The organism is Flagellimonas olearia, assembly GCF_004150225.1.
GTDB lineage: Bacteria > Bacteroidota > Bacteroidia > Flavobacteriales > Flavobacteriaceae > Flagellimonas > Flagellimonas olearia.
On sequence record NZ_ML142907.1, the window covers coordinates 230,686 to 461,371 of the forward strand.

The 230,686-nt window shown below is 44.7% G+C and carries 216 protein-coding genes, 1 other RNA gene and 1 riboswitch (1 of these 218 cut by a window edge); of the genes, 128 read left to right on the top strand and 89 right to left on the bottom strand.

Going from position 1 to position 230,686, the window contains the following annotated elements:
- Nucleotides 1-31: 31 nt before the first annotated feature.
- The gene (locus tag DN53_RS01055) at nucleotides 32-676 is read left to right on the top strand and encodes a response regulator (RefSeq protein ID WP_129652573.1); all 645 of its coding nucleotides are present in this window, start codon (nucleotides 32-34) and stop codon (nucleotides 674-676) included.
- A 70-nt stretch (nucleotides 677-746) separates the two neighbouring features.
- Here DN53_RS01055 and dnaK read toward each other — a convergent pair whose 3' ends face one another.
- Nucleotides 747-2,663 (bottom strand): molecular chaperone DnaK, encoded by a 1,917-nt coding sequence (dnaK, locus tag DN53_RS01060; protein WP_129652574.1) that lies wholly within the window; start codon nucleotides 2,661-2,663, stop codon nucleotides 747-749.
- A 227-nt stretch (nucleotides 2,664-2,890) separates the two neighbouring features.
- On the opposite strand from dnaK, the gene DN53_RS01065 reads away from it, so the two are divergent.
- Nucleotides 2,891-4,315 carry an L-serine ammonia-lyase gene (locus tag DN53_RS01065; protein WP_129652575.1) on the top strand — a complete coding sequence of 475 codons (1,425 nt, stop codon included), beginning with the start codon at nucleotides 2,891-2,893 and terminating at the stop codon, nucleotides 4,313-4,315.
- On the opposite strand, the gene DN53_RS01070 is transcribed toward DN53_RS01065, so the two are convergent.
- Nucleotides 4,312-4,791 carry a nuclear transport factor 2 family protein gene (locus DN53_RS01070; protein WP_129652576.1) on the bottom strand — a complete coding sequence of 160 codons (480 nt, stop codon included), beginning with the start codon at nucleotides 4,789-4,791 and terminating at the stop codon, nucleotides 4,312-4,314. The two genes, DN53_RS01065 and DN53_RS01070, sit on opposite strands and share 4 nt — an antisense overlap.
- Before the next feature lie 71 nt (nucleotides 4,792-4,862).
- Between DN53_RS01070 and panB the strand changes: the two genes are divergently transcribed.
- Both panB and DN53_RS01080 read left to right on the top strand, forming a co-directional pair.
- The gene (gene panB, locus DN53_RS01075; protein WP_129652577.1) at nucleotides 4,863-5,681 is read left to right on the top strand and encodes a 3-methyl-2-oxobutanoate hydroxymethyltransferase; all 819 of its coding nucleotides are present in this window, start codon (nucleotides 4,863-4,865) and stop codon (nucleotides 5,679-5,681) included.
- 29 nt (nucleotides 5,682-5,710) lie between these two features.
- Complete coding sequence (locus DN53_RS01080) at nucleotides 5,711-6,415, top strand: RluA family pseudouridine synthase (RefSeq protein ID WP_129652578.1); 705 nt, start codon at nucleotides 5,711-5,713, stop codon at nucleotides 6,413-6,415.
- On the opposite strand, the gene DN53_RS01085 is transcribed toward DN53_RS01080, so the two are convergent.
- Nucleotides 6,405-7,949 carry a hypothetical protein gene (locus DN53_RS01085; protein WP_129652579.1) on the bottom strand — a complete coding sequence of 515 codons (1,545 nt, stop codon included), beginning with the start codon at nucleotides 7,947-7,949 and terminating at the stop codon, nucleotides 6,405-6,407. The two genes, DN53_RS01080 and DN53_RS01085, sit on opposite strands and share 11 nt — an antisense overlap.
- 147 nt (nucleotides 7,950-8,096) lie before the next feature.
- On the opposite strand from DN53_RS01085, the gene DN53_RS01090 reads away from it, so the two are divergent.
- On the top strand, nucleotides 8,097-9,269 hold the full coding sequence (locus DN53_RS01090) for a 2-isopropylmalate synthase (RefSeq protein ID WP_116217851.1): 1,173 nt from the start codon (nucleotides 8,097-8,099) through the stop codon (nucleotides 9,267-9,269).
- A 44-nt stretch (nucleotides 9,270-9,313) separates the two neighbouring features.
- Nucleotides 9,314-10,432 carry a 3-isopropylmalate dehydrogenase gene (leuB, locus tag DN53_RS01095; protein WP_129652580.1) on the top strand — a complete coding sequence of 373 codons (1,119 nt, stop codon included), beginning with the start codon at nucleotides 9,314-9,316 and terminating at the stop codon, nucleotides 10,430-10,432.
- On the opposite strand, the gene DN53_RS01100 is transcribed toward leuB, so the two are convergent.
- On the bottom strand, nucleotides 10,429-11,667 hold the full coding sequence (locus DN53_RS01100) for a peroxiredoxin family protein (RefSeq protein ID WP_129652581.1): 1,239 nt from the start codon (nucleotides 11,665-11,667) through the stop codon (nucleotides 10,429-10,431). The genes leuB and DN53_RS01100 overlap by 4 nt on opposite strands.
- A gap of 129 nt (nucleotides 11,668-11,796) precedes the next feature.
- Here DN53_RS01100 and pheT point away from each other — a divergent pair, with 129 nt between their 5' ends.
- Nucleotides 11,797-14,214, top strand: coding sequence for a phenylalanine--tRNA ligase subunit beta (pheT, locus tag DN53_RS01105; RefSeq protein WP_129652582.1), 2,418 nt, complete (start codon nucleotides 11,797-11,799; stop codon nucleotides 14,212-14,214).
- Here pheT and DN53_RS01110 read toward each other — a convergent pair whose 3' ends face one another.
- Nucleotides 14,215-14,736: a fasciclin domain-containing protein gene (locus DN53_RS01110; RefSeq protein WP_129652583.1), complete on the bottom strand. Its 522-nt coding sequence runs from the start codon at nucleotides 14,734-14,736 to the stop codon at nucleotides 14,215-14,217. It abuts the gene before it with no gap.
- A gap of 217 nt (nucleotides 14,737-14,953) precedes the next feature.
- Between DN53_RS01110 and DN53_RS01115 the strand changes: the two genes are divergently transcribed.
- Nucleotides 14,954-15,673, top strand: coding sequence for a hypothetical protein (locus tag DN53_RS01115; RefSeq protein ID WP_129652584.1), 720 nt, complete (start codon nucleotides 14,954-14,956; stop codon nucleotides 15,671-15,673).
- Here DN53_RS01115 and DN53_RS01120 read toward each other — a convergent pair.
- Nucleotides 15,670-17,298, bottom strand: a complete 1,629-nt coding sequence (locus tag DN53_RS01120; RefSeq protein ID WP_129652585.1) for an ABC-F family ATP-binding cassette domain-containing protein — start codon at nucleotides 17,296-17,298, stop codon at nucleotides 15,670-15,672. The two genes, DN53_RS01115 and DN53_RS01120, sit on opposite strands and share 4 nt — an antisense overlap.
- A gap of 169 nt (nucleotides 17,299-17,467) precedes the next feature.
- Here DN53_RS01120 and DN53_RS01125 point away from each other — a divergent pair, with 169 nt between their 5' ends.
- Nucleotides 17,468-18,856, top strand: coding sequence for a TlpA family protein disulfide reductase (locus DN53_RS01125; RefSeq protein WP_242502039.1), 1,389 nt, complete (start codon nucleotides 17,468-17,470; stop codon nucleotides 18,854-18,856).
- 57 nt (nucleotides 18,857-18,913) lie between these two features.
- On the opposite strand, the gene fsa is transcribed toward DN53_RS01125, so the two are convergent.
- The 3 genes from fsa to ffs form a co-directional block, all read right to left on the bottom strand.
- The gene (gene fsa, locus DN53_RS01130) at nucleotides 18,914-19,570 is read right to left on the bottom strand and encodes a fructose-6-phosphate aldolase (RefSeq protein ID WP_129652587.1); all 657 of its coding nucleotides are present in this window, start codon (nucleotides 19,568-19,570) and stop codon (nucleotides 18,914-18,916) included.
- Nucleotides 19,571-19,607: 37 nt separating this feature from the next.
- On the bottom strand, nucleotides 19,608-20,417 hold the full coding sequence (locus tag DN53_RS01135) for an SDR family oxidoreductase (protein WP_129652588.1): 810 nt from the start codon (nucleotides 20,415-20,417) through the stop codon (nucleotides 19,608-19,610).
- A gap of 24 nt (nucleotides 20,418-20,441) precedes the next feature.
- An RNA gene (ffs, locus tag DN53_RS01140) (signal recognition particle sRNA small type) lies at nucleotides 20,442-20,540 on the bottom strand.
- A 75-nt stretch (nucleotides 20,541-20,615) separates the two neighbouring features.
- Between ffs and DN53_RS01145 the strand changes: the two genes are divergently transcribed.
- The 9 genes from DN53_RS01145 (at nucleotide 20,616) to DN53_RS01185 (ending at nucleotide 27,642) form a co-directional block, all read left to right on the top strand.
- Nucleotides 20,616-21,680, top strand: coding sequence for a glutaminyl-peptide cyclotransferase (locus DN53_RS01145; RefSeq protein WP_242502040.1), 1,065 nt, complete (start codon nucleotides 20,616-20,618; stop codon nucleotides 21,678-21,680).
- A complete protein-coding gene (locus DN53_RS01150; RefSeq protein ID WP_165357212.1) occupies nucleotides 21,680-22,069 on the top strand; it encodes an acyl-CoA thioesterase in 390 nt (129 codons plus the stop codon). The genes DN53_RS01145 and DN53_RS01150 overlap by 1 nt, the downstream gene beginning before the upstream one ends.
- 81 nt (nucleotides 22,070-22,150) lie before the next feature.
- Entirely contained in the window at nucleotides 22,151-22,462 is a 312-nt protein-coding gene (locus DN53_RS01155) for a choice-of-anchor Q domain-containing protein (protein WP_129652590.1), read from the top strand.
- A gap of 128 nt (nucleotides 22,463-22,590) precedes the next feature.
- Nucleotides 22,591-23,322, top strand: coding sequence for a LytR/AlgR family response regulator transcription factor (locus DN53_RS01160; RefSeq protein WP_129652591.1), 732 nt, complete (start codon nucleotides 22,591-22,593; stop codon nucleotides 23,320-23,322).
- Nucleotides 23,323-23,461: 139 nt separating this feature from the next.
- Nucleotides 23,462-23,641, top strand: coding sequence for a hypothetical protein (locus DN53_RS01165; protein WP_129652592.1), 180 nt, complete (start codon nucleotides 23,462-23,464; stop codon nucleotides 23,639-23,641).
- Nucleotides 23,642-23,677: 36 nt separating this feature from the next.
- On the top strand, nucleotides 23,678-23,890 hold the full coding sequence (locus DN53_RS01170; RefSeq protein ID WP_129652593.1) for a hypothetical protein: 213 nt from the start codon (nucleotides 23,678-23,680) through the stop codon (nucleotides 23,888-23,890).
- Between the two features lie 101 nt (nucleotides 23,891-23,991).
- Nucleotides 23,992-26,103 carry a tetratricopeptide repeat-containing sensor histidine kinase gene (locus DN53_RS01175; protein WP_129652594.1) on the top strand — a complete coding sequence of 704 codons (2,112 nt, stop codon included), beginning with the start codon at nucleotides 23,992-23,994 and terminating at the stop codon, nucleotides 26,101-26,103.
- Between the two features lie 27 nt (nucleotides 26,104-26,130).
- Nucleotides 26,131-26,808, top strand: coding sequence for a response regulator (locus tag DN53_RS01180; protein ID WP_129652595.1), 678 nt, complete (start codon nucleotides 26,131-26,133; stop codon nucleotides 26,806-26,808).
- Nucleotides 26,809-26,985: 177 nt separating this feature from the next.
- Nucleotides 26,986-27,642 (top strand): hypothetical protein, encoded by a 657-nt coding sequence (locus tag DN53_RS01185; RefSeq protein WP_129652596.1) that lies wholly within the window; start codon nucleotides 26,986-26,988, stop codon nucleotides 27,640-27,642.
- Nucleotides 27,643-27,724: 82 nt separating this feature from the next.
- Here DN53_RS01185 and glyA read toward each other — a convergent pair whose 3' ends face one another.
- A complete protein-coding gene (gene glyA, locus DN53_RS01190) occupies nucleotides 27,725-28,999 on the bottom strand; it encodes a serine hydroxymethyltransferase (RefSeq protein WP_129652597.1) in 1,275 nt (424 codons plus the stop codon).
- A gap of 250 nt (nucleotides 29,000-29,249) precedes the next feature.
- Between glyA and DN53_RS01195 the strand changes: the two genes are divergently transcribed.
- Complete coding sequence (locus DN53_RS01195) at nucleotides 29,250-30,434, top strand: hypothetical protein (protein WP_129652598.1); 1,185 nt, start codon at nucleotides 29,250-29,252, stop codon at nucleotides 30,432-30,434.
- Between the two features lie 26 nt (nucleotides 30,435-30,460).
- Here DN53_RS01195 and ytxJ read toward each other — a convergent pair whose 3' ends face one another.
- Nucleotides 30,461-30,775, bottom strand: a complete 315-nt coding sequence (gene ytxJ, locus DN53_RS01200) for a bacillithiol system redox-active protein YtxJ (protein WP_242502041.1) — start codon at nucleotides 30,773-30,775, stop codon at nucleotides 30,461-30,463.
- A 219-nt stretch (nucleotides 30,776-30,994) separates the two neighbouring features.
- On the opposite strand from ytxJ, the gene clpB reads away from it, so the two are divergent.
- Both clpB and DN53_RS01210 read left to right on the top strand, forming a co-directional pair.
- Complete coding sequence (gene clpB, locus DN53_RS01205) at nucleotides 30,995-33,595, top strand: ATP-dependent chaperone ClpB (RefSeq protein WP_129652600.1); 2,601 nt, start codon at nucleotides 30,995-30,997, stop codon at nucleotides 33,593-33,595.
- A 121-nt stretch (nucleotides 33,596-33,716) separates the two neighbouring features.
- Nucleotides 33,717-34,313: a TetR/AcrR family transcriptional regulator gene (locus DN53_RS01210; RefSeq protein ID WP_129652601.1), complete on the top strand. Its 597-nt coding sequence runs from the start codon at nucleotides 33,717-33,719 to the stop codon at nucleotides 34,311-34,313.
- A 6-nt stretch (nucleotides 34,314-34,319) separates the two neighbouring features.
- Here the strand turns inward: DN53_RS01210 and DN53_RS01215 are convergent, their stop codons facing one another.
- A complete protein-coding gene (locus DN53_RS01215; RefSeq protein ID WP_129652602.1) occupies nucleotides 34,320-35,795 on the bottom strand; it encodes a PorP/SprF family type IX secretion system membrane protein in 1,476 nt (491 codons plus the stop codon).
- A gap of 72 nt (nucleotides 35,796-35,867) precedes the next feature.
- Between DN53_RS01215 and DN53_RS01220 the strand changes: the two genes are divergently transcribed.
- Entirely contained in the window at nucleotides 35,868-36,392 is a 525-nt protein-coding gene (locus DN53_RS01220; RefSeq protein ID WP_129652603.1) for a SixA phosphatase family protein, read from the top strand.
- Here the strand turns inward: DN53_RS01220 and DN53_RS01225 are convergent.
- On the bottom strand, nucleotides 36,389-37,132 hold the full coding sequence (locus DN53_RS01225) for a DUF6503 family protein (RefSeq protein WP_129652604.1): 744 nt from the start codon (nucleotides 37,130-37,132) through the stop codon (nucleotides 36,389-36,391). The genes DN53_RS01220 and DN53_RS01225 overlap by 4 nt on opposite strands.
- 80 nt (nucleotides 37,133-37,212) lie before the next feature.
- Here DN53_RS01225 and smpB point away from each other — a divergent pair, with 80 nt between their 5' ends.
- Entirely contained in the window at nucleotides 37,213-37,674 is a 462-nt protein-coding gene (gene smpB / locus DN53_RS01230; RefSeq protein ID WP_129652605.1) for an SsrA-binding protein SmpB, read from the top strand.
- On the opposite strand, the gene DN53_RS01235 is transcribed toward smpB, so the two are convergent.
- Nucleotides 37,671-38,312 (bottom strand): protein-L-isoaspartate(D-aspartate) O-methyltransferase, encoded by a 642-nt coding sequence (locus DN53_RS01235; RefSeq protein ID WP_129652606.1) that lies wholly within the window; start codon nucleotides 38,310-38,312, stop codon nucleotides 37,671-37,673. The genes smpB and DN53_RS01235 overlap by 4 nt on opposite strands.
- Nucleotides 38,313-38,426: 114 nt before the next feature.
- Between DN53_RS01235 and DN53_RS01240 the strand changes: the two genes are divergently transcribed.
- Genes DN53_RS01240 through DN53_RS01280 form a run of 9 tightly spaced genes read left to right on the top strand, consistent with a single transcriptional unit; the run spans nucleotide 38,427 to nucleotide 47,165 of the window.
- Nucleotides 38,427-39,392: a Gfo/Idh/MocA family protein gene (locus tag DN53_RS01240; protein ID WP_129652607.1), complete on the top strand. Its 966-nt coding sequence runs from the start codon at nucleotides 38,427-38,429 to the stop codon at nucleotides 39,390-39,392.
- Nucleotides 39,393-39,444: 52 nt separating this feature from the next.
- Nucleotides 39,445-40,332, top strand: coding sequence for a 3-hydroxybutyryl-CoA dehydrogenase (locus DN53_RS01245; protein WP_129652608.1), 888 nt, complete (start codon nucleotides 39,445-39,447; stop codon nucleotides 40,330-40,332).
- Nucleotides 40,333-40,338: 6 nt separating this feature from the next.
- On the top strand, nucleotides 40,339-41,574 hold the full coding sequence (locus tag DN53_RS01250) for a DUF1015 domain-containing protein (RefSeq protein ID WP_129652609.1): 1,236 nt from the start codon (nucleotides 40,339-40,341) through the stop codon (nucleotides 41,572-41,574).
- 8 nt (nucleotides 41,575-41,582) lie between these two features.
- On the top strand, nucleotides 41,583-42,242 hold the full coding sequence (locus DN53_RS01255; RefSeq protein WP_129652610.1) for a YggS family pyridoxal phosphate-dependent enzyme: 660 nt from the start codon (nucleotides 41,583-41,585) through the stop codon (nucleotides 42,240-42,242).
- A gap of 17 nt (nucleotides 42,243-42,259) precedes the next feature.
- On the top strand, nucleotides 42,260-43,585 hold the full coding sequence (locus DN53_RS01260) for an exonuclease domain-containing protein (RefSeq protein WP_129652611.1): 1,326 nt from the start codon (nucleotides 42,260-42,262) through the stop codon (nucleotides 43,583-43,585).
- Nucleotides 43,586-43,620: 35 nt separating this feature from the next.
- Nucleotides 43,621-44,430 (top strand): ion transporter, encoded by an 810-nt coding sequence (locus DN53_RS01265; protein ID WP_129653329.1) that lies wholly within the window; start codon nucleotides 43,621-43,623, stop codon nucleotides 44,428-44,430.
- On the top strand, nucleotides 44,427-45,356 hold the full coding sequence (gene miaA, locus DN53_RS01270; protein ID WP_129652612.1) for a tRNA (adenosine(37)-N6)-dimethylallyltransferase MiaA: 930 nt from the start codon (nucleotides 44,427-44,429) through the stop codon (nucleotides 45,354-45,356). The genes DN53_RS01265 and miaA overlap by 4 nt, the downstream gene beginning before the upstream one ends.
- Nucleotides 45,343-45,834 carry a gluconokinase gene (locus DN53_RS01275; RefSeq protein ID WP_129652613.1) on the top strand — a complete coding sequence of 164 codons (492 nt, stop codon included), beginning with the start codon at nucleotides 45,343-45,345 and terminating at the stop codon, nucleotides 45,832-45,834. The genes miaA and DN53_RS01275 overlap by 14 nt, the downstream gene beginning before the upstream one ends.
- Complete coding sequence (locus DN53_RS01280) at nucleotides 45,831-47,165, top strand: GntP family permease (protein WP_129652614.1); 1,335 nt, start codon at nucleotides 45,831-45,833, stop codon at nucleotides 47,163-47,165. The genes DN53_RS01275 and DN53_RS01280 overlap by 4 nt, the downstream gene beginning before the upstream one ends.
- A 69-nt stretch (nucleotides 47,166-47,234) precedes the next feature.
- On the opposite strand, the gene DN53_RS01285 is transcribed toward DN53_RS01280, so the two are convergent.
- The 13 genes from DN53_RS01285 to DN53_RS01345 form a co-directional block, all read right to left on the bottom strand.
- A complete protein-coding gene (locus tag DN53_RS01285; RefSeq protein ID WP_129652615.1) occupies nucleotides 47,235-47,948 on the bottom strand; it encodes a response regulator transcription factor in 714 nt (237 codons plus the stop codon).
- Between the two features lie 9 nt (nucleotides 47,949-47,957).
- Nucleotides 47,958-49,541 (bottom strand): sensor histidine kinase, encoded by a 1,584-nt coding sequence (locus DN53_RS01290; protein WP_129652616.1) that lies wholly within the window; start codon nucleotides 49,539-49,541, stop codon nucleotides 47,958-47,960.
- A 70-nt stretch (nucleotides 49,542-49,611) separates the two neighbouring features.
- On the bottom strand, nucleotides 49,612-50,202 hold the full coding sequence (gene coaE / locus DN53_RS01295; RefSeq protein WP_129652617.1) for a dephospho-CoA kinase: 591 nt from the start codon (nucleotides 50,200-50,202) through the stop codon (nucleotides 49,612-49,614).
- Nucleotides 50,199-51,155 (bottom strand): CdaR family protein, encoded by a 957-nt coding sequence (locus DN53_RS01300; RefSeq protein ID WP_129652618.1) that lies wholly within the window; start codon nucleotides 51,153-51,155, stop codon nucleotides 50,199-50,201. The genes coaE and DN53_RS01300 overlap by 4 nt, the downstream gene beginning before the upstream one ends.
- Before the next feature lie 2 nt (nucleotides 51,156-51,157).
- A complete protein-coding gene (locus DN53_RS01305; RefSeq protein WP_129652619.1) occupies nucleotides 51,158-52,165 on the bottom strand; it encodes a glycosyltransferase family 2 protein in 1,008 nt (335 codons plus the stop codon).
- A gap of 116 nt (nucleotides 52,166-52,281) precedes the next feature.
- Nucleotides 52,282-53,094, bottom strand: a complete 813-nt coding sequence (locus DN53_RS01310) for an enoyl-ACP reductase FabI (protein WP_129652620.1) — start codon at nucleotides 53,092-53,094, stop codon at nucleotides 52,282-52,284.
- Between the two features lie 89 nt (nucleotides 53,095-53,183).
- Nucleotides 53,184-54,836 (bottom strand): DNA repair protein RecN, encoded by a 1,653-nt coding sequence (gene recN, locus DN53_RS01315; RefSeq protein ID WP_129652621.1) that lies wholly within the window; start codon nucleotides 54,834-54,836, stop codon nucleotides 53,184-53,186.
- Between the two features lie 46 nt (nucleotides 54,837-54,882).
- Entirely contained in the window at nucleotides 54,883-55,773 is an 891-nt protein-coding gene (porD, locus tag DN53_RS01320; RefSeq protein WP_129652622.1) for a type IX secretion system protein PorD, read from the bottom strand.
- Nucleotides 55,766-56,971 (bottom strand): bifunctional phosphopantothenoylcysteine decarboxylase/phosphopantothenate--cysteine ligase CoaBC, encoded by a 1,206-nt coding sequence (gene coaBC, locus DN53_RS01325; protein ID WP_129652623.1) that lies wholly within the window; start codon nucleotides 56,969-56,971, stop codon nucleotides 55,766-55,768. Before coaBC ends, porD begins: the two co-directional genes overlap by 8 nt.
- A gap of 3 nt (nucleotides 56,972-56,974) precedes the next feature.
- Nucleotides 56,975-57,301, bottom strand: coding sequence for a DNA-directed RNA polymerase subunit omega (locus tag DN53_RS01330; protein ID WP_116217893.1), 327 nt, complete (start codon nucleotides 57,299-57,301; stop codon nucleotides 56,975-56,977).
- Between the two features lie 23 nt (nucleotides 57,302-57,324).
- Entirely contained in the window at nucleotides 57,325-58,161 is an 837-nt protein-coding gene (locus DN53_RS01335) for an outer membrane protein assembly factor BamD (protein WP_129652624.1), read from the bottom strand.
- A gap of 106 nt (nucleotides 58,162-58,267) precedes the next feature.
- Complete coding sequence (gene dapA, locus DN53_RS01340) at nucleotides 58,268-59,158, bottom strand: 4-hydroxy-tetrahydrodipicolinate synthase (RefSeq protein ID WP_129652625.1); 891 nt, start codon at nucleotides 59,156-59,158, stop codon at nucleotides 58,268-58,270.
- Nucleotides 59,158-59,703: a DUF6913 domain-containing protein gene (locus DN53_RS01345; protein WP_417935910.1), complete on the bottom strand. Its 546-nt coding sequence runs from the start codon at nucleotides 59,701-59,703 to the stop codon at nucleotides 59,158-59,160. Before DN53_RS01345 ends, dapA begins: the two co-directional genes overlap by 1 nt.
- A gap of 100 nt (nucleotides 59,704-59,803) precedes the next feature.
- Here DN53_RS01345 and DN53_RS01350 point away from each other — a divergent pair, with 100 nt between their 5' ends.
- From DN53_RS01350 to DN53_RS01360, 3 genes are all read left to right on the top strand, one after another.
- On the top strand, nucleotides 59,804-60,520 hold the full coding sequence (locus tag DN53_RS01350) for a 5'-nucleotidase C-terminal domain-containing protein (RefSeq protein WP_242502042.1): 717 nt from the start codon (nucleotides 59,804-59,806) through the stop codon (nucleotides 60,518-60,520).
- Nucleotides 60,521-61,432 (top strand): bifunctional metallophosphatase/5'-nucleotidase, encoded by a 912-nt coding sequence (locus tag DN53_RS01355; protein ID WP_129652627.1) that lies wholly within the window; start codon nucleotides 60,521-60,523, stop codon nucleotides 61,430-61,432.
- Nucleotides 61,433-61,648: 216 nt separating this feature from the next.
- Nucleotides 61,649-63,118, top strand: coding sequence for a zinc-dependent metalloprotease (locus tag DN53_RS01360; protein ID WP_129652628.1), 1,470 nt, complete (start codon nucleotides 61,649-61,651; stop codon nucleotides 63,116-63,118).
- 55 nt (nucleotides 63,119-63,173) lie between these two features.
- On the opposite strand, the gene DN53_RS01365 is transcribed toward DN53_RS01360, so the two are convergent.
- The 5 genes from DN53_RS01365 to DN53_RS01380 are packed head-to-tail and all read right to left on the bottom strand — an operon-like array spanning nucleotide 63,174 to nucleotide 67,433.
- Entirely contained in the window at nucleotides 63,174-63,467 is a 294-nt protein-coding gene (locus DN53_RS01365) for a hypothetical protein (protein WP_129652629.1), read from the bottom strand.
- Nucleotides 63,464-65,467: an NAD-dependent DNA ligase LigA gene (gene ligA, locus DN53_RS01370; protein ID WP_129652630.1), complete on the bottom strand. Its 2,004-nt coding sequence runs from the start codon at nucleotides 65,465-65,467 to the stop codon at nucleotides 63,464-63,466. The genes DN53_RS01365 and ligA overlap by 4 nt, the downstream gene beginning before the upstream one ends.
- 3 nt (nucleotides 65,468-65,470) lie before the next feature.
- Nucleotides 65,471-66,052, bottom strand: coding sequence for an LOG family protein (locus DN53_RS17840; protein WP_165357214.1), 582 nt, complete (start codon nucleotides 66,050-66,052; stop codon nucleotides 65,471-65,473).
- Nucleotides 66,049-66,948: a peptide chain release factor N(5)-glutamine methyltransferase gene (prmC, locus tag DN53_RS17845; RefSeq protein WP_165357216.1), complete on the bottom strand. Its 900-nt coding sequence runs from the start codon at nucleotides 66,946-66,948 to the stop codon at nucleotides 66,049-66,051. The genes DN53_RS17840 and prmC overlap by 4 nt, the downstream gene beginning before the upstream one ends.
- Nucleotides 66,948-67,433, bottom strand: coding sequence for a GNAT family N-acetyltransferase (locus DN53_RS01380; RefSeq protein ID WP_129652631.1), 486 nt, complete (start codon nucleotides 67,431-67,433; stop codon nucleotides 66,948-66,950). Before DN53_RS01380 ends, prmC begins: the two co-directional genes overlap by 1 nt.
- Nucleotides 67,434-67,462: 29 nt before the next feature.
- Here DN53_RS01380 and ribD point away from each other — a divergent pair, with 29 nt between their 5' ends.
- The 4 genes from ribD to DN53_RS01400 are packed head-to-tail and all read left to right on the top strand — an operon-like array spanning nucleotide 67,463 to nucleotide 70,582.
- Nucleotides 67,463-68,515, top strand: a complete 1,053-nt coding sequence (gene ribD, locus DN53_RS01385) for a bifunctional diaminohydroxyphosphoribosylaminopyrimidine deaminase/5-amino-6-(5-phosphoribosylamino)uracil reductase RibD (protein ID WP_129652632.1) — start codon at nucleotides 67,463-67,465, stop codon at nucleotides 68,513-68,515.
- Complete coding sequence (locus tag DN53_RS01390) at nucleotides 68,508-69,110, top strand: HAD family hydrolase (RefSeq protein ID WP_129652633.1); 603 nt, start codon at nucleotides 68,508-68,510, stop codon at nucleotides 69,108-69,110. The genes ribD and DN53_RS01390 overlap by 8 nt, the downstream gene beginning before the upstream one ends.
- Nucleotides 69,111-69,974, top strand: a complete 864-nt coding sequence (locus DN53_RS01395; RefSeq protein ID WP_129652634.1) for an EamA family transporter — start codon at nucleotides 69,111-69,113, stop codon at nucleotides 69,972-69,974.
- Complete coding sequence (locus DN53_RS01400; protein ID WP_129652635.1) at nucleotides 69,974-70,582, top strand: IMPACT family protein; 609 nt, start codon at nucleotides 69,974-69,976, stop codon at nucleotides 70,580-70,582. The genes DN53_RS01395 and DN53_RS01400 overlap by 1 nt, the downstream gene beginning before the upstream one ends.
- Before the next feature lie 142 nt (nucleotides 70,583-70,724).
- On the opposite strand, the gene DN53_RS01405 is transcribed toward DN53_RS01400, so the two are convergent.
- A complete protein-coding gene (locus DN53_RS01405; protein WP_129652636.1) occupies nucleotides 70,725-71,123 on the bottom strand; it encodes an acyl-CoA thioesterase in 399 nt (132 codons plus the stop codon).
- A gap of 202 nt (nucleotides 71,124-71,325) precedes the next feature.
- Between DN53_RS01405 and dnaA the strand changes: the two genes are divergently transcribed.
- From dnaA to DN53_RS01420, 3 genes are read left to right on the top strand one after another with little or no spacing between them, the layout of a single operon-like run.
- Nucleotides 71,326-72,750 (top strand): chromosomal replication initiator protein DnaA, encoded by a 1,425-nt coding sequence (gene dnaA / locus DN53_RS01410; protein WP_116217912.1) that lies wholly within the window; start codon nucleotides 71,326-71,328, stop codon nucleotides 72,748-72,750.
- 13 nt (nucleotides 72,751-72,763) lie between these two features.
- Complete coding sequence (locus DN53_RS01415; protein ID WP_129652637.1) at nucleotides 72,764-73,216, top strand: low molecular weight protein-tyrosine-phosphatase; 453 nt, start codon at nucleotides 72,764-72,766, stop codon at nucleotides 73,214-73,216.
- Nucleotides 73,217-73,220: 4 nt separating this feature from the next.
- A complete protein-coding gene (locus tag DN53_RS01420) occupies nucleotides 73,221-73,952 on the top strand; it encodes an SAM-dependent methyltransferase (protein WP_129652638.1) in 732 nt (243 codons plus the stop codon).
- 50 nt (nucleotides 73,953-74,002) lie between these two features.
- Here DN53_RS01420 and DN53_RS01425 read toward each other — a convergent pair whose 3' ends face one another.
- The 4 genes from DN53_RS01425 to dapF all read right to left on the bottom strand — a co-directional run bounded on the left by DN53_RS01425 (nucleotide 74,003) and on the right by dapF (nucleotide 77,143).
- The gene (locus DN53_RS01425) at nucleotides 74,003-74,647 is read right to left on the bottom strand and encodes a hypothetical protein (RefSeq protein ID WP_129652639.1); all 645 of its coding nucleotides are present in this window, start codon (nucleotides 74,645-74,647) and stop codon (nucleotides 74,003-74,005) included.
- A 159-nt stretch (nucleotides 74,648-74,806) separates the two neighbouring features.
- Nucleotides 74,807-75,850 carry an endolytic transglycosylase MltG gene (gene mltG, locus DN53_RS01430; RefSeq protein ID WP_129652640.1) on the bottom strand — a complete coding sequence of 348 codons (1,044 nt, stop codon included), beginning with the start codon at nucleotides 75,848-75,850 and terminating at the stop codon, nucleotides 74,807-74,809.
- Complete coding sequence (locus DN53_RS01435; RefSeq protein WP_129652641.1) at nucleotides 75,840-76,373, bottom strand: GNAT family N-acetyltransferase; 534 nt, start codon at nucleotides 76,371-76,373, stop codon at nucleotides 75,840-75,842. The genes mltG and DN53_RS01435 overlap by 11 nt, the downstream gene beginning before the upstream one ends.
- Complete coding sequence (dapF, locus tag DN53_RS01440; protein WP_129652642.1) at nucleotides 76,367-77,143, bottom strand: diaminopimelate epimerase; 777 nt, start codon at nucleotides 77,141-77,143, stop codon at nucleotides 76,367-76,369. Before dapF ends, DN53_RS01435 begins: the two co-directional genes overlap by 7 nt.
- A gap of 133 nt (nucleotides 77,144-77,276) precedes the next feature.
- Between dapF and DN53_RS01445 the strand changes: the two genes are divergently transcribed.
- From DN53_RS01445 to DN53_RS01490, 10 genes are all read left to right on the top strand, one after another.
- Nucleotides 77,277-78,668, top strand: coding sequence for a trypsin-like peptidase domain-containing protein (locus DN53_RS01445; RefSeq protein WP_129652643.1), 1,392 nt, complete (start codon nucleotides 77,277-77,279; stop codon nucleotides 78,666-78,668).
- A 132-nt stretch (nucleotides 78,669-78,800) separates the two neighbouring features.
- A complete protein-coding gene (locus DN53_RS01450; protein ID WP_129652644.1) occupies nucleotides 78,801-80,249 on the top strand; it encodes a glyceraldehyde-3-phosphate dehydrogenase in 1,449 nt (482 codons plus the stop codon).
- 117 nt (nucleotides 80,250-80,366) lie between these two features.
- Nucleotides 80,367-80,975 (top strand): tRNA (guanine-N1)-methyltransferase, encoded by a 609-nt coding sequence (locus tag DN53_RS01455; protein WP_129652645.1) that lies wholly within the window; start codon nucleotides 80,367-80,369, stop codon nucleotides 80,973-80,975.
- A 15-nt stretch (nucleotides 80,976-80,990) separates the two neighbouring features.
- Nucleotides 80,991-81,479, top strand: coding sequence for a GNAT family N-acetyltransferase (locus tag DN53_RS01460; RefSeq protein ID WP_242502043.1), 489 nt, complete (start codon nucleotides 80,991-80,993; stop codon nucleotides 81,477-81,479).
- Nucleotides 81,480-81,515: 36 nt separating this feature from the next.
- Entirely contained in the window at nucleotides 81,516-82,190 is a 675-nt protein-coding gene (trmD, locus tag DN53_RS01465) for a tRNA (guanosine(37)-N1)-methyltransferase TrmD (RefSeq protein WP_129652646.1), read from the top strand.
- Between the two features lie 6 nt (nucleotides 82,191-82,196).
- Nucleotides 82,197-82,532 (top strand): hypothetical protein, encoded by a 336-nt coding sequence (locus DN53_RS01470; protein WP_129652647.1) that lies wholly within the window; start codon nucleotides 82,197-82,199, stop codon nucleotides 82,530-82,532.
- Between the two features lie 113 nt (nucleotides 82,533-82,645).
- The gene (rplS, locus tag DN53_RS01475) at nucleotides 82,646-82,996 is read left to right on the top strand and encodes a 50S ribosomal protein L19 (RefSeq protein WP_116217924.1); all 351 of its coding nucleotides are present in this window, start codon (nucleotides 82,646-82,648) and stop codon (nucleotides 82,994-82,996) included.
- A gap of 621 nt (nucleotides 82,997-83,617) precedes the next feature.
- Nucleotides 83,618-85,840, top strand: a complete 2,223-nt coding sequence (locus DN53_RS01480; protein ID WP_129652648.1) for an NADP-dependent isocitrate dehydrogenase — start codon at nucleotides 83,618-83,620, stop codon at nucleotides 85,838-85,840.
- A 152-nt stretch (nucleotides 85,841-85,992) separates the two neighbouring features.
- A complete protein-coding gene (locus tag DN53_RS01485) occupies nucleotides 85,993-88,401 on the top strand; it encodes a TonB-dependent receptor (RefSeq protein WP_129652649.1) in 2,409 nt (802 codons plus the stop codon).
- Between the two features lie 4 nt (nucleotides 88,402-88,405).
- Nucleotides 88,406-89,299, top strand: coding sequence for a DUF4249 family protein (locus DN53_RS01490; RefSeq protein ID WP_129652650.1), 894 nt, complete (start codon nucleotides 88,406-88,408; stop codon nucleotides 89,297-89,299).
- A gap of 9 nt (nucleotides 89,300-89,308) precedes the next feature.
- Here the strand turns inward: DN53_RS01490 and DN53_RS01495 are convergent, their stop codons facing one another.
- Entirely contained in the window at nucleotides 89,309-90,628 is a 1,320-nt protein-coding gene (locus DN53_RS01495; protein ID WP_129652651.1) for a GntP family permease, read from the bottom strand.
- A gap of 56 nt (nucleotides 90,629-90,684) precedes the next feature.
- Between DN53_RS01495 and DN53_RS01500 the strand changes: the two genes are divergently transcribed.
- Nucleotides 90,685-90,921 (top strand): DUF6095 family protein, encoded by a 237-nt coding sequence (locus DN53_RS01500; protein ID WP_129652652.1) that lies wholly within the window; start codon nucleotides 90,685-90,687, stop codon nucleotides 90,919-90,921.
- On the opposite strand, the gene DN53_RS01505 is transcribed toward DN53_RS01500, so the two are convergent.
- Nucleotides 90,918-91,622, bottom strand: a complete 705-nt coding sequence (locus tag DN53_RS01505; protein ID WP_417935911.1) for a DUF4294 domain-containing protein — start codon at nucleotides 91,620-91,622, stop codon at nucleotides 90,918-90,920. The genes DN53_RS01500 and DN53_RS01505 overlap by 4 nt on opposite strands.
- A 102-nt stretch (nucleotides 91,623-91,724) precedes the next feature.
- On the opposite strand from DN53_RS01505, the gene DN53_RS01510 reads away from it, so the two are divergent.
- Nucleotides 91,725-92,813, top strand: coding sequence for a M42 family metallopeptidase (locus tag DN53_RS01510; RefSeq protein WP_129652654.1), 1,089 nt, complete (start codon nucleotides 91,725-91,727; stop codon nucleotides 92,811-92,813).
- A 266-nt stretch (nucleotides 92,814-93,079) separates the two neighbouring features.
- Nucleotides 93,080-93,628 (top strand): NUDIX hydrolase, encoded by a 549-nt coding sequence (locus DN53_RS01515; RefSeq protein ID WP_129652655.1) that lies wholly within the window; start codon nucleotides 93,080-93,082, stop codon nucleotides 93,626-93,628.
- Here the strand turns inward: DN53_RS01515 and hisS are convergent.
- Nucleotides 93,612-95,000 (bottom strand): histidine--tRNA ligase, encoded by a 1,389-nt coding sequence (gene hisS / locus DN53_RS01520; RefSeq protein WP_129652656.1) that lies wholly within the window; start codon nucleotides 94,998-95,000, stop codon nucleotides 93,612-93,614. The two genes, DN53_RS01515 and hisS, sit on opposite strands and share 17 nt — an antisense overlap.
- Nucleotides 95,001-95,399: 399 nt before the next feature.
- Between hisS and DN53_RS01525 the strand changes: the two genes are divergently transcribed.
- Nucleotides 95,400-96,152 carry a hypothetical protein gene (locus DN53_RS01525; protein WP_129652657.1) on the top strand — a complete coding sequence of 251 codons (753 nt, stop codon included), beginning with the start codon at nucleotides 95,400-95,402 and terminating at the stop codon, nucleotides 96,150-96,152.
- A 346-nt stretch (nucleotides 96,153-96,498) separates the two neighbouring features.
- On the opposite strand, the gene DN53_RS01530 is transcribed toward DN53_RS01525, so the two are convergent.
- The 4 genes from DN53_RS01530 to rpsF all read right to left on the bottom strand — a co-directional run bounded on the left by DN53_RS01530 (nucleotide 96,499) and on the right by rpsF (nucleotide 98,174).
- A complete protein-coding gene (locus tag DN53_RS01530; RefSeq protein ID WP_129652658.1) occupies nucleotides 96,499-96,969 on the bottom strand; it encodes a DUF6495 family protein in 471 nt (156 codons plus the stop codon).
- Nucleotides 96,970-97,067: 98 nt separating this feature from the next.
- Nucleotides 97,068-97,520: a 50S ribosomal protein L9 gene (gene rplI / locus DN53_RS01535; protein WP_129652659.1), complete on the bottom strand. Its 453-nt coding sequence runs from the start codon at nucleotides 97,518-97,520 to the stop codon at nucleotides 97,068-97,070.
- 14 nt (nucleotides 97,521-97,534) lie between these two features.
- Nucleotides 97,535-97,831: a 30S ribosomal protein S18 gene (rpsR, locus tag DN53_RS01540; protein ID WP_116217935.1), complete on the bottom strand. Its 297-nt coding sequence runs from the start codon at nucleotides 97,829-97,831 to the stop codon at nucleotides 97,535-97,537.
- A 4-nt stretch (nucleotides 97,832-97,835) separates the two neighbouring features.
- Entirely contained in the window at nucleotides 97,836-98,174 is a 339-nt protein-coding gene (gene rpsF / locus DN53_RS01545; protein ID WP_116217936.1) for a 30S ribosomal protein S6, read from the bottom strand.
- Nucleotides 98,175-98,410: 236 nt separating this feature from the next.
- Here rpsF and DN53_RS01550 point away from each other — a divergent pair, with 236 nt between their 5' ends.
- Nucleotides 98,411-99,103: a LytR/AlgR family response regulator transcription factor gene (locus DN53_RS01550; protein ID WP_129652660.1), complete on the top strand. Its 693-nt coding sequence runs from the start codon at nucleotides 98,411-98,413 to the stop codon at nucleotides 99,101-99,103.
- Here DN53_RS01550 and priA read toward each other — a convergent pair whose 3' ends face one another.
- Genes priA through nadC form a run of 4 tightly spaced genes read right to left on the bottom strand, consistent with a single transcriptional unit; the run spans nucleotide 99,104 to nucleotide 103,827 of the window.
- Entirely contained in the window at nucleotides 99,104-101,560 is a 2,457-nt protein-coding gene (gene priA / locus DN53_RS01555; protein WP_129652661.1) for a replication restart helicase PriA, read from the bottom strand.
- 4 nt (nucleotides 101,561-101,564) lie between these two features.
- Nucleotides 101,565-102,014, bottom strand: a complete 450-nt coding sequence (locus DN53_RS01560) for a DUF2147 domain-containing protein (protein WP_129652662.1) — start codon at nucleotides 102,012-102,014, stop codon at nucleotides 101,565-101,567.
- The gene (locus tag DN53_RS01565) at nucleotides 101,989-102,969 is read right to left on the bottom strand and encodes a YihY/virulence factor BrkB family protein (protein ID WP_129652663.1); all 981 of its coding nucleotides are present in this window, start codon (nucleotides 102,967-102,969) and stop codon (nucleotides 101,989-101,991) included. The genes DN53_RS01560 and DN53_RS01565 overlap by 26 nt, the downstream gene beginning before the upstream one ends.
- Nucleotides 102,970-103,827 (bottom strand): carboxylating nicotinate-nucleotide diphosphorylase, encoded by an 858-nt coding sequence (nadC, locus tag DN53_RS01570; RefSeq protein WP_129652664.1) that lies wholly within the window; start codon nucleotides 103,825-103,827, stop codon nucleotides 102,970-102,972.
- A 232-nt stretch (nucleotides 103,828-104,059) separates the two neighbouring features.
- Between nadC and rlmH the strand changes: the two genes are divergently transcribed.
- Nucleotides 104,060-104,533 (top strand): 23S rRNA (pseudouridine(1915)-N(3))-methyltransferase RlmH, encoded by a 474-nt coding sequence (gene rlmH / locus DN53_RS01575; RefSeq protein WP_129652665.1) that lies wholly within the window; start codon nucleotides 104,060-104,062, stop codon nucleotides 104,531-104,533.
- A gap of 109 nt (nucleotides 104,534-104,642) precedes the next feature.
- Here the strand turns inward: rlmH and serA are convergent, their stop codons facing one another.
- Nucleotides 104,643-106,535, bottom strand: a complete 1,893-nt coding sequence (gene serA, locus DN53_RS01580) for a phosphoglycerate dehydrogenase (protein ID WP_129652666.1) — start codon at nucleotides 106,533-106,535, stop codon at nucleotides 104,643-104,645.
- Between the two features lie 155 nt (nucleotides 106,536-106,690).
- Complete coding sequence (locus DN53_RS01585; protein ID WP_129652667.1) at nucleotides 106,691-107,143, bottom strand: methyltransferase family protein; 453 nt, start codon at nucleotides 107,141-107,143, stop codon at nucleotides 106,691-106,693.
- A 57-nt stretch (nucleotides 107,144-107,200) separates the two neighbouring features.
- Between DN53_RS01585 and DN53_RS01590 the strand changes: the two genes are divergently transcribed.
- From DN53_RS01590 to DN53_RS01605, 4 genes are all read left to right on the top strand, one after another.
- Entirely contained in the window at nucleotides 107,201-107,782 is a 582-nt protein-coding gene (locus tag DN53_RS01590) for a non-canonical purine NTP diphosphatase (RefSeq protein WP_129652668.1), read from the top strand.
- Nucleotides 107,783-107,924: 142 nt separating this feature from the next.
- The gene (locus DN53_RS01595) at nucleotides 107,925-109,691 is read left to right on the top strand and encodes a DEAD/DEAH box helicase (RefSeq protein WP_129652669.1); all 1,767 of its coding nucleotides are present in this window, start codon (nucleotides 107,925-107,927) and stop codon (nucleotides 109,689-109,691) included.
- A gap of 75 nt (nucleotides 109,692-109,766) precedes the next feature.
- Nucleotides 109,767-110,543: a carboxypeptidase-like regulatory domain-containing protein gene (locus tag DN53_RS01600; RefSeq protein WP_116217946.1), complete on the top strand. Its 777-nt coding sequence runs from the start codon at nucleotides 109,767-109,769 to the stop codon at nucleotides 110,541-110,543.
- A gap of 97 nt (nucleotides 110,544-110,640) precedes the next feature.
- Nucleotides 110,641-112,326, top strand: a complete 1,686-nt coding sequence (locus DN53_RS01605) for an alpha-amylase family glycosyl hydrolase (protein ID WP_129652670.1) — start codon at nucleotides 110,641-110,643, stop codon at nucleotides 112,324-112,326.
- On the opposite strand, the gene DN53_RS01610 is transcribed toward DN53_RS01605, so the two are convergent.
- From DN53_RS01610 to DN53_RS01620, 3 genes are read right to left on the bottom strand one after another with little or no spacing between them, the layout of a single operon-like run.
- Nucleotides 112,327-112,707: a VOC family protein gene (locus tag DN53_RS01610; protein WP_165357218.1), complete on the bottom strand. Its 381-nt coding sequence runs from the start codon at nucleotides 112,705-112,707 to the stop codon at nucleotides 112,327-112,329.
- Nucleotide 112,708: 1 nt separating this feature from the next.
- Entirely contained in the window at nucleotides 112,709-113,236 is a 528-nt protein-coding gene (locus tag DN53_RS01615) for an SRPBCC family protein (protein ID WP_129652671.1), read from the bottom strand.
- Nucleotides 113,237-113,276: 40 nt separating this feature from the next.
- Entirely contained in the window at nucleotides 113,277-113,930 is a 654-nt protein-coding gene (locus tag DN53_RS01620; RefSeq protein WP_129652672.1) for a TrmH family RNA methyltransferase, read from the bottom strand.
- 88 nt (nucleotides 113,931-114,018) lie between these two features.
- Between DN53_RS01620 and DN53_RS01625 the strand changes: the two genes are divergently transcribed.
- Complete coding sequence (locus DN53_RS01625; RefSeq protein WP_129652673.1) at nucleotides 114,019-114,717, top strand: SIR2 family NAD-dependent protein deacylase; 699 nt, start codon at nucleotides 114,019-114,021, stop codon at nucleotides 114,715-114,717.
- Here the strand turns inward: DN53_RS01625 and DN53_RS01630 are convergent.
- On the bottom strand, nucleotides 114,680-115,153 hold the full coding sequence (locus DN53_RS01630; protein ID WP_129652674.1) for a heme-binding domain-containing protein: 474 nt from the start codon (nucleotides 115,151-115,153) through the stop codon (nucleotides 114,680-114,682). The two genes, DN53_RS01625 and DN53_RS01630, sit on opposite strands and share 38 nt — an antisense overlap.
- Nucleotides 115,154-115,185: 32 nt before the next feature.
- Between DN53_RS01630 and DN53_RS01635 the strand changes: the two genes are divergently transcribed.
- Complete coding sequence (locus tag DN53_RS01635; RefSeq protein ID WP_129652675.1) at nucleotides 115,186-115,758, top strand: hypothetical protein; 573 nt, start codon at nucleotides 115,186-115,188, stop codon at nucleotides 115,756-115,758.
- A gap of 48 nt (nucleotides 115,759-115,806) precedes the next feature.
- Nucleotides 115,807-117,150 carry an adenylosuccinate lyase gene (gene purB, locus DN53_RS01640; protein WP_129652676.1) on the top strand — a complete coding sequence of 448 codons (1,344 nt, stop codon included), beginning with the start codon at nucleotides 115,807-115,809 and terminating at the stop codon, nucleotides 117,148-117,150.
- Nucleotides 117,151-117,183: 33 nt separating this feature from the next.
- Here purB and DN53_RS01645 read toward each other — a convergent pair whose 3' ends face one another.
- From DN53_RS01645 to DN53_RS01665, 5 genes are all read right to left on the bottom strand, one after another.
- Nucleotides 117,184-117,999, bottom strand: coding sequence for a mechanosensitive ion channel family protein (locus DN53_RS01645; RefSeq protein WP_129652677.1), 816 nt, complete (start codon nucleotides 117,997-117,999; stop codon nucleotides 117,184-117,186).
- 137 nt (nucleotides 118,000-118,136) lie between these two features.
- Nucleotides 118,137-118,676 carry a DUF4252 domain-containing protein gene (locus DN53_RS01650; protein WP_129652678.1) on the bottom strand — a complete coding sequence of 180 codons (540 nt, stop codon included), beginning with the start codon at nucleotides 118,674-118,676 and terminating at the stop codon, nucleotides 118,137-118,139.
- Nucleotides 118,677-118,788: 112 nt separating this feature from the next.
- Entirely contained in the window at nucleotides 118,789-119,328 is a 540-nt protein-coding gene (locus tag DN53_RS01655) for a DUF4252 domain-containing protein (protein ID WP_129652679.1), read from the bottom strand.
- Between the two features lie 11 nt (nucleotides 119,329-119,339).
- Nucleotides 119,340-119,759, bottom strand: a complete 420-nt coding sequence (locus DN53_RS01660; protein ID WP_129652680.1) for a hypothetical protein — start codon at nucleotides 119,757-119,759, stop codon at nucleotides 119,340-119,342.
- Complete coding sequence (locus DN53_RS01665; protein WP_129652681.1) at nucleotides 119,746-120,255, bottom strand: RNA polymerase sigma factor; 510 nt, start codon at nucleotides 120,253-120,255, stop codon at nucleotides 119,746-119,748. Before DN53_RS01665 ends, DN53_RS01660 begins: the two co-directional genes overlap by 14 nt.
- Before the next feature lie 210 nt (nucleotides 120,256-120,465).
- Here DN53_RS01665 and DN53_RS01670 point away from each other — a divergent pair, with 210 nt between their 5' ends.
- The gene (locus DN53_RS01670; RefSeq protein ID WP_129652682.1) at nucleotides 120,466-121,959 is read left to right on the top strand and encodes a S41 family peptidase; all 1,494 of its coding nucleotides are present in this window, start codon (nucleotides 120,466-120,468) and stop codon (nucleotides 121,957-121,959) included.
- 28 nt (nucleotides 121,960-121,987) lie between these two features.
- On the opposite strand, the gene DN53_RS01675 is transcribed toward DN53_RS01670, so the two are convergent.
- Both DN53_RS01675 and DN53_RS01680 read right to left on the bottom strand, forming a co-directional pair.
- The gene (locus tag DN53_RS01675) at nucleotides 121,988-122,923 is read right to left on the bottom strand and encodes an ABC transporter substrate-binding protein (RefSeq protein WP_129652683.1); all 936 of its coding nucleotides are present in this window, start codon (nucleotides 122,921-122,923) and stop codon (nucleotides 121,988-121,990) included.
- Nucleotides 122,924-122,938: 15 nt separating this feature from the next.
- Complete coding sequence (locus DN53_RS01680; protein ID WP_129652684.1) at nucleotides 122,939-124,795, bottom strand: TonB-dependent receptor plug domain-containing protein; 1,857 nt, start codon at nucleotides 124,793-124,795, stop codon at nucleotides 122,939-122,941.
- Between the two features lie 69 nt (nucleotides 124,796-124,864).
- A riboswitch (cobalamin riboswitch) is annotated at nucleotides 124,865-125,085 on the bottom strand.
- A 54-nt stretch (nucleotides 125,086-125,139) separates the two neighbouring features.
- On the opposite strand from DN53_RS01680, the gene DN53_RS01685 reads away from it, so the two are divergent.
- From DN53_RS01685 to DN53_RS01710, 6 genes are read left to right on the top strand one after another with little or no spacing between them, the layout of a single operon-like run.
- Entirely contained in the window at nucleotides 125,140-126,300 is a 1,161-nt protein-coding gene (locus DN53_RS01685; protein ID WP_129652685.1) for an ABC transporter substrate-binding protein, read from the top strand.
- Nucleotides 126,301-127,332 (top strand): FecCD family ABC transporter permease, encoded by a 1,032-nt coding sequence (locus DN53_RS01690; RefSeq protein ID WP_129652686.1) that lies wholly within the window; start codon nucleotides 126,301-126,303, stop codon nucleotides 127,330-127,332. It abuts the gene before it with no gap.
- Nucleotides 127,332-128,111, top strand: a complete 780-nt coding sequence (locus DN53_RS01695) for an ABC transporter ATP-binding protein (RefSeq protein WP_129652687.1) — start codon at nucleotides 127,332-127,334, stop codon at nucleotides 128,109-128,111. The genes DN53_RS01690 and DN53_RS01695 overlap by 1 nt, the downstream gene beginning before the upstream one ends.
- 59 nt (nucleotides 128,112-128,170) lie before the next feature.
- Nucleotides 128,171-129,517 (top strand): DNA recombination protein RmuC, encoded by a 1,347-nt coding sequence (locus tag DN53_RS01700; protein WP_129652688.1) that lies wholly within the window; start codon nucleotides 128,171-128,173, stop codon nucleotides 129,515-129,517.
- Between the two features lie 3 nt (nucleotides 129,518-129,520).
- Nucleotides 129,521-129,889, top strand: coding sequence for a 6-phosphogluconate dehydrogenase (locus DN53_RS01705; protein WP_129652689.1), 369 nt, complete (start codon nucleotides 129,521-129,523; stop codon nucleotides 129,887-129,889).
- Nucleotides 129,886-130,431, top strand: coding sequence for an acyl-CoA thioesterase (locus DN53_RS01710; protein WP_129652690.1), 546 nt, complete (start codon nucleotides 129,886-129,888; stop codon nucleotides 130,429-130,431). Before DN53_RS01705 ends, DN53_RS01710 begins: the two co-directional genes overlap by 4 nt.
- Here DN53_RS01710 and pgl read toward each other — a convergent pair.
- The gene (gene pgl, locus DN53_RS01715; protein WP_129652691.1) at nucleotides 130,415-131,134 is read right to left on the bottom strand and encodes a 6-phosphogluconolactonase; all 720 of its coding nucleotides are present in this window, start codon (nucleotides 131,132-131,134) and stop codon (nucleotides 130,415-130,417) included. The genes DN53_RS01710 and pgl overlap by 17 nt on opposite strands.
- Before the next feature lie 87 nt (nucleotides 131,135-131,221).
- Nucleotides 131,222-132,754: a glucose-6-phosphate dehydrogenase gene (gene zwf, locus DN53_RS01720; RefSeq protein ID WP_129653332.1), complete on the bottom strand. Its 1,533-nt coding sequence runs from the start codon at nucleotides 132,752-132,754 to the stop codon at nucleotides 131,222-131,224.
- Between the two features lie 167 nt (nucleotides 132,755-132,921).
- Here zwf and gndA point away from each other — a divergent pair, with 167 nt between their 5' ends.
- The 4 genes from gndA to DN53_RS01740 all read left to right on the top strand — a co-directional run bounded on the left by gndA (nucleotide 132,922) and on the right by DN53_RS01740 (nucleotide 137,940).
- Nucleotides 132,922-134,331: an NADP-dependent phosphogluconate dehydrogenase gene (gene gndA / locus DN53_RS01725; protein WP_129652692.1), complete on the top strand. Its 1,410-nt coding sequence runs from the start codon at nucleotides 132,922-132,924 to the stop codon at nucleotides 134,329-134,331.
- Nucleotides 134,332-134,362: 31 nt separating this feature from the next.
- Nucleotides 134,363-135,283, top strand: coding sequence for a mechanosensitive ion channel family protein (locus tag DN53_RS01730; RefSeq protein ID WP_129652693.1), 921 nt, complete (start codon nucleotides 134,363-134,365; stop codon nucleotides 135,281-135,283).
- A 51-nt stretch (nucleotides 135,284-135,334) separates the two neighbouring features.
- Complete coding sequence (locus DN53_RS01735) at nucleotides 135,335-137,368, top strand: S9 family peptidase (RefSeq protein WP_129652694.1); 2,034 nt, start codon at nucleotides 135,335-135,337, stop codon at nucleotides 137,366-137,368.
- An 83-nt stretch (nucleotides 137,369-137,451) separates the two neighbouring features.
- Nucleotides 137,452-137,940: a YybH family protein gene (locus DN53_RS01740; protein ID WP_129652695.1), complete on the top strand. Its 489-nt coding sequence runs from the start codon at nucleotides 137,452-137,454 to the stop codon at nucleotides 137,938-137,940.
- Nucleotides 137,941-138,061: 121 nt separating this feature from the next.
- On the opposite strand, the gene DN53_RS01745 is transcribed toward DN53_RS01740, so the two are convergent.
- The 4 genes from DN53_RS01745 to DN53_RS01760 form a co-directional block, all read right to left on the bottom strand.
- On the bottom strand, nucleotides 138,062-139,492 hold the full coding sequence (locus DN53_RS01745; protein WP_165357220.1) for a TolC family protein: 1,431 nt from the start codon (nucleotides 139,490-139,492) through the stop codon (nucleotides 138,062-138,064).
- The gene (locus DN53_RS01750; protein WP_129652697.1) at nucleotides 139,479-142,748 is read right to left on the bottom strand and encodes an efflux RND transporter permease subunit; all 3,270 of its coding nucleotides are present in this window, start codon (nucleotides 142,746-142,748) and stop codon (nucleotides 139,479-139,481) included. Before DN53_RS01750 ends, DN53_RS01745 begins: the two co-directional genes overlap by 14 nt.
- A gap of 24 nt (nucleotides 142,749-142,772) precedes the next feature.
- Nucleotides 142,773-143,855 (bottom strand): efflux RND transporter periplasmic adaptor subunit, encoded by a 1,083-nt coding sequence (locus DN53_RS01755; protein WP_129652698.1) that lies wholly within the window; start codon nucleotides 143,853-143,855, stop codon nucleotides 142,773-142,775.
- A 147-nt stretch (nucleotides 143,856-144,002) separates the two neighbouring features.
- The gene (locus DN53_RS01760; RefSeq protein ID WP_129652699.1) at nucleotides 144,003-144,401 is read right to left on the bottom strand and encodes a hypothetical protein; all 399 of its coding nucleotides are present in this window, start codon (nucleotides 144,399-144,401) and stop codon (nucleotides 144,003-144,005) included.
- A 362-nt stretch (nucleotides 144,402-144,763) separates the two neighbouring features.
- Between DN53_RS01760 and DN53_RS01765 the strand changes: the two genes are divergently transcribed.
- Complete coding sequence (locus DN53_RS01765) at nucleotides 144,764-145,204, top strand: carboxymuconolactone decarboxylase family protein (RefSeq protein ID WP_129652700.1); 441 nt, start codon at nucleotides 144,764-144,766, stop codon at nucleotides 145,202-145,204.
- 66 nt (nucleotides 145,205-145,270) lie between these two features.
- Here DN53_RS01765 and carB read toward each other — a convergent pair whose 3' ends face one another.
- A complete protein-coding gene (gene carB, locus DN53_RS01770; protein WP_129652701.1) occupies nucleotides 145,271-148,123 on the bottom strand; it encodes a carbamoyl-phosphate synthase large subunit in 2,853 nt (950 codons plus the stop codon).
- Nucleotides 148,124-148,215: 92 nt separating this feature from the next.
- Nucleotides 148,216-148,374, bottom strand: coding sequence for a 50S ribosomal protein L34 (rpmH, locus tag DN53_RS01775; protein ID WP_082433296.1), 159 nt, complete (start codon nucleotides 148,372-148,374; stop codon nucleotides 148,216-148,218).
- 168 nt (nucleotides 148,375-148,542) lie between these two features.
- Between rpmH and DN53_RS01780 the strand changes: the two genes are divergently transcribed.
- The 4 genes from DN53_RS01780 (at nucleotide 148,543) to DN53_RS01795 (ending at nucleotide 151,093) form a co-directional block, all read left to right on the top strand.
- On the top strand, nucleotides 148,543-149,058 hold the full coding sequence (locus DN53_RS01780; protein ID WP_129652702.1) for a DUF2892 domain-containing protein: 516 nt from the start codon (nucleotides 148,543-148,545) through the stop codon (nucleotides 149,056-149,058).
- Between the two features lie 150 nt (nucleotides 149,059-149,208).
- Nucleotides 149,209-149,625, top strand: coding sequence for an RDD family protein (locus DN53_RS01785; RefSeq protein ID WP_129652703.1), 417 nt, complete (start codon nucleotides 149,209-149,211; stop codon nucleotides 149,623-149,625).
- A 313-nt stretch (nucleotides 149,626-149,938) separates the two neighbouring features.
- Entirely contained in the window at nucleotides 149,939-150,601 is a 663-nt protein-coding gene (locus tag DN53_RS01790; RefSeq protein ID WP_129652704.1) for a hypothetical protein, read from the top strand.
- A 216-nt stretch (nucleotides 150,602-150,817) separates the two neighbouring features.
- Nucleotides 150,818-151,093 carry a hypothetical protein gene (locus DN53_RS01795; RefSeq protein WP_129652705.1) on the top strand — a complete coding sequence of 92 codons (276 nt, stop codon included), beginning with the start codon at nucleotides 150,818-150,820 and terminating at the stop codon, nucleotides 151,091-151,093.
- Nucleotides 151,094-151,126: 33 nt separating this feature from the next.
- Here the strand turns inward: DN53_RS01795 and DN53_RS01800 are convergent, their stop codons facing one another.
- Nucleotides 151,127-152,101, bottom strand: a complete 975-nt coding sequence (locus tag DN53_RS01800; protein WP_129652706.1) for a lytic transglycosylase domain-containing protein — start codon at nucleotides 152,099-152,101, stop codon at nucleotides 151,127-151,129.
- A gap of 46 nt (nucleotides 152,102-152,147) precedes the next feature.
- On the bottom strand, nucleotides 152,148-152,810 hold the full coding sequence (locus DN53_RS01805; RefSeq protein WP_129652707.1) for an alpha/beta hydrolase: 663 nt from the start codon (nucleotides 152,808-152,810) through the stop codon (nucleotides 152,148-152,150).
- A 160-nt stretch (nucleotides 152,811-152,970) separates the two neighbouring features.
- Between DN53_RS01805 and DN53_RS01810 the strand changes: the two genes are divergently transcribed.
- Complete coding sequence (locus tag DN53_RS01810; RefSeq protein ID WP_129652708.1) at nucleotides 152,971-153,264, top strand: GNAT family N-acetyltransferase; 294 nt, start codon at nucleotides 152,971-152,973, stop codon at nucleotides 153,262-153,264.
- Nucleotides 153,265-153,313: 49 nt separating this feature from the next.
- Here DN53_RS01810 and mtaB read toward each other — a convergent pair whose 3' ends face one another.
- Nucleotides 153,314-154,642, bottom strand: a complete 1,329-nt coding sequence (gene mtaB / locus DN53_RS01815; protein ID WP_129652709.1) for a tRNA (N(6)-L-threonylcarbamoyladenosine(37)-C(2))-methylthiotransferase MtaB — start codon at nucleotides 154,640-154,642, stop codon at nucleotides 153,314-153,316.
- A 409-nt stretch (nucleotides 154,643-155,051) separates the two neighbouring features.
- Between mtaB and DN53_RS01820 the strand changes: the two genes are divergently transcribed.
- The 6 genes from DN53_RS01820 to DN53_RS01845 all read left to right on the top strand — a co-directional run bounded on the left by DN53_RS01820 (nucleotide 155,052) and on the right by DN53_RS01845 (nucleotide 162,982).
- Nucleotides 155,052-156,170 (top strand): hypothetical protein, encoded by a 1,119-nt coding sequence (locus DN53_RS01820; RefSeq protein ID WP_129652710.1) that lies wholly within the window; start codon nucleotides 155,052-155,054, stop codon nucleotides 156,168-156,170.
- Nucleotides 156,171-156,339: 169 nt separating this feature from the next.
- Nucleotides 156,340-156,732 (top strand): hypothetical protein, encoded by a 393-nt coding sequence (locus DN53_RS01825; protein ID WP_207211061.1) that lies wholly within the window; start codon nucleotides 156,340-156,342, stop codon nucleotides 156,730-156,732.
- Between the two features lie 89 nt (nucleotides 156,733-156,821).
- Nucleotides 156,822-158,870: an amidohydrolase family protein gene (locus tag DN53_RS01830; RefSeq protein WP_129652711.1), complete on the top strand. Its 2,049-nt coding sequence runs from the start codon at nucleotides 156,822-156,824 to the stop codon at nucleotides 158,868-158,870.
- 69 nt (nucleotides 158,871-158,939) lie between these two features.
- Complete coding sequence (locus DN53_RS01835) at nucleotides 158,940-160,412, top strand: hypothetical protein (protein WP_129652712.1); 1,473 nt, start codon at nucleotides 158,940-158,942, stop codon at nucleotides 160,410-160,412.
- A 96-nt stretch (nucleotides 160,413-160,508) separates the two neighbouring features.
- A complete protein-coding gene (locus tag DN53_RS01840; RefSeq protein WP_129652713.1) occupies nucleotides 160,509-161,534 on the top strand; it encodes a metallophosphoesterase family protein in 1,026 nt (341 codons plus the stop codon).
- Between the two features lie 134 nt (nucleotides 161,535-161,668).
- Nucleotides 161,669-162,982 (top strand): sulfatase family protein, encoded by a 1,314-nt coding sequence (locus DN53_RS01845; protein WP_207211062.1) that lies wholly within the window; start codon nucleotides 161,669-161,671, stop codon nucleotides 162,980-162,982.
- A gap of 43 nt (nucleotides 162,983-163,025) precedes the next feature.
- On the opposite strand, the gene DN53_RS01850 is transcribed toward DN53_RS01845, so the two are convergent.
- Both DN53_RS01850 and DN53_RS01855 read right to left on the bottom strand, forming a co-directional pair.
- Nucleotides 163,026-164,201 carry a GlmU family protein gene (locus tag DN53_RS01850; protein ID WP_129652714.1) on the bottom strand — a complete coding sequence of 392 codons (1,176 nt, stop codon included), beginning with the start codon at nucleotides 164,199-164,201 and terminating at the stop codon, nucleotides 163,026-163,028.
- Between the two features lie 85 nt (nucleotides 164,202-164,286).
- Nucleotides 164,287-164,556, bottom strand: a complete 270-nt coding sequence (locus DN53_RS01855) for a type B 50S ribosomal protein L31 (RefSeq protein ID WP_129652715.1) — start codon at nucleotides 164,554-164,556, stop codon at nucleotides 164,287-164,289.
- Between the two features lie 73 nt (nucleotides 164,557-164,629).
- On the opposite strand from DN53_RS01855, the gene DN53_RS01860 reads away from it, so the two are divergent.
- The 9 genes from DN53_RS01860 to DN53_RS01900 all read left to right on the top strand — a co-directional run bounded on the left by DN53_RS01860 (nucleotide 164,630) and on the right by DN53_RS01900 (nucleotide 174,625).
- Nucleotides 164,630-165,238: a DUF4199 domain-containing protein gene (locus tag DN53_RS01860; protein WP_242502044.1), complete on the top strand. Its 609-nt coding sequence runs from the start codon at nucleotides 164,630-164,632 to the stop codon at nucleotides 165,236-165,238.
- A 42-nt stretch (nucleotides 165,239-165,280) separates the two neighbouring features.
- Nucleotides 165,281-166,228: a glycosyltransferase family 2 protein gene (locus DN53_RS01865; protein WP_129652716.1), complete on the top strand. Its 948-nt coding sequence runs from the start codon at nucleotides 165,281-165,283 to the stop codon at nucleotides 166,226-166,228.
- A 56-nt stretch (nucleotides 166,229-166,284) separates the two neighbouring features.
- On the top strand, nucleotides 166,285-167,991 hold the full coding sequence (locus tag DN53_RS01870) for a phospho-sugar mutase (protein ID WP_129652717.1): 1,707 nt from the start codon (nucleotides 166,285-166,287) through the stop codon (nucleotides 167,989-167,991).
- A gap of 4 nt (nucleotides 167,992-167,995) precedes the next feature.
- Nucleotides 167,996-169,822 carry an ABC transporter ATP-binding protein gene (locus DN53_RS01875; protein WP_129652718.1) on the top strand — a complete coding sequence of 609 codons (1,827 nt, stop codon included), beginning with the start codon at nucleotides 167,996-167,998 and terminating at the stop codon, nucleotides 169,820-169,822.
- Nucleotides 169,823-170,139: 317 nt separating this feature from the next.
- A complete protein-coding gene (locus DN53_RS01880; RefSeq protein ID WP_129652719.1) occupies nucleotides 170,140-171,651 on the top strand; it encodes an IPT/TIG domain-containing protein in 1,512 nt (503 codons plus the stop codon).
- Nucleotides 171,652-172,630: 979 nt separating this feature from the next.
- A complete protein-coding gene (locus DN53_RS01885) occupies nucleotides 172,631-173,173 on the top strand; it encodes an RNA polymerase sigma factor (protein WP_129653336.1) in 543 nt (180 codons plus the stop codon).
- 33 nt (nucleotides 173,174-173,206) lie between these two features.
- Complete coding sequence (locus tag DN53_RS01890; RefSeq protein WP_129652720.1) at nucleotides 173,207-173,731, top strand: hypothetical protein; 525 nt, start codon at nucleotides 173,207-173,209, stop codon at nucleotides 173,729-173,731.
- A complete protein-coding gene (locus tag DN53_RS01895) occupies nucleotides 173,724-174,164 on the top strand; it encodes a hypothetical protein (protein WP_129652721.1) in 441 nt (146 codons plus the stop codon). The genes DN53_RS01890 and DN53_RS01895 overlap by 8 nt, the downstream gene beginning before the upstream one ends.
- A gap of 110 nt (nucleotides 174,165-174,274) precedes the next feature.
- On the top strand, nucleotides 174,275-174,625 hold the full coding sequence (locus tag DN53_RS01900) for a DUF6515 family protein (RefSeq protein ID WP_129652722.1): 351 nt from the start codon (nucleotides 174,275-174,277) through the stop codon (nucleotides 174,623-174,625).
- A 56-nt stretch (nucleotides 174,626-174,681) separates the two neighbouring features.
- Here the strand turns inward: DN53_RS01900 and DN53_RS01905 are convergent, their stop codons facing one another.
- Nucleotides 174,682-175,713 (bottom strand): WD40/YVTN/BNR-like repeat-containing protein, encoded by a 1,032-nt coding sequence (locus DN53_RS01905; protein WP_129652723.1) that lies wholly within the window; start codon nucleotides 175,711-175,713, stop codon nucleotides 174,682-174,684.
- 59 nt (nucleotides 175,714-175,772) lie between these two features.
- On the opposite strand from DN53_RS01905, the gene DN53_RS01910 reads away from it, so the two are divergent.
- On the top strand, nucleotides 175,773-176,987 hold the full coding sequence (locus DN53_RS01910) for an RsmB/NOP family class I SAM-dependent RNA methyltransferase (protein WP_129652724.1): 1,215 nt from the start codon (nucleotides 175,773-175,775) through the stop codon (nucleotides 176,985-176,987).
- A 262-nt stretch (nucleotides 176,988-177,249) separates the two neighbouring features.
- On the opposite strand, the gene DN53_RS01915 is transcribed toward DN53_RS01910, so the two are convergent.
- On the bottom strand, nucleotides 177,250-178,842 hold the full coding sequence (locus tag DN53_RS01915; protein WP_129652725.1) for a zinc-binding metallopeptidase family protein: 1,593 nt from the start codon (nucleotides 178,840-178,842) through the stop codon (nucleotides 177,250-177,252).
- A 377-nt stretch (nucleotides 178,843-179,219) separates the two neighbouring features.
- Between DN53_RS01915 and purL the strand changes: the two genes are divergently transcribed.
- The 8 genes from purL to DN53_RS01955 all read left to right on the top strand — a co-directional run bounded on the left by purL (nucleotide 179,220) and on the right by DN53_RS01955 (nucleotide 192,942).
- Nucleotides 179,220-182,978: a phosphoribosylformylglycinamidine synthase gene (purL, locus tag DN53_RS01920; RefSeq protein ID WP_262707902.1), complete on the top strand. Its 3,759-nt coding sequence runs from the start codon at nucleotides 179,220-179,222 to the stop codon at nucleotides 182,976-182,978.
- Between the two features lie 132 nt (nucleotides 182,979-183,110).
- Complete coding sequence (locus DN53_RS01925; protein ID WP_129652727.1) at nucleotides 183,111-184,880, top strand: AMP-dependent synthetase/ligase; 1,770 nt, start codon at nucleotides 183,111-183,113, stop codon at nucleotides 184,878-184,880.
- A 136-nt stretch (nucleotides 184,881-185,016) separates the two neighbouring features.
- Nucleotides 185,017-185,463, top strand: a complete 447-nt coding sequence (locus tag DN53_RS01930; protein WP_116218013.1) for a MarR family winged helix-turn-helix transcriptional regulator — start codon at nucleotides 185,017-185,019, stop codon at nucleotides 185,461-185,463.
- Between the two features lie 15 nt (nucleotides 185,464-185,478).
- Nucleotides 185,479-187,884, top strand: coding sequence for a 3-hydroxyacyl-CoA dehydrogenase/enoyl-CoA hydratase family protein (locus DN53_RS01935; protein ID WP_129652728.1), 2,406 nt, complete (start codon nucleotides 185,479-185,481; stop codon nucleotides 187,882-187,884).
- A 74-nt stretch (nucleotides 187,885-187,958) separates the two neighbouring features.
- A complete protein-coding gene (locus DN53_RS01940) occupies nucleotides 187,959-189,149 on the top strand; it encodes an acetyl-CoA C-acyltransferase (protein ID WP_129652729.1) in 1,191 nt (396 codons plus the stop codon).
- Between the two features lie 33 nt (nucleotides 189,150-189,182).
- Nucleotides 189,183-189,539 carry a four helix bundle protein gene (locus DN53_RS01945; RefSeq protein WP_129652730.1) on the top strand — a complete coding sequence of 119 codons (357 nt, stop codon included), beginning with the start codon at nucleotides 189,183-189,185 and terminating at the stop codon, nucleotides 189,537-189,539.
- Between the two features lie 39 nt (nucleotides 189,540-189,578).
- On the top strand, nucleotides 189,579-191,390 hold the full coding sequence (locus DN53_RS01950) for an acyl-CoA dehydrogenase family protein (RefSeq protein WP_129652731.1): 1,812 nt from the start codon (nucleotides 189,579-189,581) through the stop codon (nucleotides 191,388-191,390).
- A 103-nt stretch (nucleotides 191,391-191,493) separates the two neighbouring features.
- Nucleotides 191,494-192,942 carry a pyridoxal phosphate-dependent decarboxylase family protein gene (locus DN53_RS01955; protein ID WP_129652732.1) on the top strand — a complete coding sequence of 483 codons (1,449 nt, stop codon included), beginning with the start codon at nucleotides 191,494-191,496 and terminating at the stop codon, nucleotides 192,940-192,942.
- Here the strand turns inward: DN53_RS01955 and DN53_RS01960 are convergent.
- Nucleotides 192,932-194,734: a glycoside hydrolase family 15 protein gene (locus DN53_RS01960; RefSeq protein ID WP_129652733.1), complete on the bottom strand. Its 1,803-nt coding sequence runs from the start codon at nucleotides 194,732-194,734 to the stop codon at nucleotides 192,932-192,934. The genes DN53_RS01955 and DN53_RS01960 overlap by 11 nt on opposite strands.
- Before the next feature lie 103 nt (nucleotides 194,735-194,837).
- Between DN53_RS01960 and DN53_RS01965 the strand changes: the two genes are divergently transcribed.
- The 11 genes from DN53_RS01965 (at nucleotide 194,838) to DN53_RS02015 (ending at nucleotide 210,748) form a co-directional block, all read left to right on the top strand.
- Nucleotides 194,838-197,048, top strand: coding sequence for a bifunctional alpha,alpha-trehalose-phosphate synthase (UDP-forming)/trehalose-phosphatase (locus DN53_RS01965; protein WP_129652734.1), 2,211 nt, complete (start codon nucleotides 194,838-194,840; stop codon nucleotides 197,046-197,048).
- Nucleotides 197,045-198,574 (top strand): nuclear transport factor 2 family protein, encoded by a 1,530-nt coding sequence (locus tag DN53_RS01970; RefSeq protein WP_242502045.1) that lies wholly within the window; start codon nucleotides 197,045-197,047, stop codon nucleotides 198,572-198,574. The genes DN53_RS01965 and DN53_RS01970 overlap by 4 nt, the downstream gene beginning before the upstream one ends.
- Nucleotides 198,575-198,616: 42 nt before the next feature.
- Complete coding sequence (locus DN53_RS01975; RefSeq protein WP_129652735.1) at nucleotides 198,617-199,120, top strand: VOC family protein; 504 nt, start codon at nucleotides 198,617-198,619, stop codon at nucleotides 199,118-199,120.
- Nucleotides 199,121-199,131: 11 nt separating this feature from the next.
- Nucleotides 199,132-200,466, top strand: a complete 1,335-nt coding sequence (locus DN53_RS01980; RefSeq protein ID WP_129652736.1) for a M28 family peptidase — start codon at nucleotides 199,132-199,134, stop codon at nucleotides 200,464-200,466.
- A 42-nt stretch (nucleotides 200,467-200,508) separates the two neighbouring features.
- A complete protein-coding gene (locus DN53_RS01985; RefSeq protein WP_129652737.1) occupies nucleotides 200,509-202,122 on the top strand; it encodes a M1 family metallopeptidase in 1,614 nt (537 codons plus the stop codon).
- Between the two features lies 1 nt (nucleotide 202,123).
- The gene (locus DN53_RS01990) at nucleotides 202,124-202,702 is read left to right on the top strand and encodes a YdeI/OmpD-associated family protein (RefSeq protein WP_129652738.1); all 579 of its coding nucleotides are present in this window, start codon (nucleotides 202,124-202,126) and stop codon (nucleotides 202,700-202,702) included.
- Complete coding sequence (locus DN53_RS01995; RefSeq protein ID WP_129652739.1) at nucleotides 202,699-204,123, top strand: amidohydrolase family protein; 1,425 nt, start codon at nucleotides 202,699-202,701, stop codon at nucleotides 204,121-204,123. Before DN53_RS01990 ends, DN53_RS01995 begins: the two co-directional genes overlap by 4 nt.
- A gap of 29 nt (nucleotides 204,124-204,152) precedes the next feature.
- Nucleotides 204,153-205,436: a metal-dependent hydrolase family protein gene (locus DN53_RS02000; RefSeq protein ID WP_129652740.1), complete on the top strand. Its 1,284-nt coding sequence runs from the start codon at nucleotides 204,153-204,155 to the stop codon at nucleotides 205,434-205,436.
- 112 nt (nucleotides 205,437-205,548) lie between these two features.
- Complete coding sequence (locus tag DN53_RS02005) at nucleotides 205,549-208,752, top strand: WD40/YVTN/BNR-like repeat-containing protein (RefSeq protein ID WP_129652741.1); 3,204 nt, start codon at nucleotides 205,549-205,551, stop codon at nucleotides 208,750-208,752.
- Nucleotides 208,752-209,468, top strand: coding sequence for a DUF2490 domain-containing protein (locus tag DN53_RS02010; protein WP_129652742.1), 717 nt, complete (start codon nucleotides 208,752-208,754; stop codon nucleotides 209,466-209,468). Before DN53_RS02005 ends, DN53_RS02010 begins: the two co-directional genes overlap by 1 nt.
- A 68-nt stretch (nucleotides 209,469-209,536) precedes the next feature.
- Nucleotides 209,537-210,748 (top strand): bifunctional alpha/beta hydrolase/OsmC family protein, encoded by a 1,212-nt coding sequence (locus DN53_RS02015; protein WP_129652743.1) that lies wholly within the window; start codon nucleotides 209,537-209,539, stop codon nucleotides 210,746-210,748.
- Between the two features lie 12 nt (nucleotides 210,749-210,760).
- On the opposite strand, the gene DN53_RS02020 is transcribed toward DN53_RS02015, so the two are convergent.
- Nucleotides 210,761-210,967: a hypothetical protein gene (locus DN53_RS02020; RefSeq protein ID WP_129652744.1), complete on the bottom strand. Its 207-nt coding sequence runs from the start codon at nucleotides 210,965-210,967 to the stop codon at nucleotides 210,761-210,763.
- A gap of 160 nt (nucleotides 210,968-211,127) precedes the next feature.
- Here DN53_RS02020 and DN53_RS02025 point away from each other — a divergent pair, with 160 nt between their 5' ends.
- The 6 genes from DN53_RS02025 (at nucleotide 211,128) to DN53_RS02050 (ending at nucleotide 214,750) form a co-directional block, all read left to right on the top strand.
- Nucleotides 211,128-211,715 (top strand): superoxide dismutase family protein, encoded by a 588-nt coding sequence (locus tag DN53_RS02025; RefSeq protein ID WP_129652745.1) that lies wholly within the window; start codon nucleotides 211,128-211,130, stop codon nucleotides 211,713-211,715.
- Between the two features lie 48 nt (nucleotides 211,716-211,763).
- Nucleotides 211,764-211,985, top strand: coding sequence for a (4Fe-4S)-binding protein (locus DN53_RS02030; protein ID WP_129652746.1), 222 nt, complete (start codon nucleotides 211,764-211,766; stop codon nucleotides 211,983-211,985).
- Nucleotides 211,985-212,284, top strand: coding sequence for a GNAT family N-acetyltransferase (locus DN53_RS02035; RefSeq protein ID WP_129652747.1), 300 nt, complete (start codon nucleotides 211,985-211,987; stop codon nucleotides 212,282-212,284). The genes DN53_RS02030 and DN53_RS02035 overlap by 1 nt, the downstream gene beginning before the upstream one ends.
- A 72-nt stretch (nucleotides 212,285-212,356) precedes the next feature.
- Nucleotides 212,357-212,884 (top strand): RNA polymerase sigma factor, encoded by a 528-nt coding sequence (locus DN53_RS02040; protein WP_129652748.1) that lies wholly within the window; start codon nucleotides 212,357-212,359, stop codon nucleotides 212,882-212,884.
- 4 nt (nucleotides 212,885-212,888) lie between these two features.
- On the top strand, nucleotides 212,889-213,683 hold the full coding sequence (locus DN53_RS02045) for an anti-sigma factor (RefSeq protein WP_129652749.1): 795 nt from the start codon (nucleotides 212,889-212,891) through the stop codon (nucleotides 213,681-213,683).
- Nucleotides 213,684-213,754: 71 nt separating this feature from the next.
- Nucleotides 213,755-214,750: a bifunctional helix-turn-helix transcriptional regulator/GNAT family N-acetyltransferase gene (locus DN53_RS02050; protein ID WP_129652750.1), complete on the top strand. Its 996-nt coding sequence runs from the start codon at nucleotides 213,755-213,757 to the stop codon at nucleotides 214,748-214,750.
- A gap of 76 nt (nucleotides 214,751-214,826) precedes the next feature.
- Here DN53_RS02050 and DN53_RS02055 read toward each other — a convergent pair whose 3' ends face one another.
- Both DN53_RS02055 and DN53_RS02060 read right to left on the bottom strand, forming a co-directional pair.
- On the bottom strand, nucleotides 214,827-215,477 hold the full coding sequence (locus DN53_RS02055) for an OmpW/AlkL family protein (RefSeq protein ID WP_129652751.1): 651 nt from the start codon (nucleotides 215,475-215,477) through the stop codon (nucleotides 214,827-214,829).
- A 150-nt stretch (nucleotides 215,478-215,627) separates the two neighbouring features.
- Nucleotides 215,628-216,608 (bottom strand): CorA family divalent cation transporter, encoded by a 981-nt coding sequence (locus DN53_RS02060; RefSeq protein ID WP_129652752.1) that lies wholly within the window; start codon nucleotides 216,606-216,608, stop codon nucleotides 215,628-215,630.
- A gap of 281 nt (nucleotides 216,609-216,889) precedes the next feature.
- Here DN53_RS02060 and DN53_RS18035 point away from each other — a divergent pair, with 281 nt between their 5' ends.
- Nucleotides 216,890-217,222, top strand: a complete 333-nt coding sequence (locus DN53_RS18035) for a mechanosensitive ion channel domain-containing protein (RefSeq protein ID WP_242502046.1) — start codon at nucleotides 216,890-216,892, stop codon at nucleotides 217,220-217,222.
- Between the two features lie 88 nt (nucleotides 217,223-217,310).
- On the opposite strand, the gene DN53_RS02070 is transcribed toward DN53_RS18035, so the two are convergent.
- The 3 genes from DN53_RS02070 to DN53_RS02080 form a co-directional block, all read right to left on the bottom strand.
- Nucleotides 217,311-218,594 carry a tetratricopeptide repeat protein gene (locus DN53_RS02070; RefSeq protein ID WP_129652754.1) on the bottom strand — a complete coding sequence of 428 codons (1,284 nt, stop codon included), beginning with the start codon at nucleotides 218,592-218,594 and terminating at the stop codon, nucleotides 217,311-217,313.
- 66 nt (nucleotides 218,595-218,660) lie between these two features.
- Nucleotides 218,661-219,389, bottom strand: coding sequence for a DUF4331 family protein (locus DN53_RS02075; protein WP_129652755.1), 729 nt, complete (start codon nucleotides 219,387-219,389; stop codon nucleotides 218,661-218,663).
- A 21-nt stretch (nucleotides 219,390-219,410) separates the two neighbouring features.
- On the bottom strand, nucleotides 219,411-220,100 hold the full coding sequence (locus DN53_RS02080) for a DUF4331 family protein (protein ID WP_129652756.1): 690 nt from the start codon (nucleotides 220,098-220,100) through the stop codon (nucleotides 219,411-219,413).
- Between the two features lie 167 nt (nucleotides 220,101-220,267).
- Here DN53_RS02080 and DN53_RS02085 point away from each other — a divergent pair, with 167 nt between their 5' ends.
- A complete protein-coding gene (locus tag DN53_RS02085; protein ID WP_129652757.1) occupies nucleotides 220,268-221,458 on the top strand; it encodes an LETM1-related biofilm-associated protein in 1,191 nt (396 codons plus the stop codon).
- Between the two features lie 90 nt (nucleotides 221,459-221,548).
- Here DN53_RS02085 and DN53_RS02090 read toward each other — a convergent pair whose 3' ends face one another.
- The 6 genes from DN53_RS02090 to DN53_RS02115 all read right to left on the bottom strand — a co-directional run bounded on the left by DN53_RS02090 (nucleotide 221,549) and on the right by DN53_RS02115 (nucleotide 226,149).
- Nucleotides 221,549-222,304 (bottom strand): LytR/AlgR family response regulator transcription factor, encoded by a 756-nt coding sequence (locus DN53_RS02090; protein WP_129652758.1) that lies wholly within the window; start codon nucleotides 222,302-222,304, stop codon nucleotides 221,549-221,551.
- Between the two features lie 3 nt (nucleotides 222,305-222,307).
- A complete protein-coding gene (locus DN53_RS02095; RefSeq protein ID WP_116218700.1) occupies nucleotides 222,308-222,613 on the bottom strand; it encodes a 2TM domain-containing protein in 306 nt (101 codons plus the stop codon).
- Between the two features lie 2 nt (nucleotides 222,614-222,615).
- Nucleotides 222,616-222,921, bottom strand: coding sequence for a 2TM domain-containing protein (locus DN53_RS02100; protein WP_129652759.1), 306 nt, complete (start codon nucleotides 222,919-222,921; stop codon nucleotides 222,616-222,618).
- 38 nt (nucleotides 222,922-222,959) lie between these two features.
- Entirely contained in the window at nucleotides 222,960-223,235 is a 276-nt protein-coding gene (locus DN53_RS02105; protein WP_129652760.1) for a 2TM domain-containing protein, read from the bottom strand.
- 146 nt (nucleotides 223,236-223,381) lie between these two features.
- The gene (locus DN53_RS02110; RefSeq protein ID WP_242502047.1) at nucleotides 223,382-224,725 is read right to left on the bottom strand and encodes a 2TM domain-containing protein; all 1,344 of its coding nucleotides are present in this window, start codon (nucleotides 224,723-224,725) and stop codon (nucleotides 223,382-223,384) included.
- Nucleotides 224,726-225,012: 287 nt separating this feature from the next.
- Nucleotides 225,013-226,149 carry a glycoside hydrolase family protein gene (locus DN53_RS02115; RefSeq protein WP_129652761.1) on the bottom strand — a complete coding sequence of 379 codons (1,137 nt, stop codon included), beginning with the start codon at nucleotides 226,147-226,149 and terminating at the stop codon, nucleotides 225,013-225,015.
- Nucleotides 226,150-226,429: 280 nt separating this feature from the next.
- On the opposite strand from DN53_RS02115, the gene DN53_RS02120 reads away from it, so the two are divergent.
- From DN53_RS02120 to DN53_RS02130, 3 genes are all read left to right on the top strand, one after another.
- On the top strand, nucleotides 226,430-228,829 hold the full coding sequence (locus tag DN53_RS02120; RefSeq protein WP_129652762.1) for a TonB-dependent receptor: 2,400 nt from the start codon (nucleotides 226,430-226,432) through the stop codon (nucleotides 228,827-228,829).
- A 4-nt stretch (nucleotides 228,830-228,833) separates the two neighbouring features.
- A complete protein-coding gene (locus DN53_RS02125) occupies nucleotides 228,834-229,673 on the top strand; it encodes a DUF4249 domain-containing protein (protein WP_129652763.1) in 840 nt (279 codons plus the stop codon).
- A 538-nt stretch (nucleotides 229,674-230,211) separates the two neighbouring features.
- Nucleotides 230,212-230,686 carry the 5' portion of a nuclear transport factor 2 family protein gene (locus tag DN53_RS02130; RefSeq protein WP_129652764.1) on the top strand. 41 nt of this gene lie beyond the right edge of the window, so 475 of the gene's 516 nt are visible here — the first part of the coding sequence; it begins with the start codon at nucleotides 230,212-230,214; its stop codon lies off the right edge, out of view.

Sequence of the window (230,686 nt, forward strand, 5' to 3'; positions counted from 1 at the left end):
CAGAATCAGATGACCCCCAAATCTATGCGTCATGAGAACTTACCCCTTACAAATTGCGATCATCGATAATGATGAAAGCCTAAACCCTATGTATAAATTGTATTTTGAAGATACAGTGGAATACGGACTGCACGGTATTTATAGGACCGTTCATGAGCTTTTGTCCAATTTTGGAAGAAAGGCCCCTGATATCATTCTATCCGAAGTGACCTTGACCGGAATTTCCGGAATTGACGGCCTGGAATACTTCCTCAGGAAAGATGAGGACATGAAAGTCTTGATGATGAGCTGTAAAAATGATTTCAAGCTCATCAAGGAAGCCTTTAAAAAGGGAGCCAGTGGCTATCTTACTAAACCTTTGACCAAGGAAAGGCTCTTTGCTGCCGTTGCGGCACTAGACCAGCACGGTGTGGCCTTGGAACACGATGTGGCCAAAAAAATCATCCACTCTTTCCAGACCAAATCCTTTGACTCGTTTTCAAGAAAGGAAAACCAAATAGCCGAACTCCTTACCCAAGGATTCACCTATAAGATGATTGCGGACAAACTCTGCGTTACGCCGAGCGCGGTCAATTTCCATATTCAAAACATTTACGTAAAACTCAATGTCAACTCAAAATCAGAAGCCCTTGAAAAGCTTCGAGAAATGGAAATGCGCCAATTGAACGCAGCATAAAACCCAAATCAAGCAAACAAAAAACCCTGACCAAAGTCAGGGTTTTTTTATGGTTTATGCTATTCGAGTATTACTTCACTTCCTCGAAGTCAACATCCTCTACATTATCACCTTCCTTGGCGTTGCCTCCAGCAGCGCTATCAGCACCGGCAGATGGGTCAGCACCATTGGCTTGGGCCGCATCGGCCTGGGCCTTGTACATCTCCTCGGAAGCCACTTTCCAAGCCTCGTTGATTTTCTCCAAAGCAGGTTCTATCACAGCAACATCTTTGGTTTCGTAGGCTTTCTTCAACTCTTCCAAAGCATCCTCGATAGGCTTTTTCTTGTCATCGGACAATTTATCACCAAACTCCTTCAACTGCTTTTCGGTCTGGAAAATCATACCATCCGCCTCGTTCAGCTTATCGGCCTTGTCCTTGGCTTGTTTATCTGCCTCGGCATTGGCTTCGGCTTCGGCTTTCATCTTTTTGATTTCTTCCTCGGTCAAACCTGAAGATGCCTCGATACGGATATCTTGGGTCTTGTTGGTAGCTTTGTCCGTAGCAGAAACCTTGATGATACCGTTGGCATCAATATCAAAGGTCACTTCAATCTGAGGCGTACCTCTTGGCGCCGGTGGAATACCGTCCAAGTGGAACCTACCAATGGTTTTGTTGTCTGCAGCCATAGGACGCTCTCCTTGCAACACGTGGATTTCAACCGAAGGTTGGTTATCCGCAGCTGTGGAGAATACCTGTGACTTTTTGGTAGGAATGGTGGTGTTCGCCTCGATCAATTTGGTGAACACACTTCCCATGGTCTCGATACCCAATGAAAGTGGGGTAACGTCCAAAAGAAGTACATCCTTCACATCTCCGGTCAATACACCTCCTTGGATAGCGGCACCTACGGCCACAACCTCATCCGGGTTCACCCCTTTGGATGGTTTTTTGCCGAAGAACTTCTCAACAGCTTCCTGTACCGCAGGGATACGGGTAGAACCCCCTACCAAGATAATCTCATCTATATCACTTTTTGAAAGACCTGCAGATTTCAATGCGGTCTCACAAGGTGCAATCGTTCTTTTTACCAAGTCATCGATCAACTGCTCAAATTTGGCTCGGGTCAATGTACGCACCAAGTGTTTGGGGCCTGACGCAGTTGCCGTTACATAAGGTAAGTTGATTTCGGTCTGTGCAGAGGAAGACAATTCTATCTTGGCCTTCTCGGCAGCTTCACGCAAACGCTGAAGCGCCATGGCATCCTTACGAAGATCCATGTCCTCATCCTTCATAAACTCCTCGGCCAACCAATCAATGATTTTTTGGTCAACATCATCTCCCCCTAAGTGGGTATCCCCATCCGTGGCCAATACTTCAAAAACGCCGTCACCCAATTCCAAGATGGAAACGTCATGCGTACCTCCACCGAAATCGAACACTACGATTTTTTGATCGGTATCCTTTTTATCCAAACCGTAGGCCAAAGAGGCAGCCGTTGGTTCGTTGATGATTCGTTCCACGGTAAGACCGGCAATCTCACCAGCTTCTTTGGTGGCCTGTCTTTGTGAATCGTTAAAGTAGGCAGGAACCGTGATCACTGCACGGGTAACATCCTGACCCAAATAATCTTCGGCAGTCTTCTTCATTTTCTGAAGGATCATGGCCGATAGTTCCTGTGGGGTATACAAACGGCCGTCGATATCCACTCTTGGGGTATCGTTATCGCCCTTTACCACATTATAAGGAACTCTGTCCGCTTCCTTTTTGGATTCAGAAAATTTGTTCCCCATGAATCGTTTGATGGAATAAATTGTTTTGTTGGGATTGGTAACCGCCTGTCTTTTGGCAGGGTCTCCCACTTTGATCTCTCCACCTTCCACAAATGCAATCACGGAAGGGGTGGTACGTTTACCTTCGGCATTTGGAATTACCACCGGTTCGTTACCTTCCATTACAGAGACGCAGGAGTTGGTTGTACCCAAGTCTATACCTATAATTTTGCTCATTGTATCTAAAGTTATATCTGTTTGAAATTCATTTTTGTCTCGTTCATGAAATGTCAATGATCATGCCACGGCCCAGAATATGACAAGGTGTCAGACAATCCCCTTTAAATTCCATAAATACTCACAAATTGCCATGCTGAAGCAACGGTTTAGGCATAAAATCATTAAGACTTATTTCCTGTTTTATCCCAACCGACTTGTTATATTTGGAACAGTAAATTGGACCTATGGAATGTATCAGTGTGTTTGACATGCTCAAAATCGGCGTGGGACCCTCAAGCTCCCACACCCTTGGACCATGGAGGGCTGCGGAACGATGGATAGCCGAGCTCACAGAGCAAAATATCTTTGATGATGTCCAACAAGTCTCGGTCTCTCTTTTTGGCTCTCTTTCCCTTACAGGAAAAGGCCACGCCACTGATATTGCCGTTGTCATGGGACTGTTGGGGACTGATCCGGTAACCGTTCCCATTGACAGTATTGATGGGGCCATGGAACACGTAAAGAGCAGTTCTACACTAAACTTGGGCGGGATTCATCCCATCTCCTTTGATTTTAAGAACGATATTGTCTTTAAAAAAGAGTTTCTTCCCTTTCACTCCAATGGCATTCGCTTTGAGGCCCAGTTGACAAATGGGGAATCCGTTTCCGAAACCTATTATTCCATTGGCGGTGGCTTTGTGGTAAAGGAGGAGTTGATCCATTCCAAGGAGAACAAGGAAACGTTCAAAACCTTTCCTTATCCTGTAAAAACAGGCCTTGAGTTGCTGCAATACTGTCAGGAGCACCAAAAAACCATTTCGGAAATCGTTTGGGAGAATGAACTTTCGTTACGTCCAGCCAATGAAATTGACCAAGGATTGCAACGCATTTGGGATACTATGTTGGAATGCATGTATACCGGCTGCCACACCGAAGGAAAACTTCCGGGAGGCCTCAACGTAAAACGCCGTGCTTTTGAAATCCATCAAAAACTGAAAGGCAATGTCCCCTACTCCACTCCCCAAGAATGGTTGGAGAGCATACGGGACACCGAAGTGAGGTTCCGCCAAATCATTAAATGGGTCAGTTGCTTTGCCCTGTCCGTGAACGAGGTGAATGCCTCGTTGGGTCGGGTGGTCACCGCACCCACCAATGGCAGTGCAGGAGTAATTCCTGCGGTTTTGATGTACTATATGGTCATTGAAAACCACGATGCCGACTTTGACGATGTGCGACAGTTTCTATTGGTAGCCAGTGAAGTGGGGAGCATCTTTAAAAAAGGAGCCACTATCTCCGCCGCCATGGGAGGCTGCCAAGCTGAAATCGGGGTTTCCTCGGCCATGGCCGCCGCCGGACTTACAGAACTGATGGGCGGCACCCCCGAACAGGTATTGATCGCTGCAGAAATTGCCATGGAACATCATCTGGGACTCACCTGCGACCCCATAGGGGGGCTGGTACAGGTTCCCTGTATTGAACGCAATGCCATGGGGGCCATAAAGGCAATCAATGCCGCGGAACTGGCCCTTGACACCGACCCAAAAGAGGTAAAGGTTCCTTTGGACAAGGTCGTGAACACCATGTGGGAAACCGCCAAGGACATGAGTTCCAAATACAAGGAAACCTCAGAAGGTGGCCTGGCCGTAGGGGTCTTCTTGAGTGATTGCTAATCCAAACAACCTTCCTTTCCCCTAGTGTCAATAAGATAGATGATTTTCCACTCCCCATCAAAATCCACAAGTTGGAAAGAATTTATACCACAATGACTGAAGGCATCATTCAACCAAAATTCGTAGCCTACCCAAGCATTGGCCATGGTCCGATCTACCTGGATGGAAAATGAAGTGAGTTTTTCCTCAAATTTGATGCTGTCCGGAATACTGCAAATGGAAGTAAGAAATTTAGAAAATTCCTCGTTTCTGAAGCGGGTCTTGCCCTCTTGGTCCCTTCCTGTAGTCTGGAGCACCACATAATCGGCCGAAACGCTTTTTATAATGGTGGAATCCTGCTTGTGAAATCCATCAAAAAAGGTTTCTATGACCTGTTTTATCTGTTGTTCCGAATCAACCTTTGAAGGGTTTGGACCTTGGGCGGCAACCGTAAGGCACGCCATGCATAAAAATGCAAAACTTAACACTGTTCTCATGAGATGTAGTTTTTTGATTGAAGCCCAAATTAAACAAATCTGCTTACATTTAGCCCGTAAAAAAGAACCAAATGTCTGTCGCCAAGAAAGAATACAAGAGAATTACGGTAAAATCCTTGATCGAGATGAAACAAAATGGGGAGAAAATCTCCATGCTCACCTCCTACGATTATTCCATGGCCAAAATTGTCGATGCCGCCAATGTTGATGTCATCTTGGTGGGGGATTCCGCCAGTAATGTCATAGCCGGCCATGAGACCACCCTGCCCATTACCTTGGACCAAATGATCTACCATGCCAGTTCCGTGGTCCGTGCCGCAAAAAGAGCACTGGTGGTGGTCGACATCCCCTTTGGAAGCTACCAGAGTGATTCCAAGGAAGCCTTGCGTTCCGCCATCCGAATCATGAAGGAAAGTGGTGCACACGCCATCAAGGTGGAAGGTGGGGCAGAAATCAAAGATTCCGTAAGCCGGATTCTACAAGCAGGCATTCCCGTAATGGGACATTTGGGGCTTACCCCCCAATCCATCTATAAATTTGGCACCTATACCGTAAGAGCCAAAGAAGAGGAAGAGGCGGAAAAGTTGAAACAAGATGCCAAAATGCTGGAGGAATTGGGCTGTTTTGGTATTGTTCTGGAAAAAATACCGGCAAAATTGGCCAAAGAAGTAGCGGAAAGTGTATCCATCCCTATCATTGGGATTGGTGCCGGAAATGGGGTTGATGGACAGGTGCTGGTTGTACATGACCTTCTGGGAATGACCCATGAATTCCACCCTCGTTTCCTAAGAAGGTACATGAACCTTTATGACGAAATGAGCAATGCCATTTCACAATATGTAGATGATGTAAAGAGCAGTGATTTTCCCAATGAAGAGGAATCCTACTAGGTCCAAATAAATCAATCCCTTTCATTAAATTGTCAGATTCCCTCCATTCCAACCCCTCAAACCTCCAAGTTCTCTATGAGGACAACCACCTCATTGTCATCAATAAAAGACCAGGGGATATTGTACAAGGCGACAAGACCGGCGATACACCCCTGAGCGATGTGGTCAAGCAATACCTGAAGGAGAAGTACAACAAACCGGGAAATGTGTATCTTGGGGTAGTCCATCGGTTGGACAGGCCCACAACCGGAATTGTAGTTTTTGCCAAAACCTCGAAGGCCCTACCCCGTTTGAACAAGCTTTTTTCCGAAGGAAATACCCAAAAGACCTATTGGGCCGTAGTGAAAAACGCTCCGCAGAAAGAGAGCGATACATTGATTCATTGGTTGGTACGCAATCCGAAACAGAACAAGTCTTATGCCCAGAGCAAAGAAGTCCCCAATAGTAAAAAGGCCATTTTGGAATACCGGATTCTGAAAAAATTGGATAGCTACTATCTATTGGAAATCGATTTGAAAACAGGCAGACACCATCAAATCCGGGCCCAGCTGGCGGCCATAGGATGTCACATCAAAGGGGATTTAAAGTACGGAGCTGACCGAAGCAACAAGGATGGAAGCATCCATTTACACGCCCGCAGCCTGGAATTGGAACATCCCGTAAAAAAAGAGCCCCTCACTTTTTTGGCCCCACCTCCCAATGACCCTGTTTGGAACGCCTGTCTTAACGGGTAAGCGCTAAGGCCTTTTCACGAATGATCTGGGAAACAGGTTTGTTCTCTAAGTGACTTTCCAACCAAGAGAGAATGTCCAGATACAAAAATGCCCTTTTCTCATACGGATGGTTCTCATATTTCTTAAGCTCATTGTAAAGCTTTTGAAACTCATCCTTAAGCTCGTGTGGATAGATATCCCCAAGGTTTCTTAAAAACTTGATCATTTCCTTTTGAACGGCATGTAAGTCATTCATTTTCAATAAAAATTTGTAAGTGCTCTTCAGTTGGACTTCAAGGTGGTAATCCATTCCCGCCTCATAGTGCGCCACCAAACTCAGCACCCTTGCAAAGCACATTAAATCCTCCCTCATCTTAAGGTTTTTGTTGGAGATGATCTTTTTCAGATAGGCAATGCAGTTCTTATTGTCCCCGTTGCCAAAATACAGGCAGGCTATCTTATAATAAAGCAGCATAATATGATGCTCATCTATTCGCTCTCCATGCTTTTTTATACCGTATTCAATCACGTTGACCAAGTACAGCCCCTTATCAAAAGTACCCTCCAGAAAATGAAGGTTCAACTTATTGGAGTTGATGTATAAAAAGGCCAAAGAGGCAATATTATCATTCTGCGGAAAACTTGAGCTTTCCACCTGGACCTCCAAACGGTCCAAGGTTTCCCTAAATTGGGAAGAATACTTTACAAAGAAAAGCGACTCCAAAAGGTAGTGGTTCCCTTTCAGGTAAAAAACGGGGTTGAGCGCAATCATCTCCTGATGATCATAGAAAAGATCTACCCATTTGCTGGCATAACGGTATGCCGAAAGAAAATCCTGTATCAACAAACTGTACCACAAATAGGCCTTATAAAGCCATAACTTTTCCCTGAAACCTAGACTCTCCAGATTATAATCCGGTAAATGGCCCTCAAAATAGGATTTAACCTTCTGCAGGTCCTCATCGCTACGGACATACCCCACCTTGAGCATCATTCCGTATAGCTGAAGGGAAAGATTGGAAAGCTTGCTCGTCATTACATTTTGTGCAGAAAGCTCCTTGGCCTGTACCGCCAATTCATCGGCCCTATCCGGAATACTACGAGTGATATATTGCGTCTCTATGATCTTCTCGAACTCCACGATTTCGTAAGCCACATTCTTTTCCTCATTTTCAATGGCCACCGTCTTGGCCTTATCCAAAATCTTCAAGCTCTGCTTGTACAGTCCTTTTTGGTAAAGAATGGTGGCAAAATCCAATTGTTCCCTGATCTGGATCCGTATGTTCTGGTTAACAGGGTTCAAACGAAGGCTTACCAAAATCTGCTTGTAGAGATGCGCCTTAAGATTGGAAAGTTGTGCTTTTTTCACAATACCACTTTCCAAAATTTGTCGCTCATCATAACGCCGCATTTTGTCCAGCAAGTTAAAAAGAGCCAAAAATTTGGCATCTGTGTTGACCCCCAAGCGGCCCACATACAGTTTAAATTGACGCTTTTCCGATTTGGACAGCGATTTTACCAGTACAAACAAAGCATCCTTATGGGCATTTGTCATCGTAAAAAATATAATTTAAACAATTGAATATCAATTAATTAATTGACGCCAAATCCAATTTAACGTTGTATAAGGTTTTGACCCCCCTTTTACCTTCTGGCCCTCCTTCTCTATTTTCGTATGAATTCGAACAACAGACAAAAGATAATGGGTAAAGATAAGGTACAAATTTTTGACACTACGCTAAGAGATGGAGAACAAGTTCCGGGTTGTAAGTTGGACACGGAACAGAAATTGGTCATCGCTCAGCGCCTGGACGAATTGGGCGTTGATGTCATAGAGGCCGGATTCCCCATTTCAAGCCCCGGTGATTTCAAATCTGTGCATGAAATCTCCAAATTGGTCAAAAATGCAACGGTCTGCGGATTGACCCGAGCTGTAAAAAAAGACATTGAAGTGGCCGCCGAGGCCCTGAAAGCAGCAAAAAAACCAAGAATACATACAGGAATCGGAACTTCTGATTCCCACATCAAATACAAATTCAACTCTACAAGGGAACAAATCATAGAACGCGCCGTTGAGGCCGTTGCCTATGCAAAGACCTTTGTAGAAGATGTTGAATTTTATGCGGAAGACGCCGGACGAACGGACAATGAATTTTTGGCACAAGTCTGCGAAGCGGTCGTAAAGGCCGGAGCCACAGTTCTTAACATTCCTGACACTACCGGGTATTGTCTTCCGGAAGAGTATGGTGCCAAAATGAAGTATCTAAAAGAAAACGTAAAAGGTATTGACAAGGCCATTCTTTCTTGCCACTGCCATAACGATTTAGGGTTGGCCACGGCCAACTCCATAGCAGGTGTGATCAACGGAGCACGGCAAATTGAATGTACCATCAACGGTATCGGGGAACGTGCCGGAAACACCTCTCTGGAAGAAGTGGTGATGATCCTTAGACAACACCCTTACTTAAACCTTGATACAGGTATCAACAGCAAGCTATTGTGGGATACCAGCCAAATGGTCTCACAGAAAATGGGAATGCCCGTACAGCCCAATAAGGCCATTGTGGGCTCCAATGCCTTTGCCCACAGTTCCGGAATCCACCAAGATGGAGTGATCAAGCAACGTGAAACCTATGAAATCATCGACCCGAAAGATGTAGGGGTCAACGAATCATCCATTGTGCTTACCGCAAGAAGTGGAAGGGCCGCATTGGCGTACCGGGCCAAAAAAGTAGGTTACGAGCTTACCAAGGTCCAATTGGATGCCGTCTATGAGAACTTTTTGAAGTTTGCGGATACCAAAAAGGAAATCTTGGATGAGGATATCCACGAAATTGTGGAAACCAGTAACATTAGCTTACAAAGCCTCGCTTAATAATAAATACCAAGCGACTTTTTTGATTCCAATCCTGTCATCGTATGAACTTGAACATTGCTTTGCTTCCCGGAGATGGCGTAGGACCTGAAGTTTTGGCCCAAGCGGTAAAATGCCTACAGGCAGTTGAAGAAACCTTTAATCACAATTTTGTTTACAAAGAGGCCCTTATTGGCGCTATTGCCATCGATAAAAAAGGGGCGCCTTTGCCCAACAATACCCTAAAGCTCTGCAAGGAAGCCGATGCCGTGGTGTTGGGAGCCATTGGTCACCCCAAATATGACTTCAATCCCGATTCTCCCATCCGCCCTGAACAAGGCTTGCTGAAACTACGGAAAGAGCTCGGGCTTTTCACCAACATACGACCTGTAATTGCACACTCGTCATTGGTTGACAAGTCCCCATTAAAAAAAGAGATTGTCTCGGGTACGGACTTTGTCATTTACCGTGAATTGACGGGGGGCATTTACTTTGGTGAGAAAAAATTAAATGCGGAAGGCACGGTAGCTTCGGACCTTTGCGTGTATTCCGAAAAAGAAATCAGCCGCATAGCCCATTTGGCCTTTAAGGCCGCCAAGAACCGAAAAGGAAAGCTCACTTTAGTGGACAAGGCCAATGTGTTGGAATCCTCTAGACTTTGGCGGAAGGTAGTGACTAGAATCGGTGAAAGTTACCCAGAAGTAACCTTGGAATACCTGTTTGTGGACAATGCCGCCATGCAGATTATTCTAAACCCTACCCAGTTTGATGTCATCCTTACCGAAAACATGTTCGGCGATATCATTTCCGATGAAGGAAGTGTCATCGGTGGCTCCATAGGATTGTTGGCCTCAGCTTCCATCGGTGAGGAAAGTGCTCTTTTTGAACCCATCCATGGGTCTTATCCCCAAGCCAAGGGATTGGACATTGCAAATCCCATTGCCTCTATACTTTCCGTGGCCATGTTGTTGGAACATTTTGGGCTCATTGATGAGTCCTTGGCCGTCCGCAATGCCGTTGACAAAGCTTTGAGGAAGGAAATTGTCACTCCCGACTTAAAACCCAACAGTCATTTCGGCACCAACCAAGTCGGTGATTATATTGCCAACAATATTGTTGATATTGATGATGATTTCAATATCAATGATGAGAACATCCACTTGGGAAAATCCACCATTATTTAGGAATCCGTTTCGATTGTTTCTGCGGCCAACCCACGTACCGTTTCAGCAAATTGCTTTTTGAACTGCTCATATTTCTCTCCCGTTGCAGGGCCGTTGAAGCCGGTATGGATTTTTCTCACCGCTCCATTTTTATCAATATAAATGGTGGTGGGATACGACAGAATATGGTTTAACATGGGGAGTTTCTCATTGGCTTTTTGCTTGTTTGAGGTTCCATATTGGGCCAACAATATGGGATAATCCACCTGAGCCCTTTCTTTGAGGCGCGAAATACCCGCCAGAGCTTTTTCCTCGGTCTTGGCGTACTCAAAGGCCAGGGCCACCAACTCAATATCCAAATCAGGATTGTTCTTTAAAAATTCAACATAAAACCGGGTTTCATCCAAACAATTAGGGCACCATGAACCCATAATCTGTACCAAGACCGGCTTTCCCTCGAATCTTGAATCGGACAGGCTCACCATTTTTCCCGAAGAATCCGGGAATGAAAAGTCAAAACGATCATACCCTTCCCTGAGAAAGGTCAATGAATCCGCATCAGGGAGTTCAAAAGCTTCGTTCCTGGCCGCCATAAACTCTTCAACGGCATGATTTCCATTATAAAACTGTCCTTCAAGGGTACTGTCCGTTACCTTTGCCATGAACAGGTACACATGTGCCCCATCAAAAGCGGAAAGTTTTAAGCTATCCGCTGTGACCACTCCATCCAAGTATCTGTAATCCCCCGTCTTGGTCCTAAAAGTACCTTTGACCCGATTACCATTCTGCATGAATATTCCCTTGGCCGGATATTCATTATCCGTATTGAGGTCAAAATAGGTTTCCCAAATGCCCGAAATATTGACTTGGGCATCTTGACCCACTTCAAAACGGTCTTGTTTTCCGTGGACCGCGGTGAAAGGAACGATCCGATCCAAGCTTTCCTTTATGAAATTGCCTTGGATTTGATTTTTGGAAAAAGTTCCTGACACATATCCTTCAAAAATGGGCATTTGAATCCGTATGGAATCTCCTTCAATTTCAATTTGATCAATGGCAATAACCTCATCGGCATTGTACATTTCCATACGGTAATCCCCATCACCATTCTTGAACAACGTAAAGGTAAAGGGAAGTTCTTTGGAAGAAGAAACCTTCATCTTTCCCAACCATTCACCCAACAACAATTCCTTACTTTCCTTTTTGCATGAAAATACCGTTAAAAAGAGTAAACATAACAGCGCTATCCTGTTCATATATTGAAAGATTTTTCCTAAAAGTAGAAAATACTATACAAATCTTACAAATTCCAAATAGAACACAGGGTTATTTACATTGAATCTGTTGCCCTATTGTTTTATATTTGTCCACTCTAAAATTGGGGTATGAAGATTTCTTACAACTGGCTACGCCAGTTTTTGCAGATTGATTGGGATTCACAAAAGACCGGTGAGCTTTTAACGGATTTAGGCCTTGAGGTTGAAGGCATATCCCATTTTGAGTCTGTCAAAGGCGGCCTGAAGGGTATTGTAGTAGGCCATGTGCTTACCTGCGAGCAACACCCAAATGCCGATAGATTGAAATTGACCACTGTGGATATTGGACAGGGAGAACCTTTACAGATTGTATGTGGCGCCCCCAATGTGGCCGCAGGACAAAAGGTTCCGGTCGCTACCATTGGAACCACCTTGTACGCCAAGGATGGAGAAGCTTGGGAAATAAAAAAAGGAAAGATCAGGGGCGAGGAAAGCCACGGGATGATCTGCGCCGAGGATGAATTGGGACTGGGAAGTAGCCACGATGGCATTATGATTCTGTCCGAAAGCTTGGAACCAGGAACCCCTTGCTCCACAGTATTTGATATTGAAATCGATGAGGTCTTTGAAATAGGCCTTACCCCCAACCGTTCGGATGCCATGAGCCATTTTGGCGTGGCCCGTGACCTAAAGGCCGGTTTGGAGCAAAAAGAAATACAAAAGGAGTTGGTTACCCCTTCTACCAGTAACTTCTCCATTGACAATAGATCACTGAAAATTGATGTGGAAGTCAAGGACAGTCAATTGGCCCCAAGGTATTGCGGTGTTACCATCAGCAATCTTGTGGTGCAAGAGTCTCCCCATTGGTTAAAAAATAGATTGAAGGCCATTGGCCTATCCCCCATCAACAATGTGGTGGATGTGACCAACTATGTGCTCCACGAACTGGGACAGCCCCTACATGCCTTTGATGCTTCCAAAATCAAGGGTAACAAGATTGAGGTGAAGACCCTTCCGGCGGGAACCAAGTTCAAGACCTTGGACGATGTGGAACGCGAGTTGCATGAGGATGACCTTATGATCTGCGACACTGAAAAGCCTATGTGTATTGCCGGGGTATTCGGAGGAATCAACTCGGGGGTTACCGAGCACACCTCATCCATATTTTTGGAGAGTGCTTATTTTGATCCCGTATCCATCAGGAAATCGGCGAAAAGACATGGCTTGAACACGGATGCCTCTTTCCGATTTGAGCGTGGTATCGACATCAACCTTACCGAGTATGCGTTGAAGAGAGCGGCTCTGTTGATTCGTGAGATTGCGGGTGGATACATCACTTCAGAAGTGGTAGACCTATACCCTAAGAAGCCCCAGGACCGACAAGTGTTCCTTACTTTTGATAAAATCAATTCATTGATTGGGCAGGAAATCCCGCGGGATACCATAAAATCCATCCTGTCTTCCCTTGAGATCCGTATCAACAATGTTACCGAATCCGGACTGGGACTTACCATTCCCACCTACCGCGTGGATGTGACCCGGGAAGTGGATGTGATCGAGGAAATTTTAAGGGTTTACGGCTACAATAACATCGACCACAAGGAAAAACTTACGGCCTCCATTGCCAAAACCTCGCGTTTTGAAAACCATAGGATTCAAGATGTTGTTGGAAACTTGTTGGCCGCAAAGGGTTTTTATGAAATCATGACCAATAGTTTGGTCTCTCCTGATGCCCATGCACCCAACAAGGAGGAAGAGAAAATCAGCATGTTGAACCCTTTGAGTTCTGACTTATCAGTTCTCAGGACCTCCATGTTGTTTTCCGGACTTCAGGCCATAAGCTACAATCACAATCGGCAGAAAACAAACCTTAAACTCTTTGAGCTTGGAAAAACCTACCATAAGATAAACGGTGAAAATCAGGAACGTCAACATTTGGCCATTTTCACTTCCGGCAATCGCACCGCAGATAGCTGGAACACCCCTGGCCAAAAAACAGATTTCTTTTACCTCAAGGGCATCGTGGAATCATTATTTGAGCGATTGGGTCTGCGGGACATCCAGACCACGCCTTGCAAGGATGATCTTTATGCGGAAGGCCTGTCTTACCATAAAGACGGGAAAGTTTTGGCTGACTTCGGATTGGTCGGGAAATCCGCGCTTAAGATGTTCGATATTAAACAAGACGTTTTCTATGCTGATTTTGATTGGGATGCCGTCTTGGAACTGGTGGGCACACAGAACATCATCTTCACGGAGATTCCCAAGTTTCCTGAGGTGACCCGTGATTTTGCTCTGCTATTGGATGATTCGGCCACGTTCCAACAGGTGTTTGACATTGCTTGGAAAACGGAGAAGAAGCTTCTGAAAAAGGTGAATCTTTTTGATGTATACACGGGCAAAAATCTACCCAAGGGCAAAAAATCCTACGCGGTGAGTTTTACGCTTATGGATGACAAAAAGACCCTTACAGACAAACAAATCGACAAGATAATGGCCAAATTACTGGCCCAATTCCAGAAAGAGCTTAGCGCGGAATTACGTTGATTACATTTGGGTAGGTAGAATCACGCTATCAATCTCATGAACCACCCCGTTCTTTAAATTGAGGTCGGCCGATGTGATACGTGCAGTGTTACCAATGGGGTCGGTTAGGACAATATCATACCCATCCATGTGGGCCAACAGTTTTTTGCCCTGAATGGTGGTAAAACTCGCTTTACCATTCCCTCTGCACATGGCACGTAAAATACGGGAAGCCGTCAAATGTCCGGCAACAATGTGATAGGTAAGCAAAGACTTAAGGGCACTTTTATCCTGAGAGTTGAGAAGCTCCTTTATTTTTTCGATGGAAAACCGTTCAAAAGCCGCATCTGAAGGCGCGAAAATGGTAAACGGCCCCGATTTCTCCAAAATCTCCTCCATCTCCGTAACCTTTACGGCTTCCAAAAGTATTTTATGATGCTCGGAATCAATGGTTTTTGTTCTTGGCACATTGCTCTGTGCAAAAGAGAACATTGAAAAGGCCATGCAAAGACCCAAAAATAGTTTGGTAAGGGGGGATTTCATCAGAGTCGGCTCAATTTTGGGACTTTAGTGGTTTTCGTATGGTTTGTCGATTAAATGCTAAAAAACTTCGATAAGTTACATTTTTTAAAGGAAAGGAGCGGTGTTTTTCCAGTCATCACATTTGATTTAACACAATGTTAACAAAACATGGTTTTTCCTAACAAACAATCCCTCATACAATTCCTTAACTTTGAATGGATTGCTAAGAAAAAAGGATATGAATTTCGCCCATACGGACATTGAAAAGCAACTCTCCAGAGTCAGGGAAAAAGAGAAAAAGGAAACCCAAATTTTGCAGGAAGTGCATGAAATTTTGGAGAAAGACGTCTTGAAGGAAGAAAAAATCGCCAAGGAACTCCATTCCAAAAACGCTCCCGCTGGGAATTCTTTTGTTTTTGATCTTTTAGAGACCGACAAAATCTATCATTTGGACCATATCAAGAAAATCTGTATTGATTATCGGCTTCGCTTTTTGGACAGTTCTTTTTTTAAAGGGGATTTCCCTCAAAGTGCCCTTTCAAAAATCAAAGCATTGGAAGCCGCACATGATATCGATATCAAAGGTTACAAGATTATGGCGCCCTCCAAGCTTTTTAAATTGGAGGATAAGGACGATCCCCTACTCTTTGCTCCCATTGGAAATGGATATTATTATTTGGTGCACAAATGGGGCAATGACCTCCACCCTTTCCGAAGAGTACTGGTCTGGCCTTTTAAAAATATAGTGAACCTCACCCTTTTTGTGGTGCTGATAAGCTACTTGGTGACCCTTATGGTTCCCGACGGGCTATTTTCCAAGAAAAATACAACGGCGGAGTTTTGGATCATCTTCTTTTTTATGTTCAAGTGCATTGCCTCCGTGGTCATCTTTTACGGATTTGCCTTGGGCAAGAATTTCAACCCCGCCATCTGGAATAGTAAGTACTTTAATGCCTAAGCCGTAACGGCGTACATTTTTTCCCGTTGTTCCTTGATTGCCTTGTCCGACATATAATCGTCAAAGGTCAAGTAACGGTCTATGGAGCCTTTGGGCGTAAGCTCAATGATCCGGTTGGCCACGGTATGTACAAACTCATGGTCATGGGTAGTGAGCAATACAGTCCCCTTAAAGTTCTTCAAGGAGTTGTTGAACGCCGTGATACTTTCCAAGTCCAAGTGGTTGGTGGGTTCATCCAAAAGCAAAACGTTGGCGCGTAGCATCATCATACGACTCAACATGCAACGCACCTTTTCACCTCCAGAGAGTACCGTGCATTTTTTAAGGGCTTCTTCCCCACTGAACAACATTTTACCCAAAAATCCCCGGATATAGACCTCTTCGCGCTCCTCTTCGGTCTTGGCCCATTCGCGTAGCCAATCCACCAAGTTGACATCATCCTTAAAATAATCGGAGTTGTCCGCAGGCAAATAGGACTGGGTCGTGGTGACTCCCCATTGGTATGACCCTCGATTGGCTTTGGTCTTTCCGGTAATAATATCATAAAAAGCCGTAGTGGCCCTTGAATCTTTGGATAGGATGGCTACCTTATCGCCTTTGGCTAAGTTGATGTTCACATCCTGGAAGAGCAAATCTCCATCTTCAGAAACTGCGGATAGCTTCTCCACGTTCAAAATTTGATCTCCGGCCTCACGCTCCCGATCAAAGATAATAGCGGGGTATCTTCTGCTGGATGGCTTGATGTCCTCCACCTTAAGTTTATCCAACATCTTTTTACGGGAAGTAGCCTGTTTGCTCTTGGCCACGTTGGCGCTAAAACGCTGGATGAACTCCTGCAGTTCCTTTGCCTTTTCCTCGGCCTTTTTGTTCTGTTGTGCGCGTTGACGGGCAGCCAATTGGCTACTCTCGTACCAGAAGGTGTAATTTCCGGAAAAGAGATTGATCTTTCCAAAATCTATATCCGCAATGCTGGTACAGACCGCATCCAAAAAGTGCCTGTCGTGAGAAACCACAATAACGGTGTTCTCGTAATTGGCCAAGAAATTCTCCAACCAGTTAATGGTCTCGTAATCCAAATCGTTGGTAGGCTCATCCATGATCAACACATCGGGGTTTCCGAACAAGGCCTGGGCCAAAAGCACCCGTACCTTTAATTTGGAATCCATATCTGCCATGGTAGTATAGTGCATGTCTTCCGAAATCCCCAAATTGGACAAAAGAGCCGCGGCATCGCTATCGGCATTCCACCCGTTCATCTCCTCGAACTGTACCTGCAACTCCCCTATCTTTTCGGCGTTTTCATCCGTATAGTCAGCATACAGTGCATCAATCTCCTTTTTGATGTTGAACAAGGGCTTGTTCCCCATCACCACGGATTCCAACACCGTGAATTCATCGTATGCATTGTGGTTCTGCTCCAGAATGGACATCCGTTTGCCCGGCTCTAGGTGCACGTGCCCTGAGGTGGCGTCCATCTGACCTGATATAATCTTCAAAAAGGTTGATTTCCCAGCGCCGTTGGCGCCAATGATACCATAGCAATTTCCATGGGTAAAGGTCACATTGACCTCATCGAACAATACTCGCTTTCCAAACTGTACCGATAAATTGGATACTGATAACATGTACTATTTATTTTTTTGCAAAAGTAGCTAAAACCACTCCTTATTTCGAAATTTAAACGCACTTTATTAAACCGCACAGAAACAGCGTTTTACAACATTTAACTCGCCATTAACAGGATGGGGCTAAGGGGATGCTTAATTTTGTTTGTAAATGTATGGTTCCCATTATATGGTAAGATTATTACTCGGCCTCACCTTACTGTCCTTTCTAGCATGCGGGAAAAAATCCTCGGATTGTGCCGCTGTTTTCTTTGGTGGTGAGATAGTGAACCCTACCAGCGACTATGTGGTCCTGTATCGAAATGACGTCTACGTGGATTCGGTGAAACTGGACAACAACAATCGTTTCTCATTTGATCTTGAGGGAATTGAAGAGGGATTGTACCATTTTGACCATACCCCTGAACTTCAATATGTATATCTGCAAGGAGGAGACAGCCTACTGGTCCGATTGAACACCTTGGAATTTGACGAGTCGCTTGTATTCTCCGGAAAGGGAAGTGAAATCAATAATTTCCTGATTGAAATGTTCCTCACCTATGAAAACGAGGAGCCCCTGATTTACGACCTCTACGAACTGGATCCTGATTCCTTCGACCAAAAGATTGATTCGTTAAAAACCCTAAAGATTGCCCACTTAAAGGAACTGGAAACCGACAATGGTCAATTTACGGGGAAAGAGCTGGCCATGGCCAAAGCGGCCATTGACTACAATAGTTATCTGTACAAGGAGAAATATCCTTTTTACCATAAAAAACGAACCGGCGAGGAAACCGTACATGAACTTGGCAGTTCGTTTTATGAATACCGAAAGAACCTCAACCTCAACAATAAGGACCTTACGTATTTTAGGCCTTATTTTGATTTTATGAAATGGCATTTTGGCAACCTATCCTACATGACCTGCATGGAGGATTGCCATACCGGAAAAGCTCCCATCAGCGACCGCCTCCACTTTAACAATCACAAGCTTCATCTTGTGGACAGTTTGGTGCAAGAGCAGGAACTCAGGGACATTCTTTTCAGGAATATTGCCGTGGATTACTTGCTGAAAGAACACAACCCCAGTGAAGAATGCCGGGTGTTCATAGACAAATTCCGCTCCCTTTCTTCCAATGATGACCACAAAAAAGAGATTGACGCACTGTATTCCGGTATCAAGAGTCTTCAGCCCAACAATAGTCTTCCCGATATCGTGGTAAGAGATGTGGACGATAACGAGGTTTACTTAAAGGATGTGGTCAGCAAAAAGAAAAACACCGTCTTTTATTTTTGGACCGCCGACCAAAAAGGGCACTTTAAAAATATTACCCAACGTATCGCACTACTGGAAAAGAAACATCCGGAATACAATTTTGTCGGTATCAACCTAAAGACGAGCCACACCCAATGGGTTAATATGCTGGAAGAATTTCATTTGGACAAGACCAACCAATATCACGGAGAGGATTTCAAGGAAATCCAGATGGCCATGATCGTGGATGGGCTCAACAAATGTGTGATCACCAAAGACACCTTGATTGTCAATGCCTTTGGTAATCTTTATGCATCCTTTTAATTGACCCCATAAAAAAAGCCTCGGTCTCCCAAGGCTCTTTCTTAAATCTATTTTTTCTTACGAGTTCCCCTTTCGGTAATCGGCCAAGAACTTTTCAAGTCCGATATCGGTCAGTGGGTGATTCAACAACCCGGTGATGGAAGATAAAGGTCCGGTCATGACATCGGCACCGATCTTTGCACAATCGATCACGTGCATGGTGTGACGAATGGAAGCGGCCAGAATCTGGGTATCAAATCCGTAGTTGTCATAAATCAACCTGATTTCGGAAATAAGGTTCAACCCATCGGTTGAAATATCATCCAAACGACCCAGAAACGGGGAAACATAAGTCGCTCCCGCCTTTGCGGCCAACAAGGCCTGTCCTGCCGAAAAGACCAAGGTACAGTTGGTTCGTATCCCGCTATCCGAAAAATATTTCAGCGCCTTTACCCCATCTTTGATCATGGGTACTTTCACCACTATCTGCTCGTGCAGCTCGGCCAATTCCTCACCTTCCTTCACCATCGCTTCAAACTCGGTGGCCACAACTTCTGCGGATACATCCCCATCAACAATGTTACAGATGTCCACATAATGCTTTAAAATATTGTCTTTTCCAGTAATGCCCTCCTTGGCCATCAAGGACGGATTGGTAGTAACACCATCCAAAACACCCAATTGTTGGGCTTCCTTTATTTGGTCAAGATTAGCGGTATCAATAAAAAACTTCATTCCTTTAATATATAAGTGATTAGTATGAGGTATAAAACTACAATTTATAATGGTTGATCAGTAGTTTTTCGTAGAGTTTATCGGGTAAAATGTTCTTCAGCACCAAGGAAAACTTTTGCATAAAGGCTCCCACGGGATTGTGCACCTTGGGCCGTTTTTGGTTGATGATCTTATACACCGCCTCGGCCACTTGAATGGGGTCCCCGGCGCTGTTCACATCGTCATTGATGGATTCAATGGTATGGGCATACTTGTCCTCGTAGGGCGAACCGTTCAGCACTGGGGCATGGTATCTGCCCGCGGCTATGTTGGTGGCAAAATCCCCAGGGGCCACATTGGTAATGGTAATCCCAAAATCCTTGACCTCCATGCGCAACGCTTCGGTAATCAATCCCAAAGCACCTTTGGTGGCCGAGTAAAACCCACGGAACGGCAGCCCCATATACCCCGCAATGGAGGTGATATTGATGATCGCTCCCCCACCCTGCTGGCGCATTTGTGGCAGTACGGCTTTCATCACATGGACAGGTCCGTGAAAATTGGTATCAAATACATCCAAGATTTCTTCATGGGGGGTTTCCTCAATGGGACCGGTAATGCCTTTTCCTGCATTGTTGATCAATACATCCAAACGACCTTCCTTGGAAACAACTTCGGAAATGGCTCGTTGGATGCTCTCCACATCCTTCACATCCAGTTGGATGAGTTCAAAAGCATCAAAATAGGGGTAATTGTCCGGGTTTCGGGTGGTTCCGTAAACCGTTAAGCCTTTGGAGGTTAAAAAGGTTCCAATGGCCTTGCCTATGCCAGAGGAGCCGCCGGTGATCAAAACAACTTTCTTATCCATGGCCATCTGAGTTTAGGGAACAAAAAAAGGCAAGCTACCTACATCGCACCGCTACGACCACATACCCTTGCTGCGTTCCCGCCCTGGGGGATTCTGCAGGAGCTGGTCGTGTAGGACTTGCCTGTGCAAATATACGACCTTTTAAAATTTGCCACAATCCTATTTCATCCTTAATTTCGAAGTGTAAGTATTTTTACCATGAAACATGCACTTGAGACCATGATCAAATTAGCTTCCATTTTTGGGTTTTTACTCTTCTTCCTAGGTTGCGGCGGAGAAACCGACCCAGCCAAACTCTTCTCCATCGATTTGGAAAACAACAATATACAGCAAAACCAAAAGGTAGGGGTTGCCATCAAGAACAAGAAGGACCTTGAAATTTCCAGCATCAAATACGTTCTGGAGGGTCGGGAACTTCCTTTGGAAGGCAACCAAATTACCATGGATTCAAAAACTTTGGGAAACAAAACCCTAGTGGCCCAAATTGAAATCGAGGGACAAACCGTGGAAATCAAGGAAGATTTTCGACTGCTGGCCGCCCAAGCCCCCGAAATATACACCTACGAAATCGTGAACACCTATCCCCACGACCCCACAGCCTATACCCAAGGCTTGGAGTTCCATGACGGGACATTATACGAAAGCACTGGAAAAAAGGGAGGCTCCACCGTTAGAAAAGTAAATTTTGAAACCGGGGAAGTCCTTCAAAAAATAGATTTGGACCAAACCGTTTTTGGGGAAGGCATTACCCTTCTCAATGACCGTTTGTACCAGCTTACCTGGCAAAGCGGCATGGGCTATGTGTACCATACTTCCAATCTGGAAAAAATCAAGGATTTCAGTTATGGTGAAAGCCGGGAAGGCTGGGGACTCTGTAACGATGGCAAAAAACTGTACAAAAGCGATGGAACCGAAAAAATCTGGTTCTTGGATCCCGAGTCCCTTGAAGAAATGGGCCATATTGAAACAGCGACCAACAAATCCATTTTTAACAAGGCCAACGAGCTGGAATATGTTGATGGGAAAATCTATGCCAACGTCTATCAAAAGGAAAGCATGATGATCATTGATGCCACCTCTGGGGCCATCGAGGGAGTCATCAACTTTGGTGGGCTCAAGAGCAAGGTCAATAAAGGACCTAACTGGGACGAAACCAATTCCGTACTCAACGGGGTGGCCTACCACAAGGAAAGGGGTACTTTTTTTGTCACCGGAAAAAATTGGGACAAGTTGTTCGAGGTACATATCCGCAAAAAAGATTGATGAAGACTTACGCTGAAGTATTAAACGTGTCCGAAGGAGATTTGGACGACCTGAATCACGTGAACAACATCCGTTACGTGGAATGGATTCAGGATATCTCCAAAAAACATTGGGAAAAGGTGGCCCCGCAAGCCATGCGGGAAGATATGGTCTGGGTAGTGCGCAACCACAACATCAACTACCTAAAATCTGCCGTTTTGGGCGATACCCTGCAAATCTCTACCTATATAAAGGACAATACCGGACCATTGTCCACCCGTGTGGTGGAAATCAAAAACCATAAAACGGGGCAACTGTTGATTAGCGCCCATACAGAATGGTGTCTATTGGATGCGAAGACCTTTCGCCCCAAACGCGTCCCGGAGACCGTTCATAACCTATTCCTATAGTGGTACGGCACATACAACTTTTCTCAATCGCAGTGGGCTTGTTATAATTGCACTGGGGGGCATCATGCCGCAAGGTTTTTGATGTGGTACCCAGTTCCGGTCAGTTGCGTTTTCCAAGGATACCATTTACTGCAGTTTAACGATAACAATGGTCAGTTTGGAGAAAATCCATCCTATAATTTTGGCGATACGGACCTTTACCGTAACATCGTGTTGAACCAAGAACCAAACTTTTTCAACCGATCTAAAAACCAACTGACCATTCATGACAACTCTGCAGCCATTGACAAGGCCGACCCCGACGCTTCACTTTCCGTTCCAATAGATATTTTAGGAATGGATAGGACCCAAAATTCAGACTTGGGCGCCTATGAATTCACGGACAACAATTGATTTTTAACCTTTTTTTGTGAAAAAAGTAGGAAAATAGCCCGGTTTAGGGGGAAACCCATAGTTTTTTTAAGGTAAAACTGCAATGAGTTTATTTTGCACGTTAGTAACTTGCAATCAGCATTTTGCATATGGATTACACCTACACTGTCATAGATTCCAGCGCAACCTCAAAGCTTCAATTGCAGCTCTATTTGCAGGAATATGAAGACTTGGTCTGTGCAGGGGAGGCCACCAGCGCTACAGAAGGGTTGAACGTTGTTCTAAAGTTCTCCCCAGACGTGGTGTTCGTGAATTTGGCCCAAGATGGTCTGGAGTATTTCCAGATGGTGACGGAACTCAACCAGTACATGCCCACACTTCCTATTATTATTGGGTATGCCACCACCAAAAAGTATGCGTACAATGCCATTAAAAGTGGCTTTTTCGACTATTGGATACTGCCTCATAATGAATTTGACGTACGTAAGACCATTATGAGGCTCCGCAAGGTGCATCCCAAGCACCACATGCCTTCCACCATTTGCCTTAAGTCCTATAATGATTATAGGTATCTGGACACCAAGGATATCCTTTACCTAAAATCGGACAACAACGCTACCGACTTTTTTATGCGGGACGGCAGCGTGGTAAGCGCCTTTAAGACCCTTAAATCTTTTGAGGACAAATTGCCCCAAGGCTTCATCCGCATACACCAGAGCTACATCCTCAACGGCAACTACGTTTCCCGTATCAACTACGGCAAATCCATCTGCACATTAAAGAACGGACAAGAGGAGCTTCCGTTCTCCAAAACCTATAAGGAACAAGTGGATGGTCTTAAGGATTTTCTCTCCAAAACGGCAGTTGGCGAGTTAAATTGATCAAATTCTAACAGATTCCCGCAGAATTCTAGCAGAATCCCTACAAATTCTAAAAACTTTTCAATGGAGTAAACTTCTCGGTATTAGGTGGATAATTTGGCTGCACAAACCTATTTCATTAAACCATAAACCTAATATTATGAAAAAATTACTATCTATTTTCGCGATTGCCCTTCTTACTACTGGACTATTTTCTTGTGAAGCAGAAACCGATGTACAAGACACGGAAGCTATGGTAAAGAGCCTAAGCGTGGACATTGATCAAAGTGCCACGGATGGAAAGCAATCCGATGACGAAGACCGAGGCGGGAGCAACTAATTTTTGCACTCCCTTGATTCCATAAAGTTTAAAGTCATGAAAAAAATGTTTCGCCTCCTTAGCGGTACTCTCATAATGTGTGCACTTGTCGCCAGCGATCAGGAAAGGTCCCCCATAGGTAACCTACAGATTCAATCGGCCCTGATAGACCTGGATGACAGGAGTTCACCACCGGACAAGGTAAGGCTGAACACCTTGAGACACCATCTGTACGGATTCATGTCCAATGCGGATGACCGGAAACTCTAAAGGATAGACCCAACATACGATATAGCCCCAACCTCACCCACGGTATGGGGCTTTTTTGTTACCTTGTAAGAGCTTATAATATGTACTAAACCTACTGCATCTTGAAAATTGGATATTTTACCATCGTCTTGATCCTTCTTGTGGGGTGCGCCAAAAACACCGCCGAAAATGGGGTGCCCTCCTCTCAAGAAACCGAGGCCATTACGCAATTGATCCGTTCTGCCCGGGACAGTACAAACCTACCCTTGGAGGAACGTAAGCAGTTTTTGCAAAAGGCGGAAGAGATCACCTTCTCCTTGCCCAATGACAGTTTACTGTTGACCAGTCTTTCGGACATTTCCCTAGCGTATAGGGACCTTCCCGATTCTACCGACTTCCGTAAGACCAACAAACAGGTCATGTTCATGTCCCAAGAAACAGGACTCTATACCACTTTGGGAAATTCCCATTGGGACTTGGCCACTTTTTTTAAAAATAATGGGGTTTTGGACAGTGCTTTTTTTCATTACCAAAAGGCATTGAACAGTTTCGAACTATTGCCTGTAGACCCCACCTCTCGTTCCCTCAAGGCAAAAATGCTTTATAGCATGGGAAAAATACAGGATTCCTACAAGGATTATCTGGGGGCCGAAATCAGTATTACGGAAGCCTTAAGGATTTTTACGGATCTGAAGGACACCAAAAGAATCTACAATTGCTATAATGTATTGGGCATCATTGCCAGCGGTATGGGCAATAGCGACAAATCCTTGGAGTACTTCCAAAAAGCGCGTTCCTATGTAGAGGACATGGAGGGTATGGACCGCATAAAATACACGGAGCAGACCCAAAACAATATTGCCCATGAGTTTCTAAAGAAAGAAGACTACGGCCGTGCCAAGGTGGCCTTTGGGGAGCTGCTCCAAAACAAGGACATTTATACCCGAAACCCAGAACTGTACTCCCTGTCCCTTTCCAGCCGGGCCTATTCCCTTTATAAAGATGAAAACGATCTGGAGAAGTCCAAAAAATTACTGGAACAGGCCATCAAAATCAATGACAGTATTGATTACTCTTTTGACCAGCCCAGGGCCAAACAATACTATGCCGAAATCTTGGCCGATGAGGGCGATACGGCCAAGGCCATTGCCTATGCCCAAGAATCCCATGACTTGGCCAAACAGACCTACAACAACGATCGACTTTTGGAAGTACTGCGCCTGCTCACCAAACTGGACGGCAACAATGCCATGGCCTACTCCAACGAGTACTTTGATCTAAACGAGACCATAAAAGCAGAGGAGCGCACCAAACGGGACAAGTTTGCGCGCATACGCATGGAAACCGATGAAATTAAACAAGAGAACGTGGTCCTTACCCGCCAAAGCCAAATTTGGGCAGGGGTATCTGTCTTGACCGTCATTTTGCTTTTGGGGGGTTACATCATCTCGGTACAGAAGATCAGCAACGACAGGTTAAAGTCCGAGGAAAAGCAGCAAAAGCTCAACCAAAAGGTCTATGACCTCATGCTCCAGCAGCAGGGCAAATTTCAGGAAGGCAAGCAATTGGAGCAAAAACGCATTTCCGAGGAACTGCACGACGGGGTTCTGGGCGAGATGCTGGGCATACGGCTCATTCTCAGCTCCCTCAACAACAAGGATGATGAAGGTTCAGTGCAAAAACGAAGCGACTTTCTGGAGCGTTTGCAGCATGTGGAGGAGGACATCAGGACCATTTCGCACGAACTGAACGATGCGGCCTATAAAAAATTTCATAATTTTATCTTATCCGTGGAGGCCTTGCTCAGCGAAACAGAGGATTCCTCCATGGCCAAATGCTCTTTAACGTACAACAACAAGGTAAATTGGGACAGGCTCTGGATGGAAATCAAGATCAACGTGATCCGGATCATTCAGGAAAGCTTGAAAAATTCCACCACCCATGGCCATTCCGAAAACATAAAGGTCGCTTTTGACCTACAGGGTGATAAATTGAAAGTCACCATCGCCGATGACGGAATCGGTTTTGATGTGAACAAAGGCAAGAAGGGCATTGGCCTCAAGAACATTGCCTCCAGAGTGGAAAAGATAAACGGAACCTTGGCCGTGGACAGCACCAAGGACAAAGGAACCACCATTGTAGTCACCATTCCTTGTAAGTATGAGGAAGCGGAAGCGGCAGCAGCCCCAAACACTGATGATGAAGATTTTGAACAAGAAGTTATTAATGCCTAAACCTAAATCCTACACAAAATAGAACACATGAACACATTGAGAATATTGGCCATAGACGACCATGAGATGACCACACTGGGATATAAATTTACCCTGGAGGGCATGACGTTAGATGACTATGATACCATTATTGTGGATACCACCAACACCTTTGAGGAAGCGAAAAAACTCATTGAGGATTCCGTGAATTCCTTTAAATATGACTTGTTATTGCTTGATGTGCAATTGCAGAATCCGGACGAAAGTAGTGAACAGCCCCAAACCGGAGAGGAATTGGGCATCTTGGCCCGAAAAATTGTACCGGAGACCAAGATTGCCTTTATGTCCTCCTTTAGCGATAATTTTAGGATCAATGGCATTCTGAAAACCGTGGACCCGGACGGATATCTGGTAAAGACGGACATAGACCCCAAAACCTTGAAAGAGGCCATTAAGACCGTAATCCAGAATCCGCCTTACTATTCTTCCAAAGCGTTGTCCGCCATACGGAAGAAAATGTCAAACGACTTGGATATAGACGAAAAGGACCGACAGATCTTGTACCACCTTTCCAAAGGGACCAAGACCAAGGACCTTGAAAAATTCATACGGCTTTCCCCCTCTTCCATAGAGAACAGGAAACGGCACATGAAAACGCTTTTTGGAACCGAGAACGAGAACGATCTTGCCTTGATTCTTGCAGCCAAAAACCGAGGGTTCATTTAGAGCGTTCTTTCCCTTTTTCTTTGGACTTAGGGAAATTGGTGACCGGTTTTTGCGGTTTATGCCCTAAAAAACCTACAAACTGTACAAAAACCCCAGAATTTTTAAGGATTTCCTTCAACCCTAAAAAAAAGATTCATTCTAACTTTAAGGGTAAAAAAAAATTAGAACACCATTCACATGTCATTCCCAAAGAAAACAAACCTAAATTTCCACCTTGGCGGCTCAAGAGTATATGAGGTCGCAAATGGGCTGGACGAGTTTCTGAAAGTTCTGGAAAGGGACTTTTTCGCAGAAGCCAAAGTACAGTGCAATTTTGATGCGGAGACCAAGAAGACCGATCTTGTGCTCGGCATCCATCTCAACTTCGGGATTACCGAAAGTCTACATTATCTCAATAAAGGATCATGGGGAGGAATGACGTTTACAGAACATAACACCGTGGCCTCCTCGTCTTTTAAGGATGCCCTGTTGCGCTTGAACCAACAAAACTCCTATTCCATTGATATTGCTGAAATATCATTTCACTTTAAGGACACTTCCGTTGTGGTATCCAGACTGTACGACCAGAGCATTCCGCAACAACTGGGCGACATCCTTCTGATGGTCAGCAAACATTTTGTATACCTTACCAAAGGACTTACCGAAATGCCCTATGAAATATTTGTTCCGGTATTTGAGGATAAAACACAAAAGGCCGGAGAGCCCTTGCAAAAACACAATGACTACTTTGACTTTTGGGGCCTATACTTTGAGGATGAAAAGCAGCACCAAGTCATGGTATATTCCCTTGAGGAAAAAAGACTCAACCAAGATGACCTTTTCCTATTGGAGTAGTACTGCAATACTATCACACACATAAAAAAAGCGCCGTAGGATTTACGGCGCTTTTTTAGTATTCTATAGGATATGTATATGCTTATCCTTTGAACAGAGGTCTTGATTTCATAAGCTCGTTGACCTTTTTGCGTACTTGGGCAATATTGCCTTCATCTTCCGGATTGGTGAGTACTTGATCTATGAGCTCCACGATAGTCTCCATATCCTCTTCTTTTAGCCCTCTTGTAGTGATGGCAGCGGTACCAAAACGAATACCTGAAGTGATGAACGGTGATTGGTCATCAAAGGGAACCATGTTCTTGTTCGCCGTAATGGCGGCAAGTTCCAAAGCTTTTTCGGCATCTTTTCCTGTGATATCCTTGTTCCTTAGGTCGATGAGCATCATATGGTTGTCCGTACCTCCAGAGATTACTTTGTAATCCCGCTTTACAAAAGCCTTGGCCATGGCTTCGGCATTCTTTTTTACTTGGAGCATATAATGAAGGAACTCATCGGTCAATGCTTCACCAAAAGCCACTGCTTTGGCTGCGATGATGTGCTCCAAAGGCCCTCCTTGGTTTCCTGGGAACACGGCCAAATCCAATAGGGCCGACATTTTCCTGAGGTTACCGTTCTTTAGTTTGATCCCGAATGGGTTGTCAAAGTTCTTTCCCATCAAAATAAGACCTCCCCTTGGACCTCTCAAGGTTTTGTGGGTGGTGGTGGTCACAATATGGCAATGTGGAACAGGGTCGTTCAAGATGCCTTTTGCTATCAATCCTGCTGGGTGCGATATGTCTGCCATTAAAATGGCACCTACACTATCGGCTATTTCGCGGAAACGGGCAAAATCCATGTCACGCGAATAGGCAGAGGCGCCTGCAATGATCAATTTTGGTTTTTCCCTTTCGGCAATTTCTTGGATCTTGTCGTAATTCAATGTTCCGGTTTCTTCATCCACCCCATAAAAAACGGGACGGTACAATCTACCTGAAAAATTCACGGGCGAGCCGTGGGTCAAATGTCCTCCGTGTGCCAAATCAAAGCCCAAAATGGTATCACCGGGCTTCAAGCACGCATGGTACACCGCAGAATTGGCCTGTGAGCCAGAGTGTGGTTGTACGTTGGCATATTCGGCGCCAAAAAGTTCCTTGGCGCGGTCTATGGCCAATTGCTCTACTTGATCCACCACTTCACAACCCCCATAATAGCGCTTTCCGGGGTAACCCTCCGCATATTTGTTGGTCAGTACCGATCCTGCAGCCTCCATTACCTGTGGGCTGGTAAAGTTTTCGGAAGCGATCAGTTCCAATCCTTCTATTTGTCTATCCCTTTCCTGTGCTATCAGGTCAAAAATCTTCTGGTCTCTTTGCATTTGGCAATTAAATTTAACAAGGGCTAAAATTACGAATTGCTTACTGAATAATTCCAAAAAAAAAGGACGAGTATGTGATTTTTTCAAACAGGAATCAACAATTTCCACTTTCACATAACCCATTGAAAACAAGCTATTTTCAGGTCATTTCATCGAACATATACTACCGTTCGTCCTTTTTCGTTTATAAGTTGTGGGTTTTTGGCACAGCTGTTGAAAACAATAACACAACCAAATAAATTCAACGACCATGAAAAAAATTCTACTTTTTAGCATCATCGCGCTTTTGGCAGCCTGTAGCGGTGTCAAGAAGACCTCAGAAGCGCTGAACACAGGAAACTATGTTTCGGCCATGAACAGGGCCATAAAAAACCTTGCGGAAAACAAGACCAAAAAAGGCAACCAGACCTATATCGTCCTATTGGAGGATGCTTTTGCCAAAAACACCCAAAGGGAACAAGCTGAGATTTCATTTCTTCAGAACGATGGGAATCCAGCCAATCTGGAAACCATCTACAACAAGTATCTGCAGTTAAAGGAAATCCAACAACGGATCAGGCCCCTATTGCCCCTCACCCTTTATGAGGAAGGACGCGATGCACGCTTCAGTTTTGTGAACTATGATGCCAAAATCCTGAACACCAAGGACGACCTTTCGGAGCACCTATACAACAATGCCCTGGGACTACTTTCAAGTGCCCGGACCAAAGCAGACTACAGGGCCGCCTATGATGATCTGAACTACCTGCAGGAAATCAACCCTGGATATAAGGCAACCGTTGCCAAAATGGATGAGGCCTATAACAAAGGACTGGAATTTGTTAGGGTCGATATCGCCAACCAGACCGAACAGATCATCCCAGAACGCTTGGAGAATGAACTTTTGGACTTCAATGCTTTCGGAATCGACAACTTTTGGCTGCAATATCACACCAACCCCTTGTCCAATGTAAAGTATGACTACGCCATGAACTTGGATTTTATGGAAATCAATGTTTCACCGGAACGTGTCAACGAGACCCAGATCATCAAGGAAAGACAGATCAAGGATGGTTGGGAATACCTATTGGACCGAAATGGAAATGTAGTAAAGGACAGCTTGGGCAACAAAATCAAAGTGGACAAAATGCGCACCGTAACCTGTAAATTCTTTCAATTTACACAAAGTAAAAGTGCCCAGATTGGCGCCAAGGTCCGATTCACGGACCTAAGGAACGGGCAGGAAATCAACGCCTACCCCCTATCCAGCCAATTTGTATTCGAACATATTTTCGCCAACTTTCAAGGCGATAAAAGAGCCTTGGAAGATGACCTCTTGGTATACTTGAATGCCAGGGAGGTACCTTTCCCGTCCAACGAGCAAATGGTCTACGATGCCGGAGAAGATCTCAAGACACGTTTAAAAGGCATTGTCTCAAAATATCAGTTCAATTAGAAAAAGGCCCCGATTCGGGGCTTTTTTTATAGGTAATCCCCAATATTGATATCCGTAATGGCCCCATGCGAGGTGTGAAAGGAAACTTCCCCTCCCTTAACGATCAATAGCTGTGGGGATTCATGCCGTACGTTATACATGGAGGCTATGGCATTGGATAGGTCCCTATGTGCATGGATATCCAAAAAATAGGGGTCGCAGTGTTCTTCCCAGTCATGGGAATCCTTGAACATACGCCAGGTCATCCCACTGATGCCACAAGTTGCGGAATGTTTAAAAATGAGTTGTGTTCGTTCCTTTGAACGCTCTTTTATCTCTTCCAATTGATTCTGGGTTGTCAAAGAAACCCAAGCCGATTTTGTATCTTTATTTGGAACTTTTTCGCGTTTTCCAAATACATTGTCAAATAATCCCATGCTGCAAATTTAGGAGATATGTCGAGCAGAACCAAAAACCTTACAACTGACGAAATGTCTTATAAATCCAAGGATTTACCGCCATTTTGACGGTGCTCCTTCTCTGGTAAGGTTGTTGACATCATCCATAAAAAACAGTACACTATGAACTTTAATAATTTTACCATAAAATCCCAGGAAGCCATCCAAAGGGCCCAACAACTGGCCCAGGAATATGGGCACCAACAAATAGAAAACGAACACCTTTTCAAGGCCATTGCCGAGGTGGATGAAAATGTATTGCCGTTCATCCTAAAAAAGCTGAATGTCAATACTTCCCTCGTCAATCAGATTGTGGATAAGGAACTTCAGAGTTTTCCCAAAGTAACGGGGAGCGAGATCATGATGTCCCGTGAGGGCGGCAAAACCTTGAACGAAGCCAGTATCATCGCCAAAAAGATGGGTGATGAATTTGTGTCAGTGGAGCACCTGTTGCTGGCGGTCTTCAAATCAAAAAGTAAGATTGCCCAAATCCTAAAGGATCAAGGGGTAACCGAAAAAGACCTTACCGCTGCCATTGAGGAATTGCGCAAAGGAGGGAAAGTGACCTCCCAAAGTGCCGAGGAGACCTATAATTCTTTGGACAAATACGCCAAAAACCTCAACCAATTGGCGGATAGCGGCAAGTTGGACCCTGTTATTGGCAGGGACGAAGAAATTAGGAGGGTACTGCAGATTCTGTCCAGACGTACCAAGAACAACCCCATGCTTGTGGGTGAGCCCGGTGTGGGTAAAACGGCCATTGCCGAAGGATTGGCCCATAGGATCGTACAGGGCGATGTTCCTGAAAACCTGAAGGACAAAGTCATCTACTCCTTGGATATGGGAGCCCTGATTGCAGGAGCCAAGTATAAAGGAGAATTTGAGGAGCGATTGAAGGCTGTCATCAAGGAAGTAACTTCTTCGGACGGCAATATTGTGCTCTTTATTGATGAAATCCACACCTTGGTGGGTGCTGGTGGCGGACAAGGGGCCATGGATGCCGCAAACATCCTGAAGCCTGCTCTGGCCAGAGGGGAACTCCGAGCCATAGGGGCAACCACTTTGGACGAGTACCAAAAATACTTTGAGAAGGACAAGGCCTTGGAGCGAAGGTTCCAAAAGGTCATGGTGGATGAACCGGATACCGAAAGTGCCATTTCCATCCTTCGGGGGATCAAGGAAAAATATGAGACCCATCACAAAGTACGTATCAAGGACGAGGCGGTAATTGGCGCCGTGGAACTTTCACAACGCTATATCACCAACCGATTTTTGCCCGATAAGGCCATTGACCTTATGGACGAGGCTGCATCCAAATTACGTATGGAAATCAACTCCAAACCCGAGGAACTGGATGTTTTGGACCGAAAAATCATGCAGTTGGAAATTGAGATAGAGGCCATTAAACGTGAAAATGACAAGGCAAAGTTGAAAACCTTGAACTTGGAGCTGGCGAATCTCAAAGAGGAACGCAACGAAATTTTTGCGCAATGGGAAAGCGAGAAAACCGTAGTGGACAACATCCAAAAGACCAAGCAGGACATTGAGGACTTTAAGTTGGAAGCGGAACGTGCCGAACGTAATGGTGACTACGGAAAAGTGGCTGAGCTACGCTACGGTAAGATCAAGGATGCACAGGAAAAGTTGGACAAACTCCAAGAGGAACTTGCCGAGCAACAAAGCGCCGGCACCTTGATCAAAGAAGAGGTAACCTATGAGGATATCGCCGAAGTCGTTGCCAAATGGACCGGGATTCCCGTTACCAAGATGATGCAAAGCGAGCGCGAGAAACTCTTGCAACTGGAAGATGTGCTCCACAAACGCGTCATCGGCCAGGATGAGGCCATTGTGGCCGTATCGGATGCCATACGCAGAAGCAGGGCCGGATTGCAGGACGACAAAAAACCCATTGGTTCCTTCCTGTTTCTAGGAACCACAGGGGTTGGTAAGACCGAGTTGGCCAAAACCTTGGCTGCATATTTGTTTGATGATGAGAACGCCATTACCCGAATTGATATGAGCGAATACCAAGAACGCCACTCCGTAAGCCGATTGGTTGGGGCACCTCCAGGATATGTGGGATACGATGAGGGAGGTCAGTTGACCGAAGCCGTCCGTAGAAAGCCCTATTCCGTAATCTTGTTGGATGAGATTGAGAAAGCACACCCTGACACCTTCAACATCCTGTTACAGGTATTGGATGAAGGAAGATTGACCGATAATAAAGGTCGTGTGGCGGATTTCAAGAACTCCATCATCATTATGACGAGCAATATGGGAAGCCATATCATTCAGGAGAAGTTTGAAAATGCCGTGGATATGGAAAGTGCCTCGGAAGCAGCCCGCGTAGAAGTCATGGGGTTGCTGCGCAAGACCATCCGTCCCGAGTTCTTGAACCGAATCGATGACATTATCATGTTCGCTCCGTTGAACAAGAAAGACATCAAGGATATTGTTGGGCTTCAATTGAACAATTTGAAGAAAATGTTGGCCAAACAGCACATTACTTTGGATGCCACTTCGGAAGCCATTGACTATTTGGCCGCAAAAGGATTCGACCCCCAGTATGGTGCACGACCTGTAAAACGATTGATCCAGAAAGAAGTGCTCAATAACTTATCCAAAGAGTTATTGGCCGGAAAGATAAAGTCCGATAGCATTGTACTTTTGGATTCATTCGATGACCAATTGGTCTTCAGAAACCAAAACGAATTGGTGGAATAAGACCCAATTTTTAAAATGAATAGCCCCCATTTTGTTAAAGTGGGGGCTTTTGCTTTTGTAAAATACCGTGCAGTATGTGTTTTTTTATATCTTAGTTACCCCTCAACCAACCTAGACCACCATGACAAAAAAAGCAGAGCGTACCACTGCCTATATTATTGAGACCGTAGCGCCTATATTCAATAGGTTTGGCTATGTAGGCACCAGCATGAGCGATCTTACCGATGCCACAGGCCTCACCAAGGGGGCCATTTACGGGAACTTTGAGAACAAGGAAGCCCTTGCCCTGTCCGCTTTTGAGTATAATCGGAACCATTTACTGGCCGTAGTTGATGAAAAACTTGATGTGGAGGGCAATGCCATGGAAAAGCTATTCTCCCTAATGGCCTTCTACAAGCAATACGATGTCTTTTCCCTACCCTTGGGCGGATGCCCCATTCTCAATGTAGGTGTGGATGCCCAAAACAACAATAAACTTTTGGCCGCTGCCGTAAAAGAGACCATAAAGGAAATTGAAGGAAAAATAGCGCTGGTACTTGAGAACGGTGCCAAAAATGGAGAAATCAAATTACCTGTTCCTCCTCTCCAGTTTGCCAAACAACTATTTACCATGATTCAAGGGGCCATTGCCATGAGCACCATGACCCGGGACCGGAAATACCTGATCAACACCATTACCTATTTGGAGCATTTGGTAGGTAGCGAGATACGGAAGTAGTCTTCCTTAATCTGCCTTCACCCTAAAAATCCAAGTCTTATCGGGGTATTTGCCTGAAAACTTACTATCCCTGGCCTTTCGGGCTTCTTCCATGGTATTGTACCGTTCCAAGTACACATAGTTATACTTGTTGGCACTTCGGTAAAAAGATTTTGGTTCCAACCCTTTTTGTTGGAGCGTCTTCATGAAATTTTCAAAATACTTTTTGGTCCCGAAGACATTGGCAATGAGGTAAAAACCGGGTACCAGACCATCGGCTTGGGCGACTTCCTCATATCTTTCATTGGGTTGAACGGCCACTTTTTCCTTTTGTAGGCGCGCTAAACTATCTTGACGCTGTTGCTCCAATTGCCGCTGCAATGCCAACGCCTGTGCTTCTTGTATGGAATCGTTTCTTCGCTGCTCCTCAACCAACAAACGCTGTCTGATCAGTTCTTGTTCCTTTTGCTCTTCCTCCAAACGTTTCTTTTCCTCCAAAGCTTCCCGTTCCTTCTGCAATTGCTCTTCCGTCATCTTTGTAATAGCAGTGTCCTCTTCTTCTTTTTGTTCTTCTTCAGATTCCCTTTTCTGTTTTTCTTGCTTTGCAAAGCGATACGCCACCAACAACTCCAAAGTCGGGTCCTCCCCACTTAGCGAAGTGTCGGTCCCAAATTCCATGAGCCCACCAACGGAAAAAGTCCCTCCGAGGGTCACTCCCAATCCTGCCGAGGCACCATAAAAACTGTTATACCCTCCCTGTAACCATACTTTTGGCGTGGAAAGCAATCCATTGACACCAATCTGGGTATCACCATCCGGAATGGATTTAACGTACACCATGGGGCGTATAAAACTGCTACCCCTTCCTGATAAAAGAGATATGGGAACATCATAATTCAGGCTGCCCACAATGGTCTTAAAGTTTGAGGCTTCCAAAATATCACTATCGTTAGCCCCTACCCCAATAGCATTCTCAAAGGCAAGTCCCACACCCAACTGATTGGCCTGAAGTCGGATTCCCGGGGAAAACTGTACCATAAAACCTTCGGCAGCTTCCAACTGGGTCAAATCAATCCCGGCATCGGAGATAAAACGATCATCCGCCAGGGTACGTTGCGATGCGAAAACGTTAACCCCCGTCAATACGGCAATGCCATCACCAAACGAAAACTTGTATACATAATTGAGGTTACCTCCAATATCCAAAAAAACACCTGTGTTGTGCTGCAAAAACCCCAAACTCCCAGTGGAGGCTTCACTGATTTGATGGGTGTAATTGGCAAAAATGGTAGTGGGGTCCCCGTCTATGGTCTGCCATTGCCAACGCGACCAAACCGCAAGGGAATTGGGATTGTTCCAATTCTGGGCATAGGTTGGATTAAGGAGGTTGGCATTGAACTGGGTAAGGGTATGTTGTCTAAAATCCGAGGGCAGTTCCACTTCCTGTGCCTCTCCGAAAACAAAAACCAGTAACAAAGAAAGGCTACACAAAATCTTTGGCATGCGAAAAAATAAAAATTAAACGTTACTTTTAAAATCAAAATGATTTAAACGCGGGAACTTTACATCAATACTATGCGGACCATTAAGCCTCTAATTGCCCTTGCAATTTTACTGATAGCATCCATCAGCTGCAAAGAAGATACGAAAATTGCGGAAGACCCCACCATCTCCACCTTTTATTTTATACGACATGCAGAAAAGGATCGAACAGATGCAGAAAACCCCGATCCAGAGCTGAACCAAGATGGGCTAGATCGCGCCATTCGTTGGGCCGAGGTCTTTGACCCCATTTCCATTGATGTCATTTATTCCACCAACTACGAACGCACATCCATGACCGCCGCCCCAACTTCGGTCAAAAAAAATGTGGATATTAAATACTACGACCCCAATAGCCTTGATATTGATGCATTTGAAGCCGAAAATGAAGGACGAAACGTTTTAGTGGTTGGACATAGCAATACCACACCGGCCTTTGTGAACAAGATGATAGGGTTTGATAAATACAGCCCGATGGATGACAATGACAATAGCAGTCTTTTCATTGTTCGCATCATTGACGGTGTTCCCACCGATTTCCGATTGAAAATGGATTAATCCTTTTCCACCGTAATATCCGTAAGTTCAATTTTTGAAAGTAGTTCCAGTTCACCGCTGCTGAACAGTTTGCCAATATCCAGGATATCCGAACCCTCTTTCTTGGGTTTGTAGTTTTCATAATCCACAAATCGGATACCGTTTACGTACCGCTCGTTGTATGCCTTCCTGAACCGTTGCCCCCCTCCATTTACATGAAAGCCATAGGCCAGGTATTCCGGTTTAAACGTCTCTTTATCAAACCAATACACATAGGTGTCGTCATAATCGTCACCACCACCGTTTTGGTCGAACGTCACCTTTACTTTGTAAAATGTTTCCCCAACAATGGATTCTTCCCCAAGAAGCTCCTTGTTTACGGCAGCATCATTCAAACCATACGGCAAGCGGGAAAAGTAGTGCACGGAATTGACCGAATTGGCATATTTGACCGCCATGGTATCAGGAACCGCAACAAGGGAATCGTTCAAAAACCGTTCAAAATCATTCCCGTTTTTTACATCGGTAATAGTCACGGAATCCAATTGAAATGTTCTTTTGAGTACTTTTTTACCTTCAACGAAATCAGAAAGGTATGTACGGTCCCTAAATACAAAAGAGGTGTTATGATCGGCATAAAGCCCACCTCCGCTTACCGCTATGGACTTATCCACTATATCCTGGGCAGTCAAATTGTTTTCTGGTTTTTCTTTACAGGCAAGGAATGTGACCAACAAAAGGGCCGCAACATATCTATTCATGGTTTGGGTTTTATAGATAATCGTAAAATAAGCCACAACATTACAATTTTCTTACCGAAGAGTTTATATTTTTGCCCTCCATGATGAAAAACATCAACATAAAGAACAAACGGGCCCGATTCGATTACGAGATTTTGGACACCTATACCGCTGGTATTGTATTGGGTGGTACCGAAATCAAATCCATTCGATTGGGAAAGGCCAACCTATCCCAAAGTTTTTGCGAGTTCAATAGCAAGGGAGAATTGTTTGTGATCAATATGCAGATAGATGAATACAGTCATGGCGGGCATTACAACCATATGCCCAAAGCGGAACGAAAACTACTTCTGAATCGAGGAGAACTCCGAAAACTCCGAAAAGAAGTCACTACCACCGGACTTACCATTGTCCCGCTCAATCTCTTTATCAATGACCGTGGTCTTGCCAAAATGAACGTTGGATTGGCCAAGGGTAAAAAACAGTACGATAAACGGGAAACCATCAAAGACCGGGACAACAAACGCAATCTTTCCCGAATCAAGAAAGATTTCAACAACTAGTTCTTGTCCTCCAACAAGGGCACAAACCGAAAAGCACCCAGTTCCTGTTTTTCAAATTCTTTTTCCGATTTTCGTATAAAAAGGGTCATGACTTGCTCATCTACCCCAACGGGAATCACCAACCTACCCCCAACTTTTAGTTGGGACATGAGTGCCTTGGGGACTTCCGGCGCACCGGCAGTCACAATGATGCCGTCAAACGGAGCCTCTTCCGGCAATCCCTTGTACCCATCGCCAAAAATCATCTTCTTGGGTCGATAGTGCATCTTATTGAAAAACAATCGGGTCTTCTTAAAAAGCTCCTGTTGGCGTTCAATTGTGTATACTTTGGCCTTTAAATGGAGTAATACGGCGGTCTGGTACCCACTCCCCGTTCCAATTTCCAAAATGGAATCATTGGGTTTCACTTGGAGCAATTCCGTTTGAAAAGCCACAGTGTAAGGTTGTGAAATGGTTTGTTCCGCACTTATGGGAAAGGCTTTGTCCTGATAGGCATGATCCTCAAAACTACTGTCCAAAAACAGATGCCTTGGTATGGTTTTGATGGCCTCGATCACCTTTTTGTCCGTTATTCCCTTGGCAGACAGCGATTCTGCCAACTTATTGCGCATGCCCCTGTGCTTAAGCGTATCCTTCATGGTATTGGTCTGGTCCACGAATTTAAAAAGTTCTCCAAAAACTTTCCCTTGGTTCCCGTCTTATTTTTATGGAAGAGTGCCGCCATATCCTTATTTTTGACAAAAACAGATACTATGCTAAAAGTTGGTGTCCTGGGTGCGGGACATTTGGGCAAAATCCATCTACGTCTCCTGAACCAATCGGAAAAGTATGAACTTGTTGGTTTTTACGACCCGGATGAGATCAATGCAAAAAAGGTCGCGGCCGAATTTGGCTATACCTATTTTGAAAACATCAACACCTTGATGGATGCTGTGGATGTGGTGGATATTGTTACCCCTACCCTTTCCCATTTCGATTGCGCCAAAAAGGCCATTGAAAAAGGAAGGCACATTTTCATTGAGAAACCCATCACCAACACCTATGAAGAGGCCCAAGAGTTGCTTGCCTTGTCTAAAAAGCATGCTGTAAAGGGCCAAGTGGGACATGTAGAGCGGTTTAATCCGGCTTTTTTGTCGGTAAAGCATAAAATCGGACAACCCATGTTCATTGAGACCCATCGTCTGGCGGAGTTCAACCCAAGGGGTACCGATGTTCCCGTAGTGCTCGACCTTATGATCCATGATATTGATGTGATTTTAAGTGTGGTGGACTCTGGTGTAAAGCAAATCAATGCCAGCGGGGTATCCGTAATCAGTAGCTCCCCGGACATCGCCAACGCCCGAATAGAGTTTGAAAATGGTTGCGTGGCCAATTTAACCGCCAGTCGTATTTCCTTGAAGAACATGCGAAAATCCCGTTTTTTCCAAAAAGACGCCTATATCTCCGTGGATTTTCTGGAAAAAAAGGTAGAGGTGGTAAAAATGAAGGATGCCCCTGAAAATCCTGGTGATTTTGACATGATTCTACAAAATGCCGAAGGAGAGAAAAAACAGATCTATTTTGAAAACCCGGAAATCGAGGTGAACAATGCCATATTGGATGAGCTGGAAACCTTTGCCGATGCCATTCAAAATGAAACCACACCTGTAGTAACCTTGGAGCAAGGCGCAAAAGCCCTTCAAGTGGCCCTACAGATTATAGAATCGTTTGAAAAATAAGATATGTCGTTCCCGACTATACTCGAACTGACATACGTTGAATCCAAATAGCATGAAAAACATAGCAGTGATCGGCGCAGGGACCATGGGCAACGGAATCGCCCATGTTTTTGCACAAAATGGATTTCAAGTCAATCTTGTTGATATTTCTCAAGCTTCCCTGGACAAAGGGATTGCCACCATCACCAAGAATTTAGATCGGATGTTGGCCAAGGAGGTCATTGACCAAGGCACAAAAGAAAGCACCTTAGGCAATATTACCACCTATACCGATTTGAAGGATGGAGTTTCCTCTGTAGACTTGGTGGTCGAGGCTGCTACCGAGAATTTAGACATCAAACTCAAGATTTTTAAGGATTTGGATGAAATCTGCAAAGCAGAAACCATTTTGGCCACCAATACCTCATCGATTTCCATCACCCAAATCGGTGCGGTTACCCAACGTCCGGATAAGGTCATTGGAATGCACTTTATGAATCCTGTCCCCATCATGAAACTGGTGGAGATCATCCGTGGATACAACACTTCGGATGCCGTGACAAAAACTATTATGGAGCTTTCCCAAAAGTTGGGAAAAACTCCAACTGAGGTGAACGATTATCCCGGGTTTGTGGCCAATCGCATTCTTATGCCCATGATCAACGAAGCCATTGAGACCCTCTACAACGGAGTGGCCGGTGTCCATGAAATAGACACGGTGATGAAACTGGGCATGGCACATCCCATGGGACCTCTGCAATTGGCGGATTTTATTGGACTCGATGTCTGCCTCTCTATTTTGAACGTGATGTACGATGGGTTCAAAAACCCAAAATATGCCCCTTGTCCCCTGTTGGTGAATATGGTCATGGCCGGAAAATGGGGTGTAAAATCAGGTGAAGGTTTTTACGATTATTCCGAGTCCAGAAAAGCGGAGCATGTTTCTACGCAGTTCAAATAGATTTGCATGGCCCTTGTAAAACCTTTTAAGGCCATAAGGCCCACCAAGGACAAAGTCTCCTTTGTGGCATCGCGTTCGTATGAGGAATATTCCAAAGATGAACTGAAATCGGTATTGAAGTACAATCCACTTTCCTTTCTACACATCATCAATCCCGGGTTTAAGTTTGATAAGAACATCAGCGGAAAAGAGCGGTTCCGATTGGTCCACAATCGCTATTTGGAGTTTTTGGAGGAACATATTTTCCAAAAAGACGAACAAGCCTGTTTTTACCTCTATCAAATTGAAAAAGATGATTTCACAAGTTTGGGGTTCTTTTGCGCCTGTAGTGTAATGGATTATCGGACGGATGTCATCAAAAAACATGAGGATACCATTCAACACCGGGAACGGATTTTTGCCGACTATTTGCATGCCGTTGGCTTCAATGCGGAACCCGTTTTGATGACCTACGAAGATGATGACCAAGTCCATAGGATTTTTCAAAATGAAATCCAGCATCCACCTGAATTCGACTTTTCCACCCCGGATAGGGTAAACCACAAGATGTGGAAGATTTCAGATCCAAAAACCATTGGACAAATTGAGTCACTTTTCGACCAAAAGGAAGCTCTTTATATTGCCGATGGACATCATCGCAGTGCTTCTTCCAATCTTTTGGCCAAAAAAATGGAGCAACAAAGCAAAGCCCACACCCACAATGACTCCTATAATTTTTTTATGGCGTACCTCATTCCAGAATCACACATTAAAATCCATGGGTTCAATCGTATGATCAAAGACCTAAATGGTCTTACCGCAAAGGAGTTCTTGATTAAGTTGGATGGATATTTTCGAATTGAAAAACAGGAAAATGGATTCCGAAGACCTCTCAAAAAACATCATTTCTGCATGTATTTGGACGGCGAATTTTATTCACTCCATCTTAGAAGGACCAACTATACCTTTACGGATGCCTTGAGCAGATTGGACACTCAAATTCTGTGCAAGACCATTTTGGAGCCTATTTTAGGGATAACGGACCTACGGAACGACCAACGCATCTCCTATGGTCATGGCAAGGGCAGCCCCATTGCGATGAAGGAATGTGTGGATGAGGGGGAATTTGCGGTAGGATTTAGCATGGCACCCATAACCATGGAAGAAATCAAGGCCATTGCCGATGCCGGTTTGGTGATGCCCCCCAAGAGTACGTATATTGAGCCTAAACTACGAAGTGGTTTGGCGATTTACGAATTTTAAAAACACTTATGTCAATACAGGATAATCTGAAAGCCATAAAAACGGAATTACCCGAAGGAGTGACCTTGGTAGCGGTTTCCAAGACCAAGCCCAATGAAGCCATCATGGAGGCCTATGAGGCCGGACAGCGGGTGTTTGGTGAAAACAAAGTACAGGAAATGACCCAAAAATGGGAAACACTCCCCAAGGATATCGAGTGGCATATGATTGGTCATTTGCAGCGTAACAAGGTAAAATACATGGCCGAATTTGTCTCGTTGGTCCACGGCGTGGACAGTCTACGGTTGTTGCAGGAAATCAACAAACAGGCCCAAAAACACAACCGAGTGATTCCTTGTTTGCTACAAATGCATATTGCCGAGGAGGACACCAAATTTGGGTTGGATGAATCTGAATTGCAAGAACTCGTCCAATCCGAAACCTTCAAAGCCATGGAAAATATAAAAGTTGTAGGATTGATGGGAATGGCCACCTATACCTCGGACAAAACCCAGGTCAGGAAGGAGTTTGCCCACCTCAAGGTTATTTTTGACTCGCTAAAACAAGAACTTTCCGATATTTCGGTACTCTCTATGGGCATGAGCGGAGATTATACCCTGGCCATTGAAGAAGGAAGTACCATGGTACGTATTGGAAGTAGTATCTTTGGAAGTAGAAACTATTCATAAAACAGCAAAGCAGTTTCATGTACGCCATACTCGACATTGAAAGTACCGGAGGAAAATACAATGAGGAAGGTATCATGGAAATTGCCATCCACCGGTTTGATGGGCACCAGGTAGTGGACAAGTTTATCTGTCTGATCGACCCGGAACGTGAAATCCAGCCCTTTGTCTCCAAGCTTACGGGAATCAACAATAAAATGCTTCGTTCCGCCCCAAAATTCCACGAGGTGGCCAAGCGAATCGTGGAAATTACGGAGGGGGCCATATTGGTGGCCCATAACGCCCAGTTTGATTACCGTATCCTCAGGACCGAATTCAGGCGTTTGGGATACGACTATCAACGAAAAACCTTGTGTACCGTAGATCTGTCCCAAAAATTGATTCCAGATGCAGAATCGCACAGTTTGGGAAAATTGGCGCGTTCCCTTGGGATTCCCATGAGCGACCGTCACCGGGCCAACGGGGATGCCATTGCTACTGTTAAACTTTTTAAGCTCTTGTTGAGCAAGGATTCCGACAAGGGCATCATTAAAGAGGTCATTCGCGAAGCGGCCCATGGTGAACTCTCCCCCAATCAACTGGATATGGTGGTTTCCCTCCCCTCGGAAACAGGGGTATATTATATGCATGACAAAGAGGGGGACATCATTTTCCTTGGAAAGACCACCAACATCAAAAAAAGGGTCAACCAACACTTTACCAATGTGGGAGGTCTGGCCCGAAAACTCCAAAAGGAGACCAAAAGGGTCTCGTACGAGCCTACTGGCAGCGAACTGATCGCCCTCTTGAAAGAATACCAGGAATTGCGTAAGACCAATCCCCGTCACAACGGCAACAAAAAAAGAAAACTCTTTTCCCATGTGGTAAGCTTCAACCAGAATGGTTCAGGGCACATTACTTTGGGTATCGAAAACGGTACTTCCCAAGCCACCCAAAAGATACGGTTCAACGGAGTTGCCTCCGCCAAGAATTTTTTGGATCGGATACAGTCCGAGTTTGACCTCTGCTACTCTTCTTTTGATAAAAAGGCAGCGGATAGTGATACCAAGGAAACTGCACATAACTGCAATGAAAAAGTCAACTCTGCCTTCAACAGGTATAGCATCCACAGCAAGGACGTGGTGCTTGTGGACCGAGGCAGGGAAACTGGGGAACGCAGTTTCATTCTTATCAAAAATGGTCAACTTCAAGGCTTTGGATATGTGGAACTCAATCATCAAATGAATAATATTCATATATTGGAATCCATAATGACGACCATGTCGAGTGATGAGAACACCGCATTTATCATTGAATCTTATTTGCGAAAGAACCATAGGATCAAAACCATAGCGTTAACCCCTTAACCTTGAAAGAACAGAACGCACAGCCCGGTTGGAAAATGAAACTTCATGAAATCATTTATGAAGCAGACACCCCCATGGGAAGGTTGTTTGACATTGCCCTGTTCTTTTTGATCATTCTTAGTGTAATCCTGGTCATGCTGGAAAGTGTGAAGGACATTGACCAAAACTACCACAAAACACTATTGACCTTGGAGTGGGGCGTTACCATCTTCTTTAGTTTGGAGTACATTGCCCGGGTCATCAGCATAAAAAAGCCGTGGAAATATATATTCAGTTTTTACGGCATCATCGACTTTATTTCCACCATCCCATTATACATCAGCTATATTCTGGCCGGGTCGCAGGTACTTTTGGCCGTGCGGGCGTTCCGCCTTTTGCGGATTTTCCGGATTTTGAAATTGGTAAAGTTTATCGGGGAGGCCTCACAATTACAGTCGGCCCTGAAGGCCAGCCGCACCAAAATTGCCGTTTTCATCTATGTGGTCCTGATCCTTTCCGTAATCTTGGGTACTTTAATGTACCTTATTGAAGGGGACGAGGCCGGTTTTACCAGTATTCCCCGAAGCATCTATTGGACCATTGTGACCCTGACCACCGTTGGGTATGGCGATATTGCCCCACAGACCAGTCTAGGGCAATTTATGGCGACAGTGATCATGATTTTGGGATACGGTATCATTGCCGTTCCCACAGGAATTGTCACTGCGGAGTTTTCCCGTAGCAAAAAGGGACGGGCAGATGACCAAAACATGGTTCATGTAAACACCCAGGCGTGCCCAAGCTGTTCCGCCGAAGGGCATCGCGACGATGCCACGCATTGCTATAACTGTGGCCATTCGTTATGAGTTCCAAAGTACTGATAGCAGTGGTGGGACCCACGGCCATAGGAAAGACCGCCTTGGGAATTCTCTTGGCCAAACATTTTAAAAGTGAAATTGTTTCCGCGGATTCCCGGCAATTTTTCAAAGAGATGGAAATCGGTACCGCTGTTCCCTCTTCCGAGGAATTGAAGGCCGTTCCTCACCATTTCATCCAACACAAAAGCATTTTTGAGCCTTATTCGGTAGGGGATTTTGAAAAGGAGACCATTGCGTTGTTGAACGCATTGTTCCAAAAAATGGATGTGGCCATCATGGTAGGTGGAAGTGGATTGTATGTGGACGCGGTAGTCTCAGGTTTGGATGAATTCCCGGACGTGGACCCCAAAACCCGGGAGTCCCTTAACGAGCGACTGGAAAAAGAGGGGTTAAAAAGTCTTCAGGACGAATTGAAAAAGAGAGACCCTGCTTATTATCACATAGTGGATCTGGAAAACCCACATCGCTTGATACGGGCACTAGAGGTTTGCATCACCGCCAACAAGCCCTATTCCTCCTTTTTGAACCAAAACAAGCCCCAAAGAGCGTTCAAAACCCTATATGTAGGCATTGAAGCACCACGGGAAACCATTTATGAACGTATCAACACCCGAGTTGACCTGATGATGGAGGCTGGATTATTGGAAGAAGCCAAAAAATTGCATCCCCACAAACATCTAAATGCACTACAAACAGTTGGTTACAAAGAACTTTTTGAATATCTTGATGGACACTGTTCCTTGGAAATTGCCGTGTCCGAAATCAAAAAGAACACCAGACGCTTTGCTAAGCGGCAATTGACTTGGTTGCGAAAAAACGAAAATATACTCTGGGTGAACCACGATACAAAACCAACAGATATTCTTACAGCGGTATCGGACCAACTAAAAATCCTTCACCATGACCAAGACTAAGGTGCTTGTGGTCATGGGGGTAAGCGGTACGGGTAAAACTACTGTGGGCAAGTTGCTTTCGGAACAATTGGGGTATCCTTTTTTTGATGGGGATGACTTTCATCCCGAAGAAAACATCAACAAGATGGCTTCTGGCAAGCCGTTGAATGATGATGACCGAAAAGGATGGCTCCTAAAATTGAACCAACTGGCCCTGCAACAGCACAATGTTGGGGCCGTAATAACCTGTTCTGCGCTAAAAAAGGCCTATCGGAGCCTTTTAAGGGCCGGTATGGGAAGTGATATGCAGTTTATCTACCTGAACGGCTCCTTTGATTTGGTCAAGTCCCGTTTGGAGAACAGAAAAGATCATTTTATGCCCATTGCCCTATTGAAGACGCAATTTGAGGCCCTGGAACCTCCTTCCAAGGCCATTGCCGTATCCATAGCGCAACAGCCCGATCAAATTGTGCAAGAAGTCCTAAAACAGCTCAAATGACCGATACCAATTTGTTTGTTGCCGTAATTGCAGGCATTGCCATTCTTCTTTTTTTGATTTTAAAGCTTCGTATACATGCTTTTATAGCTCTGTTGATCGGAAGTATTGCCGTGGGCTTGATTGCAGGATTGGACGCCAAGCAGATGATAGACACCATCCAAAAAGGGATGGGTGGTACCCTAGGGTTTGTAGCCACCGTAGTAGGACTGGGAGCCATTTTCGGAGGCATCTTGGAAGCATCGGGTGGCGCCAAGACGATTGCGGACTTCATGATTTCCAAATTTGGGTTGAAAAATGCCCCCTCCGCCATGGTCGTATCGGGTTTTTTGATTGCCATTCCGGTTTTCTTTGATGTGGCCTTTATTATTCTGGTGCCCATGATCTATGCCTTGCAACGAAAGACCGGGAAGTCACTATTGCTATATGCCATTCCCCTTTTGGCCGGATTGGCGATAACCCATGCCTTCATCCCGCCCACGCCAGGTCCCATTGCCGTAGCCGATATCATAGGAGTGGATTTGGGTTGGGTCATTTTAATGGGTTTTTTGGCTGGAATTCCCACTGCCTTGATTGCGGGACTGGTCTTTGGAAAGTACATCTCCAAAAAAATATTCGTTGAAGCACCAAAACAGATTGAGGACCAAAAGTCCAATAACCTTCCTCCAATCGGTCAGACGCTATGGATCATAGGCCTTCCCATCATATTGATTCTCACCAACACCTTATTTTCGGCAGGGACGTTCAAGGTGGATGCATCCGTTTTGAATTTTATTGCTTTGGTCGGCCACCCTTTTTCCGCCTTGATCATTGCCAATTTGCTGGCATGGTATGTGTTTGGTATCCGAAAAGGGTTTTCCAAGGACCAGCTTCTTAAGATATCGACCAAATCCCTGACCCCTGCTGGGACCATTATACTGTTGACGGGCGCAGGTGGCGTCTTCAAACAGGTCTTGACAGAAACAGGAGCCGGGGAACTTTTAGCCACCTCATTGGGCAATGCCGGAATACCAATTCTGATCTTCGCCTATATCAGTGCTGCCATCGTTCGGGTCATCCAAGGATCATCTACCGTGGCCATGATCACTGCCGCCGGATTGGTTTCACCTTTGGTGGTCAATTCGGGAATGAATTCTGTGGAATTGGCCTGTATGGTCATCGCCATTGCTTCAGGGGCCAGTATTTTTTCCCATGTGAACGATAGCGGCTTTTGGCTGGTGGGACAGTACTTGGGTATTTCAGAAAAACAGACCTTTAGGTCTTGGACCGTCATGACCACCATTTTATCTGTAGTGGGAATGTTTTCGGTATGTTTGGTATACTTGTTTGTGTAGATCCCCGGCAACTTTCAGCACAAAAAAAGCCGCCCAACGGACGGCTTCAAAGTATTTAAAAATCTTTTTCTATTGATTTTCAGCTTTGACAACTAATCTGAACCCTTCTCCGTGAATGTTGAGGATTTCTACCGTATCGTCACGTTTTAGATATTTTCTAAGCTTGGCGATATATACATCCATACTTCGGGAAGTAAAATAATTATCGTCTCTCCAGATTTTGGTCAGTGCCAATTCACGGGGCATCAAATCATTCTCGTGCAAGGCCAGCAAACGCAATAGTTCATTTTCCTTGGGAGATAGCTTAATAGGCTCTTCATCCTTGAATTTTAGAAACCGTAGTTTGGAATTCAAATGGAAGTTTCCAATTTGGAACTCAAATTGCTTACTGTCAGCCAAAGTGCTGGATGCCTTTCTTTGAAGTATGGCTTTAAGCTTCATCAGCAACACCTCGGAATCGAAAGGCTTGTTCAGGTAATCGTCCGCACCGGCCTTATATCCCTTGAGCACATCTTCTTTCATGGTCTTGGCGGTAAGGAATATGATGGGAACGTTCTCGTTTTTTTCACGGATTTCCTTGGCAAGGGTAAATCCATCTTTATAAGGCATCATCACATCCAAGATACAGACGTCATAATTGTCCTTTTTAAATTTTTCAAAACCTTCCATTCCGTTTTTGGCCAGAACCACATCAAAGTCGTTCATGGACAAATAATCCTTTAGGACAATCCCAAAATTTGGGTCGTCCTCCACCAATAATATCTTCTTTTTTTCTGTTTCCATAGTTTGCTTTTAAATTAGTGGGAGTTTTATGAAGAAGGTGCTTCCTTTTCCTTTTTCACTTTCTGCATAAACCTCACCTTGATGGTCGTCTGTTATTCTTTTTACATAGGCCAATCCCAATCCATGGCCCTTTACGTTATGGATATCACCGGTATGTTCCCGGTAAAACTTCTCAAAAACCTTTTTGAGTACGGCCTTGCTCATCCCAGCCCCTTGGTCCTGTACCTTGATAATGATATTGTTTTTCACCACCTCGGTGTACACATCTATTTTAGGGGACTCTGGAGAGTATTTTATAGCATTGTCCAAAATGTTCACGATGACGTTGGTCATGTGCATGTCATTGGCCAAAATCTCTGACCTTTCCGCATCCAGATGGGCGTTCACATAACCTCCCCTATCTTGGACTATCAATTCCACATGGGCAATGGCGTCACCAATAATGTCGTGCAAGTCTACCCTGTCCTTACTGATATCCAGCTGGTTTTTCTCCAATTTGGATATGCGCAAAACATTTTCCACTTGAGCGTGCATACGTTTGTTCTCGTCCCTGATCATCCCCAGATACCGCAACACTTTTTCCTTGTCCTCTATGATCTTTGGATTGCGAATGGCTTCCACTGCCAAGTTGATGGTAGCAATGGGAGTCTTGAACTCATGGGTCATATTGTTGATGAAATCCGATTTGATCTCAGATATCTGTTTTTGCTTTATCAACTGGTATATGGCACTGGAATATGCCACCAAAATCACCAAAGTGAATATCAAGGACAATAGCGCCATTCCCATAATGGAGCTGAACAGGAACTTATCCATCTTGGGGAACGTAAGCAACAAAGAAAAATTGGTAAACCCTTCGCTATCCTTAAAAATTGGGGCTTTGTACATCTTGGTCCCCGAAAACTTGAACTTTTTGGACCTGATCTTGGTAGGGTAGCCTTGACTATACACCCCATACTCATAATCAATGTCAATATTCCTGTTTTTCAGCTCTTGACTCAACAGAAGTTCCAATTCTTGGTTGGACACTCTTTTATGAATGGGCCGGGTCTTGGCATATTCCATAAAAACATCCTCCCAAGCCGCTTTGTCTATCTTGGAAAGTCCACCAATCTTTTCCGCCCTCTGAATAGGGGTCAAACTATAACTCTTCCCATCCAATCCATATTCTTCCTTGAATATGGCCTTGGTACGCTTGCTGGTATAGTTCCTGAACGTAGTGGTATCTTCCTCTCCGCCTATGTTATCAAAGAACGTAGATGTTATATTGTAATCTTCTTCAAGGATTCCGTGGGAATAAAAAAGAATCTCATCAGAGTTTAAATCCCGGTCCACGAACAAAAAATTCCTGAACTGGGTGCTTTTGGGCTGACCAATACTATCCACAAGTGAAGCCAAACGATCGGAATAGTCTTTCATCTCCTTCATTTCCACCCTACTGGCCACTTTGTCCAATATATCCGTGACTGTCCTTGAAAATTGTTCTTCCTTGTCGTTTATGGATGTCCGTATCCAATACACTTGAACGAATATGATCCCCACCAGGGACATACTCATAAGAATGACGAGAAGAACGAATAGCTTCTTGTTCATTGGGTCAAAATTAAATATTTAACATTTAGGCCTTTGGCCGTTTAACCTAACCTTAACAAAAATGTTAAAATTATGAAGAGCTCAAGGTTACAAGTCTGGCATGAAGTTCTCCAACCTTGTTCTTTGTAGTTTCCAAATCTGTGTTGACAATACAAAACTGGGCCAAGTCCACTTTTTGGGCATCATCCATTTGGTTTCCCATGCGGTCCAGTACTTGTTGTTCGGAGATTCCGTCCCGTTCCACGACCCGTTGTAATCTCGTATTCAGCGGAGCAGTCACCAAAACAACAAAATCATACTGGTCTTGGGAGCCATTCTCAAAAATAAGTGCAGTTTCCTGGATGACATATGGTGCTTTCTGCATATCCGCCCAAGCCAAAAAATGTTTCCGGACCGCAGGGTGAACTATTCCATTCAATTGCTCCAATAATTCGGGGTCATTAAAGACCTTTTGGGCAATGAACGATCTGTTGAGCGTATCTTCTTGGTATGCATCCTCACCAAGCAGATTTATAATCTCTTCCTTCAATTTTTTTGAAGAGTGCATCAATTTTTTGGCCTCAACATCCGAATCATAGACCGGAACACCTAAATCCATGAACATCTGCGCCACTGTGCTTTTTCCACTTCCGATGCCTCCTGTAAGTCCTACTATCTTCATTCTTGCTCCAATACAAAGTTCACCGAGGGTTCCTGCAATTTAACATCGTAAACATTTTCGGGGCTTTTGCTCAGCTTAAGAAAGAGTATATTCTTATCTGCCCCATTCAGTTGTCCATAATCCGCAGTAACCCCAAAATCATTGAGGGATAGCTCTTTTAATCGGTCTACAGTAGCCTTGCAAAGCACTGTTACCACATTGGGAAAGGTCTTTACCTGATATCCTTCGGGCAGATTGACTACCTGAACGGGTACCTCGAATACTTTCTCGGAAAACCGTACCACCTTTCCCGAGACCTTGACCCTTCCGTTGGAGAAAATGGTATTGTCCAATCCCTTGGGAAAAACCAAAGGGACTTCCCTTGAAAAATCAGCGGATAGGTTTGCCAGTTGAATAGGTCCCGTCACAATGGACTTCAAAGTATCCACTTCATTTCCCGGTCCCTTGACCACCACAAGGCTTGGGGTGATTTCCAATGCTCCATCCAAAATGTAGTTGGGTTGAAATTGAAGGATTAGATCGGCTTTCACGGGCACTTCCTTGGACACTACCTGATAGAGGTCAACATTCAATTGATTCTGTCCCAAATCCATCAGTGAAATGTTTTGGGACAACTGTTGTTCTATCTGCTTTTTCAAGACTGCCTCCGTCAATACATATTTCCCATTTTGATAGGTCACTTGGGACACATCCAAATCAATACGCTTCTTGAAAAAATTAAAGTACAAAAACTGAAACCCGCTGGTCCTCAACTTGGCCTCAAGGGTGTTTTCTGAATTCTTGCCCAACAAAAGTGTATCGGGAAGGTTCCTGTAATTGATGGTAAAATCGGCCCTGGATTCATAGGATTCGGATAGATTGCTTAAAAACCAAGCCAAAAAAGAGCACAGCAAGAATAGCGAAAACACTTTCACTTTTCTTTGATTGAGGCCGTGCAATAGTTTTTTGAACACTTCTACTTTTTCTTAAAAAACAGCTTTGGAAACAGTTCTTCAGGTTCCTTCTTACTAAATGTAAGCAAGATTGTGGACTTGAAAAAACCTATTCCATATCCCGCAAACTGTGTCAACGCCGCAAACAGGGCCAAAATGGCCACTTTTAGGTTCGCGTTCTTGAGCAAGGCATCAACAAACAGCAGTAAAAAATAGAAGCCGTACAACACCAATGGCAGTAAAATGCCCATCAAGGCCAATACAAGGGACACACAGAGTCCCAACATAAAAAAAGTAGGGAACCAATAGGTTGGACGAGCGGTGCCAGGGTGCCAAAGGTTTAAAATGGGGCGTACCATTCCAAACTTGTTCACTTGAATGTAGAATTTATTCCAGTCAATACGCCTTTTGTGGTACACATACGCATGGGGAAACAAACGGGTATCAAATCCCGCCTTCCAAATCCGAAAGGTCAAATCAGGGTCTTCCCCGGGATGGATACGTCCAAACCCTCCCGCTTTTTCAAAAGCTTCCTTGGAGATTCCCATATTGAAGCTACGCGGCTGAAACTTTCCCACGGACTTTTTCCCACCGCGGATACCCCCGGTTGTAAAAAAGGATGTCATTACATAGTTGATGGCCTTTTGAACCGTGGTAAACGATGCATCAGCAGCATCGGGACCACCAAAACAGTGTACAAATTCCCTCTCAAGCTCCTTATACACTTCAGCGAGGTACTGCTTGGGCAAAATACAGTCCGAATCCAAGATGATATAGTAATTCCCCTTGGCCTTTTGCATACCAAAGTTACGGGAATCCCCTGGCCCGGAATTCTCTTTGTAGTAGTAGGAAATGGCAAGGTTATCCTGAAAAGTCTTTACCTCCTCTTCAGAACTGTCCGAAGAACCATCTTCCACAATAACCACCTCAAAATCTTTCTGAAAGGTCTGTTTGGAAAGACTTTCCAACAACTCCCGAATTTCGTCGGGCCTGTTGTACACGGGAACCACTATGGATAAAAGAGTGTTCATAAAAGTATTGATGTCAGTTCGAGCGCAGTCGAGAACGCTTTAAAAATCCTGAATACGTAATATACATCTCGACTGCGCTCGATGTGACAACCGAAAACCTCTTTGGTCTAGGTTAGTTATTTGGTAAATTCATCGATTACCTCTTGGCTTACGCCTGTATTGGAAAACCCGCCATCATGGAAGAGATTCTGCATGGTCACTTTCTTGGTCAGATCAGAAAAAAGACTCACGGTATAATCGGCACAATCAGCAGCCGAGGCGTTGCCCAAAGGCGACATTTTTTCGGCATAATTGATAAAGCCATCAAATCCTTTTACCCCTTGGCCTGCAGTAGTGGGCGTAGGAGACTGTGAAATGGTGTTTACCCGTACTTTTTTCTCTTTTCCAAAGAAATAGCCAAAGCTTCTGGCCACCGATTCCAGATACGCCTTGTTGTCGGCCATATCATTATAATCAGGAAAAGTTCGTTGGGCTGCCATATAGGTAAGGGCCACGATACTGCCCCACTCGTTCATGGCATCGGCCTTATATAGGCTCTGCATTACTTTATGGAAGGAAAGTGCCGAAACATCCCAGCCCTTTGCGGTAAAATCATAGTTCTCATCAGTGTAGTGTTTTCCTTTTCGCACGTTTACGGACATTCCTATGGAATGAAGCACAAAGTCCAATTTTCCTCCTAAGATTTCCGTGGCCTTTTCCACAAGGTTGTTCAAATCTTCCTCATTGGTGGCATCGGCAGGGATGATCTCTGAATTGGTCTTCGCCGCCAATTCCTTGATTTGTCCCATCCGCATGGCAATCGGTGCATTGGTCAATACAAATGTACCGCCTTCCTCATGCACGCGTTCAGCCGTTTTCCAAGCGATGGAATTCTCATCCAAAGCTCCAAAAATAATTCCTCTTTTTCCTTTTAAAAGATTATACGCCATAGGTGTTTTGCTATTGTTGGTTCTGCGACAAAGATATTTATTCTATTTTGAAGTTTTGTGCTTTTTGGGCAAATGTATGGTCCATGCCCTTACTGCAAAAGCTGCCTTGCATGGGCCAAGGCCGATTCGGACAGGGACTTACCTCCCAACATCTCGGCCAATTCCTGGACACGTTCGTCAACACTGAGCTTTTTCATTTGGGTACTGGTACTCCCCTCCTGCTCTTCCTTGAACACCTTGAATTGATGCTGGCCCTTTGAGGCCACTTGCGGCAAGTGGGTGATGGAAAATACCTGCATGGTCTTGCTCATCTGTTGCATAATCTCTCCCATTTTGTTTGAAATTTCGCCGGAAACGCCCGTATCAATTTCATCGAACATCATGGTGGGTAATTGTTCGTATGTGGCCAGAATGGACTTTATAGTGAGCATAATTCGGGACAACTCCCCTCCCGAAGCTACCTTTTTCAATTCTCCGTAGTTAGAACCCTTATTGGCTGAAAACAAAAAGATCAAATCGTCTTTGCCGTTTGTTTTGAAGGTATTAGTTGGATTTACCTCAATCTTAAAACTTGCCGAAGGCATACCCAAAGCGGACAGGTTCTCTTGCAACATATCTTTAAGTTGCGGAATGACCGATTGCCGGGCTTTGCTTATTTTGCCGGCCCAATCATCTACCTGTTTGGTAATTTGAGTAACCTCTGCTCGTTTGGCGTCAATCTTTGCTTCAATATTGGCGACCGCTTCCACTTTTTGGGACAGTTCTTCCCGTATTGCAATAAGTTCATCCACGGTAGCCACATGATGCTTTTTCTGTAGATCGTACAACAGCTGCAATTGTCCATTCACCGTTTCCAGACGCTCTGGATTGGCCTCCACGGCATCCTTCATGCTTTCCAACTCCGAAGCAATATCATCCGTCTCAATTAGGACTGACTGAATCCTCTCGTTGAGGGAGGCGTAGACGGAACCAAAACCTGACAGGCTTTGAAAGGCCCGTTTTAAATCGGCCAAGCGTCCCAAAATCCCCATCTGTTCCTCATTCAGAAGCTGGTATCCGGCCGCCAGATGCTCCATGATCTGCTCCACATTGTTCAACTGCTCATATTCGTCTTCCAACTCTTCCTGCATTCCAAGTTTTAATTTGGCTGCTTCCAATTCTTGCAATAGAAAACTATTGTACTCGTGCTCCTTATCGGCATTGGATTGAAAATCCTCCAATTCCCGTAATTCTTTTGAAGCCTTTGTATGTTGGGCCAAATGGACCTTGTATTGTTGTAGATTTTCCGAGTTGGCAGCGAGTGCATCCACCACCTTTAATTGAAAGTCGTTTTCCGTTAAACGAAGGGTTTGGTGTTGGGAATGTACATCCACCAACCTATCGCCTAATGCTTTGAGCACATCCAAAGTAACCGGGGTATCATTGACAAAAGCCCTTGACTTACCACTGGGCAAAATCTCCCTTCGAACGATGGTCCGGTCCTCATAGTCCAGATCATTTTCCGTAAAAAAGGGTTTTAACCCATATTTGGAGATATCGAATTCTGCCTCGATCACGCATTTTTGCTCGATGTTCTTAAGCGATGATAAATCCGCCCGTTTGCCCAAAACCAAGGAAAGCCCACCCAACAAAATGGATTTCCCCGCCCCTGTCTCCCCTGTAATGGTAGTAAAACCATTGGAAAAGGTGACATTGACATCGTCAATCAAAGCATAGTTTTGGATGGAAAGATTTGCTAGCAAATTGGAAAATTTTCTCCGTAAAGATAATTGTCTTTGGAGAACTGCGCTAGTAATTTATTTCGTTCCAGGTATTGGAATAAAACGGGGCCACTTTGTTCAGGGTTTCCTTAAGCTTTACAATATCGATCTTAGGCCCATCGGAAAAGATGTTTTGGATTTCCTCTGATTTGGCATCGAAGAAGGTCTGGATCAAGAAGGCATTGGGGCGCCTTTTGATCAAGGTCTCGAACAAACGAAGACTCCCGGCGATCACCTGCTTTCCTGTGCTGTTGTTATCCCCAAGGATATCCAATCCCTTTCTGTGGTAATTGTACATGGCAATGCGGTATTCCCGGAACGAATTGCTCAAAAGATTGTCCACCAACTCGAAACGGGTACGTTCCCCGGTTTCTTGGCTCCATCCGCTGTAGTTGGAACCCTGCGCCTGGGTCACAATGTTCTGGGCCTTTCGGTAATGATCGCCACCACCTTCCAAGGAAAATGTATCGGCATCCAATCCCAAGACCACGTAGACGTAGTATGAAATAACCCCCACCAGATTGGAATCGAACACATTAGGGTTATACACCAACGGTTGAAATTCTTGATACTGGAAATTAAAGGCATCGTCCTTGTAGTTAAAAACCGGACTTTCATAAGAGGTGTTGAACACCGGACGGGAAGATTGTATCTGGACATTGGCCTCAAAACGATCGGATTCGTACTGGGTCACCGTAATAAACATCCGCGCATTGACCCTTTCGTTTTCCCGATAGACCCTATTGGTCCACTTGGTATTGTTCACAAAATCATTCAATGAACGCTCCAGTGTCTTGAAAATCTGCTGATTGGTCTGACCCACTTGGTCCGAATTGACCGTGATCACACAATTGAGCTCCTGTGCGGAAACCGCCAAAGAAACAAGTAGAAAAAAAGTGGACACTAGTATGTTACGCATGGATGGCTGCAATGATTTCTTCCCAAATATCCGAGGCCACTTCGGGCTTCGTCTTCAATCCAAACGTTTTTATCCCCAAATTCTTATCAATGAAGGTAATTTTATTGGTAGCTCCGCCAAAACCAGCCCCATCGTCTTTAAGGGAGTTCAGTACAATGGCATCCAGATTCTTGCGCTGTAGTTTGCCTTTGGCGTTATCAAGTTCATTTTCCGTCTCCAAGGCAAACCCGACCAAAAACTGATGGGTCTTGGCTTCCCCCAATGAAAGAAGAATATCAGGATTCCGCTCCAATTCAATATGCAAGTCCCCTTTCTTCTTTTTCATTTTCTCCTTGGCCACATGCTTGGGTCGATAGTCGGCCACGGCCGCCGCACAAATGGCAATATCGGTTTCAGCATAATGCTCATTGCAGGCATCGTACATCTCCTGGGCCGAAGTGACCCTTATCAATTTCACCGAAGGGTGCTCTATGGACAGGTTTACAGGTCCAGAGACCAAAATCACCTCTGCTCCCAAATCGGCCGCTTTTTTGGCCAGTTCAAAGCCCATGGTCCCAGAAGAGCGGTTACCCAAAAACCGGACAGGGTCCAAAGCTTCGTGTGTAGGTCCTGCCGTGATGAGTACTTTCTTTCCTTTCAAAGGCAATCCTTCCGTCAAATGGTCTTGAAGAAAGCTTACAATGTTTTTAGGTTCTGCCATGCGACCTTCACCATGCAATCCACTGGCCAATTCCCCAGACTCAGCGGGAATCAGGATGTTACCAAATGACTTCAATTTTTCAATGGAAGCTTTCGTGGAAGGGTGTTGATACATGTCCAAATCCATGGCCGGAGCAAAATACACCGGACATTTTGCGGACAAATAGGTAGCCAAAAGCAGATTATCGCATACCCCATTGGCCATTTTGGAGAGGGTATTGGCCGTTGCAGGTGCTATGAGCATGATATCGGCCCACAGACCGAGTTCCACATGATTGTTCCATGAGATACTGCCATCTTCTTCATTGACGAAATCGGTGAGCACCGGATTCTTGGACAAGGTGGACAGCGTAAGGGGGGAAACAAAAGAGCCGGCACTCTGGGTCATCACTATTTTGACCTGGGCACCAGCTTTTATCAATAATCTGACCAGAAATGTGGTCTTGTAGGCGGCAATTCCCCCGGTAATACCTAAAAGGATATTTTTACCGCCCAACATTTCTTAGGCGTCTTTCTCTGTATTTCTGTAGTAGATTTTGTCTTCCAACCACTCCAATACGGCCAAGGCATGTGGTTTTGGCAACTTTTCGTAGAACTTGGAAACCTCAATCTGCTCCTTGTTCTCAAAAACCTCTTCCAAGCTATCGCTGTACGTGGCGAACTCTTCCAACTTTTCCAACAATTCCTTTTTGATTTCGGAATTGATTTGGATGGCACGTTTGGAAGCTATGGAAATGGCTTCGTAAATGTTCCCGGTCTTATCATCGAACTCGTTCCTGTTCAAGGTCACTGTGGAAACCGGGGCTTTTGTATTTTTCAAATCTTGCATATGCAACTGTTTTAAAAAACTATTTATTTGGAATCGGAAATAACGGTAAACGCGCTCAACTCCTTTTGAATCTTATCGGAAAGGTTGTCGGCCTTCTTTTTGAATTTCGATTCAGGATAGTAGCGCAATAGATTTTTATACGAATCAAGAGCTTCTCTAAGACGCTCCTCCTTTTTATTGTTGACACTGTTCAAGGCCAATGTGGCCGTAGCTTCGATACGATAGTACAATGCCTCTTCCCTATAAATGGAACCTGGATTGTCCGAAACAAAGTTATCCAATGCGGTAATCGCCGAAACCAATATGGAATAATCCCAAGCACCCAATTTGTTGAACTGCTTGGCAATCTCCATCTGTTTCTTCTCTTTTTTGGAAGTCAACTCCTTGGCCATGGTATTGGCCTCTTCAAAGTGCTCCGATTCTGGATAGGTGTTGATAAAGGTCTGGAGCTTGGCCAAGGCTTTATCGGTATCCGTCTGATCCAAAGAATAGGCCGGGGAAAGCATATAATAGCTTTTGGCTCCCATAAAACTGGCCTCTTGAAGTTTTTCGCTCTTGGGATACGATTTCATGAAACGTTCAAACTGATACCCAGAAAGATAATAATCCTTGTTCTGGAAGTAACTGTCGGCGAAAAAGAACATCACCCTTTCACCTTGTGGTCTTCCCACATACTTTGGGGCAATCTGCTCAAACAATCGGACAGCTCTTTTATAGTCGCCTTCCTCATAGAGTTTTTCGGCCATGTCGTATTTAACCTTTACGTCCTCATTTTTAAGCGCTTTTTGATACTCGCTACAGGACGAAAGAAAAACTATCGCAAACAGAAAAGGGAGAATGGACCTCATTTTCAAAAACATTTTGCAAAATTAGTGATAATGAACGGATTTAAAAAAAGAATTTGGTACCCAAAAGTAAGGGGTACCATGGCCACTCACCAAGGTTTTGGGCAAGTTTTAACTTTATTTAGGCATGTGCGGTGTCCAATGCCCGCAAAAAAGTACCTATTCTGGTCTTGAGCGAAGCCGTGGCTTCCACCAAGGGCAAGCGCACCGTAGACCTACAAAGCCCAAGGCTTTCAAAGACACTTTTTATCCCGGCAGGGTTGCCTTCCTCAAAAATAAGCTGCATCAAAGGCAATAGGCTATGGTGTATTTGATAGGCCTCATCCACACTCTCTTCCAGCCCAAGGTTGATCATTTTGGAAAATTGACTGGGCAATCCCTGTCCCAAAACAGAGATTACACCTGCACCACCCGCCAAAACGGTAGGAAGTGCCGTAAAATCATCCCCTGAAATCACCATAAAGCCCTCAGGCTTTCCTTTGATGATCTTGTCAATCTGTACCATATCACCACAAGCTTCCTTGATGCCAATAATATTGGGGACGTCATGCGCCAACCGCAATGTGGTTTCCGGCAACATATTGCTTCCTGTTCTGGAAGGTACATTGTATAGTATGATTGGTTTTGGGGAAGCCTTCGCTATAGCCTTGAAATGCTGATATATTCCTTCTTGCGTAGGTTTGTTGTAATACGGGGAAACGGACAGTATGGCATCAAAATCGGACAGATCAAGGGTGCTCAATTCCTCTGCAACTGCAGAGGTGTTGTTCCCGCCAACTCCCAATACCAAGGGCAATCTCCCAGCATTGGTGCGTACCACAACATCCATGGCCAAAAGTTTATCGGCCTTGGACAAGGTAGCGGATTCCCCAGTGGTCCCCATGACCACAAGATAATCTACCCCACCCTGGATATTGTGCTCCACAATCTGCTCCAAGGCGTTCACATCAACCGAAAAATCTTCTGTAAAGGGGGTTACCAAAGCAACGCCCGTTCCTACCAACTGTTCCATTACAATTCTTTTAGAACCTTCAAGTATTTTTTTAACTCTCCCTTGAACAACTCAAAATCCTTCAAAGGTGTACTTAAGATCAAATCATTGACTTTGGGATCCTGTGTTCCCAAACCCACTTTCAATCGGGCTTGGGCCTTTACGGACAACAACTTCATCATGAGGTTGTCTTCCTCGTAATAGTTGATCAACATATCATATTCCCTACCCAAAAACTCCAGAACGTAACCGTTCTCTATTTGTCCTTTCCATCCCAAATCCCTATCGGAGTACATTTGTATGGCATAAGGGGAGCTTTTGTCGTATTCCCGTTTATAACCAATGATCTTTATGGCATTGGGTTTTAGGGAATATTCACCGATCAACTCATAAAAGGCCTCTGCATTCTGAAAATTATCGGCATCCACTATACAGCCTATGCTGGTAATTCCCTTTTCCCGGTTTACGGGAACAGGAGGTTTTTCCATTTCCTCCTTTAAATATTTAAGCCCTGATTTAACCTTAAATTTATCTTGGAGCCCCTTTATAAACATAATTTTATGCATTTTTACAAAGGTAAATATTCTACCAAGACTACATGACAAAGATACGCAGGTGAGTGTTTTAAAATTAAAACAGTTTGTTATATTTATAACATTATGTTCTGTGGTTTCCTGCAAAGAGGGACCTCAGCAGCTTTCAAAAATCGAGGGGAAACAGCTTCCCATCAATGCTTCGTTGGAGGAAGTGGATTCCATTGCATCCTTTATTGCGCCATTCAGGAACCGGATAAACGAAGTGCTGGACAGTACTCTGGCGTATGCCCCAAAACCCTTTTTGTTGGATGATGGCAAACGCAATACCTCCATGGGCAATCTCATGGCCGACATTGTTTTTGAGGAAACCGCGCCCATATTCAAATCCAGGACCGGAAATGATCTGGATTTTGTGGTCCTCAACTACGGCGGGGTCCGTTCCATAATTTCCGAAGGAAAGGTGAGTGCCCGGAATGCCTATGAGGTCATGCCTTTTGAAAACAGGATTGCCATCGTGGAAATGAGCGGTTCGGCAGTGCGGGAACTTATTTCCTTTTTAATCAATGCCACCCGAAGGCACCCTTTTTCGGGTATGCAGATCGTATTGGATAAAAAGGGCAGTTTGGAATCGGTGAACATCCAAGGAAAGCCCTTTGATGAAACCCGAAGCTATTTTGTGGGTACATCGGACTATCTGGTACAGGGTGGACCCAGTATTGGTTTTTTTAAGGACACTATTTCCACGACCGACGTAGATTACCTCCTCCGCAATGCCATAATTGACCACTTTAGAAAAGCGGACACCTTGAATGCCATAGTTGATGATAGATTTATACAATTGGATTAAATGAAACGAAGGGACTTTATTACCAACACGGCGGCAGCATCCACTTTGGTGGGTATGGGCGGACTGGGTCTTAGCTCCTGCTCCAACCTAAACGGAAAAAAAATCACCATTCTCCACACCAATGATGTACACAGTCATATTGACCCTTTCCCAAACTCGCACTCCCAATATCCCAACTTGGGCGGGGTGGCGCGAAGGGCAACTTTAGTGGAGCAGATACGTAATGAGAATCCCAATACCTTGCTTTTTGATGCCGGGGATATTTTTCAGGGTACTCCCTATTTCAATTTTTATGGGGGCGAACTGGAGTTTAAACTGATGAGCAAGCTCAAGTACGACGCCGCTACCATTGGCAACCACGATTTTGACAATGGTGTGGACGGACTATTGGCCCAAATGCCCTACGCCTCGTTTGATATGCTATCGGCCAACTACGATTTTTCCAACACGGTCATGGATGGCTATGTAAGGCCTTACAAAACCTATATGGTGGATGGCATCAAAATTGGCGTATACGGCCTCGGCATTGCCTTGGACGGGCTGGTGACCAAAAGTCTCTACAAAGAAACCCGGTATTTGGACCCGTTTGAAATGGCCTCGGACATGGAACGCCAGCTCAAGGAAGAAGAACAGTGCGACCTTATCATCTGTTTGTCCCACTTGGGGTATGATTATGAGAATCCTCAACGTCCTTCCGATACGCAATTGGCGCAACGCACCCACCACACCCAATTGATTATTGGAGGACACACCCATACTTTTTTGGAAAAGCCCGATGTCCGCATCAACCAAAATGGGGATTCCGTATTGGTGAACCAAGTAGGCTGTTATGGCCTGAATGTGGGCCGAATCGATTTTTATTTTGATGCCACGAAAAAGGCCACGGCTCAAGGAGTGAGTATTTCCGTTTAGGAGCACAATTGAAAATGGGCAATGAACAATACTGTCCTCATTCAGCTTGACAATTGGGCTTCAACTTACCAACCATACCTCGGATAAAACCCTCAATTTATCCGATGAAATGCAGCTTTCCCCTCGCTTCATATTGTTAACCTAAAAAAGTGGAACAAACCCTTTGTTTTTCGTTAAATTTTTAACATTTTAGAGGAATCACACAAACCATTATATATGAAAGAAAAGACTTTTACCCTACACCCCAAACATCTTTCCCTATCCCTACTCTTTAGCTTTCTTTTGATCTCATCCATTTCATTGGCACAAAGCCAACAGTCCCTTCCAGGACCAATTAGTCAATTGACGGTAAACAGCAATGGCGACATTGCCTGTGAAATCCATGCTACCGATGCCGCAGCGGCAACCCATCACAGTATTGGGAGCGCACGCTCCGGACTGCGGATGAACGGAAGCGTTAAATCCGCTTCAAACACCAAAAAATCCGCGACAGGTGCCAATATTATTGTGGACTATTACAATTTTGACCCTGCGCTGCCCGTGGAAGATTTTATCATTGCCGCCACAGCGTTCCAATCTGCAGTGAATGCATGGGCGAGCCTATTGTCCTCGGACACCCCTATTTTCGTGGCAGCCGTTTTTCAACCTTTGGATGAAGGCGTTTTGGGCTCTGCAGGTCCCACCAGTGTTTTTGCCAACGCCCCGGGGCTGGAGCGAAACACATGGTATGGCAACGCCTTGGCCGATAAGCTCTCTGGTGAAGACCTTTCTCCCGAAAGCTATGATATCATCGCCAACTTCAGTACGGTTTTTCCAAACTGGTACTATGGCACCGATGGCAATACCCCTGCTGGCATGTACGACTTTAAGTCTGTGGTGCTGCATGAACTGGGTCATGGACTGGGCTTCTTCGGTTCTTTGTATGTGGACAACGAAACCGGTGTTGGAGATTACGGATTTGGCATTCCCAATCCCATTTTCCCGGCCATTTATGACCGATTGGCCCATTCAGCTGACGGAAAATCCATCTTGAAGGAAAACAAATACGGGAATTTTACCACGGAACTGGGCGATATGCTCCTTTCCGGCCCTTTGACCGCCAAGGGACCCCGAATCAAGGGAACCACCCAAGGTAAAGGCGCCCAAGTGTTCACCATTTTGGATTCCGATATTTTAGGAGGTGAAATCCCGGGGCTTACCGATATTTGGTTGCCCGGCTCAAGTTATTCGCACTTGGATTATTTCACCTACGCGGGCGGACCCAACGGACTTATGGTTCCGTTTTTGTCCACAGGAGCCTCTTTTGATGGTCCCGGCCCCATTGTCCTTTCCATTTTTGATGACATAGGATGGAACGGGAAGGTGAACCGTGGAATCATGGAAAGTCCCAACGCACAGGATGATGGAGGGGATGACCCTTCGGCCGGAGCTGATAATGTAGTGGCCGTGTATCCCAATCCTTTTTCAAGCAACATCAATATTACCTTATTGGAGGGACGGTCTATTAAAAAGGCCATCCTTACCGATGGTGGAGGCTATAAATACACGGTTCCCAAAGGGAAAATAAGCAGTGGACCGCAGACTACCTTGGATCTATCCAGTTCCAAAGGGCCTGCCGGACTATACTTCCTTCAATTGACGTATGATGACAATTCCAGTGAAGTGGTGAAACTGTTCAAACAGTGACAATACCACCTAAATAGTATAGAAAATGCCGACTTTTAGTCGGCATTTTTATTGTTTACAGATTGGCTTCTACCAATATCCGGAGTTCCTCCTCCAAACCATATCGGGGAAAAGATTGGCCCGCTTGAGAGTACCAATATTTGGCATTCCAATCGTCGCCCTCTTTTCTATGGAGGTACGCATGGATCCAACTACCCATAGGGGTATGAAGTTCCTGCGCAATATCATGCGAAGTCTCCCAATCGCCACAGGCATCATACCAAAGGGCCTGAAGGGCCAAGGGCCATGTTTCCAAAGGCTTGCCTTGTGCTAAGGTTTTTTGAAATGACGGATAGTTTTCAGGGATCATGCGCTTACTTTTTCCATAAATTCTTGCTCCGAAATGATAGGTACACCCAAACTCTCGGCCTTGGTCTTCTTGCTGGGTCCCATATTGTCGCCCGCAACCACAAAACTGGTCTTGGATGAAATGGACGAAGCCACCTTGCCCCCATTGTCCTCAATGAGTTTTTTGAGTTCATCCCGACTGATGTTTTCAAAAACGCCGGACACTACAAAAGTCTGTCCCTTCAACTTGTCGGTTTGATTTTCCAGTTGCTCTTCGGACAATGAAAACTGTAATCCGTAGGATTTCAATCGTTCCACAAGGGCCACATTGGTGGGTTCCGCAAAGAAACGAATCACGCTTTCAGCGATTCGCTCTCCTATTTCGTCCACAGCGACCAATTCCTCTTGGGTGGCCACCATTAAAGCATCGACATTCTTATAGGCCTTGGCCAGTTTTTTGGCCACCGTCTCCCCGACATATCGGATTCCCAGAGCGAACAAAACCCTTTCAAAAGGAATGGATTTTGATGCCGCTACGCCATTCACCAGATTTTCTGCAGATTTTTCCGCCATTCGCTCCAAGGGCACCACTTGCTCCTTGGTCAGTATATATAGGTCGGCATAGTTGGCAATCAACCCCTCCTTGAACAACAATTCCACCGTTTCGCTGCCCATGCCTTCAATATCCATGGCCTTTCGGGAGATAAAATGTTGGATCCTTCCCGTTATCTGGGTGGGGCACCCGGTGTCGTTGGGACAAAAGTGTTGCGCCTCTCCCTCTTTCCTGATCAGTCCCGTACCACATTCCGGGCAATGGGTAATGTATTCCGTGGGCTTTGAATCGGCCGAACGCTTCGAGAAATCCACGCCAACGATCTTCGGGATGATTTCCCCTCCTTTTTCCACAAAAACGGTATCCCCCTCACGGACATCCAACTTGGCAATCTGGTCCGCATTATGCAGGGAGGCCCTTTTTACCGTGGTCCCGGCCAACAGTACAGGTTCTAGATTGGCCACTGGAGTAATAGCTCCGGTACGACCTACTTGATAGGTGATTTCATTGAGTACGGTGGACACCTGTTCCGCCTTAAATTTGTAAGCCATGGCCCAACGCGGGGACTTTGCCGTATAGCCCAATTCTTCTTGATACTGGATACTGTTCACCTTGATCACCACCCCATCGGTTTCGTAGGGCAGATTATGGCGGTGCGTATCCCAATAATCCACAAACTGCATCACTTCCTGGGTAGATTTGCACAACTTGGCCACGGTAGGCACCTTAAACCCCCATTGCCTTGCTTTTTCCAATACTTCAAATTGGGTCTTGATGCCCAAATTATTTCCAGTAATGCTATACAACAGACACTCCAAAGGACGTTGGGCCACCAAGGCACTGTCCTGAAGTTTAAGGCTTCCCGAAGCGGTGTTCCGAGGGTTCATGTAGGGGTCTTCCCCCGCTTCAACCCGTTCTTGGTTCATCTTGGCAAAACCTTCGAGAGTGAGAATGATTTCACCTCGGATGTCAAATTTTTGAGGGTAATTCCCTTTTAATTGTAAAGGAACCGATTTGATGGTCTTGATGTTCGTGGTAACCTCATCTCCTTGAAAACCATCACCCCGTGTCACCGCCCGCACCAATTGTCCATCCTCATAAGTGAGACTTATGGAAGCGCCATCATATTTCAGCTCACAGGTGAATTCAACCTGCACATCACCCAAAATACGTTGGATGCGCTTTTCCCAATCCTCCAGATCTTCCTTGGAATACGAATTGTCCAACGAATACATCCGATGCTCATGCACTACCGTCTCAAAGTTCTTGGTCACCGCTCCCCCAACCCGCAACGACGGCGATGTTGGGTCATGGAACTCGGGATGCTCTTCTTCCAGTTTTTGGAGTTCCTTTAGTTTCATGTCAAACTCAAAATCCGAAATGGAAGGTTGGTCCAACACATAATATTTATAGTTATGCTCCCGGAGCTCATCCCTTAGGGATGCAATTTTTTGTTCGATGCTGCTCATCTGCTATATCTGATCTTTTTTAATCCATTTTGGGGTTGCCGTAGGCTGGTATGCCCTCATCTGGTCCAGAAGTCCTTCAGAAGTTGTATCCACTAAAAGCATATCCCTATTTTCTTGTTTCAATAGTCCTGTGGCCACCATGCCATCCAGAAATTCCAACAGCTTGTTATAATATCCATTGATGTTCAAAATTCCGATAGGCTTGGTGTGCAGGCCCAACTGTGCCCACGTGATCATCTCGAACAATTCTTCAAGGGTACCAAACCCACCGGGCAGGGCAATGGTGCCCTCGGAAAGTTCGTGCATTTTCATTTTCCGCTCCTGCATGCTGTCCACTACGATCAACTCGGTAATCCGGTCGTGGAAAATTTCCTTGGATCGCAGGAAATCGGGAATCACCCCAATAACCTGTCCTTGATGGTCCAACGCCCCGTTGGCCACCTGCCCCATAAGGCCAACTTTGGCACCACCATACACTAAGGCAATATGCTCATTGGCCAATAATTTGCCCAATCCATACGACTCACGGACAATGGCTGAATTATTACCGTTACTACTACCGCAAAAAACCGAAATACTTTTCATGGATTGGGATTCGCCTTGATCATCCTATCATTGCCAAAGATGTCTTTTCGGAGTTCAATTTCCGAAAAATTATGGGCTTTCAAAAGGGACTGGGTCTCCGCTCCCAGATATTGATTGATTTCCAAGTACAAACTCCCATTTTTGGTAAGTCTTCTATTAGCAAAATAGGCAATGGCCCTATAAAACAGCAAAGGGTCTTCATCCGGAACAAAGAGTGCCAAATGCGGTTCGTGGTCGGCTACGTTTTTCTTTATCTCCTTTTTTTCCAACTCCCTGACATAGGGTGGATTGGAAACGATGATATCAAAATCAAGTTCAAGATCAAGTCTAGGGTCAAGAATGCTCTGTTTTAAAAAGGTAACGTCCACGGAATTGGCTTCGGCATTCTTGCGAGCTACGTCTAAGGCTTTTTCGGAAATATCCAAAGCGTAGACCTTTGCAGTGGGGATGTATTTGGCCAAGGCTATGGCAATACAACCGCTTCCTGTGCCAATATCCAGTATTCTTATTTCTGATGTCCCCTGTCCGATTTCTGATTTCTGATTTCTTATATAAGATATCTGACTTTCCACATCATCCATAATCCATTGCACCAATTCTTCGGTTTCGGGTCGGGGAATGAGCACATCTTCATTGACGGCAAACTCCATGCCCATGAAATGGGCCGTGCCCAAAATATATTGGAGAGGTCGTTCTTGCTTCAGCTGTGTCAAAGCTTCAAATAGAGGCTCCTCTTCTTCCTTGGTCACCGTAGTATTGGGTCTAACAACCAGAACAAAGCGCTCCAATCCCAAGTAATGTTCAATACATCGATAGAAGAATGCATCCACTTCCTCTTTGGGATAGACACCATCCAATTCCTTATGGAAAATGGTCTTGATTTCTTGGAGCAACATTACAGTTTTTTTAGCATCCAGACCGGGCAGGAATAATGGCCCGTATTGCCCATGGGGGCATCAATATATTCAAAACCGCTGCGTTGGTAAAGCTTTTGGGCCGATTCCATGTAGGTCATGGTCTCCAAATAGCAGGCCTCAAAACCATACGTCTTGGCCTTATCCAAGCATACCTTAATCATCTGCGCGCCAAGTCCCTTTCCCCTGGCTTCTTCCAAAAAGTACATTTTTTGAAGTTCGCACACATTTCCATCATAGTTCTCCAAAGGCGCAATCCCTGCACAACCAATGATACGTCCACCATACTCCACAACAAAGTAATTGGCTTTGGGCATATCATAGGCGGCATACATATCATCTAAAGCCTTGTCGGCATAGGCGGTCCCAACTTTGGGTACGCCCAAATCCTCCAAAACCTTGCGAACCACTTGGGTTACCTGCGCATTGTCTTCCGGAGTGATCTCACGGATTACCGCATCCTTCATATTGCGTTTTATTGTTCTATTTTTGTTGGGTGAAGATACACCAAAAATACATCCTTCGAGGCATGGAACTGGCCAAAAAAGGGCTTGGAACCACTGCGCCAAACCCTATGGTGGGTTGTGTAATTGTGTATGAAGGGAAAATTATTGGTGAAGGATACACCAGTCCGTATGGTGGTCCCCATGCCGAGGTGAATGCCATCCGTTCGGTACAGGATAAAAGCCTACTTTCCAAAGCGACTTTATATGTAACCTTGGAGCCTTGTTCCCATTATGGAAAAACGCCTCCCTGCGCCGATTTGATCGTTCAACATGGTATTCCCGAGGTGGTCATCGGAATCAAAGACCCCCATATCAAGGTGGCCGGAAAAGGCATCCAAAAATTGGAAGAAGCAGGTTGCAAAGTCACGGTTGGGGTTTTGGAGGAAGAATGTCGTGAGCATCTCAAGCGCTTTTTAACCTTTCAGGAGAAAAAACGCCCCCACATTATAGTAAAGTGGGCACAGACCCATGATGGTTTTATCGCCCCGGAGGCCAAATTACGAAAGAGCAGCCCAGAACCGTTTTGGATCACCAATACCTATTCCAAACAATTGGTGCACCAATGGCGAAGCCAAGAGCAGGCCATTTTGGTAGGGACCCAGACCGTATTGGAGGACAATCCAAAACTGACCACCCGTGATTGGGCCGGAAAAAACCCGGTTAGGGTGGTTTTGGACAGGGATTTGAAAATTCCGAAGGGTTTTCATGTACTGAACCAAACCGTAAAGACCCTAGTCCTGACCCAAGTCAATGATGCCACCCGCTATTGCGAAGGCATTGTTTATGAAGTCATCGATTTTTCCAAACCTATTGCCGCCCAAATTTGCCATGTACTTCATCAACATGCCATAACCAGCATGATCATTGAAGGTGGTTCGCGTACCCTTCAAACCTTTATTGATGAAAACTTATGGGACGAGGCACGGGTCTTTACGGGAACATCCGTTTTTGGAAGTGGGGTCCCCGCACCAAAACTTCATGGAAAACCAATTAGTGAACAGTCCATTTTAACCGATACCTTATCCATCTTTACAAATGATTAAAAACATTATACTTGATTTTGGGGATGTGTTCATCAATCTGGACAAACCCGCCACGGCTCGGGAAATGATAAAATATGGTTTTTCGGGCGTTACCCCGGAATTGAGCCTCTTGTTTTCGGCTTACGAAAAGGGAGCCTTGGATTCCCAGAAATTTCTAGATCAAGTTTCAGGCTATTTCCCCGAAGCCAAGGAACATGACCTAGTCCAGGCATGGAATGCCATTTTAAAGGATTTTCCCGATGAGCGACTTACCTTTCTGGAACAATTGGCCGAAGAAAACCAACACCGCCTTTTCCTTTTGAGCAATACCAATGACCTACATATAGAATGTGTGAAAGAGCAAATGGGAATGGAAAAGTTCAACCGGTTCAAGGAGGTATTTGAAGTGTTCTACCTGTCCTATGAAATGGGAATGAGCAAACCTGATGCGGAGATATTTGAATTTGTATTGGAGCAAAACGGTTTAAATCCGTCCGAAACCTTGTTTGTGGACGACACCAAGGAGAATACCGATGCGGCGGCCGAGCTCGGTATCCAGACTTGGAACCTTTTGGTGGGCCATGAAGATATCACCCAACTTAAACGCTACCTATAAATGATGGACCTGGCCCTTAGTATTTTGAGTTCCACCCTAATCTTTGTGGCCTTTAAATTGTTCGATGTGTACAAGGTCCAGACACTTTATGCCATCATCACCAATTATATAGTGGCCTGTATCGTTGGACTTTTCCTTTACGAAGGAGATGTAGAACCCTCTAAAATTATCGATGCATCTTGGTTTTGGGGTCCCATACTCTTGGGCGTCCTTTTTATCACAGTTTTCAATCTTATGGCCAAAACCGCCCAGGTTGCCGGGGTATCCGTGGCTTCGGTAGCCACCAAAATGTCATTGGTCATTCCTGTACTATTCGGGGTACTCTTTTATCAAGAGCATTTGTCCGCATGGCAGATTGTTGGAATTCTGCTGGCCCTTGTGGCTGTTTATATGGCTTCGCTAAAAGAGCAGCATATCACTATCCATAAAAGAGACCTGATATTGCCCGCTTTGGTTTTCTTGGGTTCAGGGATTATCGATACGAGCATTAAATATTTTGAGGAACAGCATCTGACCTCACAAGAAATTCCACTCTTCTCTTCCATGGTCTTCGGCTGCGCCGCATTGACCGGATTGGTTTTTATTGGAGTAAAATCCGTTAAAAATCCGCTACGGGTCAACCTTAAAAACATTTTGGGTGGGATAGCACTAGGGGTACCCAATTACTTTTCCATTTTCTTTTTGATTCGCGCCTTGCGCTCAGAAATGTTGGAAAGCGCTGCACTGTTTACGCTGAACAATGTGGCCATCGTCATGTTTTCCACCCTTGTGGGGATACTGATGTTCAAGGAAAAGCTTAGCATGAAGAACTGGGGCGGTGTGGTTTTGGCCGTATTGAGCATAATCCTTGTAGCTTTGTTCTAATGGAAGACGACCGCTACAAAACCATAGCAAGACCTTCATCCGAGGTTCTTTTCAAGGACCGGAAAAGCAAATTCTTTGCACAAGCCTTCCCTATCCAATCTGAGGATGAGGTAAAACCTATTGTTGAGGAACTTCGAAAAAAACACCATACTGCCAACCATGTATGCTATGCATGGCAATTGGGCGAGAAGGAACATTCCTATCGCGCCAATGATGACGGCGAACCCAACAACTCTGCCGGGATGCCCATTTATGGACAGATACAGTCCTTTGATGTGACCAATGTACTGGTCACGGTGACCCGAATTTTTGGGGGCACCAAGTTGGGGGTGGGAGGTTTGATCCAGGCTTACCGTGCCGCTGCGCAAATGGCGCTTGAAGATTCCAAAATCATCGAAAAGACCCTGACCACCAAATTCCAATTGCGATTTGGATACCCAGAAATGGACAAGGTCATGCGGGGCATCAAGCAAAGAGGTTTGGATATGGTTTCCCAAAAAATGGAGATGGACTGCGAACTTATTATCTCTGTACGGGAAAGCGAAGCGGAACAAACGCAACAGTTTTTTGAAGAGATGCAGCATGTACGTATCAAGAAAATGGAATGAGAAACCATGGTCAAGCTCAAACCCAAGTTCAAAATCATTTGTGATAATTCGTGTCAAAAACAGATGAGTCGTATTCTAATTTCTTCGCTTTGATGATCCATGGCTTCCTTACACCTTGTAAATACCAAGTAAAATAGAAGAATCAGCTTTCCAGTTTTTCCAAAATATACTCCGGACACTTAATGGGGCGATTGGTCTTTTTATCCATAAAGGCCAACACGGTATGTGCCGTGGCCAAAAGTTCCCTGGCTTCGTTATATATCTTATAATCGAACTCTATTTTGACCAAAGGCTTTTTGGTCAATGAGGTTTCCACGGTGATCAAATCATCATAAAGCGCAGATTTTTTATAGTCTATCTGCAAAGAAATTACGGGTAACATGACCCCATTCTCCTCCATGCTTCGGTAGGTTATTCCTAAGGCCCTTAACCATTCCACCCGACCCATTTCAAGGTATTGTGCATAATTGCCATGGTAAACTACCCCCATTTGGTCGGTTTCTCCATAACGAACCCGAAAAGAATGCGAATTTAACCTCATATTGTAACTGAAAAATTATATATTAGAGACTTGGTTAACATTTGGGCAACATGCGAAAAAAAAACAAAATATTCAATGAGCGATTCATTTTTTTTTTAAAAGATTTGTTCACATATTTGTCGCATCCATTGGGCATCTAAGTACCCCTAGATGTTACATCTAAAAGTGTTATTGCTAACCAACAAAAACAAGGAAAAACTTCATGAGTGTTACTGCTAATTCCGTATGGAACAACTGTTTGGCTTTTATCGAAGATAATATCCAACCGCAGGCATTCAAAACGTGGTTTGAGCCCATCAAGCCCATTAAGCTGACTGACAAAGCACTGAGCATCCAGGTGCCCAGCAAGTTTTTTTACGAGTGGTTGGAAGAGCATTACGTGAAGCTTTTAAAGGTGGCCTTGACCCGTGAACTGGGTAGCAACGCAAAACTGATTTACATTATCAAAATGGAAAACAAGTACGGGAACAAAGAACCGTTCACCGAACAGATTCCAAGTTCCAACCGTACCGCTGTCGCACCCCAGGAATTGGACGTGCCCATTACCTCCAAAAGTCCCGAGTTGAAAAACCCGTTCGTTATTCCCGGGATACGGAACATAAAAATAGAATCCCAACTAAACCCCAATTACAATTTTGAGAATTTCCTGGAAGGCGATTCCAACCGATTGGCAAGATCGGCAGGAATGGCCGTGGCCAATAAGCCGGGTGGAACTTCTTTCAATCCTCTATTGGTATTTGGCGGTGTTGGTTTGGGAAAAACCCACTTGGCACACGCCATTGGGGTAGAGATAAAGGACAAGTATCCTGAAAAAACGGTGCTCTATATTTCTGCGGAGAAGTTCACCCAACAATATATTGAATCCGTAAAAAAGAACACCCGAAACGATTTCATCCATTTTTACCAATTGATAGACGTACTCATTATAGATGATGTACAGTTCCTATCCGGCAAATCTGGGACCCAGGACGTGTTCTTCCACATATTCAACCATTTGCACCAAAACGGAAAGCAGGTCATCCTGACTTCGGACAAGGCACCCGTTGATATGCAGGATATAGAACAGCGATTGCTGTCCCGTTTCAAATGGGGACTTTCCGCTGAATTGCAGAGTCCGGATTACGAAACCCGTATTTCCATTTTAAAGAATAAGTTGTACCGTGACGGTGTTGAGATGCCCGATGACATTATCGATCATGTGGCCAAAAACATCAAAACCAATATTCGCGAGTTGGAAGGTGCCATTATCTCATTGATTGCACAATCCTCTTTCAATAAACGTGAAGTAACCTTGGAACTGGCCCAGCAAGTTGTGGAGAAGTTCGTTAAGAACACCAAACGGGAGGTTTCCATAGACTACATCCAAAAAGTGGTTTCCGACTATTTTGAAATGGATGTGGCCACCCTTCAATCCAAAACCAGAAAACGCCACATTGTCCAAGCCAGACAATTGGCCATGTTCTTTGCCAAAAAATTCACCAAGGCCTCTTTGGCCAGTATCGGTTCACAAATTGGAAAACGAGATCACGCCACCGTATTGCACGCTTGCAAAACTGTGGACAACCTAGCTGAAACCGACAAGCAGTTCCGAAAGTATATCGAAGACCTGAACAAAAAGTTCTCTTAACCTCCAGTACATAATGAAAACTAAGGTATTGATGGTCTGCTTGGGCAACATTTGCAGATCACCGTTGGCCGAAGGCATTTTAAAATCCAAGGTGGATTCCAACAAGGTATTTGTGGATTCTGCCGGAACGGCGGGCTACCATGTTGGCAATGCCCCAGACCAAAGGTCCATTGATGTGGCGCGAAAGCATGGGCTTGATATTGGATTCCAGAAATGCAGGCGGTTTTCCGAGATGGATTTCACGGAGTTCGATTGGATCTATGTCATGGACCGAAGCAATCTATCCAATGTGATGGATCTGGCCAAAAACACGGAAGAAATGAACAAAGTGAAATTGCTCTTGGATGAGGTCAATCTGGGCATTAAGGAGGTACCCGACCCTTATTATGGAGGTGTGGGTGGTTTTGAGGATGTATATCAAATGATCGATATGGCTTGTGAGGCTATCGCAAAAAAACTAAATTAAACCTATGGAAGAAGAGGTTAAACCGGGTTTGGTCATGGGCAAGGTGTATTTGATTCCTACAACACTTGGGGACAATGCCCCGCTTGAAGTACTGCCCATTTCTATTAAGCGCACTATTGAGAACATAGATCACTATATTGTTGAAAACGAGAAAACAGCTCGGCATTTTATCAAAAAAGTGAGCCCTGGCAAATCCCAACCCGACCTACATATAGAATCCCTGAACAAGTATACGGACCCCTCCATGATTCCTTCTTATTTAGACCCTTGCATCCACGGTCTTGATGTAGGGCTTTTGTCCGAGGCAGGTTGCCCTGGCATTGCCGACCCAGGCGCCGATGTGGTCAAGGTGGCCCATGAACGAAGAATCCAAGTAGTGCCCTTGGTAGGCCCCTCCTCCATTTTAATGGCCATGATGTCCAGTGGAATGAACGGTCAGAATTTTGCCTTTAACGGCTATCTGCCCATTGACAACAAGGAACGTAAAGCCATGATAAAAAGCTTGGAACGCCTATCACGTGATAAAGGCCAATCCCAGATTTTTATGGAAACCCCTTACCGAAACAATAAGTTGGTCCAGGAATTGGTAAGAACCTTGCAAAAAAGCACCCGTCTGTGCATTGCCTGTGACATTACGCTTCCTTCGGAGTTCATCCAGACCAAAAGTGCCCACGAGTGGAGTGAAATCAATGTGGATTTGGACAAACGCCCCACTATCTATATCATTCAGGCATAAAAAAACCCAGAACAATTATTCTGGGCTTTTCCTTTCTTTATCTTGCCAAATCAAATCTTTGGATTTTTTCTCTGCGGAATGATGGAAACATCGTATCCCGAGAACTTCCTGATATAGTATGAAATGCTACTCCCAAAGGCATCGGCCACGTCATTTTGGCCATACGACCTAAGGTATTTCTTCACATTTCCGGCCCCAGCCAAATGGGCAGCGGCCAAAATCCCTGATTCCGTGACCACGGCCCCTCCTATGCGTTTCCCTTTAAACCGTTTGATATCCCTACGCAATATCCATTTATTCCTTGCAATATTGGTATCAAAGGCCTTTTCTTGAAGCATGGGGTCGTCCAAAAAGCTCTCAATGTCATGAACGCCCATCAAGTTCAGGGTGCTTCCCCCAAACTGATATTTGCCCAAATAGCCCAATGTATTTACAACGTGGTATTTCCCTTGGGATTCCTTGAAAGCCAGCGCTTCCTTAAATCCAAAATATGCTTTCCCAAGGAACGGAGGGGTCACTTCATCAACCTCATTTACAGCAACTGAATCCTGAGGTGCAAAAAGTTCCAAGTTTTCCTCTACCTTCAGAAAATCAGGAACTTCCACATTCCTTTTCTTCGTAAGGGTATAAGAACCAAAGCTTGTCAAAACTACAATCATGGCAAGATGTAGTATAAAACCTATCCATCTTTTCATAATGCTCATATTAGTGATCTCAATACATATACGTATTGAAATTAATTTTGGCCGGCAAAGATAGGGGGAGTGTTCTTGTTGATTGGTGTAAAGCTCCTAAGATTTTCTTAAAAGAGGCCCAAATTACGTTAAATAGCTGAAAATTAACGATGAATAACCTTATCTGAGTACTTTTTGCTCATTGAGCCATCGGGTATATTGCACCTTATTCCGGTTATGTTGCGCCAAAGTTTTGGCAAACATGTGGTATCCAAAGTTAGATACGTCGGCCACAAAATAGAGATATTCATGCTTTTCCGGATTGAGCACCGCCTCTATGGAAGAGATATCTGGCATGGTGATGGGACCTGGTGGAACCCCGGCATATTTATAGGTATTGTATGGGGAATCCATCTCCAAATCACGATACAGCACCCTTTTAATTATGGTGTCATAATTCCCAGTTTCCTTTTTAATGGCAAAAATGACCGTTGGATCGGCCTGCAACAGGATTCCTTTTCGGATTCGGTTGAGATAGACTCCCGCTACCCTGCGGCGTTCATCCACTTTGGCCGTTTCTTTTTGCACTACCGCCGCCAAGGCAATCACCTGTTCCGGGGTTAGGTTTTGCGCTTTGGCTTTTCGCAAACGCTCTTCGTTCCAAAATGCACGATACTCCTTGAGCATTCTATCACGGAAGCCTTCTGCCTTGGTGTTCCAGAAAAATTCATACGTATTGGGAAGGTACATCCCCAACTTACTGTCCTCATCAAAATTGGTTTCTCGAAGGAAATCCGAATCATTGAATGCTTGCAAGAGTGATACACTGTCGGCCTCCAATTGTTCCGATATACGACCCGCCAAGGATTCCAAAGACTCTTGGTTGTTAAAGGATACCCGAACCGGAATATTGGCACTCCGCAGTGTATTGATGATCTCGTTGTTGTTCATCCCTTTTTTTAAGGCGTATTTTCCCGCTTTAACATTGGTGATATAGCCTTTTCTTTTGGCCACAGCTTCAAAAGTGGCCAAATCTTTCAACAAGGGATCCAAACTGGACTTTACATCCGCGAAGGTGGCATCCGAGGCAATATAGACAAAAGCCTCATTGTTATTGAATTGCGTATTTGGACTAAAAATGGCATTATAGATCTGGTAGGCGACAAATCCGCATACCAAAAGTCCAAGCAGGGCCACCACCCAAAGTATTTTTTTAAGATACATCCTTTCTTATCTTTTGAAACATTATCTCATTTTTGAACCCTGTACTGGTCCTGATCCATTCCTTTTTCACGCCTATCTTCTCAAATCCCAACTTTTCAAACAAATGGATGCTATTGGTGTTTTCTTCCAAAATATTGGCATACAACTGATGAAGATCCAAAACGGAGAAGGCATAATCGCATAGCAAATCGAGAGCTTCCGCTCCCACTCCTTTATTTCGATTTTCCGGATTGGCAATCACTATGCCTATTCCCGCCCTTCGGTTCTTGGGATCAAAATCGAACACATCAATTAAGCCAATACATTGGTCATCTTTATCACAAATACACAATCGCAATTGCTTTACCTCATAAATATCCCTATGGGCATTCTCCAAGTATAGGCGAAGTACTTTTTTGGAATACGGCCGTAAGGTCCCACTGATTTCCCAAATGGAAGTATCGTTTTCCAACTGATATAGAAAATCCAGATCCGTGGGCTCCAAGGCCCTCAGGTAAATATGTTCCCCCTTTAAGGTCAACATGATATTACACCTTTAAATACTTGTATGGCCGGTCCTTGTAAAAAGACGTTGGTATAGGCATCATCTTGTTGCTCGAAACTTATGGTAAGGTTACCTCCTGGCGTTTTTACCTTTACAACCTTGGATTCGGTTTTTCCGGATTGGTGCATGGCAATGGCCACGGCGGTGACCCCTGTTCCACAGGAAAGCGTTTCGTTTTCAACACCTCTCTCATACGTCCTTACCTGAAAGGTATCATCCGTTGATTGCTCCACAAAATTGATGTTGCTACCAGGTTTCCCATAGATTCCATATCGGAGCTTGGCTCCTTCCTTAGGTACATTGAAATGCTCCAAATCCTCAACAAGCTGCACATGGTGCGGTGAGCCTGTATCCAAAAAACTGTAATTGGGCTTTTCCCGAACCTCGGCCACATCCACCATCTTCAACTTCACCATATCCCCGTCAATAGTGGCATGGTGCAACCCATCGACCGCATTGAAAGTAGTTTCATTACCGATTACCCCTAAAAAATGGGCAAAGGCCACCAAACATCGGCCTCCATTGCCACACATACTGCCCTCGGCCCCATCGGCATTAAAATACACCATCTTAAAATCCGTGCTGGGGTCATTCTCTAGAAGAATTAATCCGTCCGCCCCTACCCCAAAGCGGCGATCACATAAATGCGCCACCAATTGTGTGTCATTTTTGGGAAATCGTCCCTGCCGATTGTCAATGATCACAAAATCGTTCCCTGTTCCTTGGTATTTAAAAAACTGTAGTTCCATAATTCGCTACAAAGGAACAAATATAGGGTATTCTTTAAGAGTTTTTTGGTAGTTAAAAACGAGTTAAACCCATAAAACCGAAAAATGAATTCCTTTAATTTTGTTAGAGCTAAATGTTAAATTAGTATTGATTATGAAGAGAATAGCTAGTTTATTTCTGGTATCCTTATTCGCAGGGGCAATCACCCTGGGAGCTTACAAATTATTTTTTGAAAAAGACCATTACCAATTGGCCGTTTCGCAAGAAGAGATCCCCTTGTTGAGCACAAGTAACCTACCCACCTCTCCGAGGGGTGCGGGCATCAATGAAGTGGACTTTACCCTGGCCGCGGAAAAAACCGTGAACTCCGTGGTGCACGTGAAAAACTTGACCTTGAGCAAGGGCCCAAGCAGTCTATCGGATTTCTTTTATGGTTTTGAACGCCAACAGACCCCGCAAATCGGGTCCGGGTCGGGTGTGATCATCTCTCCCGATGGCTATATTGTCACCAATAACCATGTGATCGACAATGCCAGTCAATTACAAGTGAACCTGAACAACAATAAGACCTATGAGGCCGAAGTGATCGGTTCAGATGCCGATTCCGATATAGCTTTATTAAAAATCAATGCGGAAGAACCACTGCCCTACTTGGCTTTTGGAGATTCGGACAATGCAAAGATTGGGGAATGGGTACTGGCCGTTGGTAACCCTTTTAACCTTACCTCCACGGTAACTGCTGGAATTGTAAGCGCCAAGGCAAGGTCTTTGGGTCGCAACCAATCCTTTATCCAGACCGATGCGGCCGTAAATCCTGGCAACAGTGGTGGTGCCTTGGTCAACACCAACGGAGACCTTATCGGCATCAATACTGCCATTACCTCGCAAACCGGCTCCTATGTGGGTTATGCTTTTGCCGTACCTAGTAATATCGCCAAAAAAGTGGTGGAGGACATTATGGAATTTGGCAACGTACAAAAAGGATTGTTGGGTATTCAAGGAGGCGACCTTACCTCTTCCCTTGCCGAGGAAAAAGGACTTAGTGGCTCGGACGGGGGTTATGTTTCCAAAGTGACCGAAGAGTCAGGCGCTGCCGAGGCAGGGTTACAAGAAGGGGATATTATCAAACAAGTGGACAACATAGCCGTCCATAAGTTTTCGGAATTGTCCGGATATCTATCTTCCAAAAGACCCGGTGATGTTGTCGAAGTGGTTGTAGATCGCGATGGAAAGAATGTTTCCAAAAGGGTCACACTCAAAAAACAGTCCAGCATTATCCTTCCCATGACCGGTTTTACGGTTAAAAACCTATCGAAGGAAGACCAAAAGAAATTCGGAATCTCCAAAGGGGTCAAAATCATTGATGTTCCCGAAGCATACGGAAGGTATGGGCTGGAAAACAAGATCATCACCGAAGTAGATGGCAATGAAGTCAACAATATTGATGACGCCAAGCGCCATTTCGGTGAGATTTCAAGGTATGGCCGTACCAGCTTCACCATGATCAATGAAAAAGGTGAAAAAGAACATATGATCCTGCAATAATCGCTTGGAAAACAAAATAAGAAAGCACCTCGATCGGGGTGCTTTTTTTATATCGAATTCTTTTACGAAAACGTTTGAAATATCTAATTTTGCCAACATCTATCTAACTAAAACAATCATTTCCAAAAGCTTATGAGCGACATCAAATCCTACGAAAAAGAGCTTGCCTTCCAAGCAGACCGAAGAAAGGCCACCACGGAATTCATAAAGATAATCAGTGATCTATGGTACGATAAGGCCATTGAGGTGGTGCTCTTCAAAAATCAAATTATTGATAAGAATGTGAGCGACATCATTAACCTGCATGAGTATGCCGGGGAGTTTGTCCAGAAACCCATTTCCATTTTTGATTCGGTCGAGATTTTGCGTGCCATAAATGACATCAGTCTACCACCGGCCAAATTGGATATTGGCAAGCTTACGTACGAGTACCATTCCGATGACAACACCCATCTCAATGTAAAGGCGTTTGTTCTGGACAAGCTTAAGGACGCCCAATTTTCCAAAGAGATCAAACCCAAGGATGTGGTACTGTATGGATTTGGAAGAATAGGAAGATTGGTAGCACGGGAACTTATGGCCAAAACCGGAAGAGGCAGTCAGTTACGACTCAGGGCCGTTGTGGTCCGTGACCAATTGAACGAGGAAGTCCTGGAAAAAAGGGCCGCTTTGCTGCGCACCGATTCGGTTCATGGGCAATTTATGGGTACAGTGGACGTGGATGTCAAGAACCAGGCCCTTATCATCAATGGCACCACGGTAAAGTTCATCAGTGCGGCAAGGCCGGAAGACATTGACTATACCAAATATGGCATCATTGGCGCCTTGATCATAGACAATACTGGAGCCTTCAGGGATAAGGAAGCATTGTCCCGACATTTGGAATCTAAAGGGGCCAGCCGTGTATTGCTCACTGCCCCCGGAAAAGAGGTACCCAATATTGTACACGGCGTAAACCATAAGGAGTTTGATCCGGACAAGATCAAAATTTACTCCGCCGCATCCTGCACCACCAATGCCATAACACCTATATTAAAGGTCATAGAGGATTCCTTAGGCATCAAAAAAGGGCATTTGGAAACCATTCATGCCTATACCAATGACCAAAACTTGGTGGACAACATGCACAACAAATATCGTCGGGGACGTGCTGCTGCACTGAACATGGTCATTACGGAGACAGGTGCTGGGGCTGCCGTGGCCAAGGCATTGCCTTCCCTAAAGGGAAAATTGACTTCCAATGCCATTCGTGTTCCGGTTCCCAACGGTTCGTTGGTGGTCCTCAATCTGGAAGTAAAGAACAAGACCACCGTGGAAGGCATCAACACCATCCTAAAAAAATATGCTTTGGAAGGGGATTTGGTGGAACAGATAAAATATTCCCTGAGCAATGAGCTGGTATCTTCGGATATTGTAGGAACCTCTGCACCATCCATTTATGATAGCAAGGCCACCTTGGTGTCCGGGGACGGCAAGAGTGTGGTGCTCTATATATGGTACGATAACGAATATGGATATTCGCACCAAGTCATTCGGTTGGCAAAATACATCGCCAAGGTTAGGCGTTATACGTATTATTAGTAGTGTAATGCGAAAGCGTTTCATCCAGGGTCAAAAGGTTTTTCTTTTGATTTCTGGTTTATTGATGTAATTTCGCCCTACCCTTAATCTAAATTTAATACGAGAATACTATTGACTATGAAGCATTTAAGAGTTTTATTGCCCCTCGCCCTACTTGTAACTTTCTTTTCATCCTATGCCCAAGAGGAAGAAACCTCAGAGAATTCGGACATGACCATAAAAGGCCAGTTTGAGGAGATGGAAAGAAAATCCACCAACTATAGATCTGGAAATGGTGTTCCTTACGAAGTAATTCGACTATCCAGTCTCAATGAGGTGAAGAGCAATATTTTTGATACCATCAATACGGCGTACAAGAGCATCAAGGACCTTTCCGCAACCATAACCGGCAACGAGGCACAGATAGAAGATCTCAACACCAAACTGCAGGATACCACCAATAAGCTGAACACGGTCACAGAGGAAAAGGACAGCATATCCTTTTTTGGTGCTTTGATCAGCAAAGGGACCTATAATTTTATCCTATGGTCCATCATCTTTGCCCTTTTGCTGTTTTTGCTCTTCTTTATCTACAGATTCAGAAACAGTAACTTCCTGACGCATCAGGCCAAATCTGCCCTAGCCGATTTGGAAAAGGAATATGAGGATCACAGAAGACGTGCCTTGGAGCGGGAGCAGAAAATAAGTCGTCAGTTGCAAGACGAATTGAACAAGCAGAAAAAATAAAGAAAAGGCTTCCTGATGGAAGCCTTTCAACTATCCGTACAAGAACCTAGAATCTATCCCATGACCGTAAAAAAGGCAACCCTATCCGATTTGGAGCACATTGCCCCCCTTTTTGATGCCTATAGGGTATTCTACGGACAGCCCTCGGACCTTGAAGCTGCCAGTTCTTTTTTAAAAGAACGGTTTACCAATGAAGATAATGCTGTTTTCTTGGCCTATGAGGGTGAAAAAGCCATTGGGTTCACCCAACTCTATAAAACCTTTTCATCCGTTTCCATGCAACCCCTCTATATCCTGAACGATCTTTTTGTGCTGCCCGAACATCGAAAAAACGGAGCAGGAGAAGCTTTGCTGGAGCAAGCAAAAGTGCACTGCCAGGAGATGGGCTTTAAAGGTTTGGCTTTGGAGACCGCTGCGGACAATCCAGCCCAAAAGCTGTACGAACGCTTGGATTGGAAAAAGGATACCGCATTCTTTCACTACTTTTGGAAGAATCCCAAATAACGTATCAACAAAACATGCATTATTTGCTATACATCTATGAGAATTGACATCATCACCGTATTACCCGAACTCCTTGAAAGTCCTTTTGAGGCCTCTATATTGAAAAGGGCCCAAGAAAAAGGTCTTGTAGAGGTGCATTTACACAATTTACGGGAATACACCACCGGCAATTACCGACAGGTGGACGACTATCAGTTTGGCGGAGGTGCCGGAATGGTCTTGATGATCGAACCCATAGATCGGTGCATCACCCAGCTTAAAAGCGAAAGGGAGTACGATGAAATCATCTACATGACCCCGGACGGCCACACCTTGAATCAACGTATGGCCAATGAAATATCCCTGAAGAAAAACCTAATCATCCTTTGCGGGCATTACAAAGGAGTAGATCAACGGGTGAGGGATATGTTCGTGACCCGGGAAATCTCTGTGGGCGATTATGTATTGTCTGGCGGGGAACTCGGCGCTGCCATTTTATGTGATGCCGTAATACGATTACTGCCCGGGGTCCTGAACGATGAGACCTCTGCCCTAACCGATACGTTCCAGGACAATCTACTGGCCCCTCCTGTATATACCAGACCTGCCGAATATAAAGGAAAGAAGGTTCCCGAGATTCTCCTCAGTGGAGATTTACCGAAAATTGAAAAATGGCGCGAGGAACAAGCTTTTGAACGCACAACGCAACGAAGACCCGATCTATTAAAATAAACCGATATGGACAACACCGACTCTATCTACTTTGCCGCAAGTGGGCTATTGCATGGCATTATACAATTGGTTGTGATAGTGGCCTGCATCATTCTAGTGACCAAACAAAAGAGCAGTGGAACCATTTTAATGCTGGTTGGACAAATTTTGGCCCTGATGTTTTTCATGGGTAGATATGTCTGGAACTTCGTTGCCGCCCGTGACGGGGTGGATTCCCTGTTGATGGCCAATAAAATCATGGCGCTTTTAGGTCCACTCCCCTATGCTATTTTTGGCATTGGATTGGTTTTGTTCGCTACAAATCAGGTGAAAAAGCAGCATCCAGAACAAGAAAGCGCTTAAAGTTCACAAAACAGCTTGCCAATTCTAAATATTGCATTACTTTTGCAATCTCAAAATCAACCTCTGACGAAGTACGTGAAAGTTGGTCTTGTCAAACACTTAAAAAAAACATCATGGAATCCTTAGTAAAATTTGTTGAAGACGAATTTGTTCCAAAAAAAGATTTTCCAAAGTTCTCTTCCGGAGATACCATCACGGTATACTATGAAATCAAGGAAGGTGAAAAAACACGTACCCAGTTCTTTAAAGGAGTTGTGATCCAGAGAAGGGGAAGCGGTGCCACTGAAACCTTTACCATCAGAAAAATGTCCGGTACGGTAGGTGTGGAAAGAATTTTCCCCATCAACATGCCAGCCCTTCAACGTGTTGAAGTGAACAAAAGAGGTAAAGTACGTAGGTCAAGAATCTTCTATTTTAGAGGTCTTACCGGTAAAAAAGCCCGTATCAAAGAGATTAGGGGATAACAAAACCCCAATACCAAATAAAAAGCACCTTGAAAAGGTGCTTTTTTTATGAACAATTGTTAATAACCTTGGTTCATACATTGTTGATTTTTAATCGGTTACAAAATTTGGATATCTAAGACTTAATCCTATCTTAGCAGAAGAAATAATGAAAATGATACCATCAGATTCTTATTTCGATTTTAAAGTTGACGTTCTTTAAATGCTGATGTTTCCCTTTAAATTGGTAACACTACTGATCACAAAAGGAATTTCAAATCAAGGTAAGGCTCAGGCTGCTTGGGGAGAAATAATAAATTTTATGTGCGGGTGGAAGAGCAATTTTCCATCTTGATAAGATTTAGGAAACAACCGGTACCACTTTGCAAGACGTTGTTTAGTTGAAAAATTAGGGACAGAAAGCAAGGTAAACGTTAAAAGGGCAACAGATGCGGTCTTCGGATTTGCAGTTTTGTAGCAACACAAAACAAGTCTTTTAGTCCTTTTCAGAAAGCCATATCAATGTGCATACATCGATATGGCTTTTGTTTTTTCACATTCCCTCTCATTTTTGTGCCCATTTCCTTTATTCCGCACCATTCATAAGTCGTATATTTGCACCGCTCAAACAAATACATTTAAATGGCCAAAATTTATTATACCAAAACCGATGAGGCACCAGCCTTAGCAACTTTATCTTTCTTACCCATTGTAAAAGCCTATACCGATACTGCCAATATTTCCATTGAAACCAAGGATATTTCCTTGGCGGGCAGGATCATTGCTGCTTTTCCAGAGTTTCTGGACAAGGAACAACAAATCTCTGATGATCTTGCCATTTTGGGAGATTTGGCCAAAACTCCAGAGGCCAACATCATTAAACTACCCAACATCAGTGCTTCAATTCCCCAGCTTAAGGAGGCCATCGAGGAATTACAAAGCAAAGGCTACAAGCTTCCGAGTTATCCGGATGAAGCAAAAACTGATGCAGAAAAAGACATCAAATCCCGTTACGACAAAATCAAGGGAAGTGCTGTAAACCCCGTATTGCGTGAAGGAAACTCTGACCGAAGAGCTCCAAAGGCCGTAAAAAATTACGCCAAGAAAAACCCACATTCCATGGGAGAATGGTCACCCAACTCCCACACCCATGTGGCCTCTATGGCGCATGGCGACTTTAAGGCCAATGAAAAGTCGTTGACCATGGATCATGCGGGCGATGTGCGCATCGAGTTGCAGGATAACACCGGGAACACCAGTGTGTTAAAAGATAAGATTACCTTGCAGAAAAGCGAGGTCATTGATGCCACTGTAATGAGCAAAAAGGCATTGGTTGAATTCCTTACCAAGGAAATTGCCGATGCACGAAAAAACAATATCCTACTTTCACTGCACTTCAAGGCAACCATGATGAAGGTCTCCGACCCTATCATCTTTGGTCATGCCCTTGAGGTATATTTTGCCGATTTGTTTGAAAAGTACGGCGATACCTTCAAGAAATTGGGCATCAACCCTAACAATGGTCTGGAAACCCTTTTGGATAAATTGTCCGAACTTCCTGATGACCAACATAAAGAAATTGAGCAAGCCATTGCGGCAAGCATTGAAAACGGCCCTGATTTGGCCATGGTAAATTCCGATAAGGGAATCACCAACCTTCATGTGCCCAGTGATGTGATTATCGATGCATCCATGCCCGCCATGATCAGAAACTCTGGTAAAATGTGGGACAAAGACGGAAAGCTTCAAGATACCAAGGCCGTTATTCCTGATAGCAGCTATTCCGGGGTGTACCAAGCTACTATCGATTTTTGTAAAGAGCACGGTGCTTTTGACCCCACTACCATGGGAACTGTACCCAATGTGGGACTTATGGCCCAAAAAGCTGAGGAATATGGCTCACACGACAAAACGTTTGAGATTCCTGCTGACGGCACCGTAAAAGTGGTTGATGCAGCAACCGGAAAAACCCTGATCGAACATAAGGTGGAAGCCGGCGATATCTGGAGAATGTGCCAGGTTAAGGATGCACCCGTACAGGATTGGGTGAAATTGGCCGTGACCCGAGCCAGAGCAACGGACACTCCCGCAGTGTTCTGGCTGGATAAGGACAGGGCACATGATGCCGAACTTATCAAAAAAGTAAATCTATATCTTAAAGACCATAATACCGAAGGTTTGGATATCCGAATCCTATCGCCACTTGAAGCCACCAAATTTACTTTGGAGCGCATCAAGGAAGGAAAAGATACCATTTCCGTGACCGGAAACGTGCTACGGGATTACCTTACCGACCTCTTCCCTATTTTAGAGGTAGGTACCAGCGCCAAAATGCTTTCCATTGTTCCTTTGATGAACGGTGGTGGACTATTCGAGACCGGTGCCGGAGGTTCCGCCCCAAAACACGTTGAACAATTTTTGGAGGAAGGCCACTTGCGATGGGATTCTTTGGGTGAGTTTTTAGCCCTTGGTGTTTCTTTGGAGCACTACGGTGAAAAAAACAACAATGAAAAAGCCAAGGTGTTGGCCGATGCATTGGACAAAGCCACTGAAAAGTTCCTTGACAATGACAAATCCCCTTCGCGAAAGGTAAACGAATTGGATACCCGTGGAAGCCACTTCTATTTGGCATTGTACTGGGCCGAACAGTTGGCCAACCAGAATGAAGATGCCGAACTGAAATCGGTTTTCGGTAAAGTATATGAAGCCATGTCTTCCAACGAAGCCAAGATTGCACAGGAATTGATTGATGCGCAAGGTGCGCCAGTGAACATTGGTGGATACTATTTGCCCGATGCTGTACTGGCCTCAAAGGCCATGCGTCCCAGCGATACCTTGAACGCAATCATGGAGGCCATCGCCTAACAACGTATTTGAATTCATCTTTAAAGGGTGCACTGCTGATTTAAATCTGGCACTGCACCCTTTTTAATTAACATCTGTTTTTCAGAAAGTTACTTACCATTTTTAGCTTTTATATTTTCTATAAATGTGTATTTTGTAGGAAAATCCATAGAATGTCCAAACGATACCTGATTTTGGTTTTTGCTTTGTTTGCGAAAATTGGTTTCATACAGGCACAACAAAAATTCACATTGAGCGGTACCGTTTCGGAAGCCAATAGCAATGAAACGCTGATAGGGGTCACCATTGCTGTTCCTGCCCTTAAAACAGGGGTCACCACCAACGAATACGGGTTTTACTCCCTCACCCTTCCCCAAGGGGAATATGAAATTGTTTTGAGTTATCTCGGCTTTCAGGACATACGGCAGACCATACGTCTTGACAAGAACATAAAAAAGGATTTCAGCCTTCTGGAAGCTGCGGAAGAGTTGGAAGAAGTTGTGGTCACCGACGATGCAGAACGACTGGATATTCGAAAACCCCAAATGAGTGTGACCACCTTGGCCGCCAAAACCATCAAAAAAATTCCGGTGGTCTTGGGAGAAGCCGATGTGGTGAAATCGCTTCTACTACTGCCTGGGGTCACCAATGCCGGTGAAGCTTCTTCAGGATTTAACGTCAGGGGTGGTGCCGCTGACCAAAACCTCATCCTATTGGATGAGGCCACCGTGTTCAATTCTTCCCATTTGTTTGGTTTCTTCTCGGTCTTTAATCCAGATGCCATAAAAGATGTAAAACTCTTCAAAGGAGGCATTCCCGCCCGATATGGCGGAAGGGTTTCATCCGTACTGGAGATTTTCCAAAAAGAAGGGAACAGCAAGGACTTTAAGGTCAACGGTGGTATTGGTGCCGTAGCCAGCAGATTGTTGCTTGAAGGACCCATCATTAAAGACCGAACCGCTTTTTTAGTGGGTGGAAGGGCTTCCTATGCCCATCTCTTCCTTCCCTTGTTCGATGTGGACAATAAAGCCTATTTCTACGATTTGAACACAAAAATCAACCATAAGATCAACGATAGAAACAGCATCTTTCTGTCCGGTTATTTTGGAAGGGACCTTTTTAGCCTGAGCGAAAACTTTGTGAACACCTATGGCAATGCCGTGGGAAATTTTAGATGGAACCATTTGTTTTCAGACAAGCTGTTTTCCAACCTATCCCTTATCTATTCCGATTATTTTTATGGCTTGGAGCTTGATTTTGTGGGATTTGAATGGGATTCGGGTATCCAAAACTTTAACCTGAAATACGACCTGAAACATTATGTGAACGACAAGCTCCAGCTCAATTATGGGATGCACAACACCTATTATGTGTTCAATCCCGGAAGGATACGCCCCAATAGCCCAGATTCTGGTATTGTTGAGGAGCAACTGACAAAAAAGTATGCCAATGAGAATGCCATTTATTTGGATGCCGAGCATAAGATATCGGACAAACTTAGTATGAGCTACGGGTTAAGGGTCAGTCAATTCAACAGATTGGGGCAAGATGAATTCTATGTGTACGAAAATGACAACCCCGTATTGTTCGACCCCTTTACCTTGATCTATCGGGAAGCGGAGCCCATAGATACCATCAACCCTGGAAGAGGTGGAACCCTCAAAAAGTTTTTGAATCTGGAACCCCGTGTGTCGGCGTCCTACAATTTCAATGGAAAAAGTTCCGTAAAGGCCAGTTATACACGATTGGCACAGTATTTACATTTATTGTCCAACACCAGTTCCCCTACCCCTTTGGATGTTTGGACCCCTAGTGGCCCGTTCGTGGAACCCCAATTGCTGGATCAATATGCCATAGGGTATTTTAGGGACATCAAAGAGGGTGTGTTTTCCTTTGAAACAGAGGCATTCTACAAAGAAATCCAAAATAGAATCGATTATATTGATGGCGCCAACCTCATTGCCAACAATGCCATAGAGCAGATTATCCTAAACGGTGAGGCCCGTGCCTACGGCCTTGAATTCCTTATTCGCAAGAATGAAGGGCGGTTTAGCGGCTGGTTGGCCTATACTTGGTCTAAATCGGAACAAAGGACACCTCCTAGGGACCTTACGGCTTTTGGAATAGACACAGGCCGCTCCGACCTTGAAACTGGCATTAATCTGGGACAGTGGTACAGCACTCCCTATGACAAAAGACATGACCTTGCACTCTATGGCAGTTACGAGTTGAGCAAAGCTTGGAGCTTTAATGCCAACTTTGTATTTCAGACCGGGCAACCCACCAATTATCCCGTGGGGCAATTTGAATTTGAAGGATTGGCGGTGCCCTATTATGGCCCGCGCAACAAAGAACGGCTGCCGAACTATCACAGAATGGACATTTCAGCCATCCTGACCCCAAAACGCAATGGCCGGAAAAAAGTACAGTCCGAATGGGTGTTCAGCATCTACAACGTGTACAACCGGAAAAATGCGGCTTCTATCAACTTTAGGGAGAATGAGGATACCGGAAGAAATGAGGCCGTTCGAACCGCAATCTTTGGGATCATCCCGTCCATAACCTATAACTTTAAATTCTAGTGTTATGAAAAAAGAAATCTTCTACATATTGTTTCTAATAGCACTGGTTTCCTGTGAGGATGTGGTTGATGTGGACTTACCAGAAACCGAACCCAGACTCATTGTAAACGGTCTGTTGCGGGTGGATAAAAGTCAGGAATTTGTTGATGTGCGCATTGAAATGCGGGAAACCACCAACTTTTTTGAGGACAACACCATAACCCAAGTGGAAAGTGCGGTCATTGGCTACGGGGTACCCAACCAATTTGGGGAACTCACCCAATTGGCCTTTTCCTCCCTGACTGAAGAAGTACCCGGTACAGGGGTTTATGTACCAGACCCCAACTTCTCATCTGACCAACGCATACGAACCGCGGCCGTGGAGCCTGGAGTGGTCTTTATCCTTCAAATACAGCATAAGGATAAAAGTTATTATGCCAGAACGGAGTATGCCCCTACGGTTCCGTTGGATAATTTGGAGCAAGGGGACAATACGCTTTTTGATGAGGATGAAACCGAGGTCATTGTGACCTTTACGGACGACCCAGACACCTCGAATTATTACATCTTTGATTTTGGATACGGTAACTTTCAAGCGTTGGAAGATCAATTCTTTCAAGGGCAGCAGTTCCAATTTTCCTATTTCTACGATAGCAATCTGAATCCGGGTCAAACCGTTACCATAAGTATCATGGGGGCCCATCAGGAGTTTTACAACTACATGGACCTCTTGGTGGAACAGACACAGGCCGATGGTGGGGTGTTCCAAACCCCTGTGGCCACAGTCCGGGGCAACGTATTTGACGTCACAGGATTGGACAATATCGATATTTTTGACAATGTGGAGCGCCCAGATGAATATGCCTTGGGCTACTTTGCCGTGGTCCAGGAATTTTCACGATCTCTTGTTATAGAATGATCCCATTTCTTATTGCACAAAGTACAACAACAGCACCATCAAGATCCCCACGATACCTTGAAACAGGGTTCCCAAGGTATGTCCCCGCAAAGCGGTTTTAACGGTGATGTTTGAAAACTGGGAAACCACCCAAAAATAGCTGTCATTGATATGGGAAACGGTCATGGCCCCTGCCCCAACAGCCAGTACGGCCAATGATTTATCCATGGCGGAAACCAATCCAAAACTTTCCAGCAAGGGTGCAATGATCGCCGAAGTGGTAATGATGGCCACTGTGGAAGACCCTTGGGCCGTTTTCAACACTGCAGCGATTACAAAAGCAATCAACAGACCTCCCATTCCTGAACTGGATTCCAAATTGATTAGGGAAGCAATGTCCATGGTGCGCAAAATGGCTCCAAAAGCTCCTCCAGCTCCAGTTATCAAAACAATGGCCCCAGCCTGTTTAAAGGCTTCCGCAACCCAGCCTTCCTTATCCTTGGCGGGTACCTTGCGCCCTAGGGAGAGGGCTAAAAATACTCCTACCAACAAAGCCATGATGGGATTTCCCAAAAAGTCGAGGAGATGAAAAACGATCTCTTCCCCCAAGGGGTGGGTGGGATAATTGACAATGGATTTCATAGCGATCAGTACTATGGGCACCAAAAGCGGCATAAATGCCTGAATGGGTTTTATGGAGGTCTGGAATTCTTCTTTTTCCAAAACATCATCCACCGTTTCATCCCCTTTCAAGGATTTCCCAATGAGTCTGGCCCAAAAATAACCGGCCAGTGACACGGGAATGGACACGGCAAGCCCCATGAGCAGTACCAGGCCCAAATCGGCCTCCAATAAAGCTGCTGCTGCCAAAGGTCCCGGTGTTGGCGGTACAAAAACGTGGGCCGCATACAACCCCGTGGCCAAGGATATGGCAAATACCATTACCGGAATCCCTGTCTTCTTGCTAATGGCCTTGTTGAGTGAGGAAAGGATGATAAATCCCGAATCGCAAAACACCGGTATGGAAATCACATACCCAGCCAGATTGATGGCCAAAGGGGAGCGTTTAAGGCCGATTATTTTTAAAATACTATTGGCAAGAACCTGGGTACTTCCGGTTTTTTCCAAATAAATCCCAATGACGGTCCCAAACGCTATCACCAGCCCGATACCCGAAAGGGTCTTTCCAAACCCCTCCGAAATGGTATTCATGATATCCGTGGGTGAAAGCCCCAAAAGAAAACCTGAGGCCACCGCCGCTATGGTCAGGGAAAAAATGGGATGCATCTTGAATTTCACCGTCGCCACAATGATAAAGAGCACCACCAAGGCCAAAACCAATAGTTCCATGTTCAATTTTTATGCGATATCCCTTAAATATAAGCTAATATTCCTACTTTGGTCCTATGAGACACACCGATAAGGAGCTTTTGGTAAAGGGAATCAAATCGTTTGGCTATACCGTTGCCACCATGTTTTTAGGTCCCTTTCTATTGTATCAGGCATTTAAAAATGAAAATCACCCCTTTTATATTCCCGTTTTGATATTGGGAATCCTTGTTGCGGGACTGGCCATTTATCTAGGGTTCAGATCTGTGAATATTGTAATGGATGCCCTATTTGGAAAGAAATCCAAGGATTAATTTTTGGAGCTCGCAGGGGCGTTTTTCCATTTGTTGCTCAACTGGGCATAATCATAATCCAAAACCGATTTCTGCCGGTCCAGTCGATTTGAGGCAAATGCCCGTTGCAAAATATCCTCAATGAGATAGTCTTCGTGCACCTGTTCCGGTCGGAATTCCTCTTTCAAGCTAATGCTGAACATGCTCGCCGTTGTATTGTACCAAAAGGCCCGCCATCCACTTCGCAATTCCTTGACCAGATCAAAGGCAGTGGTACCGGTCTGCCGATAAATCAATTTCACCAAGATCTGACCTTCGGTCCGGGTCAATTTTTTCAACTCGGCCGAAAACTCCTCTTCAATGAACTTTTGCACCTTCTTGGTATATCTTTTTTGATGTCGTCGCTTTTTAATGTGTTGTAGACTGTCGTTCAGTTCCACCAATCTTTCGGCGGCCAACTTGGCGTAGGGATACACCTTTAACGTCTTTCGTCTTAGGATATAGTAACGCAATTTTTCATTACGGTCGGCAAATTCCAATTTCCCGAAAATATACACTTCATCCAATGCAATGGAGCTGTACAGAATGGAATCCCCCTCAAACCGCACATAGTAATCCTCAATAGAATCCTTGGGATTCACCAAGGAGTCCGTTCCCATTTCCTGCGAAAAACCAAGGCCATGCAGGGTTAAAAAGACAATCAAAAAACTAGTGTGCCACATGCGGTCCATTGTTCAAAAGTCTTGCCAAAATTAAGGATAAAGGTAAGATTTGGCTATTAAATAAAAGTGAATATTAGTATGTTTGTGTACTAAATTGAACACATGGCAGCAGCAAAGATCATCAACGCTAAATCCCTTAAATTCCTTGAAAAATATCTAAACAATGCCTCTCCCACCGGCTACGAATGGGAAGGACAGAAGATTTGGATGGAGTACCTGAAACCTTATGTGGATGAGTTCATCACGGACACCTATGGGACCGCCGTAGCGGTCATCAACCCGAAGGCCAAGTACAAAGTGGTGATTGAGGGACATTCCGATGAGATTTCATGGTATGTAAACTATATTACGGACAATGGCCTGTTGTATGTAATCCGAAATGGAGGGAGCGATCACCAGATTGCACCGTCCAAGTGGGTGAACATCCATACCAAGAAGGGCATTGTAAAAGGTGTTTTTGGATGGCCCGCCATCCATACCCGCGACAGGGCCAAGGAAGAGTCACCAAAGGTGGAGAACATCTTTATCGATATCGGGGCCAAAGACAAGGCCGAAGTGGAGAAAATGGGGGTTCATGTGGGTTGTGTTATTACCTATCCCGATGAATTCCACATCCTGAACAAGGACAAATTTGTATGCCGCGCCTTGGATAACCGTATGGGTGGGTTTATGATTGCCGAAGTGGCCCGGTTGCTCTATGAAAACAAAAAGAAGCTTCCTTTTGGATTGTATGTCACCAATTCAGTTCAGGAAGAGATTGGATTACGCGGTGCCGAAATGATCACCCAGACCATTAAGCCCAATGTGGCCATTGTCACCGATGTTTGCCATGATACCACTACCCCTATGATCGATAAGAAGAAGGAAGGCGAAACCTCCATAGGTTCCGGACCAGTAGTTTCCTATGCCCCTGCGGTACAGAACAAGTTGCGGGAACGCATTCTGGAAACGGCCGAAGCCAAAAAAATACCCTTCCAACGGTTGGCGGCATCCCGTTTCACGGGAACGGACACTGATGCCTTTGCCTATAGTAACGGTGGCGTGGCCTCCGCGCTGATTTCATTACCCTTGCGCTACATGCACACCACTGTGGAGACCGTGCACAAGGATGATGTGGAAAATGTAATCCGTTTGATTTACGAAACTTTGTTGACCATTAAGGAAGGAGAGACGTTTAGCTATTTTGATTAAACACAGTCATTTCTCACCTTTAGATTTCTCAATCGATACAAAGTATCTCATTTCATAATGACCCTTTTAAAATAAAATTGAAAGCACATCAACCTTTTTGGTTTTTGTGCTTTTTTGATGCAATTCGTCACCTCAAACTTGTTTCAGGGTCCCGACATAAATAGATTCCTACTTTCACAGGAATTACATACTCGATTAAATTCATTTCTAAATTATGTACCATCTCGACTGCACTCGATGTGACATTTTCTTATCTTTAAGGAACTATGGATGAGCGGGTCGACATTTTGGATGAGCAAGGGAATCCAACAGGAGCATCCTGTTTAAAATCCGAAGCGCACCGAAAAGGCCTGTTGCATCCTACCATCCATGTATGGCTTTATACCAAAGATGGACGGGTATTACTTCAACAACGGGGCAAGTACAAGGATACCCATCCCCTACTTTGGGATGTTTCCGTGGCCGGACATGTATCGTCTGGAGAGGATATTGAATGGGCCGCGGTACGGGAAGTGCAAGAGGAAGTAGGGTTGACCATTTCAAAAAAGGACTTGGAATCCATCGGCACCTACAAGGCCATCCATAAAATTTCGGAGGATTTTGTCGATGCTGAACTGCACCATATTTTTCTATGCAAATTGAGCGTTCCCATCAATGAATTGACCAAACAAGACAGTGAAGTGGATGACCTGGAATTGATTCCTCTCTTTAAGTTTGCCGAAGAAACATGGGGATTGGCCAATATGGCAAAGTACGTCCCACACGGCCCTACCTACTACAAAAAAATCGTTCAGGAAATTAAAAAGAGGCTTTGACCAGCTCTGCAAATTGACCCAAAGCATCCAGCTTGTAGGCATTCTGTTCCCCGGTCACCATATTTTTTACCACAAAGTTGCCATCAAGTAGTTCCTGTTCTCCCAATAGAATCACATACGGAACCCCTCTTTTGTCGGCATATTTGAATTGCTTCTGCATTTTGGCATCCGTTGGGTACAAATCGGCCCGAAGACCTTCTTTTCTTAGCCCTGAGACCAATTTTAAGGCCGCCAGACCTTCGTTCTTTCCAAAATTGAGGCAAAGTACATCCAAGGAAGTATCCAAGCTGTCCGGGAAGAGGTTCAATTCCTCCAAAACCAAATAAATTCGGTCCAACCCGAAGGAAATGCCCACTCCACTCACATCTTTCAATCCAAAAATACCCGTGAGGTCATCGTAACGGCCACCACCACCAATGGAGCCCATTTGGACCCCTTCCGGTGCAGCCACTTCAAAAATGGCCCCTGTGTAATAGTTGAGTCCACGAGCCAAGGTCACATCCAACTGCAATTGGGCCGATTGCAATCCAATATGTTCAGCGGTGGAAATGATTTCGTCCAACTCGCCCACACCAACCATGCCTACTTCAGAATCGGCCAAGAGGCCGCGTAGTTGCTCCAACTGTTGCGAAGCCGTACCCGCCATGGAAAACAAGGGCTGCGCCTTTTCAATGGCACTCTCGGAAATGCCCTTTTCCAGCATCTCTTCCTTGACCTTCCCTTCCCCTATTTTGTCCAACTTATCCAATGCCACGGTGAAATCCACCAACAGGTGTTTGGCCCCGATCACTTCGGCAATGCCGGAAAGAATTTTTCTATTATTGATTTTGATGGTAGCCCCCTTTAATCCCAAATTGGTAAAAACCGCATCGTAGAGTTTCACAAACTCCACTTCCTGCAAGAGGGAGTTGGCCCCTACCACATCGGCATCGCACTGGTAAAACTCACGAAAACGCCCTTTTTGAGGTCGGTCGGCACGCCAAACAGGCTGAATCTGATATCTTTTGAATGGAAAATCAATCTCATTTTGGTGCATCACCACATACCGGGCAAAAGGCACAGTCAAATCATATCGAAGCGCCTTTTCCGAAATTTTGGGCGTGAGTGACGCCGAGTTTTTGGAACTATAGGTCACATCATCCACCTTTGATATAAAATCCCCGGAGTTCAATATTTTGAAAATCAAGCGGTCCCCCTCATCCCCATACTTACCCATCAAAGTGTCCGAATTTTCAAAGGACGGGGTCTCTATCGGCTGGAAACCATAGGTTTCAAAATGCTTTTTTATGGTTTGGATGATATAGCTGCGCTTGGCCACTTCAGCCGGCGAAAAGTCTCGGGTTCCCTTGGGTATGGATGGTTTTTGTGCCATGTAGTCTAAAATTCTCGTGCAAATATACGGTTTTGGGTGATGGTAGAATGGTAGATAGTTGAAGGGTAAATGGATTCTTGGGACATTTTACTTTTAAGAAGTTCTCGACTGCGCTCGAACTGACAATTTCAGTACCCTTCGTGTTATTTTGAACCCTGTCCTGAGTGAAGTCGAAGGAGCTGTTAGAAATCTATAGGTTTGGGATTTCTCATCGCTCATGCTTCGCTCTGCCGAAATGACGAGGAACGGTAGCCTTCCCCCAATATCCATTGTTTGAATCCTAGTTCTGACCCAAGCTGCCAATAATTTCCTTCATCCATCAACTCAAATGGGGCATTCGTCAATTTAGGAAGGACATCATCATGGCTTGCGACTATATTTCAATATAAATCATTCGTTATGAGGACACCACTGCTTATCCTGCTTGCTTTAAGCCTAATCCTTATGTCATGCTCCGGTGAAGATGGGGGCATTGGTCCGCAAGGGGAGTCCGGGGAAAATGGCTATCACTGTTGGGACACCAACACCAATCGGTCCAATGACCCAGAGGAAGACACGAATGACGATGGTGAATGGAACAACTTGGACTGTATTGGAATGGATGGGCTCAATGGCGAAAATGGGATCAATTGTTGGGACTTGGATGCCGATTTTATGAACGACCCCGAGGAAGACACCAATGAAGATGGCAAATGGGATGTAACCGACTGCCAAGGAGCGGACGGCAACGCCGATGTGCAGAAAATTATTTTGGACCTTAATGACGCCGATATATTTTTTTCCACACTTGAATTGGCTGTTCCCCAACTTACATCAGAAATTCTGCAGGAGTATGTTTTGCTGTTCCATTTTGAATATGTTAGCATAGGGGGTAGCTCATATTTTTCAATTCCCGGAGGGCTGGCTCAATGGGATAGAAGCTACAATGTCGCGTTTGCCCCTGGGTTTGTGTATATCATAGTTTCAAACTTCGATGGCTCAGATACCGACCCTGGATGGTTGGGTGAATGGGACTTTTTACACATTACCCTTATCAAAATTTCCGCCTTGGAGGACAAGGGCCAAACAGCGAAAATCCAAAAAGCGCTTATGGAGGCGGACATTGTTATTGAAGACCATAAAGCCCTTTCTTCGTATTGTGGCAAGGAATAAACCCTAGTTTAGTTTGCATTTAGTGCATTTAGGTTCTCGACTGCGCTCGAACTGATAATTTTAGCGAAGTCGAAGGAGCTGTGGGAAATCTGTTTGATTTTGGGATTTCTCGTCCCTCATGCTTCGCTCTGTCAAAATGACAAGACCGATAGCTGATGTGCTGAACGGAGAGAAGTATCCCCAAAAACAATGGTTGAGATTCCTCAGTCGCGCTGCTTCTTCGGAATGACACAGAAATGCAATGAGCCCTCTTCTCCCCTGATTTGTTCTCGACTGCGCTCGAACTGACAATTACTCCACATTTCCTCAGATATCAGATATCTGAAACCAGAAGTCCAGTATCATATCATTCCATAATCTGCTCAAACCACTGATAGAGCTCCCCTTTGGTAATGACAGCACCTTGTTTGATGAGTTCAAACTTGTCCACATTTTTATCCTCCCCATACGCTTTGGAAGCAGTAAGGTATTCCACAAAATCGGATTGGAAATTCCGTTTGAACCAATCAAAGCCCACTTTGGTGCGCAGGTCAATTTCTGGGTTCATGACCTTTACGGACAACAATTTCATTTCCTTTTCGGTCAGGTGGAACAGGTGCATGTGCATTTCGGACACATTTTCCAAATACTCCACCTTATTGAGCACCCCTTCCCATATCAAATCGCTAAAGACATCGATTTCCTCTTCGGCCACTTCGGGTTTTTCCGCTTTTAGGGTATTCCATTCCTCTGCGGTTATGGATTGGGTGGCCAAAAAATTGATGAACTCCGGATGCAATTCTTCCAACTGCTCTTTTGTAAGTCTTTTATACTTCATCCTGCAAAAATAAAAGGCTTTATTAAAACTTGGTAGTAGGTAAAACAAAAAGAGGGCTATGCAAGCATAGCCCTCCAGTATTATTGGCTGAAATCAGCTTATTTGGCTTCAGCGATCACTTCAAAAGGAAAATCAACAATAACTTCACGGTGAAGTCTGATGATGGCATCATAAGGTCCAACCCTTTTGATGGCCCCTCCTTTGATACTGATGAATTTTCTATCGATTTGATGACCTTCTTTTTCCAAAGCGGCGGCCAAATCAATATTGCTGACGGAACCGAACAATTTATCACCGGCACCTGCTTTGGCAGCGATGCGGATTTCCAATTGTTTAAGCGCTTCGGCAACTTTAGCGGCCTCGTCAATTATCTTTTTCTCTTTATGAGCTCTTTGCTTAAGGTTTTCGGCCAAAACTTTTTTGGCAGATGGCGTAGCCAATGAGGCCAAACCTTGAGGGATCAAAAAGTTTCTGCCGTAACCGTTCTTTACGGTAACGATATCATCCTTAAATCCCAAATCCTGTACATCTTCTTTTAGAATAAGTTCCATTCTTCGGTATTTTTTTATTTCAACATATCGCCAACGTACGGCATTAACGCTAGGTGACGGGCACGTTTCACGGCCTGGGCCACTTTTCTTTGGTATTTCAAGGAAGTACCTGTAAGTCTTCTGGGAAGAAGTTTTCCTTGCTCATTTACCAATTTCATCAAGAAATCCGGGTCTTTGTAATCAATGTACTTAATACCTGATTTTTTGAACCTACAGTATTTCTTTTGCTTGCTGGTCTCAATGTTAAGAGGGGTCAAATATCTGATTTCCCCGTCTTTCTTTGCTTTTGCCTGTTGTTCTATAGATGCCATAACCCTATGCGTTTGCTTTTAATTTGGTTCTTCTTTTCTCGGCCCAAGCAATGGCATGCTTGTCCAATTTAACGGTCAAGAAACGCATAACGCGCTCGTCTCTCCTAAATTCCAACTCGTACGGGCCGATAGCCTCTCCAGGAGCTTGGAATTCGAACAAGTGGTAAAATCCACTTTTCTTGTGCTGAATGGGATAGGCCAACTTTTTAAGTCCCCAATTTTCCTTGGAGACCATTTTGGCACCATTCTTAATCAAGAAATCCTCAAATTTCTTGACTGTTTCCTCTATCTGTGTTTCAGACAGAACGGGATTCAAAATGAAAACAGTTTCGTAATGGTTCATTATAATATATTTTAAAGGAGCGCAAAATTAGTAATATTTCTTTCTCCCTGCAAGAAAAGCAAAAAAACTTCGTTTAAATCCCAAGAGTTATTAACAAAAAAGAACCCAATAAACCTACGTATCGTATATGGCAATATACACAACAAAATAGACCATGTTTACATCTTTTGTTGCTGTTAAACGTGTTTTTTGTGTAATTTGCCGATGATTTAAAACCCTACAAATCACCCCATTCTATGAAATTAAAAAGTATAATTGTAGACGATTCCTCGATGCAACGGATGGCCGTTGCAAAGTTGGTCAACAATCATCCACATCTTGCTTTGGTTGCGGAGTATAGCAACGCCATTGAAGCAAAAAATGGCCTAAAGAACCACGAAATCGACCTTATCTTCCTAGATGTTGAAATGCCGATCATCAGTGGTTTTGACCTTTTAGAGGCCCTAGAGAACCCACCACAGGTTATTTTGATCACGGGAAAACCTGACTATGCCCTTAAGGCATTTGATTATGATGTTACCGATTATCTTCACAAACCCATCACACTTGCGCGTTTTGAAGCCTCTGTAAAAAGAGCAGTGGCCAAATATGAGCAAATGAACCGTGTAGATGAGGATGAAGAGCACATCTTTGTAAAAAGTAACCTTAAAAAGCGTAAGGTTATCTTGAACGACATTAAATGGATAGAAGCCCTTGGCGATTACATTAAATTGGTGACCGATGAGGCCAATATTGTAATCCTATCCACCATGAAATCTTTCGAAAAGCAATTGCCGCCCGAAAAATTTCTGAGAATCCATAAATCCTATATCGTGAATCTGGAGAAGATTGAAAAATTCAACAGTAAGAATGTTGAAGTGGGGGGCAGACAGATTCCTTTGAGTAGAAACAAAAAGACTGAATTGGCAGAAGCACTAGCCAACGTATAACTAAATGTGGTCCACATTGTAGACCAGTCTTACACTTTTATACTTGGAAATAGCATTAAAGGATTTCTCAATTCTTTTAATGCTATTTTTTGTTTGTACCAACGACTGTTGCCTGGGTATCTTGATGAGAATGTTTTTAAGATAATCCCTTCGGATACGGGCCACGGGGGGATACTCTGGACCTAAGATGTCCTGCCCCAACACGTTTCTGAGAGAACCGGCCAACCAACTGGCAGCTTCGTTAAGCTTATTGAAATCCCTATCCTTTAAAGTGATTTTGACAATGCGCACCAAAGGTGGGTATTTAAACTGCTCCCTCTCGTAATACTGCTCCGAGAACATCTTCTTATAATCATTTGTGGTAACCTGCTGTAGTATTTGATGGTAGGGATTGTAGGTTTGAATGAGCACCTTTCCCCTTTTTTGGGTGCGCCCTGCCCTACCCGCCACCTGGGTAAGCATTTGAAAACTACGTTCATGGGCCCTGTAATCCGGAAAGTTCAACATGGAGTCCGCATTCATGATCCCCACCAAGCTCACATTTCTAAAATCCAGCCCTTTGGTGACCATTTGGGTCCCCACCAAAATATCCATTTCCTGATTTTCAAAAGCCGAGATGATCTTTTCATACGCGTACTTTCCCCTAGTGGTATCCAAATCCATTCGACCTACGGCCACATCAGGGAAAAGATGATTGAGCTCTTCCTGAATCTGCTCTGTACCAAATCCCTTTTTATCCAAAGTAGCACTGCCACATGCCAAACAGGCCTGCTGCAAGGCCATATGGTAACCACAGTAATGACAACGAAGCTGATTTCTTCGCTGGTGATAGGTAAGGCTCACATCGCAATTGGGGCATTGGGCCACATGACCACAGGTGGTACATTCCACCACAGGGGCAAATCCCCTACGGTTTTGGAACAGGATTACCTGCTCCCCTTCTTCCAAAGTTTCCGAAATGGCTTTGAGCAGCACTTCTGAAAAATGCCCTTTCATCCGCTTTTTACGGGTCGCTTCCTTGATGTCCACCAAACTGATGTCCGGCATGAGCACATTGCCATAGCGATATTGGATGGAAGCATATCCATATTTTCCTTTTTTGGCATTGTCCATACTATCCATACTTGGCGTGGCCGACCCCAGAACAATATGGGCTTTATGCAAGGAAGCCAACACAACGGCCGCATCGCGGGCATGGTATCGTGGCGCTGGATCAAACTGTTTAAAAGAACTTTCGTGTTCCTCATCCACCACCACCAATCCCAAATTGGAAAACGGCAAAAACAGGGAAGAACGGGCGCCAATGACAATTTGCGCTTTTTCCGCATTGGCCAATACATTGTTCCAGACCTCTACGCGTTCATGAATGCTGTATTTGGAATGGTAGACGGACACTCTGTGTCCAAAATAATGTCGCAACCTGTTGATCAATTGCGATGTCAGTGCGATTTCGGGCAACAGATATAGGGCCTGTTTCCCTTCATCCAAACATTCTTGGATGAGTTTCACATACACTTCGGTCTTTCCTGAAGAGGTGACCCCATGCAAAAGAACGGGCTTGCCTTCCGTAAAACCAGCCTGAATGGTTTCCAAAGCCTTGGTCTGATGCTCATTCAGGAGCATATGCTGGGATTCTTCCGATTGGCCGTCAAAGTTTACCCGATCAGTCTGGATATGGTATTCCTTTAAAACTTCTTTATCAATTAAGGCTTTGATCACGGCCCGGGAACTGCCACTCTCTTTTTCCAAATCGGCTATGGGGATAGGCTTCTTGGTTTTGGCCTGTATTTGAAACAAGGACAACACCACCTGACTCTGCTTGGGCGCCCGGGTCAGCTCATTTAACAACTGCTCCAATTGGGCCTCATCGTCATACGTTTCGGAAAGCTTTACATAACGGATCAGTTTCGGTTTGTACTGCTCGTATAGTTCTTCTTTTTGGAGCACCACCCCTTTATGCACCAGTCCATTGATGAGTTTCAGAACATTTTTTTTGTCCACAATATCACTTACCTCGGATATTTTCAGCGCGCTCTGGTATTGCAGGGCCTCATATACCAGAAACTCATCGTCACCCAATTGCATTTCATCAACCTGGGCGTCTTTGTTGGGCATGACCAAGGTCTCGCTTTCCAGCAAAAAAGCGCTGGGCAGGGCACTTCGTACTACCTCACCCAAAGTGCACATATAATATTGGGCCATCCATTGCCAATGTTTCAATTGAATTGCATTGACCAAGGGGTTTTCATCCAAAATTTGGTAGATTTCCTTGGCTTCATAGGCCATAGGAGCATTGGTATGGATTTGATAGGCCAAGGCCGTATATATCTTGGATTTCCCGAAGGGAACGGCCACACGCATCCCTGGTTGCAAAAAATCCGCCTCCTCTTGTGTGATCTTATAGGTGAAAAGTCGTTCCAAAGGAATCGGTAGGACGACATCCAAAAAATACTCCATACACTTATTCTTCCTTTACCCGATGCCACGTCTGGGTCCTGTATAAAAATGCCAAATAGCCCCTGACCATTAATTTATCCATGTCCTCTGGATGGAGCCACAATTTTCCCCTGAAGGTCATTCCGTGTTCAGGGTCCAGCATATCCGAGCCCTTGTACTCATCCTTGTCGTTCTTTTCAAGGTTCTGAAAAATCTTCATCCCCAATACGGGTTGGTTCTTGAACTTTCCCTTGCACTTGGTACAAAGCGCATTTTTCTTCCCTTTTTCCAAAATATCGATGATTCTCGCCTGCAACAACCCATTTTCGCGATAAATCTCCACAATGGCCTTCGTAGCTCCGCTCCGATCGTCCACCGTCTTCCATTTTCCGAATACAGATTGGGACCACATGTTCTGGAAAGCCAATACGGTCAAGACAAAAAAACATTTATGGAACATCTTGGTGCCTTTCATGTCGTTTCTTTAATGAATTCAGGGTAGCATTCAACTCAAAACCCAACAATAAGATATTGGAATTCAGCCATATGAATACCATCAAAATCAACAACCCCCCCAGTGCCCCATAAAGTTCGTTATATCGAGCAAATTTTTCCACATAGATTCCAAAAAGATAGGAGGTGAGTACAAACAACAGGGTCGTCATCAAGGCCCCTGCTGAAAAAAACCTGGCCTTGCGTCCTTCGGCCGTCCCAAAATAGTAGAGAATGGAGGTGGTCAGATAGGACAGCACCATGAAAAACAGAATCTTGGCCAATTGGATTCCTATAGTGTCCCCTTTTTCAATATCCGTCCCAAAGGTTTTTCCAAAATATTCACTGGTGTATTCCACAATGTAAAATTCAAAATACACAAAGGCCACGGCACCCACAATCAGCAAAATGGACAATAACAGCCCCACCATGAATGCATAGAGGTATTGCCTAAAAAAATTCCGGGTGAGTTCCACATGATAGGAGTTTTCAAAACCGCCAAAAATGGCATTGACCCCATTGGCTACCAAGAAAATGGACAACACAAAGGCGGACGACAACAACCCACCTTGTTTCTGGTCCTTGATCTGTTGGTAGATCTCCCCAAAATAATCTCCCGTTGCCGAAGGCAGGAAAGATTCCAGAAAAAGCAGGAACTGGGCATCAAAATTTTCGTTTCCCACCCGCACATATGGAATGACAAAAGGAATGAGGGTCACCATAAAGATAAGCAGCGGGAACAAGGCCATAAACACGCTGAACGCAATGGAACTAGCCCGTGTGGATACAGCACCTTTTACGATACCTACCACATACATTTCCATCAGATCATAGAAAGAGAGCCCCTCAAAAGCCTTGAGTTTTATGGTTTTCAATAACCGCACCAGCCAATTGACCACGGGTATTTTTTCCAACTGCTCTTCTATGGCTACAGACATCTAAACCGCTTTTAAACTAAGGTCCATGTTGTATACAGAATGTGTCAATGCTCCTGAGGATATATAATCCACACCGCACTCGGCATATTTCCGTATGGTATCTTCCGTAATTCCACCCGATGATTCGGTAAGGCACTGCTCCCCTATGCGTTGTACAGCCTTTCTGGTATCGGCATAATCAAAATTATCCAGCAAAATCCGGTACACGCCTTTGGATTGCAGGATTTCTTCCACTTCATCCAAATTCCTTGCCTCCACAATGATATTTAAATCCTTGCCTTCGTCCCTTAAATACTGTTGGGTCTTTTGAATAGCTTTTGTGATTCCACCGGCAAAGTCGATATGGTTGTCCTTGAGCATGATCATATCATACAATGCAAACCTATGGTTTTCGCCACCTCCGATCTTAACGGCCCATTTTTCCAAGGCTCGAATACCCGGGGTGGTCTTTCGGGTGTCCAAAATCTTGGCACCGGTACCTTCCAGGAGCGACACATAGTATTGGGTCTTTGTGGCAATGGCGCTCATCCGCTGCATGGCATTGAGTACCAAACGTTCGGCCTTTAGAATACTTTGGGAACTTCCCTCCACGTAAAAGGCAATATCACCATGCTTGACCAAGGTGCCATCGGGCAGTAAAACCTCAACCTTAAGTTCAGGGTCCACATATTGAAATACTTGTTGGGCAAAGGCTACACCGGCCAGTACGCCCTCATCCTTTACCAATAGCTTCGCCTTACCTGTGGCAGTAACCGGAATACAAGCCAAGGAGCTATGGTCGCCATCCCCGACATCTTCACGAATGGCGTTGGCAATGATCAAGTTGAGTTCTTTCTGAAATTGTTCTTCGGATATCATCCACAAGGGGTTTTAACGAAAATAGTAAAAACATTGCTGCCGTTCTGTAATTTAGTCGCTGAGATATTAAGGTATTTGGGTGTAAAATCCCATGTTCGGAGTTAACTAACTCAAGACCAAGTTCAAGTTCAAACTCAATCACAAATGACAAGGGGTTTAAACTTGGGCTTGGACTTGAACTTACCTTTATCCCCTTACTTCCTACTTTCACTATAATAATCTATTTTTGGGGATGCAGATTACCTTGATCGCCATAGGCAAAACCGATAATCCTGATCTAGAACGACTTATCGCCATCTACGAAAAGCGGCTGCAACATTACGTGAAGTTTCAGTTGCAGGTTGTTCCCGATATTAAAAACAGTAAAAATCTTTCCGAAGCCCAACAAAAAGAAAAGGAAGGGGAGCTGATCTTGGGACAGGTCCAAAATTCCGATATGCTTATCCTACTTGATGAAAAGGGAAAGCAGCATACCTCGGTCGAGTTTTCCCAATTCCTCCAAAAGAAAATGAACAGCGGTATAAAGAATTTGGTGCTAGCCATTGGTGGCCCCTATGGCTTCAGTGATGCGGTCTACAACAGGTGCAATGGAAAAATAAGCCTGTCCAAAATGACCTTTTCCCACCAAATGGTGCGCTTATTCTTTGTAGAACAATTGTACCGAGGGTTCACTATTCTAAGGAACGAGCCGTATCACCATCAATGATTAATTCTTAGACCGCTTCGCTTAAAGATTCAAGAGCAAAGAACGTCTATTAGTTCTTGAGTCTTGGCTCTAGGTTTTTTAGTCTTGATACTTGACTCTTGAGTTTCGCCTAGTAAAGCACCCTGAACTTAATGGTGTTTTCTATCGCCTTAAGTTCTTTGATGACGTCTTTGTTGTACTCCTTGTCCAAATCAGAGATCACATACCCTACTTCTGAATCTGTGGAAAGGTACTGACCGGTAATATTCAACCCATACTTGGCCAACACCTCATTGATTTTGGCCATGATTCCCGGAACATTTCTATGGATATGTAAAAAGCGGTGCGCCTTGTTTTGTTTGGGCAGTCTAATATTGGGAAAATTCACCGCATCCACAGTGTTCCCTGAGTTAATGTAATCCATGATCTTGTTCGGCACAAAGTCGGCTATATCACGTTGGGCCTCCTCCGTACTTCCACCAATATGAGGTGTAAGAATCACATTGGAAAGTCCTTGCAATGGTGTTTCAAAAGGACCGTTGCTTCGTGGTTCGGAAGGATACACATCCACGGCAGCTCCACCTAGTTTTCCACTTTTAATGGCTGCGGCCAATGCATCGATATCCACCACAAATCCACGGGACAGGTTAATAAGCTTGGCGCCGTCTTTCATTTGGTTGATTTCCCGCTCACCAATGAAGTTTTTATTCGCCTTGTTATCATCCACATGCAAGGTTACCACATCAGAAACGGACAATAGGTCTTCCAAGGTACTGCACTTAACGGCATTACCTATGGCCAACTGGTCGTTTACATCATAGTAATATACCTTCATCCCCATGGCCTCTGCCAAAACGGACATTTGTTTTCCAATGTTTCCGTAACCTACAATACCCAAGTTCTTGCCTCTCACCTCTTGGGAACCGGCTGCGGTTTTGTTCCACTCACCGTTATGGATTTCCGTACTACGCGGAAAAATGCTTCGCATCAACATAATGGTCTGCCCTATGGCAAGTTCCACTACGGAACGGGTATTGCTGTAGGGTGCGTTGAACACCACAACCCCTTTTTTCTTGCTGTATTCCAAATCGATTTGAGTGGTACCAATGCAGAAGGCTCCTACTACCAGAAGTTTATTGGCAGCATCCAGAACCTTTTGGGTTACCTGGGTCTTGGAACGTATCCCCAACACATGCACTCCCTTGATACGCTCAACTAAGTCGTCTTCAGAAAGACTGTGCTTGACCAATTCAACGGAAAACCCTTCTTCCGACAGGTTTTTAAAAGCATCGGGGTGGACATTTTCAAGCAATAATATCTTGATTCGGTTCTTGGGATAGGATAAATTACGTGGCAAATCGTTCACAAATAAAAATTCATCTAGGTTAGGTGCTACGTGGTCCGCATTGTTCGTCGCTTTCTCACGGTGCACATTTTCAGTATAGGCGAAAAACTTATGGGCAATTCCGGCCTCACGCATCACATAGTCGCTATAGCCATCACCAATCACTTGGACCTCGCCATCCAAATCCAAGTTTTTTAAACACTCAATTTTCCCATTATGGGAAGCGAGAACATTGGCTTCATCGAATCCAATGATGTTTCCTTCTTCATCAAATTTAAAGGTATTGGCATAAACCCGATCGGATGGGATATTATATTCTTTCACTATGGGATCGATAAACTCCTTGAATCCACAGGAAATTACATAGATATCATCCGAAAACTCTTTAAAAAAATCTTTGTTGGATGCTATTGATTTGGAAATTTTGTGTCGTAGTTCACCCACCAAACGCTCCAAATCGTTCTTGTGCGCATTCAGTAATCGAATTCTTTTTTCAAGCGATTCCGTAAATGAAATGTCCCCATCGATTCCCAAGTTGGTAATCCTCTGGATCTCCTTGACAACTTCTTCCTTATTGGATTTGCCTTGCAGGGTAATTTCCGCCAAGACATCCAATGCCTCTACCCGGGTAAGGGTGCTATCAAAATCGAAAACGTATTTGCGTCCCTCTTCTACCATGATGTTCTCAAAAAATTAAGGCGTAAAATTAAGCATTAATTCCATCAACCAAATTGGAACCCGACCAAAACCTTACAGAATTGCGGATAAATCAAAAAACGCTTTTAAAATGTTTGAAATGGCACCCGAAATCCACTTTTTTGTAATGATTGCGTTCAAAACCAACGCCGGGTGATCTTGGAATACATCCGATATTCCTTTCCAAATACCTCCTCCAATGCCTTTTCTTCATTTTGAATCTGAAAATGGTTCATATACGATACAAATCCGGCAGCCAGAAGGGTGTTGAACGCATTGCCCAACCAAAGGCCAAAGGCCAATAAAAAAAGAAGCATTCCCAAGTACATCGGGTTACGGGTATACACGTAAATACCGTTGGTCACCAATTTTCTGGCCTTTTTGGGACTCAAGGGATCCACTGTGGTCTTGGAGGCCAAAAATTGGCCTACAGCGATGAGAATCACCAAAACACCCAATGCACAGAGTATCATTGAAAGTGTTTTGCGTCCAAAAAAGTCAAACTCCCCAAAGGGCAAAAACCTATCCAAAACATACATCAGACCGCTAAAAACAAGTAGCACCAAAGCTGGGGGTATCCGTAGTCCCATATTCCAAAAGTTATGCTTCGAAATTACTACTTTTGGGCCTTATCTGAATTTTATAGTGTGAGACTTGTCTTTGCCACCCATAACGACCATAAACTCCGTGAGGTACAACAATTGCTTCCCAACTCCATTGAACTGCTCTCCCTAAAGGATATTGGCTGTTTTGATGAAATCCCTGAAACTGGGGAGACCTTGGAGGAAAATGCCAAAATCAAGGCCGATTTTGTGACCCAAACCTATGGTTTGGATTGTTTTTCGGACGATACCGGGCTTTTGGTGGATGCACTCAACGGCCAACCCGGGGTCTACTCAGCCCGATATGCCGGAAAGCAAAAAAACGCCCAAGACAATATGGGCAAATTACTTTCCGAAATGAAAGGAAAAGAGAATAGGAATGCGCATTTCAAAACCGCCATCCACTTGAATACTGGAGGTGAAAGCATTGTTTTTGAAGGCATTGTTGAAGGTGTCATCACCGAAAAGGAGGCCGGGACAGGTGGTTTCGGATACGACCCCATCTTCATGCCTGCCGGCCATGACAAAACCTTTGGGGAACTGTCCCCGGAGACCAAAAATGCCATCAGTCACAGGGGAAGGGCCATCCAGAAATTGGTGGGCTTTTTAAAAAAGAGGTCGCAATAGCTTCCACGGAATATATTTAGCGTACATTTGCCGCTTTATTAACGCCGCCGGTATGGGCAAGGTGTTGCGATGGGCTTGAAAGGGTTATACGAAAATCGCTCTATGCAACACAACATATTTGCGATTTAAGGTATACACCGCTATGACAAAATTTGAAGCCTTGGGGTTAGATCAACCCCTATTGGATGCTATTTCCGATCTTGGATTTGAATCTCCATCCGAAGTACAAGAAAAATCAATCCCCATTCTTTTGGAACAAGACACCGATTTGGTGGCCTTGGCCCAAACCGGAACAGGTAAGACCGCTGCTTTTGGTTTTCCCATGATCCAAAAGATCCATGCGGAGAGCCGGACTACACAAGGTTTGATTCTTTCCCCTACCCGTGAACTGTGTTTGCAGATTACCAACGAACTAAAATTATACTCCAAATACATTAAAGGTCTGAACACCGTGGCCATCTATGGTGGCGCCAGTATCACGGAACAGGCCAAACAGATAAAACGTGGCGCACAGATTGTCGTGGCCACGCCTGGCCGGATGAAGGACATGATCGGCCGTGGCATGGTGGACATTTCCAAAATTGATTACTGTGTTTTGGATGAAGCTGATGAAATGCTGAACATGGGCTTCTATGAGGACATCAAAGACATTTTATCCAACACACCACAAGAAAAATTGACATGGTTGTTTTCGGCGACCATGCCCAAGGAAGTGGCTTCCATCGCCAAAAAATTCATGCACCAACCCGTGGAAATCACCGTGGGCACCAAAAATGCAGGGGCATCAACGGTACAGCATGAGTACTATGTGGTAGGCGGACGTGATCGCTACGCAGCCCTGAAACGTTTGGCCGATGCCAATCCCGGTATATTTTCAGTTGTTTTTTGCCGTACAAAACGCGATACCCAACGTGTGGCCGAAAAATTGATCGAAGACGGATACAACGCAGGGGCATTGCATGGAGACCTAAGCCAGAACCAGCGTGACCTCGTCATGAACGCCTTCCGAAAAAAGCAGGTGCAGATGTTGGTGGCTACGGACGTAGCTGCTCGTGGAATTGATGTGGATGACGTGACCCACGTGATCAACTATCAGTTGCCCGATGAGATCGAGACCTATACCCACCGAAGTGGACGTACGGGACGAGCCGGTAAATCAGGTATCTCCATGGTTATTGTCACCCGTTCCGAACTGAGAAAGATCAAGGCCATTGAAAATAAAATCAAACAGGAATTTCTAAAGAAAAACATTCCTGATGGAATCGAAATCTGCGAGATTCAATTATATCACTTGGCCAACAAAATCAAGGAGACCAAGATCAACAAGGAGATTGATAGTTACCTTCCCGCCATCAATGATGTATTGGAAGGTATAGACCGCGAGGAGCTTATCAAGAAAATAGTTTCCGTAGAGTTTACCCAGTTCTACAACTATTACAGCAAAACCAAAGACCTTAATAGTCAAGATGGTAGCAGGGATAGAGATGACAAAGGGACTTCCAAAGGAGAAATTCCAAATGAAGGTTCCGTGCGTTACTTTATCAATGTTGGTGAGCGCGATGGTTACGATTGGATGTCGCTGAAAGACTTTCTAAGGGATACATTGAACCTGGAAAAAGAAGACATTTTTAATGTCGACACCAAAGACAGTTTCTCCTTCTTCAATTCTGATGCGCATCTAGCCGAATTAATTATCCAAACCTTTACCGAATTCAAATTGGAAGGTCGCTTCATCAATGTGGAAATTTCTACCAAGCCCGGTGGTGGCGGTGGAAAAGGTGGAGGCAAAAAACGTGGACATCGAAAAGGTGGACACCGAAAAGGCGGAAGCAACAAACCATCCTTCAAAGGAGGAAAAAAAGGTGGATACGGTAAGAAAGGTGGCAAAAAGAGGTCTGGATTTTATTAGTTAATTCTATATTAAATCACACGGGCTTCCTGTTTATTTTTCTTTGTTTAGTATTTTTATACCTACAAAGATTGCATGAGAAGATATCTACTTTTACTTTTTTCCTTGACCGTTGGATTTTGCTTTGCCCAAAATGACGACGAATCCAGCGTTCAGGAGGAGTTGACTGCTACGGTAATCAATGCCCAAAGTGATTTTCCTTTGGAAAGTGTTCACGTCATTAACCTTAACCAGGTAAAAGGGACCATCACGGACCAAAATGGAAAATTCACCATTCAAGCGGCCGTAAATGACACCTTATACCTTTCCTACTTGGGGTTTAAGACCCAAAAAGTACGGGTCACCAATGATATGTTCCGGTTCAAGGATACCAAAATAGCGTTGACCGAGCTGGCCTATGCCTTGGAAGAAGTCATCGTTAAACCTTATCAGCTTACAGGCTATCTGGAAATCGATGTAAAGAATCTTCCCATCAACAATGCCTATCAGTACAGCATCTCCGGTCTGAACACCAGTTATGAAGGAGGAAATAAGAGTCCCAGTGCCGTGACCAAGGTCTTGGGGGCCATCTTGAATCCGGCCGACCTCCTGCGGAACCTCTTTGGAAAAAAGCCCAGACAGATGCGGAAATTGCGTCAGATGAAAGAAGATGACAACATCCGGAATCTTCTGGCCTCCAAATTTGATCGGGAAACCCTCACCGAACTGCTCCAATTGGAAAAAGTGGACATCGAGGACATTTTGAATAACTGCAACTATTCAAAATCCTTTATCAATACGGCCAATGACCTGCAGATATTGGATGCCATCTCCAGCTGTTACGAAGAGTACAAAGTACTCAACCGAAAGTAACAAACACCGTTTTACGCTTTGCCCGAAGTGCCTTGGGACTATAAATAAATTTTAGTTTTCCATATTCATTTTATAGCTTTAGGGAAAATCCCAATGCATGAAAAAACTACTTGTACTCATGTCAATTCTGTCCATTTTGTTCGGTTGTAGGGAAGCTAAAAAAGAGCAACAAGCCACAGAGCAGGTAGTTGAGGAACAAAGCCCCAAAAAGGAGGTTCCTTTTGTATGGGAAGGGGCCAATATTTATTTTCTGCTTACAGACCGTTTCAACAACGGGAACCCGGACAATGATATCAATTTTGACAGAACTGAGGATACTGCCATACTCCGAGGCTTTGAAGGCGGTGACCTCCAAGGGGTAACCCAGAAGATCAGGGAAGGCTATTTTACCGACTTGGGCATCAATGCCATTTGGCTCACCCCGCTAGTGGAGCAAATCCATGGCGCAACGGACGAAGGATCTGGGAAGACCTATGGCTATCATGGCTACTGGGCCAAAGATTGGACAGCCTTGGACCCTAATTTTGGCACTCGAAAGGATTTGGAGAACATGGTAAAGGCGGCCCACGCCAAGGGCATTCGCATTCTTTTGGATGTGGTGCTCAACCATACCGGTCCTGTTACCGAAAAAGACCCGGCCTGGCCCGATGATTGGGTTCGCACAGGCCCCAAATGTGATTTCACTTCCTACGAAACCACTACCGAATGTACCTTGGTGGAAAATTTACCCGATGTACTTACCGAGTCCAATGAATCCGTGGAACTTCCCGATGCCCTATTGGCCAAATGGAAGGAAGAGGGCCGGTTAAGCCAAGAACTGGATGAATTGCAGCTGTTCTTCGAAAGGACAGGATATCCTAGAGCTCCACGATACTACATCATCAAGTGGCTTACCGACTATATCAATGATTTTGGGGTGGATGGGTTCCGTGTGGATACGGTAAAGCACGTGAACGAAAATGCATGGGCAGATTTGCACAAAGAAGCCAATTACGCTTTTGAAATGTGGAAAAAGAAGCATCCGGACCATATTTTGGACAACAATCCTTTTTATATGGTCGGCGAAGTGTATGACTATGGCATTTCGGGAGGACGGGAATTTGATTTTGGGGACAAAAAAGTGGATTACTTCAACTATGGCTTCAAAAGCCTGATCAATTTTGAGTTGAAGGATGATGGCATGAAGGAATATGAAACCATTTTCAAAAAATATAGTAGCCTACTCAATACCAAACTAAAAGGAAAAAGTGTCCTTAACTATCTTACCTCCCATGACGATGCCTCCCCTTTTGACAAGGAACGCAAAAAACCGTACCGTACTGCCAATGTACTGTTGCTGACCCCAGGTGCTTCACAAGTATACTACGGGGACGAAACCTCCAGAACCCTTACCATTGAAGGAGCTGAAGGTGATGCCACTTTACGGTCTTTCATGAACTGGGAAGAATTGGACAGTCTGGCAAATGTTCAAAAGATTCACGAACACTGGCAAAAGTTGGGTCAGTTCCGAAGGAACCATCCTGCCATTGGAGCTGGGCGTCATAAACGTATATCCAAATCTCCTTATGTGTTTTCCAGAACCTATGTTGATGGGGACTATCGGGATAAAGTGGTGGTTGGACTTGACCTGCCCACGGGCAAAAAATCCCTTAGTGTGAAAGGTTTCTTTGGGGATGGCACCAAATTATATGATACCTACTCAGGCACTGAAGTGACTGTTACCAAAGGTAAAGTTCTTTTGGACAATGCATTTGATATGGCCCTTTTGGAATTGGTGGAATGATCAATTCCGGGAATGCAGTGCAATCCGGTTACCTTCCGAATCCAAGAACAAACCCATATACCCCACATCTGGACTAATTTGGGTCTTAGGCTTTAAAATTTTGCCTCCTGACGGCTCCACACGGTCCAATTCTTGCTGCAAATCGGAACAGGCAAAATAAATCAGCACCCCTTCCGTATTACTGGGCGTATACCAATCAGTATTCTGGATAAGACATCCTGCCGCCCCGGTTTTGGTCTCATCCCATGGAAACCATCCCATCTTGGTGCCGCCTAAATCATGTACCTGGATGGCAACCCCAAAAACCGCTTCGTAAAAATTTTTGGCCCGGTCCATATCGGTAACGGGAATCTCAAACCATCCTACCATGTTTCGTTCCATATTATCCCTCCAAATTTGATTTTAAATTGTCCAAGCCCTCCTCAAAATCCTTTCCTACCATTTTGTCCATGTTCATGAACAACATCATAATACTGAACGGAAATTTATTTTTCCCGGAAAACCCCCAAGTTACCTTGGTGGTATCGGCATCTACCGCTTCGGTGGCCAAATAGGCATCGGAAGTGGACTTCCAAGGTTTCAGGAATCGAAGTTCGGACTCAACGCGTTCGCCTTCCACAATTTTGGTGATTTCCTGTTCTCCTTCGCCAACATCCTTATTCCCATTCCAATAACTTATGGCGCCCACCTCTCCATCGGTCCCCGTGAACTTTTTCTCCATATCGGGGTCTTTCTGGTTCCAAGGGGACCATTGGTCTTGATTCTTGAGAAATCGGAGGTTTTCAAAAACCTCGGATTTGGGTTTCGCGATTACAATGGATCTTGAAACATGGTACGTCTTGGGTGCAATGACCGCCAAAATAATAATGAGCAGCACAACTCCCGCCAGAATATAGAGTATCGTATTCATTTGTTTTTGAATTGGTTACCCTCTAAATGTACAAAAAACTTTATTCCGAAAGATACCGCTCAATAATGCCTTCAACGCTTTTGATGGATTTCTTGGTCCAGTCCAGGCGTTTCCCAAGAATTTCATCTTGAGAGAGTTGCCAATCCACATTGGATTTCCTGATTTTTTGGGCCAACTCTTGTATAATGATCGCTGCCGATACGGAAACATTCAGACTTTCCGAAAAACCGACCATGGGTATTTTCAGGTATCCATCTGCTTGTTGCATTACCTCTTCGCTTAAACCTTCCTTTTCCGTCCCAAAGAAAACAGCGGTTTTTTCCTTCGGAAAGAAATCCGGAAGCAGCAGGGAATCGTTATGTGGGGTCGTGGCGATGATTTGATACCCCAATTGCTTCAATTTAGAGATGCATTCAGAAGCATCCCCATATTTATGCACATCCACCCACTGTTCGGCCCCAACGGCAATGTTCTTGTCCAACCGTTTTTGAAAACGGTCTTCCACCACATGCACCTCTTGGACTCCAAATACATCACAACTCCGCATAATAGCACTGGTATTGTGCATTTGATACACATCCTCAATGGCCACGGTGAGGAATTTGGTGCGGTTTTGCAATACCTCAAGGAAGCGCTGCTTGCGTTCTTCGGTCAAATACCCTTCTAAATAGGTCAACAAATCATCATTTTGCATAAATGCCAAGATAGAAAAAAATGAAATTCCTATTTTTGAACCTCCCCTGCTCTGGTAGCCCCAAACTTCCAACTAAGAAAACTAAACAATGGTCAAAAAGAAAATAGTGGTGCTCACTGGCGCGGGAATGAGTGCGGAGAGTGGCCTCAAGACTTTTCGCGATTCCAATGGACTGTGGGAAGGTCACGATGTCATGGAAGTGGCCTCTCCCCAAGGTTTTGCCAAAAATCCTGAATTGGTCCTTGACTTTTACAACCAACGCAGACGACAGCTTTTGGAGGTCAGTCCCAATGCGGGACACCATGCTTTGGTAGACTTGGAAAAACATTTTGAGGTGAGCATTGTGACCCAAAATGTGGACAACCTCCATGAACAGGCCGGCAGCTCCCATGTGGTGCATTTGCACGGCGAGCTGTTCAAAGTGCGTAGTACCCAGGACGAAACCCATGTATTGGAATGGAAAAAGGACCTGGTCTTGGGCGATGTGGATGCCAAAGGGCACCAACTACGCCCCCACATAGTCTGGTTCGGGGAAATGGTTCCCATGATGGAGACTGCAGCCCAAATCACACAATTGGCCGACATCCTGATCATTATAGGGACCTCCATGCAGGTATACCCTGCTGCCAGTTTAGTGAATTATGTGACGGGGCAGACCCCAATCTTTTTTGTGGATCCCAAACCCAATGTACGACCATCGGACTTTAGGAACCTGACCATTATTTCCCAAACTGCTGTGGAAGGGGTTCCTACTCTTGTGAATCACTTATTTGATACAATGACCTGACTCCAATGGCCCAATCCAACAAACTCTTTTTCTGTGCTTCGGTAAGTCTGGCCTCTTTGTGGGTCCATGTATATTCTTTGAGAGGCATTTTGCCTTTTTTAACTTCCTCGACCAATTCTTCCAGCTTATGATCCTTCTTTTTGACCGAATAATTTCCCCAATCCGAAAAATTAAGCTCCTCCTTGCCTTCCTTGACATGGTGGTCCAACCAATACGAAATCGGCGCCACATTATTGTACCAAGGATAGACCGTGTTTCCGCTATGACAATCATAACAGGTAGACTTCAAAATCTGTTTGACCTCTGTACTGGGGTTGGTTTCGGCCTCAAAAACCGCAACATAATCACCATCGGAAAGATTTTTGTTTGGTCTGTAAAATTGCATACCAATCAGGACGACCAACAAGACAATTCCTATTTTTTTTACTATTTTCATTCGTAATGGATTTTAACTAAAAATACACTTTTGTGACCAAACAACAGCTACATATCCAATTGCATTCAGGAAGGCTTTCCAAGGTACACATAGATCAATTGGTGGAACAATTGGTGAAACAACCTTCGTTGACCGAGTCACTCTTTCTTGAAGTTCTCCAAGAGGACAAAATAGGAACTTTCAATGCCAGCTGGACCTTTGATCATTTAATGCGGAAAAGATTGGTCTACCTATTACCCATGATGACCCTTTTCACGAATAGCCTGTCCGAACTGCAGTGCGAATCCTGTATACGCTCCATGGCCCATGTCTGCGAAATGATCACAAAAGCCTATTTTAAGAAAACGGATCCCGTGTTCATCAAGAATATTGCCGATGAGCATCTCGAAAAAATAATGATCTCCTGTTTCGACTGGCTCATTAGTCCCATGAACATGGCCCCAAAGGTGTTTTCCATGACCAGTCTTTACTATTTGGGGTTGAAATTTGATTGGGTGCATCCTGAATTACGCGTTATTTTGGAGGATTCCTACGCCTCGGGTACGATCGGATATCAGAACAGGGCCAAAAAAACACTGGACAAGCTGGCCAAATTAAGCCAATAAACTCTACAAGTTTGAGTATCTTTGCCACTTTCAAAACAGTACGTAAAGATGTCCCTAACGCAACTCAATGCCATATCACCGATCGATGGTCGGTATAGAAACAAAACTGAATCCTTACAAAATTACTTTTCCGAGGAAGCACTCATCAAATACCGTGTCCAGGTAGAGATCGAGTATTTCATCGCCCTTTGTGAAATACCGCTGCCCCAATTGTCCCATTTTGATGGCACCAAGTTTGAGGAGCTTCGGTCCATTTACAGGGATTTTTCGGCTGAAGATGCACAGGCCATCAAAGAGATTGAAAAAACCACCAACCACGATGTAAAGGCAGTTGAGTACTTCATCAAGCAGCGTTTTGATGCCTTGGGATTGGAAGACCATAAAGAATTCATCCATTTTGGGTTGACTTCACAGGACATCAACAACACCGCCATTCCACTTTCCATCAAGGAAGCGATGAACGACAGCTATGTTCCTTCCTATTTTGAGGTTTTTGAAAAATTGAAGGAGTTGGCCAAGGAATGGGAAAATGTGCCCATGTTGGCGCGTACCCACGGACAACCGGCCTCCCCTACCCGTCTGGGCAAGGAAATCGATGTGTTTGTGGAGCGTTTGAAAGAACAGTTCAATTTATTGAACGATATTCCCAGTGCCGCTAAATTTGGAGGGGCCACAGGAAACTACAATGCCCATAAAGTGGCCTATCCCAACATCGATTGGAAAGCCTTCGGCAGCAAGTTTGTACAGGAAAAGTTGGGTCTTTACCACTCCTTCCCCACAACCCAAATTGAGCATTACGACCATATGGCCGCTTTGTTCGATTGCCTTAAACGCATCAATACCATCTTGATCGACCTCAACCGGGACGTTTGGACCTATATTTCCATGGATTATTTCAAACAGAAGATAAAAAAGGGAGAAGTGGGCTCATCGGCCATGCCGCATAAGGTAAATCCCATAGATTTTGAGAATTCCGAAGGAAACTTGGGGCTGGCCAATGCCATTTTTGAGCATCTATCGGCCAAACTTCCCATTTCCCGATTGCAGCGCGATTTAACAGATAGTACCGTATTGCGAAACGTAGGAGTGCCCTTTGCCCATACCTTGGTCGGGTTTCAATCCACGTTGAAGGGGTTGAACAAACTGGTGTTGAACCAAGCAAAATTTGAGCAGGATCTAGAGGACAACTGGGCCGTGGTAGCTGAGGCCATCCAGACCATTTTACGCCGTGAAGGCTATCCCAATCCGTACGAAGCCCTTAAGGGCTTGACCCGAACAAACGAAAAGATTACCCAGAACTCCATTGCGGATTTTATTGAGACTCTGGAGGTTTCGGATGCCATCAAAACAGAATTGAAACAAATAACCCCAGCGAATTACACCGGGGTTTAATTAAACTCGAATTTCTCCGATTTGATACTTTAACTATCTCTCCTTGTGGATTTCCACTTGGTGCGGATACGGAATTTCGATTCCAGCGGCATCCAGGGCCAATTTGCAGTTTTCATAGGTGGCAAAGTACACATCCCAATAGTCCTCAGGCTTACAAAAGGGCCGTACCGCAAAGTTCACGGAGCTATCCGCCAGTTCCAATACGTTTACGGAAGGGGCCGGGTCTTCCAAAACCTTGGGGTTCGTGGTAAGGACTTTTAGCAGCACCTCTTTGGTTTTTTTGATGTCCTCTCCATAGCCCACACCGATTACGGTATCTACCCGCATTTTGCCTTCGGTGGTGTAATTGATGATGTTTCCATTGGCCATGGCCCCATTGGGGATAATGGCCAGCTTGTTCTGAGGGGTCACCAGTTTGGTGGTGAAGATTTCAATGCCCTTTACCACACCCAAAACACCTTGGGCCTCTATAAGGTCGCCAATGCGATACGGTTTAAAGATCATGAGCAATACCCCACCCGCAAAATTGGAAAGGGAACCTTGCAAGGCCAGACCCACGGCCAAACCTGCCGCCGCTATCACCGCAGCGAAGGTGGTAACGTCCACGCCCAATCTTGAAATGACTATAATGATCAAAAATACCTTGAGGCCCCATGACACCAAATCCAATAGAAATCGCTGCAAGGACTCATCGTATTTACTTTTGGACATGACCTTTCTGGCGGTCTTTACAATCTTTTTGATGATCCACGCGCCTATGACGTAAATAAGGATCGCGGTGAGGAGCTTGGGTCCAAACTCCTTGGCCAATTCCAGGCCGTAGTTCATCCATTCTTCTGCTTTTTCCATAGTGTAGTTGATTTGTTAGTGTTCCTATTATGAGACACTAAGTTAAAAAAGAAGGTCACAAAACCCCGAGGATTTGGCAGATATCAATAAAAAAAGGGCAACTATTGTCGCCCCTTGGATTGTGTTGTGCCCGATTGTTATCCTTTCAAAAATTCGCCAATCTCGCCCAGTCCCTCTCCTTTGTAGTCCGATTTTTGGATGGCCTGCATAAGCTGTATGATGTGGGCCGGGTTCATATCCTTGCCTAAAACCCGAACCAGGGCAAAGCCCTTGTCATCACTGTCGCCGTAGATGATCACTTCATCAATGGCATCTTCCTCACCCAAATATTTTACCACGCCCTTGCCGTACTTGGAGTTGATCTTCATGAGTTCCACAAAGTCACCGTTTTTTAGGATCTCCCGCACCTTGTTCCGCTCCACTTCAAATTCCGCGGCATTGCCCGAATTCTTTTTGAACGCCAAAAGGTTGAACTTCCGAAGGGATTCCACCGCCTCCTTTTGGGTCGGGGTCAAATCCACCGCATCCATTTTAAGGATACTTGCCGGGACATCCACAACGATAAAATTGGGATTCTCCGAATTGTGTACGTAGTATTCCTGTAAACTCTGGCGTGAAGAGCAAGAAGCCAAAAGAGCCGCTCCCATTACCAAAATGCCTTTTACTATATTTTTCATCTGTACTTTTTTTGATTGATTTGTTTTTGATAGAATCAGCTGACAGTGATTGGTTGATGAAACTTGCATTTTGTTACACCATGGCCCCATCACTGCCAACCGAATACATTCTCTACTCTTGCTTGCCCGCCTTGTTCAACTCTTCGGGGAGGTTCATTTTTTTGGTCAAGGAATTGATCTTGTTCAAATCAATATCACCGGTCAATGAAAGCAGTACCGTCTCTATCTTTCTGCCATCGGCCTCCACTTCGTTCAGATCGGTGACCAACATCAGCAGTTCGCTTACATGATCATCGTCCCTGCCTTGCTTAATGTAAAACTTCACATTGGCATCCTTGTCCTTCACACGCATAAGCTCTTCCATCTGGGAAGATTTTAGGTAACTGTTCACGGAAGCCCTCATATCGTCCCCTATCTTTTTGTTTTCCGTGGTAAAAACTTTCAAGCTTTTAAGGCTACTGGCAATATCCATAAAATCCCGGGCCTCTGGGTCGTTCACTTCCACATCGATTTTTGCCAATAGGTTGAACATGCTCTTGTTCACCACCACGGAGGTAACCTCATCCAAGTCTTCAAACTTATCGAACAAGGATTGTGAAAATCCCGACAATGGGAGAGCTGCGATCAAAATGATTAAAATATTCCTTCTCATGTTTTTCGTTTTTAATTGTTGTTGTAAATTTTTTGTTTTGCTTCCTCGAACTCTTTTAGGTAGGCCACTTTCTCCGTTCCTCGGCCAAAATTCTCCGCTAAAAGTTCAAAAGCCTTTTTGGTTTCTTGGTATGCGTACTCTGCTTTCTTTCTTTCCTGGTACTCATTACCAAAGTAAATGCCAAAGGTCAAAACTGCGACTGCTGCAACGGAAATCCATTTGTATAGATTACTTCTGGTTTTTAATGGAACCTGCTTGGTAAACCGTTCTTCCTTGGCGTTGGAAAAGTAACTGAACATGGGTTTGTATGGCTCAAGGTGCGCTGGTACGCTTTCTTGTGCAAAATACTCCCGAAGCTGTTCCTCCTCAGCCACCGTTGTGTTGGCTTCAAAGTACTTTTCCAATAATTTTTCTATGTTATCCAATGCCATAGCTGTGTTTTTTTATCAATTCTTCCCGTACTGTCTTTCTTGCTCTGGACAATGCCACCCGTACGGCAGTGGGCTTCATGTCCATCAATTCACATATCTCCTCAAATTCGTATTGTTCCACATCGCGTAATTGCAATACCATTTTTTGTTGTTCGGGCAGTTCCTGCATGATCCGTTCCATCCACTGCACACTGTCCTCGGCTTCCAATTGGCGTTGCAATGAAGTGGTTTCGTCACTATAATTGCTATGCACCAATTTTAGGTTACCGGCCTGCTTGGATTTCAATCGGTCCAAACAAAAGTTCTTGGTCATGGTCATCGCAAAGGCCTCAACATTCTTGTACTCCGTCATGGTCTCATTCTTTGACCATAGTTTCATCAGGATTTCCTGTGTGGCGTCCTCTGCTTCCTCCCGCGATACCAAAAGGCGCTTGGCCAGTCGGTACAGCTTGTCCTTAAAGGGCATCACCACATTTAAAAACTCTGATTGTTTCATTGGTTTGTCTTAGTTGTTTGCAGCCCCTTTATATCGGCCTACATTATCACGACGACACATATCGAAATTTGTTACAAAAAATTTGTATTCTGCTTTTATGTACCTATTTTGTACAGCAAATTTGTAAGAAATTATAAAATTTATCGCCTTACTTACCAACCTCATCACATATTTGGAACAAAAATTGAGGAATCCAATAAAAATTCAGCTATGAAAAAATATCTTCTTCCACTGTTGGGGTTAGTGTTCTTCTTTACCTCATGTAACAATGACGATGACCAAATAAAAAATGGGGAAACTCCAAGTTTGAATCCAGGATCTTCTGCCATAAGCCAGCATTTTATGTGGCAGGCCATGAACCTATGGTATTTTTGGCAAGGGGATGTGCCTGATCTAGCCGATGACAGGTTCTCTTCCAATAATGAATACACTTCGTTTGTGGAAGCTACCCCCAATCCAAGGGACTTTTACTACGATGTCCTTCTTTTTAACGATGACCGTTTTAGCTTTTTGAACGACGATTATACCGAATTGGTCAGCAATCTTTCTGGAGTGTCCAAAAGCAACGGACTGGAGTTCAATCTTAAATATTTTCAGGATGAGTTCAATGTCTTCGGATATGTTATTTACATTGTACCTGATTCCGATGCCTCAACCAAAACCATTCAAAGGGGAGACATCTTTACCCGCGTGGATGGTCAACAGTTGACCGAGGACAACTACATCAGCCTTCTTTATGGAAGCAATGATACCTACACCTTGGGTATGGCCGACATTGTTGGAGGTGAAATTGTGGACAATGACACCGAAGTGACCTTGACCAAGATTGAAAACCAAGTGGAAAACCCCATTTTGGTGGCCGAGACCTTGGATATAAACGGCACCAAAATCGCTTATTTGATGTACAACAGATTCTTGAGCGATTTTAACGAAGAACTCAACGCCGCCTTTGGAAAGTTCAAGACGGATGGGGCCACCGAGCTTGTGCTCGACATGCGCTACAACCCAGGGGGCTCGGTAAACACATCCCGTCTCTTGGCCAGTATGATCTATGGCACCAACACCAGTGAACTCTATATTAGACAACGCTGGAACGATAAGATACAAAGCCAATTAAGCACTGCACAATTAGAAGACTATTTCGCCAGTTCCACCGGAACAAGTGCCATAAACTCACTAAATTTAAGTCAAGTATATGTGTTGGCCACGGAAGACTCCGCCTCTGCCAGTGAATTGGTCATGAACGGTCTGGTCCCTTATATGGATGTTATCCACATTGGAGAAACCACAAGGGGAAAAAATGAATTTTCCATCACCTTGGTGGACGACCCGGAAAATGCATTCATTTATGATGAGGACCGAGAAGGCAACATCAACTCCCAGAATAGTTGGGGCATACAGCCCTTGGTGGGAAGAAATGAAAACGCAGCTGGGTTCTACGACTATACCAGCGGTTTAGCTCCCGATATTGTCCTCCCGGAAGATTTGGCCAACTTAGGTGTCCTTGGAGACCCCAATGAGCCGCTTTTGGCCCGTGCCATAGAGGAAATCACCGGAGTGTCGGCCAAGAAAAGTTTTTCGGTTCAGATACCTGCAAAAGGTTTCATTAGTTCCAGGGTTTTGACCCCAGTTCGAGATAACATGTATCTGGACAAGCCGTTGGACGTAAACCTAACGTTGAGCAAGAACCAATATCTACAATAAAAAAAGCGGCCTAGGCCGCTTTTCTTTTTTACTCTACTGTTTGAAAGTTCAGCTGTCGACATTTACCCCTTAAGTTTTCTGGTATTTCCAGGACCTCAGGATGGAAAATTCCGGCCAGCACTTCTATTCCGTTCACCAAGGTATTGGCCGATGATTGCGTGAACATATCATAGTCGGCAATAAAAACCTTTCCCTCCTTGACTGCCTTGATATCATCCCATCCGGGTCGTTTCATTAACAGATGGATTTCCTCCATGGTTCGGTCAATCCCAAAACCGCAGGGAGCAATTACCAAAACCTCTGGGTCGTATTGTGTGATTTTTGACCAAGAGGTGACCACACTATCCCCAGAGGGGTTGGAAAGCATATCCACACCTCCGGCGTAGGCAATCTGATGAGGAATCCAATGACCACAGTTGAATATAGGCTGTATCCACTCCATGAGCATCACCCGCTTGGGCAGTGCCTTGGCCGTACGCAATTGGTCGGTCACCGAACCAATACGCTTATGAAGCCCTTCCAAATACCTATAGGCCACCTCTTCCCTGTCCAACGCCTTCGCAATGGTAATGGCCGATTCAAAAACATCTTCCAAGGATTCAGGGCTAATGGAAATCAGTTCAGGTTGCTTTTTTAAATTGGCCACGGCAGCCGAGGTGCAAGCGGTATCAATCTGGCAAACATCGCACATGTCCTGGGTGAAAATAATGTCCGGGGCCATTTGCTCCAAAAGCGTTTCATCCACATAATATAACTGCTTCCCTTGATGCTTACTGGCCGAGAAAAGCGAATCGATTTCCTGGCTGGACAAATTCTTGCCCTCAAGGATACAGCGAACCACAGGTTTCTTTTCCCGCAAGGCCTGTTCGGGGCACTCAAAGGTGATTCCCGTCAAATGTCCATCAAGGCCCATATCATAGAGCATTTGGGTAACGGCCGGCAAAAAGGAACAGACTTTCAACATAAGATTGGAAAGGGTTTATAGGTTCAAATTCAATCCAAAGGCCAAATTCCTACCACGAGTGGTGAAGCCAATTACTTCGGTATATTCCTCATTCAATAGGTTATAGCCATTGACAAAAACCTTCAACCTGTTGGGCAACAATTGATGCTCCACATATAGATTCACCAAGGAAAATGCCTCCAAAGGTTCGTCCATATAGGTCATGAAGTTGGTATCAAAACGTTCCCCGGTATAGGCATAGCTCAAGGAAAGATTCGTGGTTTCACAAATTTGGTAGCCCAAGGCAAAATTTACCTTGTGCTTGGGAATACGGATGGCATTGTCCCCCTTTCGTTCCGTAAAGGTGTAATTGGCATTGATGTCCAACACATCTACGGGTTTCCAAGACAGCTCCACTTCCACACCACTGGCATCGATTTCATCAGAAATATTGATGCTGGTGAAGTTCTGGTCGTACCCAATGGCATTTTTCTCATTTCTGTTGAAATACAATGCACTTACACGCAATCCATCATTGACCTTGTACTCCACACCCCCTTCAAGGGTTCTGTTCTCCTCGGGCTCCAAGTCTGGATTGGAACCAAAATCCCCGAACAATTGGGTCAAACTTGGCGTAATGTATGAGGTAGCATACGACCCAAACAGTTTGATGTACCCATTGGCGGATGGAAAAACGTAGGAAGGGTTAAGATTGTACACAAAATGACTACCATACTCGGAGTGGTTGTTCCAGCGGCCGCCAAGGTTCAGGTTCAATCCAAAATCGGAAACATACACCACATTGGCATAGGGGTCAACGATATTGAAGTCCGTATCGTTGGAAAAAGTGGCCTCATCCTTGAGATAGTTCACGCCCAAAATGGTATGCCATTTATCGTGGACCACATATTTGTTGTAAAAATCGAGCACCAAATTCTTTCCGTCCGATAAACTCTCACCATAGGTGCTTTTGGAATCCGTTTCGTAATCCGTATACGCTGCGTTCAGGTGCAACGACCCATTGCCATATGCAAAAGATGAGGCAACTCCTGCCCTCTTTTGGTCCACTCTGGAGCGGTTCGGGGCTTCCATGAAATCGGCATCAAATTCATTGGAATAACGGGTCTGGTTTCCATAAACCGACAATCGAAAGTCCTTGGAAAATTGATATCCCAATTTAACATTGGTACTGAAATGGGAAAAATTATCCTCTTCATTCTCCGGGGTCACCGCTGCGGAAAGCCCTTTGGAACTGCGGTTGGAAAAATCCACCACATAATCGAACTTGTCCAAGGTCCCGTTCAAGGAAACCGCATTGCTGAGATTCCCCAAATTGTAGTTTTGATCATCGGCCGTCTGGTTGGTTCCCACCGTGGTTTGAAAGTTCCCTGCCATTTTCTCTTTGGAGCTTTTCTTGGTGGTGATGTTGATCACAGCCGTAGCGGCATTGGTCCCGTAGAGGGTACTGGCCGCTCCCTTGATGATCTCTATGCTTTCAATATTTGCCGTGGAAAGCAATCGCAAGTCGTATTCTTGACTAAAGGATGATGGGTCGGAAACCCTTACCCCGTCAATAATGACCAAAACCTGTCTTCCACGACCCCCACGGGCAAAAACACCCAAAACATCGCCGTCACGTCCACGGCTTCCCGTAATCTCAATCCCACTCTTGGTATTGATAATCTGGGCCACAGTCTGGCCTTGTTTCCGTTCCAATTCCTCAGCAGTGATCTTGATCACCGTTTTTCCTGAATTCTCTCGTTTCAGTTCAAATTTGGAATCGCTCACCACAACCTCATCCAATTGTTGCACGTGGGCCGAATCTTGTTGTTGGGCACAAAGTCCCTTGCCTGCCAAAAGGGCGGCACATAACCATAAATGATTTTTCTTCATTTCGTTTAAATCAATAAACGGGAGCGTAGTATGGTGTTCATACGCAAACTTTTATCCCGAAAGTTTAACATTGTTTGTTTGAATTTGGCAGGTCTCCTGACTTGCTTTATGCGGTTTGACCTTCCCATCCCGGTCGGACAGTGGTTTAGAAGAAACCGTATCCCTTTTTAAGGGTGCCAAAACAAGTTTGGCATAAACTTACAGTTGCGGGAACAGTTCCGGATTTTCACCGGATTCCCTTTTAATCACACGTCAACAACAACGTGCAAACCAAAATTCATCGCGAAAGTAATCAATCTGTTTAATCTTTTTTTGCAAAAGTTAAATAATCTTACTTTTGGTCCATGGCAGAAAAACAATTATCCAAACTTCTCATCGGAGTCGCTTTCTTGCTCCTTATTTTGGGCTGTGGTAAAAAAAAGAAGGCTCCAGCCATCGACCTAGCAACTACGGAAGAATCCCAAATCCAATACGCTACGGGCTTCACGGTCAATCATAATGGACAGTTCACGGAAATTGAGGTTACAGCGGCTTGGCCCGGTTCCGAAAAAAGCTTCAAATATGCCTTGGTGCCCCGGGAGAAGTTGGCCGTCATTACCCTACCCAGGGACGCCTATGATGCCATTGTGGCCACCCCAGTGGAACGCTTGGTGATTACCTCTACCACACATATCCCATCCTTGGAAGCCTTGGGAGTACTGGAATCCGTGGTAGGATTTCCCAATACCGATTTGATTTCATCCCCGGCCACCAGAAAAAGAATTGACCAAGGCCTGATCAGAGAGTTGGGTACCAATGAGAACATCAATACCGAGGTGGTGCTGGAACTCAACCCTGAACTGGTCATGGGATTTGGCATCAACGACACCAACAAGGCTTATGACATCATCAAACGCGCTGGAATTCCTGTGGTCTATAATGGGGATTGGGTGGAACAGACCCCATTGGGAAAAGCGGAATGGATCAAATTCTTTGCCCCTTTCTTTCAGAAAGAAATGGAGGCCGATAGCATTTTTAACGATATTGAAAAGTCTTATCAAGAGGCCAAAATACTGGCCAAAAATGCCAAAGAACGTCCTACCGTACTTACTGGGGGACTCTACAAGGATGTATGGTATGTTTCTGGAGGAAAAAGTTGGATGGCGCAGTTTTTAAAGGACGCCAATACCGATTATATCTGGGCCGATACGAAAGAGACCGGAGGAATTGGTCTAAGTTTGGAGGCCGTCCTGGAAAAAGCACAACAAGCAGATTATTGGTTGAATCCGTCCCTTCACGGGACCTATGACGAATTGGAACAGGCCAACATCCATTACCTCCAATTTTCGGCATTTTCCAATAAGAACGTATATTCCAATGCCATCAGAAAGGGAGCCACGGGTGGATTGATTTTTTATGAATTGGCACCCCAACGCCCCGATTTGGTGTTGAAAGACCTTATTTCCATCTTGCATCCGGGACTCTTGACCGATTATGAACCTCATTTTTATAGGCCTTTGCAATAGATGTCGCACCCAAGATCATATCGCCTTTCCTTTGTGTTGATTTCGGTCGCGCTCTGCCTTGCATTGGTATTGAATATCAGTTCGGGTTCCGTTTCCATTCCCTTTTCGGCAACCCTCTCTGGGCTTTTGGGCAAACCCTTGGAAGTGCCCTCATGGGAATACATCCTTTGGGACTATCGCGTTCCCAAGGCATTTACCGCACTTTTGGTAGGTGGTGGGCTTTCCCTGAGTGGACTTTTGATGCAGACCCTCTTTCGGAATCCCCTGGCAGGACCCTTTGTCTTGGGCATTAGCTCCGGCGCCAGTTTGGGGGCCGCACTGCTTTTGATGGGCACCTCCTTCATTTCAAGCTTTGCTTCCCTATCCTTTGTGGGCGATGTGTCCCTGACCATTGCTGCCAGTCTGGGCAGTTTTTTGGTGCTGGCCGTAGTGCTAACCGTTGCGCAACGCATACGCGACACCATGGCCTTATTGGTCATTGGATTGATGTTTGGCAGTATCACCTCGGCATTGGTCAGCGTGCTGGCTTATTTTACCAGCGCGGAAAGTTTACAACGCTTTATCTTTTGGTCCTTTGGTAGTGTGGGGAATTTGAGTTCCCAACAATTATCGCTTTTGGCGGGGATCGTGTTCTTGGGCGTTTTGCTCTGTATTCTCTCCATCAAAGCCCTAAATGCCTTCTTATTGGGAGAGCATTATGCCCAAAGTCTTGGAGTTTCCCTTAAAAAATCGAAGTGGACCATCATCATCGCAGCGGGATTGTTGGCCGGTGGCATAACCGCCTTTGCCGGCCCCATTGTCTTCATCGGTTTGGCGGTACCACACCTTACGCGACAGATATTCGACACCATGGAACACCGTATTTTGGTGCCTGCCGTATTCCTGTATGGGGCCATTCTCATGCTGCTCTGTGACACCTTGGCGCAATTGCCCAACTCAGTGAACGTATTGCCCATCAATGCCATTACCTCATTGGTAGGGGCTCCTGTTGTAATATGGTTGCTGGTACGAAAACGCAAAATGATATTCTGATGGACCCAGTTGAAGAACATATCCTTTCTACCAAAGAACTTGCCATTGGGTATGGTGCAAAAGTTGTGGCAAAACACATCAATTTCTCTTTGGAAGCGGGAACCTTGTGCAGTATTGTTGGGGCTAACGGAATCGGGAAATCCACCTTGCTCCGAACCTTGGGCAGCTTCCAACCCAAACTAGGGGGCCGCATTTACCTGAAGGGTAAAGCATTGGAGGACCATTCCCCATTCGAAATGGCACAAAAACTCAGTGTGGTCCTCACCGAACCCCCTGCATCCAAAAATCTTACTGTCCAAGAACTCATTGCTTTGGGAAGACAACCCTATACCAATTGGTTGGGAAGCCTTACCATATTGGACAAAGAACACATCAACCAAAGTATAAACGCCTTTTTGCTCAACGATTTGCGAAATGCCAAATGCCATGAATTGAGCGACGGCCAGTTGCAACGGGTTCTTATTGCCCGGGCCATGGCCCAGGACACCCCTTTGATTCTTTTGGATGAACCCACCACCCATTTGGACCTCTATCACAAGGTTCAAATCTTGAAATTGTTGCAACAATTGGCCCATGAAAGCAAGAAAACCATCGTCTTTACCACCCATGAGATTGACTTGGCCATCCAGCTATGCGATAAGACCTTGATTTTGGACAGCGTAAACAACCCGTTCGGGGCACCATGCGAACTGATTGAGCAACATCATTTTGAACGCCTGTTTCCTTCGGAAATGATTCAGTTTGATGCCAAAACGGGCACGTTCAAGGTGAATAAGTAAGTTATTTTCCATTTCGGCATCCATCGGAATCCGTTATCTTTATCCGAAGAAATCTTTTCATGAGTACAGAACTGATCTATCTATTCATAGGAATCATTGCCTTGGCATTAGGGCTGTTTGGTGGCATGTACATCCAAAAACTAAAGACCAAGTCCACCGAAAGTGTTTGGGCAGAACGGGAGCAACAACTCCATGCCTCCATCAAATCCCTCAATGATAAATTGTTGTTGGGTGATGAGGAACGGAAACAGTTACAATCCGAAAAAGAACAGCAAAGCAACCAGTTGGTGCGTTATCAAGCTGATTTGGAAAACCTTCAACTCAAAAACAGGGAACAAAAGGAAGAGGTTGAAAAACTACAGGAAAAGTTCACCAAAGAGTTTGAGGTACTAGCCAACAAAATTCTGGAAGAAAAGAGTGAAAAGTTCACCAAGAGCAATAAAGAGAACATTGAGAACATCCTCACCCCTCTCAACAAAAAGATAAAGGAGTTTGAGGAAAAGGTGGAAAATTCGCAAAAGGAGAACATCAGTATCCACTCGGCCTTGAAGGAGCAGTTGCACCACCTCCAGAACCAAAACCTTAGGATAACCCAAGAGGCGGAAAACCTGACCAAAGCATTGAAAGGCGATAGCAAAATGCAGGGAAACTGGGGAGAATTGGTGTTGGAGCGGGTCTTGGAAAAGTCTGGTTTGGAGAAAGATAGGGAATATAGTGTTCAGCAAAGCTTTACCCGTGAAGATGGCAGTAGGGTCTTGCCCGATGTCATTATTCATTTACCGGATGGCAAAAAAATGATTGTGGACTCCAAGGTCTCATTGACCGATTACGAGCGGTATACCAATGCCGAGGAAGATGACCGACCCAAATTCCTGAAAGATCATATCAACTCACTGCGAAAGCATGTGGAGCAGTTGTCCGCCAAAAAGTATGAGGACCTCTATGAAATGGAAAGCCCGGATTTTGTGCTGATGTTCGTACCCATTGAGCCTGCCTTTGCCGTGGCCATAAACGAGGACGTTTCACTCTACAACAAGGCCTTTGAACAGAACATTGTCATTGTGACCCCATCTACCTTGCTTGCCACGCTTCGTACCATTGATACGATGTGGAGCAACGAAAAGCAACAAAAAAACGCCATGGAAATTGCCCGACAGGCAGGAGCCCTGTATGATAAGTTTGTAGGTTTTATGCAGGATCTGACCCAAGTGGGCAAAAAAATGGATGATGCCAAAGGGGAATACAAAAATGCCATGAACAAGTTGTTCGACGGTCGAGGTAACATAGTAATCAGTATCGAAAAATTACGAACCATGGGGGCCAAAGCCAAAAAGTCCTTGCCCGAGCCTATTTTAAAGCGTGCCCTCGAGGATGATTTTGAAGAAGACCCTAAACTAGAACTATAAGTCGTGAGAAAGTTTTTATTTATCGCCATTTCTGCCATAGTGTTGGGAATCGCAGCCTATTTTGCCTTTATCTACTACGTGCCCTTCAGTGAGGGCTATCGCTCCGGGGAGCTCATCAAGTTCAGTCGTAGGGGTGTGATCGCAAAGACTTGGGAAGGGCAAATCAGTCAAGGGCTTTCGGGCACCAATGTGTTTTCCTTTTCCGTGGAGGACAACCAAACGGAAATCATCGAAAAGATGAAGGAATATCAAGGCCAGTACATCAAAGTGACCTATAAGGAACGCTACGCCACCTTCTTTTGGCTGGGTGATACCAAATATTTTATCACCGAAGTGGAAACCGAGAAGTCACCGCTATTCAGAAATCAATGAAAAAATTCAAGTCGTCCAAAGAAAGTAGGGTCTCCATTACCGAACTGATGCTCCCCTCCCATTCCAATTTTGGGGGCAAGGTGCACGGTGGGCACATTCTTAACCTTATGGACCAAATAGCTTTTGCCTGTGCCTCCAAACATTCGCAAAGCTACTGCGTGACCGCCTCCGTGAACCGGGTGGATTTTTTAAATCCCATTGAAGTGGGTGAATTGGTCACGCTCAAGGCCTCCATCAACTATACCGGAAAGACTTCCATGGTGGTCGGGGTCCGGGTAGAATCCGAAAATGTGACCACAGGGGAGGTAAAACACTGCAACTCTTCCTATTTTACCATGGTATCCAAAGGAAAGGATGGGAAAAACAAAGCGGTTCCGGGATTGATTTTAAAAAGCAAACAGGACATCCGTCGATTTGCCCGAAGCAAGGAACGGAAGCAATCCGCCTATAATCGCGACAGCAAATACGAATCCAACAACTTTAAGGTAAACGAGTTTTTGGAGTTTCTGGAAGGGGAAAACGTGACTATGGATTTGGACTAAGCCCTGCGGCGGCATCCTCATCCAAAAACCAAACCAGATTTCCCGATGTTGGGTCGACCAGGGTTGCCGGATATACTTTGGCACCTTCGGTTTTCTCTACAACCGCCTTTACTTTTTCCGCTTTGGAAGCCCCGGTGACCAAAAAAGCTACTTCTTTGGCCGTATTGATGACCTTCCCATTGATGGAAACCCTTTTTTGACCTGAATCGGGATGGGTGGCCACCACACAATGGTCTTCAGCATTCCAAAGTTCAATCTCATGGGGGAAAATGGAAGCCGTATGTCCATCATCACCCATACCCAAGATCACCAAATCAAATTGTGGGACTTCCTCTACCCTATCCAAATTGATTTCCAATAGGTTGGCATAGCGCATGGCTTCACTACTGGGGTCATTTTCTCCCAATACACGATGGATATTGGCTTCTGGCACCTCAATTTTTGAAAATAGATGCTCCACGGTCATTTTGTAGTTGCTGTCGTCATCAGTTGGAGGAACGCAGCGTTCATCGCCCCAATAAAAATGAATCTTGTTCCAATCGATTTCATCTGAAAACTTTTGGGCCAATACATCAAATACGATTTTGGGTGTGCTGCCCCCGGAAAGCGCCACATGGAACTCCCCCGAATTGGCCTTCTCCTTAAAATAGGTTGAAAACTGTTCCGCTACTTCTTGTTTATCCTTGTATATTTTTAATTCCATCAACCTCTAATTTCATTTGTTCTTGACTAAACTAGTTCTCGACTGCACTCGAACTGACAATTATTTATTGCTTATTGTTCATTGTTATTAGCAAATCACACAATATCCGGGATCATCGGCGAGATTTTCCCCTGGGTTCCTCCAAAATCCAGATCCATTCATCAGATTATCGGCATTTTCAGGACCCCATACCCCAGCAGCATATCCGTACATACGAACATCCTTGCCATTCTTCCAATAGTCCAAAATGGGATCTACAAACTCCCAAGCGGCTTCCACCTCATCAGCACGGGCATATAGCGTAGCGTCTCCCTGCATGGCATCCAACAAAAGTCGTTCATAAGCCTCCATGACATAGGTTTGCGCCAGACTGGAGTAGTAGAAATCCAAATTGGCACGCTCTACCTTGAATCCCTGCCCTGGGACCTTAACCCCAAATTTGATCAAAATACCTTCATCCGGCTGTATTCTAATAATCAGTTTATTATCCTTGCTGTCCATACCCGAGTCCTTAAAAATCTGGTGGTGCGGTGCCTTAAAATGAATCACGACTTCGGTGACCTTGGTAGGCATCCGCTTTGCGGTACGAACATAAAACGGCACCCCGTGCCAACGCCAGTTGTCCGCATAAAACTTAATGGCAGCATAGGTTTCAGTAGTGGAATTGGGATCTACCCCTTCCTCTTCCCGATATCCGTTCATCTTTTGCCCATTGATTTCAGAGGCTACATATTGGGCACGGATCGTATTATCGAACAAGGTCTGCTCGTCCTTCATAATACGAAGCGATTTCAGGGCTTTTACCTTTTCATTACGGATTTCCTCAGGCTGATTGCCTATGGGCGGTTCCATCACCACCAAGGATACAATCTGAAGCAAATGGTTCTGGAACATATCCCGAAGTGCCCCTGATTTGTCGTAATACCCCCCTCTTTTCTCCACACCAACGCTTTCGGCATTGGTAATTTCCACATGGTCGATATAATTCCGGTTCCACAACGGCTCAAAAATGCTATTGGAAAAACGGGTCACCAATAGGTTCTGTACGGTTTCCTTTCCCAGATAATGGTCTATCCGGTATATCTGGGGTTCCGTAAAATATTTGTGAAGCCCTTTGTTGAGTTGTCTTGCCGTTTCCAGGCTATATCCAAAAGGCTTTTCCACGATCAAACGCTTCCAACCGTTGTTTTGGGTGTTCATGCCTGCTTCGGATAAATTTTGGGCGATGGTCTCGTATAATGTCGGCGGAGTGGAAAGATAATACATGATATTCCCAGAGGTATCATAATCGGCCTTCAGGCTTTCAACACGCTTGCGGAGCGGCGCATAATCCGTATCGTAATCCTTTCCTAAATCCATATAAAAAAGCTTATCGGCAAAACCTTTTACCTCACCCACATCCAGTTTTTGGATTTTCTCTTTCAAATAGGGGCTTTTATACACCACCCTATCCCGGAATGCCTCATCCGTCAGGTCACTTCTACTGGCTCCCAATACCACAAAATTGGGCGGGAGCTGCTTGGCCAAATAGAGATTGAAGAGGCCTGGAATCAATTTTCTTGCGGTCAAATCGCCAGATGCCCCAAAAATCACGAGCATTTGGTTTTCGGTCTTTTTCATACGATAGTTGATATTGGCTGAGTAATTTCTTCGGATGATCGCATACGTCATCCAATGAAGTCCTTTTATATTTGAGCATAACGAATATAAGGTTTATTTTAGGTTCTGATTTCAACAAATAGCTTACTTTAAATTGTCTTAACATAAGAAGCTGAAAACGAAGCACAATGACAGATACGTATGATTTTGGCCTAGTAGGTCTGGGAGTAATGGGACGCAATTTTATCTTGAATGTGGCCGATAATGGCTTTACCGCCTTCGGAAACGATTTGGATACCGAAAAAGTGAATGCACTAATCCAGGAAGGTGGCGATACCTCAAAAGTAAACGCCACTACTGAGGTAAAAACCTTTGTGCAAGCTCTTACCGCCCCAAGGAAAATCATGCTCTTGGTCCCTGCCGGAAAGGTAGTGGACATAGTCATTGAGAGTTTATTGCCCCATTTGGACCAAGGCGATATCATTATTGATGGTGGAAATTCATTTTTTACGGATACGGACCGACGCGAAGCCTATTTGAAGGAAAAAGGCATCAATTTTTTTGGAGCCGGGGTTTCCGGTGGTGCCAAGGGAGCCAGAAAGGGTCCCAGCATCATGCCCGGGGGTTCCCGGGAGGCCTATCAGCATGTGAAACCCATTTTTGAAGCGGTTTCTGCCAAGTATAAAGGTGAGCCCTGCGTGGCGTATTTAGGGCCTAAATCGGCCGGAAACTATGTGAAAATGGTGCACAATGGCATTGAATATGGGTTGATGCAGCTTACTTCGGAGATTTACGACTTGCTCAAAAAAGCGGGTGGACTTTCCAATGAAGAACTCCACAAAACCTATTCGGAATGGAACCAAGGGCGATTACAATCGTTTTTGGTGGAAATCACTTCGGAAATATTTACACAAAAAGACGAGCTCACCAGTAGCGACCTCGTTGATATGATTTTGGACAAGGCCAAGCAAAAGGGAACCGGAAAATGGACTTCCCAAAATGCCATGGACTTGGGCATTCCCATCCCTACCATTGATGTGGCGGTGAGCATGCGGGAAATCTCGGCCCTCAAAGACGAAAGAGTCAAAGCGGATGCACTGTACAACCGCCCAACACCTAAAGGTGTTGACAAAAATGACTTTACCTCCAAAGCTGAACAAGCGTTGTATTTTGCCTTTATCATAACCTATGCCCAAGGTATGCACCAATTGGCAGATGCCTCCAAAGAATATGGTTACGAACTGGAACTGGGGGAAATTGCCAAAATATGGCGTGCCGGTTGCATTATCAGAGCAGCTCTTTTGGCTGATATTACTGATGCCTATCGTGAAGATAAGGACTTGCAAAACCTATTGCTCTCCCCTTCTTTTGTGAAAAAAGTGCAGGGGACGGTTGATGCAGCCCGTGAACTGGTGGCCTATGGTGCGGCCAATGGCATTCCCTTGCCCGGATTGTCCAATGCCCTTACCTACTTTGATGCCTATACCAGCAGTCGTTTACCACTGAACCTCATTCAGGCGCAGCGCGATTATTTTGGTTCCCATACCTATGAACGGGTAGACCGAGAAGGAATTTTCCATACGGAATGGGAGGAATAGCTCCCATCACGTATGATATCTAAATAAACTTATGGACCTCATATCAAACATTCAACAATGGCTTGCCGACCATCCGGTGTCAACGGCCATTATCAAGTATTTGGTTTGGGTCGTTTTGGTTTTTCTGCTTATCAAATGGGTGCGGCAATTGGTCAAGAAAAACCTTCCTGACAATTCATTGAAATACAAAGCCCAAAAGGCCATTGAGGTCATCGGGTATTTTCTGATCATCCTCATCACTATCTCTTACTTTACAGGGAACATCAATGATTTTGGTCTTGCCATTGGATTGCTTACGGCCGGTATTACCATTACCCTGCAAGAATTGATCCTGAGCATTGCCGGTTCCTTCTATATCTTTTTTGTACGGGTCTATAAACCTGGGGACAGAATCGAATTGAACGGCATTAAAGGAGATGTCATTGATATAGACAGCATTTACACTACCATGATGGAGATTGGGGAATGGGTGTCCAGCGATAATTATAGTGGCCGCATTGTCAAAATCAGCAATGCCTTTGTATTCAAGGGTCCCGTGTATAATTACTCCCTTGATTTCCCCTTTGTTTGGGATGAGTTTGACCTTCCCATCCGATATGGTTCGGATATGGAATTGGCCAAACAAATTGTAATTTCCGTAGCGCAGGAAAAATTGTCGGAATATGTGAAAGATTCCATTGCAGGCTGGAAAGATGTCGTTAACAAATACTACATTGAAGACGCCCAAGTTGACCCTACCCTTGCCATCACCATAACCGATAATTGGATTCAGTTCAATTTGCGGTACATTGTGGACTATAAAAAACGGCGGATGACCAAACACCTTCTCAATGAAGAGATTGGCAGAAGGATTTTAGCGACTGACGGTAAAGTGACCTTGGCATCCTCAACATTTGAAATCGTGAGAATCCCAACGTTGGAAGTCAATCAGGATAAAAGTATCGAAAAATAAAGTCAAGTTTTTCCCAGTCGTTCAAAATAGTAATCAACTAATCGCAATACCATGAAAAAACTGCTCAGCACTTTCATTCTCTTGGTCGCTTTTATCCCTTTGGGATATACCCAAGTACAGTCCAATTTGGAACTCTTGGACATCTTCAACATGGAGTACGTTTCGGACCCGCAGATTTCCCCTGATGGCTCCAAAGTCATCTACGTACGGAATTTTAAGGACGTCATGACCGACAGAAACCTATCCAATCTTTGGATCGTGAATTTTGACGGTTCCAACAATCGCCCATTGACCACGGGAAACCACAATGATTTTGCACCCAAATGGTCCCATGACGGCACAAAAATTACTTTCAAATCCAACATGGCCGATGAAAAGATGAAGCTCTACCTCATGTGGTTGGATACCAAGGAAACCTTGGCCTTGACCAACACACAACAAGCTCCGGGGCAGGTTTCTTGGTCGCACAACGACCAGTATGTGGCCTTCAACATGTTTGTGCCCAAGGAAAATAAATCCATCATCAAGATGCCGGCCAAACCGGAAGGCGCCAAATGGAACGACCCACCCAAATACATAGACCAAATGAATTATCGTGGGGATGGCCAAGGATATATAAAAGGCGGAAACATGCAATTGTTCACCCTTCCCATTTCCGGGGGAACCCCTAAGCAGCTCACCTTTACCGATTTTGACCACGGAGGTCCTATTTGGTCTAAAAATGACAGTCACCTTTATTTTAGCGCCAATTTCCACAAGGATGAAGAGTTTGAGGCCTTGGATAGCGAAATTTACCAAATCAGCGTAGGTACTGGTGAAACCAAAGCCCTCACCGACCGTAATGGTCCAGATGGTAATCCCGTGCTTTCCCCTGACGGTTCCAAAATTGCCTATTTGGGTTTTGATGACCGTCTTCAAGGCTATCAACTGACCCGTCTCTATGTGATGAATGCGGATGGAAGCAATGCCCAATTAATTTCCGGGAACTTTGACAGGGATGTGGAAGATATGGCTTGGAACAGCAAAGGGGATGGGCTCTATGTTGCCTATACTGATAAGGGATTGGGGAAACTGGCCTCCATTACCCTATCCGGAAAGGTGACCGATATGGTGGAAGGTCTCGGTGGATTGTCTTTGGGCAGACCTTACAATGCAGCCAGTTTTTCGGGTTCTTCCAACAACAAATTTGCCTACACCTTGGGTAAAACAGACCATCCTTCAGATTTGGCGGTTGTGGATGCCAAAGGGAACAGTAAACGTTTGACCGCGCTCAATGATGACCTCTTTTCGTTCAAAAATTTGGGCAAGGTAGAAGAATTATGGTGGGAGTCTTCCTATGACCAACGCAAAATACAGGGCTGGGTGGTTACCCCTCCCAATTTTGACCCTTCCAAAAAATACCCAATGATCTTGGAAATCCATGGAGGTCCCTTTACCAGCTACGGTTTTGTGTATTCTGCGGAAATTCAAGCCTATGCGGCGGCTGGTTATGTGGTGCTCTATACCAACCCTAGGGGTAGCACCAGCTACGGGGAGGAATTTGGCAACCTGATCCATCATGACTATCCCAACCATGATTATGACGACCTTATGTCTGGCGTGGATGCCTTGTTGGCCAAGGGCTTTGTGGACCAAGACAACCTTTTTGTCACTGGAGGTAGTGGCGGTGGGGTGCTCACAGCTTGGATCGTGGGTAAAACAGACCGTTTTAAGGCGGCCGTAGTGGCCAAACCGGTTATCAATTGGTACAGTTTTGTCCTTTATGCCGATGGCGTACAGTTCTTCTCCAAATATTGGTTCGGAAAAAAACCGTGGGAGGACCCTGAAAATTATATGCGGCGTTCGCCCCTCACCTATGTGGGCAATGTAACCACACCAACCATGTTGATGACGGGTGAAGAAGATTACCGAACCCCGATAGCGGAATCCGAGCAGTTTTATGCCGCCTTGAAATTACAGAATGTGGAAACTGCCATGGTTCGAATTCCTGGAGCTTCGCATGGCATTGCCAATAAGCCGAGCAACTTAATCGCCAAAATAGCCAGTGTATTGGCTTGGTTTGAGAAGTATAAGGACAAGGACTAAAAAGCTAACGAGAATCCGTTTTTTTAGAATATTAATAATCAGTATATTAAGGTTCAATTAAACACCAACCTTAAATTAGTATTATGAAAAAAACTGTTTTTCTGCTGACGTTTCTTGTGTTCGCCTGTAATTCAACCCCAAAGGAAAAGGATGTCACAGAAGAAGAGCCTATCAATGTCATTGATATAGAAGCTGAAAAAGAGGCCATCAATCAACTGCGGGCATCGTTTCAACAAGCCATCAAGGAAAAACGCTATTCAGAACTGGGTCAGTATGCCACAGCAGACATGAAAGGTGTTTCGCCAGGCAGCACTGATTGGCTGGAATACAGAAAGCAACGGGAAGCGCGTTTGGGTAAATTCAGTTATGACAGTATCATCATGTCACCCGAAGAAACCGTAGTGGTCAGTGATTCTGTTGCCTATGATTATGGGGTGAGCAAAGTGTACTACACCAATGACAAGGGTGAATCTATAGAGCTAGAGGATACTTTTTTGGTAATTCTTAAAAAAGATAAGTCAGATAACCGATGGAAAATACACAGAGAGGTAGCTTCTGCCATTGTTGAGTAAAATTGGTCTCAATGTCTTTTTCAACATTTAGAAAGCCCATGCTACAAATGTAACATGGGCTTTCACTTTTGAGAAACCAATAGCGCATTACGTAGGCACAACAACTATTGATTTGGGGTTTTTAATTCCAGCCACCACCCAAGGCACGATACATATGTACCTGGGCCAGCATCTGGTCCTTTTTGGTCTCCACCAGCTCCATCTTGGACTCTAAAGCTTCGCGCTGCGCCAACAACACCTCTATATATTCCACCCGTGCGGATTGGAAAAGGCGTGTGGACAACTCAATGGATTCCGTGAGGGCCTGCACTTGACCTTCTTTTAATTCGTAGCTGTTTTTCAGGTTGTCGATGTTGGACAACTGATTGGCCACTTCGATATAGGCGTTCAAAATGGCCTTTTCGTATTCAAAAACCGCTTGCAACTGTCGGTCCGTGGCATTCTTATACTCCGCTTTGATGGCATTTCGGTTGATCAAGGGAGCTACCATATCGCCCATGACCGAATACAACACGGATTCTGGGGTGGTAGTAAGATATTTGGTATTGAACGCCTGCAATCCCAAACCTGCCTTGATGGTAAACTGGGGATAGAAATTGGCCTTGGCCGCTTTGGTGTCCAACTTGGCAGCTGCCAACTCAAACTCCGCCCGACGTACATCAGGCCTATTCTGCAACAATTGTGATGGAATCCCGGCATAAATGCTATCGATGGAGGTATCGATAAAGTTGTCAGACTCCCTTTGAATGTGTTGCGGGGTACGTCCCAACAAGAAATTGAGCTTGTTCTCCGTTTCCACGATCTCTTGCTGGATTTCGTATTTATGGCTTTGGTTTTTCAACACCTCTGCCTGAAAACGACGGACTCCCAACTCGGTGGCCCTTGCCGCCTGCTTTTGGAGCTTAACCATTTTTAGGGCATTCTGCTGAATCTCGAGGTTCTGCTGAATAATGGCCAACGCATTGTCCAACGCCATCAGCTCATAATACGAATCGGCAATTTCCGAAACCAACTGGGTTACCATAAAATTCTTGCCTTCCACACTGGACAGGTATTCAAACACGGCTGCTTTTTTCTCATTGCGCAGCTTTTTCCACACATCCAGTTCCCAGGTGGCAAAGGCCCCAACCTTATAATCCGTCAAGGGTTCAGGGAACTCCTCCCCTTCCTTGATCTCAAGGTTTTTCTCAACGGCACCATTTCGGGTATATTCGCCCACTTTTTCCACTTCGGCTCCTGCCAAAAGGTTCACAAATGGCAAATACTCCCCTTTTTTGGCCTGAATTCCGTTCTTGGCCATATCCACCTGTTGGAAAATAATATTCAACTCTTGGTTGTTCACCAAGGCCGTATCAATCAAGGCCACAAGGTTGGGGTCCTTAAAGAACTCCTTCCATTGTACCGCTCCTGTATTCACGGCATCTGTGGATTGGCTTTGATATTGCTCGGGCACTGTCCTGTTTTCATCCCGGATTTCACGGGTGGGCACACAGGCGTAAAAGACCGCTGTTGCCAGCACAGCGACCCCGTATAATTTCCTATTCCGTATCATTGTCTCCTTTTTTCTTGTTGTTACCATTTCTTGTCGCCATCTTTTTCAATAGCTTATTGATTTCACGGAGTCTGGCCCTAACCTTGCTCTCTCCCTCACTGGTCCTGAACAACTCTTCAGAAATAGGCTCATGGTGTTCGTCCTTGATAAGGCTCTTGCCTTCTGCCATTTTGGCAAAAAGGTAGTACAGTCCTGGAATCAACAATACGCCGAACAGGGTTCCAATGAGCATTCCACCCAAGGCGGAACCACCAATGGTCCGGTTTCCAATGGCTCCTGCACCGGTGGCCACTACCAATGGGATCAAACCTGCGATAAAGGCAAAGGAGGTCATCAAAATGGGTCGGAACCGTTGTTTGGAACCCTCAATCGCCGCAGCAAGAATCGTAGCTCCCTGACGGTGCTTTTGCACAGCAAATTCCACAATCAATACGGCATTCTTGCCCAATAGTCCCACCAACATGATCATCCCGATCTGTGCATACACATCATTGGACAGCCCCATGACCTTGAGCAAGAAGAATGAACCAAACACCCCAACAGGCAGCGATAGAATTACTGCCAGTGGCAATAAGAAACTTTCATACTGGGCGGCCAAAACCAAATACACGAATATCAATACCACGATAAAAATGTAGATGGATTCATTACCACGTTGTGCCTCATCATAGGAAAGACCTTCCCAGGCAATATCATACCCTCGGGGTAGGGTCTGCTCCGCTACTTCCTGAATGGCCTTGATGGCATCCCCACTGGTATACCCCGCTGCCGGTAATCCACGAATGGCCGCAGAATTGTACAGGTTGTATCGGGTAATCTCGTTGGGACCCAGCTTTTTCTCCATGGTCATAAAAGCCGAGTAAGGAACCATCTCCCCTTCCTCATTCTTGACATAGAATTTCTCCAAATCCGAAGGCATGCCCCGATACTCCGGCGCCGCTTGGGTATAGACCTTGAAGAAACGTCCAAAGCGGATAAAGCCCTGCTCATAGGTACTCCCGATCAGAATATTCAGGTTTTCCATCGCCTTACCAATGGAAACACCCTTTTGCATGGCCACTTTGTTATTGATCTTCAACTCGTACTGAGGATAGTTGGCCGCAAAGAAGGTAAACAAACCGGTCAACTCCTTGCGCTCCCGAAGGGATTCCATAAACGCATTGTTGATACGCTCAAACTCATGGTAATCCGTACCATTGGTCTTGTCCAACAATCGCATGGAGAATCCGCCGGAGGAACCAAAGCCTGGGACGGCGGGGGGCTCAAAGTATTCAATGACCGCCCCTAGGTCTTTGGTTTCTTCTTCCAGCTCTTCCATGATCTCGTGTACGGAATGTTCTCGTTGCGACCATGGTTTAAGGTTGATGAGACAGGTACCGGCATTGGAACCCCGACCTTCGGTCATGATTTCATATCCAGCCAAAGAGGATACGGATTCCACTCCTTCAGTCTCTTCACAAATTTTCATAAGCTTGCGCGCTACCTCATTGGTACGCTCCAAAGTGGCCCCGGGAGGCGTTTGGATAATAGCGTAGATCATCCCTTGGTCCTCATTGGGAATAAACCCTGCAGGCAATACCTGATTGGTAAGGAAAATACCGGCACAGAACGCCAATAAGGCCCCAAAAGTGACCACTCTTCGGTTTACGATCTTGGTCAAGAAGCCCACATATTTTCCTGTAAGCTTTTCAAACTTGCCATTGAACCAATCGATGAATCGGTTTACGGGTGATTTTCTTCTGGGTTGACCATGAGTGTTTTTCAACATCATGGCGCAGAGTACCGGAGTCAGTGTCAAGGCCACAATGGCTGAAATGACAATGGAACCTGCCATGGTAATGGAAAACTGCCGATAGAATACCCCTACCGGTCCGGTCATGAAGGAAATTGGGATAAACACCGAGGTCATTACCAAGGTAATGGCGATAATGGCTCCTCCAATTTCACCCAACACTTCGTAGGAGGCTTTGTAGGGGGTAAGGTTTTCCTCGTGCATTTTCACGTGCACCGCCTCCACCACAACAATGGCGTTGTCCACCACAATACCAATGGCCAATACCAGTGCGAACAGGGTGATCAGGTTAATGGACAGACCAAAAAGCTGCATCACAAAGAAGGCACCGATAAGGGAAACAGGTACCGCAATGATCGGTATCAAGGTAGATCGCCAATCCCCCAAGAAGAGGAACACCACAATGGCCACCAAGATGAAGGCATCCCGAAGTGTGTGAAGTACCTGATCAATGGATGCATCCAAGAAGTTGGATACGTCGTAGCTGATCTTGTAATCGATGCCCGGAGGCATTTCAGCTTCCAATTCATCCAGTTTTTCCTTAACGGATTTGATTACGTCGCTACCGTTACTTCCAAAGGTTTGTTTCAATACAATGGACGCTGAAGGCTTTCCATCCAAGTTGGAATAGATATCGAAGAATTCACTTCCGAGTTCCACCGTGGCCACATCACCCAACTTGAGCAACTCTCCTTCTTCATTGGCCTTGATGATGATGTCCTCGTATTGCTCAGGCTCGCTGTACCGGTCTTGGTACACCAAAACATACTCCAACGACTGTGCCTTTTTACCGGAACTTCTTCCCAAACGCCCTGGACGGGCCAAAATACTTTGGTCTTCCATGGCTTCGAGAACTTCCTCTGCTGAAATGTTGTACGCCCTCATACGATCTGGCTTCAACCAAACCCGCATGGCATATTTACGGCTACCCAAAATCTGTGCACTGGCAATCCCGTTGATCCGCTGGATCTCTGGAATCATCTTGGTGTAGGCATAGTTATAGAGGAACTTCTCATCGTTGTTCTTGGAATCACTGTACAGGTTCACGTACATCAGCATACTGGGCTGTACTGGGGTGATGATGACCCCTTCACGCTGTACCAACTCGGGTAAGAGGGGCATTACTTGGTCTACCCGGGTCTTTACCCGTACCACAGCTTGGTTGGGGTCGGTGCCCGGTTCAAAGATCACACGCAAGGTACCCTCCCCGGCACTCGTGGCATCGGAAGCTATGTACCGCATTCCCTGTACCCCGTTGATGGAGGTTTCCAAAGGGATCAAGGTCGATTTTACCAACACATCGGCACTTGACCCCGGATAGGCAATAAAGATATTGACCGTGGTCGGCGCAATCTGGGGAAACTGCGATATGGGCAGTTGTTTTATGGCTAGTAGCCCCGTAAAGACAATGATCACCGAGATCACTATGGCCAAAACGGGCCTATGAATAAATTTTTTGAACATCTTATTGAAAGATTTTGGGTTCTACTACTCAGTGTACAGGTCTAGCTTGGAAAGAATTTCCTCCGGCTTTTCAAAATCGTAATGGATTTTCTCACCGCTACGAACCATTCGTATGCCTTCCAACAAGACTTTGTCATTTTCTGAAATTCCGCTTTCCACCACAAAAAGATGGGGCAACTCGGCACCTACGGTAATCTCACGTTGCTGCACTTTATCCTCCTTGTCCAAAACGAAAACGTACTTTTTGTCCAATACCTCAAAAGTGGCCTTCTGGGGAATGAGCATGGCATTCTGCAAGGGAACCTTCATTAAGATGCTACCGGTTTCCCCGTGGCGAAGTATCCCATCGGGATTGGGAAAAGTGGCCCTAAAGGCGATGTTTCCCGTTTCGTGGTTAAATTCCCCTTCTATGGTTTCCACGATACCGGATTGATTAAATTTCTTGTTGTTGGCCATCAAAAGGTCCACCGCTTGTTTGTTATCCTTGTTGGCGCTGGTGATATAATCCAAATACTCCGCCTCAGGAACATTGAAATAGACCCACATTTTACTGTTATCGGAAAGTGTGGTAAGCAGTTCGCCTTCATCCAAAAGACTCCCTTCCCTTACTTCAAGATGGTCCATGATCCCATCAAAAGGGGCGCGCACATTGGTAAAGCCCAAATGGGTTTCTGCCAGGGTCACCTCAGCTTTGGCTTTATCATATTCCGCTTTGGCCATGGCCAATTCGTTTTCGGACACCACATTGCTGTCCGACAACAATTTGGTGTTCTGGTATTCAATTTTGGCCACTTCTGCTTCCGCCTTGGCCTTTTGAAGGTCTGCTTGATAAACATTGGGCATGATGTGGAACATCTGTTGTCCTTTCTTTACATGCTGCCCTTCATCCACATAGATATGTTGGAGGTACCCTTTTTCAAGTGCCCTCAATTCAATATGGCGAATGGAATGAATTTGACAAACGTAGTCTTTGGTGATGGATGTGTCCATACGAATGGGACTGCTGACCAGATACTTGGTTTCGTCCTTTTTTTCATGTTTTTTGGACTCGCAGCTTGCATGGAACAGCAATACAAACATGCCAATGAAGATGGAAATTCTCCTCATAATGTTTACAGGTTTAAAAAATTGGTTTAATTGATTGTAGGGAAGTCCAAATCCAGTTTACCATGGACCTACCCCATTGTGTTGAAATTATTTCAAAGGATGGAAAGCGGTCTCATATTCCACAAGACCTACTAAAAGCTGAAAATTCTAAATTCGGAATACTTGAAATCGTATATGCCGCTTTTGGGTTGCGGTACTGAAATTAGGTTCCAAATGTCTTGGATTGGTCTCAAGTTGACCAAAGGTCTGCTCAGAGAGCGAGCCATTAAAAAAGGCAGTCAAATAACTGCCCAACCGAATATCAACGTTATAGGAAGCCCCGTTTTCGTCACGTTCTTCCTGTTCCTCCACATCGGTGATCTCCACGAAAAGATTCTTCTCGGCCCCATTTAGAGGGATGGCAACGGTAGAATTATCGATGTGTTGATAGTCAATGATACAGGCACTTTCCGAAGTGTCTTGCGCCTCTGCATAGACATGGTTCATGAATCCTCCCAAGAGAAGGATACATATGGGAACCAAATATTGCGCTAGTGCCTTTTTCATTTGGGGAACAAAACTATGTCACGCAAACAACACGCACAAATAGTCCTTGTTAATATTGGTTAAAATCGATAAAGCGTCTACTTTTTTTGTCAAAAATTTTGTAAACGGCCCTGAAAAATCAATTCTCCATAAGACTGTTTCAGAAATATTTTCCAAAACAGCTGAAAACCATGGAATTGTTTCCCAATACTTCAATACAAAAACTTTGAATCCCCGAAATGAAAATTCAAAATGGTATTTGTAGCTCGGAATCAACATAAGGTTTTAAGCGGCCCTGCACTGGAAAACGTTCTTAAACCCGCTTAAGTTTTTTGGTCTTTGGGTTGGATACCTTAGCCGTATAATCCAAAAGCAAAACACCAATGGAGCAACGAATTCAAATTGACGAAACCGAACCTCTGGCCTATAAAGCCATGTTTGGTTTGGAGGCTTATCTAAAACAAGGGAAATTGAGCACATTGCACTATGAACTGATCAAAATAAGGGCATCACAACTCAATGGTTGTGCCTTTTGCATCAACATGCATACCCAAGCGGCCCTAAAAATGGGGGAAAATCCAAAAAGGTTATTTCTCTTGGATGCTTGGTGGGACACCGATCTATTCAGTGAGGAAGAAAAAGTCATCCTAAAAATGACCGAGGAAATTACCATGGTCCATGACCAAGGACTTACCCAAGAAACCTATGAAAAAGCCATAGTCCGATTTGATGCTGGCTATGTTTCCCAGGTCATTATGGCCATTGTTACCATAAATGCATGGAACCGAATTGCCATAAGTACCCAAAAACCCTTGGGAAACTGAGTTGATCACCCCAAACAAAAAAGGCCCTAAAAGGGCCTTTTTTAATAGTAATATTCGTTAGGGCTATTACTTGCTCAAATACATTTTACGACGAGAATATAGGTTGTAAAACTCATCATCTTTTAAGCTATCAATAAACAGTATGCTTTCTCCCGTACTCTTCATTTCAGGCCCAAGATTTTTATTTACGTTCGGGAACTTGTTGAAGGAGAAAACCGGCTGTTTAATGGCGTATCCATCCAATTTAGGGTTAAACTCGAAGTCTTTCACCTTCTTTTCCTTCAACATCACCTTGGTAGCGTAATTCACATAAGGTTCCCCATACGCTTTTGCAATAAACGGTACTGTTCTGGATGCCCTTGGGTTGGCCTCAATGATGTATACTATGTCATCCTTGACAGCAAACTGGATATTGATCAATCCCACCGTATTCAGAGCCAACGCAATCTTCTTGGTATGGTCCTTTATCTGTTGCATTACAAATTCCCCTAAGTTAAAAGGGGGCAAAGTGGCATTGGAATCCCCGGAGTGGATACCACAGGGCTCTATATGTTCCATGATCCCGATGATATAGACATCCTCCCCATCACAAATGGCATCGGCCTCCGCTTCTATGGCCCCATCCAAATAGTGGTCCAAAAGGAGTTTGTTGTTGGGAATGCTTCGCAGCAAATCCACAACATGGGCTTCCAATTCTTCTTTATTGATGACAATCTTCATTCCCTGTCCTCCCAAAACATAGGAAGGTCTTACTAAAAGTGGAAAGTTCAATTGATCGGCAAGGGCCAAGGCCTCATCGGCTGTTTCGGCGACTCCAAATTTTGGGTAAGGAATATCGTTGTTCTTCAACAAGGTGGAAAAACTTCCCCTGTCTTCGGCCAAATCCAGGGATTCAAAGCTTGTACCTATAATGTTGATTCCGTATTTGTCCAGTTTTTCAGCAAGTTTCAATGCAGTCTGCCCACCCAATTGAACAATAACCCCTTCGGGCTTTTCGTGCAAGATGATGTCATAAATGTGTTCCCAAAAAACAGGCTCAAAGTACAGCTTGTCCGCCGTATCAAAATCCGTGGATACCGTTTCCGGGTTACAGTTGATCATGATAGTTTCATATCCACACTCGGCCGCGGCCAAAACCCCGTGGACACAACAGTAATCGAACTCGATTCCCTGTCCAATCCTGTTGGGACCGGAACCAAGCACCACAATCTTCTTTTTATCGGTCACCTCACTGTCGTTGGCCACATAACGTTGGCCGTCAGCAGTTTCGATCTCTTCCTCAAAAGTGGAGTAGTAATACGGGGTAACGGCCTTGAACTCAGCCGCGCAGGTATCCACCAATTTGTACACCCGATTGATGTTCAAATCCATCCGCTTGCTGTGCACTTCACTTTCCCAACAATCCAACATGTGGGCAATCTGTCTATCGGCAAAACCTTTCTGCTTCGCTTCCAACAATAGTGATTTGGGCAGGCTTTCTATGGTGTACTTTGATATTTCCATCTCCAAGTAGTGCAATTCCTCATATTGTTTCAGGAACCACATATCTATCTTGGTAATTTCGTGGATACGCTTCAACGGGATTCCAAGCTGGATGGCATCGTAAATCACGAAAACCCTGTCCCAACTGGGCACCCTCAATTTCTCCATTATAGTTTCGTAATCCTTGTTCCCTTTGCCATCGGCTCCCAATCCATTTCTTTTGATTTCGAGGGATTGGGTAGCTTTGTGCAGGGCTTCCTGGAAGGAACGTCCAATACCCATGACCTCTCCTACGGATTTCATTTGAAGTCCCAAGGTTCTGTCGGAACCTTCAAACTTATCAAAGTTCCATCTTGGAATCTTTACGATCACATAATCCAGTGTAGGCTCAAACAAGGCCGATGTGGACTTGGTAATCTGGTTGTCCAATTCATCCAAGGTATATCCAATGGCCAATTTGGCTGCAATTTTTGCAATCGGATATCCCGTAGCTTTTGAAGCCAAAGCAGATGATCGGGAAACCCTAGGGTTGATCTCAATGGCAATGATATCTTCTTTTTCGTCCGGACTTACGGCAAACTGCACGTTACATCCCCCTGCAAAATCCCCAATACTGCGCATCATATGGATGGCCATATCCCGCATACGTTGGAAGGTTCTGTCTGATAACGTCATCGCTGGAGCAACGGTAATGGAGTCCCCTGTATGGATACCCATGGGGTCCATATTTTCGATGGTACAGATGATCACCACGTTGTCATTCTTGTCCCGAAGCAACTCCAATTCGTATTCTTTCCAACCCATCAGGGCCTTATCGATCATTACCTCGTGGATGGGTGATACTTCCAGACCGTGGCTCAACATATCGTCAAAATCCTCCGGGTCATATACAATACCTGCCCCAGCCCCTCCAAGGGTAAAGGAGGCCCGTATCACCAAGGGGAAGCCAAACTCTTGTGCAATTTCCTTTCCTTTTAGGAAAGAGGTGGCCGATGCTTGTGGAGGCATACCCACACCTATTTTCAACATCAACTCCCTGAACTTCTCACGGTCTTCGGTAATGTTGATGGCATCGATGTCCACACCAATGATCTCCACACCAAAGTCTTCCCAAATGCCTTTTTCGTCGGCCTCAATACATAAATTCAGAGCTGTTTGCCCTCCCATAGTGGGTAGAACGGCATCTATATTGGGATGGTTCTTTAAAATCTCGACAATCGATTTCGTGGTAAGGGGTTTCAAGTATACATGGTCCGCCATGGAAGGGTCCGTCATGATGGTGGCGGGGTTACTGTTGATCAAAACCGTTTCTATCCCATCCTCACGTAGTGACCTAAGGGCTTGGGAACCAGAATAATCAAACTCACATGCCTGGCCGATGATGATAGGGCCAGAACCGATAATCAAAATGGATTTTAAATCTTTTCTCTTTGGCATTCTAAAAAGTGTTACTCGTTTTTGGTTTCAAGTCAAAAAAAAGGTGTTACCTAGAAAAGTAACACCTTTAATTTAAATCTAAAATACTATCATTATTTTTTATGTCTTGGCTCAGAGGAAACCGTTAACTTCTTTCTTCCCTTGGCTCTTCTTCTCGCAAGAACTTTTCTACCATTGGCAGTCGCCATGCGCTCCCTAAAACCATGCTTGTTTCTTCTCTTCCTTTTTGACGGCTGATACGTTCTTTTCATTTCGGAACTCTTTTAATGGATTGTGTTGGTGGAAAGATTGTCTTCCCGAAAAATTCTGGGCGCAAATATACGAAGACTTTTTACTTTGACAAGTCCTGAACAAAAATATTTAATTTAGTTTTTACTACTTTTGCCACCTCTTTTAATCCAAAGAAAATCAACTGGAATATGTTCAACAAAAATCTTAAGCTCGTTATAGCCGGTCTCATTATAGCCTATGCCGTATACCAATTTGTGGAAGGAAACATTGGCAATGGCATTTCATTGATCCTGCTCTCCTCGGTATTCATCTTTCTGTACTTTAGGAACGAGTTTATCCTTTTGGCCTTCTTGCGCATGCGCAAACAGGATTTGGAGGGTACCCAAAAGTGGTTGGACAAGATCAAGAACCCCGAAGCGGCCTTGATCAAAAAGCAGCAGGGATACTTTAACTACCTGCACGGGATCATCTTTTCGCAAAAGAACCTTACCCAGGCCGAAAAATACTTTAAAAAGGCCCTAAAACTGGGGCTGACCATGGATTACGACGTGGCCATGGCCAAATTGAGCCTGGCGGGCATTGCCATGCAAAAGCGCAGAAAGCGTGAGGCCACCCAATTGTTGCAAGAAGCCAAAAAGCTGGACAAGAACAACATGCTTACAGAGCAGATCAAGATGATGCAACAGCAGATGAAGAAGATCTAGCGGTTCTTTATTTCTTTTTTTATTTTCTTTTTTCGTTGGGATGGGCCATCCGTCAATCCAAATGGGGTATTGGTCAATTCATTCCGATTTTATTCTTGAATAAGTCATTTCTTCATTCCTCAGTAGGAGTGAATAAAAACTTATTTTAAAATGAAAATACCCCACTCAAATATTTCCAATTCAATACAAATTGTAGAAGCTTCCAAGAAAAAAAGATTTTTCAATTATCTGATCGATACAATGTTTTGTTTTCTATTGGCATTTGTCATTCAGGAAACACAAAAGTTGTATATAAACATATATATCCCCGAAGAATTGATTCTTATTCTTACTTCTGCCGGATATTATATATTAATGGAGTTTTTTTTAGGAAAAACAGTGGGAAAACACTTCACTAAAACAAGAGTCGTTGATTTATCCGGCAAGAATATTGACTTTAGGACTTCAATGGTCAGATACTTTTGCAGGTGGATACCTTTTGAAACATTTTCACTTGTCTTGGGTGGGAATGCAAAAGCTTGGCATGATGTAATTTCGAAGACCTTAGTGGTAGAAGATAAAATTTAATCATGTTTTCTATTGGAATCAACTAAACTTACCTTATCCAACAATAGGTAAGCATTATTCATTTTTCCATTTCATAATTTTCGCCCCACTATAACATGTACTACCCCCTCAACCGAAACAGCCTTACCATCCATGCCTTATTTGGTATTCTTCCCTATACCTTTTCCCCTTTTATAACCATTCGTCAATCCAAATGGGGTATTGGTCAATTGACCTGTGGTCTACACTTTTTATCTACCTATTTTAATTTCCCGTACTGAATTTGTTTCAGTAATCAACACTGTTCATTAAGGCCAAATTATCGCTTATAGAAATGAGTACCACAATTGACATAATTCCAGTTGATTCAATTGATATCTCATTCGGGCAAGTCATTGAAACAGCAGAAAAGCATATTAATGATTTCTTGTTTTCAATAGGGATAACACAAAAGATTATCCTGAAAGTAAACCTTTACGACAACGATGAAAGGTATGTGACCAATATTCTGCCCAGCGACAAATTCGAGTGGGAAGACAATACCTATGCGTGGTTTAACATTGAAGGTGTAATTGGGGGGACAGATGCTTATTGTGAACACCTAAAGGACAACGAAATTGAGATAGAAAACCCTTGGTGGAAGCTTGAAGGTTTAGAATTGAACAATATGGCAATTGACAATATCAAGGAGAAGCTTGAAAAAGCAAAGTTATTGGATAGAATTTGGAGTTTTAGACGCTCTGCCGGGCAACCTGGAATTATTGCTGTCAGCTATGGCCTGATCAGCTTGTCTGTAGCCGAGTTGACCAATGGACTTCTATGGTCCGATGACGGGGCATGGGATTACCAACGGTTCCCATCTGAAAGCAAAGCTTTTTTAGACTGGTATTTCAGACCTGACAAAGCTATACATAAGAATTATGCGGATTGGGCAAAACGCTGCATTGATGAAATAAAAAAAGAATTGCAATCCCCAACAAATCCTAAAATGTATTAAATCCCATTATACCTAGACCTATGAGGTGGTTTTTAAAAAGCCTTGTCGCTTTGTAGCTTTATACTCCTTCTCGGCGATGACCTTTGTTGAGGATTCTTCCATATACCTTTTCCCTTTTTATGCCTATCCATCAATCCAAATGGGGTATTGGTCAATTGATTGGGATTTCCCCTTGGATTTTCTTTTACTTCACGCGATTACCAAAAAACATAGATCATGCTCAAGGTCACTGCCATGGAATATATTCTTGATTTTTACCCAGGCGCTTTGCGTTTTTATTTTACGGATGCTTATGGTGCCCAACAGATATTGGTCGAAAAATTACCCGTTCTTGGATTGGATTATCCAGAAAATGTAACAAACCTTCCATTTGATTTTGAAATCTCCTTCAAATTGGTCCAAAAAGTTGATGACAAAATTTCAAAAGTCAAATTGGACTTTGGAATTTCAGATGAATATGGGAATTCCGAATTTTATATAATCTGTGACTAGAAATTTTGCTTCAACTGGACAGCTCCATGTAGCCTACCTCCCTACACTCCCCACGCGGTAGTAGCCTTTATTGGGGATTTCAATGGTGTACTTTTTACGTGAGGCGTTATTCAAATGGGGTTCGCGCAACCAAGGGTTATGGCGTTTCAGCACTTTGTAGTTGATCTCGTAAAGCTCGGCAAAATCGGCCCAGCTGGCCACGGCGCTATCTACCTCAACGGTAAAGGTGGGCACTTTTTCGTACATGTCCTCCTCGTCCAATTGGAAACCATACTTATCGCGGTTAAAGATGATTTCCTTGATGGCCAAAATACGGAACACATAGCGTCCGGTCTCTTGGCCCAACAATAAATCGTAGTAATCATCCACCTGTTGGATGCCCATATATTTTTGGATGCCTCCAGGTCCGGCATTGTAAGCCGCCGCGGTCAGGGTCCATGTGCCGAAGCGTTCTTTCCATTTTTTAAGATAGTCACAGGCCACTTGGGTGGCTTTTTCCACATGGTACCGCTCATCCACATTATCGTTGACCTCCAGACCGTATTCCCTACCGGTCCCTTTCATGATTTGCCAAAAGCCGGTGGCGCCTGCCGGGGAAACTACATTTTCCAAGCCACTTTCGGCCACGGCCAAGTATTTAAAATCGTCCGGGATGCCATTCTTTTTAAGAATGGGCTCAATGATCGGGAAGTATTTATTGGCTCGTTTCATGATCAAAAGGGCATTGGACTGCCAATAGGTGTTCACCAAAAACTCGCGGTCCACACGCTCCATGATCTCTGGGTCTTCCTGCGGAACAGGCTCGCCCGCAAAATTCAAATCCTTTGGAATCTCTATGGCACTGATTTGATAGGTATCGGCCACATTCTTGTCCAAATCCTTGACCTCATTGGAAGGTGTTTCCTTCTTTTCAATCGTGTCCACTGAATCGGTCTGAACCGCAAATATGAGCGTACTCACCACTGCCACCAAACCAATAATCGCCAATATATTTTTAATCTGTTTCATACCAAGATTCTATAAAATTTACAGTAAAGATACTATAAGAACGGCCTTATTCTAAAATAATTGGGGAGAGATTTTCATTGAACCACTTGGCCCGGTGGATGATCATGGTATGGGTTCCGTTCTTTACCGTGATGCAATTTTTGATGTTGGTAATGGGAAAAACCGCATCCTTTTCGCCGTGGATATGCACCAAATTTTGGGGTGGTAGGGTTTGGTCCCAGTTCACAATATGGTCTATGGACCAATCTATATAGGTCTTGTCCCTAACCGAAAGGTATTTTTTGTAGAGGTCCAAACGCTTTGTGGCCGTTTCCCCAAAGGCGTACTTGGCCAAAAGCTCCACATTGTTCACCAATCCCGTGGGCAGCAGCTTATGGACTTTGGTATACTTGGCAAAGATCATCCGTTTGGGCAATTCATCCTTGGTCTTTACCGTGGATACTGCAATCACCTTTCGGGTCTGGATATGGCGTGCCATTTCCTGTACCAACATCCCTCCAAAGGATACTCCAAGTAGAACAGGGTTATCATGTGCAATCTTGCCGCACATCTTCACGGCATAGGCCTCAAAGTCCATACCCTTATCCGGTACAAACCACTCCAGGGTATGCGTCACGAAGGTATCAGTAGGGAGTTGAAGGCCATCAAAAATGGATGGGTTGGCAGCCATTCCCGGCATGAGGTAGATATGGATGGGATTGTCGGGCATTTCGCACCAAATATCGATAAGGGTTAGGAAATTAGCAATTTTTTGAGTAATTTTGTACCCCTTTTGTAATGAACCTCACGTGACATAATGCTTTTTCTAAAGGGATAGTCAATTACCGCTTTGGTAATTTAGGTCAAGTCAATTTTAAAAACAATACTATATGACTGAAATTGAAATCAATGACAATAGCTTCTTGCGCCAGTTTGAGACCAAAGTGGACGGCATTTTAGCTAAAATTGAGTACTCTTCACAGGAGCGTAAAGTATTTTTGACCAAGTTGGTGATTCCTGAAGGGATTACCCAAGATGGTTTTAAAGAAGCCTTTATCAAGGCCGTTCTGCACCACATTCAGGAGCAGAATCTGAGAGTAGTTCCCACCAGCCCGCACATTGCAGGTTTTTTACGGAAAAACAGACAGTACAAAGAGATGTTGCCCGTAGGGATTCGCATCTGACCAAACCAGTATGAAAACATTAAAAACCTCTCGCTTTTGAGAGGTTTTTTTATGCCGTTACGGCATGGGGCGTAAATTCAAATCGCACCAGGCCGTCCTCATCTATTTGGGTAAGTTTCACTTGGTGCAAGGTATTCACCAATTCAGGGTTCCAAGGAGCCTTGACCTTTACGTAATTTTCGGTAAATCCGTGAATGTACCCGGATTTATTCTCTCCTTCAAACAAAACAGTGCGAACCGAGCCCAATTGGCTTTCATAGAATGCCCTCCTTTTTTTTACCGATAACCCCCGAAGCATCTTACTTCGCTTGCTCCTCACTTTTTGGGGCACCACATGGTCCATTTCCGCCGCCAGGGTATTGTCCCTTTCCGAATAAGTGAACACGTGCAAATAGGAAATATCCAATTCGTTCAGGAAATGATAGGTTTCCAGAAAATGTTCATCAGTCTCCCCAGGAAAACCAACAATTACATCCACCCCAATACAGGCATGGGGCATGGTTTCCTTAATGCGTTTCACCCGATCCACGTAGAGGTTGGACAGGTATCTGCGGCGCATCAGTTTTAAGATTTCATCGCTTCCGCTTTGCAGGGGAATATGAAAATGGGGGACGAACGTATCGCTTTGGGACACAAAATCAATGGTCTCGTTCTTCAATAGGTTGGGCTCAATGGAAGAAATGCGCAAACGGTGGATACCATCAATGGTATCCAAGGCCTTCACCAAATCCAAAAAGGTATGCTCGTGCTTTTTATTGCCGAATTCCCCTTTACCATAATCCCCGATGTTGACCCCGGTCAGAACAATCTCCTTGATATCCTTTGAGGCAATTTCGCGGGCATTGTGTAGCACATTTTCTAAAGTGTCACTCCGCGATATACCCCTTGCCAATGGAATGGTGCAATAGGTGCATTTGTAGTCGCATCCGTCTTGCACCTTTAAAAAGGCCCGGGTGCGGTCGCCAATGGCATAACTGCCCACATAAAAATCGGCATCTTCTATCTCACAGGAGTGCACCTCTCCCCTATCGTTTTTGGAAAGGTCGTTCAAGTAATCGGTGATCTTGAACTTTTCCGTGGCCCCCAACACCAAATCCACGCCATCCACAGCGGCCAACTCTTCGGGTTTCAACTGGGCATAGCATCCCACGGCGGCCACAAAGGCATCGGGATTGCTCTTCCGGGCCTGCTTTACAATGGTCTTGAACCGCTTATCCGCATTCTCGGTCACCGAGCAGGTATTGATCACATAGATGTCCGCTTCCTCGGAAAAATCCACACGCTTAAAATCCTCTTTTTCAAAACTCCGGGCGATTGTGGAAGTTTCGGAAAAGTTGAGCTTGCAGCCCAAGGTGTAAAAAGCGATTTTTTTGTTCATTACCAAGCCTTTAATTAAGGGATGCAAAGATAGTGATTTGTTGGAAGTTGAACCATGGAGGCCAAGGACCGAAAAATATTGGATTCCATATGGCGCCCAACCACTTCAGGTGAATCCGTGCAACCATGGTACAGATGCACGTCCTGCATCTAAAAATCTTGAATCATCAACTATGGCCTTGCTTAGAAAACAAATAGGTTTTCCAGCAAAATATCACTAGTACATTGGGAGTTAGTAATTTATTTTATAAGTTTGGCTTATCGAATATTATTCTTTCGGTAGCGCACAGCATATCCCCTTTACATACGTTTCACAAGCATCGTGTTCAAGACACCGGTAATTTCCATGGTCTTGATTGAGGCTTGAGTCTGCTCTTTAAGGGCTTTAAAAATCATAAAACTGAAACAGCATGAAAAAGGTTTTAAAGTATGTGTTGATTGGTCTCGGCTCTTTTTTGTTGATACTGGCAGCCCATTTTTTCATTGTGAAAAAATTAAATCAAAAGGCCATGGAAATGGCCAATTTCCATCCAAACGAAGATTTGACAGCAACCCCTTATCTGGTGCCTTCCCGATTTCTGGATGGGGAACGCTTTTTTGCCAAAATCCCTACTATTGGCGGGGACACGATTTTAGGCTTTTGTGATACCGGTGGCGGACTATCAATGTTGATGCCTGCCAAGAAAGATAATCCTGCAGTAAAACCATTGGTGAAAACTGGAATATTAAAAGGTTTCATGCCCGTTGACTATATTCTGTTCAAGGACATGGTTCCAGATTTACACTTCCCAAAACCCTCTCCTATGCCAAATTTTGTACTGCGAAAACCTTTTGCACAAATCAAGCAACCCTATTTAGTAATACCACCGGAAAACGAAGAACTAGGAATGATTACAGAAAAAATGCCTCAAATGGGAGCTTTTTTGGGACAAAACTTTTTTGTGGGCAAATCTTGGACCTTCGATTATATCACCCAAAAAATTTGGCTTAACACACCTCTCAAAAAAAGTGAGTCCAACAACCCGAATGTCCAGTCCTTGGGATTCAAGAAGAACAGTAAGCATGTTTCTGTTTACGGACACCCAAGCATGACCATTGAAGTTGCAGGTGAATCCATCGACGTCTTGTTTGATACTGGAGCCTCATTTGTGCTTTCAGAAGATGGGCAACGCTTGTTCAACACGTCAAAAGAAACCCTTGGAGGTTCATTCATTGCTGCTTCCCTATTTGAAGAGTGGAAGGAAAAGCACCCAGATTGGAAAATCTATCCAAAGTCCGATCTGTCAAGAGATATCATAGAAGTCCCTTCCATTACCATTGGCGAATATACGGTTGGGCCCGTACTATTTGCCAAACGTCCGGACGAAAATTGGTCAGAAGGGATGATCCGTTCAATGGACAAAGTGGTCAAAGGCGCTATTGGAGGTTCTGCACTACAATATTTTAAAGTAACCATAGATTATAATGCGGAACTGATTAGGTTTGAACGCCAATCCTCCTCATTTGGAACAATACCAACGTCTAACTAAAACACAAGTATCCCATAAACAATCACTTACCTTTTAACCGCCCAAGCCCCGACACTTTTGATTTATCACTAAGCCTTTAATCGGGACATGCAGGGCCAGTGATTTGTTTTTTCGCTATCTTTAAGCACATCATCAAAGAATCCCATGCAACCTTGTAACCGGTGATCCTGTGAACATTTTCTTGAAATACTTCTTGGCATGGTTTCCCATGTTGATTTTGGCCATTCTGAACGGAACCCTCAGGGAATTTGTATTTAAAAAGTACTTTGGTGAACTGGCCGCCCATCAATTGTCCACGGTTACACTCCTTATCCTATTTGCCGCCAGCATGGCCTTTATGGTGAAAACGTTTCCGCCAGAATCCTCAACACAGGCCCTTTGGCTTGGTCTCTTTTGGATGGTGCTCACCCTTATTTTTGAGTTTGGCTTTGGCAGGTTACGAGGAAATTCCTGGGAAACCCTGTTACATGATTATCACCTCTGGAAAGGACGTATATGGGTCCTGATTCCCATCGCCTTGGCCATAGGACCCTATCTTTTTTATCGTCTTTTTAAAAATTGATTTATTCAACCACTTTGTTTTTAATTCTTTACAAACATATCATTCCATAAAAATCCATACCTTAAACCCAATACTAAAAATCAACCTGTATGAAATTCCGTTTGCTGTTCTTGGGCCTTATTGTTCTGGCCACCTATTCCTGTAAAAAAGAAGCCTCACCCGCTTCCTTGACCCATTTTCAAGGTGATGAAACCTACACCGTAATTGTAGGTGAAAACAAGGTTGGACATCTTGAAACCCACATTTCGGGAGATACCATTCATATTGATTATGACTACAAGAACAATGGACGCGGACCGACCATGAAAGAAACCATAGTGCTCAACGCAGATGGCTTCCCGGTTCACTGGAACATTACCGGAAATACCACTTTTGGGAATGCTGTTGATGAGGAATACAATCTAGAAGGTCAAAATGCCTCATGGACCGATGCCACAGGCTCAGGGAGTGCAACTACAGAGACCCCAAAACTATATGTGAACCAATTTGGAAGTCCGTATGGGGATGCTTTGACGGCCCGGGTACTGCTCCAGGCCCCAGAAAATACATTGGAGGTACTTCCAGCAGGTCAACTGACCTTGCAGGAGATGGAAACCTTAAGTGTTCCCAACCCTTCAGGTGAAGGTGAATTGGCTTTGACCTCTTATGCCCTATCCGGCGCAGGGTTGGACCCTTCCTATTTTATATTGGATGATGCGCAACGCTTCTTTGCCTACATCACCCCCAGATACATTGCCATCCGGGAAGGATATGAGGCCGTGGAAAAAGATATGCGGGAACTCTCCGAAAACTATTCCGCCGATCGTTACGAAAACATACAAAAAGAGTTTGCCCACAAGTATGATGGAAAAGTACGCATACGCAATGTCCGCATTTTTGACCCCGAAGCTTTGGCCCTGACCGAACCAGTTTCCGTAGTGGTCAATGGCGAACAGATTTCCGCCATTGAGGCTCCAGATGCCCAAGGTAGTGAGGGTGAGGTTGAAATTGATGGTAACGGAGGTACCTTGGTGTCCGGCCTTTTTGAAATGCACGCCCATACCGGGGACGACGATGCCCTGCTGAATATTTTGGCCGGGGTCACTTCCTTCAGGGATATGGGGAACGATACCGAAGTCCTGAGCAACCTTATTGAAAAAATAGAATCCGGAGTGCTGGCCGGACCAAGGGTTACACGTCTCGGCTTCATTGAGGGGAAAAGCCCCTACAACAGTAACAATGGTATTTTGGTGGAAAGCAAGGAAGAAGCCTTGGCCGCCGTGGACACCTATGACAGCTTGGGCTTTTATGGGATAAAACTATACAATAGCATGAACGGGGATTGGGCTCCTGAAATCGTCAAAAAGGCGCATGACAAAGGTATGTTCGTTACGGGACACGTACCTGCCTTCTCCAACGCAAATGCCATGCTCAGGGCAGGTTTTGATGAAATGACCCACATTAACCAAACCATGTTGGGTTGGGTATTGGAGCCAGATGAGGACACTCGTACCCTATTACGCCTCACGGCCATGAAACGCTTCCCCGAGTTGGATTTGAACAGTCCCAAGGTACAGGAAACCTTGGACCTTTTTGTGGCCAACAACACGGCCATAGATCCCACCTTGGCCATCCATGAATTGTTGATGCTATCCCGAAACGGCGAGATTTCTCCCGGAACCAAGGATTTTATAGACCATTTACCCCCCAATGAGCAGCGCGGCTTTAAAGTCGCCATGGCTCAGATTGCCGATGAAGAGGAAGACAAAGCCTATCGGGAGGCCTATCAAAAAATTGTGGAGACCATTAGCCTAATGAAAGAAAAGGGCATTTTCATAGTCCCCGGGACCGATTTGGGTGGTGCATTCTTCCTGCACCGCGAACTGGAGCTCTACCAACAATTGGGCTATACTCCCGCAGAATTATTGAAACTGGCCACCTACGACATGGCCCAATACCTCGGAAAGGACAATCTGGGCAGTATAGCACCCGGAAAACTGGCCGATTTCTTTTTGGTGCCCGGCAATCCTATGGAAAACATCAAGGACATCAAGACCATTTCATTGGTATCCAAAGGAGGCACGTTTTACTATCCTACAGAAGTGTATCCTGCTTTTGGGATTCGACCTTTTACGGAAAAGCCAGACGTCAAAGAATAATATCGCTGCATTTTTTCATTTCATAAGAAATTTTTATTAAAAATGTAATTTTTACCCTACATTGGTTATATGAATAAAAAATCCAACCTCGCCCCAAAAGTTTTTTTGCTTTTATTTTTCAGTTTGTTTTTGGCCATTGGCTGCTCCAAGGAAGAATCCCCTATTGAAAAAGAGCCCGTTGGCTCAACTCCAGACCCCGAACCCGAACCGGAGCCGGAACCCGAACCAGAGCCGGTGGTCTATTTTACATTTAGTTCGGACCCCGCTTTTTTTGATACAAGTACACAGGACAACTGGATCATCTTGCACGACTCCGATGGAAATCTTTTGGACTACAAACCCTATGAAAGTGGGGACGTATTGGAATTTGAAGCCCTGGATTCGGAACTAACGGACAAGATTACCGTTACCATATTCTCTTTTGAAAACAGAACCAATTATTTTGATGCAGGGGGAGGAGCCTTGGAATCCTGTGAAGGCACCGGGAGCTATGGAACATCATATCCTGACGTTCCCAAAGGAAGCAGCTGGGTGAAATCAAAATACCAGACCAGGTTGCCCAGCAGCCCAGCGCCAAACAATTTGGGGGATTTTACATTGACCATAGAGAATGTACCTAGCATGAATTCTATGCCGGAGCAATATCCCATACTCAATAATTTTTTCGGTAATGCAGAAGATAACAACGCCGGTAATTTATCCACTCTAAGGCTTCCAGAATTTGCAGGAGGAGGCCTCACTACCAATGGTACAGAGTACGCGAAAATGATTAAATCCGGTGTGAATAACTGGGAAAACACCTCCTATTTGATGAGCATTCTGCATGCAGAGGAAGGTTTGAAATATCTCTTTTTCCAAAACCCCGATGCGGGCAATGATCTAACCGTCGACTTTGGGAGTTTCCAAGCTTATGACAGTTATACGTATTTCCCCTTGATTCCTGAAAATGAACATTATACCTTACAAATGGTGGGGTATGAGAATGAGACCAGCTTTAAGACCAATACCGGGTATTTTTGCCTTGAGGTAAACGATATCAATAATGGCATGCAGATTCCACTGGGTGCTTTGGACCGCTTTACCCATTACAAAACTTTTTTTGATATGAAAATCGATGATAATGCACGCTACCACTATCATCTATTCGGGCCAACATCGGATATCACTTCCCTTCCCGCGATACCAAACATTGGTTTCACCAATGAAAACATATTTGATTTTGATTTTGATACCAACACAGAGTATGTTCGAAGAACAGACTCCTGGGGAGATCCGGTTCCACTGAGCGCGAGCGATTGCAGCTCCACGGGATGGAGCATGGTTAGCCCCGCAGGAAGTTACCCCAAAATAAGTATTCCCGATGAGTTGTATACCATGTACCCGGATTTTACACCTCTTGACCAACTGGAATATAGGCAATCCGTTATTTACCTGCAGGACAGAGCATATGAAGATTTTCTACGTAATGAGTTTGACCCCACCTTCGATCATATTTTACAGTATGGGGATACCCAAGAGTATTTTACTTTAAATGGGGAATGATTATTTTTAAGCTCACGCTCTTCCAAAAGTTATGGATAAGGCAGTCAAGAGATATGGCTTACCTATATGGCTTTTGTGTTTGACCAACAATAGTTTATGAAACGTAGGCCATTTTTCAAAAAAACCACTGCCGCCCTGATGGGGATAGGGTTTACCTCGGAAGCTTTTTCAAATACTTCGGAGAAGAAAACCGCCAAACCCCTAAAGGTTTGTACCACCGTGGAACAGGAAAAGGTCTTTTTCTATGCCGAGGTCATCCATGAATCCATCAAGGTGGTCCATATTGCCGACACCCATTTATTCAAGGATGATGACAGGGGAATCCCCTATCAAGAGTATAGTGGGCGCATGGCCAAAGCCTACAACCGGACCACACATTTTAAAACACGGGCACAGACCAATCCTGAAGAAGCCTTTGAAGAAACCCTTGCTTTCGCCAAAAAAGTCAATGCCGATGTGATTACCTTGGTCGGGGATATTTTCAGCTTCCCCTCCGAAGCCGCCATTGAGTGGGTATTGTCAAAATTGGAGGAAACGGACATTCCCTACATCTACATTGCCGGGAACCATGATTGGCACTACGAGGGCATGGAAGGCCCTTTGGAAGATTTGCGCGATACCTGGATCCAGAAACGATTATTGCCCTTATACCAAGGAAACCATCCATTGATGGCCGCTTATGACCTCAAAGGCGTGCGATTTTTGGCCATCGATAATTCCACCTATCAAATCAACCAGGAGCAATTGGATTTTTTTAAGGAGCACGTAGCCAGTGGGGTCCCTCTGGTCTTATTGGTACATATTCCATTATATGCGCCCGGAAAGAGTATTTCCTTTGGATGTGGCAATCCAAATTGGGGAGCGGCCACTGACCGGAATTTTAAATTGGAACGGCGTCCCAAATGGCCGGAAGAAGGACATACCGCCACCACGCTCAACTTTCACAAGGAGGTTTTCAATGCCCCTAACCTCTTGGGCATATTTACGGGTCACATCCATCAAAATTCCTTGGAAGCCATTAAAGGGAAACCTCAAATAGTAAGTGATGATAATGCCAGTGGAGGCTATTTGGATGTCAGCTTTTTACCCTTGGCGGAACAGGACAGACAACTGATATTGTAACTGTGGCCCCATAAATACCTCAATCCATTGATTCCAAGGTATTTTTCCATTACATTTATGATTTTGCCAACACCTATGTTTGAAAAAGGACCAATCCGATTTCATTACAAGAGATTATAACCATTCCGACCACCATGAAAACCAAATTCAACCTCTTAATCCTGCTGCTCGCCGTATGGGTAGCTTCCTGTACCAAGGAAAAGAGCACCAAGATGCCCAACGTGATTCTTATTATGGCCGACGACATGGGATACGAATGCATTGGGGCCTATGGTTCCAACTCCTATAAAACCCCCAATATCGACCAACTGGCCTCACAGGGAATCCGTTTTGCCAATTGTGTTTCCCAGCCTCTATGCACCCCTTCAAGGGTGAAGATCATGACAGGCAAATACAACTACCGCAATTACGATCATTTTGGACATTTAAACCTTTCCGAATATACTTTTGGAAACTTGATGCAAGATGCAGGATACGAAACCTGTATTGCTGGAAAGTGGCAATTGAACGGCTTGTCCTATAAGGACATCATATCGGATTGGAATGACAATACCAGACCCAACAAATTTGGATTTGACGAGTACTGCCTTTGGCAATTGACCAAACCAAGAAGTGAAGGTGGTCGTTATGCCGACCCCTTGATTGAACAAAATGGTCAAATCTTGGAACGCAATTCGGATGATTATGGCCCGGACATTTTTTCCAATTATATTTTGGATTTTATCGAACGGAAAAAGGACCAACCCTTCTTTGTATACTACCCCATGGTCTTGGTCCATGACCCTTTTGTTCCCACTCCGGATTCCCAGAATTGGAGCGATTCTGAAAACCGATATAAGAACGACACCACCTATTTTAAGGACATGGTCGCCTATACCGACAAGATTGTAGGCAAGATTGTTCGTAAACTCGAAGAATTACAACTGGATGAAAATACGCTGATTATTTTCACAGGGGACAATGGCACCCATCCCTCCATTACATCACAACTGGTGGAAGGCGCTGTTCAAGGAGCCAAAGGAAACACCATAGATGCAGGTACCCATGTGCCCCTAGTAGCCTATTGGCCCTCTCAAATCAAAGAAGGTGTAGTTTTTAATGAACTAATAGAATTCAGTGATTTTTTCCCAACATTTGGAGACATGGTCAAGGCAGATGTCAATTCCGATGGGAAAAGCTTTTATCCATTATTGACCGGAGGGGCATATACACCAAGGGAAACCGCATTTGTTCATTATGACCCGCAATGGGGTAAAAATGTAAACCGTTACCGAAATCAATTTGTACGCTCGTTGGATTATAAATTGTACCCGGACAGTACTTTTTATCACTTGAGCAACGATCTATTGGAGAAGAATCCCTTGTTTTTAGATTCGCTTACTACCGAACAGGCTGATATTAAAACTGCCTTGGAAAAGGAATTGAAACGACACCCAGACTGGAAATAATATTACGGAAAGCTTTATCGGCCAAAATCCAGTGGGTTTTCACCTAGTACTTGCGCCATTTCTGTGTGAGTTCAAAGACCTTGTTCAGGATACTTTCCTCAACCTCGTCAAACTCCTTACCCCTACGGGCCATCATCACCTTGGCAGCCTCAGAGGCTTTTTTGGGGTGGTATTCCTTAAATCCCGATGCCCCGCCCCAACTAAAACTTGGGATAAAGTTTCGAGGGAACCCGGGAGTGTAGATATTGCTGTTCACCCCAATGACCGTACCCGTATTGAACATGGTATTGATGGCCGTTTTACTATGGTCGCCCATCATAAGACCACAGAACTGCAGTCCCGTATGGTCAAAAGTTTCGGTATCGTAATTCCATAACCGGACCTTGGCGTAATTATTCTTTAGATTGGAGTTGTTGGAAGCAGCCCCGATATTGCACCATTCTCCCAAAACGGAGTTTCCTAGATAGCCCTCATGCCCTTTACTGGAATGTCCAAAAATAACCGAGTTGTTGATTTCCCCACAAACCTTTCCATAAGGTCCCACAGTGGTAGGCCCATAAATCTTTCCTCCCATTTTCACAATGGCATGGTCGCATAAGGCAAATCCACCGCGGATAAGGCTTCCTTCCCAGATTTCGGCATTCTTACCAATGTAGATAGACCCTTTGGTGGCATTCAATATACTGTGTTCCACCGTAGCACCTTCCTCCACAAAGATTCTCTCAGGATGTATTAGGCTATTGGTGTCCGATATGGGAGCACTCTTCCTGCCCTTGGTCAGCAATTCAAAATCAGCTTCCAAAGCCTCTCCATTTCTACTGAAAATGTCCCAGGTGTTTTTTAGGGCAAAGACTTCCGATTTGTATTCAACCCTTTCATAATCATCCAAGCGGAAAGGCTTTTCCGGTTCGTTTGTCCCGTAGGCCAACACCTCGTTTTTGTAGACCAAGGCTTGCCCCATCCCTAACTGCTTTATGTGCTCTACCAATGGGACATCGGGAAGGATGTTCCCTATGATCACTACATTCTCATCTGCGGTAACAAGTGGAAACTTTTTGGAGAGATAGTCTTCAGTCCGGAAACTAACCTGGGTCTGCAACCATTTTTCCCACTTTTCCCGTAGGGTCAAAATCCCTATACGAATCTCGGCCACGGGTCGGGTAAACGTAAAGGGAAGCATCGCTTTTCGGTAATCACCATCAGAAAGGATATAGTTCATAACAGTTGTTTAGATTGCCCTAAAATTAAAAAACGCCCCTGATAAAGCATCAGGAGCGTTCATATATTTCGTTGAAAGTAAGGACCTACTCGGCCTTCTTCTCTTCTTTCTTGAATTTCTTGTACTTGTTCTTGAACTTATCGATCCTACCAGCGGTATCCACCAATTTGGTCTTACCGGTGTAGAAAGGATGCGAAGTTCTTGAGATTTCCAACTTTACCAAAGGATACTCAACACCATCAATGCTAATGGTCTCTTTTGCCTCTGCAGTGGATTTGGTGATGAACACATCCTCGTTGGACATGTCTTTGAAAGCCACTAATCTATAATTCTCTGGGTGTATACCTTTTCTCATCGTCTTAAATACTTAATCTCAGAATTTTCGAGGTGCAAATTTAATGATTTCTTTGACACCTCCAACTTTAAAAATGGAAAAAAGAAAAAAACTACCTTTAGCTGTAACAAAGTTACGCTTTTGTCAACTAACAAACAGATCAACACTAAAAACTTTTTATATGGAAGAACAACAACCAAAAACCGGTAAATTCGCTCTAAATTATGGCCTTTTGTTAGGCGTGGTTTCAGTCGTGTTCGGCGTAATGCTCTACTCACAAAAATTACATTACGAAACAAGCGCTCCCGTCATGGTCGTTTCCGTTATTTTAACGGCTGTGGCCATTTTCTTGGGGGTAAATGCGTTTAAAAAAGCCAATGGGGGTTACTTGAAGATTGGCGAAGCCTTAAAAGTCGCAGTGGGTATTGCCCTTGTCTCCGCCATCATATCCCTCTTGTTCCAATACGTCCTTACGAATTTTATTGAACCTGATTTTATGGATAAGGCCATGGAAATCGCCAAGCCGAAAGCCTTTGAACAAAACCCTTCCTTGACCGAGGAGCAATGGGAGAAGGGGGTGGAAATGCAAAAAAATCTTGCTTGGATGCGCTACCCAATTGGCTTGATCATTAGCTGTGTCATTGGGTTGGTACTAGGTTTGATCACCGGCTTGATCCTGAAAAAGGAAAAACCCGCCTACTAAGGCAAAAAATACTACTTTTGAAAGGAATTCCAGAAACAAGAAATGCAGATTTCCATTGTAATTCCTTTACTTAACGAGCAAGAATCGCTCAACGAACTGCATGATTGGATTGTACGCGTAATGCAATCCAATCATTTTTTATATGAGATCATTTTTATTGATGATGGCAGTACCGATGGTTCTTGGGAAACGATCACCCAACTCTCCGAAAAGAATGAACATGTAAGGGGAATCCGTTTTTTAAGGAATTATGGGAAATCCCAAGCCCTCCACGCTGGATTTAGGGCTGCGCAAGGCGAAGTGGTGATTACCATGGATGCCGATCTACAGGACAATCCCGAAGAAATCCCCGAACTGTACAACTTGATTACCCAAGAAGGCAACCAAGTGGTTTCGGGCTGGAAGAAAAAAAGGTACGATTCCGTCATCACCAAAAATATTCCCTCCAAGTTGTTCAATTGGGCGGCCCGAAAAACTTCTGGGGTAAAATTGCACGATTTCAATTGTGGCTTAAAGGCCTTTGACCATAACGTAGTAAAAACCATTGAGGTACATGGTGAAATGCACCGCTACATACCCGTGTTGGCCAAAAATGCAGGGTTCACAAAAATTACCGAAAAGGTCGTTCAACACCAAGCCCGAAAATACGGTACCACAAAATTTGGGGCGGAACGTTTCATCAATGGATTTTTGGACCTGATCACCATATGGTTCGTTTCCAAATTTGGTAGGCAACCCATGCACCTTTTTGGAGCTATGGGCGTTTTAATGTTCATCGTAGGCTTCGGGTTTTCCCTCTATTTGGGCATAGACAAGTTGTTTCTGAACCCAACCGGACGCCTGATCACACAACGACCACAATTCTATATCGCCCTGACTGCCATGATTATGGGAACCCAAATGTTTTTGGCGGGCTTTATCGGTGAAATCATGGTACGCTCCAGAAAAAATGATACCCGATACACCATTTCCAATAAAATCAATCTTTAGGGTTTTGTAACCCATAATCTTTGTATTTTTAAGACAATAAATTTTAGCTAAACACTATGGACGCCATTACTTCCACAGCACACTCTTGGCTGACCGATTTTTTTGATGAAAGGACAAAAAAAGAGATCCAGAACCTGATCCAGAACGACCCAGAAGAACTCAAGGAACGTTTTTATAAAGATCTGGAGTTTGGCACAGGAGGCATGCGAGGCATTATGGGTGTGGGCACCAATAGAATCAACAAATACACCTTGGGCAAGAATACACAAGGTCTCAGCAACTATTTAAAGAAAACGTATTCCGACTCCGACCTTAAAGTTGTAATCGCCTATGATTGCAGGCACAATTCGGATACGCTGTCCAAAACCGTGGCCAATGTCTTTGCGGCCAACGGCATAAAAGTGTATCTGTTCTCCGAATTGCGCACCACCCCCGAACTATCCTTTGCAGTTCGGTATTTGGGCTGTCATGCAGGGATTGTCCTCACCGCTTCCCACAATCCACCAGAATACAATGGATACAAAGTATATTGGGCAGATGGCGGACAAATTGTGCCACCCCAGGATGGTGAGATCATCGCGGAAATCGATTCCCTTTCCTTTGAGGACATCAAGTTCGATGCCGATGAAAGTCTGATTCAACATATTGACAAAGAGGTGGACGAGGCTTTTTTCAAAGCTTCTGTCGAGAATGGCAGTTTCAATGCCAAAGGCAAGGACAACTTCAAAATTGTGTTCACCTCCTTACATGGCACTTCAATCACAGCTATTCCAGAGGTATTGAAGCGTGCAGGCTACAACAATGTCACCATCATTGAAGAACAGGCAAAGCCTGATGGCGGATTTCCCACAGTGGAATCCCCCAACCCTGAAGAACCGGAAGCACTGGCCATGGCCATTGCCAAGGCCGAAGAAATTGGCGCGGATATGGTGGTGGGCACCGACCCGGACAGTGACCGCTTGGGAATAGCTGTTAGAAACCTTGAGGGAAAAATGGAACTGCTCAACGGCAACCAGACCATGGTACTCATGACCAAATTCCTATTGGACCGCTACAAGGAAAAGGGATTTAAAGGCAACGAATTCATAGCCTCAACCATTGTATCCACCCCCATGGTAGAACAAATGGCAAAAGCCTATGGGGTAGAATACAAGACGGCTTTGACCGGCTTTAAATGGATCGGTAAGATGATCAAGGATTTCCCCAACTCCAAATTTATTGGGGGCGGTGAGGAAAGCTTTGGGTATATGGTGGGGGATTTTGTCCGGGACAAGGATGCCGTTACCGCTACCCTACTCGCCTGCGAAGCCGCTTCCAGCGCCAAGGCCGAAGGAGGTTCTTTCTATAAGGAGCTGATCAACTGTTTTGTACAGTTTGGGTTCTATAAGGAAAAGTTGATTTCCTTGACCAAAAAAGGCATCAGTGGCGCAGAGGAAATCAAACAAATGCTCAAGGATTTCAAAGAAAATCCGGTAGAATCCGTTCAAGGATCCAAATTATTGTGGATTGAGGATTACAACACCTCCATCGCCAAAAATGTACAGACAGGAGAGGAAAAGAACATCAATCTGCCCAAATCCAACGTATTGATATACGAAACTGAGGACGGTACCCGAATCGCCGCCCGTCCCAGCGGAACGGAACCCAAAGTGAAGTTTTACATCAGTACAAATGCTAAATTGGACAAGGCCGAGGATTTTAAATCCGTAAATTCGCAGTTGGATGCCAAAATAGACGGCATCCTTTCCGAACTGAATTTGTAGGTGAATGAACTACTTTAGAAAGATTCTCCGTTTTGCGGGACCTTACCGTAAATACGGTTTTTTGAACATTTTCTTCAATATCCTCTATGCACTTTTCAGTGCGTTGTCCTATGCTGCCCTTATCCCAATGCTCAATGTGCTGTTTGATAAGACCCAGCAAGTACACACCCCTCCAAAATTGGAAGGCATAGGAGGATTGAAAGATTACTTCATGGACTACATGAACTATCAAGTCACCCAATATTCGGGAAATGACCCTATGAAAGGGCTTATTTTGGCCGTAGGGCTGATTTTGTTCCTGTTCCTGTTCAAAAACATCTTCAACTATTTGGCCATGTACTTCATCACGTTTTTACGGAATGGGGTGCTCAAGGATATCCGGAACAAGATGTACGAAAAGATTGTGGACCTGCCCATTTCCTACTTTTCAGAAAAGAAAAAAGGAGATGTCATTGCACGGATCACCTCCGATGTACTGGAAATACAGCATTCCTTCCTCTCCATTTTGGAATTGATCGTACGGGAACCCCTTACCATATTGTTCACGATCATTGTGATGTTCCTTATCAGTGTAAAGCTTACCATTTTTGTGTTCATTTTTATTCCCATTGCCGGAATGATTATTTCCAGGATCGGGAAATCCCTCAAACGCAAATCGGATAGGGTACAAAAAGAACAGGGCGAGTTCCTGTCCATTGTGGAAGAGACCTTGAGTGGACTGCGGGTCATCAAAGCTTTTAATGCCGAGTCCAAATTCTTTAAGACCTTCCAAAATTCAACCAGTCGTTTTTTCAAGTTCTCCAACTCCTTGCTGAACCGACAGAACTTGGCATCGCCAACCGGAGAGTTTTTGGGGATTTTGGTCTTTGGGGTGTTGTTGTGGTTTGGAGGCCGAATGGTATTGTTGGAAGGCTCGCTGGACGCCGCTTCCTTCATCTCCTACATGGGTCTGGCCTTCAATATCCTGACCCCTGCCAAAGCCATAAGTAAGGCCTCTTACGGAGTCAAGAAAGGAAACGCCGCTGCGGAACGGGTATTGGAAATCCTGGAATCGGAAAATCCCATTAAAGATGCCGAAAATGCGCTGGAAAAAACCGATTTCAACCAAGGTATTGAGCTTCAGAACGTATCTTTCAAATATGAGGACGATTATGTCCTGAAAAACTTCAACCTAAAGGTTGATAAAGGTCATACCGTAGCCTTGGTTGGGCAATCTGGAAGTGGAAAGAGCACCGTGGCCAATCTGGTCACCCGTTTCTACGATGTCAATAAAGGGGAAATCCTGATTGATGGTACCAACATCAAACAAATCTCCAAAAAATCGCTTCGCGGGCTTATGGGATTGGTGACCCAAGACTCCATTTTGTTCAATGACACGGTAAAGAACAACATTGCCATGGGCAAGGAAAATGCCACCACCGAGGAGATTGTAGCTGCCGCCAAGGTGGCCAATGCCCATGAGTTTATCATGGACCTTCCCCATGGGTACGACACCAACATTGGGGACAGTGGCAATAAATTGAGTGGCGGACAAAAACAGCGCCTGTCCATTGCCAGGGCCGTACTGAAAAATCCACCGATCATGATCTTGGACGAGGCCACTTCGGCCTTGGATACCGAAAGCGAACGCTTGGTACAGGATGCGCTGGAGAAAATGATGAAAAACCGCACCTCCATCGTCATTGCGCACCGCTTGTCCACCATCCAAAATGCGGACTCAATAGTGGTGTTGAACAAAGGTGGAATTGTGGAGCAGGGCACCCATGAAGAGCTTATGAAATCCAAAAAAGGCTATAAAAAGCTCGTGGAGATGCAGTCGTTCTCCTCCTAAAAAGAAGACACACATTCGTGAAAATTAGTGCAATTCGTGTCAGACCTTTGAAAGTTCAAACATCAAGTTCAAGTACAAATGATTTTTGCATGAATACCCATATCCGATTTCTGAGGTCTGATTTCTGATTGTTAAAACAGATTTCCCACACCTCCTCCGACATCGCTCAGGAGTGGACTCGAAATGACAGTATCACATTGATGATTGTCCATTGAAAATTGCTTATTGGCACTCATCCGTCAACCCAAACGGGGCATCCGTCAATTGACACCCATGCTTTTTGGCTTCTTTCCCTTTCTTGCCAAAAAATTTTACCCATGAAAAAAATTCCATTACAAGCATCACTTACCTTATTGTTATGTCTTTTTGCATTCTCCTGCGGAAAGGATGAACCCAACGACCCTGATCCCGTGGACACCTCCCCCTCCATTACGGGCTTTTCGCCTACATCGGGACCCGTGGGCACCTCGGTGACCATCAACGGGACCAATTTTAGCGCCACAGCATCTGACAACACCGTAAAGTTCGGTACCGTGGCCACAAGCGTAGACAATGCATCAACCACCACACTAAAGGTAACCGTACCTGAAGGGGCACAGACAGCAACCATCAGCGTAACCGTAAACGGCGAAACCGCCACCAGTTCCAATGACTTTACCGTGACCAACCCCGACCCTACCACCGTTTCCCTGGACCAAGAGACCTTGGAACTAAAAACCTTGGACACGGACCAGCTTGTTGCCACCGTGGCCGGGGCCGGGGCCAATGAGACCGTGGCTTGGAGCTCGGACAACGAAGAGGCGGCCATAGTGGACCAAGAAGGGAACGTGACCGCCACCGGAGCGGGAACCGCTACCATTACTGCCACCGTGGACGGTGTTACGGCCTCTTGCGCCATTACCGTGAACCCCAGTATTATTGTGGGCGGGAACGTTGAAAAAAACAATGGCGACTATGATGTGGCCACCTATTGGGTCAACGGAGTTAAAACTGAACTGAACAATATTGATAGTGGCGATGTATCACTCGATGTAAGTGGAACGGATATCTACACCACCTTTGCTGAGTTCGATGCAGACGTCACATACATACGAGTGATGAAAAACACTGAATTACATTCCACCTTGGGAGGGTTGGGTAAAAGCGACAAAAGTCCCTATGACATTCACGTAGACGGGAACGACATTTATGTCTGCGGCTTCGAATTTTTTAATCCCCAAATAGCTAAGTATTGGGTGAATGGGGCTGAACATATATTAGGGGATGGCATGGACCACAGTATAAGTACAGATATTATTACTTACAATGGGAGCATACTGGTTAGTGGTGGTCAATTTATAAATGGGATAGCTAAAGCCATGTACTGGGAAGATGGAACCCCCACAGAGCACATTACTCAGAATTCTATAGCGTATGATATCCTTGTTGATGACCTTGGTGACATCTATACTGCGGGACAAGGGAGCCCTAACAAAGCTTATATTTGGAAAAATGGGGAAGAACTATATCAGTTAGATGATGGTAATTCTATATCAACTTCATATGCGGTAGCGGTTGAAAACAACAATGTATTTGCAATCAGCGAAACCAATGAAGAAAAAGGCATACTCTGGATCAATGGGAATTTGGCTGCCCAATGGTCAGGTGAAGCTAAAGCCATGACTATTTTTAATGACACCATCTACGTGGCAGGCACCAAATACGATGGCAACATCGATAGCTACACCCCCACCGTCTTTACATTTGACACTTCCGGCAACCTAATCGAGGAAATCAGCCTTCCCAGTAACGGTTCCGATGGCTTCGCCACCTCCATTGTTGTAAAATAAAGCATGTAGTTTTTTGGATTTTGAGATTTCCCCCGCTTAAGCGGGGGTTTTCTTTTTATTAAAATATTGGTGCAATTTGGTGCCATTCGTGTCAATCCCTCAAAAACTCAAGTCTCAAAATTAGGTTCAAATCCAAATCATTTTTATATAAATTCTGGTATCGGATTTCTGAATTCCCAACCTAGGTAGATTTCTCGACTACGCTCGAAATGACATCCGTCGGTACATTCGTGTAAATTGGTGCCATTCGTGTCAGACCTTTTTAAAGTTCAAGTTTCAAAATCAAGTTCAACACTACCTAAACGCTGGGTTCCGATTCCTGATTTCTGATTGTTAAAACAGATTTTCCACATCTTCTTCGACTTCGCTCAGGACAGGGCTCGAAATGACATATGGTACATTCGTGCAAATTGGTGCAATTTGTGTCAAACCTTTGAAAGTTCAAGTATCAAGTTCAAGTCCAAACCATCCTTGCCCAAATTTTGGTTTCCGATTTCTGAGGTCTGAATATTTAATATTTGAATAGATTTCTCGCAGCTCCTTCGACTTCGCTCAGGACAGGGCTCGAAATGACATATGGTACATTCGTGCAAATTGGTGCCATTCGTGTCAGACCCCTTAAAGCTCAAATTCCAAGTCCAAATAATCTTCGCATGATTACTCTTATCTAAATTCGCAACACCAAAACAGGTTTCCCACAGCTCCTTCGACTTCGCTCAGGACAGGGCTCGGAATGACATATGGTACATTCGTGCAAATTGGTGCCATTCGTGTCAGACCTTTTTAAAGTTCAAGTTTCAAAATCAGGTTCAACACTACCCAAACTCTGGGTTCTGATTTCTGATTGGTAAAATAGATTTCTCGACTGCGCTCGAAATGACAGTATCACATTGATGACTGTTCATTGTTCATTGAAAATTGCCAATTGCATTAAACCTTTTACCCCTATCTTAGTCAAAGCACCAAATTGTACGGACAATTGATTTCCGAAGAAGCCCTAATCAAAGAACTCAAACAAAAGGAAAGCCAAGCAAAGGCCTTTGAGGTGTTGGTGAACACTTACAAAGAACGCTTGTATTGGCACATCCGAAGGATTGTCCTGGATCATGACGATGCCGATGACGTGCTACAGAACACCTTTATAAAAGTGTACCGGAATATTGACGGTTTTAAAGGCGAAAGCAAGCTGTATTCTTGGTTGTACCGTATCGCCACCAATGAATCGTTGACCTTTTTAAAACAAAAATCCAAGAAAGCCGGAATCAGTGATGAGGAACTCAAGAACCGCATGGTGGAGAACCTACAATCCGATGTGTATTTTGAAGGGGATGAAATCCAATTGAAACTCCAAAAGGCTTTGGCCACCCTGCCGGACAAACAAAAATTGGTGTTTACCATGAAGTACTTTCAGGAAATGAAATATGAGGACATTTCCGAGGCCTTGGAAACCTCGGTCGGGGCACTAAAGGCCTCCTATCATTTGGCCGTAAAGAAAATTGAATCGTATCTTAAGGAAAATTAAACCTTTGGCTTGTTTTGGAGTCAAATTAAGGACATGAAAAAGGATAAAGAAAATAGTTTCAACACCCCGGAAGGTTACTTTGACAACTTCCATGACCGGCTTATGGCCCGCATGGAAAAAGAAGCCCAAACGGGGTCGGTTATCCCAAAATCAGATGGTTTTGCCATTCCCGAAGGCTATTTGGATGGGGTGACCCCTAAAATCATGTCCAAAACAGTCGGGGAAAATAGTAAGGTCATCCAGCTCAAATCCTACAGAAAATTCTACTATAGTGCCGCTGCCGTGGCCGCAGTCTTTGTTTTGGTCTTCGGCATCAACTGGAATTCCACGCCAACTGTCGTATTTGATGACTTGGCCAATGCGGAAATCGATGCGTATTTTGAAAGCAATGAACTGGATATCAATACGTATGAACTTGCCGAACTGGTCTCGTTGGATAATGTGGAACTGAACGATGTTTTGGAACAGGACCTGGATGCCGAAAATATTTTGCAATATTTGGATGAAACCGTAGACGATATTGACGAACTAAACTTAGATTACAGCGATTATGAATAAAAGAATACTCATACTGTTCGCTCTGTTGGCAGGAACCGCTTACTTGCATGCCCAAGGTCCGGTCAGGGACCGTATAAAGACCCTGAAAGTGGCCTTTATCACGGAAAGGGTTGGACTCACCAGTCAGGAAGCGCAACAATTTTGGCCCATATACAACGCCCATGAGGAAACCTTGGAGAACATCCGAAGAAAGGAACGCCGGGAGCTTCGCTCAAGAATATCCCTGGCCCAAGACTTGACGGACAGTGAATCTTCCACTCTTTTGAACAACCTCATGGCCCTTCAGAAAGAAAAACACAATGCCGAACAAGATTTCATCACAAAAATCAGGACGGTCATCTCAGCCAAAAAAACATTACTGCTCATTAAGGCCGAAGAGGACTTTAAAAAGCGTCTGTTGCAGCAATACCGAAAACATAATGATGGCGGGTAACGCAATCTCACTACAAGAAAAAAAGAAAAGAGCCTTAATGCTCTTTTTTTGATTAAACCTTTTTTTACAACCCAAGTCTTACCCATATAAACCCTTAAAATCCATTAGTCATGAAAAGTCTAAAAACAATTTTGATCATGGTGGCCCTCATGGGAAGTATGACTTTGGCCCATGCGCAGAGAACCGTGGTAAGAACATATCCTGCATACGGAACCGTAGTGACCACTATAAACCGCCCCCATCTGGTGGTCCATAAAAACAAGAATTTTTATTATGCCGATGGCATTTGGTACAAGGCCAGAGGGAGAAGATATGTGGTCTGCGCCGCACCCAACGGGGTTAAAGTATCCGTTTTGCCCAGAGGGTCCAAGATGGTATACGTTAACGGTAGAAGACTGTACCAATATAGAGGGGTGTGGTATAAAAGAACCGGACGGCACTACAGCGTCGTTACCGTATAGTTTTTTTGATTTGGTTAGTTGTTGAACAAAAGAGCGGCGAGATCTCGCCGCTCTTTTTATTGGAAGACCAATTTCGCTATCCGATTTTTCCCGGCAGCAAAAGCAACCGTATCGTTCAAAAAGCGTAAGGTATAAAAAGACTCTTCACTCATGGATTTCCAACTTTCACCGCCATTGGCCGAATAGGAAATCCCAGTAAAACCTACAGCCACCAATCCCTTTCCTTCTGAATTGGGAACAAATTGCACACAACTTTTATAGCCGGGGTGTTGACCAGCAGCAATCAACTTCCATGTTTTCCCACCATCTTGGGTGATGATCTTGTTGGCCGTATTGGCATCCGGTTGGGTATAATCCCCTCCTATGGCAAAGCCTATGGTTTCATTATAAAAATCCATGGAATAAATACCTTGGGTAGGTTCTTCATGAATGATGGGACTCTGCTGTATGCTCCAAGTCATTCCTTTATCCAAAGAATGATAGATTCTCCCCTCCGTGGTACCTATCCACACGTAATTGCCTGCAACGGCAATATTGCTATTGCTTGCCGCAAAGGCTCCTTCACCATCAACCCCTTTCGGAAGGTTTTCACAGGATATCTTGGACCAGGTTTGTCCCCCGTCCTTGGTAAGGATAATGGACAGACAACCATTCACGGTGTCCCCTACGGCAATCCCTTCCAAATCATTCCAAAAGGCCATGGCGTCATAAAACACGCCTTCGCCCTCTTCGGTATATACCAGTTCCATTTTTCCCCGATCACCCGTTTTGTACAACAAGGCCGGATTCGCTACGGAAAGCATAAAAAAATCTGTGGAGGTATTTCCCACGGCCCTAAACTCAGGAACTATGGAGTCATAACTCTGTACATTGGTCCGTACTTTTTGGGTTCGCACATCCACCGTTCCATAGGTACCCTTACTCCCAGCAAAGGCCAACGTATTGCTGTCCAAAAAAGTAATGGCCCTGATGCTCACCGAATCTTCATAAACCGGGGTCACGGATACCGTTTTAAACGGTTGGGATTGTTTTTCATCAACACAAGAAACCAAGATTACGGCCAATAGCAAACCAATAGAAAATCGCATAGTGGATATTTTGCTATAAAAGTAAGTAGAAATGATACCTTTGCAACTTATTTTACACCATGCGCTTACATCGAAATCTTGTTTTTGCCGTTATAGATGCCCTGAACCTCATTTTCAATGAGGGGGAATATGCCGATAAGGTCATTGAAAAAGTATTGCGTTACGACAAGCGTTGGGGCGCACGGGACCGCGGTTTTATTGCAGAAACCACCTATGACATTGTTCGATGGAAGCGTTTGTATGCTGAAATTGCCGAGGCCCATGAACCGTTCACCCGTCCCCATTTATTCCGATTGTTTTCGGTTTGGTGTGTGTTAAAAGGGATTCGAATCCCGGATTGGAAACAGTTGGAAGGCACCCCGGAGCGTCGTATAAAAGGACGGTTTGATGAGCTTTCAAAAATTCGAAAGTTTAGGGAATCCATTCCCGATTGGATGGACGAATTGGGTGAAAAATCCTTGGGAAACAAACTTTGGACCAAGGAAATCGCCGCACTCAACCAGCAGGCCGATGTAATTCTCCGCACCAACACCTTAAAAATTCAAAAGGATCAACTTCGGTCCTTTTTGGCCAAGGAAGATATTGAAACTCAAATCTTGGATGGATATCCAGACGCCCTTAGGCTCAAGGAACGGAAAAACGTATTTGTCACTTCTGCTTTCAAGGATGGACTTTTTGAAGTACAGGACGCCTCATCTCAATTGGTAGCCCCGTTTTTAGAGGTTGAACCAGGTCACCGTGTGATTGATGCCTGTGCCGGTGCTGGGGGTAAAACCCTTCACTTGGCCTCCTATATGGAAAACAAGGGACAGCTCATTGCCTTGGACATTTATGAGAGCAAGCTCAAAAAACTAAAGGTAAGGGCCCGTCGTAACGGGGTTCACAACATGGAGACCCGTGTAATAGATTCTACCAAGGTGATCAAGAAATTGCACAACAGCGCCGACCGTTTGTTGTTGGATGCGCCTTGTTCCGGTTTAGGCGTCATCAAAAGAAATCCTGACTCCAAATGGAAGCTCGAACCTGAGTTCATTGATCGCATCATGGGTGTTCAACAAGACATTCTACAGAACTACAGCAAAATGGTCAAAAAAGGTGGGCAAATGGTCTATGCCACCTGTTCCATCCTACCCCAAGAAAACTCGGAGCAAGTCAAAAAGTTCTTGGAATCCGAAAATGGAAAGGATTTTGAGTTCATCAAGGAGAAAAACGTGTACGCTTCGGAAAGCGGCTTTGACGGATTCTATATGGCCTTGATGAAGAAGAAAGCCTGATAGGGCAACCATTTTCGTTAAAATTAGTGTCAAGCTAATGATGGTTGGAATGCCTGATTTTTGGATTGTTCGTGTAAATCTGTGTAATTCGTGTCAACCAATAAAATGTTCGATAGCTCGACAATTGGATTTTTGTCATTCTTATGGAGTGCAACGACTGAAGAATCTAAATAATCTATTTTCAAGTTTAAGATATTGTCAGTTCAAGCGCAGTCGAGATGTACGGTTTTCGGCCACCCTCGATATGACACTTTAAAAACTTCTATTTTTTTACCGTTGGATATTCCACGCCCAATTGTTCCAAATAGGTATCGTATTGGGTTTCGTCGAAATAATACTTCTGCAATTCCGAGCGATAGGTATCCTGCTTATCCTTGTTCAAATAGGTGGGCGGCATATCGTCAGCAGCAATCATAGGTTGGTATTTGGTCTCTTTGCTCTGTTCATTGTTGAAGTAATCCCACGCTCCTTTGAGCAACTCCGGATTTAAGAAAAAGTCCAATAAGGTCATGGCTTCGGCCTTTGCCCCGGCTGTAACGCCTTTATGGGCAATGGGAGTGGCCATGGCAATGGCATTGCTCCAATGATGCCCCTGCAATCCTGGGATATTGGACGGAAAACGCATGGTAACCGTGGGCACTTTCCAAGAGATATCACCAATATCATCCGAACCACCACTAACAGGTTCCAATACAGGAAGCCCCAACTCGGCCAATTCGGTAGGAAGTCCTTCGATCTTATCGGAGCCCACCTCGGTTTGGACAGCTTTGGCAAGGGCTTGGTCTGCCGCAGACCAAGTAGGCAAACCTACTTCTTTGATATTTTCATACATGGTCTCCGCAATCACTTTATTGTAATGTCTGGGCCATGCTGTTCCCAAAACCCTGGAGGTCATGGTGGTTCCCGTCATTAACGCCGCTCCTTTGGCAATATCGTTGGCCTCGGCATACATCTCCATGATGCCCTCATACTTGATGTCCCTAAAATAGAACCAAATGGCTGCTTTGGAGGGCACTACATTGGGCTGGTCGCCTGCATCGGTAAAAATGGAATGGGATCGTTTCAATGGGTGCAAATGCTCCCGCTTATAGTTCCAACCAATATTCATGAGCTCCGCTGCATCCAAGGCACTTCTGCCCCGCCATGGAGCACCGGCCGAATGGGCCGCCTCTCCCTCAAAAAGATACTCCACCGAAATCAGACCTGTTCCACGGGTTGGGCCCCATGAAACCCCAAAATTATTGCCCACATGAGTGAAAATGCACATATCGATATCATCAAAGAGGCCGTCCCGAACGTACCATGCCTTGGCCGCAACCAATTCTTCGGCAATACCGGGCCATAGGATCAAAGTGCCTCCAATATTTTCACGCTCCATAATCTGTTTTACCGCCAAAGCCGAGGTGATGTTCAATGGAATCCCGGAGTTATGGCCCTCCCCATGACCGGGAGCCCCTTCCACAATAGGCTTATGATAGGCCACCCCAGGGTATTGAGAGGCCTTTGGAATACAATCCACATCGCTTCCCAAGGCAATTACAGGACCATCTCCATTGCTCCAAGTGGCAAACCAAGCCGTAGGAATCCCAGAAATGGAATGCTCAATGGTAAAACCATTGTTTTCAAGAATACCGGTAAGATACTTGGAGCTTTCTTCTTCCTGAAAACCCAACTCGGCAAAACTGAAGACCTTGTCCACCATCACTTGGGACTGTTTGTGATGATCTTCTACGATTTGGGCGACTTCGGACTTAAGTTTTTCAATCTGACGTTTGGAGTATTTTTTTTGCGCAGTTGTCGTGGAGATAAAACAAAGTAGTAGAAACCCGGACAACAGGATCTTGAAAGTTTTCATACGGTTGGATTTTGAATTAGCAAGTATCTTCCTAAAATACAAATAATTCGGTTTGCATTTTAACACTGCCAAGGCGATACTACTTTTTGACAATGCCTTACCAAATCCTTGCTATACTCCTTATGAAATTTTTCAGAACATGCTTAATAAAATTAAGCTGTTCCCTTTCATCCAATTCAATGATCAAAAAAGTAAAGACCACAATCATCAATCCAAGAACCAGATGCTTTAAATTTCTTTTGGCCCAATATTTATTATGCTCAATTTTCATGACATATGGAATCTATCCAAAATATCCCTCATAAGGGGAACCCAATTCACCAATACCCCATTTGAATTGATGGTTGGACATTTTTGCGTTGAAACCACCATGATTAATTAACACCTTTGGTGTAAAACTCAAAACGAAGAGGTTTAAAAATAAAACTGAAAACCGTAAATTTGCACTTTCTCAAACCGTTCAATCCATACATTGTATGATTCATTTTTTTGGGGACAAGGCTAACAAGGTTTTTGCCGTCCAGACCACTCAAGAAATTACTCAGGAAGATAATAGTAAACTGACCTGGTTGTTCGGCAACCAACCCAAGATAGAAGCGGCGTCACTGGACGCCTTTTTTGTTGGGCCACGTGCCGCCATGGTGACTCCGTGGAGTACCAATGCCACCGAAATTACCCAAAATATGGGCATCGATGGAATCCTACGGATTGAGGAGTTCCACGCGGTTTCGGAAGACCATACCGGGTACGACCCCATGCTGCTCCAAAAGTATAAAGGGTTGAACCAAGATATTTTCACCATTGCCATAGTTCCTGAGCCAATTTTGGAAATTGATGACATTGCAGCCTACAACCAAAAGGAAGGATTGGCCCTGAGCGATGAGGAAGTGGCCTACTTGGAAGACCTTTCCACAAAATTGGACCGTAAATTGACCGATTCCGAGGTTTTTGGTTTCAGTCAGGTGAATTCGGAACACTGTAGGCATAAAATATTCAACGGCACCTTTGTCATTGATGGCAAAGAAATGCCTTCCTCGCTCTTTAAGCTCATCAAAAAAACCTCAGAGGCCAATCCGAATGACATTGTTTCGGCCTATAAAGATAACGTAGCATTCATTGAGGGACCAAAAGCCATCCAGTTTGCTCCAAAAAGTGCTGATAAGCCCGATTACTACGAAGAAAAAGAGTTTAATTCCGTTCTATCCCTAAAAGCAGAAACCCATAATTTCCCCACTACGGTAGAACCCTTCAATGGTGCTGCAACAGGTTCTGGGGGAGAAATCAGGGACCGCTTGGCCGGAGGAAAAGGGTCTTTGCCTTTGGCAGGAACCGCCGTGTACATGACCTCTTATTCCCGTTTGGAAGAAAACCGTCCATGGGAAAAGGGTATGGCAGAACGTGACTGGCTGTACCAAACCCCAATGGATATTTTGATCAAGGCCTCCAACGGAGCTTCAGATTTTGGCAACAAGTTTGGTCAACCCTTAATTGCTGGCTCCGTCCTCACTTTTGAGCATCAGGAAGAAGCCCGAAAATTAGGCTTTGACAAAGTAATTATGATGGCTGGAGGTATTGGCTATGGAAAAAAGGATCAAGCCTTGAAAGATACACCCAAGAAGGGAGACAGAATAGTCGTTCTAGGTGGTGACAACTACCGAATTGGAATGGGTGGTGCTGCAGTTTCCAGTGCCGACACGGGTGAATTCAGTTCTGCCATTGAGTTGAATGCCGTGCAACGTTCCAACCCAGAAATGCAAAAAAGAGCTTCCAATGCGGTTCGCGGACTACTGGAAAGCCATGACAATCCTATAGTTTCCATTCATGACCATGGAGCCGGTGGTCACCTTAATTGTCTGTCGGAACTTGTGGAAGATACAGGAGGTACCATCAACACGGACCAACTCCCTGTTGGTGATCCTACCCTATCCAAAAAAGAACTTATCGGGAACGAATCCCAAGAACGCATGGGACTTGTGATTGGTGAAAAGGATTTGGAGCTGCTTGACCGCGTAGCGGCTCGTGAGCGTGCCCCCATGTACAATGTGGGTGAGGTCACTGGCAACCACCGATTTACTTTTGAATCACAAAAATCAGGTGAAAAACCAATGGACTTGGAACTTTCTGATATGTTCGGAAGCTCTCCCAAAACCATTATGGAAGATACTACCTCCCAACAAACCTACCCTGCCCTATCTTATTCCTTGGAGCATTTTCATGACTATTTGGAGCAGGTACTCCAATTGGAAGCCGTAGCCTGCAAGGATTGGCTCACCAATAAGGTGGACCGTTGTGTGGGTGGCCATGTGGCCAAACAACAATGTGCCGGTCCCCTTCAATTACCTTTGAACAACTGCGGCGTAATGTCACTCGACTTTAAGACCAAGGAAGGTATTGCCACCAGTATTGGGCACTCCCCTATTTCTGCGTTGATCGATGCCAAAGCCGGTAGCAGAAACAGTGTGGCCGAAGCCCTCACCAATATCGTATGGGCTCCTTTAAAAGATGGCTTGAAATCAGTTTCCCTTTCCGCCAACTGGATGTGGCCTTGCCGCAATGAGGGCGAGGATGCCCGCCTCTACGAGGCCGTGGAGTCCCTCTCTGATTTTACCATCGCACTGGGCATCAATGTCCCCACTGGAAAGGATTCCCTTTCCATGAAGCAAAAATATAAGGATAGTGAAGTATTGTCCCCGGGAACCGTGATTGTTTCCGCAGCGGCCAATTGCAACGATATCACCAAAGTGGTGGAACCCGTACTTCAAAAAGATGGCGGCGCCCTCTACTACATCAATATTTCCAAGGATGGGCATAAACTGGGAGGTTCATCCTTCGCCCAGATTTTGAATGGCATTGGTGACGAAACCCCATCAATTTTGGATGCAGACTATGTAAAAACCGTTTTTAACACCTTACAGGAACTCATCAAAAAAGACCAGATCTTGGCCGGACATGATGTGGCTTCCGGTGGTTTGATCACCACCCTTTTGGAACTCTGCTTTGCCGATAATGACCTTGGGGCCAACTTGGACCTATCCAGCCTTGGGGAAACGGATATCATCAAGCTTTTGTTCAGTGAAAATGCAGGGGTAGTGTTCCAAGCCAAGGACAGCACTGTGGAGGCTATCCTCCAAGAAGCAGGCATCGATTTTGCAAAGATCGGGACCGCTACTTCGGAAGCCACCCTGAAAATCAAAAATAATGGGGTTGAAATTGGACTGAACATCGCTTCCCTTCGCGATACTTGGTTCAAGACTTCCTATTTATTGGACAACAGGCAAACCGCCAAAGGTTTGGCCAAAAATCGATACGAGAATTACAAAAACCAGCCCCTACAATACATTTTTCCAGAGAGTTTTGATGGAACCTTGCCTGCACCAGGGCAATCCAGACCCAAAGCGGCCATTCTCCGCGAAAAAGGAAGCAACTCCGAACGTGAAATGGCCAATGCCATGTACTTAGCCGGGTTTGATGTGAAGGACGTGCACATGACCGACCTTATTTCGGGCAGGGAGACCTTGGAGGACATTCAATTTTTGGGCGCCGTGGGTGGTTTCTCCAACTCAGACGTTCTAGGCAGTGCCAAAGGTTGGGCCGGTGCCATCAAATACAATGAAAAGGCCAACAAAGTGATCAATGATTTCTTTGCCCGCCCCGATACCCTTTCCGTGGGTATCTGTAACGGTTGCCAGTTGTTCATGGAACTGGACCTCATCAATTCCGAGCACGAGACCCATGGTAAAATGACCTATAATGAGTCCAAGAAACACGAGAGTAATTTCACTTCGGTAAAAATCCAGGAGAACAACTCGGTAATGTTGTCCAATTTGGCCGGAACCACATTGGGGGTATGGATTTCCCATGGTGAAGGCAAATTTAGTCTTCCGCACGAAGAAGGAGATTATGATATCGTGGCCAAATATGGCTACGAAGGTTATCCCGCCAATCCCAACGGAAGCGATTACAACACCGCCATGCTCTGTGACAAAACCGGAAGGCATTTGGTGACCATGCCGCATATTGAGCGGTCCACCTTCCCTTGGAACTGGGCCCACTATCCAAAGGATAGGAACGATGTGGTATCTCCATGGCTCCAAGCTTTTGTCAATGCCAAGGAATGGATTGAAAACCTTAAATAATAACCCTTTGCGCCTTTCCTGAATACCGAAAAGCTTTAAGGATATGGTAAAAAATACGCTAGGGAATTGTTAAATCGATTTCTTGGAATGGCGACGATTTGCTATTTTGCAATTACCAAATAGAAACTTAGTATGCAAAACGTTACCCGATTGTTTGATTTCCCCTATTACCAGTTGAACAAACTTCCACTGGAAAAGTCATTGGTCACCAAATACAATGGCAAATGGGTAGCAACCTCAACCCAAGAATATGTGGACAAGGCCAATGCCATTAGCAGGGGGCTACTACATCTGGGAGTACAGCCCAACGACAAGATTGCCATAATTTCCATGACCAACCGTACGGAGTGGAACATCATGGACATTGGGGTACTCCAAATCGGTGCGCAGACCGTTCCCATTTACCCAACCATATCCGAAGAGGATTACGAATATGTGCTTAACCATTCCGAAGCCAAGTATTGCTTTGTTTCCTGTGGAGAAGTACTGGAGAAGGTTTTGGCCATCAGCACAAAACTTAAAAATCTGGAAGACATTTTTTCTTTTGACCAACTGGACAACTGTAAAAATTGGGGAGAGGTCCTGGAAAAAGGAGCAGACAATTCCAACCAAGAGGAAGTGGAAAAATTGAAAGACAGGGTCAAGCCAGAAGATTTGGCCACTTTGATCTATACTTCGGGAACTACGGGAAGACCCAAAGGGGTCATGTTGTCCCATGACAATATTGTATCCAATGTGCTTTCAAGCGAAACAAGGGTACCCTTTGAAACTGGAGGCAGTGCATTGAGCTTTTTGCCCGTTTGCCACATTTTTGAACGGATGATCCTCTACCTCTACCAATATTGCGGTATTGAAATCCATTTTGCGGAAGGGCTGGACAAAATCAGCGACAACGTCAAGGAAGTAAAACCCAACGTAATGACGGTGGTGCCCCGATTATTGGAAAAGGTCTATGATGCCATCATCGCCAAAGGAGCCTTACTTACCGGAGTCAAGAAGAAACTGTTCTTCTGGGCCGTAGATCTGGGCCTTAAATACGAACCCTACGGCAAAAACGGCTGGTGGTACGAACAACAGCTTGCCTTGGCCCGAAAGCTGATCTTTAGCAAATGGCAAGAAGGCTTAGGTGGAAACCTAACAGTCATGGTATCTGGAAGTGCCGCTTTACAACCCCGGTTGGCCCGTGTGTTTGCCGCAGCGGGCATGCCGGTCATGGAAGGTTACGGTCTTACCGAGACCTCTCCCGTAATCGCGGTTAATGACGAACGGAACAAAGGCTGGAAAATAGGAACGGTAGGCCGAATCATTGATGGGGTTGAAGTAAAAATCGCCCAGGACGGCGAAATTCTTTGTAAAGGGCCCAACGTAATGCTAGGCTATTACAAAGACCCAGAAAAAACCGCCGAAGTACTCACCGATGGCTATTTCCATACCGGGGACATTGGCGAAGTGGATGCCGATGGCTTTTTGCGCATCACGGACCGTAAAAAAGAAATCTTCAAAACCTCTGGTGGAAAGTATGTGGCGCCACAGTTATTGGAAAACCGGTTTAAGCAATCCCGCTTTATAGAACAGATCATGGTAGTGGGCGAAGGCGAAAAAATGCCTGCGGCACTGATACAACCCAATTTTGAATTTCTGCACGAGTGGGCCAAACGCCATAAGGTAACGGTTGGGGAAAACTCGGATATTGTACACAACGACAAGGTCATTGCCCGCATCCAGGAAGAAGTGGACCTCGCCAACGAGGATTTTGCCAAATGGGAAAAGGTAAAACAGTTCCGCTTGACCCCCGATGTATGGAGTGTGGACAGTGGCCACCTAACCCCTACCATGAAACTGCGCAGAAAAATTGTCAAGGAAAAGTATTTGGACCTCTACAATGATATTTACGGGCATTAGGTAGCTGTCCATTTTAGCACTACAAATACGTAGGTCACTCTCTAACTATTCTCACTCATTAATTGATTCAATTTATGGTAAATTTATTATGCATGCATAATAAATTTACCTATATTTGAGGAAACCAAACTGAGCTATGAAGGATTTGACCATTGATTATGCATTGCGGGCTACATGGCAGGCGGTCAGTAGAATGTACAACGAGGAGGCCAAGAACTATGGCATTACCATGGCCATTGGGTTTACCCTGTTGAGCATAGACCCCAAAAAAGGAACACCAAGTACTGCCTTGGGACCTAAAATGGGCATGGAGGCCACAAGCTTATCCAGAATCTTAAAGAACATCGAGGAAAGAGGGTATATTCAGCGTAAACCCAACCCCAACGATGGCAGAGGGGTACTAATACATTTAACCGCCTTGGGCCTGGAGAAACGGGAAGAATCCAAGGGAGTGGTGCTCCGGTTCAATGATGTGGTCAAGGAGCATATCGCCGAAGAGGACTTGGTCGGTTTTTTTAACACCGTTGAAATTATCAACAAACTCATTTCCGATAAAAAAGTGTACATAAAAACAACTAATTAAAACAAACATTCATAAATGAAAAGGCATATCAATAAAGTTGCCGTCATCGGTTCTGGTATCATGGGTAGTGGCATTGCTTGCCATTTTGCCAATATTGGGGTCGAAGTTCTCTTGCTGGACATCGTTCCCAGGGAACCCAATGAAAAAGAAAAAGCGAAAGGCTTGACCTTGGAGGATAAAGTCGTAAGAAACCGTTTGGTCAACGACTCCCTTGCTGCTGCATTGAAATCCAAACCCTCTCCTATCTATCACCAGAAATTCGCAGACCGAATTACTACGGGAAATTTGGAGGATGATATCACCAAAGTGGCCCAAGTGGATTGGATCATCGAGGTGGTTGTGGAACGATTGGATATTAAGAAGCAGGTATTTGAGAACCTCGACAAGCACCGTACTACTGGCACATTGATCACTTCAAACACCTCTGGTATTCCCATCAAGTTTATGAGTGAGGGACGCAGTGAGGATTTCCAAAAGCATTTCTGTGGCACCCACTTCTTTAACCCAGCAAGATATTTAAAGCTGTTCGAGATTATTCCGGGGCCAAAGACCTCCCAGGACGTATTGGACTTCTTGAATGGGTATGGCGAACAGTACTTGGGAAAAACCTCCGTGGTGGCCAAGGATACCCCTGCTTTCATCGGAAACCGAATCGGGATTTTCAGTATCCAAAGTCTTTTTCATGCCGTGAAGGAGTTGGGCATGACCGTGGAAGAAGTAGATAAATTGACAGGACCTGTGATTGGTCGACCTAAATCAGCCACTTTCCGTACCGTGGACGTAGTAGGACTGGATACTTTGGTGCATGTCGCCAACGGTATTTATGAAAACTGTAAGGACGATGAACGACATGAACTCTTCAAACTACCAGATTTCATCAACATCATGATGGAAAACAAATGGTTGGGGAGCAAATCTGGACAGGGGTTCTATAAAAAAGTACAGGGCGATGATGGTAAAAGTGAAATCCTCACATTGGATTTGGACACTATGGACTATCGCGCCAAAAAGAGTGCAAAATTTGCCACTTTGGAGCTCACCAAGACCATTGACAAGGTCATTGAACGTTTTCCAGTCTTGGTCGATGGCAAGGACAAAGCAGGGGAATTCTACCGAAAGAGCTTTGGGGCCCTATTTGCCTATGTGACCCATCGCATTCCAGAAATCTCGGACGAACTGTATAAGATTGATGATGCCATGAAGGCCGGATTTGGCTGGGAACATGGTCCATTCCAGATTTGGGACGCCGTAGGACTGGAGAAAGGCTTGGAATTCATCAAGGCCGAAGGTCTGGAAGCGGCCTCATGGGTCACTGAAATGAAAGCGGCAGGAATCGATTCATTCTATACCGTAAAAGATGGGGCCACCTATTTCTATGACATCCCCAAAAAGACCATGGAAAAGGTTCCGGGTCAGGATGCCTTCATTATTTTGGACAACATCCGAAAGTCCAACGAAGTGTTCAAGAACAGTGGTGTGGTCATCGAGGATTTGGGTGATGGTATTCTCAACTGCGAGTTCCAATCCAAAATGAATACCATTGGTGGCGATGTATTGGCCGGACTGAACAAGGCCGTGGACTTGGCCGAAAAAGACTTTCAAGGATTGGTTGTGGGTAACCAAGCAGCGAATTTCTCTGTTGGGGCCAACATCGGCATGATTTTCATGATGGCCGTGGAACAAGAGTATGATGAGCTTAACATGGCCATAAAATACTTCCAGGATACCATGATGCGGATGCGGTACTCCTCCATTCCCACTATTTCAGCGCCGCATGGCATGTGTTTGGGAGGTGGCTGTGAGCTATCCATGCATGCCGATAAAGTAGTGGCCGCCGCAGAGACCTATATCGGTCTGGTGGAATTTGGCGTTGGTGTCATCCCCGGTGGGGGTGGTTCCAAGGAAATGGCACTCCGGGCTTCGGACACGTTTAGGAAAAATGATGTGGAGTTGAATGTGCTACAGGAATACTTCCTGACCATAGGAATGGCCAAAGTATCCACTTCGGCTTATGAAGCCTACGATTTGGGCATTCTACAAAAAGGAAAGGATGTAGTGGTCGTAAACAAAGACCGACAAATTGCCACGGCCAAGGCCTATGCCAAATTAATGGCTGAGGCAGGCTATACCAAACCCGTTAAACGCAAAGACGTAAAAGTGCTTGGAAAACAAGCATTGGGTATGTTCTTGGTGGGAACGGATTCCATGGAAGCCGGACATTACATTTCGGAACACGACAAAAAAATAGCCGATAAACTGGCCTACGTCATGGCCGGGGGAGACCTCTCCGAAGCCAGCTACGTTACCGAACAGTATCTATTGGATTTGGAACGCGAAGCCTTCCTTTCACTATGTACAGAACGGAAAACCTTGGAACGTATCCAACATATGTTAAAAACCGGTAAACCACTAAGAAATTAGGAACAAGAATCAAGACATTGGAACCAGGACTGTCGTCTTTTTCTCTTGGTTCTTGAATCTAAAAATCTAAAAAAATGAAAACAGCATATATCGTAAAAGCATACCGGACCGCAGTGGGCAAAGCGCCACGGGGACTGTTCCGTTTTAAAAGACCCGATGAACTGGCCGCTGAGACCATTGAACACATGATGAAGGAACTACCGCAGTTGGACAAAAAACGCATAGACGATGTCATTGTGGGTAACGCCATGCCGGAAGCAGAACAAGGGTTAAATATGGCCCGGCTTATCTCTTTGATGGGATTGGATATTGAAGATGTTCCGGGAGTGACCGTCAATAGATATTGTGCCTCTGGACTTGAAACCATTGGAATTGCCACCGCAAAAATCCAATCCGGAATGGCAGATTGTATCATTGCAGGAGGTGCGGAGAGCATGAGCTACATTCCCATGGGAGGCTACAAACCCACCCCGGATTATGCCACTGCCAAAGAAGGACATGAGGACTATTATTGGGGCATGGGGCTTACTGCCGAAGCAGTGGCCCAACAGTTCAAGGTATCCCGGGAAGACCAGGATGTCTTTGCCTACAATTCACACATGAAGGCGCTAAAAGCCCAAGAAGAAAATAGGTTCCAAGACCAGATTGTACCCATTGAAGTGGAACATACCTTTATCAATGGAGCAGGTAAAAAGGAAACTACCAGTTACACGGTCAACAAAGATGAAGGGCCACGAAAAGGCACCAACATTCCTACCCTGAACAAGTTGAAACCCGTTTTTGCGGCGGGCGGAAGTGTTACCGCAGGAAACTCTTCCCAAATGAGCGACGGTGCAGCCTTTGTCATGGTGATGAGCGAGGAAATGGTGAAAGAATTGAATCTGGAGCCCATTGCCCGATTGGTGAACTATGCCGCTGCGGGGGTTGAGCCCAGAATTATGGGAATTGGCCCGGTAAAAGCTATTCCAAAGGCCCTAAAACAGGCCGGAATGAAGCAAAGTGACATCGAATTGATCGAATTGAACGAGGCCTTTGCCTCTCAGTCCTTGGCCGTGATCCGTGAGCTGGACCTAAACCCTGAAATTGTCAATGTGAATGGCGGTGCCATTGCATTGGGGCATCCATTGGGGTGTACAGGGGCAAAATTATCCGTACAACTCTTTGATGAAATGCGGAAACGCGACATGAAAGGCAAGTACGGTATGGTGACCATGTGCGTGGGAACTGGACAAGGTGCTGCGGGTATATTTGAATTTTTAGCTTAGGAACCAAGACGGATAGAGGCAAGATTCAAGACTATGGGAAGACATAATTTTAAAAAACTTAAAATTTGGCAGGAAGGGATGATTTTGGTTGATGAAACTTATCAAATGATAAAAGAATTTCCGGCTATGGAAAAATTCAATCTTGTATCCCAAATGACCCGTTGTGCAGTATCCATTCCATCTAATATTGCCGAAGGTACAAGCAAATCAACAAATAAGCATTTTAATAATTATATAGAAGTAAGTCTTGGCTCTAGTTTTGAGTGGGAAACCCAATTAATTATTGCCTTGAACCAAAAGTACATTTCCATAGAGAAATTTGAATTTTTAGAACATAAAGTCCAACAACTACAAAAAATGATATCAAGCTTTCAAGATGGATTGAAATAAGTCCTGATTCTTGTCTCTTGAATCTGAAATCTTATAAAGATGAGCACAGAAACAAAAAATAAAGACATTTTAAGAGGAGGTCAATTTCTGGTAAAGGAAACCCCATGTGAGGATGTTTTCACCCTTGAAGACCTTACCGAAGAACAAAAAATGATGCGCGAAAGTACCAAGGAATTCGTAGATCGGGAACTTTGGGCGCATTGGGAACGTTTCGAGAAAAAAGACTACGCCTATACTGAAGAATGTATGCGCAAGGCTGGTGAACTGGGCCTATTGAGCGTTGCCGTTCCCGAAGCCTATGGCGGAATGGGAATGGGCTTTGTCTCCACCATGCTGGTCTGCGACTACATTTCAGGGGCTACAGGCTCCTTTAGTACGGCCTTTGGGGCACATACCGGAATCGGGACCATGCCCATTACCCTGTACGGTACCGAGGAACAAAAACAAAAATACGTCCCCAGGCTTGCCTCTGGTGAATGGTTTGGCGCCTATTGCCTCACCGAACCCGGCGCTGGTTCCGATGCCAATTCAGGGAAAACCAAGGCCGTTTTGTCCGATGATGGCAAATATTACAGCATTACAGGTCAAAAAATGTGGATTTCCAACGCGGGGTTCTGCAATATGTTCATTGTTTTTGCCCGAATCGAGGATGACAAGAACATCACCGGTTTCATTGTTGAGAACAATCCGGAGAATGGCATCACATTGGGCGATGAGGAAAAGAAACTGGGCATCCACTCCTCCTCTACCCGACAGGTGTTCTTCAATGAGACCAGGGTGCCTGTTGAAAATATGCTTTCTGAAAGAGGAAATGGATTCAAGATTGCCATGAATGCCCTGAACATTGGTCGGATTAAGTTGGCCGCCGCCTGTTTGGAAGCCCAAAGACGGGTGCTCAATGAAGCGACCAAATATGCCAATGAGCGTATTCAGTTTAAAACTCCCATTATGAACTTTGGGGCCATCAAGGCCAAAATCGCCGATATGGCCACTAATGCCTACGTGGATGAATCCGCTTCCTACCGAGCGGCTAAGAATATCGAGGACCGGATTGCCATTCGGGAGTCCGAAGGCAACTCGCACCAAGAAGCGGAACTTAAAGGTGTTGAAGAATACGCCATTGAATGTTCCATTTTAAAAGTGGCCGTATCCGAGCATGTGCAACACACTACGGATGAAGGTATCCAAATTTTTGGGGGGATGGGCTTTAGTGCTGACACTCCAATGGAATCTGCTTGGCGTGATGCCCGTATTTCACGGATTTATGAGGGAACCAACGAAATCAACCGTATGTTGGCCGTGGGCATGTTGGTGAAAAAGGCCATGAAAGGCCATGTGGACCTTTTAGGTCCTGCCACTGCCGTTGGTGAGGAATTGATGGGCATTCCATCATTTGATACCCCTGACTTTTCCCAACTGTTCTCCGAAGAGAAAGATTTGGTGGCCCGGATGAAAAAGGTCTTTCTTATGATCGCCGGTAGCGCTGTTCAAAAATTTGGTCCGGATTTGGAACAGCACCAGATGTTGTTACAATCCGCTGCGGATATTCTGATTCAGGTGTATTTGGCAGAGTCCACCATCCTCCGTACCGAGAAAAATGCAAAACGTTTTGGTGAAGAAGCCCAAGCCACGCAAATTGCCATGTCCAAACTCTATTTGTACAGAGCCGTGGATATTGTCATCCAAAAAGGAAAAGAAGCCATAGTTTCTTTTGCCGAGGGAGATGAACAGCGCATGATGCTCATGGGACTGAAACGTTTCACAAAATATACTAACCAGCCCAATGTTGTGGCACTTCGCACGCAAATTGCGGATAAAGTTGCTGCAGATAATGGGTATACCTTTGACTGATGCAATTGTTTTTTGAAACAAAACAACTGAAGAGCCGCCCTTTTAGGGCGGTTTTTTTTATATCCTATTTTGCAAGGTTGTATGGACAGCATACCTTTATCCTATGGAAAGGAATACTATGGAATCCCTTTATGACCAAAGGCAATTTAGGGAAATGGGTCACCGATTGATAGATCTTTTGGGCGACCATATCGACAACACCACCTCAGGGAAAAACCCAAAGACCATTGATTGGGCCGAACCCAGTGTTGAATTGGAATCTTGGAAGGATTTTTTCAACAACGGAAATGCAGACGATTTCTTTGAAAAGGTCATACAAAGAACCACCCATACCCATCATCCCAAATATATTGGGCACCAAGTGGGCGTTCCTGCCCCAATTACCGCCTTGACTGGCTTACTGGCCTCTTTGTTGAACAACGGAATGGCAGTTTACGAAATGGGAATGTCCCCCACGGCCATGGAGCGCATCGTTACAGATCATATTTGCAAAAAAGTGGGTTATGGGGAAGCTTCCAGAGGGTTGCTGACATCAGGCGGAACCCTGGCCAATATGACCGCCCTGCTATCGGCGCGAAAAGCCAAGGCAAAGCACAACGTATGGACTGAAGGCAGCTCCCAACAACTGGGTATCATGGTAAGCGAAGAAGCCCATTATTGTGTGGACCGTGCGGCACGTATCATGGGTTTGGGAGACCAAGGCATCATTAAAGTTCCAGTCACAAAGGATTTTACCATGGACATTTCCAAATTAGATGAGTGTTATACCAAAGCTCTGGAAGATGGGGTCCACATCTTTGCAATCGTGGGCAGCGCTCCATCCACCGCAACGGGTATTTATGACGATTTGGAGGCCATTTCCCGGTTCGCAGAAGAAAAAGGGTTGTGGTTTCATGTGGATGGCGCCCACGGAGGTGCTGTCATCTTCTCCGAGAAATACAAGCATCTACTCAAAGGGATTGAAAAATCGGATTCCGTGGTCATAGATGGACACAAAATGCTGATGATGCCCACCCTTACCACGGCACTTCTGTACCGGGAAGGTATTCATTCGCACACCACCTTTGTTCAAAAAGCGGACTACTTATTGACCCATACGGATGAGGAAGATTGGTACAATGGAGGGAAAAGGACTTTTGAGTGCACCAAATCCATGATGGGCCTACATTGGTACATTTTACTAAAACTATACGGGGATGACATTTTTGACCAAAATGTGACCAAATTGTATGATTTGGGAAAAGAATTTGCCCAATGGATACATAATGATCCTAATTTTGAGTTGGCCATTGAACCCATGTCCAATATTCTCTGTTTCCGGTATGTGGCACCTCAACTGAGTTTGGAACAGCTCAACAGCCTGAACCAATCCATCCGACAACAACTTCTGGAGGATGGAGAATTTTACATGGTCCAGACCCAACTAAGGGGAGTGCATTACCTAAGGACCAGTTTAATGAACCCCTTTACCACCATGGAACATTTGGGGTGGCTATTGGAAAAAATCAAAACCATTGCCAAAAAATTGATGGCTCCGGAACCTACGCTATAGATTCCAATATTTTTTCTTCGCTCTGTTTTCTTGAAAAGTTGATGGCACATTCGATCAAAGCCAAATGGGAATACGCCTGTGGGAAATTACCCAACAAGCGCTTGGTCTTAAAATCAATATCCTCACTAAAGAGTCCCAAATGATTGCTATGACCCAGCAAACGTTCAAAAAGTTCCAAGGCCTTTTCTTCCTCCCCTATTTTAAAGAGGCTGTTGATGAACCAAAAGGTGCAAATGGTAAAGGACGATGAGGGTTCGCCGAAATCGTCCTCATTCTTATAACGATACAATAATCCATCATTGCTCAATCCCTCCTCAATGGCCTGTACCGTGTTCACATATTTGGGATCCCGGGCATTGATAAAACCATAGGGCTCCATCAACAGTACCGAGGCGTCCAAATGGCGGGAACCATACGATTGCACAAAGGCATTGATATCACTGTTCCAAGCATTTTCATGGATATCCCTTTTGATTTCCTGCTCAAGGGCGGTCCATTTTTCAATCTTATGGGTCTTCCCAAAAATCTTGGCCACTTTAATGGCCCGGTCCAAAGCCACCCAACACAGTACTTTGGAGAAGGTAAAATGTCTGTCTTCCCCTCGGAATTCCCAAATACCCTTGTCCGGCTCCCTCCAGTGCTTGCCTACAATCCAGACAATCCCTTTGGTGATGCTCCAGAGTTCCTCCACATTCTCAATATCATTGCTAAACTTCACCAACTGCTCATAGATGACATCCATAAGAATGCCGTAAATGTCGTTCTGCTTTTGTTTGTAGGCCGCATTTCCTATACGAACAGGTTTTGAGCCTTTGTATCCATCCAAATGGTCCAAAGTCTGCTCTGTAAGTTTCTTTTCTTGATTGATGCCATACATAATCTGGAGCTTTTCATCCTTGTCCGGCATTAAATCAATGATAAACTGTAGGTATCTTTTGGCGGAATTCTTATGCCCCAGTTCGGAAACCACCTTGATCACCATGGAGGCATCCCTGATCCAGCAGAACCGGTAGTCCCAATTACGGACCTCGCCAATGGTTTCGGGCAAAGAGGTCGTGGCGGCGGCCAAAACCGCCCCCGTTTTATCGTAAGTAAGCAATTTCAGGGTAATGGCACTCCGTACAATCTCCTTGTTGAATTTTTTATAGGTAGGGGTTTTATCCACCCAATCCAACCAATACACTTTGGTACGTTCCAATTCCAAGGCCATTTTTTCCGTAGTGGGCTTTAGGATCTTTTCGTTGTAACAAACCATAAAATAACCATCCTCTTTCAACGGAATCTCCACGCCCTCCAACACCTCTTCCTTGTTGAAAGAGGTATAAAGGAACAAGGTGTCATACTTTAATTTATGGGTGAGGCTTGCCACAAAATCCTTTTTCACATGATGTTCCGTATGTCCCAATCCGTACTCCAGTTTGGGATCATACTTCACCTTAAAACTCGGCTTTCCCGAAACATACTTTACATACCGAACGATTTCGGGCGGGGCATTGTACTTGCCATTGTTGTGCTTATGGTGCCTCGGCATAAAATCATGCACCTCAAAGACATCTTCCCCTCGGGAAAAACGTGTGATCAATATGGCCGTCCTTTCATAGTATTGTTGATGGATTTCATAAGTATCATCCACCAGAAACTCAAAGCTTCCTCCTTTTTGCTCATCCAACAACTTTGCAAAGACGGAAGTGGAATCAAATTGGGGCAGACAACACCAATCCAGCGAGCCCGTTTTTGAGATCAAGGCCGCACTCCTACAATTTCCAATAATTCCATAATCCAGGTTCTCCATAGGCTAATTATCCTCAAAAGGTTTAGAATGAATTGCTTTTACAGTCGAATTTCCCGAAATTTAAAGAAACTTAAAAGTAAAACCTGTCAAAAAACACCCTTTTATGGCCAAAACTATCATAATCTCAAATCGACTGCCCGTTCAATTGCAAATCAACAATGGAAGCATTAGCGCTATCCCCAGTGTAGGAGGATTGGCCACCGGAATGAAATCCGTGCATAGTGGCAGTGAGAGTCTTTGGATAGGTTGGTCGGGGCTCACCGATGAGGACACCCCACCAGAACTTGAGGACGATATTGATAAGGCCCTGAAAGAGAATGGATGTGCCAAGGTAAAACTGAATGCCCAGGAAGTGGACGGTTTTTATTTTGGATTCAGCAATAGGACCATATGGCCCCTTTTCCATTATTTTTTGAAGTATTCCGAATTTGAGCTGGATTTTTGGAACACCTACAAGGCCGTAAACCAGAAATTCGCGGATGCCATCATTGAACAATCGGATGAGGACGATACCATTTGGGTACACGACTATCAGTTGATGCTGGTTCCACAAATGGTGAGGGAGAAACGGCCCAATACCTCCATTGGGTTCTTTTTGCACATCCCTTTTCCTTCTTACGAGATTTTCAGGACCCTCCCTTGGCGTGAGGAAATATTGGAAGGTTTGTTGGGGTCCGACCTTATTGGGTTCCACACCTACGACTATGAAAGGCATTTTCTGAGTTCGGTGCGGAGATTATTGGGAATGGAAGTAAGCTTTAACGAGATTTTCATGGACAACCGTGTCATCAAGGTGGATTCCTTCCCCATGGGCATCGATTACAAAAAGTTCAGGGATGCCGCTTTGGTTCAGGGAGAACGGAAAAAAGACAACAGAAGCGATCTACAACAACGGCTGGACGATCATAAAGCCTCTGCCCCGGACACTAAATTGATTCTCTCCATAGACCGTTTGGATTACAGTAAAGGTATTGCCAAGCGTATCAATGCCTTTGAGTATTTTCTCAACAAGTATCCAGAGTACAAGGAAAAGGTGCGGTTGATCATTCTTGCGGTGCCCTCGCGTTCCAACGTTCCCCAATACCAATTGCTCAAGAAAGAAATTGATGAGTTGGTGGGGCGTATCAATGGGGAACTATCCACCGTGAACTGGACCCCTATCTGGTATTTTTACCGTTCCCTTCCCTTTGAAAACCTCATCGACCTATATACTTCCAGTGACATTGCATGGCTTACCCCGCTTCGCGATGGGATGAACCTCGTGGCCAAGGAATACATTGCCACTCGAACAGACAAGTCGGGAGTGCTTATTTTGAGTGAAATGGCCGGCTCTGCCTATGAAATGAACGAGGCCCTATTGATCAACCCCAATAATTTTGAACAACAGGCAGATACCTTGCGCCAGGCTATTACCATGCCTCTGGAAGAGCAGCAATCCCGAAATACCTTCCTCCAAAAACGGTTGGAACGTTACAATGTGGAAGTGTGGGCCAACGAATTTATGAGTGCACTCAACCAGAAGAAAACAGCGGGACACGCCTATATTTCCCAAAAAATCACAAACGACTGCCTCAACACCATCTCCAAGGAGTACGCTGACTCTTCAAAGCGGCTGTTGTTCTTGGATTATGATGGTACTTTGGCCGGGTTCCACAAGGACCCCCAAAAGGCATTACCCGATGAGGAGCTATACGCCCTACTGGACCAATTGCACGAACAGGACAATACCACCCTCTTTTTGATCAGCGGTAGGGACAAGCAGACCTTTGGCAGGTGGTTCCTTCCCAAAAAATACAATATGATCGTGGAGCATGGGGTTTGGATTTCCAAGGATGGTGAGGACTTCAAACTCTTGGAAAATGTAAAGAGCGAGTGGATGGAAAAAATCAAACCGGTACTGGAATCTTTTGTGGATCGAACGCCCGGATCCTTTATCGAGGAGAAAAACTACTCCATGGCGTGGCATTACCGAAACACCGACCCTGACTTTGGTGAAAAAAGGGCCACGGAATTGAACACAGTCTTGACCAGTCTTATCGGGAATGACGATATTAGCGTTCTTAACGGAAACAAGGTCATGGAAGTCAAAAGCAGTAATGTAAACAAAGGTAGAGCCGCAGTGCGCATGCTGGGAGAGGATGACTATGATTTTGTGTTTGCCATTGGCGATGATTGGACCGATGAATTTATGTTCCAAGAACTTCCCGACTCGGCCATCACCGTTAAAGTGGGGCTTAAAAAGACCCAAGCCAAATATCATGTTGAAAACACCAAAAGGGTACGGGAACTTTTAAAACGGTTTGCAAAACCATGATGCAGCGATTTTGTTTTTTGCTTTGTTTGCTGGGAACCTTCCTGAGCTACGGTCAGGCAAATACCGAGGTCTACCTTTTTGACCTCGATATGGATACCAAGGGTGCTCCATTGTCCAATCCCAAGAATATATCCAACAATCATGGTTATGACAACCAGCCTTCGTTTTGGGATGATGACACGGTATTGTTCTCTTCAACAAGGGCGGAGCAAACGGATATCTTACGGTTCAACATCAACCAAGGAAGCACCTCTTCCTGGATGACCAATACCCCTACGGGAAGCGAATATTCACCTTTGAGAATACCTGGAAAAGATAACATATCGGCCATTCGATTGGACCTGGATGGACTGCAACGATTGTATGAATATGATATCAAAACCGGGGAATCCGAACCCATTTCCGATTTGAAAATTGGTTATCATGTGTGGTACAATGACCATATTTTAGTATCCACAGTATTGGTTGCAGACCGAATGGATTTGGCGGTGATCGACCTTGATGACGGCTCCCACCGTATAGTGCATAAGAATGTTGGGCGCTCCCTTCATAAAATTCCGGGTTCAGATTTGGTAAGTTTTATCAGCAAAGGGTCCTCAAAAAACCAACTATGGGAAATCAAATCCCTTGATGTAACCGATGATAAAATCGATACCATCCTAACCTTGGTCAACCCAATGGAAGATATGGTATGGCTACCCAATGGCGCACTCCTTATCCCCAATGACAACCGGATTTCCCTCTATAATCCAAAAACTGGGGATACCAAAGATTTTCAGTTTTTTGACCGAGAGCAAGTCTTTAAAATATCCCGAATGGCCGTAAATCCCAGCGGAACGCGATTGGCCTTGGTCACGGAAATTTCGCCCATGGAAATTGTGCAAAGACAAGTGGACACCTTCAACAAAAGAGATTTGGATGGATTTGTTTCCTGCTATACAGATGATGTCTTGGCACAACGCTTTCCCAACGATACCATGTATGTGGGAAAACCCAAGATGTTGGCCAATTACGAACGGTTTTACACCAACACCAAAAACGCAAAGGTTGAAGTGATCAAACGAATTGCCATTGGAAATAAAGTGATTGATGAGGAAATCACCATGGTTGATGGTAGACAAGGCCACCAAGTGGCACTCTATACCATTGAAGGAGGACTCATCACCTCCATGACCTATATTTTTCCCGATCAGGAAACCTCAGATGCAGAGGCTGTTGTACAAGAACAATTGGATGCCTACAATGCTCGCGACATTGATGCCTTTATGGATACTTACTCGGACCATATCTCCCTCAATAATTTTCCCAACCAAGTTACCAGTAAGGGTAAAACGGATATGAGGGTACGGTACGATTCGTTCTTCGAAAGCACCCCCAATCTTCACTGTAAGATAAAAAACCGTATGGTGATCGGGAACAAGGTCATCGATGAAGAACAGGTCACCGTCAATGATTCTGTGGTACATGCCGTGGCCATCTATGAGGTTGAAAATGGAAAAATTGCAAAAGTCACTTTTTTACGATGAGTCTTTTTGCTACTTTCATGGGATTTCTAAAAAAGCCTCTTTATGAAAACCCACTATCTTTTCTGTCTCATTCTAGTATTGACTTTCAGTAGCGTACGTGCCCAAGATGACTATGAAAACCTGACCGTATCCATAGGAGTGGTCGTCTCGGACCTCGAAGCCTCCATTGAATTCTATACCAATATCATGGGCATGGAAGAAACCGGCGAACTGGATTTGAACGGTTCCTTTGGAAAAGCTTCGGGATTGACCGGCGGAAGACCTTTGTTGGTAAAAATTTTAAAGCTCAAGAACAGTCCGGATGCCACGGAGTACAAATTGGTGTCGTTCGGAAATGATAAAACCCGTTTTGACAAACACATACAGGACCAAAACGGAATGCAGTACACTACCTTCTTTATAAAATCCACAGAAGACATCATAAAACGAATCCGCGAAAACAATATCGAATTTTTGGGGGACACCCCTATAAAACTACCTGATGGAAGGACTTTTATCCTTATTCAAGATCCTGATGGGGTCTTTATTGAAATCGTTGGTCACTAAAATCCATTTTAATGAAACAAAGCATAGCGTTTATTTTTTTACTATTTTGTTTATCCATTCTAACAGCACAGGATGACACCCGTATATATGACATCATCAATGCGGTTTCCGCGGAACGCATAGAAAAAGATGTAACCACCTTGGTCAACTTCGGCACCAGACATACCTTGAGCGATACGCTTTCCCAAACCCGTGGCATAGGCGCTGCAAGACGATGGATCAAATCAGAATTCGAAAACATTTCTTCCGATTGCAATGACTGTTTGGAAGTTTTCTACCAAAAGGACCTGATCAAAAAAGGCGAAGGTGCCCGGATTGTAAAGGATGTTTGGGTAGTAAACGTGGTGGCCATCAAACGGGGCACCAAATACCCCAACCGCTTCATCATCATGAGTGGGGATATTGATTCACGGGTGAGTGACCCCAATAACTTTACTTCGGACTCACCGGGAGCCAACGACAATGCCAGTGGCATGGCAGGAACTATAGAAGCCGCAAGGGTGCTTTCCCAATATTCGTTTGAGAGCAGTATCATTTTTGTTGGACTTTCGGGAGAAGAACAAGGACTTTATGGTGGCAGGGGCTTGGCCGCGCATGCCAAGCAAAACAGCTGGGACATTGTTGGGATTTTCAACAACGACATGATCGGTAACATCACCGGAGTGGATGGTGTGGTCAGCAATAGGGATTTCCGAATTTTCTCGGAACCCGTTCCCCCTACTGAAACCGAGGAAGAAAGACGCGCCCGACGTTTTTATGGTGGTGAAGTGGACGGTATCTCACGCCAATTGGCCCGATATGTTTACAAAACCACCAAGACCTATATGCCCGAGATGAACCCCATGCTCATCTATCGCTTGGACCGTTTTGGACGTGGTGGGCATCACAGACCCTTCAATGATGCCGGTTTTGCGGGGATACGTATCATGGAAGCCCATGAAAACTATACCCAACAGCATCAGGATATCCGTTTGGAGGATGGTATCGCCTATGGCGATGTCCTGGAACATGTAAACTTTGGGTATGCCAAAAAATTGACTACCGTAAATGCGATCAATTTGGCTTCCATAGCTTGGGCACCTCCCGCACCGACAACCGTTGAAATAGGAGGAATTGTAGAACCTGCAGCCAAATTAAAATGGAGCAAGGTAGACGGTGCTGTAGGATACAAGATTTATTGGAGGGATACCACCTCACCTACTTGGGACCACCATAGATACGTAGGAGATATTGATGAGTACACCCTCAACGGCATTGTCATTGACAACTTTTTCTTTGGCGTGGCAGCAGTGGGCAAAAATGGACATGAAAGTCCGGTAGTTTTTCCAAACAAGGTTTTTAGATAAAACGAATGACGCGTCCGGTTGAGATGCTTTTATAGAATGGATATGAAACACTATTTTATACTATCAGCATTCATATTGGGAGTTTGCACCGCATCCGCCCAAAATTTTACCCGTCAGGACACCCTAAGGGGAAGCATTACCCCAGAACGGGCATGGTGGGATTTGAATTACTATGACCTCAATGTAAAGATTGAGCCTGAAAAAAAGTTCATCTCAGGACACAATCTGGTGCGCTACAAAGTGCTCAACGCCGCAAAAGTGTTGCAAATTGATTTGCAGGAACCCATGCAAATAACATCCGTGACCCAAGATAATCAAGCGCTAGAGGTCACTTCCGACGGAAATGCACACTTCATTACCTTGAAAAAGGAACAGGTTCCGGGTGAGTTCAATACCATTGACATCCATTTTTCCGGTTATCCCCGTGAAGCCGTAAGAGCCCCTTGGGACGGTGGTTTTTCCTGGAAAGAAGATACCCAGGGAAATCCTTTTGTGGCCACATCCTGCCAAGGATTGGGTGCCAGTGTGTGGTGGCCCAACAAGGATCATATGTACGATGAGGTGGACAGTATGCGGATCCGTGCAACCGTCCCGAAAGATTTAATGGATGTTTCCAACGGAAAACTGGAAAGTGTGGAGGAAAATGGCGATTTTAAGACCTACAACTGGTTCGTGGCCAATCCCATCAACAATTATGGAGTGAATGTGAACATGGGTAACTATGTTCATTTTGGTGAAAAATACGACGGTGAAAAAGGTTTTTTGGATGTGGCTTATTATGTGCTTCCCGAAAATCTGGAAAAAGCCAAGGCGCAATTCAAACAGACCCCAATGATGCTCAAAGCCTTTGAACATTGGTTTGGCCCCTACCCTTTTTACGAAGATGGGTTTAAACTGGTGGAAGTGCCTTATTTGGGGATGGAACACCAAAGTTCGGTCACCTACGGCAACCAATACGCCAATGGCTATCTAGGACGTGATCTTTCGGGTTCCGGATGGGGACTTAAGTTTGATTTTATCATCATCCATGAAGCGGGCCACGAGTGGTTTGCCAACAACATCACTTACAAGGACATTGCCGATATGTGGATCCATGAAGGCTTTACGGCCTATTCCGAAAACCTCTATCTGGATTTCCATTACGGGCCCAAAGCCGCTTCGGAATATGTAGTGGGTACCCGTGCCAATATTCGGAATGACCAACCAATTATTGGTCATTATGATGTCAACCAAGCAGGTTCGGGAGACATGTACTACAAAGGAGCCAATATGCTCCATACCCTCCGCCAACTCATCGAGGATGATGAATTGTGGCGCCAAATTTTAAGGGGACTCAACAGCGAGTTCTACCACAAAACCGTGACCACACAGCAAATTGAGGACTACATCAGCAAAAAGACCAAAAAAGACCTTTCCGCTTTTTTCAACCAGTATCTGCGCACCACCATGATTCCAAAGTTTGAATACCAACAAAAAGGGAGTTCCATAACCTACAGGTATGTGGATATTGTGGAAGATTTTGATATGCCCATTCGTGTCTTTGTGGATGGCAACGAGCAATGGCTCTTCCCAAATTCAGAATGGAAAACCGAATCCCTCAAGGGGAATGAGTTGATTTTTGACCCTAATTTTTATATCGAAACCGAAAAAATCTGATGTGAACGAACTTCCCGAACACTATTTCCAAAACGATTCCGAATGGCGCGAGTGGCTGCACGAAAACCATGACAGCTCGGATGGCATCCATGTCATTTTATACAAGGTGGAGCACCATATGGAAAGCATGCGATGGGAGGAGGCCGTGAGGGTTGCCCTTTGCTACGGGTGGATAGACAGTACGGTGAAAAGTCTGGGGGATGGCAAACGGAGACAATATTTCTGTCCCAGAAAACCCAAGAGTGTATGGAGTAAACTCAACAAAGAGCACATCAAAGACTTGAAAGCCCAAAAATTGATGCACAAAAGTGGCTTGACCGCCATACAAGTTGCCAAAGAGAATGGCTCTTGGTCCGCATTGGACGATGTAGAAAATGGAGTGGTGCCCGAGGACCTTCAACGGGCATTCAACCAAAATAAAAAGGCAAAAAAGAATTTTGAAAACTTCACCCACAGTCAGCGTAAAAGCTACTTGTATTGGCTCAATCAGGCCAAGCGGGAAGATACCCGACAGAAACGGATAGCTGAGATTGTGGGAATGTCGGCCCAAAACATCAAATACCGAACCTTAGGAAGATGAAACATAGCATCAAAACATTGGGAATATCCACATTGATCCTACTCGCCTTGGCCTGTATGGACAAAAATTCCAAACAACAGGTGGACCTAGCCATAACCAATGCGCAGGTCATCCATCTTGAAACAGGGACCGTGGAGACCCAGGACATCTTTATTTCCAATGGGAAAATCCAGGCAATTCTGGATGTAGGTACCGAGAACACCTTCGAGCCCGATACTCTTATGGACGCTACCGGAAAATTTGTACTTCCCGGTTTTTGGGACAATCACATTCATCTTAGAGGTGGTGATTCGCTGGTGGCCAACAACAAAAACTTTTTGAAACTGTTCATTACCAATGGGATTACTACGGTTCGTGACGCAGGCGGTGATCTCACGCCTTCCGTCATCCAATGGAAAAACCAGATTGCATCCGAGGATTTGGTGGGACCTACCATTTATATATCGGGGCCAAAAATTGATGGTCCCAATGCCACATGGGCGGGCTCCCTTGAGGTGGAAACTGAAGAAGATGTGAAGAATGCCTTGGATTCCCTTCAGGAATTGCAGGTTGATTTCGTCAAACTTTATGACAGCCAGATTTCGGGTGGGAATTACCTCAACGCCATCAAAGAGACCCAAATAAGAGGGATGACCGTCTCTGGCCACATGCCTTTTACGGTTACATTGAAGGAAACTGTGGAGGCTGGCATGGATGCCATGGAACACCTCTATTATATCATGAAAGGGTGCGCCAGCAATGAGCTGGAGGTAACGGAAAAACTTAAATCCGGAAAAATGGGCTTTTGGGATGCCATGCCCGCACTAATGCAAGCGTATTCAGACTCAACCGCACAAAAGACTTTTACCATGTTGAAAGATCATGATGTCTTCGTGGTCCCTACGCTGCATATTGGAAAAACATTGAGCTATTTGGATGAGGTGGACCATTCCAACGACCCCTACCTGACGTACATGGGGCAAGGAATCATCCAAACCTATCAAGGAAGGATTACACGGGCCATGAGTGCATCGGAGGAAGTCCGAAAAGACCGGAAGGAGTTGGATACTTTTTTTGGACAACTGGCCCAATCCCTGAACAAGGCCGGGGTGAAACTCTTGGCGGGTTCGGATAGTGGTGCCTTCAACTCCTACACCTATCCAGGTATCTCGCTCCACAAAGAATTGGAAGCCATGGTGCAGAACGGAATCCCTCCTTTGGATGCGTTGCGTACATCAGCCTATAACGGTGCACAGTTTTTGGATAGATCCAACAACTATGGTAGTGTTTCCAAAGGAAACGTATCGGATTTGGTGATTTTGGATGATAATCCTTTGGAAGATATTCGCAATACGCAACACATTTATATGGTGGTCAAGGGAACCCAAGTGTTCTCCAAAACCCAGTTACAAGAACTGCTGGACTCTGCCATCATGGATTGATGCCTATTTCAATTTTAAAACCATACACAATGATCCATTCCTCTTCAAAAATCAAGGTAAACCCAAAAATTTGGGGACTTTTATTGCTATTTCTGTTAGTAATACCCGTAAAAGCGCAAGTCCTATTGATTCCTGACCGGGTATTTGATGGCGAAGAAATGCATTCCAATTGGGTAGTGGCGGTCAATGGTAATCTAATTACCTATACTGGTCCAGAAAGTGGACTGAAAAAAGTCAACTCCTATACCAAACACGAGCTGAAAGGGATGACCTTGATGCCCGGAATTATAGAGGGGCATTCCCATCTGTTGCTGCATCCCTACAACGAAACGGACTGGAACGATCAAGTTTTAAAGGAATCCCCGGTGGAACGAGCCATCCGAGGCAGCGTCCATGCCAAAAAATCCTTGATGGCCGGGGTAACGACCATGCGTGATTTAGGCTCGGAAGGTGCCGGGTATACCGATGTCTATTTAAAAAAGTGTATCGATGACGGAATCATCCCGGGACCTCGATTATTGGTGGCCGGACCTGCCATTGTGGCGACAGGGGCCTATGGCCCAAAAGGATTTCACGACCGGGTCCGCGTTCCCTTGGGTGCCGAACCTGTCAGTGGAAGGGACGAAGCCATCAAGGAGGTCAGGAATCAAATGGGGAAGGGTGCGGACTTGATCAAAATTTATGCAGATTACCGTTGGAGCCCAGGGGCAATCCCGCAACCTACCTTTTTACAGGAAGAAATCGATGCCATGGTAGCCACTGCCACCACTGCAGGCAAATATGTTGTGGCCCATGCCGGAACCCCCGAAGGGATGCGGCGAGCCATCTTGGGTGGTGCCGAGACCATAGAGCATGGGGATTGGGGCACCATGGATATTTTCAAGCTTATGAAAGAAAAAAATGTGGCCCTCTGCCCTACCTTGGCTGCCGGCGATGCCATTGAACGGTATAAAGGATGGAAAAAGGGGAAAGAGGCCGATACGGACCGCATTGCAAAAAAGAAGCAGTCATTTGCCTTGGCCCTACAGTCCGGAGTGGACATTGTCTTTGGAGGTGATGTGGGCGTATTCCCCCATGGAGAAAATTATAGGGAACTCGTACTTATGGTCGAATACGGAATGCAGCCCCTCAAGGCTTTACAATCGGCCACATCAGTGAATGCAAGGGTATTCCATCTAGAAAATCTGGGAAGCATCAAAAACAACTTTTTGGCCGACCTCATCGCTGTGGAAGGCAATCCCCTTACCCACATTGAGCAGATGCAACATGTACGGTTTGTCATGAAAGATGGGGTGGTCTATAAAAACGAATAGCCCATTCAATTCAAATAGAGAGGGTTTCCCTGCGGTCTGGTTCCAGTTAACATCCTTTTAAGAATTCCACTTGGGGTTTTTGGTATCTTTAGGCGACTAATTGACCTTAAAAATGAAAAAGCCTCTTTTACTATTGATGCTCTTTGCATCACTATCTCTTTTTGCCCAAGAATTTTCAATGGATTTGGTTCAGGATATGAAACCAAGAAACATAGGTCCAGCCGGAATGAGCGGACGTGTTACTGCCATTGATGTGGTCCTTTCCAATCCGGACATCATGTATGTGGGAACCGCATCGGGTGGTTTGTGGAAATCCACCTCTGGAGGCATTCAATGGGAACCCATATTCGACCATGAGGTTACCGCCTCCATTGGCGCGGTTGCCATCCAGCAATCCAACCCATCCGTAATTTGGGTAGGTACCGGGGAGGGAAACCCCAGAAATAGCCTCAACGGAGGGTATGGCATCTACAAATCCTTGGATGGCGGTAAAAGCTGGAAATCCATGGGGCTCGAAAAAACCCGTCACATTCACAGGGTCATCATAGACCCTACCAATCCTGATGTCGTCTATGTTGGGGCCATTGGCTCCCCTTGGGGCGAACACCCTGAACGGGGTGTTTTTAAAACCACCGATGGCGGAAAAACGTGGGAAAAGGTACTGTTTGTAAACAACAAAACCGGGGTGGCCGATTTGGTCATGGACCCCACCAATCCCAATAAATTGATGGCGGCCATGTGGGAACATAAGCGTGACCCGTGGTTCTTCAAATCCGGCGGTAAAGGCAGTGGGCTCTACATGACCCACGATGGTGGCACCACTTGGAAACAAATCACCGAAGAGGACGGTCTGCCCAAGGGTGACCTGGGGCGTATTGGCATTGCCATTGCCCGAAACAAACCCAACGTGATCTACGCCTTGGTCGAGGCCCAAAAAAATGCCCTGTACAAGTCGGTCGACGGTGGGTTCAAATGGGAAAAAATCAACGACAAAAACGATATTGGCAACCGTCCTTTTTATTATTCTGAAATCTATGTGGATCCCCAGAACGAAAACCGGGTGTATTCCGTGTTCACTTACATCAATGTTTCAGAAGACGGGGGCAAAAACTTCTCCCAATTGATGCCGGCCTACGGTGTGAGCAATGGGGTACATCCCGACCATCATGCTTGGTGGATACATCCTACCAACGGACAGTTTATGCTGGACGGTAATGATGGTGGGTTGAACATCACCAAAAATGGAGGTAAGACATGGCGATTCATTGGTAATCTACCTGTGGCACAATTTTATCATATCAATGTGGACAATGAGTATCCCTACAATGTATATGGAGGAATGCAAGACAATGGTTCTTGGCGAGGTCCCGCCTATGTGTGGAGGGACCAAGGGATTCGGAACAGCTATTGGCAGGAAATTGCCTTTGGTGATGGTTTTGATGTTATCCCAGATAAAGATGACAGTCAATTTGGATATGCCATGAGCCAGCAAGGCTACGTGCGTCGTTACGATTGGAAAACAGGAAACGACTATACTGTTCGACCAACCCACCCCGACCCCAAAGTGGAGCTTCGTTTCAACTGGAATGCAGCCATAGGCCAAGACCCTTTTGATACTAGCACGGTATATTTTGGAAGTCAATTTGTCCATAAATCCAGGGATAAGGGATTGACATGGGAGGTCATTTCACCCGACCTGACCACCAACGACCCCGAAAAGCAAAAGCAGGGTGAAAGTGGTGGGCTTACCATGGATGCCACCGGTGCGGAAAACCATTGCACGGTTATTGTGATAGAACCTTCGCCCGTGGAGAAAGATATGTTGTGGGCCGGTACGGATGATGGCCGGGTACACTTTACCCAAAATGGCGGCACCACTTGGACCGATGTCACCAACAACATCAAAGGGTTGCCCAAAGGCAGTTGGATTCCCCAGATCAAAGCCTCTCAAAACAATAAAGGTGAGGCCCTATTGGTCGCCAACGATTATCGAAGGTTCAACTATACACCCTACGCCTACCGGACCAAAGATTATGGAAAAACCTGGACCCGTATCGTGGACCAAACCGATGTGGAAAGCTATACACTGAGCATTTTGGAAGACCCGGAAAATCCCAATCTTATGTTTTTGGGAACCGATGATGGTCTCTACATTTCCTTCGATGCAGGTTCCAAATGGCAAAAATGGGACAAAGGATTCCCCACTGTATCCACAAAAGATTTGGCCTATCATCACAGAGAACAGGATTTGGTAATCGGCACCTTTGGCAGGGCAGCATGGGTTTTGGATGATATTAGACCCTTAAGGGCCTTGGCGGAGAACAAGGCGTTATTGCAAAAGGATATCAGCCTGTTTAAAAGCCCCGATGCCTATTTGGCCGCCTACCAACAACCCACGGGAAGTCGTTTTGGGGGGGATGCCCTCTACAATGCTGAGAACAGGCCCTCGGGAGCCATGATTACGTACTACATCAAAGATGTAGCGTCCAAGAAAGATGACAAAAAAACCGACGAAACCAAGGATGCCGCTTCCGAAGAGGATAAACCCAAAGAGAAGACCAAAGATTCCATCTTCTTTAATTTTTATGATGGCGATAGGCTCATCAGAACCTTAAAATACAAGACACCCAAAAAAGCCGGGTTCCATAGGATTTACTGGGAATTGGACGAGAAAGCCCCTGCTTCCCCGTCAAGGACCATTGTGAAAAATCCGAGGGAGTCGGGCGGATTATCCGTTAAACCAGGCACCTATAAAGTGGTGGCGCACTATGGCGGGCAAAAGGATTCCACAAGTGTGACCGTAAAAACGGACCCGCGGTTGAATACGTCTATGGCTTCCATCAATGAGGTGTATGCCCTGGGCAAAAAATTGGAAGGCTTTACACAAACCGCCGCCGATGCCGTAAAACAATTGGTGGAGAACAAGAATTTGGCCAACAAATTCCAAAAAGAACTCCAAGACCTGGACAAGGAAAAATTCAAGGAGCAGATTGAGGCTTCAAAGAACATCATAAAAGAGATAGATTCCGTAATCGCCCTGTATTTGGGCAAGGAGGACAAGCGCCAAGGCATTACCCGAAACCCGGAACCATCCGTGGAGCAAAGACTTGGTACGGCCAGTTATTATGTGAGCAGTCGCCAGTCTGGAATCACTGAAACAGAAAAAAGATTGGTCCGCTTTGCGGAAGATGAATTAAAGTCGGCCTTGGACAAGACCAATGCCTTCTTCAGCGAAAAATGGAAACCGTATCGCGAATCCATCGAAGCCTTGGATATATCACCTTTTAAAGAAACAGAAACCTTTAGTTTAGATTAATGCAGCATAGAAAAAGAAAATTGCTTTCGACCCTTTGGGTCGCACTTACCGCTACCGTAGTATTGAATGCCCAAGAACCTGGAGAGGACAAATGGGGGGCTTGGTATATGTATTTTGGAACCAACAAGATTGCCGAACGCCTTAGTGTTCATACCGAAGCCCAATTCCGTTTTTATGAGACCACCAGCAATTTTAACCAGTTGTTGTTGCGTACCGGGCTGAATTACCATATCAACCCCAATGCCATTGCCACCATGGGGTATGGTTTTATCAAGACCGATGGTTCTTTTGATGAGCCCCTTGGCGGATTGGATGGTAGGGAGCATCGAATCTTTGAGCAGTTTATCCTGAAAAACAAGGTTTGGGAGTTACTTTTTGAGCACCGCTATCGTCTGGAACAACGCTTTTTGGAATTAGGGAATGCTACGGACACCCAGCACAGGGCACGTTACCGCATCCAAATGACCTTGCCGCTCACCGACACCTTTTTTCTTAATTTTTATGATGAATTGTTCATCAACCTACAGGATGACCTGTTCGGACAAAACCGTTTGTACGGTGCCGTGGGGGTTCATCTCACGGAGAACAGTAGTGTGCAGTTGGGGTACCTCAGGAACCAGTTTGCCAATGCCGTTTATGATCGGTTGCAGATAGGTTTCTTTTTTAATCCCGACTTAAGAAAAGTCTTTGCCAAAAAGGCCAAGGACGAAAGTTAAATTTGTATGGCCCCTTTGAGGTAATGGTGAATGGGCCTGTTTTATGTCTATTAACCTAAAAAAGCATCATGGGGCTACAAAAAGTAACATTCAACAATAAAGAGGGCCAGACTTTGGCGGGACGCTTGGAGCTGCCCGTAGACCAACACCCCCATAACTTTGTGTTGTTTGCACATTGTTTCACTTGCACCAAAAACCTTTTGGCTGTTGCCCATATTAGCCGTGCTTTGACCTCCAAAGGTTTTGGGGTGCTCCGTTTTGACTTTACGGGCTTGGGAGAGAGTGAAGGGGATTTCGAAAACACCAATTTTTCTGGCAACATTCAGGATTTGGTGGCTGCTGCGGACTACTTGAAAGATAATTATAAAGCCCCAACCTTGATCATTGGCCATTCCCTTGGAGGTGCGGCATCTATATTTGCTGCTGCCAAAATTGCTTCCGTGAAAGCGGTAGCCACTCTGGGTGCGCCTTCCAGCCCTGCACACGTAAAGCATTTGTTGAGAAGTGAGCTCGATAAGATAACATCTACAGGCAAAGCTACCGTAAACCTAAGTGGAAGGGACTTTACCATCAAAAAACAGTTTTTGGACGATTTGGAGAACAATTCCCTCACAGCTACCGTCAAAAATCTTAGAAAAGCGCTATTGATCCTGCATTCCCCCCAAGACCAAATTGTAGGGATACAAAATGCCGAAGAACTTTATGTGGCCGCCCATCACCCCAAGAGTTTCATTTCCTTGGATGGTGCCGACCATTTGTTGTCCAACAAAAACGACTCCATGTATGTTGGTGAAGTCATTGCGGGTTGGGTCACTCGGTATGTGGATATGGCACCCCGTGAATCCTTAACAACCCAACATCAAGTGGTAGCCAGTTTGGATGCGGAAGACGGATTTACCACATCCATGAAGGTGGGAAACCATTTTATGATCGCCGATGAACCTATATCCTACGGAGGAAATGATTTTGGGCCATCGCCCTATGAGTTGGTTTCCGCAGGACTTTCTGCCTGTACCGCCATGACCATTCAAATGTATGTGAAACGGAAAGGATGGCCCCTCACCAATGTGGAAGTGCATACTTCTTATAAGAAAACCCATGCGGTGGATTGTGAAAATTGCGAAAGTGAAGGAACAAAAATTGATACCTTTTATCGGGAAATACAATTGACAGGAGATTTGGATGAGCAACAAAAGACCCGAATCCTGGAAATTGCCGATAAATGCCCGGTGCACAAAACCCTGCACAGTAAAACGCAGGTAATCAGCAAATTGATTTAAGTAGTGAGGGGTTTACAGCCTTAGGTGACGGATATCAAAATAATCCAATTCCAACTCAATTACGGCATTGTAGATGTTGCGCAATGATTTTACATACTCCCTTTGGTTGATGTAGCCTTTTAGTTTGTTTTCCTTCAAACGGTTATATCCCTTACAAAAAGACCTTTTCTTTTTGCAGTAGATCAAGAAGTTGATATAGTCCGTGGCTGTACTGACCAAAATGAGTGTTTTGTGTTGAAATACATTAGTACTTCTATAACGGCCCCACCCTTAAAATCGTATGCTTTCCTTTGGAAAACCATCAAGTGATTGATGGGGAAAATTGTTGACACCTCCCTAAATAATGATTACCTTAGACTGAACCTAAAAATTCTTTCTAATGAAAAAAATACCCGCAGCGGTAATTGGATTGGCATTGATGACCGTCTTTAGCTGCAAGCAAGTAAAAAAAGAAGCGGAAGAGACATCCGAAGAAATAGAGGAAACCGTTGAACAGGTGGTAGAAACCATGGAACCTACATCCATTTCCTTCAAAATGGAACCCAAAAGTGACAGTAATGTCAGTGGTGATGTAACTTTTATGGAAGAAAACGGCACCGTGGTAATGAAAGCCACATTGTCCGGTCTCACCGAAGGGGAACACGCCATCCACATCCATGAGAAAGCCGATTGCTCTTCGGCTGATGGAAAATCTACGGGAGGTCATTGGAACCCAACCTTCCAACCCCACGGTAAATGGGGCGCCGAAGAAGGCTATCACAAAGGGGACATTGGTAATTTTGTTGCCGATGCCGATGGTAACGCCACAGTGGATTTTGCCACTAAGGAGTGGTGCATTGGCTGTGATGATAAAACCAAGAACATTGTGGGCAAGGCGGTGATCGTTCACCAAGGTGTGGATGATTTCACTTCGCAACCCAGTGGTGCTGCAGGGGCAAGGGTTTCCTGCACTGGTATTATACAGTAATGAAAAAGGGCGATCTATAGATTGCCCTTTTATTTTTTGAACATTGATATGGAAATCACAAAAGAATACTCCAATGGGGAACTTACTGTGGTATGGAAGCCCAAACTGTGCCAACATGCAGGGATTTGTGTGAAAATGCTGCCCCAAGTCTACAATCCCAAGGACAAACCTTGGATCAAGGCTGAAAATGCCTCAACACAGGAATTAAAAGATCAAATTGCCCAGTGTCCTTCGGGAGCACTGAGCCACTACACCCCTACCTCCCCATAATGAAACAAGAATATCAGCTTGTGGACAATGCGGAAGCCAAACAATTTGAGTTTGATTTGGGCGATGCCATTGCCAAAATAGAATACATCCGCGCCAAGGAAAAAATCTATCTTACCCATACCGAGGTTCCGGAATCCTATGAAGGAAAGGGTATTGGTTCCCAATTGATCCGAAAGACCTTGGAACATATCAAAGCCCATGACCTCACCCTGATTCCCCTTTGTCCGTTTGTTGCCCTGTACCTCAGCAGGCATCCGGAATGGAAATCACTGGTCCTAAAGGGAATAAACATCGCATAAACCATTTATATTGACATTCCACCGTGAATCCATAATGGGAAAGGCTTTTTTTATATCTTTAGCTGACCCGCTATGGACTTAGACAACCTCATACAAAGATTCCAGAAAAAAGATACGGTCGCCTTTGAGGCTTTGTATGATATGTATGCGGAAAACATATGTGGAGTAATCAACGTGATTCTCAAGGATCCTGAACGCTCCCAAGAGCTTTGTCAAGATGTTTTTGTGAAAATCTGGAGTAAATCGGACCAATATGACACTTCCAAAGGTCGCTTTTTTACCTGGATCTTAAACATTGCCCGCAATGCCGCCATCGATGAACTGCGCTCGAAAAGCCATAAAAACCAAAAGAAAAACCTCCCAGTGGATTCTCTCGTAGGTATTCATGAAAACAGCGAAGATTTAAACGGAAAAATAGACACTATAGGATTGCAATCCCTATTAAAGGGACTTAAGGATAAATGCATTCTTTTGATTGACCTGCTCTACTTTAAAGGGTTTACACAAAAAGAAGCTGCGAAAGAACTAAAGACACCAATAGGAACCATAAAAACACGGATTAGAAGTTGTATTTCCGAAATTCGGAAAAATATGGCATAGTAAAATGGATGTGAAGGAGTACATAGCATCAGGAGTTTTGGAACTCTACGTGGCAGGCGCATTGAGCCCCGAGGAAAACTTGGAGGTACAACACTACGCCCTACAACACCCTGAGGTGAAGTCAGAGATTGAAGCTATTGAGAAGTCCATTCTAGAGCTTACCCGGACAACCTCGCCCAAACTATCCAAAGACAGTTTTAAGACCGTCCGCGCCCAATTGGACGAAGTCATCCAATTCAAGCCTGAAGCCTCGGAAAGGAAAACTCCTTGGGGCAATTACGTGGGCTGGGCAGCTTCCATAGTACTTGCAATTGGCCTTATTGGTGTATATCTACAGAACAATCAGCTTAAAACCGAGATAGAGATCACCAATCAGGAAAAGGAGAATCTGGAACAAATTCTATCCACCACCCAGGAAAAGGTTATTGACAAGGAAGCGCTTTTACAACAACTTCGGGCTAAAAATATTACCGTAGTGGCGTTGGGCGGACAGGCTGTATCTCCAGATTCGTATGCCAAGGCCTATTGGAACCGGGAAGAGAACAAGGTCATCATTGATGCCCAAGGACTTCCTGAACCCCCACCGGGCTATGCCTATCAAGTTTGGTCCTTGAAACTGACCCCGCTCACCCCCACCAGCATTGGTCTTCTAGAAGATTTTGCCACGGATGACAGTAAATTGTTCGCGTTGTCCAATCCCAATGAATCCGAAGCTTTTGGTATTACCTTGGAGCCCGAAGGCGGCAGCGAAACCCCTACCTTGGAACAACTTTATACCTTGGGTGCTGTAGGGCCCTAAATTCACTCTTTATATTTTTTACGTAACCGGTTACTTATTTTTTATATATTTACGTAACTAGTTACACTTTTATGATGACCAATGACTTTCTCCAAGAAATAGCACATTTAGGTTTCACAGCTCGTATAAAGCGGTTGAACGAAAAGATTGTATCCAGCACCCTGGACCACTATTCCCGATTGGGGCTGCCCATTGAACCCAATTGGCACGTTGTCTTTTTATTGCTGAAAGAAAACGGAAGGCTTACCGTAACCGAAATGGCCAGTGCCTTGGGTTTTTCCCATCCTGCTATCATCAAGATTGTCAAAAAGATGAAGACCCAAGGGTATCTGGAAAGCCAAAAGGACTCCAATGATGGGCGCAAAACCTTTATCTATCTGTCCCAAAAAGGAGAGCGGGCTTTAAGTTCCCTTGAAGCGGAGTGGCATCGTATCCAACAGGTACTCAAGGAATTTGTAACCCCTGGTTTTTTGGACGGATTGTGTCAACTGGAACAGGAATTTGACTCCAAAGGATTCCAAGAACGCTATCAGCAACGCTTTGGCCACAAAGGCTTTTACATCCGCACAGCAAAACCCTCTGAATTTGATGCCATAGGAAAATTGATGGTGGATGTTTATTCGGGTCTAGAAGGATTCCCCAAAGCAAACGATCAGCCCGAATACTATGAAACCTTGGCCAACATAGGTGATTTTACCCAAAAACCCGGTGTGGAACTTCTGGCCGCTGTTTCCGCAGGCGAGAAGGTTTTGGGGGCAGTCCTTTATTTTGAACATATGGAATATTATGGTGCCGGGGGTATAGCGAAACAAGAAAAAAATGCGTCTGGATTCCGCTTATTGGCCGTTGACCCGGCAACCAGAGGAATGGGCATAGGGAAAGCCTTAAGTGAAGCTTGTATTGAAAGGGCGAAAACCCGCGGACATCTCAATGTCATCATACACAGCACCTCGTTCATGAAAGTCGCCTGGAAAATGTATGAAAAATTAGGTTTTATTCCCTATCCAGAGTTGGATTTTAAACAAGGGAAACTCCAAGTCTATGGATTTCGTTTGGCTTTAGCGTAAGTTTGTTATAATACTGAAAGGCGGCCTAGAATCTCCAGACCGCCTTTTAGAGTATTGGTTAGTGGTATAAATTACCCTATAGTTTTACACCTACCCCGAATCCAAATATCCATGGGTTGATATCCACATCAGCCACCACAGTAGCTCCCAATGCCGTAGTGGCATTAACGGTGGCATCCGTATTCAGAAACAGTTTTTTCACATCCACATTTAAAAACCATTTATCATTGAGCATAAAGTCGAATCCTCCTTGCAATGCATATCCCACGGCGGTATCGTAATCCACATCATCGGCCACAGGTCCCTCATCCACTCCATAAAAGAGGGTAAGGTTCAATCCAGCTCCCACATAGGGCACAAAATCACCACCGGTGAAATGGTACTGACCGGTCAAGGTGGGAGGAAGCAGCCACACATGTCCCAAATCAATATCCCCAACTAGAGTCCCAACGGCTTCCACATCATGCTTTGTGGTGGCCAAAATCAATTCCAAAGACCAATTTTCATCGAAAAAGTAAGAGATGTCCAACTCCGGTACAAACGCAGTGGAAATGGAGGCATCCCCACCTATAGCTTCTATATCTGCACTTTCATCCGGCGTCACTACAATTCCCCGAAGCCGGAACTGCCAAGGACTTCCGCCGTCACCCGACGAAGCATCCTGCGCTGTTCCCATGTTGATGAATCCCATTAACGCCATCGCTGCAAAAAGTACTGTTCTTCTCATTTTTTTGAATTTTAAGATGAGACAAAGCTACAATGCGATACATGCAAGAAATATGACGTTTATCATTGGAAAATAAACCTTCATGTCATCCCTTGAATGGAATAGGATTGAATTAAAATTTAATGGGCTATCCAAAAACCGAAAAGCGCCTTAAAACCACTTTTTTCGTTTAAAGATGAGTATGGAAATGAGGGTAACGACCAGCATGAGTCCTAAAAGGATAAAATAGCCGTACGGCCATTTGAGTTCTGGAATGTTCTCAAAGTTCATCCCATAGATTCCTGCCAAAAAAGTAAGGGGAATAAATATTACGGAAAAGATGGTCAAGGTCTTCATGACCTCATTGAGGCGATGGCCTTGAATACTGAAAAACAAGTTGATTTGACTTTCCAACTCCTGGGTATCGGAATCAACATCATTGGCCAAGCCGTTGATCTGCTCCCTGAGCTCACTGAAATATTTGGTATGGAACCCCTTTACCTGTACCCTTTCCAGTCGGGTTACAATGTCCCTCAGGCCATGTGATGCTTTACGAAAGTGCTGGATCATGGCCTTTTTTTGTTCCACTTCGAACATAAACTCCGGTGTGGGTTCCATTTTGGTGGCACGGTCCAGCATGTTTTCCATCAAAACCATTTCCTCATACTTTTCCTTATAATTGGAAATCAAGGTTTCCAGGATAAAAAACAGGAGGTAATCGGCCCTCTTTTTTCTTATGATTCCCTTATTATCGAATATCCGTGCCCGTATCCAATCAAAATGGTCTCCCCATTTTTCCTGGATACACCATACAAAATCCTTGGCTACCACAAAAAACATCTGTTCCGACTCCAAGCTTTGGTCTTCCGTCTTTATGATTCGGGCAGCAATAAAAAGCTGCTCCTCCAATTCTATGACCTTATTTCCAAAGTTTTGGTTAAGCAGTAACCGAAGCAGAAAATCGTCCAACTCGTTGTGGAGCACCATCTTCCTAAACTCTTCCGTATAGCCCAGACCATACGTATTGACCCAAGTAATACTCTTATCGTTTTTGGACAATTGTGCATCTTCATCCATGGAAAATTTCCGATTGTAGTAATCCTCAAGGGAATAGTTGATGACCCAGGTATTATTTTCGAAATCTGTAACCATTATTGTAAAAGTAAAACGGGTTATTCGTAGTTTAGAGCAATAAGTTAACCCAAATTTAGCAAGATTGGATCATGGTGGGCGTAATGTCTTTTAAAACCGAAATTTTAGTCACAGGAATTTTATTGGTTGTTGTATTTGTTTTGAACTCTTTGACCAAAAGGGCCATACGGAGATTTGGCAGGACCAGTGCCATTGATATGAACAACAGAAAAATCATCTTTTATCTTAGTAATCTTTTCTTCTATGGCTTTGCCCTTGTTGGAATTTCACTAATCTGGGGAATGAATTTGAAGGATTTCTCCCTTTTTCTTTCCTCGACCCTGGCCATATTGGGGGTAGGTTTTGTGGCGCAATGGTCCATCCTATCCAATTTAACGGCCAGTGTGATTCTATTTTTTAGCCACCCTTTGCGTTTGGGGGACAGGATCAGGGTATTGGACAAGGATTTTGATTGGACCGGAAAGGTTGAGGATATAAGTGGTTTTTATCTTTTTATGCGAACAGATGATGGCCGAAGGATTACCATACCCACTAATTTGGTGATTCAAAAAGGTATTGAGATCCTGAAAAACGAAGAAGAAGATACCGGTGAAGAGGAATTCATTGAAAATTGATAGGATGCGCCATAAAGGATTCATGACGCATCCAAACAACAACCAAGTAGCAACCCAAAAAACCACTACTTAACCTTCGATTCCCTGCCTATAAACTCAATATTTGATGTTCCTTTACCGGACCCAATTCGTATAGGGCCCCCGTTAGTTCCTGCTTCAGTTCCTGGACCTTTTTATTTTCGCCGTTGGCCTTATAGACTTCAGCTGCTTGACTGAGCGTGGACGGTTCATAGGTTTTTCCATCAATATGGGTCTTTACCAGTAGTAGGGCTTTTTCCTTTTGTCCCTTTTTTAGATAACTATAGGCCAAAAGACCATAGGTTTCAGGAGTAGGCCTGTTCCCTACCTCCCTTTTCGCCAATTTCAGGGCTTTTTCGGTAACATCCATGGCAATGAGAAAATCCACGTTATGGGCATTGTACATCTCTCCATAATCCACATTCCCCACCTTTTTATGGAAGTTGTCCAAAGCTTGCAATTTTAGGACCTCATTACCCATAAATTCGGCAATCTCCGCTTTGAGCAAATCGTATTCCGGGGACTGGTGTTTTTGAATGATGCTATCCATGATGCGTAAGGCCTCTTCTCCATTTCGTTCATGGGAGTATACGATCCAGGCAATCCCTTTTTTGGCATAAGCATTTTGCGGATCTATCTCCAATGCTTTTAGATAGAGTTTGTATGAATTTTCAATACGACCTGCATGTCCATAAAAGTCTGCCAAATTGGTGGTGGACCATAGTAAAAGGTCCCTATTGTTGGACATTTTCGCCCTATCATAAGCCTTTTCCATAAACCGAATGGCGGTATCCAAATCACCTTTATGATCATTCCATTTGGCCAACCGGATCAGGTATCCGAAATCCGACATGTTCTGGATGCTGTCCAAATATGCATGGGCCTCCTCATAATTGCCAAGTTCCATATGCACATCGAACAAAAGAGCCTGCGTGGCATTGGCCCCACTTCCTTGCTTTCGTGCCGATCGGGCCAGTTCCAAAGCTTCCCTGAACCTATGCTGGGAGATATAATTTCTCGCCAAGGCTCGCATATACCCTGCTTTTCCCAATGCGGCCGCTTCCAATGCCTTTTCCAAGGAACGTTCTGCCATCTTTAGGTATTTGATATCTCCCGTTCCCTGGAAGAACCGGTTGTATTCGCCGGCCACATTGGCCAGTCCCATCGTTTGCAGACTATCCTGTTTTATCTTGGAATCCCAAAGCTGAAAATATTTTGAGGTGGTTTTTACGGGTGTGGATGTCAAATAGCGGTCATAGTCCTTTTTATCGGTCTTGAATACCTTTTCTTCTTCCTTACATGAAAACAATAGCACTGTTATCAAAAGGATGAGTTTAATTTTTGTTGCTTCCATAATCTTGTTGTTGTTTTTATAAAAAGGGAGAGGACGAATCCTCCCCCCCTTTCCCTTTCATAGCGATTACTCGGGATCTCCCAAGTAAGGGAAACTTGTTGAAATATCTGCGGTAAGCGCAACCCCGTCCGAAGTCAATCTAGGCAAGTCTGCCATTCCATCATCATCCAAATCCTGACCACTGAAACGGTCTCCTTCCATTCCTCCAAAGAAAAGAATGAGGGACACATCTATAATGTCATCATTGGGGTGTCTGCCCGTCAAGGCCACCTCATCACCATCCGGTACCAAAATGCGACCGTCATTATCAAAATCGGTTCCTGGGTTAAAGTAGGTTGTGGGCAAATCAGGGGCCACTTCCAGAACATCTGCTGCCAAAACAGTGGTCAAGGTAGCCGCATCCAATCCCAAAATATTGTTCTCATAATCCACATCAGCAGGGTCCAGTCCCAACTTTATGGCATACACATCATGGTACTGCTCCAACCTTGCTTGAAAACCGGCCTGAAAAGTTGCTGACATTTCTGAAGGAATTGTGGTATTGTGCGCATCTTTCACGCTGGGTTCCCCTTCCATGTCAAAGCTCAAGGTGGTATTGATGCCGGGGCGTCCTATGTGGTCCACTTGGGCATAGGTTCCCGAAAAATCGGTTCCCATCATATCATCGTCATCATTCATCATCATATCGTCATCCATACCCATTTGATATGGGGTCTCATCATCATTGCTGCATCCAATGACCAATCCTAGGGTCAATATCAATGCTGCGAAATATATTGCTTGTTTTCGTATCATCTTTTTCACTATTTAAGTTGCTTATTGTTTTCTATTTGTGGTCACCCAAGTTTTGTAAACTGTAAGTCCCAAGGCATTGGTGGCCGTTGGGGCTCCCAGCATGGCATTGGGGATTTCCACAATAATGGAAAGGGTATTGGCACCATCAAAGGTGTCTGCTGCCTCTTCCGGCGGAAGAAATCCACCAGGGGCCGATTCCATATCAGGGGAAATGACCGCATTGAATTGGAAGAAATCAAAAAAGAAGGGGTCCTGTCTGGGTCCTGCGAACAACGAAACCCCATTGGCGCTTTCTACGATGGGCGTTGCCCCGGAAATTTCCACATCGCCCAGAGGAGAATCCGTTAGCACTTGACTGTTCAATCCCGTCTGTGAGGGCGTTGCAGGTCCAAAGAAATACATCCTTCCATCCCTAGCAATGGCCTGAATGACCTGGTCTTCTACCAAATCCCCATCCAAATCTATATTGATTTCGGTAAGTACATCCTCATCAAAGGTGCCATACGCCAATTCTGGCAGCACATTGGATTGGACATCCACTACGAAAACCGTATTATCTGAACCTTCACTGGGTTCAAAGGCGTAAAAATCGGCAATATCCGAAGTGGTCCCTGCGGTCGAAGGTGCATCAATATGGTCTGCAGACACCAGAACAATTGCCGATGCGACCAAAGCACCTAGACCCATTACATACTTTGTTGTTTTTTTCATGTTACTTGTTTTTAAAGTTTCCTACACCCCTACCTACGCAACCTCTTCTAGGGTGGTTTGGTTTTTAAATGTTAAAAAAAACTTAATGGATTTTTAATGTGAGCTAGGTGCATTGTTCACCATAAAGTCGCATAATTGTTTTACTTTGGTCTGTAAATAATCACCCAATGAACCCTTCTGCTTCTGGATGGATCAAGAAGTTCGGCCACCTTGTAACCAAAGAGGCCTCTTATTTTCAAGATTTTGATGGCCTGTACCACGAACTCAAAAGAAGTGGTTTTGTCTTTGGGGTACATTTAAACATTCCGTCCTTTATTGAAGCGGAGCATACCTTGAGTGAGGACGAAATAGCCAAAATCAACCTGCTTACGGCGCTCTATTTTACCTTTCAATTTGAGAAGGGAAAGACCAGCTTCAATCATTTTGTCAATACCGTTTTTGAATATTATCAGTCCTTGGAGGTGGCCCATATCTCCTTTCTGAACAAAATATTGAGTGGTAAGCATACCGAGGCCCAATTGGAAAAATTAATCGATTCCCGAATCTATTTGGGCGGCAATGCATTCAATAGGGCCTTGGGTAGTAGCCTGACCAATTCACTGCTTTATGTAGATGTCCTCATCTTTAAAAACTATTTAAACTCCAAGGAGTCCTTTAAGGAGCATGCGCAACTTTTGGAGTACGTCACGATTAACATTGCCTACCATACCCTAAACTCCAAAGAAGCCAAAAAGAATGATGACAAACTCATTCAACTTTTGGATGCCTCCCTCACTTATGTGAATTTGGATGAAGCAAAATTTGATGGTACTTATCTGGACCTTTTGGACGAAAATTTTTCCTCTTTTGAGAAGGACTATTTTTTGGATATGGCCTGCTTGACCATATGGGAAGATAAGTCGATTGACTACACCGAATCCGATTACATTTTTGGTCTCGGGACCCATCTTGGAAAGTCAAAAAAAGAGGTGGAAAACACCCTCGAATATGTGCAAAAATTCTTTGAGGAAAACAAGGAGAAAATTGCCTATTTAAATGACAAGAATTTGGCCCTTCAATTCTATGATGGCATGTCCAAAAATGTGAGCAAACTTATTTTGAGAAACAGCAAAAGACTCAAAAAAGAGCTTCAGGAAAGTAGGGAATTAATGTCGCTTTTATCCAAATCTACCGTGAAGGATTTAACCGAAGATGAGAAGAAAAAAGTACAAAACCAGCTCATCGATATTTTTAAAAGTATCCCATCCTTGGCCATTTTTATGTTGCCTGGAGGGGCGGTTCTTTTGCCTATTTTCATCAAACTCATCCCAAAGTTGCTTCCCTCCGCCTTTGACGATAACCGCATAGAGGAAAATTGACTATTTTAGCTTAAAAAAGCCACTATAAGGAAAATTTATAGTGACTTTTTAAATAAATCAATTATTTGATAATCAGTTATTTTAAATCATTTATTCCAACCATAACTTAAAGTCTCTTACACGTTCCCTACTCACAATGATTTCTTGCCCATTGAAATGGTTCAACTTCAATTGAAGCCTGGAATTTGTGTATGAAATGATGTCTTTTATATGGTTGATGTTCACATAAAATTTGCGGCTTACCCGGAAGAAAATCTTTGGGGACAACTCCTCCTCCAACTGTTCCAAAGTGGTGTCCAATAAATAATTTCTACCCTCCGAAGTTGTGGCATATGTCCCCTTGTTCTCACTGTAGAAACATTCCACATCTTCCGCGTTTATAATTTTGAGGTGCTGCCCCACCTTGACCGTAAACCGTTTTTTGTATTCGCGTTCCAAGGGGTCTGCCAATAGCTTTTTTATGTCCTCAAAATCGACCGAAATTTTATGTTGGTTCGGTTTAAAATCACGGTACTTTTTAACAGCTCTTTCCAGCTCTTCATCATCGATGGGTTTCAACAAATAATCTATGCTGTTCAACTTGAAAGCTTGGAGTGCATATTCATCAAAAGCCGTGGTAAAAATGATGGCACTTTTCACCTCGACCACATCAAAAATTTCAAAGGATAATCCATCCGATAATTGGATGTCCAAAAAAATAAGATCGGGGTGCGGATGGTTTTGAAACCACTTAATGGATTCTTCAACAGAATGCAACATCGTGGAAACCTCAACCTCCAAATCGGACAATAAACGACCCAATCTTCTGGCCGCCGGTTTTTCATCTTCAATGATGATCACATTCATTTTTTATAGGTATTTATCCATTTCCCTTTTGTCCTTTTCAATGAACTTTTGGATTTGGCGTTCTTCCCAATTCTTTCCAAACAATGGGTTAAAACCAAAAACCTTGGCCGCGTGAAAGGCCAACCCAATCCCCCAACCAAAAAGGGTCACAAAATGGGGCCATGTCCAAAAAGTGTCGGCATTGATATAAATGCTTATCAAGATAAAAGCATTGATGACCAAGTACACCATAAGGTGAATGTAAAACGACTTAATTTCCTCTACACGTTTTTTGGCCCTAGTAAACTTTTCTTGCTCAAAATTTTCCATGATTATTTCCATTTTGTGGCTTCATCCTCTTCTTCTTTCATAAACTCCTTTATCTTCTTTTCCTCCCATCCCTTTCCAAAAAAGGGATTTAGGTTAAAGGTTCCAATGGCATGGAACATGACTCCTATGCCCCATCCAAAAGCAGCCCATAAAAACCACATATAGCTGAACCCATTGGTAAGATAGTTGATCAAGGCCAATACGGTCATGACCATGATGTAGGACCACACATGGGCATAAAACTTTTTAAGCTCGCCAACCCGTTCCTTGGCCCTCATGTACTTGCTTTCCCTATCCAAATTTTCCATACTAAAGACATTTTGGCTACTGCTAAATATAAACATTGTTAATATTCTTTTTGCTCCATGAACTCTTTGATCTTGCGTTCCTCCCATCCCCTTCCCAAAAGAGGATTGTAGCCTTGTGCACAGAACCACATCCCCACAAGACCTATGCCCCATCCCACTGCCGGGAAAATGATCCAAGGAAAACTTGTTGTTCTATAATTGAGGTACGCCAAAATCGGGATTACAATGCAATAGGCCAATAAACTTGAATAAAAAGCCTTTAGCTTTTCCACTTTCTGTTTGGCCCTATCATACTTTTTGTTTGAATTTTCCATAACGGTTCGTTTTTATGATTTAGTGATTACGTATGCCCCAAAATTCATCATTTACCGAAAGTGGAAGAAAAATAAGTTCGTGAACTGTCAATTATTGCGGATGAGTTGTTGGAAGATCTGAGATTGGATTTCTGAGCCGGAAAAGTCTAAAACTCATCCTTATCCATAAGTTCCTGGATTTTTTGTTCTTCCCAACGTTTGCCCCACAGTGGGTTGTACCCAAAAGCTTCCATCCCATGCATAATTACGCCAAATCCCCAACCCAAGGTGGGGAAAAATGCCCAAAGAAAATCGGTGGTCCTTAAATTGATCCACCATAAAAACGGGATTACAATACAATAGGTGATCAGGTTGCTGTAAAAGTCCTTTATGGCCTTCACCTGTTCCTTGGCCTTGGCATATCGTTTTTGCTCAATATAATCTTTTTGGGTTTCCACAACGGTCAGTTTTTGGGTGAGTATAGGCAATGACACCCTAAACTCTACATCCGATTTTTGGATGACCACCTCCCAGTCCGTTAAAATGTTGTAGCGTTGCTTAATGTTCTGAAGCCCCACCCCACTGCTCTTTTTTACCACCTGTTTTTCCTGGAGATTGTTGCTTACCACCAACATTCCACCTTCCTCGAACACTTTTATGTGCAACGGTCTGGAAGCGGTGACCACATTGTGTTTTACCGCATTTTCCAAAAGCAGCTGCAATGAAAGCGGGACTATTCTAGCCTCAGGTTGGGTGCAACTTTCCGGAATCTCAAAAACAATACTGTCCTCAAAGCGCATTTTTAACAAACGCACATAGGTCCGGGCAAAATTGAGCTCTTCATCCACCGTGACCAAGTCTTTGTTCTTTTGCTCCAATACATATCGATATACCTTGGAAAGTGAAGTAGTGAATTTTTGGGCTTGATCGGGATCTTCTTCAATGAGACTGGTAAGCACGTTTAGGCTATTGAAAAGGAAATGGGGATCTAATTGGTTCTTCAAGGCATCGAACCTTGCCGAAGCGGTTCCTGCAATAATCTTTTGCTCCTTTACCCGCTTTTCTTGCCAATTCCTGTAGAAATACGCCGCATAGAAGAACACAGACACCACTACGGTAATCAAAAGCGCCACGATATAGAACATGGGATCCTCCCCTAACACAAAGGTTTCCCAGGTTTCTCCCTCAAAACCCAAGTTGATCACAATGCGTATCCAAAAGATGCCCAAAAGGGTAAGTACAACTCCACCAATGCCACTGATGAATATCCGATAATTTGCAAACCTCCTCCACTGCACCCGATGGTTGATGTAATCATAGTACAGACTGTTTATGAAGGTGAGAACGATGGAGTACAACAGGTAGTGACCCACTTCCCGCATTAAATCCTTGCCGAACACCACTTCCCTACCCAAGAGTGCCTCCACGCTAATGAAAACAAGCGCTATCAATAGCCCTAGCCCTATTGCGGTAAGCAATAGTTTGCCAATATATCGGATTGTTTTTTCCATGATCGCTAATCGGGTTGGTGGAAGGATACGCTTGACCATTCCACCTTAACATGATTAAAATTAACAAAAACCATAGGTTTATTCTGAAGGTTGTCCTACTTACCCTTCCAAATTGGACAAAGTGAGAAAAAGACCATCCGTTTTTTGATTGATGCCCCAAAGTTGCAGGTTTTCCAAGAACAAGGAAAAAATGAAATACCGAACTGTGCTTTTTTGCTGATGGATCGTATCCACAAAAAAGCCCGATGACAAAAAATCATCGGGCCTTTAAATTTAAATCAAGAGAGTTATTTTTTGGAATAGTCCTTATGGATAGCCTCTTCAAAAGCTTTCCAATGGGCGTCCGTCATTCTTCCTGGTGTAAAAAGACAGATACCCGCAGCTCCATTTTCCATGGACACTTTAATGGCCTCCCCGATTTCACCAGGCAATAGACCGTGGTTTTCGGGATCCTTTTCATCGCCTTTCTTTTCGGGTTTTGGACAGATGAACAATCCACTGTACACAGGAGCTCCGTCCTTTGCAGTGGCGACCTCTTCGGCAACCATTTCACCGACCCATTGGGGGCCTTCCAAATAAAAGTCGTTGTAGTTCATGGGATATATGGCATCCAAGTCCCATTTGCCCCAATCCTGTCTCACCAATTTCTTGGCGATGGATGGACCAGGGAAAACCGCCCCATTGATCTTCTTGTTTTTGGAATGTACCACTTCGGTCAAACGGTTGACCATATTGGTAATCAAATCATATCGGAACTGTTTCCATTCCATCACTTGTGAAGGGTCTTCCACCTCTAGAATATCAATCCCCGTTTTGTCTTTAAATGCCGAAGTACAGTCGTCACAATAGCAGTAATCAAACTGCGGAAACTCCCTATCCATCACCAATCCGTATTTGTCCCATAGACCACGGGCCAAGATCACGTCGGGAAAACGGATGTAATCCAGATGGATGCCATCCACATGCTCAACCTCGGCCACACTTCCATACAGATCGGCCAAGAAATTATACACCCCCTCCTTGCTTGGGCATAAAAAGGTATAGTGCGAAACATAGGCCGGTTTATCATATGCCGATTCGCCTTTACCGTTAATAGCATACCACTCTTCTTTCAACTTGGGGTTTTTGCCCTGTACCATGGTAGGGATCCAAGTGTGGAACTCCATACCGGCCTCTTTTACTAGCTTCCCTACCCTTTTATAGGTTTCCGGGTCGTGGCCGCCGTTATACATTAGCCCATCAATTCCCTTTGCCTTTAGGTCGGCAAATTTGGTGGCCAATTTTTCGTCCGTGGCCTCTCCAGGCCCGTAATCCCATGCATAAACAGGGATTTTTGTTGTTTCAGTGGAGGTTTTCTCCGCCTCTTTATCCTTACATGCTACCATTGAGATGGCCAAGACCATCATGATTAAAACTTTCCTCATTCTTTGTTTTTTTGTTTAGTTGACATGAAATTAATCAATCCCTTTGCCGGAAAACCAAAATTTAGACCAACAACAGCGCAACCCAACCCAACGTTCATTAAAAAACTTGCTTTTTTTACGCACCTCTAAACACTTGGTAACCAAAGCCATTGAACATCAACAGTAAAATTGACAACCTTTTCTTCATCTCACCCATGCAACCTTCCAATTTCCAAAGTGTCCTTAGTGCGAGTGAATCAAAAAACGATTTCATCTTAACCTGTAATTCAAAAAATCACAAATGAAACAAAAAAAGAAAAGGCATGGCCCGGCATTTTGGCTTTTGGGTCTTTGCCTCTTATTGGGCACAACGCTCGTTCAGGCCCAAAACAATTTCACCATTAGCGGAAAAATTTCGGACGGTACCAATGGAGAGACCTTGTTTGGCACCTCCATTTTTTTACGTGGCACCGATATTGGTGCGATCAGCAACGAATATGGTTTTTACTCCATCAGTGCACCGAAGGGGACCTATACCTTGGTATTTTCATACATCGGTTACAATGAAATGACCCGGGAGGTGACCTTGGATCAAAACATGACCCTTGACGTGGAACTATTGGAGTCGTCTACCCAACTGGATGAAGTAGAGGTCACTGCCGAAGAGCCCGAACGTGCGTTGCTCCGCAAACCTGAAATGAGCGTATCCAAACTCAACATCAAGACTGTAAAACAAATGCCTGTGGTTTTGGGCGAAGTGGACATCATAAAGTCCCTTCAAATTCTACCAGGGGTCACCAACAACGGGGAAGGTTCCAGCGGATTTCATGTTCGCGGTGGAGCTGTGGACCAAAACCTGGTCTTATTGGATGAGGCCATCATATACAACACCTCCCACTTGTTGGGCTTTTTCTCGGTCTTCAATGCGGATGCCGTAAAAGACCTTAAACTATACAAAGGGGGCATCCCTGCGCGGTTTGGAGGTCGGGTTTCATCGGTGTTGGATGTAAGACAAAAAGATGGGAATAGTAAAGCGTTTGCCATGACCGGGGGCATTGGTGCCATTTCAAGCCGATTGGCCCTTGAAGGACCCATGTTCAACGACCGGGGATCCTTCTTGATTGCCGGACGGGGGTCATATGCCCACTTGTTCTTAAAGCTAGCCGGGGAAGACAACAGCGCCAACTTTTACGATTTGAACTTGAAGACCAATTACAATCTCAACCCAAACAACAAATTGTACCTCTCCGGTTACTTTGGTCGCGATCTTTTCAATATCGGGGGGTCGTTTAACAGCAGCTACGGGAATGCATCGGGCAATCTACGCTGGAACCATATTTTCAACGATAGGCTCTTTTCCAACTTATCATTGATCTACAGTAACTATGATTACGAACTGGGTATTGATTTCTTTGATTTTGATTGGGTCTCTTCCATCCAAAACTACAATGTAAAATACGACCTTAAATACTACTTCAACGATGCATTCAAGCTCGATTTTGGTGTAAGCACCATAAAGTATGTGTTTGATCCCGGTCGTATAAAACCCACTGACCCAGCTTCTGCGATCAATGAGTTGCAGCTGGACAAAAAACGGGCTTTGGAAAGTGCGGCCTATATCAATGCAGAGCATAAACTTACGGATAGATTAACCGCCCAGTACGGTATTCGGTTCAGTCATTTTAACCGCATGGGCGGACAGCCCTTGAACGAATACTTGAACGACAGACCTTTGGTCTATAACAGCACGCTTCGCATTTACGAAAGGCAAGACCCTATTGATGAAATCAGCTATAAAAAGAGTGAGAGCATTGAAACCTTCAGCAATTTGGAACCAAGGGTTTCCCTGGCCTATCAACTCAACGAGCTTTCTTCTGTAAAATTGGGGTATTCCAGGGCCGCCCAGTACATCCATTTATTGTCCAACACCTCATCAGTAACTCCTATTGATGTTTGGACCCCGAGTGGAAAGTACATCCAACCCCAGTTATCGGACCAATTTGCCTTGGGGTATTTTAAAAATTTCAAGGGCAATGTCTATTCCATGGAAGTGGAGACTTTCTATAAGACCGTGGACAACCGAATCGACTATATTGATGGTTCTGACTTGATTGGCAACAATACCATAGAACGTGAAATCCTGAACGGCGAATCAAAAGCCTATGGCGTTGAACTGTTGCTGCGAAAAAACGAAGGTACTTTTACCGGTTGGTTGGCCTACACTTGGTCCAAATCACAGCAACGGACTCCCGGAGGGGATGCTGGTGGCCCGGGAATCAACAATGGGGATTGGTACAGCACTCCACATGACCGCACCCATGACGTATCACTCACCGGGGCCTATGCCCTGAACGAAAAATGGAGTTTTGGGGCCAATGCCATTTTCCAAACGGGAAGACCCGTGACCTACCCCAATGGGCAATACCAGTACGAGGGGATTTCCGTGGCCAGTTACTCCGACCGTAATGCCGACCGTTTGCCGGCTTACCACCGATTGGACGTTTCTGCCACCTACCGCCCCAATAGAAAACCCCAAAATCGATGGAAGGGCGAATGGGTCTTTGGCATCTACAATGTGTTCAACAGGAGAAATGCTGCATCGATATCCTTTGGACAGAACATGGAAACGGGCGCCAATGAAGCCACCCGTACTGCCATTTTTGGGATTGTCCCTTCAGTAACATACAACTTTAAATTTTAAACACATGAAACCATTTTATATAGCTTGCATTGGGGTATTGCTCATCTTCGCATCCTGCACCGATGTTATTGAGGTGGATGTTCCAGAGGGTCCGGAAAGACTGGTCGTAGAAGCCTCATTGGATTGGGAGAAAGGAACTTCCGGAAACAACCAGACCATTGTACTCAGTACCTCCACCCCATTCTTTGCCGAACAAAAAATTGTCCCTGTACTTGGCGCCTCGGTCAAGGTCACCAATACGGATACAGCTGCTGAATTCATCTTTACCAGTCAAAACAACGGAGAATACACCACCTCGTCCTTTGTTCCGATTGTTGGGGATACTTATCAACTTGAGGTCCTCTATAACGGGGAGACCTATACGGCCACTGAAACCCTTTATCCTTTGGTGGACACTATCGAGGTTTCCCAGTCCAAGGACGGCGGTGAGGATGATGAGGCCCTCGAAGTAAATGTAACGTTTCAGGACCCTGAAGGTCTTGGCGATTACTACTTCCTACGCTTCAAAAGTCAGAACGACCTACTTTCGGAGCTTTATTATATCAAGGATGAATTCATTGATGGCAATGAGGCCACATTTTATTACGAAAAGTTGGAAGGTGAAGATAGCGTTGATGAGTTTAAACCCGGCGATGTTGTGGATGTAGCCTTGATGGGCATTTCGAAACAGTACCATGATTACCTCCGGCTTTTGGTGGACCAGTATGAAAATGCGGGGACTCCATTTAGCCCCACTCCGGTTCCCTTGGTGGGCAACTGCGTGAATCTGGACGACCCGAACAACTTGGCCTATGGATATTTTAGGGTTACCGAAATCATACAGACCGAGTATACTTTTGAATAAAATCCAGGGGCATGTTGGATACCCTATATCCGATGTGTCCCTTCTTTTTTCACTGGAACACACTATTACCACCCGTATTTCACGAAAAACCAACCGAATTGCGTAAGAAAACACCTTGAATTTAATGGGTTTCAAGTAAAAAACACTTCATTCAAACCCTTGATTAACAGTTTTTTATTATATTTATAAGGACCGACTGTTTACAACCTCCCCCTTGCATTCTTCTCGGCAAGTCCCACATCTAAATAGATCTTTGTACTTGCATGTCATGTTGACCCACGCCGTTCGGAATTGAGCAAGTTGCCTTTGTACCACAGATTTCCACAACCTGTAAATCAATCTTTTGAAAACACTGACGATTCTGGCTCATTTGACCCATGAAGATGGTGCAAACTCGCTGCATGTGGAATATTTTATCATAAGGAACCCACTTGTGATAAGGACAAGACCTGATTTTTCCAATTTCAAATCAAATTAAAACATATGCCCCGGCCCAGTGGTCGGGGTATTTTTTTTACTAACCTTAAATCAACAAACAATGAAAAAAATTCTTTTATCATTCGGGATGGTGGCCCTATTACTGGGTGCTTGTCAACAAGGTCCAGTACGGTACACCCAGAATTCCCCAGAGATTGAAACTGTCAAGAAATTGATAGCCAATTATGACAGTAAAAACTACGATACCAGCATGTATGCTGATACTTCCAAAACCTATTACAACACCAATGACGATGCCCTATCGCCCTCAGAGGCTATGGATTATCACAGACAATCGGAGGTCAATTATGCTTCCAGGGGCTTTGGAAATGAACATCAAGAATATGAAATGGTAGTGACCGATGACGGTGAAACCTGGGTGAACAGTTGGTTGGAATGGGGATGCACCCTAGCCGCCAACGGAAAGGAAATTAGTGTTCCCGTTCACCTGACCTTTCAATTTGTGGACGGAAAAATTGTAAAGGAATATGGGTATTGGGACCCAACCGAGATTGTATTGGAACTCCAAAAAATTG

Coding starts and splice junctions, on each gene's coding strand:
- DN53_RS01055 (WP_129652573.1), top strand. CDS start 32: ATGAGAACTTACCCCTTACAAATTGCGATCATCGATAATGATGAAAGC.
- dnaK (WP_129652574.1), bottom strand. CDS start 2,663: ATGAGCAAAATTATAGGTATAGACTTGGGTACAACCAACTCCTGCGTC.
- DN53_RS01065 (WP_129652575.1), top strand. CDS start 2,891: ATGGAATGTATCAGTGTGTTTGACATGCTCAAAATCGGCGTGGGACCC.
- DN53_RS01070 (WP_129652576.1), bottom strand. CDS start 4,791: ATGAGAACAGTGTTAAGTTTTGCATTTTTATGCATGGCGTGCCTTACG.
- panB (WP_129652577.1), top strand. CDS start 4,863: ATGTCTGTCGCCAAGAAAGAATACAAGAGAATTACGGTAAAATCCTTG.
- DN53_RS01085 (WP_129652579.1), bottom strand. CDS start 7,949: ATGACAAATGCCCATAAGGATGCTTTGTTTGTACTGGTAAAATCGCTG.
- DN53_RS01090 (WP_116217851.1), top strand. CDS start 8,097: ATGGGTAAAGATAAGGTACAAATTTTTGACACTACGCTAAGAGATGGA.
- leuB (WP_129652580.1), top strand. CDS start 9,314: ATGAACTTGAACATTGCTTTGCTTCCCGGAGATGGCGTAGGACCTGAA.
- DN53_RS01100 (WP_129652581.1), bottom strand. CDS start 11,667: ATGAACAGGATAGCGCTGTTATGTTTACTCTTTTTAACGGTATTTTCA.
- pheT (WP_129652582.1), top strand. CDS start 11,797: ATGAAGATTTCTTACAACTGGCTACGCCAGTTTTTGCAGATTGATTGG.
- DN53_RS01110 (WP_129652583.1), bottom strand. CDS start 14,736: ATGAAATCCCCCCTTACCAAACTATTTTTGGGTCTTTGCATGGCCTTT.
- DN53_RS01115 (WP_129652584.1), top strand. CDS start 14,954: ATGAATTTCGCCCATACGGACATTGAAAAGCAACTCTCCAGAGTCAGG.
- DN53_RS01120 (WP_129652585.1), bottom strand. CDS start 17,298: ATGTTATCAGTATCCAATTTATCGGTACAGTTTGGAAAGCGAGTATTG.
- DN53_RS01125 (WP_242502039.1), top strand. CDS start 17,468: ATGGTAAGATTATTACTCGGCCTCACCTTACTGTCCTTTCTAGCATGC.
- fsa (WP_129652587.1), bottom strand. CDS start 19,570: ATGAAGTTTTTTATTGATACCGCTAATCTTGACCAAATAAAGGAAGCC.
- DN53_RS01135 (WP_129652588.1), bottom strand. CDS start 20,417: ATGGATAAGAAAGTTGTTTTGATCACCGGCGGCTCCTCTGGCATAGGC.
- DN53_RS01145 (WP_242502040.1), top strand. CDS start 20,616: ATGAAACATGCACTTGAGACCATGATCAAATTAGCTTCCATTTTTGGG.
- DN53_RS01150 (WP_165357212.1), top strand. CDS start 21,680: ATGAAGACTTACGCTGAAGTATTAAACGTGTCCGAAGGAGATTTGGAC.
- DN53_RS01155 (WP_129652590.1), top strand. CDS start 22,151: ATGTGGTACCCAGTTCCGGTCAGTTGCGTTTTCCAAGGATACCATTTA.
- DN53_RS01160 (WP_129652591.1), top strand. CDS start 22,591: ATGGATTACACCTACACTGTCATAGATTCCAGCGCAACCTCAAAGCTT.
- DN53_RS01165 (WP_129652592.1), top strand. CDS start 23,462: ATGAAAAAATTACTATCTATTTTCGCGATTGCCCTTCTTACTACTGGA.
- DN53_RS01170 (WP_129652593.1), top strand. CDS start 23,678: ATGAAAAAAATGTTTCGCCTCCTTAGCGGTACTCTCATAATGTGTGCA.
- DN53_RS01180 (WP_129652595.1), top strand. CDS start 26,131: ATGAACACATTGAGAATATTGGCCATAGACGACCATGAGATGACCACA.
- DN53_RS01185 (WP_129652596.1), top strand. CDS start 26,986: ATGTCATTCCCAAAGAAAACAAACCTAAATTTCCACCTTGGCGGCTCA.
- glyA (WP_129652597.1), bottom strand. CDS start 28,999: ATGCAAAGAGACCAGAAGATTTTTGACCTGATAGCACAGGAAAGGGAT.
- DN53_RS01195 (WP_129652598.1), top strand. CDS start 29,250: ATGAAAAAAATTCTACTTTTTAGCATCATCGCGCTTTTGGCAGCCTGT.
- clpB (WP_129652600.1), top strand. CDS start 30,995: ATGAACTTTAATAATTTTACCATAAAATCCCAGGAAGCCATCCAAAGG.
- DN53_RS01210 (WP_129652601.1), top strand. CDS start 33,717: ATGACAAAAAAAGCAGAGCGTACCACTGCCTATATTATTGAGACCGTA.
- DN53_RS01215 (WP_129652602.1), bottom strand. CDS start 35,795: ATGCCAAAGATTTTGTGTAGCCTTTCTTTGTTACTGGTTTTTGTTTTC.
- DN53_RS01220 (WP_129652603.1), top strand. CDS start 35,868: ATGCGGACCATTAAGCCTCTAATTGCCCTTGCAATTTTACTGATAGCA.
- DN53_RS01225 (WP_129652604.1), bottom strand. CDS start 37,132: ATGAATAGATATGTTGCGGCCCTTTTGTTGGTCACATTCCTTGCCTGT.
- smpB (WP_129652605.1), top strand. CDS start 37,213: ATGATGAAAAACATCAACATAAAGAACAAACGGGCCCGATTCGATTAC.
- DN53_RS01235 (WP_129652606.1), bottom strand. CDS start 38,312: ATGAAGGATACGCTTAAGCACAGGGGCATGCGCAATAAGTTGGCAGAA.
- DN53_RS01240 (WP_129652607.1), top strand. CDS start 38,427: ATGCTAAAAGTTGGTGTCCTGGGTGCGGGACATTTGGGCAAAATCCAT.
- DN53_RS01245 (WP_129652608.1), top strand. CDS start 39,445: ATGAAAAACATAGCAGTGATCGGCGCAGGGACCATGGGCAACGGAATC.
- DN53_RS01250 (WP_129652609.1), top strand. CDS start 40,339: ATGGCCCTTGTAAAACCTTTTAAGGCCATAAGGCCCACCAAGGACAAA.
- DN53_RS01255 (WP_129652610.1), top strand. CDS start 41,583: ATGTCAATACAGGATAATCTGAAAGCCATAAAAACGGAATTACCCGAA.
- DN53_RS01260 (WP_129652611.1), top strand. CDS start 42,260: ATGTACGCCATACTCGACATTGAAAGTACCGGAGGAAAATACAATGAG.
- DN53_RS01265 (WP_129653329.1), top strand. CDS start 43,621: ATGAAACTTCATGAAATCATTTATGAAGCAGACACCCCCATGGGAAGG.
- miaA (WP_129652612.1), top strand. CDS start 44,427: ATGAGTTCCAAAGTACTGATAGCAGTGGTGGGACCCACGGCCATAGGA.
- DN53_RS01275 (WP_129652613.1), top strand. CDS start 45,343: ATGACCAAGACTAAGGTGCTTGTGGTCATGGGGGTAAGCGGTACGGGT.
- DN53_RS01280 (WP_129652614.1), top strand. CDS start 45,831: ATGACCGATACCAATTTGTTTGTTGCCGTAATTGCAGGCATTGCCATT.
- DN53_RS01285 (WP_129652615.1), bottom strand. CDS start 47,948: ATGGAAACAGAAAAAAAGAAGATATTATTGGTGGAGGACGACCCAAAT.
- DN53_RS01290 (WP_129652616.1), bottom strand. CDS start 49,541: ATGAACAAGAAGCTATTCGTTCTTCTCGTCATTCTTATGAGTATGTCC.
- coaE (WP_129652617.1), bottom strand. CDS start 50,202: ATGAAGATAGTAGGACTTACAGGAGGCATCGGAAGTGGAAAAAGCACA.
- DN53_RS01305 (WP_129652619.1), bottom strand. CDS start 52,165: ATGAACACTCTTTTATCCATAGTGGTTCCCGTGTACAACAGGCCCGAC.
- DN53_RS01310 (WP_129652620.1), bottom strand. CDS start 53,094: ATGGCGTATAATCTTTTAAAAGGAAAAAGAGGAATTATTTTTGGAGCT.
- porD (WP_129652622.1), bottom strand. CDS start 55,773: ATGCGTAACATACTAGTGTCCACTTTTTTTCTACTTGTTTCTTTGGCG.
- coaBC (WP_129652623.1), bottom strand. CDS start 56,971: ATGTTGGGCGGTAAAAATATCCTTTTAGGTATTACCGGGGGAATTGCC.
- DN53_RS01330 (WP_116217893.1), bottom strand. CDS start 57,301: ATGCAAGATTTGAAAAATACAAAAGCCCCGGTTTCCACAGTGACCTTG.
- DN53_RS01335 (WP_129652624.1), bottom strand. CDS start 58,161: ATGTTTTTGAAAATGAGGTCCATTCTCCCTTTTCTGTTTGCGATAGTT.
- dapA (WP_129652625.1), bottom strand. CDS start 59,158: ATGGAACAGTTGGTAGGAACGGGCGTTGCTTTGGTAACCCCCTTTACA.
- DN53_RS01345 (WP_417935910.1), bottom strand. CDS start 59,703: ATGCATAAAATTATGTTTATAAAGGGGCTCCAAGATAAATTTAAGGTT.
- DN53_RS01355 (WP_129652627.1), top strand. CDS start 60,521: ATGAAACGAAGGGACTTTATTACCAACACGGCGGCAGCATCCACTTTG.
- DN53_RS01360 (WP_129652628.1), top strand. CDS start 61,649: ATGAAAGAAAAGACTTTTACCCTACACCCCAAACATCTTTCCCTATCC.
- DN53_RS01365 (WP_129652629.1), bottom strand. CDS start 63,467: ATGATCCCTGAAAACTATCCGTCATTTCAAAAAACCTTAGCACAAGGC.
- ligA (WP_129652630.1), bottom strand. CDS start 65,467: ATGAGCAGCATCGAACAAAAAATTGCATCCCTAAGGGATGAGCTCCGG.
- DN53_RS17840 (WP_165357214.1), bottom strand. CDS start 66,052: ATGAAAAGTATTTCGGTTTTTTGCGGTAGTAGTAACGGTAATAATTCA.
- prmC (WP_165357216.1), bottom strand. CDS start 66,948: ATGTTGCTCCAAGAAATCAAGACCATTTTCCATAAGGAATTGGATGGT.
- DN53_RS01380 (WP_129652631.1), bottom strand. CDS start 67,433: ATGAAGGATGCGGTAATCCGTGAGATCACTCCGGAAGACAATGCGCAG.
- DN53_RS01390 (WP_129652633.1), top strand. CDS start 68,508: ATGATTAAAAACATTATACTTGATTTTGGGGATGTGTTCATCAATCTG.
- DN53_RS01395 (WP_129652634.1), top strand. CDS start 69,111: ATGATGGACCTGGCCCTTAGTATTTTGAGTTCCACCCTAATCTTTGTG.
- DN53_RS01400 (WP_129652635.1), top strand. CDS start 69,974: ATGGAAGACGACCGCTACAAAACCATAGCAAGACCTTCATCCGAGGTT.
- DN53_RS01405 (WP_129652636.1), bottom strand. CDS start 71,123: ATGAGGTTAAATTCGCATTCTTTTCGGGTTCGTTATGGAGAAACCGAC.
- dnaA (WP_116217912.1), top strand. CDS start 71,326: ATGAGTGTTACTGCTAATTCCGTATGGAACAACTGTTTGGCTTTTATC.
- DN53_RS01415 (WP_129652637.1), top strand. CDS start 72,764: ATGAAAACTAAGGTATTGATGGTCTGCTTGGGCAACATTTGCAGATCA.
- DN53_RS01420 (WP_129652638.1), top strand. CDS start 73,221: ATGGAAGAAGAGGTTAAACCGGGTTTGGTCATGGGCAAGGTGTATTTG.
- DN53_RS01425 (WP_129652639.1), bottom strand. CDS start 74,647: ATGAAAAGATGGATAGGTTTTATACTACATCTTGCCATGATTGTAGTT.
- mltG (WP_129652640.1), bottom strand. CDS start 75,850: ATGTATCTTAAAAAAATACTTTGGGTGGTGGCCCTGCTTGGACTTTTG.
- DN53_RS01435 (WP_129652641.1), bottom strand. CDS start 76,373: ATGTTGACCTTAAAGGGGGAACATATTTACCTGAGGGCCTTGGAGCCC.
- dapF (WP_129652642.1), bottom strand. CDS start 77,143: ATGGAACTACAGTTTTTTAAATACCAAGGAACAGGGAACGATTTTGTG.
- DN53_RS01445 (WP_129652643.1), top strand. CDS start 77,277: ATGAAGAGAATAGCTAGTTTATTTCTGGTATCCTTATTCGCAGGGGCA.
- DN53_RS01450 (WP_129652644.1), top strand. CDS start 78,801: ATGAGCGACATCAAATCCTACGAAAAAGAGCTTGCCTTCCAAGCAGAC.
- DN53_RS01455 (WP_129652645.1), top strand. CDS start 80,367: ATGAAGCATTTAAGAGTTTTATTGCCCCTCGCCCTACTTGTAACTTTC.
- DN53_RS01460 (WP_242502043.1), top strand. CDS start 80,991: ATGGAAGCCTTTCAACTATCCGTACAAGAACCTAGAATCTATCCCATG.
- trmD (WP_129652646.1), top strand. CDS start 81,516: ATGAGAATTGACATCATCACCGTATTACCCGAACTCCTTGAAAGTCCT.
- DN53_RS01470 (WP_129652647.1), top strand. CDS start 82,197: ATGGACAACACCGACTCTATCTACTTTGCCGCAAGTGGGCTATTGCAT.
- rplS (WP_116217924.1), top strand. CDS start 82,646: ATGGAATCCTTAGTAAAATTTGTTGAAGACGAATTTGTTCCAAAAAAA.
- DN53_RS01480 (WP_129652648.1), top strand. CDS start 83,618: ATGGCCAAAATTTATTATACCAAAACCGATGAGGCACCAGCCTTAGCA.
- DN53_RS01485 (WP_129652649.1), top strand. CDS start 85,993: ATGTCCAAACGATACCTGATTTTGGTTTTTGCTTTGTTTGCGAAAATT.
- DN53_RS01490 (WP_129652650.1), top strand. CDS start 88,406: ATGAAAAAAGAAATCTTCTACATATTGTTTCTAATAGCACTGGTTTCC.
- DN53_RS01495 (WP_129652651.1), bottom strand. CDS start 90,628: ATGGAACTATTGGTTTTGGCCTTGGTGGTGCTCTTTATCATTGTGGCG.
- DN53_RS01500 (WP_129652652.1), top strand. CDS start 90,685: ATGAGACACACCGATAAGGAGCTTTTGGTAAAGGGAATCAAATCGTTT.
- DN53_RS01505 (WP_417935911.1), bottom strand. CDS start 91,622: ATGTGGCACACTAGTTTTTTGATTGTCTTTTTAACCCTGCATGGCCTT.
- DN53_RS01510 (WP_129652654.1), top strand. CDS start 91,725: ATGGCAGCAGCAAAGATCATCAACGCTAAATCCCTTAAATTCCTTGAA.
- DN53_RS01515 (WP_129652655.1), top strand. CDS start 93,080: ATGGATGAGCGGGTCGACATTTTGGATGAGCAAGGGAATCCAACAGGA.
- hisS (WP_129652656.1), bottom strand. CDS start 95,000: ATGGCACAAAAACCATCCATACCCAAGGGAACCCGAGACTTTTCGCCG.
- DN53_RS01525 (WP_129652657.1), top strand. CDS start 95,400: ATGAGGACACCACTGCTTATCCTGCTTGCTTTAAGCCTAATCCTTATG.
- DN53_RS01530 (WP_129652658.1), bottom strand. CDS start 96,969: ATGAAGTATAAAAGACTTACAAAAGAGCAGTTGGAAGAATTGCATCCG.
- rplI (WP_129652659.1), bottom strand. CDS start 97,520: ATGGAACTTATTCTAAAAGAAGATGTACAGGATTTGGGATTTAAGGAT.
- rpsR (WP_116217935.1), bottom strand. CDS start 97,831: ATGGCATCTATAGAACAACAGGCAAAAGCAAAGAAAGACGGGGAAATC.
- rpsF (WP_116217936.1), bottom strand. CDS start 98,174: ATGAACCATTACGAAACTGTTTTCATTTTGAATCCCGTTCTGTCTGAA.
- DN53_RS01550 (WP_129652660.1), top strand. CDS start 98,411: ATGAAATTAAAAAGTATAATTGTAGACGATTCCTCGATGCAACGGATG.
- priA (WP_129652661.1), bottom strand. CDS start 101,560: ATGGAGTATTTTTTGGATGTCGTCCTACCGATTCCTTTGGAACGACTT.
- DN53_RS01560 (WP_129652662.1), bottom strand. CDS start 102,014: ATGAAAGGCACCAAGATGTTCCATAAATGTTTTTTTGTCTTGACCGTA.
- DN53_RS01565 (WP_129652663.1), bottom strand. CDS start 102,969: ATGTCTGTAGCCATAGAAGAGCAGTTGGAAAAAATACCCGTGGTCAAT.
- nadC (WP_129652664.1), bottom strand. CDS start 103,827: ATGATATCCGAAGAACAATTTCAGAAAGAACTCAACTTGATCATTGCC.
- rlmH (WP_129652665.1), top strand. CDS start 104,060: ATGCAGATTACCTTGATCGCCATAGGCAAAACCGATAATCCTGATCTA.
- serA (WP_129652666.1), bottom strand. CDS start 106,535: ATGGTAGAAGAGGGACGCAAATACGTTTTCGATTTTGATAGCACCCTT.
- DN53_RS01585 (WP_129652667.1), bottom strand. CDS start 107,143: ATGGGACTACGGATACCCCCAGCTTTGGTGCTACTTGTTTTTAGCGGT.
- DN53_RS01595 (WP_129652669.1), top strand. CDS start 107,925: ATGACAAAATTTGAAGCCTTGGGGTTAGATCAACCCCTATTGGATGCT.
- DN53_RS01600 (WP_116217946.1), top strand. CDS start 109,767: ATGAGAAGATATCTACTTTTACTTTTTTCCTTGACCGTTGGATTTTGC.
- DN53_RS01605 (WP_129652670.1), top strand. CDS start 110,641: ATGAAAAAACTACTTGTACTCATGTCAATTCTGTCCATTTTGTTCGGT.
- DN53_RS01610 (WP_165357218.1), bottom strand. CDS start 112,707: ATGGAACGAAACATGGTAGGATGGTTTGAGATTCCCGTTACCGATATG.
- DN53_RS01615 (WP_129652671.1), bottom strand. CDS start 113,236: ATGAATACGATACTCTATATTCTGGCGGGAGTTGTGCTGCTCATTATT.
- DN53_RS01620 (WP_129652672.1), bottom strand. CDS start 113,930: ATGCAAAATGATGATTTGTTGACCTATTTAGAAGGGTATTTGACCGAA.
- DN53_RS01625 (WP_129652673.1), top strand. CDS start 114,019: ATGGTCAAAAAGAAAATAGTGGTGCTCACTGGCGCGGGAATGAGTGCG.
- DN53_RS01630 (WP_129652674.1), bottom strand. CDS start 115,153: ATGAAAATAGTAAAAAAAATAGGAATTGTCTTGTTGGTCGTCCTGATT.
- purB (WP_129652676.1), top strand. CDS start 115,807: ATGTCCCTAACGCAACTCAATGCCATATCACCGATCGATGGTCGGTAT.
- DN53_RS01645 (WP_129652677.1), bottom strand. CDS start 117,999: ATGGAAAAAGCAGAAGAATGGATGAACTACGGCCTGGAATTGGCCAAG.
- DN53_RS01650 (WP_129652678.1), bottom strand. CDS start 118,676: ATGAAAAATATAGTAAAAGGCATTTTGGTAATGGGAGCGGCTCTTTTG.
- DN53_RS01655 (WP_129652679.1), bottom strand. CDS start 119,328: ATGAGAAGGAATATTTTAATCATTTTGATCGCAGCTCTCCCATTGTCG.
- DN53_RS01660 (WP_129652680.1), bottom strand. CDS start 119,759: ATGGCATTGGATAACATAGAAAAATTATTGGAAAAGTACTTTGAAGCC.
- DN53_RS01665 (WP_129652681.1), bottom strand. CDS start 120,255: ATGAAACAATCAGAGTTTTTAAATGTGGTGATGCCCTTTAAGGACAAG.
- DN53_RS01670 (WP_129652682.1), top strand. CDS start 120,466: ATGAAAAAATATCTTCTTCCACTGTTGGGGTTAGTGTTCTTCTTTACC.
- DN53_RS01675 (WP_129652683.1), bottom strand. CDS start 122,923: ATGTTGAAAGTCTGTTCCTTTTTGCCGGCCGTTACCCAAATGCTCTAT.
- DN53_RS01680 (WP_129652684.1), bottom strand. CDS start 124,795: ATGAAGAAAAATCATTTATGGTTATGTGCCGCCCTTTTGGCAGGCAAG.
- DN53_RS01685 (WP_129652685.1), top strand. CDS start 125,140: ATGGCAGAAAAACAATTATCCAAACTTCTCATCGGAGTCGCTTTCTTG.
- DN53_RS01690 (WP_129652686.1), top strand. CDS start 126,301: ATGTCGCACCCAAGATCATATCGCCTTTCCTTTGTGTTGATTTCGGTC.
- DN53_RS01695 (WP_129652687.1), top strand. CDS start 127,332: ATGGACCCAGTTGAAGAACATATCCTTTCTACCAAAGAACTTGCCATT.
- DN53_RS01700 (WP_129652688.1), top strand. CDS start 128,171: ATGAGTACAGAACTGATCTATCTATTCATAGGAATCATTGCCTTGGCA.
- DN53_RS01710 (WP_129652690.1), top strand. CDS start 129,886: ATGAAAAAATTCAAGTCGTCCAAAGAAAGTAGGGTCTCCATTACCGAA.
- pgl (WP_129652691.1), bottom strand. CDS start 131,134: ATGGAATTAAAAATATACAAGGATAAACAAGAAGTAGCGGAACAGTTT.
- zwf (WP_129653332.1), bottom strand. CDS start 132,754: ATGAAAAAGACCGAAAACCAAATGCTCGTGATTTTTGGGGCATCTGGC.
- gndA (WP_129652692.1), top strand. CDS start 132,922: ATGACAGATACGTATGATTTTGGCCTAGTAGGTCTGGGAGTAATGGGA.
- DN53_RS01730 (WP_129652693.1), top strand. CDS start 134,363: ATGGACCTCATATCAAACATTCAACAATGGCTTGCCGACCATCCGGTG.
- DN53_RS01735 (WP_129652694.1), top strand. CDS start 135,335: ATGAAAAAACTGCTCAGCACTTTCATTCTCTTGGTCGCTTTTATCCCT.
- DN53_RS01740 (WP_129652695.1), top strand. CDS start 137,452: ATGAAAAAAACTGTTTTTCTGCTGACGTTTCTTGTGTTCGCCTGTAAT.
- DN53_RS01745 (WP_165357220.1), bottom strand. CDS start 139,492: ATGATACGGAATAGGAAATTATACGGGGTCGCTGTGCTGGCAACAGCG.
- DN53_RS01750 (WP_129652697.1), bottom strand. CDS start 142,748: ATGTTCAAAAAATTTATTCATAGGCCCGTTTTGGCCATAGTGATCTCG.
- DN53_RS01755 (WP_129652698.1), bottom strand. CDS start 143,855: ATGAGGAGAATTTCCATCTTCATTGGCATGTTTGTATTGCTGTTCCAT.
- DN53_RS01760 (WP_129652699.1), bottom strand. CDS start 144,401: ATGAAAAAGGCACTAGCGCAATATTTGGTTCCCATATGTATCCTTCTC.
- DN53_RS01765 (WP_129652700.1), top strand. CDS start 144,764: ATGGAGCAACGAATTCAAATTGACGAAACCGAACCTCTGGCCTATAAA.
- carB (WP_129652701.1), bottom strand. CDS start 148,123: ATGCCAAAGAGAAAAGATTTAAAATCCATTTTGATTATCGGTTCTGGC.
- rpmH (WP_082433296.1), bottom strand. CDS start 148,374: ATGAAAAGAACGTATCAGCCGTCAAAAAGGAAGAGAAGAAACAAGCAT.
- DN53_RS01780 (WP_129652702.1), top strand. CDS start 148,543: ATGTTCAACAAAAATCTTAAGCTCGTTATAGCCGGTCTCATTATAGCC.
- DN53_RS01785 (WP_129652703.1), top strand. CDS start 149,209: ATGAAAATACCCCACTCAAATATTTCCAATTCAATACAAATTGTAGAA.
- DN53_RS01790 (WP_129652704.1), top strand. CDS start 149,939: ATGAGTACCACAATTGACATAATTCCAGTTGATTCAATTGATATCTCA.
- DN53_RS01795 (WP_129652705.1), top strand. CDS start 150,818: ATGCTCAAGGTCACTGCCATGGAATATATTCTTGATTTTTACCCAGGC.
- DN53_RS01800 (WP_129652706.1), bottom strand. CDS start 152,101: ATGAAACAGATTAAAAATATATTGGCGATTATTGGTTTGGTGGCAGTG.
- DN53_RS01805 (WP_129652707.1), bottom strand. CDS start 152,810: ATGCCCGACAATCCCATCCATATCTACCTCATGCCGGGAATGGCTGCC.
- DN53_RS01810 (WP_129652708.1), top strand. CDS start 152,971: ATGACTGAAATTGAAATCAATGACAATAGCTTCTTGCGCCAGTTTGAG.
- mtaB (WP_129652709.1), bottom strand. CDS start 154,642: ATGAACAAAAAAATCGCTTTTTACACCTTGGGCTGCAAGCTCAACTTT.
- DN53_RS01820 (WP_129652710.1), top strand. CDS start 155,052: ATGAAAAAGGTTTTAAAGTATGTGTTGATTGGTCTCGGCTCTTTTTTG.
- DN53_RS01830 (WP_129652711.1), top strand. CDS start 156,822: ATGAAATTCCGTTTGCTGTTCTTGGGCCTTATTGTTCTGGCCACCTAT.
- DN53_RS01835 (WP_129652712.1), top strand. CDS start 158,940: ATGAATAAAAAATCCAACCTCGCCCCAAAAGTTTTTTTGCTTTTATTT.
- DN53_RS01840 (WP_129652713.1), top strand. CDS start 160,509: ATGAAACGTAGGCCATTTTTCAAAAAAACCACTGCCGCCCTGATGGGG.
- DN53_RS01845 (WP_207211062.1), top strand. CDS start 161,669: ATGAAAACCAAATTCAACCTCTTAATCCTGCTGCTCGCCGTATGGGTA.
- DN53_RS01850 (WP_129652714.1), bottom strand. CDS start 164,201: ATGAACTATATCCTTTCTGATGGTGATTACCGAAAAGCGATGCTTCCC.
- DN53_RS01855 (WP_129652715.1), bottom strand. CDS start 164,556: ATGAGAAAAGGTATACACCCAGAGAATTATAGATTAGTGGCTTTCAAA.
- DN53_RS01860 (WP_242502044.1), top strand. CDS start 164,630: ATGGAAAAAAGAAAAAAACTACCTTTAGCTGTAACAAAGTTACGCTTT.
- DN53_RS01865 (WP_129652716.1), top strand. CDS start 165,281: ATGCAGATTTCCATTGTAATTCCTTTACTTAACGAGCAAGAATCGCTC.
- DN53_RS01870 (WP_129652717.1), top strand. CDS start 166,285: ATGGACGCCATTACTTCCACAGCACACTCTTGGCTGACCGATTTTTTT.
- DN53_RS01875 (WP_129652718.1), top strand. CDS start 167,996: ATGAACTACTTTAGAAAGATTCTCCGTTTTGCGGGACCTTACCGTAAA.
- DN53_RS01880 (WP_129652719.1), top strand. CDS start 170,140: ATGAAAAAAATTCCATTACAAGCATCACTTACCTTATTGTTATGTCTT.
- DN53_RS01890 (WP_129652720.1), top strand. CDS start 173,207: ATGAAAAAGGATAAAGAAAATAGTTTCAACACCCCGGAAGGTTACTTT.
- DN53_RS01895 (WP_129652721.1), top strand. CDS start 173,724: ATGAATAAAAGAATACTCATACTGTTCGCTCTGTTGGCAGGAACCGCT.
- DN53_RS01900 (WP_129652722.1), top strand. CDS start 174,275: ATGAAAAGTCTAAAAACAATTTTGATCATGGTGGCCCTCATGGGAAGT.
- DN53_RS01905 (WP_129652723.1), bottom strand. CDS start 175,713: ATGCGATTTTCTATTGGTTTGCTATTGGCCGTAATCTTGGTTTCTTGT.
- DN53_RS01910 (WP_129652724.1), top strand. CDS start 175,773: ATGCGCTTACATCGAAATCTTGTTTTTGCCGTTATAGATGCCCTGAAC.
- DN53_RS01915 (WP_129652725.1), bottom strand. CDS start 178,842: ATGAAAACTTTCAAGATCCTGTTGTCCGGGTTTCTACTACTTTGTTTT.
- DN53_RS01925 (WP_129652727.1), top strand. CDS start 183,111: ATGCAAAACGTTACCCGATTGTTTGATTTCCCCTATTACCAGTTGAAC.
- DN53_RS01930 (WP_116218013.1), top strand. CDS start 185,017: ATGAAGGATTTGACCATTGATTATGCATTGCGGGCTACATGGCAGGCG.
- DN53_RS01935 (WP_129652728.1), top strand. CDS start 185,479: ATGAAAAGGCATATCAATAAAGTTGCCGTCATCGGTTCTGGTATCATG.
- DN53_RS01940 (WP_129652729.1), top strand. CDS start 187,959: ATGAAAACAGCATATATCGTAAAAGCATACCGGACCGCAGTGGGCAAA.
- DN53_RS01945 (WP_129652730.1), top strand. CDS start 189,183: ATGGGAAGACATAATTTTAAAAAACTTAAAATTTGGCAGGAAGGGATG.
- DN53_RS01950 (WP_129652731.1), top strand. CDS start 189,579: ATGAGCACAGAAACAAAAAATAAAGACATTTTAAGAGGAGGTCAATTT.
- DN53_RS01955 (WP_129652732.1), top strand. CDS start 191,494: ATGGAAAGGAATACTATGGAATCCCTTTATGACCAAAGGCAATTTAGG.
- DN53_RS01960 (WP_129652733.1), bottom strand. CDS start 194,734: ATGGAGAACCTGGATTATGGAATTATTGGAAATTGTAGGAGTGCGGCC.
- DN53_RS01965 (WP_129652734.1), top strand. CDS start 194,838: ATGGCCAAAACTATCATAATCTCAAATCGACTGCCCGTTCAATTGCAA.
- DN53_RS01970 (WP_242502045.1), top strand. CDS start 197,045: ATGATGCAGCGATTTTGTTTTTTGCTTTGTTTGCTGGGAACCTTCCTG.
- DN53_RS01975 (WP_129652735.1), top strand. CDS start 198,617: ATGAAAACCCACTATCTTTTCTGTCTCATTCTAGTATTGACTTTCAGT.
- DN53_RS01980 (WP_129652736.1), top strand. CDS start 199,132: ATGAAACAAAGCATAGCGTTTATTTTTTTACTATTTTGTTTATCCATT.
- DN53_RS01985 (WP_129652737.1), top strand. CDS start 200,509: ATGAAACACTATTTTATACTATCAGCATTCATATTGGGAGTTTGCACC.
- DN53_RS01995 (WP_129652739.1), top strand. CDS start 202,699: ATGAAACATAGCATCAAAACATTGGGAATATCCACATTGATCCTACTC.
- DN53_RS02000 (WP_129652740.1), top strand. CDS start 204,153: ATGATCCATTCCTCTTCAAAAATCAAGGTAAACCCAAAAATTTGGGGA.
- DN53_RS02005 (WP_129652741.1), top strand. CDS start 205,549: ATGAAAAAGCCTCTTTTACTATTGATGCTCTTTGCATCACTATCTCTT.
- DN53_RS02010 (WP_129652742.1), top strand. CDS start 208,752: ATGCAGCATAGAAAAAGAAAATTGCTTTCGACCCTTTGGGTCGCACTT.
- DN53_RS02015 (WP_129652743.1), top strand. CDS start 209,537: ATGGGGCTACAAAAAGTAACATTCAACAATAAAGAGGGCCAGACTTTG.
- DN53_RS02025 (WP_129652745.1), top strand. CDS start 211,128: ATGAAAAAAATACCCGCAGCGGTAATTGGATTGGCATTGATGACCGTC.
- DN53_RS02030 (WP_129652746.1), top strand. CDS start 211,764: ATGGAAATCACAAAAGAATACTCCAATGGGGAACTTACTGTGGTATGG.
- DN53_RS02035 (WP_129652747.1), top strand. CDS start 211,985: ATGAAACAAGAATATCAGCTTGTGGACAATGCGGAAGCCAAACAATTT.
- DN53_RS02040 (WP_129652748.1), top strand. CDS start 212,357: ATGGACTTAGACAACCTCATACAAAGATTCCAGAAAAAAGATACGGTC.
- DN53_RS02045 (WP_129652749.1), top strand. CDS start 212,889: ATGGATGTGAAGGAGTACATAGCATCAGGAGTTTTGGAACTCTACGTG.
- DN53_RS02050 (WP_129652750.1), top strand. CDS start 213,755: ATGATGACCAATGACTTTCTCCAAGAAATAGCACATTTAGGTTTCACA.
- DN53_RS02055 (WP_129652751.1), bottom strand. CDS start 215,477: ATGAGAAGAACAGTACTTTTTGCAGCGATGGCGTTAATGGGATTCATC.
- DN53_RS02060 (WP_129652752.1), bottom strand. CDS start 216,608: ATGGTTACAGATTTCGAAAATAATACCTGGGTCATCAACTATTCCCTT.
- DN53_RS18035 (WP_242502046.1), top strand. CDS start 216,890: ATGAATTTGAAGGATTTCTCCCTTTTTCTTTCCTCGACCCTGGCCATA.
- DN53_RS02070 (WP_129652754.1), bottom strand. CDS start 218,594: ATGGAAGCAACAAAAATTAAACTCATCCTTTTGATAACAGTGCTATTG.
- DN53_RS02075 (WP_129652755.1), bottom strand. CDS start 219,389: ATGATACGAAAACAAGCAATATATTTCGCAGCATTGATATTGACCCTA.
- DN53_RS02080 (WP_129652756.1), bottom strand. CDS start 220,100: ATGAAAAAAACAACAAAGTATGTAATGGGTCTAGGTGCTTTGGTCGCA.
- DN53_RS02085 (WP_129652757.1), top strand. CDS start 220,268: ATGAACCCTTCTGCTTCTGGATGGATCAAGAAGTTCGGCCACCTTGTA.
- DN53_RS02090 (WP_129652758.1), bottom strand. CDS start 222,304: ATGAATGTGATCATCATTGAAGATGAAAAACCGGCGGCCAGAAGATTG.
- DN53_RS02095 (WP_116218700.1), bottom strand. CDS start 222,613: ATGGAAAATTTTGAGCAAGAAAAGTTTACTAGGGCCAAAAAACGTGTA.
- DN53_RS02100 (WP_129652759.1), bottom strand. CDS start 222,921: ATGGAAAATTTGGATAGGGAAAGCAAGTACATGAGGGCCAAGGAACGG.
- DN53_RS02105 (WP_129652760.1), bottom strand. CDS start 223,235: ATGGAAAATTCAAACAAAAAGTATGATAGGGCCAAACAGAAAGTGGAA.
- DN53_RS02110 (WP_242502047.1), bottom strand. CDS start 224,725: ATGGAAAAAACAATCCGATATATTGGCAAACTATTGCTTACCGCAATA.
- DN53_RS02115 (WP_129652761.1), bottom strand. CDS start 226,149: ATGAGGAAAGTTTTAATCATGATGGTCTTGGCCATCTCAATGGTAGCA.
- DN53_RS02120 (WP_129652762.1), top strand. CDS start 226,430: ATGAAACAAAAAAAGAAAAGGCATGGCCCGGCATTTTGGCTTTTGGGT.
- DN53_RS02125 (WP_129652763.1), top strand. CDS start 228,834: ATGAAACCATTTTATATAGCTTGCATTGGGGTATTGCTCATCTTCGCA.